The 230,686-nt window shown below is 68.6% G+C and carries 205 protein-coding genes, 9 tRNA genes, 1 other RNA gene, 3 pseudogenes and 1 other annotated feature (1 of these 219 running past the window's edge); of the genes and pseudogenes, 101 read left to right on the forward strand and 117 right to left on the reverse strand.

What is annotated here, in order from left to right:
- Positions 1–20: 20 nt before the first annotated feature.
- The 7 genes from ruvX to R8Z57_RS07015 all read right to left on the reverse strand — a co-directional run bounded on the left by ruvX (position 21) and on the right by R8Z57_RS07015 (position 6,806).
- Positions 21–488, reverse strand: coding sequence for a Holliday junction resolvase RuvX (gene ruvX, locus R8Z57_RS06985; protein WP_318353055.1), 468 nt, complete (start codon positions 486–488; stop codon positions 21–23).
- Positions 489–501: 13 nt separating this feature from the next.
- Positions 502–3,159 (reverse strand): alanine--tRNA ligase, encoded by a 2,658-nt coding sequence (alaS, locus tag R8Z57_RS06990; RefSeq protein ID WP_318353056.1) that lies wholly within the window; start codon positions 3,157–3,159, stop codon positions 502–504.
- A gap of 86 nt (positions 3,160–3,245) precedes the next feature.
- Positions 3,246–3,542: an ATPase gene (locus tag R8Z57_RS06995; protein ID WP_318353057.1), complete on the reverse strand. Its 297-nt coding sequence runs from the start codon at positions 3,540–3,542 to the stop codon at positions 3,246–3,248.
- 140 nt (positions 3,543–3,682) lie between these two features.
- A complete protein-coding gene (gene rpsD / locus R8Z57_RS07000) occupies positions 3,683–4,312 on the reverse strand; it encodes a 30S ribosomal protein S4 (RefSeq protein WP_318353058.1) in 630 nt (209 codons plus the stop codon).
- Positions 4,313–4,554: 242 nt separating this feature from the next.
- Entirely contained in the window at positions 4,555–4,848 is a 294-nt protein-coding gene (locus tag R8Z57_RS07005) for a hypothetical protein (RefSeq protein ID WP_318353059.1), read from the reverse strand.
- The gene (locus R8Z57_RS07010) at positions 4,845–5,384 is read right to left on the reverse strand and encodes a helix-turn-helix transcriptional regulator (RefSeq protein WP_318353060.1); all 540 of its coding nucleotides are present in this window, start codon (positions 5,382–5,384) and stop codon (positions 4,845–4,847) included. The genes R8Z57_RS07005 and R8Z57_RS07010 overlap by 4 nt, the downstream gene beginning before the upstream one ends.
- 78 nt (positions 5,385–5,462) lie before the next feature.
- Positions 5,463–6,806, reverse strand: a complete 1,344-nt coding sequence (locus R8Z57_RS07015) for a replication-associated recombination protein A (RefSeq protein WP_318353566.1) — start codon at positions 6,804–6,806, stop codon at positions 5,463–5,465.
- Positions 6,807–7,047: 241 nt separating this feature from the next.
- Between R8Z57_RS07015 and R8Z57_RS07020 the strand changes: the two genes are divergently transcribed.
- The 3 genes from R8Z57_RS07020 (at position 7,048) to R8Z57_RS07030 (ending at position 10,543) form a co-directional block, all read left to right on the forward strand.
- Complete coding sequence (locus R8Z57_RS07020) at positions 7,048–7,356, forward strand: dioxygenase (RefSeq protein WP_318353061.1); 309 nt, start codon at positions 7,048–7,050, stop codon at positions 7,354–7,356.
- A gap of 108 nt (positions 7,357–7,464) precedes the next feature.
- The gene (locus R8Z57_RS07025) at positions 7,465–9,891 is read left to right on the forward strand and encodes a DUF349 domain-containing protein (RefSeq protein WP_318353062.1); all 2,427 of its coding nucleotides are present in this window, start codon (positions 7,465–7,467) and stop codon (positions 9,889–9,891) included.
- Positions 9,892–9,985: 94 nt separating this feature from the next.
- Positions 9,986–10,543 carry a type IV toxin-antitoxin system AbiEi family antitoxin gene (locus tag R8Z57_RS07030; RefSeq protein WP_318353063.1) on the forward strand — a complete coding sequence of 186 codons (558 nt, stop codon included), beginning with the start codon at positions 9,986–9,988 and terminating at the stop codon, positions 10,541–10,543.
- Here the strand turns inward: R8Z57_RS07030 and R8Z57_RS07035 are convergent.
- The 11 genes from R8Z57_RS07035 to pdxS all read right to left on the reverse strand — a co-directional run bounded on the left by R8Z57_RS07035 (position 10,522) and on the right by pdxS (position 21,366).
- Positions 10,522–12,771: a bifunctional (p)ppGpp synthetase/guanosine-3',5'-bis(diphosphate) 3'-pyrophosphohydrolase gene (locus R8Z57_RS07035; RefSeq protein WP_318353064.1), complete on the reverse strand. Its 2,250-nt coding sequence runs from the start codon at positions 12,769–12,771 to the stop codon at positions 10,522–10,524. The genes R8Z57_RS07030 and R8Z57_RS07035 overlap by 22 nt on opposite strands.
- A gap of 54 nt (positions 12,772–12,825) precedes the next feature.
- A complete protein-coding gene (gene secF, locus R8Z57_RS07040) occupies positions 12,826–13,818 on the reverse strand; it encodes a protein translocase subunit SecF (RefSeq protein WP_318353065.1) in 993 nt (330 codons plus the stop codon).
- Complete coding sequence (secD, locus tag R8Z57_RS07045) at positions 13,818–15,542, reverse strand: protein translocase subunit SecD (RefSeq protein ID WP_318353066.1); 1,725 nt, start codon at positions 15,540–15,542, stop codon at positions 13,818–13,820. The genes secF and secD overlap by 1 nt, the downstream gene beginning before the upstream one ends.
- Positions 15,543–15,589: 47 nt before the next feature.
- Complete coding sequence (locus R8Z57_RS07050) at positions 15,590–16,051, reverse strand: preprotein translocase subunit YajC (RefSeq protein ID WP_318353067.1); 462 nt, start codon at positions 16,049–16,051, stop codon at positions 15,590–15,592.
- Between the two features lie 85 nt (positions 16,052–16,136).
- Positions 16,137–17,162, reverse strand: coding sequence for a Holliday junction branch migration DNA helicase RuvB (gene ruvB / locus R8Z57_RS07055; RefSeq protein ID WP_318353068.1), 1,026 nt, complete (start codon positions 17,160–17,162; stop codon positions 16,137–16,139).
- A complete protein-coding gene (gene ruvA, locus R8Z57_RS07060; RefSeq protein ID WP_318353069.1) occupies positions 17,155–17,781 on the reverse strand; it encodes a Holliday junction branch migration protein RuvA in 627 nt (208 codons plus the stop codon). Before ruvA ends, ruvB begins: the two co-directional genes overlap by 8 nt.
- A 58-nt stretch (positions 17,782–17,839) precedes the next feature.
- Positions 17,840–18,415, reverse strand: a complete 576-nt coding sequence (ruvC, locus tag R8Z57_RS07065; protein WP_318353070.1) for a crossover junction endodeoxyribonuclease RuvC — start codon at positions 18,413–18,415, stop codon at positions 17,840–17,842.
- Between the two features lie 73 nt (positions 18,416–18,488).
- Positions 18,489–19,250 (reverse strand): YebC/PmpR family DNA-binding transcriptional regulator, encoded by a 762-nt coding sequence (locus R8Z57_RS07070; protein ID WP_318353071.1) that lies wholly within the window; start codon positions 19,248–19,250, stop codon positions 18,489–18,491.
- Between the two features lie 73 nt (positions 19,251–19,323).
- Positions 19,324–19,845 carry a hypothetical protein gene (locus tag R8Z57_RS07075; protein WP_318353072.1) on the reverse strand — a complete coding sequence of 174 codons (522 nt, stop codon included), beginning with the start codon at positions 19,843–19,845 and terminating at the stop codon, positions 19,324–19,326.
- Positions 19,846–19,882: 37 nt separating this feature from the next.
- Complete coding sequence (pdxT, locus tag R8Z57_RS07080) at positions 19,883–20,485, reverse strand: pyridoxal 5'-phosphate synthase glutaminase subunit PdxT (protein ID WP_318353567.1); 603 nt, start codon at positions 20,483–20,485, stop codon at positions 19,883–19,885.
- Complete coding sequence (gene pdxS / locus R8Z57_RS07085) at positions 20,479–21,366, reverse strand: pyridoxal 5'-phosphate synthase lyase subunit PdxS (protein ID WP_318353073.1); 888 nt, start codon at positions 21,364–21,366, stop codon at positions 20,479–20,481. Before pdxS ends, pdxT begins: the two co-directional genes overlap by 7 nt.
- 127 nt (positions 21,367–21,493) lie before the next feature.
- Here pdxS and R8Z57_RS07090 point away from each other — a divergent pair, with 127 nt between their 5' ends.
- Positions 21,494–22,837 carry an aminotransferase class I/II-fold pyridoxal phosphate-dependent enzyme gene (locus R8Z57_RS07090; RefSeq protein ID WP_318353074.1) on the forward strand — a complete coding sequence of 448 codons (1,344 nt, stop codon included), beginning with the start codon at positions 21,494–21,496 and terminating at the stop codon, positions 22,835–22,837.
- Positions 22,838–22,844: 7 nt separating this feature from the next.
- Positions 22,845–23,696, forward strand: coding sequence for a pyridoxal kinase PdxY (gene pdxY, locus R8Z57_RS07095; protein ID WP_318353075.1), 852 nt, complete (start codon positions 22,845–22,847; stop codon positions 23,694–23,696).
- A 52-nt stretch (positions 23,697–23,748) separates the two neighbouring features.
- Here pdxY and R8Z57_RS07100 read toward each other — a convergent pair whose 3' ends face one another.
- Positions 23,749–24,255: an HIT domain-containing protein gene (locus tag R8Z57_RS07100; protein WP_318353568.1), complete on the reverse strand. Its 507-nt coding sequence runs from the start codon at positions 24,253–24,255 to the stop codon at positions 23,749–23,751.
- A gap of 137 nt (positions 24,256–24,392) precedes the next feature.
- On the reverse strand, positions 24,393–26,387 hold the full coding sequence (thrS, locus tag R8Z57_RS07105; RefSeq protein WP_318353076.1) for a threonine--tRNA ligase: 1,995 nt from the start codon (positions 26,385–26,387) through the stop codon (positions 24,393–24,395).
- Positions 26,388–26,662: 275 nt separating this feature from the next.
- Here thrS and R8Z57_RS07110 point away from each other — a divergent pair, with 275 nt between their 5' ends.
- Together R8Z57_RS07110 and R8Z57_RS07115 are read left to right on the forward strand one after the other, a co-directional pair.
- Entirely contained in the window at positions 26,663–26,875 is a 213-nt protein-coding gene (locus R8Z57_RS07110) for a KTSC domain-containing protein (RefSeq protein WP_318353077.1), read from the forward strand.
- Between the two features lie 75 nt (positions 26,876–26,950).
- Complete coding sequence (locus R8Z57_RS07115) at positions 26,951–27,418, forward strand: hypothetical protein (RefSeq protein WP_318353078.1); 468 nt, start codon at positions 26,951–26,953, stop codon at positions 27,416–27,418.
- Positions 27,419–27,481: 63 nt separating this feature from the next.
- Here the strand turns inward: R8Z57_RS07115 and R8Z57_RS07120 are convergent.
- From R8Z57_RS07120 to R8Z57_RS07130, 3 genes are all read right to left on the reverse strand, one after another.
- A tRNA-Val gene (locus tag R8Z57_RS07120) sits at positions 27,482–27,556 on the reverse strand.
- A 26-nt stretch (positions 27,557–27,582) separates the two neighbouring features.
- Positions 27,583–27,653 (reverse strand) — tRNA-Cys (locus R8Z57_RS07125).
- A 53-nt stretch (positions 27,654–27,706) separates the two neighbouring features.
- Positions 27,707–27,779, reverse strand: a tRNA-Gly gene (locus R8Z57_RS07130).
- 157 nt (positions 27,780–27,936) lie between these two features.
- Here R8Z57_RS07130 and R8Z57_RS07135 point away from each other — a divergent pair.
- A tRNA-Val gene (locus R8Z57_RS07135) sits at positions 27,937–28,012 on the forward strand.
- A gap of 53 nt (positions 28,013–28,065) precedes the next feature.
- Here R8Z57_RS07135 and R8Z57_RS07140 read toward each other — a convergent pair.
- The 3 genes from R8Z57_RS07140 to zapE form a co-directional block, all read right to left on the reverse strand.
- On the reverse strand, positions 28,066–28,590 hold the full coding sequence (locus R8Z57_RS07140) for a type II toxin-antitoxin system PemK/MazF family toxin (RefSeq protein WP_378722936.1): 525 nt from the start codon (positions 28,588–28,590) through the stop codon (positions 28,066–28,068).
- A 109-nt stretch (positions 28,591–28,699) separates the two neighbouring features.
- Positions 28,700–29,968, reverse strand: a complete 1,269-nt coding sequence (locus tag R8Z57_RS07145) for an ammonium transporter (RefSeq protein WP_318353080.1) — start codon at positions 29,966–29,968, stop codon at positions 28,700–28,702.
- Between the two features lie 179 nt (positions 29,969–30,147).
- Positions 30,148–31,176 carry a cell division protein ZapE gene (gene zapE, locus R8Z57_RS07150; RefSeq protein ID WP_318353081.1) on the reverse strand — a complete coding sequence of 343 codons (1,029 nt, stop codon included), beginning with the start codon at positions 31,174–31,176 and terminating at the stop codon, positions 30,148–30,150.
- A 205-nt stretch (positions 31,177–31,381) separates the two neighbouring features.
- On the opposite strand from zapE, the gene R8Z57_RS07155 reads away from it, so the two are divergent.
- Positions 31,382–32,287, forward strand: coding sequence for a sulfurtransferase (locus R8Z57_RS07155; RefSeq protein ID WP_318353082.1), 906 nt, complete (start codon positions 31,382–31,384; stop codon positions 32,285–32,287).
- Positions 32,288–32,321: 34 nt separating this feature from the next.
- Positions 32,322–32,762: a SufE family protein gene (locus tag R8Z57_RS07160; RefSeq protein ID WP_318353083.1), complete on the forward strand. Its 441-nt coding sequence runs from the start codon at positions 32,322–32,324 to the stop codon at positions 32,760–32,762.
- A gap of 9 nt (positions 32,763–32,771) precedes the next feature.
- On the opposite strand, the gene R8Z57_RS07165 is transcribed toward R8Z57_RS07160, so the two are convergent.
- Positions 32,772–33,974 carry an alpha/beta hydrolase family protein gene (locus R8Z57_RS07165; RefSeq protein ID WP_318353084.1) on the reverse strand — a complete coding sequence of 401 codons (1,203 nt, stop codon included), beginning with the start codon at positions 33,972–33,974 and terminating at the stop codon, positions 32,772–32,774.
- A gap of 25 nt (positions 33,975–33,999) precedes the next feature.
- Between R8Z57_RS07165 and R8Z57_RS07170 the strand changes: the two genes are divergently transcribed.
- The 4 genes from R8Z57_RS07170 to R8Z57_RS07185 all read left to right on the forward strand — a co-directional run bounded on the left by R8Z57_RS07170 (position 34,000) and on the right by R8Z57_RS07185 (position 39,213).
- Positions 34,000–34,590 carry a DUF3000 domain-containing protein gene (locus R8Z57_RS07170; RefSeq protein WP_318353085.1) on the forward strand — a complete coding sequence of 197 codons (591 nt, stop codon included), beginning with the start codon at positions 34,000–34,002 and terminating at the stop codon, positions 34,588–34,590.
- Entirely contained in the window at positions 34,583–35,782 is a 1,200-nt protein-coding gene (locus R8Z57_RS07175; protein WP_318353086.1) for a ribonuclease D, read from the forward strand. The genes R8Z57_RS07170 and R8Z57_RS07175 overlap by 8 nt, the downstream gene beginning before the upstream one ends.
- Before the next feature lie 73 nt (positions 35,783–35,855).
- A complete protein-coding gene (locus R8Z57_RS07180; RefSeq protein ID WP_318353087.1) occupies positions 35,856–37,061 on the forward strand; it encodes a thiolase family protein in 1,206 nt (401 codons plus the stop codon).
- A gap of 7 nt (positions 37,062–37,068) precedes the next feature.
- Complete coding sequence (locus R8Z57_RS07185) at positions 37,069–39,213, forward strand: 3-hydroxyacyl-CoA dehydrogenase NAD-binding domain-containing protein (protein ID WP_318353088.1); 2,145 nt, start codon at positions 37,069–37,071, stop codon at positions 39,211–39,213.
- A gap of 65 nt (positions 39,214–39,278) precedes the next feature.
- On the opposite strand, the gene pepN is transcribed toward R8Z57_RS07185, so the two are convergent.
- From pepN to dut, 6 genes are all read right to left on the reverse strand, one after another.
- A complete protein-coding gene (gene pepN, locus R8Z57_RS07190; RefSeq protein ID WP_318353089.1) occupies positions 39,279–41,786 on the reverse strand; it encodes an aminopeptidase N in 2,508 nt (835 codons plus the stop codon).
- Positions 41,787–41,827: 41 nt separating this feature from the next.
- Positions 41,828–43,786: a 1-deoxy-D-xylulose-5-phosphate synthase gene (gene dxs / locus R8Z57_RS07195; protein WP_318353090.1), complete on the reverse strand. Its 1,959-nt coding sequence runs from the start codon at positions 43,784–43,786 to the stop codon at positions 41,828–41,830.
- A 97-nt stretch (positions 43,787–43,883) separates the two neighbouring features.
- A complete protein-coding gene (gene acnA, locus R8Z57_RS07200) occupies positions 43,884–46,718 on the reverse strand; it encodes an aconitate hydratase AcnA (protein WP_318353091.1) in 2,835 nt (944 codons plus the stop codon).
- 133 nt (positions 46,719–46,851) lie between these two features.
- Entirely contained in the window at positions 46,852–47,538 is a 687-nt protein-coding gene (locus R8Z57_RS07205; protein ID WP_318353569.1) for a DUF3159 domain-containing protein, read from the reverse strand.
- Positions 47,539–47,645: 107 nt separating this feature from the next.
- Positions 47,646–48,245, reverse strand: coding sequence for a DUF3710 domain-containing protein (locus tag R8Z57_RS07210; RefSeq protein WP_318353092.1), 600 nt, complete (start codon positions 48,243–48,245; stop codon positions 47,646–47,648).
- The gene (gene dut / locus R8Z57_RS07215) at positions 48,242–48,763 is read right to left on the reverse strand and encodes a dUTP diphosphatase (protein ID WP_318353093.1); all 522 of its coding nucleotides are present in this window, start codon (positions 48,761–48,763) and stop codon (positions 48,242–48,244) included. The genes R8Z57_RS07210 and dut overlap by 4 nt, the downstream gene beginning before the upstream one ends.
- A gap of 12 nt (positions 48,764–48,775) precedes the next feature.
- On the opposite strand from dut, the gene R8Z57_RS07220 reads away from it, so the two are divergent.
- Positions 48,776–49,294: a DUF3093 domain-containing protein gene (locus R8Z57_RS07220; protein WP_318353094.1), complete on the forward strand. Its 519-nt coding sequence runs from the start codon at positions 48,776–48,778 to the stop codon at positions 49,292–49,294.
- On the opposite strand, the gene R8Z57_RS07225 is transcribed toward R8Z57_RS07220, so the two are convergent.
- Positions 49,269–49,562 carry a DUF4193 domain-containing protein gene (locus tag R8Z57_RS07225; RefSeq protein WP_318353095.1) on the reverse strand — a complete coding sequence of 98 codons (294 nt, stop codon included), beginning with the start codon at positions 49,560–49,562 and terminating at the stop codon, positions 49,269–49,271. The two genes, R8Z57_RS07220 and R8Z57_RS07225, sit on opposite strands and share 26 nt — an antisense overlap.
- A 210-nt stretch (positions 49,563–49,772) precedes the next feature.
- On the opposite strand from R8Z57_RS07225, the gene sepH reads away from it, so the two are divergent.
- On the forward strand, positions 49,773–50,816 hold the full coding sequence (sepH, locus tag R8Z57_RS07230; RefSeq protein ID WP_318353096.1) for a septation protein SepH: 1,044 nt from the start codon (positions 49,773–49,775) through the stop codon (positions 50,814–50,816).
- Between the two features lie 37 nt (positions 50,817–50,853).
- On the opposite strand, the gene R8Z57_RS07235 is transcribed toward sepH, so the two are convergent.
- Entirely contained in the window at positions 50,854–51,969 is a 1,116-nt protein-coding gene (locus R8Z57_RS07235; RefSeq protein WP_318353097.1) for an alkaline phosphatase family protein, read from the reverse strand.
- Positions 51,970–52,036: 67 nt separating this feature from the next.
- On the opposite strand from R8Z57_RS07235, the gene R8Z57_RS07240 reads away from it, so the two are divergent.
- Positions 52,037–54,496, forward strand: a complete 2,460-nt coding sequence (locus tag R8Z57_RS07240; RefSeq protein ID WP_318353098.1) for a DNA topoisomerase IV subunit A — start codon at positions 52,037–52,039, stop codon at positions 54,494–54,496.
- Positions 54,497–54,595: 99 nt separating this feature from the next.
- Here R8Z57_RS07240 and R8Z57_RS07245 read toward each other — a convergent pair whose 3' ends face one another.
- Positions 54,596–56,677: a DNA gyrase/topoisomerase IV subunit B gene (locus tag R8Z57_RS07245; protein WP_378723020.1), complete on the reverse strand. Its 2,082-nt coding sequence runs from the start codon at positions 56,675–56,677 to the stop codon at positions 54,596–54,598.
- 168 nt (positions 56,678–56,845) lie between these two features.
- On the opposite strand from R8Z57_RS07245, the gene R8Z57_RS07250 reads away from it, so the two are divergent.
- Complete coding sequence (locus tag R8Z57_RS07250) at positions 56,846–57,064, forward strand: hypothetical protein (protein ID WP_318353099.1); 219 nt, start codon at positions 56,846–56,848, stop codon at positions 57,062–57,064.
- A gap of 10 nt (positions 57,065–57,074) precedes the next feature.
- On the opposite strand, the gene R8Z57_RS07255 is transcribed toward R8Z57_RS07250, so the two are convergent.
- Positions 57,075–58,124: an alanine racemase gene (locus R8Z57_RS07255; protein WP_318353100.1), complete on the reverse strand. Its 1,050-nt coding sequence runs from the start codon at positions 58,122–58,124 to the stop codon at positions 57,075–57,077.
- Entirely contained in the window at positions 58,121–58,822 is a 702-nt protein-coding gene (locus R8Z57_RS07260) for an alanine racemase C-terminal domain-containing protein (RefSeq protein WP_318353101.1), read from the reverse strand. Before R8Z57_RS07260 ends, R8Z57_RS07255 begins: the two co-directional genes overlap by 4 nt.
- Positions 58,823–58,867: 45 nt before the next feature.
- Here R8Z57_RS07260 and R8Z57_RS07265 point away from each other — a divergent pair, with 45 nt between their 5' ends.
- Positions 58,868–59,890 (forward strand): sugar-transfer associated ATP-grasp domain-containing protein, encoded by a 1,023-nt coding sequence (locus tag R8Z57_RS07265; RefSeq protein ID WP_318353102.1) that lies wholly within the window; start codon positions 58,868–58,870, stop codon positions 59,888–59,890.
- A gap of 98 nt (positions 59,891–59,988) precedes the next feature.
- Here the strand turns inward: R8Z57_RS07265 and R8Z57_RS07270 are convergent, their stop codons facing one another.
- The 3 genes from R8Z57_RS07270 to R8Z57_RS07280 form a co-directional block, all read right to left on the reverse strand.
- On the reverse strand, positions 59,989–60,684 hold the full coding sequence (locus R8Z57_RS07270; RefSeq protein WP_318353103.1) for a coenzyme F420-0:L-glutamate ligase: 696 nt from the start codon (positions 60,682–60,684) through the stop codon (positions 59,989–59,991).
- Positions 60,681–62,015 (reverse strand): RNA polymerase sigma factor, encoded by a 1,335-nt coding sequence (locus R8Z57_RS07275; protein WP_318353104.1) that lies wholly within the window; start codon positions 62,013–62,015, stop codon positions 60,681–60,683. Before R8Z57_RS07275 ends, R8Z57_RS07270 begins: the two co-directional genes overlap by 4 nt.
- Positions 62,016–62,262: 247 nt before the next feature.
- A complete protein-coding gene (locus tag R8Z57_RS07280; protein ID WP_318353105.1) occupies positions 62,263–63,183 on the reverse strand; it encodes a PAC2 family protein in 921 nt (306 codons plus the stop codon).
- 87 nt (positions 63,184–63,270) lie between these two features.
- Between R8Z57_RS07280 and R8Z57_RS07285 the strand changes: the two genes are divergently transcribed.
- The 3 genes from R8Z57_RS07285 (at position 63,271) to sucB (ending at position 67,999) form a co-directional block, all read left to right on the forward strand.
- On the forward strand, positions 63,271–64,758 hold the full coding sequence (locus tag R8Z57_RS07285; RefSeq protein ID WP_318353106.1) for a leucyl aminopeptidase: 1,488 nt from the start codon (positions 63,271–63,273) through the stop codon (positions 64,756–64,758).
- On the forward strand, positions 64,755–66,128 hold the full coding sequence (gene lpdA / locus R8Z57_RS07290) for a dihydrolipoyl dehydrogenase (protein WP_318353107.1): 1,374 nt from the start codon (positions 64,755–64,757) through the stop codon (positions 66,126–66,128). The genes R8Z57_RS07285 and lpdA overlap by 4 nt, the downstream gene beginning before the upstream one ends.
- Positions 66,129–66,190: 62 nt before the next feature.
- Positions 66,191–67,999 carry a 2-oxoglutarate dehydrogenase, E2 component, dihydrolipoamide succinyltransferase gene (sucB, locus tag R8Z57_RS07295; protein ID WP_318353108.1) on the forward strand — a complete coding sequence of 603 codons (1,809 nt, stop codon included), beginning with the start codon at positions 66,191–66,193 and terminating at the stop codon, positions 67,997–67,999.
- 19 nt (positions 68,000–68,018) lie between these two features.
- Here the strand turns inward: sucB and R8Z57_RS07300 are convergent, their stop codons facing one another.
- Positions 68,019–69,323: a hypothetical protein gene (locus R8Z57_RS07300; RefSeq protein ID WP_318353109.1), complete on the reverse strand. Its 1,305-nt coding sequence runs from the start codon at positions 69,321–69,323 to the stop codon at positions 68,019–68,021.
- A 125-nt stretch (positions 69,324–69,448) separates the two neighbouring features.
- Between R8Z57_RS07300 and R8Z57_RS07305 the strand changes: the two genes are divergently transcribed.
- Complete coding sequence (locus tag R8Z57_RS07305; RefSeq protein WP_318353110.1) at positions 69,449–70,159, forward strand: DUF4191 family protein; 711 nt, start codon at positions 69,449–69,451, stop codon at positions 70,157–70,159.
- 36 nt (positions 70,160–70,195) lie between these two features.
- Here R8Z57_RS07305 and R8Z57_RS07310 read toward each other — a convergent pair whose 3' ends face one another.
- Complete coding sequence (locus tag R8Z57_RS07310; RefSeq protein WP_318353111.1) at positions 70,196–70,588, reverse strand: RDD family protein; 393 nt, start codon at positions 70,586–70,588, stop codon at positions 70,196–70,198.
- A gap of 131 nt (positions 70,589–70,719) precedes the next feature.
- Here R8Z57_RS07310 and glnA (R8Z57_RS07315) point away from each other — a divergent pair, with 131 nt between their 5' ends.
- From glnA (R8Z57_RS07315) to R8Z57_RS07325, 4 genes are all read left to right on the forward strand, one after another.
- The gene (glnA, locus tag R8Z57_RS07315) at positions 70,720–72,144 is read left to right on the forward strand and encodes a type I glutamate--ammonia ligase (RefSeq protein WP_318353112.1); all 1,425 of its coding nucleotides are present in this window, start codon (positions 70,720–70,722) and stop codon (positions 72,142–72,144) included.
- Positions 72,145–72,376: 232 nt separating this feature from the next.
- Positions 72,377–73,708 carry a hypothetical protein gene (locus tag R8Z57_RS07320; protein WP_318353113.1) on the forward strand — a complete coding sequence of 444 codons (1,332 nt, stop codon included), beginning with the start codon at positions 72,377–72,379 and terminating at the stop codon, positions 73,706–73,708.
- A 29-nt stretch (positions 73,709–73,737) separates the two neighbouring features.
- On the forward strand, positions 73,738–74,100 hold the full coding sequence (locus R8Z57_RS17410; RefSeq protein ID WP_378722243.1) for a CHAT domain-containing protein: 363 nt from the start codon (positions 73,738–73,740) through the stop codon (positions 74,098–74,100).
- Positions 74,101–74,178: 78 nt separating this feature from the next.
- Positions 74,179–75,291, forward strand: a complete 1,113-nt coding sequence (locus tag R8Z57_RS07325; RefSeq protein WP_318353114.1) for a hypothetical protein — start codon at positions 74,179–74,181, stop codon at positions 75,289–75,291.
- 344 nt (positions 75,292–75,635) lie between these two features.
- Here the strand turns inward: R8Z57_RS07325 and R8Z57_RS07330 are convergent, their stop codons facing one another.
- Positions 75,636–77,336, reverse strand: coding sequence for a hypothetical protein (locus tag R8Z57_RS07330; protein WP_318353115.1), 1,701 nt, complete (start codon positions 77,334–77,336; stop codon positions 75,636–75,638).
- A 634-nt stretch (positions 77,337–77,970) separates the two neighbouring features.
- Between R8Z57_RS07330 and R8Z57_RS17415 the strand changes: the two genes are divergently transcribed.
- Entirely contained in the window at positions 77,971–78,228 is a 258-nt protein-coding gene (locus R8Z57_RS17415) for a hypothetical protein (protein WP_378722242.1), read from the forward strand.
- A 72-nt stretch (positions 78,229–78,300) separates the two neighbouring features.
- Here the strand turns inward: R8Z57_RS17415 and R8Z57_RS07335 are convergent, their stop codons facing one another.
- From R8Z57_RS07335 to R8Z57_RS07345, 3 genes are all read right to left on the reverse strand, one after another.
- Complete coding sequence (locus R8Z57_RS07335) at positions 78,301–78,936, reverse strand: SHOCT domain-containing protein (protein ID WP_318353116.1); 636 nt, start codon at positions 78,934–78,936, stop codon at positions 78,301–78,303.
- 108 nt (positions 78,937–79,044) lie between these two features.
- Positions 79,045–79,929 carry a hypothetical protein gene (locus tag R8Z57_RS07340; protein ID WP_318353117.1) on the reverse strand — a complete coding sequence of 295 codons (885 nt, stop codon included), beginning with the start codon at positions 79,927–79,929 and terminating at the stop codon, positions 79,045–79,047.
- A 142-nt stretch (positions 79,930–80,071) separates the two neighbouring features.
- Entirely contained in the window at positions 80,072–81,730 is a 1,659-nt protein-coding gene (locus R8Z57_RS07345) for an Eco57I restriction-modification methylase domain-containing protein (RefSeq protein WP_318353118.1), read from the reverse strand.
- A 496-nt stretch (positions 81,731–82,226) separates the two neighbouring features.
- Here R8Z57_RS07345 and R8Z57_RS07350 point away from each other — a divergent pair, with 496 nt between their 5' ends.
- On the forward strand, positions 82,227–82,439 hold the full coding sequence (locus tag R8Z57_RS07350; RefSeq protein ID WP_318353119.1) for a hypothetical protein: 213 nt from the start codon (positions 82,227–82,229) through the stop codon (positions 82,437–82,439).
- Between the two features lie 44 nt (positions 82,440–82,483).
- Positions 82,484–83,371, forward strand: a complete 888-nt coding sequence (locus R8Z57_RS07355; RefSeq protein WP_318353120.1) for a restriction endonuclease — start codon at positions 82,484–82,486, stop codon at positions 83,369–83,371.
- Between the two features lie 302 nt (positions 83,372–83,673).
- On the opposite strand, the gene R8Z57_RS07360 is transcribed toward R8Z57_RS07355, so the two are convergent.
- Entirely contained in the window at positions 83,674–84,249 is a 576-nt protein-coding gene (locus R8Z57_RS07360; protein WP_318353121.1) for a hypothetical protein, read from the reverse strand.
- Positions 84,250–84,770: 521 nt separating this feature from the next.
- Between R8Z57_RS07360 and R8Z57_RS07365 the strand changes: the two genes are divergently transcribed.
- The 13 genes and pseudogenes from R8Z57_RS07365 to R8Z57_RS07425 all read left to right on the forward strand — a co-directional run bounded on the left by R8Z57_RS07365 (position 84,771) and on the right by R8Z57_RS07425 (position 95,955).
- Positions 84,771–85,751 (forward strand): DUF6177 family protein, encoded by a 981-nt coding sequence (locus tag R8Z57_RS07365; protein ID WP_318353122.1) that lies wholly within the window; start codon positions 84,771–84,773, stop codon positions 85,749–85,751.
- A complete protein-coding gene (locus R8Z57_RS07370; RefSeq protein ID WP_318353123.1) occupies positions 85,741–86,025 on the forward strand; it encodes a hypothetical protein in 285 nt (94 codons plus the stop codon). Before R8Z57_RS07365 ends, R8Z57_RS07370 begins: the two co-directional genes overlap by 11 nt.
- The gene (locus R8Z57_RS07375; RefSeq protein WP_318353124.1) at positions 86,025–86,378 is read left to right on the forward strand and encodes a DUF6507 family protein; all 354 of its coding nucleotides are present in this window, start codon (positions 86,025–86,027) and stop codon (positions 86,376–86,378) included. The genes R8Z57_RS07370 and R8Z57_RS07375 overlap by 1 nt, the downstream gene beginning before the upstream one ends.
- Positions 86,375–88,363 carry a DNA/RNA non-specific endonuclease gene (locus R8Z57_RS07380; RefSeq protein ID WP_318353125.1) on the forward strand — a complete coding sequence of 663 codons (1,989 nt, stop codon included), beginning with the start codon at positions 86,375–86,377 and terminating at the stop codon, positions 88,361–88,363. The genes R8Z57_RS07375 and R8Z57_RS07380 overlap by 4 nt, the downstream gene beginning before the upstream one ends.
- Before the next feature lie 16 nt (positions 88,364–88,379).
- Positions 88,380–88,814 (forward strand): hypothetical protein, encoded by a 435-nt coding sequence (locus R8Z57_RS07385; RefSeq protein ID WP_318353126.1) that lies wholly within the window; start codon positions 88,380–88,382, stop codon positions 88,812–88,814.
- A gap of 470 nt (positions 88,815–89,284) precedes the next feature.
- A complete protein-coding gene (locus tag R8Z57_RS07390) occupies positions 89,285–89,872 on the forward strand; it encodes a hypothetical protein (RefSeq protein WP_318353127.1) in 588 nt (195 codons plus the stop codon).
- A gap of 208 nt (positions 89,873–90,080) precedes the next feature.
- Positions 90,081–91,031: pseudogene (locus tag R8Z57_RS07395) on the forward strand (IS3 family transposase); the annotation flags it as partial.
- Positions 90,380–90,514: a sequence feature (AL1L pseudoknot), on the forward strand. (Overlaps the previous pseudogene by 135 nt.)
- Positions 91,032–91,094: 63 nt before the next feature.
- Positions 91,095–92,471 (forward strand): annotated as a pseudogene (locus R8Z57_RS07400) (IS30 family transposase).
- A 7-nt stretch (positions 92,472–92,478) separates the two neighbouring features.
- A pseudogene (locus R8Z57_RS07405) lies at positions 92,479–92,796 on the forward strand (integrase core domain-containing protein); the annotation flags it as partial.
- A 647-nt stretch (positions 92,797–93,443) separates the two neighbouring features.
- Positions 93,444–94,010, forward strand: a complete 567-nt coding sequence (locus R8Z57_RS07410) for a hypothetical protein (RefSeq protein WP_318353128.1) — start codon at positions 93,444–93,446, stop codon at positions 94,008–94,010.
- Positions 94,011–94,025: 15 nt separating this feature from the next.
- Positions 94,026–94,253 carry a hypothetical protein gene (locus tag R8Z57_RS07415; RefSeq protein WP_318353129.1) on the forward strand — a complete coding sequence of 76 codons (228 nt, stop codon included), beginning with the start codon at positions 94,026–94,028 and terminating at the stop codon, positions 94,251–94,253.
- Positions 94,254–94,517: 264 nt separating this feature from the next.
- On the forward strand, positions 94,518–95,192 hold the full coding sequence (locus R8Z57_RS07420) for a hypothetical protein (RefSeq protein ID WP_318353130.1): 675 nt from the start codon (positions 94,518–94,520) through the stop codon (positions 95,190–95,192).
- A 442-nt stretch (positions 95,193–95,634) separates the two neighbouring features.
- The gene (locus R8Z57_RS07425; RefSeq protein WP_318353131.1) at positions 95,635–95,955 is read left to right on the forward strand and encodes a hypothetical protein; all 321 of its coding nucleotides are present in this window, start codon (positions 95,635–95,637) and stop codon (positions 95,953–95,955) included.
- Positions 95,956–96,079: 124 nt separating this feature from the next.
- On the opposite strand, the gene R8Z57_RS07430 is transcribed toward R8Z57_RS07425, so the two are convergent.
- Complete coding sequence (locus tag R8Z57_RS07430) at positions 96,080–97,306, reverse strand: DUF2510 domain-containing protein (protein ID WP_318353132.1); 1,227 nt, start codon at positions 97,304–97,306, stop codon at positions 96,080–96,082.
- A 371-nt stretch (positions 97,307–97,677) separates the two neighbouring features.
- A tRNA-Gly gene (locus R8Z57_RS07435) sits at positions 97,678–97,746 on the reverse strand.
- Between the two features lie 48 nt (positions 97,747–97,794).
- Between R8Z57_RS07435 and R8Z57_RS07440 the strand changes: the two genes are divergently transcribed.
- Complete coding sequence (locus tag R8Z57_RS07440) at positions 97,795–98,115, forward strand: hypothetical protein (RefSeq protein WP_318353133.1); 321 nt, start codon at positions 97,795–97,797, stop codon at positions 98,113–98,115.
- Positions 98,116–98,306: 191 nt separating this feature from the next.
- On the opposite strand, the gene R8Z57_RS07445 is transcribed toward R8Z57_RS07440, so the two are convergent.
- Positions 98,307–99,041, reverse strand: a complete 735-nt coding sequence (locus R8Z57_RS07445) for a hypothetical protein (RefSeq protein ID WP_318353134.1) — start codon at positions 99,039–99,041, stop codon at positions 98,307–98,309.
- Between the two features lie 23 nt (positions 99,042–99,064).
- Between R8Z57_RS07445 and R8Z57_RS07450 the strand changes: the two genes are divergently transcribed.
- The 6 genes from R8Z57_RS07450 to R8Z57_RS07475 all read left to right on the forward strand — a co-directional run bounded on the left by R8Z57_RS07450 (position 99,065) and on the right by R8Z57_RS07475 (position 105,750).
- Positions 99,065–100,663, forward strand: coding sequence for a hypothetical protein (locus tag R8Z57_RS07450; RefSeq protein WP_318353135.1), 1,599 nt, complete (start codon positions 99,065–99,067; stop codon positions 100,661–100,663).
- Between the two features lie 3 nt (positions 100,664–100,666).
- The gene (locus R8Z57_RS07455; protein WP_318353136.1) at positions 100,667–100,927 is read left to right on the forward strand and encodes a hypothetical protein; all 261 of its coding nucleotides are present in this window, start codon (positions 100,667–100,669) and stop codon (positions 100,925–100,927) included.
- Positions 100,928–101,225: 298 nt separating this feature from the next.
- Positions 101,226–102,761, forward strand: a complete 1,536-nt coding sequence (locus R8Z57_RS07460; protein WP_318353137.1) for an AAA family ATPase — start codon at positions 101,226–101,228, stop codon at positions 102,759–102,761.
- A gap of 49 nt (positions 102,762–102,810) precedes the next feature.
- On the forward strand, positions 102,811–103,638 hold the full coding sequence (locus tag R8Z57_RS07465) for an HNH endonuclease signature motif containing protein (protein WP_318353138.1): 828 nt from the start codon (positions 102,811–102,813) through the stop codon (positions 103,636–103,638).
- 608 nt (positions 103,639–104,246) lie between these two features.
- Positions 104,247–104,441, forward strand: coding sequence for a hypothetical protein (locus R8Z57_RS07470; protein WP_318353139.1), 195 nt, complete (start codon positions 104,247–104,249; stop codon positions 104,439–104,441).
- A 397-nt stretch (positions 104,442–104,838) separates the two neighbouring features.
- Positions 104,839–105,750, forward strand: a complete 912-nt coding sequence (locus tag R8Z57_RS07475; RefSeq protein ID WP_318353140.1) for a hypothetical protein — start codon at positions 104,839–104,841, stop codon at positions 105,748–105,750.
- A gap of 58 nt (positions 105,751–105,808) precedes the next feature.
- On the opposite strand, the gene R8Z57_RS07480 is transcribed toward R8Z57_RS07475, so the two are convergent.
- From R8Z57_RS07480 to R8Z57_RS07495, 5 genes are all read right to left on the reverse strand, one after another.
- Complete coding sequence (locus R8Z57_RS07480) at positions 105,809–106,441, reverse strand: tyrosine-type recombinase/integrase (RefSeq protein WP_318353141.1); 633 nt, start codon at positions 106,439–106,441, stop codon at positions 105,809–105,811.
- 51 nt (positions 106,442–106,492) lie between these two features.
- Positions 106,493–107,032 carry a hypothetical protein gene (locus tag R8Z57_RS07485; protein WP_318353142.1) on the reverse strand — a complete coding sequence of 180 codons (540 nt, stop codon included), beginning with the start codon at positions 107,030–107,032 and terminating at the stop codon, positions 106,493–106,495.
- Positions 107,029–107,391: a helix-turn-helix domain-containing protein gene (locus R8Z57_RS17420; protein ID WP_404810349.1), complete on the reverse strand. Its 363-nt coding sequence runs from the start codon at positions 107,389–107,391 to the stop codon at positions 107,029–107,031. Before R8Z57_RS17420 ends, R8Z57_RS07485 begins: the two co-directional genes overlap by 4 nt.
- Positions 107,392–107,986: 595 nt before the next feature.
- On the reverse strand, positions 107,987–108,730 hold the full coding sequence (locus R8Z57_RS07490) for a hypothetical protein (protein ID WP_318353143.1): 744 nt from the start codon (positions 108,728–108,730) through the stop codon (positions 107,987–107,989).
- Between the two features lie 125 nt (positions 108,731–108,855).
- Positions 108,856–110,589 (reverse strand): hypothetical protein, encoded by a 1,734-nt coding sequence (locus tag R8Z57_RS07495; RefSeq protein ID WP_318353144.1) that lies wholly within the window; start codon positions 110,587–110,589, stop codon positions 108,856–108,858.
- 169 nt (positions 110,590–110,758) lie between these two features.
- On the opposite strand from R8Z57_RS07495, the gene R8Z57_RS07500 reads away from it, so the two are divergent.
- Positions 110,759–111,568, forward strand: coding sequence for a hypothetical protein (locus R8Z57_RS07500; RefSeq protein ID WP_318353145.1), 810 nt, complete (start codon positions 110,759–110,761; stop codon positions 111,566–111,568).
- Positions 111,569–111,942: 374 nt separating this feature from the next.
- On the opposite strand, the gene R8Z57_RS07505 is transcribed toward R8Z57_RS07500, so the two are convergent.
- On the reverse strand, positions 111,943–113,205 hold the full coding sequence (locus R8Z57_RS07505) for a hypothetical protein (protein WP_318353146.1): 1,263 nt from the start codon (positions 113,203–113,205) through the stop codon (positions 111,943–111,945).
- 94 nt (positions 113,206–113,299) lie between these two features.
- On the reverse strand, positions 113,300–114,520 hold the full coding sequence (locus R8Z57_RS07510) for a hypothetical protein (protein ID WP_318353147.1): 1,221 nt from the start codon (positions 114,518–114,520) through the stop codon (positions 113,300–113,302).
- 428 nt (positions 114,521–114,948) lie between these two features.
- On the opposite strand from R8Z57_RS07510, the gene R8Z57_RS07515 reads away from it, so the two are divergent.
- From R8Z57_RS07515 to R8Z57_RS07550, 8 genes are all read left to right on the forward strand, one after another.
- On the forward strand, positions 114,949–115,521 hold the full coding sequence (locus tag R8Z57_RS07515; protein ID WP_318353148.1) for a hypothetical protein: 573 nt from the start codon (positions 114,949–114,951) through the stop codon (positions 115,519–115,521).
- A gap of 400 nt (positions 115,522–115,921) precedes the next feature.
- The gene (locus tag R8Z57_RS07520) at positions 115,922–116,203 is read left to right on the forward strand and encodes a metal-sensitive transcriptional regulator (protein ID WP_318353149.1); all 282 of its coding nucleotides are present in this window, start codon (positions 115,922–115,924) and stop codon (positions 116,201–116,203) included.
- Between the two features lie 32 nt (positions 116,204–116,235).
- A complete protein-coding gene (locus R8Z57_RS07525) occupies positions 116,236–116,565 on the forward strand; it encodes a heavy-metal-associated domain-containing protein (protein ID WP_318353150.1) in 330 nt (109 codons plus the stop codon).
- 76 nt (positions 116,566–116,641) lie between these two features.
- Positions 116,642–118,828, forward strand: coding sequence for a heavy metal translocating P-type ATPase (locus R8Z57_RS07530; RefSeq protein WP_378722225.1), 2,187 nt, complete (start codon positions 116,642–116,644; stop codon positions 118,826–118,828).
- Between the two features lie 35 nt (positions 118,829–118,863).
- Complete coding sequence (locus tag R8Z57_RS07535; protein ID WP_274646454.1) at positions 118,864–119,301, forward strand: DUF6153 family protein; 438 nt, start codon at positions 118,864–118,866, stop codon at positions 119,299–119,301.
- Between the two features lie 97 nt (positions 119,302–119,398).
- Positions 119,399–120,010: a DUF305 domain-containing protein gene (locus R8Z57_RS07540; protein ID WP_274646455.1), complete on the forward strand. Its 612-nt coding sequence runs from the start codon at positions 119,399–119,401 to the stop codon at positions 120,008–120,010.
- Between the two features lie 71 nt (positions 120,011–120,081).
- A complete protein-coding gene (locus tag R8Z57_RS07545; protein ID WP_318353151.1) occupies positions 120,082–120,963 on the forward strand; it encodes a F510_1955 family glycosylhydrolase in 882 nt (293 codons plus the stop codon).
- Between the two features lie 54 nt (positions 120,964–121,017).
- Positions 121,018–121,611: a DUF305 domain-containing protein gene (locus tag R8Z57_RS07550; protein WP_274646457.1), complete on the forward strand. Its 594-nt coding sequence runs from the start codon at positions 121,018–121,020 to the stop codon at positions 121,609–121,611.
- Positions 121,612–121,708: 97 nt separating this feature from the next.
- Here R8Z57_RS07550 and R8Z57_RS07555 read toward each other — a convergent pair whose 3' ends face one another.
- The 4 genes from R8Z57_RS07555 to mobF form a co-directional block, all read right to left on the reverse strand.
- Positions 121,709–123,019 carry a hypothetical protein gene (locus tag R8Z57_RS07555; protein ID WP_318353152.1) on the reverse strand — a complete coding sequence of 437 codons (1,311 nt, stop codon included), beginning with the start codon at positions 123,017–123,019 and terminating at the stop codon, positions 121,709–121,711.
- Positions 123,020–123,028: 9 nt separating this feature from the next.
- A complete protein-coding gene (locus R8Z57_RS07560) occupies positions 123,029–123,298 on the reverse strand; it encodes a hypothetical protein (protein ID WP_318353153.1) in 270 nt (89 codons plus the stop codon).
- An 89-nt stretch (positions 123,299–123,387) separates the two neighbouring features.
- Positions 123,388–123,720 (reverse strand): sulfate permease, encoded by a 333-nt coding sequence (locus R8Z57_RS07565; RefSeq protein ID WP_318353154.1) that lies wholly within the window; start codon positions 123,718–123,720, stop codon positions 123,388–123,390.
- Positions 123,721–123,936: 216 nt separating this feature from the next.
- Complete coding sequence (gene mobF, locus R8Z57_RS07570; protein WP_318353571.1) at positions 123,937–127,383, reverse strand: MobF family relaxase; 3,447 nt, start codon at positions 127,381–127,383, stop codon at positions 123,937–123,939.
- A 279-nt stretch (positions 127,384–127,662) separates the two neighbouring features.
- Between mobF and R8Z57_RS07575 the strand changes: the two genes are divergently transcribed.
- The gene (locus R8Z57_RS07575; RefSeq protein ID WP_318353155.1) at positions 127,663–128,766 is read left to right on the forward strand and encodes a tyrosine-type recombinase/integrase; all 1,104 of its coding nucleotides are present in this window, start codon (positions 127,663–127,665) and stop codon (positions 128,764–128,766) included.
- A gap of 4 nt (positions 128,767–128,770) precedes the next feature.
- Here R8Z57_RS07575 and R8Z57_RS07580 read toward each other — a convergent pair.
- From R8Z57_RS07580 to R8Z57_RS07605, 6 genes are all read right to left on the reverse strand, one after another.
- Positions 128,771–128,842: transfer RNA gene (locus R8Z57_RS07580), tRNA-Arg, on the reverse strand.
- 19 nt (positions 128,843–128,861) lie between these two features.
- Complete coding sequence (locus R8Z57_RS07585) at positions 128,862–129,650, reverse strand: helix-turn-helix domain-containing protein (protein WP_318353156.1); 789 nt, start codon at positions 129,648–129,650, stop codon at positions 128,862–128,864.
- Positions 129,651–129,827: 177 nt separating this feature from the next.
- Positions 129,828–130,901, reverse strand: coding sequence for an alpha/beta hydrolase family protein (locus tag R8Z57_RS07590; protein ID WP_318353157.1), 1,074 nt, complete (start codon positions 130,899–130,901; stop codon positions 129,828–129,830).
- 56 nt (positions 130,902–130,957) lie between these two features.
- Complete coding sequence (locus R8Z57_RS07595; protein WP_318353158.1) at positions 130,958–131,914, reverse strand: hypothetical protein; 957 nt, start codon at positions 131,912–131,914, stop codon at positions 130,958–130,960.
- Positions 131,914–132,429, reverse strand: coding sequence for a hypothetical protein (locus tag R8Z57_RS07600; protein ID WP_318353159.1), 516 nt, complete (start codon positions 132,427–132,429; stop codon positions 131,914–131,916). Before R8Z57_RS07600 ends, R8Z57_RS07595 begins: the two co-directional genes overlap by 1 nt.
- Positions 132,430–132,519: 90 nt before the next feature.
- Complete coding sequence (locus R8Z57_RS07605; protein ID WP_318353160.1) at positions 132,520–133,194, reverse strand: helix-turn-helix transcriptional regulator; 675 nt, start codon at positions 133,192–133,194, stop codon at positions 132,520–132,522.
- Between the two features lie 200 nt (positions 133,195–133,394).
- On the opposite strand from R8Z57_RS07605, the gene R8Z57_RS07610 reads away from it, so the two are divergent.
- From R8Z57_RS07610 to R8Z57_RS07725, 24 genes are all read left to right on the forward strand, one after another.
- A complete protein-coding gene (locus tag R8Z57_RS07610; RefSeq protein ID WP_318353161.1) occupies positions 133,395–134,474 on the forward strand; it encodes an ArdC-like ssDNA-binding domain-containing protein in 1,080 nt (359 codons plus the stop codon).
- On the forward strand, positions 134,474–135,355 hold the full coding sequence (locus tag R8Z57_RS07615) for a bifunctional DNA primase/polymerase (protein WP_318353162.1): 882 nt from the start codon (positions 134,474–134,476) through the stop codon (positions 135,353–135,355). The genes R8Z57_RS07610 and R8Z57_RS07615 overlap by 1 nt, the downstream gene beginning before the upstream one ends.
- Complete coding sequence (locus R8Z57_RS07620) at positions 135,352–136,008, forward strand: DUF2637 domain-containing protein (protein WP_318353163.1); 657 nt, start codon at positions 135,352–135,354, stop codon at positions 136,006–136,008. The genes R8Z57_RS07615 and R8Z57_RS07620 overlap by 4 nt, the downstream gene beginning before the upstream one ends.
- A complete protein-coding gene (locus R8Z57_RS07625; protein WP_318353164.1) occupies positions 136,005–136,421 on the forward strand; it encodes a hypothetical protein in 417 nt (138 codons plus the stop codon). The genes R8Z57_RS07620 and R8Z57_RS07625 overlap by 4 nt, the downstream gene beginning before the upstream one ends.
- 10 nt (positions 136,422–136,431) lie before the next feature.
- Complete coding sequence (locus R8Z57_RS07630) at positions 136,432–137,325, forward strand: hypothetical protein (protein WP_318353165.1); 894 nt, start codon at positions 136,432–136,434, stop codon at positions 137,323–137,325.
- A gap of 2 nt (positions 137,326–137,327) precedes the next feature.
- Positions 137,328–138,332 (forward strand): ParB N-terminal domain-containing protein, encoded by a 1,005-nt coding sequence (locus R8Z57_RS07635; protein WP_318353166.1) that lies wholly within the window; start codon positions 137,328–137,330, stop codon positions 138,330–138,332.
- Positions 138,332–139,012, forward strand: a complete 681-nt coding sequence (locus tag R8Z57_RS07640; RefSeq protein ID WP_318353167.1) for a hypothetical protein — start codon at positions 138,332–138,334, stop codon at positions 139,010–139,012. Before R8Z57_RS07635 ends, R8Z57_RS07640 begins: the two co-directional genes overlap by 1 nt.
- Positions 139,013–139,267: 255 nt before the next feature.
- Positions 139,268–140,197, forward strand: coding sequence for a M23 family metallopeptidase (locus tag R8Z57_RS07645; RefSeq protein ID WP_318353168.1), 930 nt, complete (start codon positions 139,268–139,270; stop codon positions 140,195–140,197).
- Positions 140,198–140,201: 4 nt separating this feature from the next.
- Positions 140,202–140,468 (forward strand): DUF6112 family protein, encoded by a 267-nt coding sequence (locus R8Z57_RS07650; protein ID WP_318353169.1) that lies wholly within the window; start codon positions 140,202–140,204, stop codon positions 140,466–140,468.
- A gap of 109 nt (positions 140,469–140,577) precedes the next feature.
- Positions 140,578–140,847 carry a DUF6112 family protein gene (locus R8Z57_RS07655; RefSeq protein ID WP_318353170.1) on the forward strand — a complete coding sequence of 90 codons (270 nt, stop codon included), beginning with the start codon at positions 140,578–140,580 and terminating at the stop codon, positions 140,845–140,847.
- Positions 140,848–140,876: 29 nt separating this feature from the next.
- Entirely contained in the window at positions 140,877–142,277 is a 1,401-nt protein-coding gene (locus R8Z57_RS07660; protein ID WP_318353171.1) for a conjugal transfer protein TrbL, read from the forward strand.
- A complete protein-coding gene (locus R8Z57_RS07665) occupies positions 142,274–143,737 on the forward strand; it encodes an SCO6880 family protein (RefSeq protein ID WP_318353172.1) in 1,464 nt (487 codons plus the stop codon). Before R8Z57_RS07660 ends, R8Z57_RS07665 begins: the two co-directional genes overlap by 4 nt.
- A gap of 83 nt (positions 143,738–143,820) precedes the next feature.
- The gene (locus tag R8Z57_RS07670; RefSeq protein WP_318353173.1) at positions 143,821–144,306 is read left to right on the forward strand and encodes a hypothetical protein; all 486 of its coding nucleotides are present in this window, start codon (positions 143,821–143,823) and stop codon (positions 144,304–144,306) included.
- Positions 144,297–145,796 (forward strand): ATP-binding protein, encoded by a 1,500-nt coding sequence (locus R8Z57_RS07675; RefSeq protein ID WP_318353174.1) that lies wholly within the window; start codon positions 144,297–144,299, stop codon positions 145,794–145,796. Before R8Z57_RS07670 ends, R8Z57_RS07675 begins: the two co-directional genes overlap by 10 nt.
- Before the next feature lie 68 nt (positions 145,797–145,864).
- Positions 145,865–146,371, forward strand: a complete 507-nt coding sequence (locus tag R8Z57_RS07680; RefSeq protein WP_318353175.1) for a hypothetical protein — start codon at positions 145,865–145,867, stop codon at positions 146,369–146,371.
- Positions 146,368–148,140 (forward strand): type IV secretory system conjugative DNA transfer family protein, encoded by a 1,773-nt coding sequence (locus R8Z57_RS07685; RefSeq protein WP_378722830.1) that lies wholly within the window; start codon positions 146,368–146,370, stop codon positions 148,138–148,140. The genes R8Z57_RS07680 and R8Z57_RS07685 overlap by 4 nt, the downstream gene beginning before the upstream one ends.
- Before the next feature lie 54 nt (positions 148,141–148,194).
- Complete coding sequence (locus R8Z57_RS07690; protein WP_318353176.1) at positions 148,195–148,620, forward strand: single-stranded DNA-binding protein; 426 nt, start codon at positions 148,195–148,197, stop codon at positions 148,618–148,620.
- Between the two features lie 9 nt (positions 148,621–148,629).
- Positions 148,630–149,199 carry a hypothetical protein gene (locus R8Z57_RS07695; RefSeq protein WP_318353177.1) on the forward strand — a complete coding sequence of 190 codons (570 nt, stop codon included), beginning with the start codon at positions 148,630–148,632 and terminating at the stop codon, positions 149,197–149,199.
- A gap of 321 nt (positions 149,200–149,520) precedes the next feature.
- Positions 149,521–150,060: a sigma-70 family RNA polymerase sigma factor gene (locus R8Z57_RS07700; protein ID WP_318353178.1), complete on the forward strand. Its 540-nt coding sequence runs from the start codon at positions 149,521–149,523 to the stop codon at positions 150,058–150,060.
- 2 nt (positions 150,061–150,062) lie between these two features.
- Positions 150,063–150,725 (forward strand): hypothetical protein, encoded by a 663-nt coding sequence (locus tag R8Z57_RS07705; protein WP_318353179.1) that lies wholly within the window; start codon positions 150,063–150,065, stop codon positions 150,723–150,725.
- Positions 150,722–151,738, forward strand: coding sequence for an ImmA/IrrE family metallo-endopeptidase (locus tag R8Z57_RS07710; RefSeq protein WP_318353180.1), 1,017 nt, complete (start codon positions 150,722–150,724; stop codon positions 151,736–151,738). Before R8Z57_RS07705 ends, R8Z57_RS07710 begins: the two co-directional genes overlap by 4 nt.
- A gap of 67 nt (positions 151,739–151,805) precedes the next feature.
- Positions 151,806–151,961: a hypothetical protein gene (locus R8Z57_RS07715; protein ID WP_318353181.1), complete on the forward strand. Its 156-nt coding sequence runs from the start codon at positions 151,806–151,808 to the stop codon at positions 151,959–151,961.
- 77 nt (positions 151,962–152,038) lie between these two features.
- The gene (locus R8Z57_RS07720; protein WP_318353182.1) at positions 152,039–152,299 is read left to right on the forward strand and encodes a DUF3892 domain-containing protein; all 261 of its coding nucleotides are present in this window, start codon (positions 152,039–152,041) and stop codon (positions 152,297–152,299) included.
- A gap of 91 nt (positions 152,300–152,390) precedes the next feature.
- Positions 152,391–152,930 (forward strand): hypothetical protein, encoded by a 540-nt coding sequence (locus R8Z57_RS07725; RefSeq protein ID WP_318353183.1) that lies wholly within the window; start codon positions 152,391–152,393, stop codon positions 152,928–152,930.
- Positions 152,931–153,301: 371 nt separating this feature from the next.
- Here R8Z57_RS07725 and R8Z57_RS07730 read toward each other — a convergent pair whose 3' ends face one another.
- From R8Z57_RS07730 to R8Z57_RS07750, 5 genes are read right to left on the reverse strand one after another with little or no spacing between them, the layout of a single operon-like run.
- Positions 153,302–154,597 carry a hypothetical protein gene (locus R8Z57_RS07730; RefSeq protein WP_318353184.1) on the reverse strand — a complete coding sequence of 432 codons (1,296 nt, stop codon included), beginning with the start codon at positions 154,595–154,597 and terminating at the stop codon, positions 153,302–153,304.
- Complete coding sequence (locus tag R8Z57_RS07735; RefSeq protein ID WP_318353185.1) at positions 154,594–157,686, reverse strand: hypothetical protein; 3,093 nt, start codon at positions 157,684–157,686, stop codon at positions 154,594–154,596. Before R8Z57_RS07735 ends, R8Z57_RS07730 begins: the two co-directional genes overlap by 4 nt.
- Positions 157,683–158,372: a hypothetical protein gene (locus tag R8Z57_RS07740; RefSeq protein WP_318353186.1), complete on the reverse strand. Its 690-nt coding sequence runs from the start codon at positions 158,370–158,372 to the stop codon at positions 157,683–157,685. The genes R8Z57_RS07735 and R8Z57_RS07740 overlap by 4 nt, the downstream gene beginning before the upstream one ends.
- Positions 158,303–158,857, reverse strand: coding sequence for a hypothetical protein (locus R8Z57_RS07745; protein WP_318353187.1), 555 nt, complete (start codon positions 158,855–158,857; stop codon positions 158,303–158,305). Before R8Z57_RS07745 ends, R8Z57_RS07740 begins: the two co-directional genes overlap by 70 nt.
- Positions 158,854–160,155, reverse strand: coding sequence for a hypothetical protein (locus R8Z57_RS07750; protein WP_318353188.1), 1,302 nt, complete (start codon positions 160,153–160,155; stop codon positions 158,854–158,856). Before R8Z57_RS07750 ends, R8Z57_RS07745 begins: the two co-directional genes overlap by 4 nt.
- 159 nt (positions 160,156–160,314) lie before the next feature.
- Here R8Z57_RS07750 and R8Z57_RS07755 point away from each other — a divergent pair, with 159 nt between their 5' ends.
- A complete protein-coding gene (locus R8Z57_RS07755) occupies positions 160,315–161,097 on the forward strand; it encodes a hypothetical protein (RefSeq protein WP_318353189.1) in 783 nt (260 codons plus the stop codon).
- 35 nt (positions 161,098–161,132) lie between these two features.
- The gene (locus tag R8Z57_RS07760) at positions 161,133–161,534 is read left to right on the forward strand and encodes a hypothetical protein (protein WP_318353190.1); all 402 of its coding nucleotides are present in this window, start codon (positions 161,133–161,135) and stop codon (positions 161,532–161,534) included.
- A gap of 264 nt (positions 161,535–161,798) precedes the next feature.
- Here R8Z57_RS07760 and R8Z57_RS07765 read toward each other — a convergent pair whose 3' ends face one another.
- The 4 genes from R8Z57_RS07765 to xerC all read right to left on the reverse strand — a co-directional run bounded on the left by R8Z57_RS07765 (position 161,799) and on the right by xerC (position 165,875).
- A complete protein-coding gene (locus R8Z57_RS07765) occupies positions 161,799–162,767 on the reverse strand; it encodes a hypothetical protein (RefSeq protein ID WP_318353191.1) in 969 nt (322 codons plus the stop codon).
- Positions 162,760–163,035 (reverse strand): hypothetical protein, encoded by a 276-nt coding sequence (locus tag R8Z57_RS07770; RefSeq protein WP_318353192.1) that lies wholly within the window; start codon positions 163,033–163,035, stop codon positions 162,760–162,762. The genes R8Z57_RS07765 and R8Z57_RS07770 overlap by 8 nt, the downstream gene beginning before the upstream one ends.
- 489 nt (positions 163,036–163,524) lie before the next feature.
- Positions 163,525–164,130 carry a tyrosine-type recombinase/integrase gene (locus tag R8Z57_RS17425; protein ID WP_378722838.1) on the reverse strand — a complete coding sequence of 202 codons (606 nt, stop codon included), beginning with the start codon at positions 164,128–164,130 and terminating at the stop codon, positions 163,525–163,527.
- A gap of 422 nt (positions 164,131–164,552) precedes the next feature.
- Positions 164,553–165,875, reverse strand: coding sequence for a phage integrase central domain-containing protein (xerC, locus tag R8Z57_RS07775; protein WP_318353193.1), 1,323 nt, complete (start codon positions 165,873–165,875; stop codon positions 164,553–164,555).
- 723 nt (positions 165,876–166,598) lie between these two features.
- Here xerC and R8Z57_RS07780 point away from each other — a divergent pair.
- Positions 166,599–167,201, forward strand: a complete 603-nt coding sequence (locus R8Z57_RS07780) for a peptidase M23 (protein WP_318353194.1) — start codon at positions 166,599–166,601, stop codon at positions 167,199–167,201.
- An 82-nt stretch (positions 167,202–167,283) separates the two neighbouring features.
- Here the strand turns inward: R8Z57_RS07780 and R8Z57_RS07785 are convergent, their stop codons facing one another.
- The 3 genes from R8Z57_RS07785 to R8Z57_RS07795 are packed head-to-tail and all read right to left on the reverse strand — an operon-like array spanning position 167,284 to position 171,925.
- Positions 167,284–170,286 carry a bifunctional [glutamine synthetase] adenylyltransferase/[glutamine synthetase]-adenylyl-L-tyrosine phosphorylase gene (locus R8Z57_RS07785; RefSeq protein ID WP_318353195.1) on the reverse strand — a complete coding sequence of 1,001 codons (3,003 nt, stop codon included), beginning with the start codon at positions 170,284–170,286 and terminating at the stop codon, positions 167,284–167,286.
- 13 nt (positions 170,287–170,299) lie between these two features.
- A complete protein-coding gene (gene glnA / locus R8Z57_RS07790) occupies positions 170,300–171,637 on the reverse strand; it encodes a type I glutamate--ammonia ligase (protein WP_318353196.1) in 1,338 nt (445 codons plus the stop codon).
- A 60-nt stretch (positions 171,638–171,697) separates the two neighbouring features.
- The gene (locus tag R8Z57_RS07795; protein ID WP_318353197.1) at positions 171,698–171,925 is read right to left on the reverse strand and encodes an SPOR domain-containing protein; all 228 of its coding nucleotides are present in this window, start codon (positions 171,923–171,925) and stop codon (positions 171,698–171,700) included.
- A gap of 94 nt (positions 171,926–172,019) precedes the next feature.
- Between R8Z57_RS07795 and ppgK the strand changes: the two genes are divergently transcribed.
- On the forward strand, positions 172,020–172,820 hold the full coding sequence (gene ppgK, locus R8Z57_RS07800) for a polyphosphate--glucose phosphotransferase (protein ID WP_318353198.1): 801 nt from the start codon (positions 172,020–172,022) through the stop codon (positions 172,818–172,820).
- A gap of 8 nt (positions 172,821–172,828) precedes the next feature.
- On the opposite strand, the gene rnpB is transcribed toward ppgK, so the two are convergent.
- The 3 genes from rnpB to R8Z57_RS07815 all read right to left on the reverse strand — a co-directional run bounded on the left by rnpB (position 172,829) and on the right by R8Z57_RS07815 (position 175,739).
- An RNA gene (gene rnpB, locus R8Z57_RS07805) (RNase P RNA component class A) lies at positions 172,829–173,198 on the reverse strand.
- Positions 173,199–173,244: 46 nt separating this feature from the next.
- Entirely contained in the window at positions 173,245–174,978 is a 1,734-nt protein-coding gene (locus R8Z57_RS07810; protein ID WP_318353199.1) for a bifunctional 3'-5' exonuclease/DNA polymerase, read from the reverse strand.
- Between the two features lie 29 nt (positions 174,979–175,007).
- The gene (locus R8Z57_RS07815; RefSeq protein WP_318353200.1) at positions 175,008–175,739 is read right to left on the reverse strand and encodes a zinc ribbon domain-containing protein; all 732 of its coding nucleotides are present in this window, start codon (positions 175,737–175,739) and stop codon (positions 175,008–175,010) included.
- Between the two features lie 89 nt (positions 175,740–175,828).
- Here R8Z57_RS07815 and R8Z57_RS07820 point away from each other — a divergent pair, with 89 nt between their 5' ends.
- Positions 175,829–177,352, forward strand: coding sequence for an amino acid permease (locus R8Z57_RS07820; RefSeq protein WP_318353201.1), 1,524 nt, complete (start codon positions 175,829–175,831; stop codon positions 177,350–177,352).
- A gap of 16 nt (positions 177,353–177,368) precedes the next feature.
- On the opposite strand, the gene R8Z57_RS07825 is transcribed toward R8Z57_RS07820, so the two are convergent.
- A tRNA-Val gene (locus tag R8Z57_RS07825) sits at positions 177,369–177,444 on the reverse strand.
- Between the two features lie 141 nt (positions 177,445–177,585).
- Here R8Z57_RS07825 and aceE point away from each other — a divergent pair.
- The 6 genes from aceE to R8Z57_RS07855 all read left to right on the forward strand — a co-directional run bounded on the left by aceE (position 177,586) and on the right by R8Z57_RS07855 (position 185,190).
- Entirely contained in the window at positions 177,586–180,315 is a 2,730-nt protein-coding gene (gene aceE, locus R8Z57_RS07830) for a pyruvate dehydrogenase (acetyl-transferring), homodimeric type (protein WP_318353202.1), read from the forward strand.
- A gap of 7 nt (positions 180,316–180,322) precedes the next feature.
- Positions 180,323–181,543: a PucR family transcriptional regulator gene (locus tag R8Z57_RS07835; protein WP_378722364.1), complete on the forward strand. Its 1,221-nt coding sequence runs from the start codon at positions 180,323–180,325 to the stop codon at positions 181,541–181,543.
- A gap of 100 nt (positions 181,544–181,643) precedes the next feature.
- Positions 181,644–182,555: an ACP S-malonyltransferase gene (locus tag R8Z57_RS07840; RefSeq protein ID WP_318353203.1), complete on the forward strand. Its 912-nt coding sequence runs from the start codon at positions 181,644–181,646 to the stop codon at positions 182,553–182,555.
- Positions 182,556–182,568: 13 nt separating this feature from the next.
- Positions 182,569–183,570: a beta-ketoacyl-ACP synthase III gene (locus R8Z57_RS07845; RefSeq protein WP_318353204.1), complete on the forward strand. Its 1,002-nt coding sequence runs from the start codon at positions 182,569–182,571 to the stop codon at positions 183,568–183,570.
- A 75-nt stretch (positions 183,571–183,645) separates the two neighbouring features.
- Entirely contained in the window at positions 183,646–183,894 is a 249-nt protein-coding gene (locus R8Z57_RS07850) for an acyl carrier protein (protein ID WP_318353205.1), read from the forward strand.
- A gap of 57 nt (positions 183,895–183,951) precedes the next feature.
- Positions 183,952–185,190, forward strand: coding sequence for a beta-ketoacyl-[acyl-carrier-protein] synthase family protein (locus R8Z57_RS07855; RefSeq protein WP_318353206.1), 1,239 nt, complete (start codon positions 183,952–183,954; stop codon positions 185,188–185,190).
- Positions 185,191–185,381: 191 nt separating this feature from the next.
- Here the strand turns inward: R8Z57_RS07855 and R8Z57_RS07860 are convergent, their stop codons facing one another.
- A complete protein-coding gene (locus tag R8Z57_RS07860) occupies positions 185,382–185,885 on the reverse strand; it encodes a DUF3145 domain-containing protein (protein ID WP_318353207.1) in 504 nt (167 codons plus the stop codon).
- A gap of 149 nt (positions 185,886–186,034) precedes the next feature.
- A complete protein-coding gene (locus R8Z57_RS07865) occupies positions 186,035–186,808 on the reverse strand; it encodes a hypothetical protein (protein WP_318353208.1) in 774 nt (257 codons plus the stop codon).
- Between the two features lie 163 nt (positions 186,809–186,971).
- Between R8Z57_RS07865 and R8Z57_RS07870 the strand changes: the two genes are divergently transcribed.
- Positions 186,972–188,975, forward strand: coding sequence for a DUF262 domain-containing protein (locus R8Z57_RS07870; protein WP_318353209.1), 2,004 nt, complete (start codon positions 186,972–186,974; stop codon positions 188,973–188,975).
- Between the two features lie 56 nt (positions 188,976–189,031).
- On the opposite strand, the gene R8Z57_RS07875 is transcribed toward R8Z57_RS07870, so the two are convergent.
- The 4 genes from R8Z57_RS07875 to R8Z57_RS07890 all read right to left on the reverse strand — a co-directional run bounded on the left by R8Z57_RS07875 (position 189,032) and on the right by R8Z57_RS07890 (position 192,402).
- Positions 189,032–189,859 (reverse strand): glucose PTS transporter subunit IIA, encoded by an 828-nt coding sequence (locus R8Z57_RS07875; protein WP_318353574.1) that lies wholly within the window; start codon positions 189,857–189,859, stop codon positions 189,032–189,034.
- A gap of 6 nt (positions 189,860–189,865) precedes the next feature.
- Entirely contained in the window at positions 189,866–190,933 is a 1,068-nt protein-coding gene (locus tag R8Z57_RS07880; RefSeq protein WP_318353575.1) for a PTS transporter subunit EIIC, read from the reverse strand.
- Between the two features lie 254 nt (positions 190,934–191,187).
- A tRNA-Ile gene (locus R8Z57_RS07885) sits at positions 191,188–191,261 on the reverse strand.
- Between the two features lie 52 nt (positions 191,262–191,313).
- Positions 191,314–192,402: a DMT family transporter gene (locus R8Z57_RS07890; RefSeq protein ID WP_318353210.1), complete on the reverse strand. Its 1,089-nt coding sequence runs from the start codon at positions 192,400–192,402 to the stop codon at positions 191,314–191,316.
- 42 nt (positions 192,403–192,444) lie between these two features.
- Between R8Z57_RS07890 and def the strand changes: the two genes are divergently transcribed.
- Positions 192,445–193,011, forward strand: a complete 567-nt coding sequence (gene def, locus R8Z57_RS07895; RefSeq protein WP_318353211.1) for a peptide deformylase — start codon at positions 192,445–192,447, stop codon at positions 193,009–193,011.
- 72 nt (positions 193,012–193,083) lie between these two features.
- Here the strand turns inward: def and R8Z57_RS07900 are convergent, their stop codons facing one another.
- The 13 genes from R8Z57_RS07900 to recO all read right to left on the reverse strand — a co-directional run bounded on the left by R8Z57_RS07900 (position 193,084) and on the right by recO (position 213,087).
- Entirely contained in the window at positions 193,084–200,679 is a 7,596-nt protein-coding gene (locus R8Z57_RS07900) for an SdrD B-like domain-containing protein (RefSeq protein WP_318353212.1), read from the reverse strand.
- 153 nt (positions 200,680–200,832) lie between these two features.
- Positions 200,833–201,486 carry a hypothetical protein gene (locus R8Z57_RS07905; RefSeq protein WP_318353213.1) on the reverse strand — a complete coding sequence of 218 codons (654 nt, stop codon included), beginning with the start codon at positions 201,484–201,486 and terminating at the stop codon, positions 200,833–200,835.
- A gap of 84 nt (positions 201,487–201,570) precedes the next feature.
- A tRNA-Asn gene (locus R8Z57_RS07910) sits at positions 201,571–201,643 on the reverse strand.
- 77 nt (positions 201,644–201,720) lie between these two features.
- Positions 201,721–202,509 (reverse strand): ATP-binding cassette domain-containing protein, encoded by a 789-nt coding sequence (locus R8Z57_RS07915; protein ID WP_318353214.1) that lies wholly within the window; start codon positions 202,507–202,509, stop codon positions 201,721–201,723.
- Positions 202,510–202,559: 50 nt separating this feature from the next.
- Positions 202,560–204,419: a DNA primase gene (gene dnaG, locus R8Z57_RS07920; protein WP_318353215.1), complete on the reverse strand. Its 1,860-nt coding sequence runs from the start codon at positions 204,417–204,419 to the stop codon at positions 202,560–202,562.
- Positions 204,419–205,783 carry a deoxyguanosinetriphosphate triphosphohydrolase gene (locus R8Z57_RS07925; RefSeq protein ID WP_318353216.1) on the reverse strand — a complete coding sequence of 455 codons (1,365 nt, stop codon included), beginning with the start codon at positions 205,781–205,783 and terminating at the stop codon, positions 204,419–204,421. Before R8Z57_RS07925 ends, dnaG begins: the two co-directional genes overlap by 1 nt.
- Positions 205,773–206,939 carry a tRNA dihydrouridine synthase DusB gene (gene dusB / locus R8Z57_RS07930; RefSeq protein WP_318353217.1) on the reverse strand — a complete coding sequence of 389 codons (1,167 nt, stop codon included), beginning with the start codon at positions 206,937–206,939 and terminating at the stop codon, positions 205,773–205,775. The genes R8Z57_RS07925 and dusB overlap by 11 nt, the downstream gene beginning before the upstream one ends.
- Positions 206,940–207,056: 117 nt before the next feature.
- Positions 207,057–207,737, reverse strand: coding sequence for a DsbA family oxidoreductase (locus R8Z57_RS07935; RefSeq protein ID WP_318353218.1), 681 nt, complete (start codon positions 207,735–207,737; stop codon positions 207,057–207,059).
- On the reverse strand, positions 207,734–208,396 hold the full coding sequence (locus tag R8Z57_RS07940; protein ID WP_318353219.1) for a hypothetical protein: 663 nt from the start codon (positions 208,394–208,396) through the stop codon (positions 207,734–207,736). The genes R8Z57_RS07935 and R8Z57_RS07940 overlap by 4 nt, the downstream gene beginning before the upstream one ends.
- 78 nt (positions 208,397–208,474) lie before the next feature.
- Complete coding sequence (locus tag R8Z57_RS07945) at positions 208,475–209,869, reverse strand: glutamate decarboxylase (protein ID WP_318353220.1); 1,395 nt, start codon at positions 209,867–209,869, stop codon at positions 208,475–208,477.
- 53 nt (positions 209,870–209,922) lie between these two features.
- Positions 209,923–211,401 carry an amino acid permease gene (locus R8Z57_RS07950; RefSeq protein WP_318353221.1) on the reverse strand — a complete coding sequence of 493 codons (1,479 nt, stop codon included), beginning with the start codon at positions 211,399–211,401 and terminating at the stop codon, positions 209,923–209,925.
- A gap of 133 nt (positions 211,402–211,534) precedes the next feature.
- Entirely contained in the window at positions 211,535–212,347 is an 813-nt protein-coding gene (locus tag R8Z57_RS07955) for an isoprenyl transferase (RefSeq protein ID WP_318353222.1), read from the reverse strand.
- Complete coding sequence (recO, locus tag R8Z57_RS07960; RefSeq protein ID WP_318353223.1) at positions 212,344–213,087, reverse strand: DNA repair protein RecO; 744 nt, start codon at positions 213,085–213,087, stop codon at positions 212,344–212,346. The genes R8Z57_RS07955 and recO overlap by 4 nt, the downstream gene beginning before the upstream one ends.
- A 51-nt stretch (positions 213,088–213,138) precedes the next feature.
- On the opposite strand from recO, the gene R8Z57_RS07965 reads away from it, so the two are divergent.
- Together R8Z57_RS07965 and R8Z57_RS07970 are read left to right on the forward strand one after the other, a co-directional pair.
- Positions 213,139–213,345, forward strand: a complete 207-nt coding sequence (locus tag R8Z57_RS07965) for a hypothetical protein (protein WP_318353224.1) — start codon at positions 213,139–213,141, stop codon at positions 213,343–213,345.
- A gap of 37 nt (positions 213,346–213,382) precedes the next feature.
- Positions 213,383–214,069 (forward strand): trimeric intracellular cation channel family protein, encoded by a 687-nt coding sequence (locus tag R8Z57_RS07970; protein ID WP_318353225.1) that lies wholly within the window; start codon positions 213,383–213,385, stop codon positions 214,067–214,069.
- 108 nt (positions 214,070–214,177) lie between these two features.
- Here R8Z57_RS07970 and leuA read toward each other — a convergent pair whose 3' ends face one another.
- Positions 214,178–215,938, reverse strand: coding sequence for a 2-isopropylmalate synthase (leuA, locus tag R8Z57_RS07975; protein WP_318353226.1), 1,761 nt, complete (start codon positions 215,936–215,938; stop codon positions 214,178–214,180).
- 257 nt (positions 215,939–216,195) lie between these two features.
- Here leuA and R8Z57_RS07980 point away from each other — a divergent pair, with 257 nt between their 5' ends.
- Positions 216,196–216,825 carry a hypothetical protein gene (locus R8Z57_RS07980; protein WP_318353227.1) on the forward strand — a complete coding sequence of 210 codons (630 nt, stop codon included), beginning with the start codon at positions 216,196–216,198 and terminating at the stop codon, positions 216,823–216,825.
- Between the two features lie 57 nt (positions 216,826–216,882).
- Here R8Z57_RS07980 and era read toward each other — a convergent pair whose 3' ends face one another.
- From era to R8Z57_RS08040, 12 genes are all read right to left on the reverse strand, one after another.
- Entirely contained in the window at positions 216,883–217,785 is a 903-nt protein-coding gene (era, locus tag R8Z57_RS07985; protein ID WP_318353228.1) for a GTPase Era, read from the reverse strand.
- On the reverse strand, positions 217,782–219,134 hold the full coding sequence (locus R8Z57_RS07990) for a hemolysin family protein (RefSeq protein WP_318353229.1): 1,353 nt from the start codon (positions 219,132–219,134) through the stop codon (positions 217,782–217,784). Before R8Z57_RS07990 ends, era begins: the two co-directional genes overlap by 4 nt.
- Complete coding sequence (gene ybeY, locus R8Z57_RS07995) at positions 219,131–219,601, reverse strand: rRNA maturation RNase YbeY (RefSeq protein ID WP_318353230.1); 471 nt, start codon at positions 219,599–219,601, stop codon at positions 219,131–219,133. Before ybeY ends, R8Z57_RS07990 begins: the two co-directional genes overlap by 4 nt.
- Positions 219,598–220,629: a PhoH family protein gene (locus R8Z57_RS08000; protein WP_318353576.1), complete on the reverse strand. Its 1,032-nt coding sequence runs from the start codon at positions 220,627–220,629 to the stop codon at positions 219,598–219,600. The genes ybeY and R8Z57_RS08000 overlap by 4 nt, the downstream gene beginning before the upstream one ends.
- A gap of 70 nt (positions 220,630–220,699) precedes the next feature.
- Entirely contained in the window at positions 220,700–221,047 is a 348-nt protein-coding gene (locus R8Z57_RS08005) for an HIT domain-containing protein (RefSeq protein WP_318353231.1), read from the reverse strand.
- A gap of 84 nt (positions 221,048–221,131) precedes the next feature.
- Positions 221,132–221,869 carry a 16S rRNA (uracil(1498)-N(3))-methyltransferase gene (locus tag R8Z57_RS08010; protein WP_318353232.1) on the reverse strand — a complete coding sequence of 246 codons (738 nt, stop codon included), beginning with the start codon at positions 221,867–221,869 and terminating at the stop codon, positions 221,132–221,134.
- Positions 221,870–221,872: 3 nt separating this feature from the next.
- A complete protein-coding gene (gene dnaJ, locus R8Z57_RS08015) occupies positions 221,873–222,985 on the reverse strand; it encodes a molecular chaperone DnaJ (protein WP_318353233.1) in 1,113 nt (370 codons plus the stop codon).
- 49 nt (positions 222,986–223,034) lie between these two features.
- Positions 223,035–224,081, reverse strand: a complete 1,047-nt coding sequence (gene hrcA / locus R8Z57_RS08020) for a heat-inducible transcriptional repressor HrcA (RefSeq protein WP_318353234.1) — start codon at positions 224,079–224,081, stop codon at positions 223,035–223,037.
- Between the two features lie 146 nt (positions 224,082–224,227).
- Positions 224,228–225,445 (reverse strand): radical SAM family heme chaperone HemW, encoded by a 1,218-nt coding sequence (gene hemW, locus R8Z57_RS08025; protein ID WP_318353235.1) that lies wholly within the window; start codon positions 225,443–225,445, stop codon positions 224,228–224,230.
- Between the two features lie 7 nt (positions 225,446–225,452).
- A complete protein-coding gene (locus R8Z57_RS08030) occupies positions 225,453–226,103 on the reverse strand; it encodes a DUF1990 family protein (RefSeq protein ID WP_318353236.1) in 651 nt (216 codons plus the stop codon).
- Between the two features lie 27 nt (positions 226,104–226,130).
- Positions 226,131–227,981 carry a translation elongation factor 4 gene (gene lepA / locus R8Z57_RS08035; RefSeq protein ID WP_318353237.1) on the reverse strand — a complete coding sequence of 617 codons (1,851 nt, stop codon included), beginning with the start codon at positions 227,979–227,981 and terminating at the stop codon, positions 226,131–226,133.
- Positions 227,982–228,076: 95 nt separating this feature from the next.
- Positions 228,077–229,219 carry a pyridoxal phosphate-dependent aminotransferase gene (locus R8Z57_RS08040; protein ID WP_318353238.1) on the reverse strand — a complete coding sequence of 381 codons (1,143 nt, stop codon included), beginning with the start codon at positions 229,217–229,219 and terminating at the stop codon, positions 228,077–228,079.
- Positions 229,220–229,260: 41 nt separating this feature from the next.
- Between R8Z57_RS08040 and R8Z57_RS08045 the strand changes: the two genes are divergently transcribed.
- Entirely contained in the window at positions 229,261–229,986 is a 726-nt protein-coding gene (locus R8Z57_RS08045; RefSeq protein ID WP_318353239.1) for an alpha/beta hydrolase, read from the forward strand.
- Here the strand turns inward: R8Z57_RS08045 and R8Z57_RS08050 are convergent.
- On the reverse strand, positions 229,975–230,686 hold the 3' portion of the coding sequence (locus R8Z57_RS08050) for an MFS transporter (protein WP_318353240.1). Its footprint extends 539 nt past the window's final position; only the last 712 of its 1,251 coding nucleotides appear in the window; the start codon falls outside the window, past its right edge; the stop codon is at positions 229,975–229,977. The genes R8Z57_RS08045 and R8Z57_RS08050 overlap by 12 nt on opposite strands.

The following is a 230,686-nucleotide window of genomic DNA, read 5'->3' on the forward strand; positions in this document are numbered from 1 at the left end:
GTCGGGCGATGAGTCGGGCATCAGGCAGGCTCCTGGGGGACGGGGATACCGGGCGGGCGACCGGTGCTCTTCTCGACATCGAGGGCTTGCTGGAGCAGAACGACCGCGGCGACCTGGTCAACGATGCTACGCGACGATCGCTGGGATCTGCCCGAACTGCGCAGTGCCGCGTGTGCCGAGACGGTCGACAGGCGCTCGTCGACGAGGCGCACCGGAAGAGCGGATGCCGCCGCCAGCGCCGCGGCGAACTCCCGCGCGTCCTGCGTCGAGGGCGTGTCCTCGCCGCGCATGTTCAGAGGCAGACCCACCAGCAGCTCGAACGCCGAGTGCTCCTCGGCGAGGGCCAAGATGCGCGCGACGCTCTGGTCGCCACGCGCCACCGTCTCCACGGGGGTGGCGAGGAGCCCGTCGGGGTCGCACTTCGCGACCCCGACACGGGCCTTGCCGACGTCGATGCCGAGCCGCGTGCCGCGGCGGAACCCGCTCATGAGCGCGCCTCGCTCACGCGCCGACGGCGTCCTTCACCGAGGCGAGCGCCGCAGACAGGGCTGCGGCATCCGTCCCACCGCCCTGCGCCACGTCGTCGCGTCCGCCACCGCCGCCGCCGAGCACGCCGGCGGCGCCCTTGGCGAGCACCCCTGCCTTGGCGCCCGCGGCACGGGCGGCGTCGTTGGTGGCGACGATGACCACCGGACGGTCGTTGACGACGGCGCCGAGCGCGACGACCGCCGCGTCGGAACCGAGGCGCTCGCGCACCTGCAGGGCCAGGGAGCGGACGTCGTCGGCGGAGGCGGCTGTGCCGAGCGACTCGGCGACCACGAGGGTGTCGCCCACGCGGGTCGCGCCCGCCGCGAGGGCCGGAAGGCGGTCGCCGAGCGCCTTGGCCTCGAACGCCGCGATCTTCTTCTCGGCCGCCTTCAGGCTGGCCTGCAGCTCGGCGATGCGCGCCGGCAGCTGCTCGCGCGGCGCCTTCAGCGACGTCGTGAGCTCCGAGACGAGCGCGCGCTCGGCCGCGAGCGAACGGAAGGCGTCCAGGCCGACGAGCGCCTCGACGCGGCGGTTCGACGCACCCACCGACGACTCGCCGACGAGGTTGATGAGCCCGATCTCGGCGCTCGACGACACGTGCGTCCCGGCGCAGAGCTCGCGCGACCACGGACCGCCGATGTCGACCATGCGGACGGTGTCGCCGTACTTCTCGCCGAAGAGCGCCATCGCGCCGAGCGACTTCGCCTCGTCGAGGGGCAGCACGCGGGTCGTGACCTCGAGGTTGTCGCGGACCGCGTTGTTGGCGATCTCCTCGATCTCGGACTTGGTCTCGTCCGACAGCGCCTGGCTCCACGAGAAGTCGAAGCGCATGTAGCCCGCGCGGTTGAGGGATCCCGCCTGGGTAGCCGTCTTGCCGAGGGTGTCGCGGAGCGCGGCGTGCACGAGGTGGGTCGCCGAGTGCGCCTGACGCGCCGAGCGGCGGTTCGCGGCATCCACCACCGACGTCGCGGGCTGTCCGACGCCGACCTCGCCCGTCGACACCTCGACGGTGTGGCTGACGAGCCCCGGAACCGGCTTCTGCACGTCGAGCACCTCGAGCTCGTAGCCCGGCCCGACGATGACGCCCTTGTCGGCGACCTGGCCGCCCGACTCGGCGTACAGCGCCGTCTCGGCGAGGATGACCTCGGCGATCTGGCCCGCGCCCGCGCGGTCGACCGACACGCCGTCCACGAGGATGCCGAGCACGCGCGACTCGGTCTCGAGGTCGGTGTAGCCGGTGAAGACCGTCTCGCCCTGCGCGCGGAGGTCGCGGTAGACGCTGGTGTCGGCGAGCTGGCGCTTGCGCGCCCGCGCGTCTGCCTTGGCGCGTGCCCGCTGCTCCTGCATCAGGGTGTCGAACGCGCCGCGGTCGACGGTGAGCCCTGCCTCCTCGGCGATCTCGAGGGTGAGGTCGATCGGGAACCCGTACGTGTCGTGCAGCAGGAAGGCCTCGTCGCCGGGGATGGAGGTGCCCCCGGCCGCCTTGGTCTGCGTCAGCGAGTCCTCGAGGATCGCCTCGCCCGCCGCGAGGGTGCGCAGGAACGTCGCCTCCTCGGCGAGGGCGTACTGCGAGATCCGCGCCCAGTCCGTCTCGACGACGGGATAGGCGTCCTTCATCGCGTCGCGCGACGCCGTGAACAGCACCTCGAAGGTGGGGCCGTCGACGCCGAGGAGCCGCATCGAGCGGATCACGCGGCGCATCAGGCGGCGCAGGATGTAACCGCGGCCGTCGTTGGCCGGGGTGACGCCGTCCGACATGAGCATGAGCGACGAACGCACGTGATCGGCGACGACGCGGAACCGCACGTCGTCGTCGTGGTTCGCACCGTACGTGCGGCCCGAGAGCTCGACCGCCTTGTCGAGCACCGGACGCACCTGGTCGGTCTCGTACATGTTGTCGACGCCCTGCTTGATGAACGCGATGCGCTCCAGGCCCATGCCGGTGTCGATGTTCTTGTTGGGCAGCTCGCCGACGATGTCGAAGTCGTACTTCGAGCGCACGTTGGTGATCTCGTACTGCATGAACACGAGGTTCCAGATCTCGACGTAGCGGTCGTCGTCGGTGGCGGGACCGCCGTCGATGCCGTACTCCGGGCCGCGGTCGAAGAAGATCTCCGAGCACGGGCCCGCAGGGCCCGGCAGGCCGGTGCTCCAGTAGTTCGTGTCCTTCCCCAGTCGCTGGATGCGCTCCTCGGGCAGGTCGGTGAGCTGCAGCCAGAGGTCGTGCGCCTCGTCGTCCTCTTCGTAGACGGTGACCCAGAGGTCCTTCTGGTCGAATCCGAGGCCGCCGTCCGCCTCCGGGGTCGTGAGGAGCGCCCACGCGTAGCGGATCGCGCCCTCCTTGAAGTAGTCGCCGAACGACCAGTTGCCGAGCATCTGGAAGAACGTGCCGTGGCGCGGGGTCTTGCCGACCTCTTCGATGTCGTTCGTGCGGATGCACTTCTGGTTGTCGGCGGCACGCGGGTACGGCGCGGGGACGTCGCCCGACAGGTACGGGATGAACGGCACCATGCCGGCGACGGTGAACAGGAGCGCCGGGTCGTCGGTCACCAGCGATGCCGAGGGGACGATGGTGTGGCCGTTCTTCTCGAAGTAATCGAGGAAGCGCTGGGCGATCTCGGCGGTCTTCATTCGGGTCCTTGCGTGTACGTGCGGGTGCGTGGGCGGTGGAGCACGGCGGACTCCCCCGAGCCGTGCCGAGGGTCGTCGCGCGCTCGTCAGTCGGTGAGCTTGCGGGCGGCGTCGCCGGCGGCGTCCGCCACACCGTCGAGGGCGTCGGATGCCGCGGCCCGGGCGTTGCCGGCCGCGTCGGCGGCGGCATCCCGCACGTCGTCGACGAGACCGGCGAAGCGGGCCTCCTGCTCGCGGTACGCGTCGCCCATCCGGTCGGTGAACTCGGTGATGCGGGCGTCGACGTCGGCGAGGATCTCGTGGCCGCGCGGGTCCTTGTTGACCAGGTGCGCGAGGACGAATCCTCCGGCGATGCCGAGCACGAACCACAGGAGGTTCTTCATGTCACCACTTCCTCGCGGGCCGCCGGGGCGCGGCATCCCCCCATCGTATGGGAACGACGGCGGGAACGGCGAAGGGCGCCGGGATGACCCCGGCGCCCTTCGGCTTCGGTCGTTGAGCGAGCGAAGCGAGACGAAACGCCTTATCGCGCTGCGTAGTACTCGACGACGAGCTGGACGTCGCAGACCACGGGGACCTCGGCGCGCTTGGGGCGACGCACGAGACGGGCCTGGAGCTTGTCGAGCTCGACCTCGAGGTAGCCGGGAACGGGCGGCAGGACCTCGGCGTGACCGCCGAGCGCTGCGACCTGGAAGGGCTCCATGCCCTCGCTCTTGGCCTTGACGTGGATGAGCTGACCCGGCTTCACGCGGAACGACGGGCGGTCGACGAGCTGGCCGTCGACGAGGATGTGACGGTGCACGACCATCTGGCGCGCCTGCGCCGTGGTGCGGGCGAAGCCGGCGCGGAGCACGAGCGCGTCCAGGCGCATCTCGAGCTGCTCGACCAGGTTCTCACCGGTCAGGCCCTGGGTGCGGCGGGCCTCGTTGAACTGGATGCGCAGCTGCTTCTCGCGGATGCCGTACTGCTCGCGCAGACGCTGCTTCTCGCGGAGGCGGACGGCGTAGTCGCTGTCGGCCTTGCGCTTGGTGCGGCCGTGCTCGCCCGGAGCGTAGGGACGCTTCTCGAGGTAGCGGGCGGCCTTCGGGGTGAGCGCGACGCCGAGGGCGCGCGACAGACGGACCTTGCGGCGGTCCTGGGACTTCGTAGCCACGAAGTGTTCCTTTCGATGACGCTGCCGTGTCTTTCACGGCTCGCGGGCGTATCGCCCTGTCTCCGCCCTGTCCGGACTGCACGCCGGGGCATGCCGGAAGGTCTGTGAAGGAGAGAGGAGATGCCCGAAAACGACGTTTCGAGCCGATCAAGCTTATCAGACGGCGCGGCGGTGGCTCACGACAGTCCGACCGGCGTGCGCCGCGAGCACGGCGCACACCGGCGCCGGATGCATCGGCAGGCCTAGGGCCACAGGAACACCGCCATCAGGAAGAGGAGGTAGACCACGCCGGCGGTGATCGCGATGGCGTTGGACAGCCTGCTCCAGCGGGCGCGCGCGGCGGCGATGGCGAACGCCGCGGCGAGCAGCGCCCAGACGAGAGTGTGACCGGCCTCGACGACCACGGCCCGCAGCCCGGTGGCCTCCGCAACAGCCACCCCGTCGCCGACCGTGGCGAAGACGACGGTCACCACGAGCGAGATCAGGGCCGCACCGCCGAACAGCGCCCGCGTCCGCGTCGGGGAATCGCCGCTCACGCGTCCACCTCCGCGACCTCGTCGAGCCAGTCGCGCAGCAGGGCGTGGGTGCGCAGTCCGTAGTCGAGCGTCGCCCGCTGGTACGCGAAGAGGCGTCGCCCCTCGGGGTCGAGGCCCGCGGTGCGGGCGTCGATGTCGGCGGCCAGTGCTTCCAGGCCCTGCAGAGCGGTCTCCGTGTGCTGACGGATGCCGCGGACGACGGCCGCGCGGTCCTTCTCGGCCTCGAGGCGTCCGAGCAGGTACACCTTCGCCAGAACGGTGGTCTCGGCATCCGTCCCCTCGGGGAGCGGGGCCAGCATCCAGTGCCGCCACCGCGCGCGGCCCGCGTCGGTGATGCGGTGGATCTTCCGGCCGCGCCGGGACTCGTCGGCCTCCGCCGCCACCACCGCCCCGTCGGCGACGAGGTGCTGCAGCGCGCGCTGGATGCTGCCGGAGCTCGCGCTGTAGAAGAGCGAGATCCCCGCCGAGAACCGCTTCTGCAGGTCGTAGAGCGAGAGCGGGCCGCCCAGGAGCAGGCCGAGGATCACATACTGCACAGACACCTCCGAGGTCGGATCGACCATATCCCTCAAGGGGATATAAATCTACCCCTGAGGGATATCGAGGTGCGGACGTCAGCCGCCGTCGAGGATGCGGCGGATCCGCTCCAGACGCGCGACCACATCGCGTTCGGCCCCGAGGGCCTTCGGCTCGTAGTACCGGCGACCCCGCAGGTCGTCGGGCAGGTACTGCTGCGGCGCGATGCCGATCTCGGAGTCGTGCGGGTACACGTAGCCCTTGCCGTGGCCGAGGCGCTTGGCGCCGGGATAATGCGCGTCGCGCAGGTGGACGGGCACGCGGCCGAAGCCGCCGGCTCGCACGTCGGCGATCGCGGCGTCGATGGCGACGTAGGCCGCGTTCGACTTGGCGGTCGTCGCGAGATACGCGGTCGCCTCGGCCAGCGGGATGCGCCCTTCCGGCATGCCGATGAACTGCACCGCGTCGGCGGCTGCGACGGCGAGCGGGAGGGCGTGCGGGTCGGCGAGACCGATGTCTTCGGCGGCCGAGATGATCAGGCGCCGCGCGATGAAGCGGGGGTCCTCCCCCGCCTCGATCATCCGCGCGAGGTAGTGCATCGCCGCATCGACGTCCGAGCCGCGGATCGACTTGATGAACGCGCTGATGACGTCGTAGTGCTCGTCTCCCTGCCGGTCGTAGCGCAGCAGCGCGCGATCCACGGCCTGCGCGACATGCTCAGGCGAGATCTGCGGAGCATCGCCGGCCGCGTCGTCGTCATCGGACTCGGGAAGGACGAGGGATGCCGCCGCCTCGAGTGCGGTGAGGGCGCGGCGTGCATCGCCCGACGAGAGCCGCACGAGCGCGTCGCGTGCATCGTCGCCGAGCACGACGGCGCCCGACAGGCCCCGGGGGTCGGTGACCGCGCGATCGAGCAGCATCCGGAGGTCGTCATCGGTGAGCTGCTTGAGCGTGAGCAGCAGCGACCGGGACAGCAGCGGCGAGATCACCGAGAACGACGGGTTCTCGGTCGTCGCGGCGATGAGGACCACCCACCCGTTCTCGACACCGGGGAGCAGTGCGTCCTGCTGCGCCTTGGTGAAGCGGTGGATCTCGTCGAGGAACAGGATCGTCGACTGGCCGTACAGGTCGCGCTGTGTCAGGGCCTCCTGCATGACCTCGCGCACGTCGCGCACGCCCGCCGTGACGGCGGAGAGCTCCACGAACCGCCGTCCCGACGACCGCGCGATCGCCTGGGCGAGCGTCGTCTTGCCGGTGCCGGGTGGGCCCCACAGGATGACCGAGGTCGCTGCGCGGGCGGCCGCATCGGGATTCGCGAGGGTGACGAGCGGCGAGCCCGCCCGCAGCAGGTGCGACTGACCGGCGACCTCATCGAGGGAGGTGGGGCGCATGCGCACGGCGAGAGGCGTCAGGCCTTGGAAGAGGGCGGCCGGGCCGCCCATGCCCCCGGCGGCTCCGCGGGACGCACCGGCGGCGCCGGAAGCAGGAGCGGGGGTCACGCCACCAGGCTATCCCGGCCCCGCGACACCGGCTCGGCCCGGGTTTGGCCGGCCGTCGCGGCGGGCCATAGGATCAACCCGCCCGGGCCCGGCCCGCGCCGTCGTCGATCGGCGCCGCGTCGGAGGCCCGAGGTGAACGCGTCCGGCAGCGATCCGCCGGCAACGAGGCGAACAGGGAGAACACGTGGCGACCGGTGGGAAGAACCGCGACGCGCGGGCCGCGCGCGAGCGCACGCGCCTGTACGAAGCGCGACGTCGGTTCCACGACGACCAGGCCCGTCGCCGTACGCGCGACAACCTGATCGCGGGCATCGTCGGCGGCATCCTGGTGCTCGGCATCGCGGGCGCGCAGACCCTCTACTTCGTCGCCGGTCCGGGCGCACCCGAGCCCGCGCCGACCTCGACGCCGACGCCGACCGAGACGACGCCGGCACCCACTCCGGACTCGACGCCCGAGCCGGCGCCGGAGTCCACGCCCACGCCGACGCCCTGACACGCGGCGTCGCACCGCGCAACGGCATCGGCCTCGGGCATCCGCCGTACTAGGCTGTGAGCCGTCCTACTCCCTACGAACGGCGCGAGCCGCGATGAGGTGCATTCCGTGACTGCCGCAGCAGACTTCCAGCCCGAGACCGACGCCCCCGACGACGCCGAGGCCCCCGCGAACGAGACCGCCGACGTCGAAGACGGCGCCGGCACGTCCGCGCCGGTCGCCGCCGAGGAGACTCCGGCAGCCGACGACGCGACGGATGCCACGGCCGACGAGGCGACGGATGCCCCGGCCGACGACGCGCCTGCCTCCGAAGAGCCCGCCGCCGAGGAGCCGGCTGCCGAGGAGCCGGCTGCCGAGGAGCCCGCTGCCGAGGAGCCGGCTGCCGAGGAGCCGGCTGCCGAGGAGCCCGCTGCCGAGGAGCCGGCTGCCGAGGAGCCGGCTGCCGAGGAGCCCGCTGCCGAGGAGCCGGCTGCCGAGGAGCCGGCTGCCGAGGAGCCCGCTGCCGAGGAGCCGGCTGCCGAGGAGCCGGCTGCCGAGGAGCCCGCTGCCGAGGAGCCGGCTGCCGAGGAGCCGGCTGCCGAGGAGCCCGCTGCCGAGGAGCCGGCTGCCGAGGAGCCGGCTGCCGAGGAGCCCGCTGCCGAGGAGCCGGCTGCCGAGGAGCCGGCTGCCGAGGAGCCCGCTGCCGAGGAGCCGGCTGCCGAGGAGCCGGCTGCCGAGGAGCCCGCTGCCGAGGAGCCGGCTGCCGAGGAGCCGGCTGCCGAGGAGCCCGCTGCCGAGGAGCCGGCTGCCGAGGAGCCGGCTGCCGAGGAGCCCGCTGCCGAGGAGCCGGCTGCCGAGGAGCCGGCTGCCGAGGAGCCCGCTGCCGAGGAGCCGGCTGCCGAGGAGCCGGCTGCCGAGGAGCCCGCTGCCGAGGAGCCGGCTGCCGAGGAGCCGGCTGCCGAGGAGCCCGCTGCCGAGGAGCCGGCTGCCGAGGAGCCGGCTGCCGAGGAGCCCGCTGCCGAGGAGCCGGCTGCCGAGGAGCCGGCTGCCGAGGAGCCCGCTGCCGAGGAGCCGGCTGCCGAGGAGCCGGCTGCCGAGGAGCCCGCTGCCGAGGAGCCGGCTGCCGAGGAGCCGGCTGCCGAGGAGCCCGCCGCCGAGGAAGCCGCCGAGGAGCCCGCTGCCGAGGAGCCCGCTGCCGGCGAACCGAGCGACGCCGAGCCCGCGGCCGCCACGCCGACGCCGACGCCCTCTCCCGCGCCCGTCCCGACGCCGGGGCGCATGCGCCCGCCGGTGCCGAAGCCCAGCCCGGCGCCCGCCGCGCCCACGCGCTCCGAGGAGCCTTGGGGCCGGGTGGACCAGGACGGCACCGTCTCGGTCCGCGAGGCCGACGGGTGGCGCATCGTGGGACAGTACCCCGACGGGTCGCCCGATGAGGCGCTGGCCTACTTCGAGCGCAAGTACGCCGACCTCGCCTCCGAGGTCACGCTGCTCGAGGTCCGCCACCGCCGCGGCGGCGCCTCGGCGGCGGACCTGCGCGCGACCGCGCGCACGATCAACGGCAAGCTCGACGGCGCGGCCGCCGTCGGCGACCTCGCCGCGCTCACCGCACGCGTGGCCGCGCTCACCGAGACGCTCGCCGCCGCCTCGGAGACCGAGGCCGTCGCCGCTCGCGAGGCCGTCGACGACGCGGTCAAGCAGCGCACCGAGCTCGTCGAGAAGGCCGAGGCCCTCGCCGCGCGCGACCCGCGCACGGTGCAGTGGAAGCAGGCGACCGCCGAGCTGAACACGCTCTTCGACCAGTGGCAGTCACAGCAGCAGAGCGGCCCGCGGCTGCCGAAGTCGACCGCCCAGCAGCTGTGGAAGCGATTCCGCGATGCCCGCGCCACCGTCGACAAGCACCGCCGTGCCTTCTACGCGGAGCTGGACGAGGCGCACAAGTCCGTGCGCGACCGCAAGACGCGTCTGGTCGAGAAGGCGGAGGCCCTCTCGACGAAGGGTGAGGACGGCATCCCCGCCTACCGCGAGCTGCTCGACCAGTGGAAGACCGCGGGTCGCGCCGGCAAGAAGGTGGACGACGCGCTGTGGGCCCGGTTCAAGGCCGCCGGCGACGCCCTCTACGGCGCCCGCATCGAGCGGGAGGCCGCGGACGCCGAGGCTTCGCGCGAGAAGATCGATCTCAAGCGGGCGCTGCTCGACGAGGCGAAGGCTGTCGGCGACGAGCGCGACATCACGAAGGCGCGATCGGTCCTCACCGGCATCCAGCGCCGCTGGGATGAGATCGGGCGCATCTTCCCGCGCGACACCGAGCGGTCGCTGGACGACGAGCTGCGTCGCGTGGAGAACGCGCTGCGGTCGCGGGAGGACGCGGACTGGAAGCGGAACGACCCGGAGCAGAAGGCGCGCGCGAACGACATGACGCGCCAGCTGACCGACGCGATCCAGAAGCTCGAGGACGATCTCGCTGCCGCCGAGAAGTCGGGCGACAAGAAGGCGATCGCCCAGGCGACCGAGGCCCTCGAGGCCCGCCGGTCGTGGCTCAAGGCGCTCGGAGGCTGAGCCGACGGCCCGCCGTGCTGCGGCGGGCGGAGCAGTTTCCACAGGCGGCGGCTGCGGCATCCGTCCTCCCCCGCCGGTGCGGCACACTGCCGGTATGGCATCGCCGTTCCTCTACTTCGCCGGCGACCGGCTGTCACGGGCCGAGCTGACGGCGGCGTGCCTGGACGGAGACCTCGTCGAGCTGGGCGACGCGTACATGCCCGCCGACGCAGTCGAGACCGCGGCCCTGCGGGCGGGGTCGCTCGCGCGCATCCTCGGCGACACGCTGGCGGCGACGCATCTGACCGCCGCCTGGATCCATGGCGCGCTGCCCGCGCCGCCTGTGCGGCACACCGTGCAGCGCGCCGTCGCGCGGCGACTGCACATGGTGGTCGACCGGCACCTGGTGTACCGGGACGTGGCCGTCGACGCCGATGACCTGCAGCTGCGCGGCGGTGTGCGGGTCACCACCCCGGCACGCACGCTCGCCGACCTCGCGCGCGTCGACGACAGCGCGCACGCGCGCGCGTCGTTCCTGTTGGCGGATGCCGAACCCGACGCCCTCGCGACCGCGATCGCACGCCTCGAATCAGGGGTGCTCCCCCACAAGCGGGCCGCGCTCGCCCGGCTGCACGCGATCGCCGACCGGCGTCAGGACGACGTGACGCGGTAGACGTCGTAGACCGCGTCGATGCGCCGCACCGCGTTCAGGACGCGGTCGAGGTGGACGATGTCGCCCATCTCGAAGACGAAGCGGCTCAGCGCGAGGCGGTCGTTCGTCGTCGAGACCGACGCCGACAGGATGTTGACGTGGTGCTCGCTGAGCACGCGGGTGACATCGCTCAAGAGCCCCGACCGGTCCAGCGCCTCGACCTGGATCTGCACCAGGAACACGCTCTTCGTCGTCGGCGCCCACTCGACGTCGATCAGGCGCTCGGGGTCGGACATCAGGGATTTGACGTTCGTGCAGTCCGCGCGGTGCACCGAGACGCCGCTGCCGCGCGTCACGAAGCCGACGACCTGGTCGCCCGGCACCGGCGTGCAGCACTTGGCGAGCTTGACGAGGATGTCGGGCGCGCCGCGCACCAGAACCCCGGAGTCGCCGCCGCGCGGGGCACGGGAACGCCCCACCTGCGGCAGGTCGATCGGTCCGGTCGCGGTGTCGTTCGCCGCCACGAGCGCCGTGACCTTCTCGATCACCGACTGCGTGGAGACGTGCCCTTCGCCGACGGCGGCGTACAGCGCCGATACGTCCTCGTACCGCAGCTGATGAGCGACCTCGGTGAACGAGTCCTGGCTCATCAGGCGCTGGAGGGGCAGGTTCTGCCGGCGCATCGCGCGGGCGATCGACTCCTTGCCCTGCTCGATGGCCTCCTCGCGCCGCTCCTTGGTGAACCAGCCGCGGATCTTGTTGCGGGCCCGCGTGCTCTTGACGAAGCTGAGCCAGTCCTGGCTGGGACCCGCGTCCGGGTTCTTCGACGTGAACACCTCGACGACGTCGCCGCTCTTGACCTCCGACTCCAGCGGGACGAGCCGCCCGTTGACCTTGGCGCCCATGGTCCGGTGCCCGACCTCGGTGTGCACGGCGTAGGCGAAGTCGACGGGCGTCGCACCGGCCGGCAGTCCGATGACGCGCCCCTTCGGGGTGAAGACGTACACCTCCTTGGCGCCGATCTCGAAGCGCAGCGAGTCGAGGAACTCGCCCGGGTCGGCGGTCTCGGCCTGCCAGTCCGAGATGTGGGCGAGCCACGCCATGTCGGTGTCGACGGACTTGGCGTCCGCCTTGCCGCCGTTCATCTGCTCTTTGTACTTCCAGTGCGCCGCGACGCCGTACTCGGCCTGCTGGTGCATCTCGTGCGTGCGGATCTGGATCTCGACCGTGCGCCCGCCCGGCCCGATGACCGTCGTGTGCAGCGACTGGTACAGGTTGAACTTCGGGGTGGCGATGTAGTCCTTGAAGCGACCGGGGAGCGGCGTCCAGCGGGCGTGGATGGCGCCGAGGACCGCGTAGCAGTCGCGGACGCTCCCGACCAGCACGCGGATGCCGATGAGGTCGTAGATGTCGTCGAACTCGCGACCGCGCACCACCATCTTCTGGTACACGGAGTAGAGCTGCTTCGGGCGGCCCATCACGCGACCGCGGATGCGGAGCTCTCGCAGGTCGCTGTCGACCGCGTCGATGACGTTCTGGACGTACTGCTCCCGCTGCGGCGTGCGCTGCTTCACGAGGCTGTCGATCTCGGCGTAGAGCTTGGGGTGCAGCACGGCGAACGAGAGGTCCTCGAGTTCGGACTTGATCGCCTGGATGCCGAGCCGGTGCGCCAGCGGCGCGTAGATCTCGAGCGTCTCGGTGGCCTTCTTGCGCGCCTTCTCGGGTGGGACGAAACCCCAGGTGCGGGCGTTGTGGAGCCGGTCGGCCAGCTTGATGAGCAGGACGCGGATGTCGCGCGACATCGCGACGATCATCTTGCGGACCGTCTCGGCCTGCGCGCTCTCGCCGTACTTGACCTTGTCGAGCTTCGTGACGCCGTCGACGAGCATGGCGACCTCGTCGCCGAACTCGCTCGTGAGCATGTCGAGCGAGTACTCGGTGTCTTCGACGGTGTCGTGGAGGAGAGCGGCGGCGATCGCGCGCGGCCCCAGGCCCAGGTCGGCGAGGATCTGTGCGACGGCTAGCGGGTGCGTGATGTACGGCTCACCGCTCTGCCGGGCCTGACCGGAGTGCGCCTTCTCGGCGACCGAGTAGGCCCGCTCGATGACGGTGAGATCGCCCTTGGGATGGTGGGTGCGGACCGTCCGCAGCAGCTGCTCGACGTCGTCGCGGCGTGCCGAGCGCGAGAAGATCCGCGGCACCAGCCGCCGCAGCGACGAGGACTGGGCGGGGGGGACGGTCTCGGTCATTCGAACCCCTCCCCTCCGCCGGACCTCACAATCCTACGCCCGAGCCGTCGGCGCTCAGGCCGGAGCCAGGGCCAGCTCGCGCGCGGCCAGGACGCGCGCATCGCGGGCCTTGATCGGCGCCTCGTTCTCGCGCAGGAGCGAGTACAGCGGTGCCGCGACGAAGATCGTCGAGTAGGCGGCCACGATCGTTCCGACGAAGATCGACAGCGACAGGTCGGTGAGTGTCTGCGCTCCGAGCCACAGCGCACCGATGAAGAGGATCGCGCCGGTCGGCAGGATCGCCACGACGGTCGTGTTGATGGAGCGCACGAGGGTCTGGTTCACCGCGAGGTTGACGGACTCGCCGAACGTGCGCCCGGAGACCTCGCCGTCCTCGCTCGTGTTCTCCCTGATCTTGTCGAACACGACCGTGGTGTCGTACAGCGCGTACGAGAGGATCGTGAGGAAGCCGATCACCGCGGCGGGCGAGATCTCGAAGCCGAAGAGCGCGTAGATGCCGATGGTGATGATGAGCACGTCGACGAGACCGATGATCGCCGAGAGCGACATCTTCCACGTGCGGAAGTACAGCGCCAGGATGATCGCCGTCAGCGCGAGGAAGATTGCGAGACCCCACAGCGACTGGCGGGTCACGTCGGCCCCCCAGCTCGGCCCGATGAAGGCGTAGCTGACCTCGCTCTCGGGCACGTCGTACGCCTCGGCGAGGGCCGCCGAGACCTCGCGGCTCTCGGCATCCGTCATCTGATCGGTCTGCACACGCACGGCGGTCTCACCGATGGTGACGACCTTCGTGGTGGCGTTGGCGACGACGGACTGCACCGCGTCGGTCGCGAGCGACTGGTCGATGGGCGCCTCGACGCTGTTGACCGTGAACTGCGAGCCGCCCGTGAACTCGATCGAGAACTGGATGGGACGGAAAAGCGGCACGAGGGCGGAGCCCAGCACGAGGATCGCCGCGATGAGGAACCACAGCTTGCGACGCCCGACGAAGGGGAAGGACGTCTTGCCCGTGTAGAGGTCGTTGCCGAACTGGCTCATGGAGCGCATCAGTCGTCTCCCTCCTTGGCGTTCGTGCCGGGTCTGGAGTTGTCGGCCCCGGCGAGCTCGGCCTGCTTGCGCTCGGCGATGGTCTGCCGTCGCGCCGCCTCGCCGCGCGCCTTCGCGTTGCGGCGACCCGCCGCACCGGTGGCGAGCACCGGTTCACGGAACTGCGCGCGACCGCGGTACACGGCGCCGAGCGCCGTCGGGTCGAGCCCGGAGAGCGGATGCCCCGACCCGAAGAACCGCGTGCGTGCGAGCAGCTGCATCACCGGGTGGGTGAAGAGGATGAAGATGAGGACGTCGATCGCGGTCGTGAGACCCAGCGTGAAGGCGAAGCCCTTCACCGTGGAGTCCGCCAGGATGTACAGCACCGCGGCGGCCAGGATGTTGATCGACTTCGAGATGTAGATCGTGCGCTTGGCGCGACCCCAGCCGTCCTCGACGGCGGCTGTGATCGACTTGCCGTCGCGGAGCTCGTCGCGGATGCGTTCGAAGTACACGATGAACGAGTCGGCCGTGAAGCCGATCGTCACGATCAGGCCCGCGACGCCGGCCAGCGAGAGGCGGAAGCCCATGCGCCACGCGAGGATGCACAGCGTGATGTAGGTCAGGACCGCCATCACGGCCAGCGAGGCGATGATGACGAAGCCGAGCGCGCGGTAGACGATGAGCGAGTAGATCGCGACGAGCGCGAGGCCGATGAGACCCGCGATGAGGCCGATCTGCAGCTGCTGGGAGCCGAGGGTGGCCGAGATCGAGTTGGAGCTCTCGACCGTGAAGCTCAGCGGCAGCGCGCCGTACTTGAGCTGGTCGGCGAGCACCTTCGCCGTCTCCTGCGTGAAGCTGCCGGTGATGCTCGGCTTGCCGTCGGTGATGATGCCGTTCATCGACGGCGCCGACAGCACGTAGCCGTCGAGCACGAACGCGAACTGGTTCAGCGGCGGGTTGGCGCCGTAGAGGCGCTGGCTGATCTCGCCGAAGGTCTGGGTGCCCTCACCGTCGAAGGAGAGGTTGACGGCCCACAGTCCGTTGTTCTGCTGCAGGCCGAAGGTCGCGTCGTCGATCGACGAGCCGTCGAGCTCGACCGGTCCGAGGATGTACTTGATGCTGCCGTCGATCTCGCACGTGATGAGGGGCTGATCGGTCGGCGCGCTGGCCGGGTCGTTGGCGGGGTCGGCGCAGTCGTACGCCTGGTACTCCGCCTCCAGGGCGGGCGTGATCCACGCCAGGTCGCTGCCGTTCGTCGGCTCGACGGTCGGCGTGGCCTGCAGGGAGGGGTCGGGCGTCGGGAACGGGGTGGACTTGCCGTCCTCGCCGGTGAACTCCGTCGCCGGTGCGCCCGCGTAGAGGACCGCTCGCAGCTGCAGCTGGGCGGAGGCCTCGATGCGGTTGCGCGTCTCCTCGTCGGCCTGACCGGGGATCTGCACGACGATCTGGTTGCCGGACTGCGTCGTCACCTCGGCCTCGCCGACGCCGGAGGCGTCGACGCGCTGGCGGATGATCGTGACGGCCTGCTGCATCTGCTCGGCGGAGGGGTCGGCGCCGTCCTCGGTCTGCGCCTCCAGCACGATCTGCGTGCCGCCCTGAAGGTCGAGCGCGAGTGCGGGCACCCACGAGCTCTGTCCGAAGACGTACACACCGAGCGCGTTGATCCCGAACAGGATCGCGGTGATCGCGAGGAGACCGGTCAGCGCGCGCCACGCATGCCGGACGGGAGTGGATGTCGCCACGTCTCTGCTTTCTTGAGATGCCCGAACGGGCGAGGGTCGGGCGGGCGTCAGCCCTGCGACTTGGTGCCGGCCTCGGTGTCGGGGTCGGTCTTGTCCTTGGCCGCGCCGGCGGCGCGGTCGTCGCTGATCGAGCTGATGTCGCCGTTCGCGACACCCTCGGCGTACTCGGCGTGGCTCTCTTCCGCGGCGAGGAACTCGTCCTCGGTGACGGCGCCCACGGTCGGGTTCACGACACGCAGGATGGCCTGGCTGTGGACCTTGATCTCGACGCCGGGCGCGAGCTCGACGATGGCCGGCTGGTCGAGGTTCTCGGGGTCGTACGCGACGATGGTGCCGTAGAGGCCGCCCTGGAGCAGCACCTCCGCGCCGGGGATCGTCTGGCGGGACTTCTCCTCCTGCTCCGCCTTCTGCTTCTGCATGCGGCGGCGGGAGCTCCAGAACATGAAGACGAGGAGCACGACCAGCAGGATGATGAGGCCGTACTGACTCAGGAACGTGGCGAAGTCCATGGAGCTCGAAGCACCTTTCGGGTCAGGCTACGCGCCGAGGGGCGGCGTTGCCTTGCAGGAGGGAGTGGGCGAAAGCCTCCAAGGATTATAGGACATCGAATCCCAGCACCGATTCGGCGGCCGGCACGCCCAGGTGGGCGTAGGCCTCGGGCATCGCGATGCGGCCGCGCGGCGTGCGCCCCATGAACCCGATGCGCACGAGGTAGGGCTCGACGACGGACTCGATCGTGTCAGCCTCCTCACCGACCGCGACGGCCAGTGTGCCGAGCCCGACCGGCCCGCCGCGGAAGCGGCGCACGAGTGCGTCGAGCACCGCGCGGTCGAGGCGGTCGAGGCCGATCCGATCGACGTCGTACAGGTCGAGGGCGGCATCCACGGCCTCGATGTCGGCGCCCGCGCGCCCGTGCACGACGAGGTAGTCGCGCACGCGGCGCAGCAGGCGGTTGGCGATGCGCGGCGTGCCCCGGGAGCGTCGCGCGATCTCGGCACGCGCGGCCGGCGGCAGCGACACGCCGAGCATGGCGGCCGAGCGCTCGATCACGCGCTCGAGCTCCTCCGGCTCGTAGAACTCGAGGTGGGCCGTGAAGCCGAAGCGGTCACGCAGCGGGTTGGGCAGCAGCCCCGACCGCGTGGTCGCGCCCACGAGGGTGAACGGCGCAAGGTCGAGCGGGATGCTCGTCGCACCCGCACCCTTCCCGACCATGATGTCGATGCGGAAGTCCTCCATCGCGAGATACAGCATCTCTTCGGCGGAGCGCGCCATGCGGTGGATCTCGTCGATGAAGAGCACCTCGCCGGGGGTGAGGCTCGACAGGAGCGCCGCGAGGTCGCCCGCGTGCTGGATGGCCGGGCCGCTCGAGAGCCGCAGCGGGCGGCCGCTCTCGTGCGCGACGATCATCGCGAGGGTCGTCTTGCCGAGTCCGGGCGGACCCGACAGCAGGATGTGGTCGGCCGGACGCTGCTGGATGCGCGCCGCGTCGAGCAGCAGCTGCATCTGGCCGCGCACCTTCTGCTGGCCGACGAACTCGGCGAGCGAGGTCGGGCGGAGTGCGCCCTCGATCGCGAGCTCGGTCTCGTCGACGGGCTCGCCCGCCTCCCGCACGTCACCCACCGACGGGCTCCTTGCGCGCGGGGCCGAGGGCGGCGAGCGTCAGCCGCAGCAGGGCGGGCACCGACGCGCGATCGGACTCGCCGGCGTCGGCGGCGACGGTGTCGACCGCCTCGGCGGCCACCCGCTCCGACCAGCCGAGTCCCACCAGCGCCTGCACGACCTGTGCCGGGATCGCCGCGGCGGGGGCGGCATCCGTCCCTCCGGCGCCCGAGGGGCGGGTGACCGCGATCTTGCCGGCCAGCTGCACCACGATGAGCTTCGCCGTCTTGGGGCCGATCCCCGACACCCGACGGAACGGTGCGTCGTCGTCGGCGGCCACCGCGTCGGCGATCTGCGGCACGGTGAGCGTTGCGAGCACGCCCAGCGCAGACTTGGGGCCGACTCCAGTGACGCCGAGCAGCTGACCGAACACGGTGAGCTCTTCGCGTGACTCGAAGCCGAACAGCGACAGGGCGTCCTCGCGGACGATGAGGGTGGTGTGCAGCAGCACCGGCTCGCCGACGTGCGTGCCGTGTGCGACCTGCGGAGTCACGGCGACGTGGAGTCCCACGCCTCCCACCTCGACCACGACCGCGTCGGCCTCGACGTGCACGGCGGTGCCGCGGACTGAGGAGATCATGGATCGAGCCTACGGCCCGGTTCGGACGTTTGTTCGAGCGACACGCGAGCCGTGGCGGTCACCGCCGCGCGAGGCGCTCCGCGTCGGCCCACGCCCGCTGCGCCGGCGTGAGCGGACCGGACGCCGCGGCCGTCGCCGGCGCGCCGCGCCACGCGTGGCAGAGGGCGAGAGCGAGCGCATCGGCGGCGTCGGCGGGCTTCGGCAGCTCGTCGAGCCGCAGCACCCGGGCCACCATCGTCTGCACCTGACGCTTGTCGGCGTTGCCGTACCCCGTGATCGCGGCCTTCACCTCGGACGGCGTGTGCGTGGCGGCGGCGAGGCCCCGCTCGCCGGCGACCAGCAGCGCGATGCCGCTGGCCTGCGCGGTGCCCATGACCGTCTGGCGGTTGTGCTGGGCGAAGACGCGCTCGACGGCGACCACGTCGGGCCGGTGCGCATCGAGCACGTCGCGCAGTCCCGCGGCGATCACGGCCAGTCGCTCCTCGATCGGAGCACCGGGGTCCGAGCGCACGACGCCCACGTGCACGAGCCCCGCCGAGCGGTCGGGCGCCACGTCGACGACGCCGACGCCGCAGCGCGTCAGGCCCGGGTCGATGCCGAGCACGCGCAGACGGCGGGGGTTCGCGGATGCCACTCCCCCACGTTAGGCGAGGACGACGGATGCCCCGGCCAGGCGCGCTGCGCCGTGGCCGGGGCATCCGTCGGAATCAGTCCTCGTCGCTCTCGAGCTCGGCCTGCACCTCGGCGGTGAGGTCGAAGTTGCTGTAGACGTTCTGGACGTCGTCGCTGTCTTCGAGCGCGTCGATGAGGCGGAACACCTTGCGCGCGGTGTCGGCGTCGACCTCGACCTTGAGGTTCGGGACGAACTCGACATCGGCCGACTCGTACTCGATGCCGGCGTCCTGCAGTGCGGAGCGGACGGTCACGAGATCGGTCGCCTCGGTGATCACCTCGAAGCCCTGGGCGTGCGGCTCGACCTCTTCGGCGCCCGCCTCGAGCACCGCGAGCATGACGTCGTCCTCGCTGGTGCCCTCGCCGCCCACGACGATGACGCCCTTGCGCGTGAAGTTGTAGGCGACGCTCCCCGGGTCGGCGAGGGTGCCGCCGTTGCGGGTGAGCGCCGTGCGCACCTCGGCGGCCGCGCGGTTCTTGTTGTCGGTGAGGCACTCGATCATCAGCGCCACGCCGTTCGGGCCGTAGCCCTCGTACATGATCGACGCGTACTCGACGGACTCGCCGCCGATGCCGGCGCCGCGCTTGATCGCGCGGTCGATGTTGTCCTTCGGGACCGACGTCTTCTTCGCCTTGAGCACGGCGTCGAAAAGTGTCGGGTTGCCCTGCAGGTCGGGGCCGCCGAGCTTCGCGGCCACTTCGATGTTCTTGATGAGCTTGGCCCACGACTTCGCACGGCGCGCGTCGATGACGGCCTTCTTGTGCTTGGTCGTTGCCCACTTGGAATGCCCGGACATGGTCCTCCTGAATTCACGCTCTTCGGGTGCGGGCGCGTGAACGCCTCGCCCGACGGACTAGTTTATCCCCGCACTACAGTGCGAACTCGAAGCCGAAGCGCGACGACAGCAGCGCCACCAGGTCGCGCGGCACCTTCGTGAGATAGGCGGGAGCGGGGCCGAGCGTCTCGGCGGAGCCGATGAACGGGAAGTACACCGGCCCGTCGGTGGACTGCTCCACGCGATCGCGCACCGCCACGATCTCGCCGCCGACGCGGCGCAGGTTCGGAAGCGTGATCGGCGAGGCGAGGCGCAGCGTGTCGCTGATCGGCATCCGCCAGTGCGGAAGATCGTCGCCGCGGCGGTCGCGCGTCTCCTCGCTCAGCGGGCCGAGCACCCGTCCCCAGGCGGCGATGCCCGGCGAGGGGAGCGTGCGATCCCAGACGAACAGGGTGTCTCCGGGCTCCGTGAACCCCACGAGCTCGTGCGACCACTCGAACCGGCGCTCGTCGGCGGCCTTCGGCGCCGACAGCGCGTCGCCGACGATGCCGCGCGACGGGGCGATCATCCAGTAGCGCTCCTCGGGGTGCTCGCGCCACCAGTCGTTGATCGTCATGGAACCGAATGTACCCCGGCGCGTCCGCGGCACGCCGTCAGCGAGCCCGTTGGCGCACCATGTCGAGGAACAGGGCGTGGAAGCGGTGCTCGCCGGTGACCTCCGGGTGGAACGAGGTGCCGAGGAGGGCTCCCTGGCGCACCGCCACGACGCGGCCGTCGTCGAGCGTCGCGAGCTGCTCGACGCCGTCACCGGCCTGCTCGACCAGCGGTGCGCGGATGAAGACCGCGTGGACGGGGGCGCCGGCCAGGGCCGGCACGTCGAGGTCGACCTCGAACGAGTCCACCTGACTGCCGAACGCGTTGCGGCGCACCGTGACGTCGAGCCCGCCGAACGTCTGCTGATCGCGGATGCCGTCGACGATCCGGTCGGCGAGCAGGATCAGCCCCGCGCAGGTGCCGTAGACCGGCAGCCCGCCGGCGATCGCGTCACGGATCGGATCCCGCATGCCGAAGGCCCGCGCGAGCTTGTCGATCACGCTGGACTCGCCGCCGGGCAGCACCAGCCCGTCGACGGCGGAGAGCTCCTCCGGGCGCCGCACGGTGACCGCCTCGGCGCCGAGGTCCGTGAGCACGCGCACGTGCTCACGGACGTCGCCCTGCAGGGCCAGGACGCCGACGCGGGGTGTCGTCGTCACCAGCCGCGCTCGGCGAGCCGGTGCGGAGCGGGGAGGTCCGAGACGTTGATGCCGACCATGGCCTCACCGAGCCCGCGCGACACGTCGGCGATCACCTTGGCGTCGTCGTAGAACGTCGTCGCCTTCACGATGGCGGCTGCGCGCTGCGCGGGGTTGCCCGACTTGAAGATGCCCGAGCCCACGAAGACGCCGTCGGCGCCCATCTGCATCATCATCGCGGCGTCCGCCGGAGTGGCGACGCCACCCGCGACGAACAGCACCACGGGGAGCTTGCCCGTCTCGGCGATCTCGGCCACGAGATCGTAGGGCGCCTGCAGCTCCTTCGCGGCGACGTAGAGCTCGTCCTTGGTCATGGACCGCAGCACGTTGATCTCGCTCGTGATCTTGCGGATGTGCTTGGTGGCCTCCGAGACGTCGCCGGTGCCCGCCTCGCCCTTGGAGCGGATCATCGCCGCGCCCTCGTTGATGCGACGCAGCGCCTCGCCGAGGTTCGTCGCACCGCAGACGAACGGCACGGTGAAGTTCCACTTGTCGATGTGGTTCACGTAGTCGGCGGGCGAGAGCACCTCGGACTCGTCGATGTAGTCCACGCCGAGCTCCTGCAGCACCTGCGCCTCGACGAAGTGGCCGATGCGCGCCTTCGCCATCACCGGGATCGAGACGGCGTCGATGATGCCGTCGATCATGTCGGGGTCGCTCATGCGAGAGACACCGCCCTGCGCGCGGATGTCGGCGGGCACGCGCTCCAGCGCCATGACGGCGACGGCGCCGGCGTCCTCGGCGGTCTTGGCCTGCTCGACGGTGACGACATCCATGATGACGCCGCCCTTGAGCATCTCGGCGAGGCCCCGCTTGACGCGGTCGGTTCCCGTGGCAGTGGTCACGAGCTTTCCCTTCGGTGAAGCGCGGTGCGCGACGAATGAGGACAATGCAGCTATTGGCCTAGGCCAAAAGATAGCATGGTGTGGGCCCTAGACTCGGCGGGGCGACGTCACACGGGAAGGCGGGTCCATGACCCTCGACATCGGCGGCCGGTCCGCGTCGGAGATCGCCGACAGCCTGCGCGCCCTCATTGAGCGCGGTGACCTGAGCCCCGGCGAGCTGCTGCCTCCGGTGCGCTCGCTCGCCGAAGAGCTCGGGGTGAACCGCAACACCGTGGTCGCTGCCTACCGTCAGCTGACGCAGGCGGGCATCATCGTCACGCGCGGCCGCAGCGGCACGCGCGTCGCCGACCTCTCCCCCGTCGCCCAGGAGGGCTTCGCCGCCGGCAGCGTGCTGCGCGACGTCGGCACCGGCAATCCCGACCCCGACCGGATCCCCGATCTCACGGGGGTCCTCACCGGCATGGCGGGCCGCCCGGTGCTGTACGGCGAGCCCGTCATCGACCCGGGCCTCGAGCGATGGGCGACGGAGTGGATGCGCGCCGGCCTCCCCCGCGAGAACGAGATGCGGCTCACGATCACGAGCGGCGCCGCCGACGCCGTCGAGCGGCTGCTGGCGCAGGCGCTCACCCGCGACGACGCGGTGGCCCTCGAGGACCCGTGCTTCCTCACCAGCATCCACACGGTGCGCATCGGCGGATACCGGCCGGTCCCTGTCCCGGTCGACGACGAGGGCATGACGGTGGCGGGACTCGAGGCCGCGCTCGCGCAGGGCGTCCGTGCGGTGGTGCACACCCCGCGTGCGCAGAACCCGACCGGAGCCAGCCTGTCGGAGCACCGGGCGCGTGAGCTGCGCGCCGTCCTGCGGGATCACCCGTTCGTGCTCGTCGTCGAGGACGATCACTTCTCGCTGCTGTCACGGCGTCCGTTCCACTCGCTGATCACCCCCGATCAGCGCCGCTGGGCGCTGGTGAGGTCGGTCTCGAAGTTCCTCGGACCCGACATGTGCCTGGCGGTGACGGCATCCGATCCCGAGACGGCCGAGCGGCTCGCGATGCGCCTGACCCCCGGCACGACGTGGGTCAGTCACCTGCTGCAGCGCCTCACGCTGGCTCTGGTGACGGATGCCGCGACCATGGCGGCGATCGAGCGTGCGGGTGCCCACTACGCCGCACGCAACGCCGCCTTCGTCGGGATGCTCGCAGACCACGGGATGCCGGCGGCGGCGGGCGACGGCCTCAACCTGTGGATCGAGCTGCCGGTTCCCGCGCGTGGCGTGTGCGAGCAGCTCATGCGCCGCGGCTGGCTCGCGCGCCCCGGCGACGAGTTCGCGCTCGGCGTGCAGGACGCCTCGCACCGCCTGCGGCTGACTGTGCACGACCTGGACGCCCACGACGCGGCTCGCCTGGCCAGCGACGTCGCGGCGTCGGTGCGTGCCGCGGGTGGGCGGCTCGCCGAGCCGGAAGTGGCATGATCGAGCGGTGAAGATCCTCTCGATCCAGTCCGCGGTCGCCTACGGTCACGTCGGCAACTCCGCCGCCGTCTTCCCGCTCCAGCGCATCGGCGTCGAGGTGATGCCGGTCTACACGGTGAACTTCTCGAACCACACCGGCTACGGCGCGTGGCGCGGTCCGCTCATCAGTCCCGACGACGTGCGCGACGTCATCACCGGGATCGAAGAGCGCGGGGTGTTCCCGCAAATCGACGTCGTGCTGTCGGGCTACCAGGGCGGCGAGGGCATCGCTGATGTGATCCTCGACGCGGTCGCGCGTGTCAAGGCCGCCAATCCCTCCGCCGTCTACGCCTGCGATCCGGTGATGGGCAACGCCAAGTCGGGGTGCTTCGTCGCTCCGGCGATCCCGGTGCTGCTGCGCGAGCGCGTCGTGCCGGCTGCCGACATCATCACGCCCAATCAGTTCGAGCTCGGGTTCCTCACCGGCACCGAGCCCGCCGACCTCGAGTCGACGCTCGCCTCGGCCGACCTCGCCCGCGACATGGGTCCGCGCACCGTGCTCGTCACGAGCGTCGAGCGACCGGATCGCCCCGAGGGGACGATCGAGATGCTCGCGGTCACCGACGACGGTGCCTGGATCGTGCAGACTCCGCACATCCCCATGAAGGCCAACGGCTCGGGTGACGTCACGGCGGCGCTCTTCACGGCGCACTACCGCCGCACGGGTGACGCCGCCGACGCCCTGGCCCGCACCACCTCGAGCGTGTACGACCTGCTCGAGCGCACGCACGCCTCGGACGAGCGCGAACTCCAGCTCGTCGAGTCGCAGGACGCTTACGCCCACCCGCGCCTGCAGTTCGAGGTCCAGCAGGTGCGCTGACCAGCGCGGTGGATGACGGATGCCGCGGCCCGCGGCATCCGTCATCCCTCCGTCAGGCGCTCCAGGCGTCGGCGACGGCGCGGCGCACGTCGCCCAGCAGCTGCGGGAGCGCCTTCGTCTTCGCGATGATCGGGAAGAAGTTCGCGTCGGAGGCCCAGCGCGGCACGATGTGCTGGTGCAGGTGCTCGTCGACGCCCGCACCTGCCACGTGGCCCTGGTTCATGCCGATGTTGAAGCCGTCGCACCGGGAGACCTGGCGCAGCACGCGCATGCCCTGCTGCGTCAGCGCGCCGATCTCGGCGACCTCCTCCTCGGTGGCCTGGTCGTAGGTCGCGATGTGCCGGTACGGGCACACCAGCAGGTGGCCGGAGTTGTACGGGAACAGATTGAGCAGCGCGTAGGCCGTGACGCCGCGGACGACGATGAGGCCGTCCTCGTCAGATTTGCGCGGCGCCTCGCAGAACGGGCAGTCGTGCCGCAGCACTTCGGGGCCGGCCTGGATGTACGCCATGCGGTGGGGCGTCCACAGGCGCTGGAACTCGTCCGGAACTCCGGGCAGGGTCGCCGCATCGACGAGCGCCGGGTCGGCGCCCCCGTGGGGAACGCCGGGCCCGGCCGCGTCGTCGCTGGCGCGCCCTTCGACAGGCTCAGGAACCGGGACTTCCCGTTCGCGAGTCCCCGCCAGCGGGTCGTCGCTCACGCGAAGTCCTCGGCCGAGTCGACCAGCGCGTGGGAGGCGATCGACGCGCGGACGCGTCGGATCGCATCCGCGACCGGGACCCCGTTCTCCTGCGTGCCGTCGCGGAAACGGAACGACACCGTGCCGGCGGACTGGTCCTGCGCGCCCGCGATGAGCTGCAGCGGCACCTTCTGGGTCGTGTGTGTGCGGATCTTCTTCTGCATCCGGTCGTCGGAGTGGTCGAGCTCGGCGCGGACGCCCTCGGCTCGCAGCTGATCGATGACCTCGCCCAGGTAGTCCGCGAAGTCCTCGGCGACGGGGATGCCGACGACCTGCACCGGAGACAGCCACACCGGGAAGGCGCCCGCGTAGTGCTCGAGCAGGATCGCGAAGAAGCGCTCGATCGAGCCGAACAGCGCGCGGTGGATCATGATCGGCCGCTTCTTCTGGCCGTCGCGGTCCGTGTACTCGAGCTCGAAGCGCTCGGGCAGGTTGGGGTCGACCTGCACGGTCGACAGCTGCCACGTGCGACCGATCGCATCGCGGGTCTTGAGGTCGATCTTCGGGCCGTAGAACGCCGCCTCGCCGGGCACCTCGGTGAGCTTCAGGCCGCTCGCGACCGCGACGTTGCGCAGGGCGTTGGTGGAGTAGTCCCAGAACTCGTCCGAGCCGATCCACTTGTCCTTCTCGTCGTCACGCATCGACAGCTCGAGCTCGAAGTCGTCCAGGCCGAAGTCGCGCAGCATCGAGATGACGAACTGGAGGACCCGGGTCGCCTCCTCCTCCAGCTGCTCGGGCGTGACGAACAGGTGCGAGTCGTCCTGCGTGAAGCCGCGCACGCGGGTGAGACCGTGCAGGGCGCCCGACAGCTCATTGCGGTACACCGTGCCGTTCTCGGCGAGGCGCATCGGCAGGTCGCGGTAGCTGCGCGCGCGCTCCTTGTAGATGAGGATGTGCATCGGGCAGTTCATCGGCTTCAGGTAGTAGTCCTGGCCGTGCTTGACGATCCCGCCGTGCTCGTCGCGCTCCTCGTCCATCACGATGGGCGGGAACATGCCCTCCTTGTAGGTGACGAGGTGGTTCGAGGTGAGGAAGAGGTCTTCCTTCGAGATGTGCGGCGTGTACACGTAGGTGTAGCCGCCCTCGATATGGCGGCGACGCGCGTGCTGCTCCATCTCACCGCGCACGACACCCCCGCGGGGATGCCACACCGACAGGCCGGAGCCGATCTCGTCGGGGAACGAGAAGAGGTCGAGATCCTTGCCCAGCTTGCGGTGGTCCCGCTTGGCCGCCTCTTCGAGGCGGGTCTGGTACGCCCGCAGCTCGTCCTTGCTCGGCCACGCGGTGCCGTAGATGCGCTGGAGCTGCGGGTTCTTCTCGCTGCCGCGCCAGTACGCGCCGGCGATGCGCTGCAGGGCCCAGCCATTGCCGATCATGCGGGTGTTCGGCAGGTGCGGGCCGCGGCAGAGATCCTTCCAGACCGTCTGGCCGTCGCGGTCGACGTTGTCGTAGATCGTGAGCTCGCCGGCACCGACCTCCACCGACGCGCCTTCGGTCTTCTCGGCTCCCCCGCCCTTGAGACCGATGAGCTCGAGCTTGAACGGCTCGTCGACGAGCTCGGCGCGCGCCTCCTCGTCGGTGACGACTCGGCGGACGAACCGCTGACCCTCGCGGACGATGCGCTGCATCTCCTTGTCGATGGCCTTGATGTCTTCAGGCGTGAAGGGCTGCTCCACGCCGAAGTCGTAGTAGAAGCCGTCGGTGATCGGCGGGCCGATGCCGAGGTTCGCCTGCGGATTGATGCGCTGCACGGCCTGCGCGAGCACGTGCGCCGCGGAGTGGCGCAGGATGTTCAGCCCGTCGGGGCTGCCGATGGTGACCGGCTCGACGGCATCCGTCTCGTTCACCACCGTCGCGAGGTCTTTCAGCTCGCCGTTCACGCGGAGCGCGACCACGGAGCGATCGGGGTAGAGGGCGAAGCCGTCGGCGGGGTAGGACACAGCGTCAGTCACGGAAACTCTCCTGGGAATGGCTCGGATCAAGGCTACTCAGCTTCGGGCGCGCCTCGCGCCCCGCCCGCTCAGGCGCCGAGCGTTCGCGTGCCGGTCTGCACTGCCGCAGCGGCGGTCGACCGGACGAGTTCCATCCCCCGAGTGTATCCGGGGCGCCCGCCCCGCCGGCTACCTCGCGGGGACGCCATCGTGGCGCGGGTCTCCGCGGTGCTGAACCTCCGCGATCACGGCGCGCATCGCCCCGGGCGGACCGCGGGAGGCGTAGCGTCGGGCCGATGAAGCGGAAGCAGCTGGAGTCGGCCGCGATCGCGAGCGCCGGCTACGACGCGAGCACCGCGGTGCTCGAGCTGGAGTTCACGTCGGGCGAGATCTACGAGTACTTCGCGGTACCGCGCTCCGTCCACGAGGGACTCCTGCAGGCGGAGAGCGCCGGCCGGTTCTTCCGCGAGCGCATCCGGGAGGTCTATCCCGCGCGCCATGTGAAGTGACCCGCGTGCCCCGGCGGTTACCCTCGAGCGGTGACGTCGCCGTGTCGCGCGCGTCCTGACCGCAGAAGGAGATCCATGTCGCGTCGCCGCCGAGGCTCTCGGAACCGCTCGTCGCGGATCGGTCGGGAGGCCGAGCGCGTCGAGCCGGGCCCGCGCCCGGATGCGCGTCGTACGACGGTCTACATCATCGGTCTGCTTCTCGTGGTGGTGGGGCCCGTCCTCACCTTCCGCAGCCGTCGCGGCTTCGGCCACCACATGGACATCGACGACGCGCTCCCGTGGACCGGTGCACTCGTGCTCGTCGGCGCGGGGATGCTGCTGTGGGCGACCTGGCCGATGCCCCGCTCATGGACCGGCGGCCCGGCGCTGGGGATCATCCTGCTCGTCCCGGTCATGTTCGGCGTGGTGAGCGTCCTCAACCGGCTGGATTGGCCGCTGCACGCCGCGTCTCAGCTGTTCGGCCTGGTCGCGCTGGCCCTCGGCATCGTGCTGATCGCGCTCGTGACCGTGCGAGGCCTGACCAAGCCGCGCGACGCGATGTGACGGCCCGGCCGGCCGGACGGGGTCTGGAACGACGAAACCCCCGGTGTGCCCGGGGGTTTCAGGTGGTGCGCGATACTGGGATCGAACCAGTGACCTCTTCCGTGTCAGGGAAGCGCGCTACCGCTGCGCCAATCGCGCCTAAAGAGGCTGTTCAGTTGTCGGTGAGGTGGCGACGGGATTCGAACCCGTGTAAACGGCTTTGCAGGCCGGTGCCTAGCCGCTCGGCCACGCCACCGCGTGTGGTTTGACCCCACGTGCCGTGACTCCCCAGAGGAATCCCTGCACTCGAGCGGATGACGAGACTCGAACTCGCGACCCTCACCTTGGCAAGGTGATGCGCTACCAACTGCGCTACATCCGCATTTCGTTTCCGGGATTCGCATCCCGGGCACTTGAAAGACTCTAGCCGATCCTCGCGATCATGCAAAACCGGACGCGCCCCGCGCGTGTCTCGCCCAAGTGGTTCGAGGCACGCCCGCGCATCCGGTAGGATCGTTTCTCGTCCCCCTGCGGGGCACGGGCGATTGGCGCAGTTGGTAGCGCGCTTCCTTCACACGGAAGAGGTCATCAGTTCGAGTCTGGTATCGCCCACCACGAGAAGGCCCGGTCACGCGAGTGACCGGGCCTTCTGCGCAGAGTGCGTCGCGTCAGGCGCCCGCCTTCCAGCCGTAGCGACGATGCAGGGCGTCCGCGACGCGAGCGAATCGATCCAGATCGAGGGCGGATGCCTCGCGCCGCATGCCGTCTGTGTGGACGCTGTAGAGCTGCTCGATGTCGATCCAGGAGGGCCGGCCCTGGGGGTCCCACTCCCCCGGCCCGATCGCGAGGTAGTCGCGGTCCCGGTCGTGCGCCTTGCTCGTGAGGCGGACGGCGTACACCCGGTCGGTGCTCTGCCGCGCGATGACGAGCACCGGCCGGTCCTTGCCACGGCCGTCGTTCTCGTCGTACGGCACCCAGGTCCATACGATCTCACCGGCGTCGGGGTCGCCGTCTCGATCCGGCGCGTAGGTGATGCGCAGCGCATCAGCACCGGGCGGCGGCACCTCGACGGTGGCCGTGCCGCCGCGAGCGGCAGCCCGTGGGACGGCCGCCGTGGCCGTCGCGCGGGAGCGGGGCCGGAGGATGGCGTCCAGGACGCCGCGCAGACCGCTGTGCCGTGTCACGCTCGACATCTTACGAGCGGCGGGGCGGCGGACCCCGCGAGCGCGGCAGCCGCCCGCGCACGGCGAAGGGGCGCCGCGGTGGGGGGAACCGCGACGCCCCTTCGGACGGAGAGCCGGCTCAGGCGCGGGCGCCCTCGAGCACGTAGCCCTCCTCGCCGTGGACGACGGTGTCGATGCCCGCCACCTCGTCCTCGTTCTTCACACGGAAGCCGAGCGTCTTCTCGATGACGAACCCGATGCCGTAGGCCAGCACGAACGAGTAGACCAGCACCGCGATGGCGGCGATCGCCTGCACCATCAGCTGCGTGAGGTTGCCGCTGTAGATGAGGCCCGTGTTCGTGGCGAAGAAGCCCAGGTAGAGCGTGCCGATGAGGCCGCCGACGAGGTGGATGCCCACGACGTCGAGCGAGTCGTCGAAGCCCCACTTGAACTTCAGTTCGATCGCCAGGGCGCAGACCGCACCGGCGACGAGGCCGAGGACGATGGCCCAGATCGGCGTCAGCGACGCGCAGGCCGGCGTGATCGCGACGAGACCGGCGACGGCACCCGAGGCGGCGCCGACCGACGTGGGCTTGCCGTCCTTGATCTTCTCGACGACGAGCCACGCCAGCAGCGCGGCGGCCGGAGCGGCGATCGTGTTGACGAACGCGAGTGCGGCGGTGCCGTCGGCGGCGAGCTCGGAGCCTGCGTTGAAGCCGAACCAGCCGAACCACAGGAGACCGGCGCCCAGGAGCACGAACGGCGGGTTGTGCGGGACGTGGACGCCCTTCTGGAAGCCCAGGCGCTTGCCGAGCACGAGGGCGAGCGCCAGAGCGGCCGCACCGGCGTTGATGTGGACGGCGGTGCCGCCGGCGAAGTCGATCGCGCCGACGCCGAACCACTCCTGCATGCCGTACGTGATCCAGCCGCCGTAGGCGAAGCTGCCGTCCTCGGCGAGCCCGAAGTTGAACACCCAGCTCGCCACCGGGAAGTAGACGATCGTGGCCCAGATGGCCGCGAAGATCATCCACGAGCCGAACTTCGCACGGTCGGCGATGGCGCCCGAGACGAGAGCGACGGTGAGGATGGCGAACGTCGCCTGGAAGGCCACGAAGGCGAGCGGCGGGTAGGCCGAGCCCTCCGGCACCTCGATGAGCGCCGACAGGCCGATGTTGTTCCAGTCGATCGACCACGGGGCGACGAGGCCCTCAGAACCGGGGAACGCGATCGCGTAGCCGTAGACGACCCACAGCACGCCGATCAGGCCGAGCGCGCCGAAGCTGAGCATCATCATGCTGATGACGCTCTTCGCCTTGACGAGTCCGCCGTAGAAGAACGCGAGTCCAGGCGTCATCAGAAGGACGAGCGCCGCGCATATCAGGATGAATGCGGTGTTGCCTTGATCCATCTCAGGGAGAACCTCTCTGCAGGGACGCAGGTGTAGCGTCGGGTTCCCCCAGTGTGGCTACGGTCCGTTACCGCTGGCGGACGGCCCGTGTTTCTGCTTCGTTACGTGGCGGGCGCGCACGTAAACATCGTGTTTCGGCGTGCCGAACGGCGGCCGCGAGTCACGCGTGAGATGCCCGATCAGGCGAGCGTCGACGCCACCAGACGCGAGATCGCGCGGAGGTACTTCTTGCGATACCCGCCGGCGAGCATCTCCTCCGGGAAGACGAGATCGAGCGAGATCCCCGTGGCCCGGATGGGCAGCTGGGCGTCGTAGACGCGGTCGATGAACGCGACGAACCGCAGCGCGGCCGACTGGTCGGTGAACGGCGAAACATCGCGCAGACCCACCAGGGAGAGGTCCTCGATGAGGCGGATGTAGCGCGACGGGTGCACCTGCGCGAGATGGCCGACGAGGGCTTCGAAGGCATCGTCCGACGCGAGTCCGGTGGTCGCGGCATCCGCGATCGCCGTCTGATATCGCGGCCCGTCGAGTACCTGCGCGTGGCCGTCGACGGCACGATGGCGGTAGTCGGTCCCGTCGATGCGCACCGTCTGGAAGCTCGACGCCATGGCGTGGATCTCGCGGAGGAAGTCCTGCGCGGCGAATCGGCCCTCGCCCAGCGCGTTCGGCGGGGTGTTGGATGTCGCGGCCAGGCGCGTCCCCGACGCCACGAGCTCGCCGAGCAGGCGTGTCATGACCATGGTGTCGCCCGGGTCGTCCAGCTCGAACTCGTCGATGCAGAGCAGATCGGCGCCGCGGAACAGCTCGACGGTGTTCTGATAGCCGAGCGCGCCGACGAGGGCCGTGTACTCGATGAACGAGCCGAAGTACTTCCGGCGTGCCGGCATCGCGTGGTAGACCGCGGCCAGAAGGTGGGTCTTGCCGACGCCGAACCCGCCGTCCAGATACACCCCGGGCTTGATCTCGGGCCGCTTGGCGCGGCGGAAGAGGCCGCCCTTGACCGGGGCCGCGGCGCCGGAGAACGCCATGAGCAGGTCTTTGGCCTGCTGCTGCGAGGGGTACGCGGGGTCGGCGCGATATGTGTCGAAGGTCGCGTCGGCGAACTGCGGCGGCGGCACGAGCGCCGCGACCATCTCGGCGCCGGCGAGCTGGGGAGCCCGCTCCACGAGGTGGACGACGCCGGTGCGAGTGGCGGAGACGGTCATGCGGATCCTCTGTCGGAGGGCGCGGGAGGACGGCGCGGAGTCTTCATCGGGTTCCGGTGACGGAGCATTACTCGCGTGCTGTGCTCACCCGGCCGGGAATCTAAGGTCGGAGGCGACGGTTCAACTCTACCGGCGCCCGCGTGCGCCCGCCTCGCGCGGCATGATCCCGCGCACCCCATTTCGACCGCAGACCAGGAGCGACACCATGGCCATCGAGACCGACACCTCCTCCGAGAAGTTCGCCGGCTACGCAGAGCCCGGGCGCCTGGTCACCGGTGAGTGGCTCGAGGCGCGCCTGGGCGAACCGGGACTGGTCGTCGTGGAGTCCGACGAGGACGTGCTGCTGTACGAGACCGGCCACATCCCCGGCGCCGTGAAGGTCGACTGGCACACCGAGCTCAACGACCCCGTGGTCCGCGACTACGTCGACGGCGCGGGTTTCGCCGACCTGCTCGGTCGCAAGGGCATTTCGCGCGATGACACCGTCGTCATCTACGGCGACAAGAACAACTGGTGGGCGGCCTACGCGCTGTGGGTGTTCTCGCTGTTCGGCCACGAGGACGTCCGCCTGCTCGACGGCGGCCGTGACAAGTGGATCGCCGAGGGGCGCCCTGTGACGACGGATGCCGCAGCCCCCGTGCCGACCCGCTATCCGGTCGTGGAGCGCGACGACACCGTGCTGCGTGCGTACAAGGACGACGTGGTCGCGCACCTCGGGGCGGGACCCCTCATCGACGTGCGCTCCCCCGAGGAGTACGACGGCTCGCGCACCTCTGCGCCCGCGTACCCCGAGGAGGGTGCGCTGCGTGCCGGTCACATCCCCACCGCGCAGAGCGTGCCCTGGGCCCGCGCCGTCGCGACGGACGGGGGCTTCAAGACCCGCGCCGAGCTGGACGCCATCTACCGCGACGAGCTCGGGATCCAGGACGGCGACGCCATCATCGCGTACTGCCGCATCGGCGAGCGGTCGAGCCACACCTGGTTCGTGCTGAAGCACCTTCTCGGCTTCGACGACGTCCGCAACTACGACGGATCGTGGACGGAATGGGGCAGCGCGGTCCGCGTGCCGATCGTCACCGGCGCGGAGCCGGGCGCGGCACCCGCGCGCTGAGCCGCAGCATCGGTCACGTGGGAGGATGGCGGTGATGACCGAAGCCGTCCTGCCCGAGCGCCTCGCCGAGATCCGCGACGAGTTCCTGGAGCTGCCCGAAGCCGATCGGCTGCAGCTCCTGCTGGAGTACTCGTACGAGCTGCCGCCGGTCCCGGCGGAGTATGAGGATCACCCCGAGCTGTACGAGCGCGTCGCCGAGTGCCAGTCGCCGGTGTTCATCGTCATCGATGTCGGCGGTGACGGGATCGTCGCGATGCACGCCACCGCGCCGCCCGAGGCGCCGACGACCCGCGGGTTCGCGAGCATCCTCGCACAGGGGCTCACCGGTCTCAGCGCGGCGGACGTACTGGCCGTGCCCGGGGATTTCCCGCAGACGCTGGGACTCACGCGGGTCGTGTCGCCGCTGCGCATCTCGGGCATGACCGGCATGCTGCTGCGCGCGCAGCGTCAGGTGCGCGAGAAGTCGGCCGCCTGAAGGCTCGGATCAGGCGTCGGCGAGACCGCGCGCGGTGAGCCAGTCGCCGATGCTCCGCGTCCAGCGCTCCTGGTCGTAGTTCCACAGCTTGGTGTGCCGGGCCACCTCGAACACCTGCATCTCGACCAGGTCGGGCCGCGCCGCCCACAGGTCGTGCGAGGCGTCCGACGGCACGAATCCGTCGTCGTCGCTGTGCAGGATGAGGATCGGATGCCGCAGCTCGGCCGCGCGGGCGACCACATCCAGCTGGTCGAGCCTGATCGCGGCGCCCGTGCGCGTCAGCGGCGTCGCCCACTCGGCCTGCAGCGCTTCGATGGCGAGCCCCGTGATCGGCGCCGGGACGCGCTGCACGCGCGCCTGATAGGCCAGGACCACGCGCCAGTCCACGACGGGCGATTCCAGGATGAGTCCCGCGATCGCGTCGCGGTGGGCCGAGTTCAGCGACAGCTGCAGCGCGATCGCGCCGCCCATCGACCAGCCCATGACGATGATCCGGCGCGCGCCGCGGCGACGGGCGAACCCCACCGCCGCGTCGACGTCGCGCCATTCCGTGGAGCCGAGGGCGTAGGTGCCGGTGCGGCTGCGGGGCGCCTCGCCGTCGTTGCGGTACGAGACGACGAGCGAAGTGATGCCGAGCGAGTGGAAGACCGGCACGGCCCGCAGGCACTCGGCGCGGGTGGTGCCGCGGCCGTGCACCTGGATCACCCACGTGTCGCCGTCGCCCGCCGGGAAGAGCCAGGCCGGGCAGGGGCCGACCGTCGATCCGATCAGCTCTGGCGTGAACGGCAGGTGGAGCTGGTCGGGATGGTCGTAGTACCAGCCGCTGAAGGCGGCATCGGGCGCGAGCCGGGCATCCGACGACACGTGCGTGAGGAGCTTGCGCTTGACGCTCGTCGCGTCCTCGGAGAGCACCGAGCCGAGCTTGACGTAGTCCGAGGTGCCCGCCGTGAACAGGCCGTAGCGGCCGGGCAGCGCGGTGTCGTCGGTGCGCGACAGGGTGATGGTCTGCGCGGCGGTGTCCAGTGCGAGGATCCGTGTGTCGGGCACGCGCCGAGCGGGGGTCACGACCCGGCGGGCCATGCGCACCGACCCGGCGGCGAGGATCGCGAGGACACCGGTCAGGGCCACGCTCAGCACCGTGAGCGCGGCCTTCACGCCGGCGACGAGGAGAGGAGATGCGCCGCCCACCGCGGCGCGCCTGGAGGCGACCATCGAGGCATCACTCTAGTCTGTCCGCGTGGCAGAGCAGCGTCCCCCCGCGGCATCGAGCGTGTTCGATCAGGCGGTCGAGGGAGTGCGGGCCATCCTGTTCCGCGACGACCTCACCGTGCACGAGATCCCGGCGCCGCAGGGACTCGCGCCCCACGCCCTGGCGATCGCGGGCGACGTCCGCTCGTCGCCGGACGACGCCTCCTCTCCGTACGGAACCGGCCGCCTCGTGCTGCTGTTCGACCCCGACGAGCCGACGGCGTGGAACGGGCCGTGGCGGATCGTGTGCTTCGCGCAGGCCCCGCTCGAACCGGAGATCGGTGTCGACCCGCTGCTGGCCGATGTCGCGTGGACGTGGCTCACGGATGCCTTGGACTCGCGGCACGCCGGATTCCACTCGGCGTCGGGCACCGCCACCAAGACCCTCTCCAAGGGCTTCGGAACGCTCGCCGCCGAAGGAGACGGAGCCCAGATCGAACTGCGGGCGTCGTGGTCGCCGGAAGGCGCGATCGCCCCGCACGTGGAAGCATGGGCGGAGTTGGTTTGCATGCTGGCGGGTCTGCCGCCCGGTTCGGAAGGGATCGCGATGCTCGGTTCGCGCAGGTCGCCACGTGGGTGAGTACACGGTGATCGACGAGGTCGCCGACCTCGCCGGCGCCGCGCGCCGGCTGGCCGACGGGCACGGACCGGTCGCGGTCGACGTCGAGCGGGCCTCGGGCTTCCGGTATTCGCAGCGCGCGTACCTGGTGCAGGTCTACCGCCGCGGCGCCGGGGTGTTCCTGTTCGACCCGCCGCCCATCGGCGACTTCCGCTCCCTTCAGGAGGCCATCGGGGCCGAGGAGTGGGTGCTGCACGCCGCCAGCCAGGACCTGCCGTCGCTGCGGGAGCTCGGGCTCGAGCCCGCGACGATCTTCGACACCGAGCTCGCGGCGCGCCTCCTGGGACACGAGCGCGTGGGCCTGGGTGCGGTGGTCGAGGACACCCTCGGCATCACCCTCGCCAAGGCGCACTCGGCGTCGGATTGGTCCACCCGTCCGCTGCCGCAGTCCTGGCTCGAGTACGCCGCGCTGGACGTCGAGCACCTCGTCGACGTCCGCGACAAGCTTGCCGAGGAACTCGTGGCGCACGGCAAAACCGAGTTCGCCGGAGAGGAGTTCCGCGCCGTGCTCGAGCGCGAGCCCAAGGCACCGCGCGAGGAGCCCTGGCGGCGGCTGTCGGGCCTCCACACCGTGCGGGGCCGGAAGGCCCTGGCCGTCGCGCGCGAGCTGTGGACGGCCCGCGAGGAGTACGCGCGCCAGGAGGACGTCGCGCCGGGGCGCCTGGTCCCCGACCGGGCGCTGGTCGCCGCGGTGATCGCCGATCCGAAGTCCAAGAGCGCGCTGGCGGCCGTCAAGGAGTTCACCGGGCGGGCCAGCCGCACCCAGCTGGACCGCTGGTGGGCGGCGATCGAGGCCGGCCGCGCGGCGACCCAGCTGCCGCTGGAGCGCGCCACCGGCGGCGACACCCTGCCGCCGCCGCGCGCGTGGGGCGACCGCAATCCCGAGGCCGACGCGCGCTTGAAGGCGGCGCGGCCGGTCGTCGAGCAGCGCGCCGACGAGCTGCGCATGCCGACCGAGAACCTGCTCACCCCCGAGCTGCTGCGCCGCGTCGCCTGGACGCCCCCGCAGCCGCTGACCGCGGCATCCGTCGGCGAAGCCCTCGCCTCACTCGGCGCACGACCATGGCAGATTGCGCAGACTGCACAGGTGATCGTCGATGCCTTTGTGGGATCCGTGCAAGCCCCCGCAGAGGCGTCCGAAACCGCTTCGTAGGTTTCCCCCACCCGATTCCAGGCGGTCCGACCGCTCTCCCTAGGCTGGCGTCATCCCAACTTTTGGAGGCAGAGTGGCCGAGATCTCGGACGTCTTCTTCGTCGATGGAATGCGCACCCCCTTCGGGCGCGCCGGCGAGAAGGGCATGTACTGGAACACCCGCGCGGACGACCTCGCCGTCAAGGCGACGATCGGTCTCATGGAGCGCAACGCGAGCATTCCCAAGGACCGCATCGACGACGTCGCGATCGCCGCGACGAGTCAGACCGGTGACCAGGGACTGACCCTCGGGCGCAGCGTCGCGATCCTCGCCGGGCTCCCCCAGACCGTCCCGGGCTTCGCGATCGACCGCATGTGCGCGGGCGCCATGACGAGCGTCACCACCATGGCGGGCTCGATCGGCATGGGCATGTACGACGTCGCGCTCGCGGGCGGGGTGGAGCACATGGGGCACCACCCGATCGGCGGCAACGCCGACCCGAACCCGCGGTTCGTCGCCGAGAAGATGGTGGACCCGGGCGCGCTCAACATGGGCGTCACGGCCGAGCGCATCTTCGACCGGTTCCCGCACCTCACCAAGGAGCGCTCCGACCGCTACGGCATGCTGAGCCAGCACAAGGTGCAGGCCGCGTACGACGCCGGAAAGATCCAGCCCGACCTCGTGCCGGTGGCGATCAAGGACGGCGAGGGCTCGTGGGCGCTGGCGACCGAGGACGAGGGCCGCCGGCCGCAGACGACGATGGACGACCTGGCGGCGCTCAAGACGCCGTTCCGTCCCCACGGCCGCGTGACCGCCGGCACGTCGTCGCCGCTCACCGACGGTGCGACCATGTCGCTGCTGGCCGGCGGGGGCGCCGTCAAGGAGCTCGGCCTGAAGCCCAAGATGAGGCTCGTGTCGTTCGCCTTCGCGGGGGTGCAGCCCGAGATCATGGGCATCGGCCCGATCCCGTCGACCGAGAAGGCCCTCAAGAAGGCCGGACTCACGATCGACGACATCGGCCTGTTCGAGCTGAACGAGGCGTTCGCGATCCAGGTGATCTCGCTGCTCGACCACTTCGGCATCGCCGACGACGACCCGCGCGTCAACCCCTGGGGCGGCGCGATCGCGTTCGGTCACCCGCTCGCCGCATCGGGCGTGCGCCTGATGATCCAGCTCGCCGCGCACTTCGCGGAGCGCCCCGATGTCCGCTACGGCCTCACGGCGATGTGCGTGGGCCTGGGGCAGGGTGGCTCGGTCATCTGGGAGAACCCCCACTTCGACGGAAAGAAGCGGAAGTAAGCGCGGCATGACGAACTACGACGACATCGACTTCTCCCCCATCCTCGCGACGACCGACGGCGAGGTGATCACGCACTCGCGGGTACGCGACATCCGCCTCCCCTCCGGGAAGGTGCTCGCCCTCGTCACGCTCGACAACGGCCGGGACCACACGCGTCCGAACACGCTCGGCCCCGCCACGATGTTCCAGCTCGGCCAGACCCTCGCGGCACTCAAGACCCGGGCGGCCGCCGGCGAGATCCAGGCGGTCGGCATCACCGGCAAGCAGTACATCCTCGCCGCCGGCGCCGACCTGTCCGACATCGGCAAGGTCGGCTCGAAGGACGACGCCCGCATGGTGGCGCAGCTCGGCCACAAGGTCTTCGGGCAGCTGTCCGAGCTCGGCGTGCCGACCTTCGCCTTCGTGAACGGGCTCGCGCTCGGCGGCGGCCTCGAGATCGCGCTCAACAGCACGTACCGGACGGTGGATGCCTCGGCCGCCGCCATCGCGCTGCCCGAGGTGTTCCTGGGCATCATCCCGGGATGGGGCGGCGCGTACCTCCTCCCCAACCTCATCGGCATCGAGAACGCACTCGAGGTCGTGATCTCGAACCCCCTCAAGCAGAACCGCATGCTGAAGCCTCAGCAGGCGTTCGACTACGGCATCGTCGACGCGATCTTCCCCGCCGCGAACTACCTCGAGGACTCGCTCGCGTGGGCCGACGGCGTGCTGGGCGGGAAGATCAAGGTCGACCGCAAGAACGAGCCGGGCAAGATCGAGCGGGCGGTCAAGTGGCCGGTCGCCATCAAGATGGCGCGCGGCATGCTCGAGTCGAAGATCGGCACCGTGCCGAAGTCCCCGTACGTCGCGCTCGAACTGCTCGAGAAGGCGAAGTCGGGCACCAAGGCGGAGGGCTTCGCGCGTGAGGACGAGGCGCTGGCCGAGCTCGTCGCCGGCGACCAGTTCGCCGCGTCGATGTACGCCTTCGACCTCGTCCAGAAGCGGGCGAAGCGCCCGGTCGGCGCGCCGGACAAGGCCCTGGCGAAGAAGGTCACGAAGGTCGGCATCATCGGCGCCGGACTCATGGCCAGCCAGTTCGCGCTGCTGTTCGTGCGCAAGCTGCAGGTGCCGGTGCTCATCACCGACCTCGACCAGGCGCGCGTCGACAAGGGCGTGGCGTACATCCACGACGAGATCGGCAAGCTCGAGGCCAAGGGCCGGCTCGACGGCGACACCGCGAACAAGCTGCGCGCGCTCGTCACGGGCACCACTGACAAGAGCCGGTACGCCGACTGCGACTTCGTGATCGAGGCCGTGTTCGAAGAGGTCGGCGTCAAGCAGCAGGTTTTCGGTGAGATCGAGCAGATCATCGCCGAGGACGCCATCCTCGCCACCAACACCTCGTCGCTGTCGGTCGAGGAGATCGGCGCGAAGCTCGCCCACCCCGAGCGACTCGTGGGCTTCCACTTCTTCAACCCGGTCGCGGTCATGCCGCTCATCGAGATCGTGAAGACGCCGCACACGGCCGACGCCGCACTGTCGACGGCGTTCGTCGTTGCGAAGGGCCTGGGCAAGAACGCGGTGCTGACCGCCGACGCGCCGGGGTTCGTGGTGAACCGGCTCCTGGCGAAGGTCATGGGCGAAGCCGCGCGCGCCGTCTACGAGGGAACCCCCGTCGCCGACGTCGAGAAGGCGTTCGCTCCGCTGGGTCTGCCCATGGGGCCGTTCCAGCTGATCGACCTGGTCGGCTGGAAGGTCGCCGCGCACGTGCAGGACACGATGGTGCGGGCCTTCCCGGACCGTTTCTACGCGAACGAGAACTTCCACGCGCTGGCCGAGCTGCCGGAGGTCGTGGAGAAGGACAAGGGCGGTCGGGTCACCGGCTGGACGAAGGCCGCCGAGAAGGTGCTGAAGCCCGCCGTCGGCTCGTCCCCTGCGTCCCTGGCGACCATCCTGCAGCGCGTGCAGGACGGCCTCGCGCAGGAGATCAGGATCATGCTGGACGAGGGCGTCGTGCCCGAGGTCGAAGACATCGACCTCTGCCTCATCCTCGGCGCGGGCTGGCCGTTCATCGACGGTGGCGCTTCGCCCTACCTCGACCGCGAGGGTGCCTCCGAGCGGGTGTTCGGAGACACGTTCCACCACCCGCCCATCCGCGGGATCGCGAGCTGACGCTCGTCGACACGTGGTGACCCCGGGCGGTGCCCGGGGTCACCTGCGTCTGCGGCGGCCCGTCGTCAGAGGGCGGTCGGCTGCGCGGCGCGGACCCGCAGCTCCCGCGCGAGACCGTCGCGCTGCTCGATCACGAGACGACGGAGCGCGGCCGGTGCGTCCGGATTGCCGTCCAGCCAGGAGTCGACGTCGTCGAGCGAGTCCGAGGCGGGAAAGAGCCCGATCACCAGCCGTCGTGCGATCTCGATGCTGCGCGCGGCCCACGCCGGACGGATCCGGGCGAAGTAGTCCTCGTCGTGCACGGCGATGAGGTCTCGTCGATCGCCGGCCCGCACGCCCGCGATGGTCGCCGCGAGGTGATCGTTCGTCAGGCCCTCGTCCTCCCAGGCGGCGTGCCAGGCCGCTGCCCGCACGGCGGCGTCGGGGCGGGCCGCGAGCGCCGTCCGGTGCGCGACGTGGCCCTGCGCCGTCGGATCGGCGGCGAGTTCGGCATCGGCATCCTCCGCTGTCGCGTAGCCCGTCGCGGCCAACGCGATCAGCCACGCCCAGCGCAGCTCGGGGTCGAGCGGAAGGCCGTCCGGCGCCGGGGCGGTGCGGGCCAGGATCGCGCGGATCTGCTCGGCCCTGCCGGCGGACCGGGCCGCCGCGGCGGCGAGGGCGCGCGCCCACGCCAGCTGGGCGTCGGAGCCCGGTTCGGCATCCCAGAGCGCGTTCCAGCAGGTGTCGAGCCATGCGGTCGCGAGCGAGGCGCGGGCGTCCGCGGCGGCGTACCGGCCGATGGCGACGTGCGCATGAGAGAGCGCATCGGTGAGGAGCGCGATGTTCGACTCGTGTACCCCATGCCGCGAGACGATGCCGACGAGCCGCGTGACGGCCAGCTCGCCGTCGCGCGTGGCGTTCCACAGCGACGCCCAGATCACCGCCCGCGCGACGGGGTCCGCGACGGTGGACAGGTGAGTCGCAGCGGCGTCCGTCGATCCGGCGTCCAGACGGACCTTCGCGTAGGTGCGGTCGTCGACGTTCGGGAGCACGAGCTCGATGCCGTCGCCGATCGTCCCCGGCAGCGGTGTGCGCTCGTCGACGGCGTCGACATCCAGCCCTCCCTGTCGCTCGAGGCGCCCGTCGTCGATGGCGAAGAGTCCGCAGGTGAGCCGATGAGGACGCGGGTCGGTCTGCGTGAGCACCGGGGGATGCACGCCATCCCGTTCCACAGCGATCTCCGACAGTCCACTGGTCTGCAACCAGGCTCGGCTCCACGCCGTCAGATCTCGACCCGATTCCGCCTCGAGGGCGGACAGCAGGTCGGGCAGGGTCGTGTTGCCGAAGGCGTGATCGGCGAAGTAGCGCTGTGCCCCGCGGAAGAAGGCCTCCTCCCCCACGAACGCCACGAGCTGCTTGAGAACCGACGCGCCCTTCGCGTACGTGATGCCGTCGAAGTTCAGCTTGGCCGCCTCGAGGTCGGGGATGTCGGCGACGATCGGGTGCGTCGTCGGCAGCTGGTCCTGCACGTACGCCCAGCCCTTGCGGCGGCTGGCGAACGTCACCCACGCGTCCGGGAATCCGCCGGCGGCGACGGCCGCGTGCGCTCCCATGAAGTCGGCGAAGGACTCCTTGAGCCACAGGTCGTCCCACCAGCGCATCGTCACGAGGTCGCCGAACCACATGTGCGCCATCTCGTGCAGGATCGTGTTCGCCCGGCCCTCGTGCTGGGCGGCCGTGGACGCGCCCCGGAAGACGTAGCTCTCCGTGAAGGTCACGAGTCCGGGGTTCTCCATCGCCCCGAGGTTGTACTCGGGGACGAAGATCTGGTCGTACTTCCCCCACGGGTACGGGTACGCGAAGGCGCGCTCGAAGAACTCCAGCCCGCGCCGGGTGATGTCGAGGATCTCGTCCGCGTCGAGGTGGCGTGCGAGGGAGGCGCGGCACAGCACCCCCAGCGGCACGGTGCGATCGGCGTCACGCCACTCGCCGTCCACACGATGGTAGGGACCCGCCGCGACCGCCGTGATGTAGCTCGACAGCGGCAGCGTCTCGGCGAAGCGCACGCGCACCCCTCCGGCGACGTCCTCGCGCGCGACTTCGGGGCCGTTCGACAGGATGTGCCACCCCGCCGGGGCGCTCACGGTGAACCGCCAGCGCGCCTTCATGTCGGGCTGCTCGAAGACGGGGTACACGCGCCGGGAATCGGCGGGCTCGTACTGGGTATAGAGGTAGACCGCATCGTCGACCGGGTCTCGGAAGCGGTGCAGACCCTCGCCGGAGCTGCTGTACCGCCCTCGCGCCCTGATGGTCACGACGTTGTGCCACGTGAGGCCGCCGATGCGGATGCGGGCGCCGTCCCACTCCACGTCGCGTGACGCGCCGTTGACGGTCACGCTGTCGACGGCCTCCCCCAGGAAGTCGAGCCAGGTCTCCTCCCCGGTCGCGGTGAACGTGAGCGTCGCCGTCGTCGGGAAGGTCGGCGCCGCCGGATCGGGTGCGTCGCGCAGGTCGAGGTCGATCTCGACGGCGTCCAGCCGGATGCGCTGGGAGCGCACCGCCGTCTCGTCACGGGTGAGGTTGGAGGATGTCACCCCGCCATGCTTTCACGCCCCGCGCAGGCGAGCGGACTCGGCTAGCCGCGCTCCTCGCGGGTGCGTGCGAGATCGGGGATCGTCGGGATCTCTGTGGTCTGCGCGCCCCGGGCCACGGGGATGCGGGTGCCGAGCACCTGGGCCACCACGTCCTGCGCGATCTTGGCGGGCGTGAGCCCGGCGTCCTCGAGGATCTGCTCACGGCTCGCATGGTCGATGAACTCGTCCGGCACGCCCAGCTCGTCCACCGCGGTGTCGACTCCGGCCTCGCGCAGGACCTGGCGCACGCGCGTGCCGATGCCGCCCACGCGGATGCCGTCCTCGATGGTGATGACGAGACGGTGGGATGCCGCCAGCTCGATGATCGACGGCTGCACCGGCACGACCCACCGGGGGTCGACCACCGTGGCGCCGATGCCCTGCGCCCGCAGGCGCTCCGCCACGTCGACGGCCGTGTGCGCCATGGGTCCGATGCCGACGAGCAGCACATCCTGCGCCTCGGAGCGGACCAGCACGTCCACGCCGTCCGCCAGCCGGTCGACCGCGGGCAACTCGGGGCTCACTGCGCCCTTCGGGAACCGGATCACCGTCGGCGCGTCGTCGACGGTCACCGCCTCCTGCAGCGCCTCGCGCAGGCGCGCCTCGTCGCGCGGCACCGCGATCCGGATGTGCGGCACGATCTGCAGCATCGCGAGGTCCCAGATGCCGTGGTGGCTCGGTCCGTCCGGCCCGGTGACGCCGGCGCGGTCGAGCACGAAGGTGACTCCGGCCTTGTGGAGCGCGACATCCATCAGCACCTGGTCGAACGCCCGGTTCATGAACGTCGCGTAGATCGCGACCACGGGGTGCAGACCTCCGAAGGCGAGGCCGGCCGCCGAGGCGACGGCGTGCTGCTCGGCGATGCCCACGTCGTAGACCCGGTCGGGGAACCGCTGCGCGAACGGGAGCAGGCCGGTCGGCCGGAGCATCGCCGCGGTCATGGCGATGACGTCCTCGCGTGCGTCGCCCACGTGCACGAGCTCATCGGCGAAGACATCGGTCCACGCGAGGCCCCCCGAAGAGCCCAGCGCCTCTCCGGTGATCGGATCGATCTTGCCCACCGCGTGGAACTGGTCGGCCTCGTCCGACAGCGCGGGCGCGTAGCCGCGGCCCTTCTCGGTGATGGCGTGGACGATGACGGGCGCGCCGTACTCCTTCGCCAGCTCGAGTGTCTCGATGAGCGTCGGCAGATCGTGGCCGTCCACCGGGCCGAGGTACTTGATGTCGAGGTTCGAGTACAGGGCGGCGTTGTTCGTGAAGCGCGACAGGAACCCGTGCGTGCCGCCGCGGACCCCGCGATACACGGCCCGGGCTGCCGGTCCGAGCTTGCGGAACAGCGTGTCGGAGCCGCGGTGCAGGTTGCGGTACGAGTCCGCGGTCCGCACGCGGTTCAGGTAGCGCGCCATGCCGCCGATCGTGGGAGCGTACGACCGGCCGTTGTCGTTGACGACGATGACCAGGTTGCGGTCATTGTCATCGGAGATGTTGTTGAGCGCCTCCCACGTCATGCCGCCGGTCAGCGAGCCGTCGCCGACGACGGCGACGACGTGACGGTCCTTGCGGCCGGTGCGGGTGAGCGCGCGTGAGACGCCGTCCGCCCAGCTGAGCGAGCTGGAGGCGTGAGAGGACTCGACGACGTCGTGCGCGCTCTCGGACCGCTGCGGGTAGCCGGCGAGCCCGCCGCGCGAGCGCAGGCGGGAGAAGTCCTGGCGGCCCGTGAGCAGCTTGTGCACGTACGACTGATGCCCGGTGTCGAAGATCATGGGGTCGTTCGGCGAGTCGAACACGCGGTGCAGCGCGATCGTGAGCTCCACGACACCGAGGTTCGGTCCGAGGTGACCACCGGTGCGTGCGACGTTCTCGACGAGGAAGCCACGGACCTCGTCCGCGAGCTGCTCGAGCTGATCGATACTCAGCGCGTCGAGGTCACGGGGTCCGGCGATGGACGACAACAGCGACATCCCCGCTCCTTTCCGGCCCCGGAAGGGCTCTGCAAGTCTACCCGGGCATGAACGAGGGACCGGATGCCGCGGCATCCGGTCCCCCGTGAATCAGCTGTCAGACCAGCGAACGCAGCACGTACTGCAGGATGCCGCCGTTGCGGTAGTAGTCGGCCTCACCGGGCGTGTCGATGCGGACGACCGCGTCGAACTCGACCGTCTGCTTGCCCGCGGGCGAGAACTCGCTCGGCTCGGCGGTGACGCGGACCGTCTTCGGGGTCACGCCCTCGTTGAGCTGCTCGAGCCCGGCGATCGAGACGACCTCGGTACCGTCCAGGCCCAGCGACTTCCAGCTCTCGCCGGCCGGGAACTGCAGCGGGACCACGCCCATGCCGATGAGGTTCGAGCGGTGGATGCGCTCGAAGCTCTCGGTGATCACGGCCTTCACGCCCAGCAGGCTCGTGCCCTTGGCCGCCCAGTCGCGCGACGAGCCGGAGCCGTACTCCTTGCCGCCGAAGACGACGAGCGGGGTGCCCTGCGCCTGGTAGTTCTGGCTCGCGTCGTAGATGTACGACTGCGGGCCGCCCTCCTGGGTGAAGTCGCGCGTGAACCCGCCCTCGACGATCTGGCCGTCGTTGACCGCGGCGACCAGCTCGTTCTTGAGCCGGATGTTCGCGAACGTGCCGCGGATCATGACCTCGTGGTTGCCACGGCGCGAGCCGTAGGAGTTGAAGTCCTTCTGCGCGACACCGTGCTCGGTGAGGTACTGCGCGGCCGGGGTGCCGGCCTTGATGTTGCCCGCGGGCGAGATGTGGTCGGTGGTGACCGAGTCGCCGAGGGTGGCCATGACGCGGGCGCCGGTGATGTCGGCGACCGGGGTCAGCTCCATCTGCATGCCGTCGAAGTACGGCGCCTTGCGGACGTACGTCGAGTCGTCGTCCCATTCGAAGACCGGACCGGTCGGCGTCGGGAGGTTCTTCCAGCGCTCGTCGCCCTCGAAGACCGTCGCGTACTGCGTGATGAACTGCTCGCGCGAGATGGACGTGTCGATGATCTGCTGGACCTCTTCCGGCGAGGGCCAGATGTCCTTCAGGAACACGTCGTTGCCGTCGAGATCCTTGCCGAGGGCGTCGGTCTCGAAGTCGAAGTTCATCGACCCGGCCAGTGCGTACGCGACGACCAGCGGCGGCGACGCGAGGTAGTTCATCTTCACGTCGGGGCTGATGCGGCCCTCGAAGTTGCGGTTGCCCGAGAGCACCGCCGTGACCGCGAGGTCGTTGTCGTTGATCGCGGCCGAGACCTCTTCGATCAGCGGACCCGAGTTGCCGATGCAGATCGTGCAGCCGTAGCCGACCGTGAAGAAGTCCAGGCCCTCGAGCGCCTTGTCGAGGCCCGACTTCTCGTAGTAGTCGGTGACGACCTTCGAGCCCGGGCCGAGCGTCGTCTTGACCCACGGCTTGCGCTTGAGGCCCTTGTCGACGGCCTTCTTGGCGAGGAGTCCCGCCGCGATCATGACCGACGGGTTCGACGTGTTGGTGCACGACGTGATCGCGGCGAGCGTCACCGCGCCGTTGTCGAGGATGTACGCCTCGCCGTCGGGCGTCGTGACCTTGACAGGCTTCGAGGCCGATGCCGGTGCGCCGCTGTTGATGTGCACGGGGCGCGTCGTCGGCTCTTCTTCACCGGGGACCTGACCCGGGTCGGATGCCGGGAACGAGTGCTTCGACTCGAGGTCGACGATGTCGTCCGAGGTGGAGGGCGTCGCGTAGTTCACGATGTCCTTCTCGAACTGCGACTTGGCCTCCGAGAGCAGGATGCGGTCCTGCGGGCGCTTGGGACCGGCGATCGAGGGGACCACGGTGGAGAGGTCGAGCTCCATGTACTCGCTGAAGACGAGCTCGCGCGCGGGGTCGTGCCACAGCGCCTGCTCCTTGGCGTACGCCTCGACGAGGGCGACGGCCTCCTCGTCGCGGCCGGTGAGGCGCAGGTAGTCGAGGGTCACGTCGTCGATCGGGAACATCGCGGCGGTCGAGCCGAACTCGGGGCTCATGTTGCCGATGGTGGCGCGGTTCGCGAGCGGCACGGAGGCGACGCCCTCGCCGTAGAACTCGACGAACTTGCCGACGACGCCGTGCTTGCGCAGCATGTCGGTGATCGTGAGCACGACGTCGGTCGCCGTCACGCCGGCGGGGATCGAGCCGGTGAGCTTGAAGCCGACCACGCGCGGGATCAGCATCGACACCGGCTGGCCGAGCATCGCGGCCTCGGCCTCGATGCCGCCGACGCCCCAGCCGAGCACGCCGAGGCCGTTGACCATCGTGGTGTGCGAGTCGGTGCCGACGCAGGTGTCGGGGTAGGCCCGGAGCACGCCTTCCACGTCACGGTCGTAGATGACCTTGGCGAGGTGCTCGATGTTCACCTGGTGCACGATGCCGGTCCCCGGCGGGACGACCTTGAAGTCGTCGAACGCCGTCTGGCCCCAGCGGAGGAACTGGTAGCGCTCGCCGTTGCGCTCGTACTCGATCTCGACGTTGCGCTCGAGGGCGTCCTCGCGGCCGAAGAGGTCGGCGATGACGGAGTGGTCGATGACCATCTCGGCCGGCGAGAGCGGGTTGATCCGGCTCGGGTCGCCGCCGAGCGCGGTGACCGCCTCGCGCATCGTCGCGAGGTCGACGATGCAGGGGACGCCGGTGAAGTCCTGCATGACCACGCGCGCCGGCGTGAACTGGATCTCGGTGTCGGGCTCGGCGTCGGGGTTCCACGAGCCGAGCGCCTGGATCTGCTCCTTGGTGACGTTCGCGCCGTCCTCGGTGCGGAGCAGGTTCTCCAGCAGCACCTTGAGGCTGAACGGGAGCTTCTCGTAGCCCGCGACCGTGTCGATGCGGAAGATCTCGTAGTCGGTGCTGCCGACCGTCAGGGTGCTCTTGGCACCGAAGCTGTCAACCGTGGACACGTCTGTCTCCTTCGTCGGCGGCGGGATCGTGCCGGAGTCCGGCATCCCCATCTTCCCCCGCGGGTGATCGCTCGGCTAGTGAGGACGACCTAACGGTGCGGCGGAAAACTATCTTGATGTCGAGATAAATGTATCACTTCGGCGAGCGAGGGTAGAGCGCGCGCACGGCGAGCCACGTGACCGCGACGAGCGGCGCGAACAGCGGCAGGCCCATGATCAGCTTGAGCGTCCCCAGCGCCGTGACGTCGCCGGCGAAGTACAGCGGCACCTGCACGATCAGGCGCAGGGCGAACAGCGACGCCCACGCGATGGAGAGCCAGAAGAAGACGCGCCGCTTGCGCTTGTCGGCGCGCCAGGCCGTGCCCTCGCCCATGAGGAAGCCGACGGCGAGCCCGATCAGGGGCCATCCGACGAGCGCCGAGACCAGGAAGGCGGTGCCGTAGAGCGTATTGGTGAGGAAGCCCGGGATGAAGCTGTCCTCTCCCCTGCCGGTCCACAGCGACAGTCCGGCGGCCGCGGCCGCGGCGATGAGGCCGCCGATCGCCGCGCTGGCCGACTGCCGCTGGATGAGACGGACCACGGTGAAGACGGCCGCGAGGCCGACCGACAGTCCGAGGCTCAGCGGGAGGTTGCCCGCCCGCACATCGGGATCGGGGTCGTACGTGAGCGTCCAGGTGAGCAGGAACACCAGTCCGGGAAGGACGGATTCCAGGATGCCGCGCCAGCCGCCCATCGCCGACCACACCACGTGGCCGGTGCTCCTGCCCTCGGCGGGGTCGAGCCCCGCGCGTCGTGCCGCATCGCCGAGGGCGGCGCCCAGGACGTCGGAGGCGGATGCCGGCTGGCTGGCGGGCTCCGTGGTCCCGCCGTCTGACCCATCACCCGCCGCACGCGGCGGGGTGAGGTCGTCGGGGCCCCCGGCGCCGCTCACGCCGTGCCCGGCGTCGCGGGCATGCGGAGGGGAATCAGATCCCGCGGCGGCATCGGCGATCCGCCGCGCACCACCACGATGGAGCGGAAGAGGTCTTCCACGGCGGCGGCGGCCTCGACGTCGGCGGTGGCGGCACCGCCGATCACGCCGCGCAGGAACCAGCGGGGTCCGTCCACCCCGACGAAGCGTGCCAGGCGCTTGCCGGCCGCGCCGTCCGGTCCGGCGATGACCGGCACCTCGGCGAGGAGCTCCGGGCCGAGCGGGCCCTCGCGCTCCTCGACGCGACCGCCCTGCTGGCGGATCTGCTGGCGGATCTGCTCGCGGGTCTCGTCCCACAGCCCGGCGGTCCGGGGAGCGGCGAACGGCTGCACCTGCAGCGTCGAATCGGCGTAGTCGAGACCCACCGCGACGATGCGCTTGGTCTGCTCCTCCACCTCCAGGCGCAGGTTCAGGCCTTCGCGCGGCAGGATCTTGATGCCGCCGAGATCGATGTACGGCCGGACCGGATTGGCCTCGGACTCGTCGAAGGGACCGGTCGCGGCCCGGTCCTCCGGGGCGGCCTTGCGGGGTGCATCCGCAGCTGCGGCATCGGTCATGCGAGGACTCCGTCCTTCTCGTCTTGATCGCGGGACGTCTCCCGCGAGAACTCGCCGGCGTTCGCCGGCGGCTGCGCAGCGCCCCCCTGGTAGCCCGTGGAGCCGAAGCCGCCTTCGCCGCGGACGCTGTCGGGCAGAGACTCCACCGGGAGGAAGGTGACCCGCGGGACGGGCATGACGATCAGCTGGGCGATCCGGTCGCCGACGGAGATGTCGTGCGCCTGCTCGCGGTCGGTGTTGAGCAGGATCACCTTGATCTCGCCGCGGTAGCCGGCGTCGATCGTGCCCGGGGAGTTGACGACGGTGATGCCGTGCTTGGCCGCGAGACCGCTCCGGGGAACCACGAAGGCGACATGGCCTTCGGGCAGCGCGATGCGCACGCCGGTGCCGACGAGAGCCCTGGCGCCCGGCTCCAGCCGCACCGCCTCGGCGGCGACCAGGTCGGCTCCCGCATCGCCCGGGTGGGCGTACACCGGGACGTCGGGCGCGATAATGGGGACGTCCACCGTTTCAGTCACCCAACGAGGGTAATGCAGAACTCACCGCGTCACGCCGGGGCTTCCCGCGACCCGAACGCCACCCGTCCGGAGAGGCTGTATCGCGAGCGATTGGGACCGTCCCTCTGGATCCTCGTCGCGGCAGCACTGGCTGCCCCGATGGCGGCTCTCGTGCTCACGCCCGTCGACACCACCGTCGCCCTCGTCGTCGGCGCGGTGGTCGGCGTCCTGCTGATCGTCCTCATGATCGCGGCGGCACCCGTCGTCGAGGTGCGCGACGGCGAGCTGCATGCGGGGCGCGCGCACATCGGCGTGGAGTTCCTCGGCGTTCCCGAGCCGCACGTGGGCGACGACGCCCGGCACGCGCGCGGCGCGGGCCTCGACCCGCGCTCGTGGCACCTGATCCGGGGCGGCATCGACGGTGTCGTCGTCATCCCGGTCACAGACGCCGACGATCCGACGACCGCGTGGGTGATCTCCTCGCGGACGCCGGATCGGCTGTGCGCCGCCGTGCGGCGCGCTCAGGTCAGGCGGAGCACTCCGAGCAGATAGGTCCGTCCGCCGACTCGTGGTCGAGCTGGGAGCGGTGCTTCACGAGGAAGCAGTTCGCACAGGTGAACTCATCCTCCTGCGCGGGGAGAACGACGACGTCGAGCTCGAGGTCCGAGAGGTCGGCCCCGGGCAGCTCGAAGCCCGACGGGTTGTCGGCGTCCTCCACGTCGACCGCGCCCGAGAGCTTGTCGGGAACGCGCTCCTTGAGCGCTTCGATCGACTCGCTGTCGTCCTCGGTCTTGCGGGGGGCGTCGTAATCGGTGGCCATGCGTGAAGATCTCAACTTCCGGGTATCGCGGTTGCGCTCGCCCTTGCGGGCGGCGATAGTTTGCACGACGGCTCCCCTTTTCGCAAATGCGAACCATGGCGGTCCGTGCGGTGCGTTCGCGTGAAACTCGCGCCACGCGCCGGATATTCCTGGCGCTCCCGATCCGCTGTGACACCATGGGCGGACAGGCAGGATCGGAGGGGCTTCCGCATGGAACAGCTCAAGGTCATCGGAACCGAGGACGACAAGCTCATCCTGGCGACCGAGTCGGGCGAGAGGTTCTCGCTGGACGTGGACGACGTGCTGCGCGGCGAGTTGCGCAAGGCACGTCGTGAACGCGACGCCGAGGCGCAGACCCCGCGCCCGAGTCCGCGCGAGATCCAGTCGCACATCCGCTCCGGCCTCTCCGCGCGCGAGGTCGCCGAACTGCTCGGCGCCCGGGTCGAAGACATCGTCCGCTTCGAGGGTCCCGTCCTCGCCGAGCGCGAGCACATCGTCGGCCAGGCGCTTGCGGTGCCGGTGCTGCTCGGCGGCGACTTCGACGGCGACGGGCACAGCACGTTCGGCGCCGCGGTGCGCGCGAAGCTCGCCGAGGCGGGCGCGGTGGGCGAGCGATGGACGAGCTGGAAAGAGCCCACCGGCTGGACCGTGAAGCTCGAGTTCACCTCCAACGACATCGGCCACGACGCGCGCTGGGGGTTCGACCCGCGGCGCAGCACCCTGTCTCCGCTCAACTCCGACGCGATCCAGCTCTCCCGCCAGGGCTCCCTCCCGGAGGGACTGATCCCGCGCCTGCGCGCACTCGAGACGGCGCCGGCGAAAGACGACTCGCGCTTCGACAGCGGTGCGTTCGGCCCGCGGCGCCTGCCCGACGCCGACCTGGAGACGCCGGATCTGCCCGCGCCCGCGGCGCCCGCCGTGCAGGAGGCCGCGATCAAGCGCGCCAATGAGCCGGCGGTCGTGACGTCGGCCGAGACCGCCGACCTGCTCGAGGCGCTGCGGCGCCGGCGCGGTCAGCGAGAGCCGCTCCCCGGAGCCGAGGAGGTCGCCGCCGCCCCCCGCTCGTCCGCCCCAGTGGCGCTGTTCGACGCCCTCGAGCCCGGCTATGAGGAGTCGAGCGGCGACGAAGAGCCCCCGGCATCCGACTATCAGGCGCCCACGCCCGCCGCCGTCGCGGAGGCCGGCCGTCGCAAGGGACGCACGTCCATGCCTTCGTGGGACGAGATCGTCTTCGGCGCCCGCAGCGACGACTGACCGCCGGCCGGCCCGGGTCGAGGGTGACGCGGCCGCGTCAGGCGAACGCGCCCAGGCGGATCAGCGGCACCACCCGCTCCTCGTCGGTGAGTGATCCGTGCTGACCGATCATCTTCTGCGGCGCCTTGTCGTCCACGCGGTCGTCGTAGTAGGCGATGCCCGCCCGGGCGGCGACCATCACATCGCCGAGACGCTCCCGCACGTCTGCACCGATCGGCCCGATGAGACCCGAGGCCTCCAGTTCGCCGCGTGAGAGCACCCAGGATCGGGATGCCTCGCTCTCGCGCCAGCGCTCCAGCACCGCATCGGCGCGGCCGGGCTCGGCATAGAGGTGCAGCATCCGCGGTTCTCCGCCCACCAGACGCACGCCCTCCAGCAGCGCGTCGCCCTCCTCGAGCAGGAGATGCCGATGGCGCGGAACGTCGACCATGCCGTGATCTGACGTGACCACGACACCGGTGCCGCGGTCGGCGGCGGCGGCGAGGGCGCGGGCCGCGGCGTCGACGCGCTCGAGAGCTGCGACCCACTCGTCCGACTCCCAGCCGCGCTTGTGGCCGATGCTGTCCAGCTCGGGGGCGTAGAGATAGACGAGCGAGCCCGGATGCCGCGCCGCCAGGTCTGCGGCGAGGCGCACGCGATCGTCGAGGCCGTCCGCGCCGTGGAACTGCGCGTCGCCGAGCGTCGCCGACGAGAACCCCGTGCGCGCGTACTCGTTGCGCGAGACGGCGAAGAACGGGCGCCCGAGGGCTCCCGACAGCGGTTCGGCCCGCTGGAACGATAGTGGCAGCCCGTCGGTCTCCCAGCCGCGGAGCTGGTTCACGACGTCATCCGTTCCGGGCACGCGCACCCGGTACCCGACGATGCCGTGCGCTCCCGGAGGCGTGCCGGTCAGGAGGCTCGTCAGGGCGGCCGCCGTCGTCGACGGGAAGACCGTCCGCGCGACATCCTTCTTCGCCCGTGCCTCCGAGAGGAAGCGTGCGTGCCCGGCACGCGCCGAGAGGTTGTGCGCGCCGAGGCCGTCGATCACCCACACGATCGCGCTGCGGGCAGGGGCGAACCACTCCGACCGGGCGTCCAGTGCCAGCGACATCTCCGTCACGACACGGGTCAGGCTCCGGGCGCGGGGCGGGTCCGACGGTAGGCTGAGGGTCATCGGGGCCAGTCTCGCACACCGCGACCGCGCCCCCTGCTCCCGCCGTCACCCGAGGCTTCATCGTCACATGCCCGCATCCCGCACCGACTCCTCACCCGCCGATCACGGACGCATCGAGGACGTCGACGTCTCCTCCGAGATGCAGACGTCGTTCCTCGAGTACGCCTACTCGGTGATCTACTCGCGCGCGCTCCCCGACGCCCGCGACGGGCTCAAGCCGGTGCAGCGGCGCATCCTCTTCCAGATGGCCGACATGGGGCTGCGCCCCGACCGGGGCCACGTCAAGAGCGCCCGCGTCGTCGGCGAGGTGATGGGTAAGCTCCACCCCCACGGCGACGCCCCGATCTACGACGCGCTGGTGCGACTTGCGCAGCCGTTCTCACTGCGGGTGCCGCTCGTCGACGGCCACGGCAACTTCGGCTCGCTCGACGACGGACCCGCCGCGCCGCGGTACACCGAGGCGCGCCTCGCGCCGCCGGCGCTCGCGCTCACCGAGAACCTCGACGAGGACGTCGTCGACTTCATCCCCAACTACGACGGCCAGTTCCAGCAGCCCGAGGTGCTGCCGGCCGCGTTCCCGAACCTGCTGGTAAACGGCACGACGGGCATCGCCGTCGGCATGGCCACCAACATGGCGCCTCACAACCTCATCGAGGTGGTCGGCGCGGCGACGCATCTCCTCCAGAACCCCGAGGCGACCGTCGAGGAGCTGATGGAGTTCGTGCCGGGGCCTGACCTCCCCGGAGGCGGCATCATCGTCGGGCTCGACGGCATCAAAGACGCGTACACCAACGGCCGCGGCAGCTTCCGCACCCGCGCCAAGGTCGCGATCGAGTCGCTGGGCCCGCGGCGGACCGGTCTCATCGTGACGGAGCTCCCCTACCTGGTGGGCCCCGAGCGCGTGATCGAGAAGATCAAGGACGCCGTCAACGCGAAGAAGCTGCAGGGCATCGCGGATGTGACGGACCTCACCGACCGCCACCACGGCCTGCGCCTGGTCATCGGCATCAAGACCGGCTTCGACCCGCAGGCGGTCCTCGAGCACCTGTACCGGCTGACCCCGCTCGAGGACTCGTTCAGCATCAACAACGTGGCGCTGGTCGAAGGGCAGCCGCAGACCCTCGGCCTGCGGGAGCTGCTGCGCGTCTACCTCGATCACCGCATCAGCGTCGTGACGCGCCGCAGCCGCTATCGGCTCGCCCGGCGCCAGGAGCGACTGCACCTGGTCGAGGGCCTGCTCATCGCCATCCTCGACATCGACGAGGTCATCCAGGTCATCCGCACCTCGGACGACGGCGAGCAGGCCCGCACGCGCCTGCAGAGCGTCTTCGACCTGTCCGAGCCCCAGGCCGAGTACATCCTCGAGCTGCGCCTGCGCCGTCTGACGAAGTTCTCGCGGATCGAGCTCGAGACCGAGCGCGACAACCTCCAGAAGGAGATCGCCCAGCTCGAAGAGCTGCTCGGGAGCGACACGCTGCTGCGCGGCCAGGTGGCGAAGGAGCTGGATGCCGCGGCCGAGGCGTTCGGCACGCCGCGGCGCACGCTGCTCCTCAACGGCGGTCCGGTGCAGCCTCGCTCGCGCGCGGCCGCGGTGGCTGCCGACCTGCAGATCGCCGATGCGCCGTGCCGCATCTTCCTCTCCGCCACCGGCCGCATGGTGCGCGCAGAGCTCGTGGCCGACGCTCCCGGCGGCGGCATCGTGGCGCCGACGCGCCGGGCCAAGCATGATGCGATCCGCTCATCCGTCGACGCGACCACGCGCGGCGACCTCGGCGCGGTCACCAACCGCGGCCGGCTCGTCCGCTTCTCCCCCGTCGACCTTCCGTCGGTGCCGGCCAACTCCGTGCAGCTGGCCGCGGGCACGCGGGCCGACCAGTACCTGGGCCTCGGCGCCGGCGAGCACGTCGTCGCGATCGTTCCGCTGACAGACGCCCCGCCCATCGCGCTGGGCACGGCCCAGGGCATCGTCAAGCGCGTCGCGGCGAGCGAGCTCGGCACCAAGCACGACATCGAGATCATCGCGCTGCGCGACGGCGATGAGGTCGTCGGAGCGGCGCCCGCATCCGACGGCGCCGAACTGGTCTTCGTCGCCAGTGACGCCCAGCTGCTGCGATTCGACGCGTCGTCGGTGCGGCCGCAGGGGCGGTCGGCCGGAGGCATGGCGGGGATCCGGCTCGCCGACGGCGCTCAGGTGATCGCGTTCGACGTGGTCGGCCCGTCCGAGTTCGATGCGGTGGTGGTGACCATTGCGGGGTCGACGACGGCCATCGCGGGCACGGATGCCGGCAGCGCCAAGGTGTCGCTGTTCAGCGAGTTCCCCGCGAAGGGCCGCGCCACCGGCGGCGTGCGGGCGCAGCGGTTGCTGAAGGGCGAAGACGCGCTGACCGCCGCCTGGGTGGGCACCGATCCTCGCGCCGTCGGCACCGACGGCGGAACGCGCACCCTGCCCGCGTCCGGTGCCAAGCGCGATGCCTCGGGTACGCCGCTCGACGGTGTGATCGGCGGCATCGGAACCGGCGTGCGCTGAGCTGTCGGGCTCTACGGCGAGGTTTCGACTCGCTTCGCTCGCTCAACCTTGACCCGCGCCGCATCAACGCGGGCTTCGCTCGCATTGATGCGGCGCGCGTCAAGCATCGATGCGCTCGCGGGCCAGGCGGTCGCTGGAGTCGATGATGAATTCCTTGCGGGGGGCGACGTCGTTGCCCATCAGCAGTTCGAACACGGATGCGGCGGCCTCGGCATCCTGCATCCGCACGCGGCGCAGCGTCCGACCGGCGCGATCCATCGTGGTCGTCGCCAGCTGATCCGCGTCCATCTCGCCCAGGCCCTTGTAGCGCTGGACGGGCTCCTGCCACCGCTTGCCGGCCTTCGTGAGCTTCGTCAGCAGGCCGTGCAGCTCCGCCTCGGAGTAGGTGTAGATGGTGTCGTTGGGCTTCGAGCCGGGATTCATCACGACCACGCGGTGCAGGGGCGGCACCGCGGCGAAAACGCGGCCCTCGTCGATGAGCGGGCGCATGTAGCGGAAGAAGAGGGTCAGCAGCAGCGTGCGGATGTGGGCGCCGTCGACGTCGGCATCGCTCATCAGGATGATCTTGCCGTAGCGCGCGGCGTCCAGGTCGAACGAGCGACCCGACCCGGCGCCGATGACCTGGATGATCGCCGCGCACTCGGCGTTCGACAGCATGTCGCTGATCGACGCCTTCTGGACGTTGAGGATCTTTCCGCGGATCGGCAGCAGGGCCTGGAACTCGCTGTTGCGGGCCAGCTTCGCCGTGCCGAGCGCGGAGTCCCCCTCGACGATGAACAGCTCCGACTCGCCCACGTCGTTGGAGCGGCAGTCGGCGAGCTTCGCGGGCAGGGACGAGGACTCGAGCGCGTTCTTGCGGCGCTGGGTCTCTTTGTGGGTGCGCGCGGAGATGCGCGCCTTCATCTCCGAGACGACCTTGTCGAGCAGGAGCGAGGTCTGGGCCTTGTCGTCCCGCTTGGTCGACGTGAAGCGGGCGGTCAGCTCGCGCGCGACGACGTTCGAGACGATCTGCCGCACCGCAGGGGTGCCCAGCACCTCCTTGGTCTGCCCCTCGAACTGAGGTTCGGGGAGACGCACCGTGAGCACCGCGGTGAGGCCGGCGAGGATGTCATCCTTCTCGAGCTTGTCGTTGCCCACCTTCAGACGGCGCGCATTCTGCGTGACCTGGTCGCGCAGCACCTTCATCAGGCCCTGCTCGAAGCCCTGCTGGTGCGTGCCGCCCTTCGGCGTCGCGATGATGTTGACGAACGAGCGCGAGACGGTCTCGTACCCGGTGCCCCAGCGGACGGCGATGTCGACGTGGCATTCGCGCTCGACCTCGGTCGGCACCATCGCGCCCGAGGCCTGCAGCACCGGCACGGTCTCGGTGAACGAGCCGGAGCCCACGAGTCGCCACGTGTCGGTGACGCCGGAGTCGGGCGCGAGGAAGTCGGCGAACTCGGAGATGCCGCCGTCGAAGCGGTAGCTGGTCTCGACGGGCTCGCCGCTCTCGGAGCCGGGTCGCTCGTCCCGGATGACGATCTCGAGCCCGGGGACCAGGAACGCGGTCTGGCGCGCGCGCTGCTCCAGCTCCTGGAGGTTGAAGGCGGCATCCTTCGTGAAGATCTGGCGGTCGGCCCAGTAGCGGATGCGCGTGCCCGTCACGCCCTTCGCGGCGCGACCGGCCACGCGCAGCTCGCTGCGCTCCTCGAACGGGGTGAAGGCCGAGTCGGGGCTGCCGTTGGAGAAGACACCGGGCTCGCCGCGGTGGAACGACATGGCCCAGGTCTTGCCGCCGCGGTCGACCTCGACGTCGAGCCGCTCCGAGAGTGCGTTGACCACGGACGCGCCGACGCCGTGCAGACCGCCCGAGGCGGCGTACGAGCCGCCGCCGAACTTGCCGCCGGCGTGCAGTTTGGTGAAGACGACTTCTACGCCCGACAGCCCGGTGCGCGGCTCGATGTCGACCGGGATGCCGCGGGCGCGGTCGCGCACCTCGACGCTGCCGTCGGCGTGAAGCACGATGTCGATCCGCGACCCGTGGCCCGCGAGGGCCTCGTCGACGGAGTTGTCGATGATCTCCCAGAGGCAGTGCATCAGACCGCGCGAGTCGGTCGAACCGATGTACATGCCGGGACGCTTGCGGACGGCCTCGAGTCCCTCGAGCACCTGGAGATGATGGGCGGAGTACTCGGCGGTCACAATCTCTCATCGTAATCGCGGCGCCCGACACCCCCTGATCAGACACGCGTCGCCCGCACGCCCGTACGCGCTCAGCGAAATGTGAGGCGTTCCGGGCATTCTGCAAAGCCAGGCGTGGTTGTATTTCATGACCGCAGCAGAGTTCTACGTATACGAGGAGGCACCGAGATGAACACGCTATCGACACCGACCGAGAATGCCGCTGTCCTCGAGTACCGCCTCACGGCGATGGACCGCTGCGATTCCTGCGGCGCCCAGGCCTACATCGCGGCCGAGGTGAACGGCAGCGAGCTCCTGTTCTGCGCCCACCACGGTCGCAAGTACGAAGAGAAGCTCCGCGCCATCGCCACGTCGTGGCACGACGAGACGGCACGCCTGGCCGAGTAGGCCGCTTCGCTCACGCGCCCGCGTAGATGCGGGGCACGAGCGGCGACACGCGCACGGCGATCTCCTCGCCGATCGTGCCGATGAGCTCCGCGAGATCGGTCGACGACGCCGCGCCGGTCGCGTCGTCGCCGTAGATCACGACGACGTCTCCCGCGGAGGCGTCCGGCCATCCCGCCACGACGGCTTCGGTCGCGCCGACCCTCACGAGCCGTCGCGCTCCGCCGGGAGTGCTCACGTCCGCTCGTCCCGCGAGTGACGATGGAAGCCCGTGCAGCGCGCCGATCCCGAGTCGCACCTCGTCGCCCTCGACCGCCACGACGTCGGCCTCGAGCGTCGCCGCAGGCACGAGGCCCAGAGACCGGGCGTCGGGGCCTCCTGCCGAGCGGATGCCGTAGCAGAAGGCGCCGACCCGCACCATGTCGTAGCGGAACTCACGCCGGGCGAACGACGCCGCACTTGCCGCGAGATGTCGGAGCGACGGCTTGAGGCCCGCGAGATGCGCGGCGCGCAGCGCCCACTCGAACACCGCGCGGGCGTCGTCGTCCTCCTCGTCGGAGGCTTCGGCGATGTGGCTCCACACGCCGACCACCTCGAGCAGGCCGTCGGCCTCCAGCGCCGCCGCCCGTGCGACGAAAGCCGCCCACGCCTCCGGACGCACGCCGTTGCGGTGCAGCCCGGTATCGATCTTCAGGTGCACGCGCGCGCGGGTCCGTGCATGGCGTGCCGCACCGGCGAGATCCTCGAGCAGGCCGGCGTCGCCGATGCCGAGGTCGATATCGGCGGCGATGGCCTCGTCGAGGTCGGCGCGCGAGGCGGCGATCCACGAGAAGATGCGCGGAGCCCCGCCCAGAGCGGCGCGCACCGCGCGCCCGGTCCGGACGTCGAACGCGCCGAACCACGTCACCCCGTCCGCGGCCGCCGCGCGCACGACCGGCACGAGGCCATGCCCATAGGCGTCGTCCTTCACGACGAGCATCAGCTCGGCGGGTGCGACAGTCTCGCGCACCCGCGCGATGTTGGCCCTCAGCGCACCGAGATCGATGTGCAGGCGCGGGCTCACGGCGCGTCCTCGCGGTGAGCCCGAAGGCCGACGGTCGTGACCAGCTCATCGGCGGCCAGGCCGGTCGCGCGCACCCACTCGGCCAGACCCGGCTCGCCGCGCCCGGGGTCGCCGAGGAAGACGACCTCGTCGCCGCGCGTCACCGTCGCGTCGCCGATCTCGACGACGCACACGTCCATCGCGACGCGCCCGACGATCGGATGCCGCTCCCCCGCGATGACGACGTCCGCCGCTCCGCCGAGTGCGCGGACCACGCCCTGCGCGTAACCGCCGGTCACGAGAGCCACGCGGGTGTCGTCCGGTGCCCGGTAGGCGTATCCGTACGAGACGCCCTCGCCGCGACGCAGATCCTTCACCGAGAGCACCGTCCCCGTGAGGCGCAGCGCAGGGCTTCCTGAGGCCGGCGGCAGCCCGAACAGCTCGGCCGGCTCGAGCGCGGCCTCTTCCGGAGCGGGCAGACCGGCTGCGGCATTCCCGACGACGGCGAACCCCTCGGCGGCCAGAACTTCTCGCGCGAGCGCAGCACCGTGGCCCCAGGCATCCGCTTCCAGCACCTCTGGGGAGAACGAGCGGATGCCGCGCGCACGGGCGGCGCGCGCGTTCGAGGTCAGCGCGCCCCGCGAGACGCGCGCGACGGGCGTGCTGCGAGGGCCGGTCCCCGGGGTGGATGCCGCGTGCCCAGGGATCGACGAACTCACGGCTCTAGACTATCGAGGTCCCCCGAACCTGATCCCGGAGCACGCATGCCTTCTCAGGGCCTCGCCCTCTCGAACCGTCTTCGCTATCTCGCCTGGCGGGTCCGTCGCATCGACGTGGGCTCCGTGATCGAGCGCGCGAAGGAGACCGCTCACGCGCACGGCAAGTGGACCCCCGCGGTGGTCGTCGACATGCTGTGGTCGGCGGGATTCCGGCAGGTCGGCTTCCAGGACTACGTCGACTACGACTTCGCCATCCTGAATCGCGCCGAGCGGGCGACCTACATGACCCACCCGGTGTCGAACGAGCTCTCCCAGAAGTACGACCATCCCGACTATCGCGGACTGTTCCAGGACAAGGTCGAGTTCGACCGCACGTTCAGCGACTTCCTGCGCCGCGAATGGATGGTGGTCGAGGAGGGCAACGCCGACGCCGTGCGTGCCTTCGCCGAGAAGCACGGCACGATCGTCACGAAGGAGCCCGTCGGCCAGGCGGGGACGGGCGTGCACCGCTACCACGCGAGCGACATCGGCGACTGGGTCGACTTCCACCGCGGTCTGCTCGCCCGCGGCGAACTGCTCATCGAAGAGGTGATCCGCCAGCACGCCGACCTTGCCGCGGTCTGCCCGGGCACGGTGAACACCACGCGGGTCACCGCGTTCTTCGACGGTCAGAAGACGCACATCCTGGCCATGGCGCAGAAATTCGGACGCGGTGCGGTGAGCGATCAGATGACGTTCGGCGGCTTCTACACGATGCTCGACGAGGACGGTCACGCCGTGGGCCCGGGCTACGACTCGCACGGGCACGTGCACGAGAAGCACCCCGACAGTGGGTTCGTCATCGCCGACTTCCAGCTGCCCATGGTCGACCAGGTCAAGGCCTTCGTGGACCAGGTGGCCCGGGTCGTGCCGCAGGTGCAGTACGTCGGGTGGGACATCGTGGTGAGCCCGGACGGCCCGGTGCTCGTCGAGGGCAACTGGGGTGCGGGCGTGTACGAGAACAAGCCGAGCGTCACCGGCATCCGCACCGGGCACAAGCCCCGCTACCGCGCCGCCATCGGCTTCTGACGTCGCTGCAGGGCGCTCGAGCGGATCGCCGACGAGGCGACGTGAACAGGAAGGGCGCGGCATCCTGACGGATGCCGCGCCCTTGTTCGTGTCGCGGTTCAGACCGCCCGGACGACACCGAGCGGGGTGGACTGGTGTCCCTGACCGAGCGGGTTGTCGCGGAGGATGGCGACCAGTCGCTTCTCCCCCTCTTTATCGAGGGTCGAGCCGAGGATGTTGCCGCCGAGGTCGTTGATGTCGACGACGGCCACGTCGGGAACGCCGCCGAGGAGCGACTTGACGTGCTGGGCGACCTCGCGCGGACGCTCCGGACCGAGCACGACCGCCTTGTTGTAGGGAGGGATGGTCCCCGAGGTCGGGCCGTCGATCGCCCGCGCCTTGTCGCCGGCGATGCGGTAGAAGTCGCCCTTGCGCCCGAACAGCTTCGTGACGGCCGACACAGCGGCCGCGAACAGGATGCGGATGGTCCCGCACTCGCGCAGCGCCATCTCCATCGTCTCGGGCATGCCGAGGCCGATGCCGTAGGGCGTGCGCGTGACGTACTTCGAGAGGAAGAGCGCGAGCTTGCGCGGCTTGATGTCCTCTACAAGATATGAGCGTCCCTGCGTGATCGCGACGATCTTCTCCGTCACGAACAGCAGATCACCCTCGCGCACCGCATCCGCTGCGTACTCGCGGATGAACTCGTCGAGATCGTCGCCCGGCATCACGACCCGCGTGCGGATCGGGATGCGGGCGAACGATGAGCCCTCGACCTGGACGGTGAGCGCCTTGCCGGCGTTCGCCTCGCTCACTCGAGGTAGTCCCGGAGGGACTGCGACCGGGAGGGATGCCGCAGCTTCGCCATCGTCTTCGACTCGATCTGGCGGATCCGCTCGCGCGTGACCCCGAACGTGTCGCCGATCTGGTCGAGCGTCTTGGGCTGACCGTCGCCGAGGCCGAAGCGCATGCGGATCACGCCGGCCTCGCGCTCCGAGAGGGAGTCGAGGAGCGACTCGAGCTGACGCTGCAGCATCGTGAAGCCCACCGCGTCGGCCGGGACCACGGCCTCGGTGTCCTCGATGAGGTCGCCGAACTCGCTGTCGCCGTCCTCGCCGAGAGGAGTGTGCAGCGAGATCGGCTCGCGGCCGTACTTCTGCACCTCGATGACCTTCTCGGGGGTCATGTCGAGCTCGCGGCTGAGCTCTTCGGGCGTGGGCTCACGGCCCAGGTCCTGGAGCATCTGACGCTGCACGCGGGCGAGCTTGTTGATGACCTCGACCATGTGGACCGGGATGCGGATCGTGCGCGCCTGGTCGGCCATCGCGCGCGTGATCGCCTGACGGATCCACCACGTCGCGTACGTCGAGAACTTGAAGCCCTTGGTGTAGTCGAACTTCTCCACCGCGCGGATCAGACCGAGGTTGCCCTCCTGGATGAGATCCAGGAACTGCATGCCGCGGCCGGTGTAGCGCTTGGCGAGCGAGACCACGAGCCGGAGGTTGGCACCCAGCAGGTGGCTCTTCGCTCGCTGGCCGTCACGGGCGACCCACTGCAGGTCCAGTCCGAGCTGCGAGGTCTTCTCGGCGGCCGACATGTGCGACAGCTTCTCTTCGGCGAACAGGCCCGCCTCGATGCGCATCGCGAGCTCGACCTCTTCGGCCGCGTTCAGGAGCGGCACCTTGCCGATCTGCTTGAGGTAGTCCTTGACCGGGTCGGCCGTGGCGCCGGTGATCTGTGTCGAGTAGACCGGGACGTCGTCCTCGTCGCTGGACGAGATGACGATCGCGCCCGTCGGGAGCGGCTCGGTGAACGCCGGCTTGGTGCTCTCCTCGTCCTCCTCCTCGTCGCCCTCTGCGGCCGTCTCCTCGGTGACCGTCTTGGCGCCCTTGGCGCCGGCGGCCGCGTCACCCTCGGCGGCGTCCTCGTCGAGGTCGTCACCGTCGAGTTCGACGTCGCTGTCGAGCTCCTCGACATCGTCCTCGAACTCGTCGTCGGACTTCTTCGCGCGCTTGGACGCGGTCTTGGGTGCGGCCTTCGCCTTGGCCGTCTTCGCAGCCGGAGCCTTGGTGGTCGCGGGGGTCTTCTCGTCCGTCTCGGTGTCCTTCGCGGCCGAGCGAGCCTTGGTGTTCGTGCCTGGAGTCACGTTTCGCCTTTCACCGGTCGACGCGCCGTGCGCATCGCCGGTCGGTTTCGGACACTAGTAAGACCCTTGTCAAGTCCGCATCTCAGACAGCCGGGCTGACGAAGATGGTTGACAACGGGTCAGAGCGTCTAGTATCTCATACTTGCCGTGCGCCGCCAGCATCGCCCCGCCCGGGCCGGCGCACCTCCACACCAGGAGTCAACACACCGGTCCCCCGCCGAATTCCGGCGACGCGCCGGGGCACCGCTCAGGAGCCGCGCTTGTCTTCGTCGCCCGGCCGCGTCGCGAGGAATCGCTCCAGTTCGGCCGCGAGCTCGTCGGCGCTCGGCAGATCGCCGGTGTGCACCATCGGCGTCGCGAGGGTCGAGCCGGCCATGTAGGCGTCATACCGTTCCTCGAGCCCCTGCACCATCCGCGCGAGCTCGTCGCTGCCCTCGATCTGCTCGGTCACCTTCTCGAGGTACTCGCGATTCTCGTCGCGGAGCTCCTCCCCGGCGAAGACGAGGCCGGTCGCGACGGTGAGACTGTCCAGTGCCGCCAGCGCCGCAGCCGGATACTCGGTATCGCCCAGGTAGTGCGGGATGAGCAGCACGAAGCCCGCGATGCGCACGCCGGCTGCGGCGAGCCGGTACTCGAGGAGGTGCCCCGCCGTCGCCGGCACCTGAGTGTGCGGCTGCCACACCGAGTGCGCCTCGGTGAGTTCGGTGCGTGTGCCGCTGACGGTGGTGCCGATCGGCCTCGTGTGCGGCACCGGCATCGGGATGGCGTGCACCCAGGTGACGGTCGACACGGCGTACGCGTCCGCGAAGTCGAGGACGGCCTCGGCGAACGCGTCCCAGCCGAAGTCCGGCTCGTAGCCCGCGAGCAGCAGGAACGGCTGGCCGAGGGCATCGTGGGCGAACGACAGCTCCAGCCGCGGTGGACGGTAGTCGGTCAGGTGGTCCTTCTCGAACGAGACGATGGGGCGTCGGGCGCGGTAGTCCAGCAGCACGTCGTTGGAGAAGACCGCGAGCGGCGACGGGCCGAGGTCGTCGCGGAAGTAGTCGATGACGCGGCTCACCGCGCTGCCGGCATCGGTGAAGCCGGTGAGGGCGATCACGAGCGGCAGCCCGCGCGGCACCGGCGGCGCGGAAGCCGCCCGCTCGAACAGCGGGCCGGGAAAGGGCATGCCTCCATGCTACGAGCCGCGCGCCGGGGGCCGGGTCGCGTCCGTCGCGCTCAGAGCGAACACCTCGTCGTCCCTAGGATGGAGACCATGTCGTTCCCCGACCTCGAGTACCGCACGTCCCCTGTCCGAGAGACCGACGCCGACGCGATCGTGCTGGCTCTCCCGCCGCTCGAGGGCGAAGGGGCCCCCGATGCGGCCGAGTGGCCGGGCCTGCGCGAAGCGCTCTCCGGTGTCGGGTTCACCTTCGCTCCGGGGTCGTTCGCCCGTGTGTACGCCCCCGAGAGCACGGCTCTGCCGCTGGCGGTCGTGGGGACGGGGGCGGCGCCGGATGCCGCGACCCTGCGCGATGCGGCCGGCACCGCCGCCCGGCTCCTGACCGGGTTCGGCACGGTCGCCCTGGCGGCTCCCTTCGCCGATCCGTCGCTGTGGACCGCGCTGGCGGAGGGGGCGGCGCTCGGCGGCTACCGCTTCGACGGATACAAGAGCGAGGCGCCGAAGTCGCGGGCGACGCGCGTCGTCGTCCACGGCAGCGCCGACCCCGACGACGCGGCGCTGCAGCTGGTCGTCGAGACCGCGGCATCCGTCGCCCTCGTCAAGGATCTCGTCAACATCCCCGCCGAGTGGCTCGGTCCCGCCGATGTCGCCGAGCGCGCCGCGGAGTCGGTGTCAGGACTGCCTGTCACCGTCGAGATCCTCGATGAGGAGGCGCTGCGCGCGCAGGGCTTCGGCGGGATTCTCGGCGTCGGCCAGGGCTCCGACCGGCCGCCCCGTCTGGTGCACCTCGAGTACGCCCCGGAGGGCGCCGCACGGCACGTCGCGCTCGTCGGCAAGGGCATCACCTTCGACACCGGCGGGCTCTCGCTGAAGCCCGCGGCGTCGATGGTCGGGATGAAGTACGACATGGCGGGCGCGGCAACGGTGCTGGCCGTCCTCCGTGCCGCGGCATCCGTTCAGGCTCCGGTCAAGGTGAGCGCCTGGCTGTGCCTCGCCGACAACATGCCGTCCGGTCGCGCCACGCGCCCGGGCGACGTGCTGCGCATGCTCGACGGCACGACGGTGGAGGTGCTGAACACCGATGCCGAGGGGCGCCTGGTGCTGGCCGACGGACTCGTCGCCGCGAGCCGTGAGCACCCCGACGTCATCGTCGACGTCGCGACGCTGACCGGCGCGGTCCTCATCGCACTCGGCACCCGCCACACTGGCGTGATGGGTGACGACGAGACGGTCGCCGGATATCTCGCCGCCGCCGCGGAGGCCGGCGAGCCCGCGTGGCATCTGCCCCTCCCGGCCCACATGGTGGAGGAGCTCGACTCCCCCATCGCCGATCTGCAGAACGCCAAGATCGGCGACCCCGCGGGCGGCTCGCTCTTCGCAGGACTGTTCCTGCGTCACTTCGTCGGCCGGACGGGCGACGAGGACGGTGCCCCCCGCATCCCGTGGGTGCACCTCGACATCGCCGGCAGCGGGACCCACAAGGGCGCGCCGTACGGCTACACCGACAAGGGACCGACTGCCGCGACCGTGCGCAGCCTGCTCCGCTTCGTCCTGACGGACCTCGATGAGGAGGCACGATGACCGACCACACCTTCGATCTCGTCATTCTGGGCGGTGGCAGCGGCGGGTACGCCGCGGCGCTGCGTGCCGCGGAGCTCGGCCAGAGCGTCGCGCTGATCGAGAAGGACAAGGTGGGCGGGACGTGCCTGCACCGCGGCTGCATCCCGACGAAGGCGCTCCTTCACGCGGCTGAAGTCGCCGACACCGCTCGGGATGCTTCGGCCATCGGCATCCGTGCGACGTTCGAGGGCGTCGACCCGGCCGGGGTCCGCTCCTACCGCGAGGGCATCGTCGCCAAGAAGTTCAAGGGGCTCGAGGGGCTCGTGAAGGCCCGCGGCATCACCGTCGTCAGCGGGGAGGGGCGCCTCGAGGCAGGGCCCGCGGTCCGCGTGGGTGACGACCTCTACCGCGGGACCGATGTGATCCTCGCCACCGGCTCGTACAGCCGGACCCTGCCGGGCCTCGAGATCGGCGGACGCATCCTCACCAGCGAGCATGCGCTCGAGCTGGACCAGATCCCCCGGAGCGTCGTGATCCTGGGCGGCGGTGTCATCGGCGTCGAGTTCGCCAGCGTGTGGCGCTCGTTCGGCGCCGACGTGACGATCGTCGAGGCGCTCGAGCACCTCGTGCCCAACGAGGACGTAGCCCTCAGCAAGGGGCTGGAGCGCGCGTTCCGGCGCCGCGGTATCCAGTACTCGCTCGGCGTGCGCTTCCAGAGCGCGACGCAGACCGCCGAGTCCGTCACCGTCACGCTCGAGGACGGCAAGTTGTTCACGGCCGACTACCTGCTCGTCGCGGTCGGCCGTGGGCCCGCCACGGCCGGGCTCGGGTACGAGGAAGCCGGTGTGACCGTCGAGCGCGGCTTCGTGATCGCCGACGAGCGGCTGCGCACGGGCGTGCCGCACGTCTGGGCGGTCGGCGACATCGTGCCCGGGCTGCAGCTGGCCCACCGCGGATTCCAGCAGGGCATCTTCGTGGCCGAGGAGATCGCCGGGCTGAGCCCCGTCGTCATCCCCGACTCGCACATCCCGAAGGTCACGTACAGCCACCCCGAGGTCGCCTCGGTGGGGCTCACCGAGGCGCAGGCGGCCGAGGCCCACGGCACCGAGGGGATCGTCTCGTACGAGTACAACCTCGCCGGCAACGGCAAGAGCGAGATCCTGGGCACCGGCGGCGTCGTGAAGGTGGTGCGCGCGAAGGAGGGCCCGGTCCTCGGCGTGCACCTCATCGGCGACCGCGTAGGCGAGCTGATCACCGAAGGGCAGCTCGCCGTGGGGTGGGAGGCGCACCCCGAAGACATCGCCCCCTTCGTCCACGCGCACCCGACGCAGTCGGAAGCCCTCGGCGAGGCGTTCCTCGCGCTCGCGGGCAAGCCGTTGCACGCGCTGTGACCCTTCGTGCCACGCCCCATCACTAAGCTAGATCCGATATTTCTTCAGAAGGAGACATCCTCATGAGCACATCCGTGGTCCTCCCCGCTCTCGGTGAGAGCGTGACCGAGGGAACGGTCACCCGCTGGCTCAAGAACGTCGGCGACACGGTCCAGGCGGACGAGGGCCTGCTCGAGATCTCCACGGACAAGGTGGACACCGAGATCCCGTCGCCGGTCAGCGGCGTCATCGAGGAGATCCTCGTCCAGGAGGACGAGACCGTCGAGGTCGGCGCCGTGCTGGCGAAGATCGGCGACGGCTCCGGTTCCGCCGAGGCAGCCCCCGCCCCCGAGGCCGCGCAGGCCGAGGCCGCACCGGCGCCCGCCGAGACGGCGGCACCCGCCGCGCAGCCGGCCGTGCCGGCCCCCGCCGCTGAAACGCCGGCGCCCGCGGCCGCTCCCGCCGCCGGCGGCAAGGATGTCGTCCTCCCCGAGCTGGGCGAGAGTGTCACCGAGGGGACCGTCACCCGCTGGCTCAAGCAGGTCGGCGACGAGGTCGCCGTGGACGAGCCGCTGCTCGAGATCTCCACCGACAAGGTCGACACCGAGATCCCCTCGCCCTTCGCCGGCGTGCTGCAGGAGATCCTCGTGCAGGAGGACGAGACCATCGCCGTGGGCTCCGCTCTCGCCCGCATCGGCGAGGCAGGCGCCGCTCCGGCTCCGGCCGAGACCGCTGCGCCCGCCGAGGCGGCACCGGCCGAGGCTGCGCCGGCGCCCGCCGCTCCGGCTCCGGCTCCGGCTCCGGCGCAGGCGCAGGCGGCTCCCGCCCAGGCGCAGGCGGCTCCCGCCCAGGCTGCTCCCGCGCAGGCCCCGGCCGCTCCGGCTCAGGCCCCGGCCGCTCCGGCTCAGGCCCCGGCTGCTCCGGCTCAGGCCCCGGCTGCTCCGGCCGCATCCGCTCCCGCCCTGGTCGCCGAGGAGGACGGTGTCACGTACGTCACGCCGCTCGTGCGGCGCCTCGCGCAGCAGCAGGGTGTCGACCTCTCCTCGGTGAAGGGCACCGGCGTCGGCGGCCGCATCCGCAAGGAGGATGTGCTGAAGGCCGCGGAGGCCGCTTCCGCTCCCGCCGCAGCCGCCGCCGCGGAGTCCGCTCCGGCACCTGCTCCGCTCGAGGTCTCGCCGCTGCGCGGCACGACGCAGCCGATGTCGCGCCTGCGCAAGGTGCTGGCCCAGCGCGCCGTCGAGTCGATGCAGTCCACGGCCCAGCTGACGACGGTGGTCGAGGTCGACGTCACCAAGCTCGCGAACTTCCGCGACAAGGTGAAGAACGACTTCCTCTCCAAGACCGGCGACAAGCTGTCGTTCCTGCCCTTCTTCGCTCTGGCCGCGGCCGAGGCGCTGCAGGCCTACCCCGTGGTCAACTCCACGGTGGACGGCGACCAGATCGTCTACCCGGCCACCGAGAACCTCTCGATCGCCGTCGACACCGAGCGCGGACTGCTCACGCCGGTGCTCCGTGACGCCGCGACGAAGAACCTCGCGCAGATCGCGCACGAGATCGCCGACCTGGCCGCGCGGACGCGTGATAACAAGCTGAAGCCGGACGAGCTCGCGGGCGGCACGTTCACGCTGACCAACACCGGATCGCGCGGTGCGCTGTTCGACACGCCGGTCGTGTTCCTTCCGCAGACCGCGATCCTCGGCACCGGTGTCGTCGTCAAGCGGCCCGGCGTCGTGAGCGTCGACGGCAAGGACGCGATCTCGGTCCGTTCGTACGTGTACCTGGCGCTGTCGTACGACCACCGCGTCATCGACGGTGCGGACGCCGCCCGCTTCCTGGGTGCGGTCAAGTCGCGCCTCGAGGCCGCTGCGTTCGAGGGCAACCTCGGGATCTGATCCGCGGGACACCTCCCCGCTAAGGCTGCTGCGCGACGTCATGGACGTCGCGCAGCAGCCATTTTCCGTCCTGGCGGATGACCACGACGAGCTGCGCGGACTCGGACGCCGGCACGGCGTCGATCCGGACGACGGCGAGATCGCCGAAGTCGTCGAGCAGCGTGATCGCGCGCGCATCGGCCGGGAGATCGATCAGTCCGCCGGTGAGGGCACCGGGATCGACGGCCACGCCCGCGAGGCAGGCCGCATCGTCTTGGCAGACCGCGCGAGCGTCGAGAAGCGCTCCCACGACGGCAGCAAGGTCGGGCGGGGCCTCAGCCGGCGCCCCTTCTGCGGACCCGGAAGTGGATGCCTCCTCCCCGGGGGCGGTCGCACTCGGAGAAGGCGACGGGACCGCGGTCGGCGACGGACCGGTCGCCACCCCGCCCGCTGACGGCCACAGCACACCGCCGGCGAGCACCGCGGCGGCGACCGTGCCGCCGACGACCCACGGTGCCTTCCGGCGCGTGGACTGCGTGCGCACACCGGGACGCAGCCGCCGCCACACGGCGGTCGTCGCGCGCGACACGGAGTCGGCGAGATCATCGTCCATCCCCGCGATGAGGCTCTGCCACATCGCGCGAGGCGGCGGCTGCGGCGCGTCTGCGAGCCTCGTGTCGGATCCGGCGATCGACCGGGCGAGCTCGTCGAACGCCCCCCGCGGTGCGAGGGTGACGGTGCTCAGCGGCTCCGCATCGGCCACCGCGAACAGCGCTTCCTCGCAGGCCACGAGCTCTGACGCGCTCACGCGCTCAGCGGTGAGGGCGCGCAGGCCTGTCTGCCACGTGCGACGCAGCGCCGGCTCGACCTCCACCAGCTCGAAGGCCGCGGCCGCGGAATCCAGGGCGCGCTCCTGGGTCACGTCGGTCGCGAGCACCGGACGCCCCGCCTCGTCCAGCCACCACTCCCCGGTCACCTCGGCCGCGCCGGCGATCTCCTCGCAGCCGCGCAGGAGCCCCACGCCGAGGGTCACCGCTTCGCCGGCGCCGAGCGGCATCCGCGCGGTGCGCCGGCGGAGGAAGTCGTGAAGCCGCTCGACGCACACCGGGAGCACGACGTCGTGGCCGTCCGGTCGTCGCGCGATGTCGAGCGGTGCCAGCAGATGGCCGTCGGCCGCGGCATCCCATCCCTTCCATTCGGCTCCGAGCAGCTCCGCGTCGACGAGAAGCCGCGACTCCCCCGCCGGCGTCCGTGCGAGCACGCCCGGCCAGGGGCCGTCCTCGGGCGCGCGGACCGCCCGCACCGCGCGGTAGGGGCGGGCCAGAGGTCCGTCTTCGCTCGTCACCGCGCCAGTCTGTGCCGGGCGAGGTCGTCGCAAGGACGAGCGATGCGAGCCTGTGGAGGGATGGGTCGTGCCTGCCGCCTGGGGAGGAGCCGAGGTCAGCCCGCCGGAAAGGTAGGCTGGAAGCTATGGCCGCGCGCAGTTCCGCCCCCGAGAAGGGCCCGGGATTCTTCTCCCAGATCCGCACCCTCTACACCTTCACCCAGAAGGAGTTCCGCTGGCTGCCGTTCCTGCTGGCCGGCATCCTCCTCCTCGGCATCGCTGCCGGCGTGGGCGTCGGATTCGCCATCCCGCCGGTCGCGGTCTGGAGCATCATCCTCTGGGGCATCACCGGCCTCATGCTCGGCGTGCTGGCGTCGATGATGACGATGACGCGCCTCTCGACGCGCGCGATGTACAAGAAGATCGACGGGATGCCGGGGGCCACGGGCCACGTCATGTCCACCTCCCTCGGCCGCAAGTGGCAGGCCAGCGAGATGCCGGTCGGCATCAACCCCAAGACCCAGGAAGCCGTCTACCGCGCCGTGGGCCGGGGCGGTGTCGTGATCGTCGGCGAGGGGGCTCGCGGTCGGCTGACACGTCTCGTGAACGACGAGCGGTCGAAGGTGCAGCGCGTCGCGTCGGGCGTGCCCGTGACGGTGCTCTACGTCGGCCACGGCGAGGGCGAGGTGCCGATCGCGAAGCTCGCGCCGACGATCAAGGCGCTGCCCAAGAAGATCGACCGCGCCACGATGGCCGCCGTCGTCAAGCGCATCGACTCGGTCTCGCAGTCGCTGACGTCGCTGCCGATTCCGAAGGGCATCGATCCGACGAAGGTGCGCGCGCCTCGGCCGCGCTGAGCGCTTCCGACCGGGCGGCCGGGCCGGCTCGCGGGTTCAGCCCCGCAGGAGCACGGTGCCGGCCGCTTTGTCGTGCAGCCCGCGCTGGTCGGCGTCCCAGATGACGGCCGGGATGGCGAGGATCAGCAGCGCGGTGCGGACGACGGGCCGCCACAGACCCACCCAGGCGCCGTCCAGCCGGACCAGGCGGAGGCCGAACAGGCGGTGGCCGGGGCTTCCCTGGAGGGTCGGCAGGAAGACGATCTGGATGGCGGCGAAGATCGCGAGGATCGCCAGCGGGTCCCACCCGAAGAAGCCGGAGATGAGATACGCGGCGCCGTAGTCGATGAACAGGGCACCGACGCGGCGCCCCAGCCGACCGATGGATCCCGCGCCCTCCCGGGGCAGTCCGAGGCGTTCTCCGGGGTAGTCCTGCGTGCTCTGCGTCACCTCACCAGGGTATCCAGGTCGTCGTAACATGCCGGAAACACAAGTGATACTGGAGGGCAATGCCCTGCGGGTACTTTGCCATGGAGCCCGACCCGCACGGGCGGATCCGATGCCCTACCTCTGGAGTCTTCATGTTCAAAGATTCATCCGAGGTGCTGAAGTTCATCAAGGACGAGGACGTCAAGTTCCTCGACATCCGTTTCACGGACCTCCCTGGCGTGCAGCAGCACTTCAACATCCCGGCCTCCACCGTCGACGAAGAGTTCTTCACGGTCGGCCAGCTGTTCGACGGCTCCTCCATCCGGGGATTCGCGAACATCCACGAATCGGACATGCAGCTGATCCCCGACGTGTCGACGGCGTACCTCGACCCGTTCCGGGAGGCGAAGACCCTCATCATGGTCTTCGACATCTACAACCCGCGCAACGGTGAGATCTACGGCAAGGACCCGCGCCAGGTGGCCAAGAAGGCGGAGAAGTACCTCGCCTCGACGGGCATCGCCGACACCGCGTTCTTCGCTCCCGAGGCCGAGTTCTACATCTTCGACGACGTGCGCTACGAGGTGAAGCAGAACTCCAGCTTCTACTCCGTCGACTCCGAGGAGGGCGCCTGGAACACCGGCCGCGCCGAGGACGGCGGCAACCTCGCCAACAAGACGCCCTTCAAGGGCGGCTACTTCCCGGTGTCGCCGGTCGACAAGACCGCCGACCTCCGCGACGACATCAGCCTGCGCCTCATCGAGGCGGGCCTTCACCTCGAACGCGCGCACCACGAGGTGGGCACGGGCGGCCAGCAGGAGATCAACTACCGCTTCGACACCATGGTGCACGCGGCCGACGACATCCTGAAGTTCAAGTACATCGTCAAGAACGTGGCGAACGAGTGGGGCAAGGTCGCGACCTTCATGCCCAAGCCCCTCTTCGGCGACAACGGCTCGGGCATGCACACGCACCAGTCGCTGTGGCTCGACGGCAAGCCCCTCTTCTACGACGAGAAGGGCTACGCGCAGCTCTCCGACACGGCCCGCTGGTACATCGGCGGCATCCTGGCGCACGCGCCGGCGCTGCTCGCCTTCACCAACCCGACGCTGAACTCCTACAAGCGCCTGGTCAAGGGCTACGAGGCCCCGGTCAACCTGGTGTACTCGGCCGGCAACCGCTCGGCCGCCATCCGCATCCCCATCACGGGCTCCAACCCCAAGGCCAAGCGCATCGAGTTCCGCGCGCCGGATGCCTCGGGCAACCCGTACCTCGCCTTCGCCGCGCAGCTCATGGCCGGCCTCGACGGCATCCAGAACCGCATCGAGCCGCACGAGCCGGTCGACAAGGACCTGTACGAGCTTCCCCCCGAGGAGGCGAAGAACATCCCGCAGGTGCCGAACTCGCTGCTCGACTCGCTCGAGGCGCTCCGCGCCGACCACGAGTTCCTGCTGAAGGGCGGCGTGTTCACGCCCGAGCTCATCGAGACGTGGATCGAGTACAAGATCGAGAACGAGATCCAGCCGCTGAACGCGCGTCCGCACCCGTTCGAATACGAGCTGTACTTCGGAGTCTGATTCCGAGGGGTCTTAGGGACCGCACTCTCGGTTCCGAGGCCAGCAATTTACTGAGCCCCAGACAGCAGATGCCGTCTGGGGCTCAGTCTATCTCTGGACGTTTACGGACGGCTACGGACAGTAAACGGACAGGTTCTCGGACAGTGCGGATGACCGCTTTCGCGCACGCGCAGCGACGGCAAGAGGCATGGGCGAGGCGCGGCGGGCCCGCAGTGTGTGGTTCGCTGGTCGGATGGCCGCCGTGATCGCCCCATCCGACGACGACGAACCTTTCGACGAGGGCGAAGAAGAGGCGTCGGCCGACGAGGGCGACGTGCCGGCCGACGACACTTCGGGAGAGACCCCGCAGCACACGCGCATCCGTTCCACGATTCGTGGCGACGACGGCGAGCCGCTGGACCCGAAGGATCTGACCGCGTTCAAGGGTGTACTCCCCTCGGGGTCGCTGGGACGAATCTTCGACGACGACTTCATGCGGTCTCTAACCAGCCCGTTCATACAGCAGATCTCGACGCTGAAGCTCAGCGACTCCGTGACACGGCTCCTCGGCCAGACGTCCGACTCCGGTGTATTCGGGTCCGCCTGGCTGAAGGTCACGGGCCTCACTAGCAACGCCTCCTTCCTGCCAGAAATGAATGCTGCGACATCGCAGTTGATCTCCTCCGCGACCGACGCCTCCGGGTGGGTGAAGGACTACCAGGGGCTCGCCGGCGCCGCATGGATGGAGAACATTCCGGCACTCACTGACACCGGCTGGATGAAAGACTTGCCCGGACTCACCGGGGTCGGGTCGATCACCGGCAATCTGTTCACGGACGCGCAGTTGCAGGCGATACTCCCGGCGATCGCGATGCCGAATTTCGGCTTGCAGATCGGCTTGCCGTCGTTCATCACCGACTTCGATGTCGAGCCGCTTCTCAGGTCGCTGAAGCTGCAGCGGGTTCCGTCGAACTGGGTGGACATCGACCTCGATCCCGACGACGCGGAAGAGTCCATCCGCGCGGTGCTCGCCGACGGCATCCCGCTCGGCTGGGTGCCAAGCGAACGGGCCGTGCAGCTCCTGCTGGATGCGCCCGATGCGCGTGCGCGTCGACGTATCATCTCCAACAACTGGCGTGGCATCCTGAACGACTGCGACGACGTGCTCGGCGGGCTGCCGGCACCCCGCGCACTGAGGTACGCCGACAAGCTTCGTCGAGCCACCGCTGCGCTGCGCGACGCTCACACCGACGCCGCGCAGGCGCTTGCGACCAACATCCTCGACACGCTCGTCGGCCACTTCATCGCCCCCGCGCTCGGGGTGCCGCGAAGCACGTTGGTGAACCCGACGTGGAATTACAAGCTGCTCGCGGACGGGTGGCGCCTCGCGCTGTCGTTGCTGCCGCTTGAGACGGTCATGCGGGGCCAGTTCGACGTCGACCACACCGGCACGGGCTTCCGCCACAACGCCACCGTTCACGCCGTGACCGAGCGGCAGTACAACCGCATCAACGCCACCATCGCGATCATGCTCGCGACCTCGGTGCTGGCCTGCGCGGTGAGGGACACCAGCGCCTTCGACTGACCCGCTGAACTCTCCGCCGACAGGCCACCGTGCCACGGGGGTGGTGGGTCGCGTCGGCGCGACCGCGAACGGCCAGATGCACCCGCTCGCGGCTAGGCGCCGGGCCAGCGCAAACCTGTTGTTCGCGAACGCCGACGAGCGCCCCGCGCCGGGTTTCGCTGCGGGAGCTCGCCGATCTCGGCTCGACAGCCGATCTCAGCTCGACAGCCGATCTCGTCGTCCTGTCCGGCTGCAGTACCCAGGTGTGCGGCCCTCAGGACGGCGAGGGCCTCTACGGCATCGCCCCGACGGCGGCACTCGCCGGAGTCAGCGCGGTGAGCGCCAGCCTTTGGCCGGTCAGACGATCGGGCGACGCAGATGTTTCTGACGACTCTGTACGACGTCATTGCTGAGGCCGCTGATGCCGGCTGCATGCTTAGGACCGAAATGTTCACTGGCGCTCGTCACGGCAGCGGCGGATCGTTGCTTGTATGACTCTGCAGGACATCGGCGACATCGTCCACGAGGACGGCGGGACGCTGTGGCGACGGAAGCCGGGCGCGACCTCGAGCTTCGAAGAGTTCCTCCACTCCCGGGAGCACTGGCTCGAGCTCTTCCAAGAGATGGACTGGAACCCGTGGCGGAAGGAAGAGCTGGCGCCCCAGATGGGCCGCGCCGACCAGGTCGGCGAGGAGTGGGAGCGGGCGGAGCCGGACTTCCGACCGCTGACCGAGCGGCAGGTCAGCGCGCGCATCGCCGCGATCAGGCGTCGAGTCCGGGTCGAGGGAGATAAGGACGAGGCCCGCTGGGAGCAGGACAAGGCCCGCTACGACGCCGAACGCGAGAGGGCGCGGTACGCGCTGCTCGAGCGGGAGGCCATCCAGGCCAACCTCGAACGCGAACTCGCCGGCCACCGGTCGGGCGCACTGCTCCCAGCGATGTCGGGCGACCGACGAACCAAGGAGATCCTCGAGCTCGAGGCGAAGCGCGAGCAGAGTGCCGCCGAACTCCAACGCCTCTCGATCATCGTCGGGGACCGCGAGGAGGTTGTCGACTCAGACGGCAAGCTCCCGGCCGACCGCCGCCGGTGGAACGTCATCTGGTACCGGCACCTGCGGATCGAGTGGGTCGGTGAGCTCAACGAGTCAATCGCGGCGCAGCAACTGAAGATCGCCGGCATGAAGGACCGAGAAGAGAAGTCCACGCTGCGCGTCCATCTTGGGTCCGATCAGCGCCGGATGGAGACGCTGCTGGCCATTCCCCGGCTCGAGGCCGAGCAGATGTGCGCGGACTGCTATACGCCGGCATTCCAGCACACCTCGGGAGGCGACATCTACGAGACGCGGCCCTGCCCGAATTGGCCCATACACGCGGCCCGGATGGAACGGGTGCGGGAGACCCTGCGATCGGTGGCAGAACGGAAGTCACCGACGGTACCGGAACCGCCCAAGCCGCAGCCGCTCGCGACGCTGCCAGGCGAGCTCCCGATCGCCGAGGTCATTGAGAGACTCTCGGAGCTTCGAGCCGAGCATCCAGACGCCGTGGTCAGGAAGGGCCGATCCAGCCGCTGGGAGATTTGGCCCGGGGACGAACCCGAACGGTGAACCCACGGCGCCGGATTGGACGAGAGAAGGGGGTCGGTGGTCCGAAATCGTCACCTAGACTGCGGGGCTCCACACGATTGGAGTTCAGATGATGACCACCACAAGGCAATTCCTCGACGTCCGCATGCCGGGTCGGGAGTTCACCCTGGAGGGCGATGCCGCGTTTGCTGTTTCAGGCGAAGGCGAGGCTCGGTCAGCCTTTCGACTTCGATGTCCCGGGTTGGGACGAGCCGATCCGCGTCGACTTCCACGGCCTGCGCACGACGGCCCGACGGGTACAGGTCCCCGATTCGCCGACAGCGGTGGCGGACGCGTAGACGCCGGACTGCTCGGACGCCGACGACTCAATCGTCCTCGTCCGCGTCCGGCGGTTCCCACCCAAGCTCGCGTGCGAGCGTCGCCAGCACCAGGTCGCCTGATCTGCCCTCGTAAGGCGACTCGTTGCCGATCGACAGCGCCTCCGCCGTCACGATCGCCGCGTCGCGCTCGCCGACGCGGCTGACGATGCGGTCATAGACGCGGCCCGCCTCGTGGGCGACCATCGGGGCGTTGTGGTGGGCGCAGCGCGGGCCGCACAGCTCGTCCTCCTCGTCAACCGCCCGCGAGAGCGCCTTCCGGAATTCCGCCGGCTCCCACGCTTCGGAGGTGCGCAGCCATTCCATCACCGTCGAGTGGTCGGGGATGCGGGCGTCGCAGGCCTTTCGGAGCTCCCGGTCGGCTGAGCCGGCCGCCTTTTCGGCGACGTCCGCCGGCGTCGCAGTCATCGGGTTCAGGCCGAACACGATCCGGAACACGACGTCGGTGGCCGCGCTCAGGGGCAGGTCGGAGCGTTCGTCGAACGTCTCGCCGAGCGTCTCCGGCTCGTCGAGGCCGCGCTGGATGTAGGAGACGAACTTGTTCAGCCCGTGCGTTGCCGCCTTCTCGCGGTTGATCCCTTGGATGCGCTTGTACGCGGAGATCGCGTCCCGCGCTGCCATCCAGGCCATCCGGTAGATGTGCCCGAGCGCAAGGGAGTCGGCCGCGTTCGCCGCGTGGGTGCGCAGGCGCTCCTGGTGCTGCGCGGCGGGGTCGGGCAGGTCGTGGACCGCGAGCTCGTGGGAAAGGTAGCGGATGGCTTCCTCCGCCACCAGCCGGCGCGAGAGGTCCCTGGCCTCGACGCGTTCCGTCGACCAGAGCCGCTCAAGCGACAGCCCGCGACGGAGATCCGCCGCGAAGGTCTCGAGCCGGCGGCCGAGCGGGCCCTCGCCGGGCGCGGCGAAATGGGCGCGTTCCGCATAGAGACCGTTTCCGAGCGTTGCCGGCTCGCCCTCGTCCCACACGAAGGCATTCGTGGGAGACGACGGATGAACCACCAAAAGATCGGAGTGCCAGGCGTCGACGAAGAACTCCCGAGCGGTTTCAGAGTTCGGTGCGATCGATCCGTCGCCGTAGCGGACGGGATGGATGAGCCCTGACGGTTGGCCGGCGGCGTGGACCATTGCCAGAGCTGCGACGCGCGTTGCCACGGGTGCCTGGTCCAGCGCGTACCCGCCGTCGTCCTCGGTCGCGCCGGGATACCTCGTCTCGATTGCCAGGCGGCGCGCGGCATCGAGATCCGCCGCGCTGGCACGCCGAAGTTCTTCCGCCGCACGGGCGCTGGCTTCGCGTTCGGCCGTGCGCTCGCGGTTTGCGCGGGCGACTGGATCAAGGACTCCCGCGGCGCGCTCTTCGAGCGTTCCGTTGCAGGCGCGGCACCGGACGTCGTTGCCCCGGCGCGCCTCAGTGAGGGTCTGACGAGAGCTCAGGGTGAGCGGCTCACCGCAATCTGCACAGTCGAACTCCGGCGCGGTGGCGATAACGCCGGCCGCCGCCGCGTAGTACGGCGTGCCCGACCACGAGGCGTAGTCGAGATCGGAGACAGCTCGGGCCCAGATGATGTCGCCAGTGTCGGCGGAGATTCCCTCGTGCTCCCAGTACCGCTCCCCCAAGGCCCTCAGCGCATCCGGCGCGTCGGGATTCGCGGCCAAGACGAGAGCGAAGTCGGCGGGCAGAACGGTCTCCGGCATGACTGGATCGTATCCGCGCGAGCAGACACCCACGGCCGGTGCCGCGCCGGTCGGTCCCATTCCCTCGGAGGTCAGCCTCGTCCGTGGCTATCGGCGCTGATCGCCTCAAGTGTCTTCATCAGTCGCTCGAAGTCCCTCGGGACGGGCAGGCCGGCGGCATAGTCGCGCAGGGCATCACGGCGAAAGGAGACCCGGAACTTCGCGGGCAGCCAGTCATTGATGGCGCTTGGCGTCCCCGTCCGCGATTCCCGCTCCCCACGGTCTTAATCGTGCAGCTCCCCGGACGGGCACTCGGCACGACACGTTCTACGGGTAGGTACTCGATGATGTCGGCCCCTCGAGTGCCGTCGGCGTCAGCCCACTCACGCGGCGCAGTCCAACGTTCGCGTCAGCGAAGACGTCAGGTACTGCGACTCGCGTCGCGGTAGCCGATGTCATGCGACGACTCGCGAGTCGTCGTAGGAACCTGAGGGACTCGAATCCCTGACCCCCTGGCACGCATCCAAGTATCCCGACGGGTCCCGCTGTGATCTGGCTATGCCTAAATTTCCCCTGAGTTTCGAGGCTCGATGCGCCATCATCGCGACTTCGCGCCGTTTGTGCTGCGGTCACCAACGCGGTCACTTCTTCTGGAATGCGGTCACTATCCGGTCACTTCGCTGGCCCTCCGCCATCGTCGAAGGGAGTCTGGCTTGAGCGGTACCATCGCACCGTGGATGAGGAAGAGGTCAGACGCAGGCGGCGAGGGGTTGAGAAGGCCTTCGCTTGCGCGCGACTTGACGGGGTACAGCCCTCTGCAGCGGCCCTGGCGGACGCGGAGAGCTACATTCGCGGAGCCCGCACCTTGGATGAGCTCATCGACGATGTGGTCGCCCGCCATACGCGCAGCTGATGAGCCCGGAGCTGTTGGATCCCCGCGCCGCTCGAGTAGATCCACGGGGAACCGACACCGCGCGACTCAAGCCTAGAGCCGGGCCAGAAGCTCAGCCTTCTTGGTCGTGAACTCTTCGTCCGTCAGGACGCCCGCATCCCGAAGGGAGGCCAGCTTCGTTAGCTGTTCGGTGATATCCACCTGTGGGGCGGCCGCGGTCTCCGTACCCGCCAGGGGCGCGCTCTTCGACGGCCACCGATCCTTGACGATGCCAGACACTAGGTCGAAAGCCTTGTCCGTAACCGTCGGGGCCGCCGGCTGAGGCGCCGGCTCCTGCGTGACGGCTGGCTCTGGGTCAGGCACGTGCCGCGCGCTCAACATCACTGCGAAGTGCTTGTAGAGCGAATCGGGTAGCTTGATGAGAGATTGCTTGCCATCGACCCAATCCACCCGGACGATGTGTGACGGCCCCAGCGCATCAAAAGTCGCGCCTACAGCGGCACTGGCTGCCTTCCCAAAACGCCCTGGAATGGCAGCGGCCGCCACTGCCTGCCCAACGGCGCTGAGCGGATTCCCCTTCGAGTCGGTGGGCACTTCCGCCCAGGTAGCCACGTTGTCCGAGGTGAGCTTCCGAGGTTTGAAGGGCGCCTGGACCACGAGCGTGCTGCCGATGATGGGCGAAACGAATGCGTTCAGGTAATGTCCGCCGATGACCTTGCCGGTTGCCATGCGCACACTCTAGCGCCACTCACACGCGCCCCCTCGCGCGTAGGTCAAGCTTCCGACAGACGTGCAACGGCGCACCTTCTCGGAGGTATCCCGCTCGTCACCGAGCGCCTAGCCTCGCGCTCTTGGCTCGATGAATGGGCGGCCGGCGCGGCGTCGCGCCTCCGGATGCATGGTGATGGGCGAGGCGTCCAGGACGTAGTTGACGATGGAGGCGAGGAATGTGGCCGGAGACAGATCATCCGGCGTCAAGTCGTCGCGCACTGTGACCTTCGGCAGCGATCCGAGGCGTAAGTCGAGAAGCGGGATCTCAGCAGGTTCCGGCTCCACGTCATCTGCGCCAGGCTCGTCGAGTGGATCGAGCTCGCCTGGCTCTGGTCGAAGGGAGTCATGTTCTGTGACCCAGCCGGGCACCTGGTAGTCCGGCACGATGAGACCGACTGCATCGTAGGCGTCCGTCTCGCGATTCAGCTTCTGCAACTGGTCGACCAGCCATTGCGCCGAACTCGCATCCTCGGTGAACGCCGTCGACCGCAGCCCGAACGCGAAGCCGAGCGCAGCCATGGGGTGACGTCCGCGGAGGTTCTTCGCGTCGCCGTTCGCCTCTTCGATGCGATTCGCGGCATTCTTGCCGAACGCCGCATCCATCCGCTTGGTCGAGATGAGAATCTCAGGACCGGTGGCCCAAGAGCTCATGACTACGTCGACTTGCTTGATGTAGTTGAGCCCCAGGATGTTGGCGTTCGCGCTGACAATCCCAGCCGGCGGATTCGGTCCCTCGAGTCGCGCACGAAGCGAGTCCGCATCCTTTCTTGGGCGTAGCGAGTCGAGGAGAGCCGAGATGTCGGTCGGTATGACACGTGGGTGCTTTGCGCGAGGCCACACCGCGTCTGGCTCGAACCCCGCCCTCCGCAGTTCATACGCGAGCCAGACATCCAGAGCCTTGGCGGCAACACCACTTTGGGTGTCGGCGGGGTCCGGGATGATTGCGAGCACGCAACCCAAGAGTGTCTCGAGCGTCGAAACGTCAGGCCTGTAAGCGCCGTCGTGCCAGGGGTTGGAGTACACGCCGTCTGGCGCCGCCCGCTCAACAACGGCATCGAACAGCGCCCATGCCTGTGACGCCTTCGACCGGCCCTTACTTGCCACTCTTCCCCCGCACGGTTCGTCGTGTCATCCAGTCGTGTCGGTCAGCGCGTACCTCAGAGAGATGCTTTTCGTCGACCACGCCTCGCAGTACCACCTCATCGACCGCCGCCACCGCACCGAGCAGATTCTTGGTTCGAAGCATCCTCAGGATGGTGGGCTTCAACGTAAGGAGCTCGGAACGACGTTGCCGCAGAAGCGCCGCAGAAGGCATCCACCATTCGTCCGCCTCGCGTGGTTCCAGCTTGAGGATGCCGCCGCCGTAGGAGCGGCCAGCGTACTCCGCACCCAGCAACGTCATCGAGTTGAGCGAGGCGATGGGAAGCACCTCGCGCGCGAGTTCTCGCAGATCCTCTCGGAGATAGACCCCGTGGACCGAGTTCAAGTGGTGTGCGCCAGCATCGTTGGTTACAAGCCGGACAGTGTCGGCGTTCATATAGGTAAGGAACAGGTCCGGCGGGCTAAGAACGGGGACCCTAAACCAGGGCTTCCGCACGCGGCACTTGTAGGCGTCCGACACTCCGGTGTCCGCGCCCTCCGAGATGTAGCGCAACGTAGCTTCGGAAGGTCGGTCCGACGGGTAGAGCAGCCACGTCGACTCACCCTCTCGTCCGAGCCGCCTCAACGCCGAGTCACTGAGCGCAAGGCCGCGCAGGTGCGCGCTTCCGGGAGGTGAGATCTTCACCAGGTCGCGCATCGGAATGCCGAGTCGCTTAACGCGTTCAGGCGACAGCGTGAAGTACCGGTTAGCGCCGGTGACAGCACCGAGAGATGTTTCCCCTAGGTCCTGCAACTTGCCGAAGCGGCCGGACCGGATCGCCGCGTCAACCGCATTCAACGTTCCGGTCCGTAAGGGCTGGGCAAGCCAACGGTCCGTGGTGCTCCGGGGCGTCCAAGTGACGCCCGGCTCCAGCTGCGAGAGCGTTGAAGCGTTCCTTGTCTGGCGGAGGGTCGCGACGCCCGCTGGAGAGCCCTTCCAACCATCCGCCTTCACCAGGACGGTGTCGGCCTCGGCATCTGGGAAGACCTGCTCGTCGAAGACCACCAGTTCCACGCGCGAGAAGTTCTCCAGCAGGAACCTGCGCACGGGTGCGGCGTAGTTGACGGTGAGGAGTTCAGCCGGGAGCACCATACCCAGTCGACCGCCGGGCTTCAGGTGAGCAGCGGCGTGCACGACGAATGGCGCCCAACTCGACGCGAGTCCGGTCAGCGCGACACCCTGTTGCAGCGCTGCGAACCGGGCCCGGTCACGCTGCGCACCGGTCCAGTCCTGGTACCTGATGAACGGGGGGTTCCCGATGACGGCGTCGTGGATCGGCCGAGCAGGTACCAGGAAGAAGTCGTTCACCGTGATCCGAGCGACCCCGCCCGCCGCCCCAACGATCTGCCCTGCCGCGACAGCTGCGGGCCGGTGGATCTCGACACCGTGGACCGTTGGCCGGTCGGCGCCGAGAGCGGCCATGCGCTGGACTGCTGCCTTCAGAAAGGCCGCCTCGCCCGCGGATGGCTCAAGTACGGAATCGGATGCCTCACGCACTGCCCATGTCGCGAGGTGCGTGGTTATCGCGTCGTCCGTGTAGAAAGCGCCACGCGCTTTGCGCGCCTTCGCCGGATCTGACCCGATAGCGGCGTAGGGCAGGTCGGCGGGCACAGCATCAGAGTATCTGCGAGGGGTACGACATCGTGGCGGACGCGCGGTTCGGCCGACCCTTCGGAACGACTTACCGCTCCGCCCGACGCGTTCTCGTCTGCTCCCGTCGGCCACTTTGGGATCACGACCTGTGCCGCTAACCGCCAAGACATGAGGCAGTTCCAGCGGCTGATCTGGCCGGCGAGCTATGCCGAAGAGAAGTCGCGATACCTCCCATCGACGAGGCAGCCCCGACTTCCTGCTTCGGACGAGAATCTGCACGGCCGCCGTCAGGACTGCTTGAAGCGGCCTCATGGTGGCGGCCTGCTCGTTGTACTGACCGGTGCCGACCATGAGCTTGCCGCCCACCACGTACAGCTGAGTGAGGTTGGTTGGGATCGGCACGTCAGGGCGGAGCCGTCCGCCGCGGTCGACGAACTTCGAGAGGTCCGTACCGCCGAGCGTCGCCGGGAAGAGGAACACGACTCGCAACGAGCGCGGCAAGCTCAGCCAGTACGTGCTTGAGCACGACGGCGACCTCGTCCTGGAGTGGATGGACGTCTTCACGCGGCGGACCTACAGCATCGAGACCGGCGACCGAGAGACATTCGTGATGCAGTCCCTCGCAGCGGCGGTCACCGCCACGCGCAAGGCGGACGCCGCCGTCCAGGCGTACCCCGTACACGAGTACTGGCGCGAGAAGCTGCACGACGCCAGGAGCCAGGGCTAACTCCCGCCGGGAGGTTTATCGCCCCGACCTGCCAGGATGGGCGCGTGAGTTTCAAAGTGACCGAGCGGGACGGAATGTGGGCGTGGCGGCTCGGCTTGCAGTTCGGCGCCTGGCACCCGACGCCCGACCGGGATCTCGGGGCGCTCGGCAGGGAATGGATCCGGTACGCCAATCCGCATCTCAACCAGGTGACGGACATCGCCGGCCGCCGATACTTCGGCGTCGGACGCGAAAGCCCGGGCGAGAGTCAACTCACCGACGAGCAGCTTCGCAAGTTGTTTCGCCCGTTCCTTCAGGAACTCGCCGAGACGTCAACTTACGCCTTCGAGGCGGCTATCTACTACCGCCGCTCGATGAGGCAACTAACCGGCTACGACCCGCGCATCGCCGACGCCAACGAGAGGAAGGTCTCCGACTTCGCCCGGGACGTGGACGGCTTCTTGGGACGCAACCCGGACCTGCAGTTCTTCCTCCGCTCGGTGCTCGCAACAGATGGCTCCCAGGCGCGAGTGATGCCTGCCCCCGCTCCGCCGAGGCCCGAACCGCCAGCACCACAGCCGTACGGGGTCTCGCACGTCGGCGCAGAATATCTCGTCGCTGCCTGGATGCGACACCTCGGCGCCCTGGATGCGAAGCCCACGAAAGTTTCCGGCGATGGCGGCATCGACGTGGTCAGCGCACGCTACATCGCCCAGGTGAAGAACCTCGGGCCCGCGGCCGCCGTTCCCATCGCCCACATCCGCGACCTGGCGGGCGTTGCGTCGGTGGATACCCGCAAGGCAGCGATGTTCACCAGCGGCGTCTACTCCTCTGGCGGGAGTGAGTTCGCTGACCGTGCTGGCATCGCCCTTTTCCGCTACGACGCCGTGCGAGGTTGGCTCGGAGCCGTGAACGAACACGCCCGCCGCGCCCGCGCGGAGGGGATGCGCTAGCGCGGCGCGGCGACCGCGCGCGTGCGCCACCCAGGATGGTGCCGATGCCGCGTTGGCACCCGCCTCGTTGCCCGAGGGAATCCGGTCCCTTCGTGGGCACCCCGTGCGTACGGGCTGTCACGCAGGATGCAGCGATGTATCCCTCGCGTTGGGACGACCAGATACGGACCCTCTGGGCGTGTAGTGCGCCTCGCGGTCGACGGCTACAGCCCGCCGGGAGCACCGCGTCACTGCTCACCCTTGAGCGTCAGCTCGCGGCGTTCTGCTGTTCGCCGAACTGGCCGTCGCCCTCCCGGGCGGCTTCACGGCGCGCGGTCGCCCGGTCGATGATGAGCGCTATGCCCACCATGTGCGGGGCACCGCCCGTGGGATGCTACGGCTGCGCAGAGGCTGTTGATGTGGAAGTTGCGCAGCGCGGTGGCGATGGAGGCTGCGGCGATGGCGTACTCACCCTTTTTGCAGGTGAGTATGAGGGGTTTGCGCATACCGCGGGCGCTGACCCGGAGCATGCTCTTGCCCGGTGTCATCTCGAGCAGCTTCTCGTACGGGATCTCCACGGTCTGTTTCGTGCCGACGAACACGACCCGCTCAGAAGTGATGACCAAATCACCCCGGTCGTCGAGCTGGAATCCGTTGCTGTACCGCTCGCTCGTCGAGTGATGCGACCCGCCGCCCACGCGCACCCCGAACGCGCCGATGCTGCCGCCGGAGCCGCCACCGTAGCGTTCTGTGTGGAATGTCTCCTTGGAGGTGTGGCATTCGAGGGAGGCGAAGACCTCCTCGTCTTTCATCGGCATGAGCGGTGCACGGGCGGCCCGGCTCTGCAGCTGCGTGCATGCGCGCTTGAACGAGCGGGTGCCTTCGAGTTCCAGCGGCATGAGGGTGAGCGTAGCGGACGCCTCTGACGCGGCCGCGCGGATGTCGGCGGCGATTTCCTAAGGGGTCAGCTCAATCAGGTCTCCGACTTCGAGGTTGTCGCTGAACACGGCGAACTCGCCCTCCAGGCGGACTCGGTTTGGGGTAGCGACGGATACCGCTGAGTGGTGCGGTACTGCGGCCCAGCCTGAGCACCCGCGGCCGGCAAGCCCTCGCGCAACCTCGCGTGCCCGTAGCGCTCTCATACGCCGATGAGTTCGTCGGGCACCCGGCCGCGGTACTTCTCGATGGTCTGCGGGGCACCGCGCGCGTGCCGGATGAAGTCGGGTTTCTCGAGCACTGCTGTTTTCCTTGGAGTAGTCGCGGTTTCGGATGTGCTGCGTGTTCAGCGGCGGCGCAATGTGCTCCTCGTGGCCTGCCGCGACCTCTGCGCGGGACTCTCGTTACCGCGATTTCGCTTTGAAGTGCCTTTGCTTGGATGATGTGAAGGTCGTGGGTCGCCCCATTCTCTACGCTGGTGCGTGTGCCCTTCGAACTGCACCCTGATCAGGTGACTGCCTCAGTTCCTCCGCCTCATCCGCTGTCGTCGTCGAAGTGGAACGCGACCGTCACGAGCTGGTCCGGTGCGGCAGCGGTTCAGTTGACGCGGGGACGGCGCGACTGGCTGCGGTCGGTCCTTCGGAGCGGCGGGCGGCCTCTACTGATCACGCCGCCGGCGTCTCGTATGTCCGTCGGCATGCTGGCCGCGCTTCGAGCCAGCGGAGGCGACTGGTTGCTCGCGGATGAGCGCGGGGTCTCTCGTCTCAACAGTGACCCTGTCGAGGTGCCGGCGGCGCCAGCGCACTCAACCGGTGAGGCCTGGCTCGGCGAGGTGGTGGAGGCTGTGCAGGTTTCTGTGTCCGTTCACCATCGTGCCGATGCCGGCGCGGAGATCGGTCGCGCCGTGGAGGTCGTGCTTGGTGACGGGCCCGGGTGGGGAACGTCCGAACCCGTGACGCGAGTGTGGGACCCGAGAGCGATCACCGAGCTTGCCCGCGGCCGCATGCCGAGGCCGACTCGGGTCTTTGTCGCGTCCGAGGCTGGTGCGGGGGCGGGCCTGGTGAGGCGTGTCGACACCGGTGTGATTGAGGAGTGGAAGTTTCTCCTGCCCGGAGCGTCCGGCGCTGACGCGGTGGGGTGTCTGCGCACCATCTCGAAACGGCAGGACATTCTGCTGGGTACGGCATGGGCGTGCGCTGCCGGCGGAGACGCAACCTTTGGGCGGGAGCTAGCCCGAGGGCTGCGGCCGCTGGCAGTGGCGGTAGGCCCCCGGGCGCTGCGACGTTCGCGATGGAACCCGGACCCGCAGTTGGCGCACGTCAAATGGGTGGGCAGCCGCCCGAGGATGCGCACCCTGCTGGTGGACGTGACCGCCTCTGACCAGGAGTCGCTGGCCGCGCTGCTGCGGGGAGTTGACCCGGAGATGCTGGCACGTGGGCTGGGGGCGACGTCTGATGCCCAGTGAACATCTCATCCGTACCGTGTCGCCGTTGGGGTTGGGACAGCTGGTGCTGGCGGCTGCGACGGTGGACGGTGAGTTGGTCGTTAGCGCCGACGGGCTCAGCTTCGTGATCTCGACCGGCGCCGGTGAGAAACTGCTGCTGTTCTGGCCATCCTTGCCAGACGAGCTCAGCGGTGACCAGTGGATTGCGGAGGCGTATGAGTTGTCCACCGATGTGCGAGCTTCCTTGATCGTGGAGGCGCTTCGCGTCGTAGGCTCGGTGGCGCAGGAGGTGTGATGTCTTCGTGGTCGGTTGATCCAGGGGGCGTGTTTCGCGTGCTCACCCACGTTGAGGCAGAGCAAGCGTCGCTGCTGAAAGCCGCTTCGGGAGTGGGTGACGCGTTCGAGACGTTCGCCGGCGCCACGGGCTCTCTGTTGTCCGGCGCTGCTGGTGACCTCAGCGCCGCGCTGGTCGAGAACGCCGGGCTCATGGAGCAAGCGAACAGTCGGATCACCGCGTGCGCTGCGGGTGCCTCCTCCGCAACAGCCGCGTACGTCGCTGGTGACGAGGAGATGGCCGCCGCCACGATCTCCACGGCCCTAGGTTGCGCTGTCACCGGGGACCTTGAGCCACTGGGTCTTGAGCCGTGAGTCTGACGCTGATCGACCCGGAGGCTATCCCGGGTACCGATATCGACTGCGACAGCATCGAGGTGGCCGGCACGCAGTTGCGCGCCTCCGCGAGCGGCATCGAGTCCGCGTCAGCGCGCGTTCAAGAGTCCTGGCGGCCGCTTTCCGCGGTCTTCAGCGCACCGGAGGGGCCGGCGCTGCTGGCGGCCATCATCCCCGCCGACACCGACGCGACAACGTACGCGGCGCTGCTGACAGGGTTCGGTGACGCAGCTCACACCCTCGCGTCGACCGTGCGGCCCCACGTCGAAGCGCTGAAGGTTGTTCGCGCCGACGCGTGGGACTTCGTCGACCGTGTCGCGGGAGGTGTGGTGGTCTGGCCATGGGAGTCAGGCCATCCGGTTCTGGCGGATGGTCCGGTGGCCGCGGCATGGCAAGGAAAGCTCGGACCGACCACGATTCCGTGGCAGAACCACGGCCCGTCCGTGGATGCCAACACGGACATGTTGGAACGGGTGAATGCCGCTGTCGCCGCGATCCTGACCGCCGGCGCCGAGTTTCAGAACAGCGTCCGCAAGCACATCGACCTCTGCTTCGCACCGGTGGGGCCTGTCACCGCAGCGCAGCTCAACGCGATGCCGGGGCTGCCGTGGGGTGAGGCCGGACCCAAAGCCACCACCTGCAACGAGGGCTTCTGGAGCGGCATGGGCAACGCCGCCGGAGAGACTCTCAGCGGCGTCTGGATAATGACAGGCGGCTGGCTCCACGACCCGGACGCCGCCGGGGCGGCGTGGACGGCGACCGGAGAGGCGCTGGGAGCGCTGGGCATCGGGTTGGTGCGCATGCCGGGTCTCATGGTCGTCAGCGCCCAGGGCTGGGATGGAGCGGAGAAGACGCTCGACCCTGCGTACTACTCGTGGCTGCAAGAGACGGACGAGTGGACGGTGTCACGTCTGAACGCAGTCGCCGACGGCTTCGTCGGATCCGAGGAAGACTGGAACACCAACCCGGCGCAGGCAACGGGCAATGTGGTGTTCAACATCGCCACACTTCTCCTTCCGGTCAAGGGCGGGTCTGCGCTGCTCAAATCCGGGGCCGTCGGATCTGCCGCGGAACGCCTGGGCTTGAGCAGTCGTGTGCTGGAGTCGCTGACCACGCCCATCAAATCAGCCGCCGGCGCGCTGGGATCCGGGAGCGCCAAAGTGGGCGACGCGCTACGGGACCTCGCGACGACCGTTCGTCAGTCAACAGGCGGCAGCCTTAACAACCTCCTCACCCGCACACAAGCCGCCGTCGACGACCTCGCGGCACGGTTGGGCGGCGGACAGCCCGCCTTCGCCGGTATCGGTGGGCTGGACGGATTCACTCACCGCATGGACACCCCCAGCCCGGTCGATGTGGCTCATGCACGCATGGATTCGGTCGCCCCGGTGATCGACAGTCCACGCATGGAGCTCGACCTCGACGGGCAGGGCGGTCGTCTCGGCTCCGAAGCACCGTCGCCCTGGCAGCCGGCGTCGGTGGCGGACATCATCGGCGACCAGCCGGTGCTCCGTGACGGCTCGCACCTGCGCGCGGACGGGACCCTGCAGCCCAACGCCTGGTACCAGACCGGTGAACACGAGTACTTCTACCACACCGACGCCAATGGCCACATCGACCGCTGGATCACCGACGACCTGCAACTCAAAGGGCACGAGGGTCGCCTCCCGCACGACCCAAATACGCCAGGAAAACTGCCCGGGGATCATGCGGGTCACCTTGCCGGGGATCGCTTCGGCGGATCACCGAAGCTCGACAATCTGGTCTCGCAGCTGTCAAGACTCAACCTCAGCGAATACCGGAGGCTAGAGAACGAATGGGCGGGAGCGCTCATGTCTAACCCGCCTGTTAAGGTTACGGTCGACGTCAACGTCGTCACCGATGCTGCGACGGGACGTCCCACGAAGTTTGTGATCAGGTCACTCATCGGCTCCAAACCGGTTGACCTGACACTGCGAAACTGACGAAAATGGTGAGCCCTTGAGCGAGCAAGCGATTCTGCAGGAGTTGGTCTCGGCCTGGGTGTCGCTGGGTCTCGAGTATGCCAACGACGCGCCGGACGTGTCCGCCCTCTTCGTCTACGCCTCGTCCGAGCCCAGCCACATGTACGCGGAGTTCTACTTCGAGCAGCGAGGTATGGTTGTGTACCCATCTGATCTGGCGGGCATATCCATCAGCGTCGACCGTATTCGTCGGGTGCACGACCTGCAGATTCAGGACCTTGAAGCGGCGGAACAGAAGTTCGCGTCCGCTGGGATTCCCGCTCCTACGGAGTACAAGATCTACTACGAGCCATCGACTCGGAAGCTCGACGTCCAGCTCTCGCGTGACCTCATCTACACGAAGGATGAGGCGAAAACGCCAGTTCGCGGGATCGAGTACTGGCTAGGTGACCGGGCGCCCAAGCTCTACTGACCTGCGCGAAGTGACGAGCATGACCGATTCGGTGAACGAGCTGGGCGATGGGGCCCAGCCCCACTGCTCCACGTGTGGGGTTGTCATGCGCGATGTCGCTGGCGGCTGGTCCTGCCCGTCCTGCGGCGCGCTGTTCGCGCCGCCCATGACAGGCCGGCCGCCCAAGTTTGAAGGACCGAGCATCCGCGGGGGTTGAACGGGATTATTTCGTCGTTTTGCGTGCCGACCCGATACGTTCGTTGCGTGAGGATGGTGGTTCACCCGTGTCAACTCGCCTAGTAGCAGGAGCCTCCGCAAGGCCCGTTCGCCACCGCGCGCTCCGCGCAGCTGTCGTCGTCGTCGCAGGGGTGCTCGCGTTGACTGCGACCGCGTGCGCACCCGCTACCGAACCTGAGGCAGATCCGAAGCCGCGCACGCAGACGGAGACCACGCCGTCCGTCGAGCCAACCCCGGAACGCACTCCAGACCGAGTGCCCACGCTGGGCACCATTCCTGCCGAGCTCGTTCCCATCCAACAACGGGGCCTGGACGACTACATCCTTCTGACCAAAGACGAGCAGCTCACATATTGGGCCGCCCTCTATGGCAGCGAAGCGAATATCCGTTCGTTCGCCGAGGACGCATACCTGTACACAGAGGACGAGCGAGATCTTCTACCGGACACGATTTCCGAGGGGAACAGCCCGGAGGAGATCGTGCAGGTCCTCACCTATGGGGAGCGGCTTGCGTTCGCGCTTTCCGGCGATGACAGGTACAAGGCTGCGATGACTGTCCTCGAGGACAGTCGCGGATCCGCCAGGTGGGGTGGCTTCGAGAGGGCGCTGACCGAGGCGCCTGATGGCCTCACAGGCGGCATGGTCGTGTACAACGACATTGTGCCGATGCCGAGCGTCGTGAGCGCCGGAGATGTCGCGCGGTACGAAGGTACGGACATGCAGTATCGCGACATCGTGCTGCGGTACGCCAATGGCGTTGAGGAAGAGGTGCGGGCGGTCCTGCACCCGGTCACCTATAACGACGAGAAGTTCTACTGGTGGACAAAGGACACCGACTTCTAATCCCAGCCGCAGCAGGAACGGGGTAGTCAGTCCATCCAATGCTCGCCTGACTCATCAGCCCACACTCGGAGCTGGCGCGTTGCTCACAAACTGCAACGGGCTGATGTTCCGCGCCCGTCCGGCTTCACTGCGAAACTCGATTCGTTGCACTCTATGAAGCGCCCTGAGTTTGTTGGAGACTCCTGACCTTGGAAACGAGGATGGGGTTATGCCGAAGGAACTGGCGTCGGGGAAGCCGACGACGCGTCGCTACTCGATCGAGGAGAAGGCCGCCGCGGTGCGGATGGTGAGGACGCTGCGGGCTGAGCTCGGGGTCACGCAGGGGACGGTGCAGCGGGTCGCGACGCAGCTCGGATACGGCGTTGAGTCGGTGCGGATGTGGGTGAAGCAGGCCGACATCGACGACGGTGTTGCAGTCGGCGTGAGCAGTGCCGAGACGCAGCGGGTGCGGGAGTTGGAGCAGGAGAACCGCGAGCTTCGTCGGGCTAACGAGGTGCTCAAGCGGGCTGCGTCTTTCTTCGGGGCGGAGCTCGACCGCCATTACCGGAAGTAGTCGCGTTCGTCGACGCGAACAAGAACGACGTCGTGGACGGTCGCCGGCTCGGAGTCGAGCTCATCTGCAGGCTGCTGCAGGTGGCTCCGAGCAGCTACTACGCCGCGAAGACCCGTGCCCCGTCTGCCCGCGCCCTTCGCGACGAGGAGCTGATCCCGCAGCTGGTCGAGCTATGGGAGACCAACTATCGCGTCTACGGGGTCCGCAAACTCTGGAAGGCCGCCCGACGGGCCGGGATCATGATCGGACGGGACCAGACCGCCCGGCTGATGCGAGCCGCGGACATCGAGGGCGCCAGACGGTCGAAGCGGGTGAAGACCACACGTCCGGACCCGGCGGCAGCGCGGCACCCGGATCTGGTGCAACGGGAGTTCACCGCGGTCGCGCCGAACCGGCTGTGGGTGACGGATCTGACGTTCGTGCCGACGTGGGCCGGCGTCGCGTACGTGTGCTTCATCGTCGACGCGTTCAGCAGGATGATCGTAGGCTGGCGGGTCGCGCCGCACATGCGCACCGAGATGGTGCTCGACGCGATCGAGATGGCCCGCTGGTCTCGTGGTCACCACCACGGCGACCTCCGATGTCACAGCGACGCCGGATCTCAGACTGGGCTCAACCGGTGGAAGCAACACCTGATCGGAGGGTGTTGTGGGAAGACCATCGGATTGGATGAGAGAAGTGACCGGGCGAGCGCCGATGCGCTCTCCTGGGCACCCAGGGCATCCGCGTGCGCGGGAGCGTGAGTTCTGGGCGCAGGTCAGCACCGGCCTGCTCCCAACGGAGGCGGGTGTCGCGATCGGCGTGGCGCCGGTGGTGGGGTCGCGGTGGTTCCGACAATCAGGCGGTATGTCACCGTATTCGTGGCCGGCGCCGTCGGGTCGGTATCTGTCGCTGGCTGAACGCGAAGAGATCGCGATCCTGAAGACAACAGGCGCCGGGGTCCGCGCGATCGCCAGAGCGCTGGGGCGCAACCCGTCGACCATCTCGAGGGAGCTGCGCCGCAACGCCGCGACGCGGGGTGGGAAGTTGGACTACCGCGCCTCGGTCGCGCAGTGGAAGGCGGAGCTGTTCGCGCGAAGACCGAAAGTCGCGAAGCTCGCCGCGAACCCTCGGTTGCGTGAGTACGTTCAGGAGCGTCTCTCCGGCCAGATCTGACGCCCCGACGGCAGTGTTGTCGTGGGGCCGGTGTCGCCGCAGTGGATCGGGAGGAACAAGCCTCACCGAAAGGATCGCCGGTGGGTGACGGGGTGGAGTCCGGAGCAGATCGCGAACCGGATCAAGCTCGACTTCCCCGATGATGACAGCATGCGCATCAGCCACGAGGCCATCTACCAGGCGCTGTTCATCGAGAGCCGCGGTGCTCTGAAACGCGAGCTCATCCTGTGTCTGCGCACCGGGCGAGCACTGCGCATGCCGCGGGCGCGATCCAAGCGGGTGCCGTGGGCTCACGTGACCGCCGATGTCCTGATCAGTGAGCGGCCGGCGGAGGCGGAGGACCGCGCGATCCCTGGCCACCACGAGGGCGACCTCATCATCGGCATCAATCGATCGGCGATCGGCACCGTCGTGGAACGCACCACGGGGTTCACCACACTCGTTCATCTGCCCCGCGAGGACGGATGGCGGGAACAGCCGGTCGTCAAGAACGGGCCGGCCCTGTCTGGCTACGGTGCACTGTCGATGAACAGGGCGCTGGCAGCAGCGATGAGCACTATGCCGGCGGAGCTCAAGCGCTCCCTGACCTGGGACCGCGGGAGGGAGATGTCTGCGCATGCTCAGTTCGCGATCGACACCGGCCTGACGGTCTACTTCGCCGACCCCCACAGTCCCTGGCAGCGCGGCACGAACGAAAACACGAATGGGCTGCTCCGGCAGTACTTTCCGAAGGGCACCGACCTCTCACGCTGGACCCCGGACGACCTCGCCGCCGTCGCCCACGCGCTCAACACGCGACCCCGAAAGCGGCTCGGCTGGCGAACCCCGGCTGAGGCACTCGATGAGCACCTACACTTGCTGCAAACAGGCGGTGTTGCGACGACCAGTTGAATCCGCCCAGTTCACGTCGATTCGCTACGGCGAACGCCTCGCCGAGATCGACGCGACCCCGTCGATCGGGACGGTCGGCGACAGCTATGACAACGCCCTCGCTGAGACAGTGAACGGCTACTACAAGGCCGAACTCGTCCGCGGACCCGCCCGATCCGGGCCGTGGAAGACCGTCGAGGACCTCGAGCTCGCGACGCTCGGCTGGGTGCACTGGCACAACACGCAGCGCCTCCACGGGTACCTCGGCGACATCCCACCCGCCGAGTTCGAGAACGCGTTCTATGCTGTCCAAACCGACCGCGAACAGCTGGTCGGAATCAAATAGCGCGAGTCTCCATCAGACCCAGGGCGCTTCACTATGTCGTTCCGCCTCCGCGTTCCCTACACGAACTCGGGCCGAACGCAGGGGTCGCGCCCGAATGTGATCCGGCCGCGCACGCGAACGAGCAGGAACCCAAGGCAACGGCATCTGAACGTGGCAACTGCCGGGGTCCACCGGCGCACCGAGCGCTTCGCGCAACACGACCACATGTGTCGCCGTCCAGCCCGTCCGCAGATTTCGCACCCGTCGGACTCACCCGATCTTGTGCCACCTGATTGGTCGCACCGAGCACATAGTTTGACGATGTGGCTCAGTCCACGACCTTGACGGGGTCGCTGAATCGCTGGATCAATCGCGACAGCCCACGAGCTGGTTAACAGACGGGCCATAGTGGTCGTCCGGTGAGCACCTGGCACCCGCAGCACCGCCGCCACTCGTGGGCGGCGCGGGACACCTCGCACATTTGCAACGTGGCGTGCCTACTGACCCACCTCCTCGTGAAATGTGACTGCGGGTTCTACGGCTGGGTCACACCGGCTGACACCAAGCACTGATAGCGTGAGCGCGCACCCGCCCTGGGAGGGAACTCAGGCGGGGCAGCGAATGGGGGAACAGTGGGACGTACCTTCGGTGTGCTCGGCGCTCTGGCCGTGACGATGCTCGTGATGACGGGATGCGCTGGCGCGTCGACCGCAACCTCGGACGAGGAAGCGCCAGCGACCGTCGAGACTCCGACAGTGGAGGAGTCTGCACCGGCTGAGCCCGCAGAGCCTGCGCCGGTCGCAAGCGCCTGCGAGGAGGACTGGCTCCGACAGCTCTCGATGGACGGGACGTTCGAGGTGACCGCCCGCGGCGACCTTGAGGGGGCCACCTCGCTTCCCGCGGTGGCCGAGGGTGGGGAGGTGCAGTTCCCGACACCGGCCATCTGCGTTGTGGACGTCGACCTGCTCGACGTGGGCATTTCCCGCAGCTACATCTTCGCCGGCGGTCTGCCGTTCGACCTGGCGGACAGCTTCACCGCAGCCGGATGGGACGGATCCTTCGGCTACGCCGGGGGCTATGCCGACGGAGCGTTCTCACCGACCGTCGAGATCGACCTGTCCTACGCGCAGCTCTCCGACAGCTTCCATGCCGCGGGCGAAGGGACGGGGCTGATGCCCCGCGACCACTATCGGATGAACCTCACCCCCACTCTGGTCGAGCAGCTCGGAGGCTGAGCCGCATAGGGCGGCATGACCTCGACGCCCATCGCAACAGAGACCCCCATCGCCCTCACCGAGGAGGAGCGGGTCTACGACTACGGCGACGGCAAGACCGTCGTCCTCACGGACGTCGTCGAGCTCATCGTCCGCTCCTCCGGCAGCCACCGCGTCCGCACCGCCGACGGGAAGCTCCACGTCGTCGCCGCGGGGTGGCTCGCCATCCACATCGACGACGACGGCAAGCCCTGGACGGTCTGACGTCGCCTGACCGCGCGTGTAGACGGTGACCGGCGAACGAAAGGCCCCCTCGGCGAGGACTGGGCTCGCGGGACGAAGCCGGAATGCGCTCCACCCTCGAAGGCCTCGACCGCTTCTCTCAGGCGGTAGACGTGCTCACTGTCAGCCACGTGGACAGTGTCCGTGAGACGTCGCCTTCGCGCGTCGAGGTCTCGACGAACGGAGGACGGCGATGAGCATCACTAGGCTCAAGCGCAGCAGGCGATTCAGAATGAGGGAGACACGATGGATGATGTCGCCAAGGCTTCCAGCCCAGATACCCCGCCGGAGGAGCTGCGCGCCATCGCTGACCGCTCCACTCATCACCTCATGAGGGCGAGGATCGCCAGGAACCCCTCGACGCCGCTAGACGTGCTGACTGATTATGCCGCCGCGAGCGACGTGTACCTGCGCGTCGATGTCGCCCACAACTCCTCATTGTCGCCGCGACTGCTCCGTCGGCTCACCCGGGACCCGCACAGAGCCGTTCGCGCCGTCATCGCCGGACGACCCGACACAACCGCCCGGCAGCTGTACAAATACGCGCACGACCGCGAGGCAGTTGTGCGAAGCGCGGTTGCCGAGGCAACTGACGACGCCGCTCTCCTGGGGCGCCTCGCGCACGACAATGACATCGGAGTGAGGCACACCGTAGGTGCAAACCCGGCGACGAGCGTGGAGGTACTCCGCCGCCTGGCTCGAGACCCGTCCTCGGTTCCACGCAACGGTGTAGCTAAGAATCCCCACACGCCCACCGAGGATCTCCGGAGGCTCGCCAAGGACGAGGACCGTATCGTTAGGCTCCACGTCGCATGGAACACGGCCGCTCCTGTAGACGTGCTCGAAGCGCTGGCGCTCGATGTCGACCGAAGTGTCGCGGAGACGGCATCCGAATCCCTCATGGAGCGCCGACGGGCGTGACGGCCTTACGTTGCTGTCTCCACCGCGCACAGATCCCTTGTCGCACCCCTCGCCGTAGGGTGCACGGGAGGCGCTGACGGGACGCCGGGTTCACCCAAGTCGAGTTCGACCGAAGCCGCCCGGCTGAGGTCGCCGGGAACGCCACGCACCATCGCGACGCGCTTTCCGAGATCGCCGCGTACAAGGAGGTGCGGTCTCGTACTGGTCACCACAAAGCGCCTGCGCGCAGGGTTGTGTACCAAGAACTTTTTGCGCCCCCATCTCCGAATGGAAGAGTCACTTCACGCGACGGCTGACGAGCCTCGACGGACACATCATGGTCTCGAGGGATTCCGGTCAGCATGCTGGCGCAGCGCAGTCGCTTGTCGGCTATCTGGCTGAGGTCTGTCCGCGCGGCTCACGCGAGCAGATCGAATCACTGTTGAGAGGTACTGTCCGGACGGTGGAGGATCGCAGGCGACCCGGTGTGACCCTTGAGGTACCGACGGATGCGGTCGCCGTCCGCGACACGGTGGAGCGCGCAAACCAATGGCTGCGCGACGTCGGCATGGGCAATACCGCCAGCAACATCAATCAGACCTGCACTGTCGAGGAGCGTGCTGCTCTAATCCAGTCCGGCACTCTCGTGGCCGGCGGCCTCATGCTGGTCGCAACCCGCTCTGCTGTGGAAGGCCTGCGGCTCGCGGTGCGCCCTCGACCGCTGCAGGCGCAGAAGATCAGGCATCTGAACTTCGCAGTACGGATGGCCGAACGCGGCGCGTAGGAGATAGCTCCCCTATTCCAGGCCGACTAGGCGATGGTCGCTCCGTGTATACACGGCTCAACGTAGGCGTCGGGCTTGGGCCCAATACGCCCAGCCCACGGTTGAAGCTCAGCCCAGCGTCGCCTCAACCCGTCGTGCCGGCAATGAGCCGGGCTTTGGCGGCGGTGAACTCTTCCGCTGTGAGTATGCCTGACTCCCTCAAAGCACCCAGTTTTCCGAGTTCTTCCGCGAGGTTCGAGCCCGATTGCAAGATGACGGGCGCGGCAGGTGGCCGCTTCGCGGCGGCGACCTTGGCGCGCAGATCTTGAATATGCGGGGTCCACTCGATGTATTCCGGCTTCGTCATGGGCAGCGTGTTGCTTAGTGTCCATGGGTCGTTACTGTTCGCGTTTCGTGAAGCGCTCTTACCCCGCCAGTAGTCTTTGTTCGCCGACCCTTGGTAGCTGGCGGTCAAGACCTCGAGCACGCCGCTCAGGAAGCCAGAGTTGTACTCAATGGCGGTGATGTCGGCGAAGTAGAACGTGGTCGCTCGTTCACCGCCGAGCGCTCCGGCCATGAAGCTGGTCAGGGCACCCGTTTTCACGATGACCAAACGATCCTCGAATGCCGCGAGCACACCCGCGGCCCAAGACCCCATCACCAGCCACGGAACTTCGCCGTCGTAGCTCAACCGGGCGATGGAACGGTAAGACTTGCCGCGCACCGGCCCGAGGATCGTCGTGTCCGCCCAACGGGCGGCCTGCTCCGCAGACTCAGCCTCGGCGTCGGCCTCCGCGTCAGCTGCCTCCGCTGCGCGCCGTTGGAGTTCCTCCAAGGCCTCCGCTGGAGGGGTTTGAGTCATCGCGCTTCGAACGGCGGCGAGCGCCGGTTCCCTGACTCTCTCCTCGACGGACGAAAGGGTGAGCGTTTCCTCACCCGCCAAGGCGATGACGATGCTCTTTCTCACCAGTCCCGCCGCCTCAATCTCGCTGTTCAGGACGCTTCGCCCGAACTTGTTCACGCCGTACGTGAAGACCCGCAGGTCAGTGACCACCACCTCGGTCGTCAGCGGCCGCGTGCAGTTCGCCGAGAACTGGTAGAGCGGACTCTCCCCTGGTAGAAGCCATCGCATCGCCTCTCGAGAGCGTTTCTCCCGCTTGCCCGCCGACCAGTGCGTAGGGTACTTCTCGGGCCGCGCAGGCTCGCTCGCCGCTGGTTCGGCTGGCGCGACCGCGGCCGGTTCCTCGACGACGAGTCGGGCCGCCGCCGGGTGGACGTGCTCGGTCCACATTTGACCGTCCCACCAGCGTTGCTCCGCGATGCGGTGCGGGTCGGGGTACCACCCGGCGGGTGGCAACGGTCGCATGCTCATGTTGACGAAACTAGTCACGGAGACCCGAGCCGTCCAATGGCTGCGCGCCCGATCTGCAGGTGCCGCTCGACGGCTCACGCGAGTTGCTCCATCGCAATGGCGCCGCGTTCTCTCTCTCGCCGTCGCACCATCCAGGAGCTTCTTCCGCTCGGCCTGTGACAGCAGCGGCTCCCGGTGCTTGGCGATGACGGCCTCGCGAGTTCCGTCGTAGCCGATGACGAACGAGTTCCCTTGGGTGCTGCCGCGGCCCCGCGGCCCACGTACACGGCGCCGGGCGGGATCTGCTTGCCGACGGCGCAGGAGTTCAGGACGGGTGGGCACGGTTCCACTATCCGCCGGCGAACCGGCGAGCGGTAAGCATTCGGGCTTGCCGCGAGCTGCCGGCGCGCCGGCGACTCCACCTTGGCAAGGTGGAGCGCTACCAACTGCGCTATGCCCGCGTACGCCGTTGCGGTCGGCGTGACCGTGGTCCCCGATATCGTCGGGGCATGGTTGACATCACCAGCTCTCTGAACGCGCTCGTGCAGAGGCGCCTCGCCGAGGAGAAGGAGCGCGTGTACTACAAGCTCGGGTTGACCAAGGCGACCGAGGACATCCTGACTGGACTGTTCAGCGACGAGTCCGTCGCCCGAGCGACAGAGGCCTTCGAATCCCACCCAGAGCTGCCGGCCGACGAGCGGATGACGCACGCGCTGGCTGCCGCTATCGGCGCCCGTATCGTGAACGACCAGGACGGAGCGCTCTCCGTGGAGCCACTCGACGAGGAAGTGGTCGGCCCACTGGGTGTCGATCCCAACCCTCCTGTGTAAAGAGACAGCCCTGCGACCGGCGCCTCATGTAGTCGGAGTGGCCCACAGCTCATGGGTGAACCAGCCGGGCTCGCCTGTGGCAGCGTCGAAGGTGTCGCGCGCGCCGCGGGCCTCGAGCTCATCGCGGATGGTGTCGAGGTCGCGCTGCCAGGCACGGTGGTCGATGTCGGTACAGTGGCATCCTTGCGCGGTCAGGACAGCGGATCGTAGCTCTCCTGGTCGGCGAGGACGATCACGGTCTGACATTGCCCGTCGAGATCGAGGTCTCTCCCGGAGAGCTCGCGGACCAGCTCTTCGAGCGGCCAGGTGAGGAACGTCCCGTACCGCGCGAAGTAGAAGCCGACGTGGGTGACCGGCCCGTACCGCTCCTTTGGCTCCCGCCGGTTCAGCAGCGCGTAGATGAGGACCTGGTACAGGTCCTGCGGGCGGGGCAGGAAACCGAAGACGCCGGCGGAGTTGGCGGTGCCGCGGCCGGACTTGATGTCCAGCAGCGGCCCGTTCGAGATGATGTCCGCTTCGGCCTGCACGAAGTCGTTGCCCATCCACGGGTGCAGGTGCACGGGCGGGCTCAGGTGCGGGTACAGCTCGGTGCGAGCGATGTCGTCGAGCTGGCGCACCTCGTCGAGCCCCGCCTGTGGGATGACCTCGATGAGTCGGTCGAGGGTCTCGCCGACACCGGAGGACTCGTAGACGGCGGCGGTCACGGGGCTGTGCACGTACGACTGCGGTGACCGGATGGAGCTGCCGAGGAGCCCGAGGATCCACACGGCGCGGAAGAAGTCGTCGGTGCGGTCCCCCGACGCCATCCCCGCCATCGCGGTCTCGATGACGACCTCGGCCAGCTCCGCTTGCGGTTTCCGCCACAGCAGCGACGGGGCGGGGTTCAGGGGCGCGTGGTCGGGCTCAAGGGTGAGGGCGACGAGCATGTCATACGTCGCCGCCGGAGGCTGTGGCCGCCGCGCAGCGCAGTCTCGACAGGGTTCAGCAGGTGATGCCGGGCTGGACGGTCGACCGTGAGCGCTCCGGCCAGACCGCAGTCCTGCGTGTGGAGACCCCCGACGAGACGCGCCGACGCAGGATCGCCGTTTCCTCGGATGGCTTGGTCCTGAATGTTTCAGACCGTGGCGACGGGTACTGGAATCTCGAGCTCGCAGCTGGGATCTCTCCGACCCGCGCCGAGACCGTCGAAGCGTGGCTACAGACTGCGGCCAACGGACTCTCCCTCGTCTCGTGGCAGCCGCTCTACCGCCGCGCTCTCGCCGGATACCTGACCGCGGCGGACCGCGCGTTGCGTGGCCGCGTCGCCTCGCTCTTGGGTTCGCACCCGCACGAGGTCTCCATCATGGTGACCTCCGACGCCGAGGGCATCGCGCAGGTCATCCTGAAGGCACCGGCTGGCCGGGCCGTTGAAGGCGAGTCGCGAGTCGTCCAGATGCGTCGCGTGATGCTCCAGGCCGTACCGGGCGCGCACGCCGACTGGGCGGTCACCGTGGACTCAGTCACGGACGTGACGCGGATGGAGCGGCGGCCACGGTTGACCCTCCCCAAGCGAGTCGCGCTGGAGCAGATCCTGCCAGCCACCTTGACGTCTACCGACTGGGCTAGCATCCCTGTCGGAATGGACCCATTTGGCCGTCCGGCTGGACAGCTGCTCACCAGCGCGCCGATGAGCATGGTCGTGGGCCCAACAGGCTCCGGAAAGACGATCATGCTCCTCGCCGATGCGGTCGGCCGCCTGACGCGTGGCCACGACCTGCTCATCATCGACCCGAGCAAGGCCGGCGTGGACTTCGCAAGCCTCGAGCCGTACACGCTCGGATTCGCCCGCACGTACGCACAGTCCGTGGCCGCTCTCAAAGGCATTTACGCCGAAGGCCAGCGCCGCAAGGCAGTCGTCCTGCGGGAAGGCGTAGTGAAGTGGTCGGAGTTGTCTCAGGCTGTACGGGACGCCGAGAACATCCGCCCGGTCACTGTGCTCATCGACGAGGTGTCGTCCATGCTGATCCAGGTGCAGGTGCCGAAAGGGCTTGGAAAGGATGACCCGGACTTCATCGAGGCGCAGGAGCTAGCCAACCAGAAGGCGCTGCTGTCGATGTATTTGGGCAAGGCGGCTCGTGAACTCCGCTTCGCTGAGATCTTCCTGCTTATCGCGTTGCAGCGGCCCGACGCGAACATCATCGGTGGCGAGATCAGGTCCAACTTCAGTCACCGCGTCCAGTTGGTTCCGCCCCGCAAGCCGGTCGGGCGTACTGAGCTTGAGATGTTATTCCCGGCCCCCATCGTCGGTGACGTGTGGGACGCCGTGAGCCGCTTCGACGACGGCAACCACGGTCTGGCGGTCTTGGCGAGCGACGAGAGCACCGTCATGCCGGTCCGGATCGGCTACGCGGAGATGAGCCGGATCCCCGCGCTGCTCGCTGCCCGCGGCATCCATCCCATCGACCCCCACCGTCGCCTTCATCTCGCCCCGGCGCCCATCGCGGCCCCGGCATCTACCCTCAATGTCGCACACGCTGCAAACAACGACGACCGGGACTTGTTTGCTTGATCTGTGGCGCTGCTCATGCTGGACGTCAAGGACTACGCTCTCGTGTTCTCCACCCATGCCGATGTCGGACACATCCCACCCACGGTTGCTGGGGTCATATTTTCCTTCCGACGTGCATCAAAGCCCTTCGAGCCCTTGTTGAGCGGCGCGGTCGCCAGATTCGACGGCTCCTCGCGACGGATCGCCCCCCGGCCCGCGGCTACCCAGACGTATGTCTTCGATGTGCCACGTGCTGGTTGCGACGTGCATCGCAGCGACCTGTGACCACCAACGCCGAGGAGCACTTACGTCCGGGCAGGGCGGGAGAAGGCACTTCACGTCAAGCGAGCTGGGCTCCAAGCTGCGATTTTGAGAGTGGCCGCTGGAATTCCCCGGCGGCGTCAAGGTCAGCCTGCCGGCACGGGATCCGGTCGCGGGGCCGCACGGCGTCCAACGCCTCGGGGTGACAAGTCTCGCCCAGGAGAAGGCTCGCAACTATCACGCCGCCGCCTGCCGCAACTGCGCTCCGCGAGGGCAAAGCCGCGCTATTGTTCTCGCATCGCGTTGGTGATGAAGGGGCGGAATGAGGTTCGTTGCAACGGGATGGCACGGCGGCGCCGAACTGACGCCGAGGACCGTCTATCTCCAGCACGTCGACTGGGATGACTGGTTCAAGTTCGCGACCACCTACTCCGTCCTGTACGTGGACCGGCATGGTGAGCGTCACTCCATTGGCACCACCAAAATCGGGAAGTTTGGACTGAAGCCCGCCGGGCGCGGTGGCGGGATCGCCGGCGAGATGCGATTTCCTGGTCCGCCCGATAGCTTCACAGAGTTGCCGGCGACCCACTTTTCCCTCGCTCAGGATCCCTCCTTCTACGAAACCCTCAGTCAACTTGGTTCGGATGTCCGCGATTCAGTTCTGTCGGGACTTCGAGACCTTGCGTACTCCCCGAGCGTGCTTGAACGTGCACAGCATGAGGAGGTGACGCGCGTCTCTCTCCTTCGCAACGTCCCCCTTCTCACTGTTCAGGAGCAATATGCGCGGCTCGCTCAAGGGGGCGCGCGACTGACCCCCTACAACCTGCGCTACACGCTGTCGTATCTCAAGAGCAAGCCAACCATCGGCTTTTCGGTGACGCCGAACTCGTTCCCACCCAGCAATATTCATGTGGTCATCGGGCGGAATGGCGTGGGAAAAAGCACGTTCTTGAACAACCTCGCGTCCTTCCACGTCAAGCGGGGTGCGGGTGATCCGGAGCGATCCCTCGCCGAGGACGCCGTGGTCGCGAATCTCGTGTCAGTCTCGTTTAGCGCATTCGATGCATTCGAACCACTCACGTCTTCTCAGGACCGAACGAAGGGACTCACTTACCACTACGTCGGCCTGAAGATCAAAGACGACGCTGAACGAATCAAGGGTCCCAAGGCAATCGCGTCTGAGATGACCAAATCCGCGCGCGCCTGCTTGCAAGATACGCTCCGTGGGCGTTGGGTTCGCGCTTTGAGGCTCCTCGAAAGCGACCCGATTTTTGCCTCTGTCGGCATCGCGGACGCGGTCGAGGATCGCCCGACTGACGCCGAGTTTCTTGAAGAGCTTCCATCGCTGTTCAAAAGGCTGAGTTCCGGGCACAAGATCGTTCTGCTCACGGTGACGCGACTCGTCGAGACGGTTGCCGAGAAAAGCTTGGTCCTCCTGGACGAACCCGAGGCGCACCTGCATCCTCCCTTGCTGTCGGCATTTGTCCGGGCTCTCAGCGACCTTCTCATCGATAGGAATGGGCTAGCAATCATCGCGACGCACTCGCCGGTCGTCCTTCAGGAGGTCCCGCGAGACTGTGTCTGGAAGTTCAATCGAGTCGGCGACCTGACCTCCGTCGAACGTCCCTTGATTGAGACCTTCGGCGAGAACGTTGGCACGCTCACCAATGAAGTCTTCGCGCTGGAGGTGACGTCCACCGGGTACCACCAGATACTGCTGGAAGTCGCGACGGAGTATGCCGGGCAGGGCTACGAGTCGGCACTCGCAAAGCTCGACGGGAAGCTTGGGAGTGAAGGAAAGGCCATCCTCCGCGCGATGATTGACGCGCTTCGCGCGAGGGACCATGTGGGGAGTTGAGCCGCCGACCGTTCGTGTGGAGGATGTCGCGAGCCGAAGCGCTAGTCGTGTGCGGGACAAGACCTTCGCCGCAAACATCCGTCTAGCCATCCCCCGGCTAACTGAGAACCACGCCACCCTCCGTGCAGCGCTCTCGACCGGCCAGGTTCATGCCTCGCAGCCCTCGCACTACGCTGTTGAGCCGCTCACCGACACGCAGCTTCGTAGCTTGTACGATCAGCAACTCGCCCATCCGAGCGGGGCAGCCCGACCGATCTACGACGAACTACTCGCTGGCGCCAGGTACAACCTGTGCACCTATTGCCAGCACGCTCAAGCTACGACGCTGGACCACTTTCTCCCCAAGAGCTGGGTGGCAGGCCTGGCGATTGAGCCCTGGAATCTCGTGCCAGCCTGTCAGCAATGTAACAAGAAGCTTTCGTCGTTCCACGCCGCAGGCGAATCTGACACGTTGTTTCACCCCTACGAAGAACAAGTGACTGAACGCTGGCTCTTCGCTGAGCTCGTCGAAGGTGAGCCTCCCGTCCTCCGGTTCGTCGCGAACCCGCCGGAGTCGCTGGACGCGCTTTCTCGCGACCGTGTTTGTTCGCAGTTTGCCACGCTGGGGCTCGCCTTCATGTTCAGCGCGATCTCCGGCCGAGATATCGCCGAGGCACGGCTCAGCGTTGCTCAGTCGGTGCGGGTGGCGCGTGAGATGGGCAGCGCGGCGGAAGTAGTCGTGAGTCCGACGAGTGTTAGCGAAAGCCTTCTCGAGACGTCGCGTATGGCGTTCGCCGTAGACGTGAACAGTCGTCGCGGCGCTGCATACGAAGCCCTCGGGATGAGCGTGTCGTTCTGCAACGAACTGGCACACGCCGCCGAAGGCCGAGGCGGATAGACGCTGGCCGCCGTACAAGCGGCAAGCGCGAAACCCCGGGATCACCGAGATCGCTGAGATTCCGCACCGGGGACACACCCTGACCATCGACCACGGTTGGCGGGAAGTGGCGACAATCGCTCTCAACTTCATCGAGCGCTTCTCCACCAAGCCGGTACCGCGTTCGACCGACCGCACTGCGACAGATTGAGCCCCAGATCGTGCGGCCACTGCTCCGGCGACAGACGCCGCATCAATGCACGGCGCATGAGGGCCGACGAATCAAGATCCTCTCCAGGTGCTACCCCAATCAGCCATCGGGGCCCCGCCAGGGCCGTGGGCACGCAGGTACGCCTGATGTACTCGCTCACAGGCTTCCCGGAGTGTCGTCGCCCAGCCAATCACCTCGCCCCGCCACGTCGTCTTGTAGCGAGTCTCGGCGCCGTTCATTACTCGCCTGATCTCAACCAGCCCATAGTCTCGCCCGTAGGCGTCGACCATCTTCCAGACACCAGTCGGCCCCTCCACCGCGGCCATGATGGGATGCCACTCGCGTTCCACTGTCATCCAGCCCACTCCCTCAGAGGAAGGCTACCGCGACCCGTACCTGTGTTCTATTCGCGATTCTCATGAGGAATGCGCAGGTCGAACATGAAGCCACGGTCTGGATGATCAACGATCTGCCTTCGCGGATGCTCTATGCCGGACGCCGATGGCGCGTGACAGATCACCCGACTCGATTGCGCGAGCCGATCTGGGCCGCGCTTGAGACGTTGCAGGGCCTGTACGGCTGGCGATTTCAGCGACCGACGAGCGCGGCGTGAGCTTGGTATTCGACCTCTTCAAGGCCCGCAATGGTTGGCACGTGCACCGCGCCTACGAGTAACCACAGAGGCCCGGACCGGTCGAACGATGAGTTGCCACGAGGGTAGGCGAGGCGCTTTACGGGGTCACCTTGCAGGTCGGGGCCACGCCTGGGATGGACGGGCCGCGACGCTTTCCCGAGGGCCGCGCCCCGTCCCCTAGGCTCCATACGTGGCGCTGACTCTCCATCCCCTCGTTGAGTTACTGCCTCCGCTGAGCGACGCTGAGATGTAGGAACTCACCGAGAGCGTTCGCGCACATGGTCAGCTCGAGGCGGCTCGCACATGGCGGGACGACGCGGGCAACACGTGGCTCCTTGATGGCCGTCACCGAGCTGAGGCTTGTCGCTTGTTGGGAGTGGAGCTGCGCACCGAGCCGTTCCTGGGCGACGAAGGGGCCGCCCGCGACCTGGTGCTGGCGCTGAACGTTGACCGCCGTCACCTCTCCCCCGCACAACGAGCCGTGTCGGTGGCCGCGCTTGCTACGTATGAGCGAGGTCAGCGGCGTCAGACCGGCACGCGTGCCGGTCTCACGCAACCCGAGGCTGCGAGCCTAGGTGGCGTCTCCGAGCGCGCCGTTCGTGCCGCACGCGTTGTGCTTCGCGATGCTGAACCCGAGATGGTTGAAGCACTCGTCCGTGGCGAGGTCTCGCTCCGCGCAGCCGAGTCAATGACCAGAGCTCAGCGGTCTGCGCCTTTCCACGCTGCTCGTCGCGAGACGCAGAGCGATGCGTGGCTGACCCCGCCGTGGGTTCTCGACCGCGCGTCGGAGCTGCTGGGAGGAATCGACGTTGACGTGGCAAGCGGGCCTGAGCGCAATGTGCCAGCGCGACGCCACCTCGTGCTCGCAGACGGCGTGGATGCGCTGGCACAGGCATCATGGCGTAACCCCGACGACTCGCCAGCCACCGCATGGATGAACTGCCCGTTCTCGGGCACCGGTCCCGGCGTGTGGACGCGCCGAATGGTCGCCGAATACGAGGCGGGACACGTCAGCCGCGCCGTACTGCTCCTCCCTGCGCGGATTGGCGCTGACTGGTTGAGGGCGCTTGGCCGCTTCCCCCGTGTTGAGTTGCCTCGTTCGGCTGTGAGGTTCGCTCCGGGCATCGGCAACCCGATGCACGGCCAGCCGGTCGGCCCCTCACCGTTTGCAGTGATACTCGTTGGCGTCGGCGTTGAGGCAGCGGCCATGCACCAGGCGTTCGGCGACGTCGGCGATGTCCTCGTGCGCTATGACTCGGATGATGATGGACCGGCGGCCCCGGGCTGACGCCCTGAGAGGAGGTCGTCCTCTCGGCTGAGAGGCCTCGTGCCTGCGCGGCGGAGAGCTACTCTGGCCGCGGCTCCTGTGGCCGACCGAACGCCTGGAGGGTGTCTCGAACGTCGGGGACCACGAGCTGCTGGTGGGCGTAGTGCTTCTCGGTGATGGCCGCCTGACCGTTACCGAGAACCTTCGCGGCCACCACGATGTCGTGCTCGTCGCTGACCACGGTCGCGACACCGCGGCGCAACGCGTGCATCGCGACGTCCGCATCGATGTTGGGTTGGTCCGCCTGTGTTGATGCCCAGTCGCGCACCTTCCACAGTTGAACGCGAACCTGATGCGGACCGACCGGTGCCCCACTCGACGTTTCGAACACGAGTGCATGCTGGCCGAGTGACTCCGCCTTGCGCCGCCGCAGGGTTTCGACGAGGAAGGGAGGGATTTCAATCCCACGCTCGCTCGTCGCAGTCTTCGGCTTGGGCTGCCCGTGCTTTCGGACACCGTGGCCTTCCACGACGGTGCCACGAACATAGAGAACCGGCGGCACCGCTTCGAGACGGACGTCTTCGCGCCAGCGAAGGGCAAGAACTTCACCGATGCGCAGGCCGGTACCAGCCACGACGTCGGCGACGTCCAGGAGCAGCGTCGTGGGCTTCGGACCCATTCGGTCCGGACGGTCGATGTAGGCGCGAGCCACCTCGCGAAGCTCCCCCACCTCGTGCGCCGTGGCTGCCTTCTTCTTTACCTGCTAACTTCGCGTCAGCTTGATTCCCAGCGCAGGGTTCGAGGTCACGAGGTCGAGTTCATAGGCGTACGCGCACAGCTTCCGGATGACAGTTGCGAACTGCCGCGCCCGTCCGGGCCTCTTGCGCTTGATGCGCCGGTGTTCAGCGACGATGAGCGACGGGCGGAGCTTCCGAAGGGTCGTGGCGCCGAAGTCCTTCTGCGCGATGTACTTGCGCGCTACCGCCGCTTCGTCGTTGAGGTACTGCCTCGTGCCAGTCTCATTTCGCTCGTCTTGGACAGCCAGGTAGGCCTCCACCAGTTCCGCGAGAGTGCTATCACGGTTCAGGGTGAGTTCGGCATCGAGCTCGAAGTCCTTCATCTGCTCTCGCGCGGCCTCCATCACAGCTCGTCGAGCGGCGGCCCTGCTGGGCCCGGTGCGTGAGACTCGACCCCCCGAACCGTCCTCACGGCGGAAGCGGACTCGAGCGAGGATGACGCCACTGTCCTTCGTCACGTACGCGACGTTGCCGATGTCGCCGGGGGCCAGCCCGGCGCGCGTCATGCTGCTGCCTCCAGACCCGCGCAGGCGAGTACATCGTCGCGGCGGTAGAGCCGGCGACCTCCGACCTTGACAGGTTCCGGACCGCGATGCTGCTCTGGCCATTCGACGACCCAGTTTCGGAGCGTCTTGGGCGCGAGGCGGAGCACAGCTGCCGCTTCGGCGGTGTTGAGAAGCAGCGGGAGAGCGGCTGCATCAGTCGGAAGATGGGCGGGACTGTGGAGATGAATCGTTGTGTCGGTCACAGGATCCCTATGCGCGGTCCAAGTATCCGCGTGCACCGTACGGTACTTGCAGCAACCGCAATCGGCTCGCGTTGGCCCTTTGGCTCCTTCGTCGCCGTCACCCGGCCGTCGGACCACGGAGAGGCTGAAGATGGCTCCCCAAGCACAATCCGGTCACCAAGGGAGGGATAGTGCCCGGATTGCAGAGACGGGAGAACGGCCGAGAATAGCAAAATCCCCCGGATTTCCGGGGGATTTCGCGGTGGACCTGAGGGGACTCGAACCCCTGACCCCCTGAGAGGAGTGCATGAGATCCGGATCCTTTCTGTTGTTTCGACTTCTCAGTCGTTAGAAGGAATTCTACGTTGTCGTCCCGCACCGCCGGAGGCTCGACGACGCGGTTGATTCGGGTTGGTTCGAGTTGAAAAGGGCGAGTAAAAGGCGACCACCAACATGCCGTGTGAGGCGCACCCCGGATCCCTGCGGCTCCCGCGCGTAGAGCGCCGGCCCATCGTGCATCCGAGTGCGCCTGCTAATCGAGCGCGGTCACGTCCGGTCGGATGACCCGCTCGTCGTGGTCGTCGCGACGTGCCCAGCGCTCGCTGAGGGACCCTCCTGCGGGCGGGGGTTGATGGCTTGCCCCCGTTACTGACGTGCCATCCTCGGCGTAAGTAACCGGCGAGCGGCGGGGGTCGACTGGCGACAACCCAACATGTCGCCTATCAGCGGAGCCTCAGCTGGCCCCTTCCTCACGGTGAATCTTTGGTGCGAAGAGGTCACCCGACGACGGCATCAAGAACGTTCGCGCAGGCTCGACCAGCACTTTGATTATGTTGGTCTCCGGATAGTCCGGCCGCCTCGAGTGGATGTCCCAGCTGTCAAGCGAGACCGACAGCAGTTGCGGTTGCTGACCTTCGTCCCACAGCGCCGTGAGGTCCTCCGCGGCGAGTCGCGCGAGCAGCGCGGCCTTCGCCCGCTCGATTTCACCAAGCAGAACCTGCTTCACCGCCCTCACGAGCGCATGAAACTCATCGATCGCTTCGGCGGAGTAGGAGGGGTGGACCGTCATGGCCGACGCACGCACCGCGCGAACGGCGCCTTCGGGTTGCTCTCGTTGCAACTCGACGATGGCAAAGCTGGGCGTCAGTACGCTCTCCGAGTGTGCGACCGTGCTGTTACGAAGCCGCATCAGAGAAGCGTGTGCCGCAGCGTGCTCCCTCGGAATGGTGATGATCTTGTCAAGCTGCGTTCGGCCGGCGACGTAGGACTTCGTGAAGCATCGACCGTACGCGACCGTCGCTTCTGCGACTAGCGGACGCACGAGGTTCCGCTCCGATTTGTCGTTCGATCTGACCATGTGACTCGCCACATGGAAGGAGTCCTGCGCCGTACCGAGATCCGCGTTGTGACCAGCCAGCAGGGCTAGTCGGACTGATTCAGCTGACCGAGGAGCGATCACCTGCTTTCGTTCCGCCATGGCGCCACGCTACGCCCATCGCGTCAACCACCACCGCATCGGTGGAGCTCTCGTTCCCCGCACGCTAAGCGACGCTGTGCGGACAATGACAGCGTCGTATCCGATCATGCACGTCCCAGTTGGCCTCAGGCCGCGACGAACCGAACGACTCGCGGCGCAGCGCCAGCCCAAACAACAAAATATTCGCCAGCTTCAACTCGCACTTGAGGTTCGAGGTCGTCATCGACGTCCTCGAACACGCCGAGGGCTATTGACGTACCCTCCACCCTTGACAGTCCGTCCTTGTCCTCGGGTCGTCGGATCGAGGACAGCGAACTGCGCCGATCGAACAGTATCGCCTCGTTGTCGAGCATCCCAGTTTCCACGTGCGTCACGACCTCAAGGTCGCGTCGGAAGTCACTTGAGTACCAGTCAGCCAGATCATCGAGCCCACCGAAGGGGGTTAGCAGCACATAATGTTCGGCGTCGTCGCCCAGCGCATGGATCGATTGCCGGATAACCGCGGCCTCGGGATTCAGAATCTCCGTTTGAAGACTGCGAAGGACATCGATCGCTCGCTGGTCTTCGCCATCGGTAAACCCTCGCGCAATGATCTCACCGAACCCTGTTGGATCGGCGCAGGTGCCATTGAAAACCTTGTCGACGAGGAACTCTCGCGGGACCTGAAGATTCATCCCGAGGATCGGGCGGGACGTGTCCGCCGAGTCGGAGGCTGCGTCCGCGACTGGAATAAGCGTGGCGAGATTGATCTGCTGATTGAGGCCATCGCGAAGGGAGGCCCGGATCACCTCAATCCGGGCCTCGGAGAGGGGCTCCGCGGCAAGCCCGGCCGCCTCCGACTCATTCCACTTCGCAATCTGCTCCTGGAGGGCTCCCTGTAGGTCGTTCTCTTGGGGAGTCAAGTCGCGGTCCTTCTCGGCCAGGACACGAAGGAACCGGTTGTATTCGGACGCTCTGTCCTGGCTATCTGCGGGTGGCAAGGCTCCGAAGGTAGGCTCAAACTCGATGCTGGATTGAAGAAGTTGACTGACCCGGGCGCCCGTCATCTCATCGATCTCCCGAGATGTCGTTACGCGGAATGCGATGTCTCCTGGGCGGACGCGGTCTCCTGGATCGATATCGAGCGTTATCTGCGGCGGAACGTACTCGGTCGCGCCTTCGCCCTCGGTCGAGGCGAGCGCCGTTGCGCGAGGCGCCATCGCCGCTAGAGCCTGTCGGACCGCTTTGGGCCTAACCGCACGGACGATTCGCCCCGCCTCGGAAACTTGTACGCGGAGCGTCCACCCTCGCGGAGCCCCCATCTCGCCCGTCGGCGCGAGCAAGCTTTCAAGGCCCTTCGTCGCTCCCGCGTATCTAGATGAGACTTCGAGGAGGCGGCTAGAGATGGTTTCCACGAGCGACTGTCTGACAACGGCATCAAGCAGCGACGGATGCCCGAACAGCCTCGTGAGCCTGACGGTCGAAAGCACGAGGAGGACGATCGTCAGCGCAAACCACGTAAACATTAACCCGAGGAGTCCAACCTCACTCGGCAGCCAGATTGTCTCGATTGCGATGGCGGAGTTCGCCGCAAGACCAACGCCAACGAACCAGCCGGCCCAGATGTAGTCGAGCACTCGGCCTCGAGATGCCCCGATAGCGAGCGGAGCCTCGACGAAAAGCTGTGCGGCGATCGCGAGTCCCGCAAACCCAACGGACAGGAAGGTCGTCTGAACTTGCCAGAGGAGACCGCCGCTGCCGACAGAAGCTGGCAGGTAGTCGACCAGGAACGGGAGCGCGTCCGAATAGTGGGCGACTGAGAGAAATAGAACGGTCAAGATGAAGCAGCAAGAGAGGAACACGACTCCGCGCCAGTTCACCTTGATGTCCGCTTCTTCTGATTGCTGAGACCTGACGTGACACTATCCGACACCACGCCCTTCGCGATGAAGACAGCGACCCTCGGCGGCTGATTCGCTTCCGGGCATGGCTCGCATAGGGATGCGTGTCCGGCAGCTTCGATCGCCCCCACGCACCTAGTGTCGAAAGATGGAGCCTCTGACGTCGCCTGCTGCTCTCCGCGCGCTCGGCTATCTGATCGTGGTCAACGACAACGGCGTCAAGCCGTCAGCGACTCAACTCGATGTGTACGCGCTCGCGCGCTTTCCTCTCTCGGCGCGCGAGAAGTTCTTCCGGGACGAGCCACGCAGGAGCGCGCTCATCGATGGCGCCATTGCGTGGGACTATGAAGACGATTCGACGACCGGATACCTGCTGGCCACCGGCATGGCGGACGACGAGGGTGATGGGATCCAGGTCACCGAGCTCGGGCGTGCCTTCTACTCGGGCGCGCTCGCCACTACCAACACCGAAGCGCGCGGAGACGACGTGATTGAGGTAGTCGGCAGACTGGAGGATCCAGTCGTCTATGCACGACTTCTCACGGAAATTGATCGGCTGGGCGAGTCGCTCCTGGTTGATCCCTACCTTCCCTCTCAGGATTTGTTCGCGTTACTGTCCCTCCCGGGCATCACCCGAGTTCTAACGAAAGACACGCGAATCGCCGGCGAGCAGAGGGACGACCGGCGCAGGCGACTCGCCGTCGCGCTCGGTTCGCAAAGTCGAGCAGAATTCCGTTTGCTCGACCCGAGCATCAGAGAGTTGCACGATCGATATGTCATCCCGACGGCTGGCTCAGCATTGATGATCGGCACGTCGCTCGGCGGAACGCAAGTGACCGTGACAACGCAGCTCAGTACGGACACGACAGAGCTTCTGCGAAGCCACTACGGGGCGATCTGGAGTGTGGCAGAACCGCTCGCGCCGATCCAGCGACCTGATCGATCGGCCGAAAGCTAGAGCACCGCTCAGGCAGGGAACCGCACGCTCTCATTCACGCACGTCAGCCGGTCGACCAGTCGTGGTCGGGCAACCGCGCTGGCGGAATGGGGCGGGTGGGCGTCAACGCCCCTTCAGCGCTCCGCGCTCACCGATGGATTGACTGCGCGCCTCGATCCGCTAGCCATGCGACGCTCAGGTGGGAACGAATTCTCACCCGTGCTTTACGATTCGCTCCGTCGGACGTATCAGTAAGTGACGGGTGTTCCAAATGGTGCACCCCGATCGCTTGGAGGCGAAATGGTACTTGTTGAGAATGTGACGGACAACGGCAACGTGGAGTTCTTCGTCCCGCCGAACTCGCCGCACGCGGGAAGGTGCATCGCCACGGTGCTTCAGACTGGCGATGGCTGGCGCGTCGTGCCGGCGCCATCCGTCTTGTGGCACGGGCTGGCGTCAGACTTCAGGACTAAGGAAGCCGCGGTCGCCCACGTCCGGAATGTCGCTAGTAGCGGAGAGGCGCCCGAGCTCGAGTAGGCGGACGTGCCGCCAGCCAAGGGCACGCGACGGGGCCGCCTTCCCGCATTGCCCGCAAAGGGATCCGTTCGCTTCCCTTGAGCACGACCACGGAGGATTTCGCACTTCTGTGTTCCGCGCTGACGAGGTCGTGACGACCTAACGGCGAGGGCGTCCTCCCAAAGTCCGAGTTCCCACCTGCTTCGAGCCATGTCGATCGATATGTCATCCGAAAGCAGCCCGTGTAGTCGCTCCTCCAACCGGTTCGACAGCGGCGAAGTGTGTCCGAAGGTATCTACCGCGAAACCCCACCACACGAGCTGGCGCATCTTGAGGAGCCGGAGCGCGAGGCTCTCGGGAGTGTCGTCCCGGATCTCTTCTACGACCTCTCGAAGATCTTCGACCAGACGCCGCACGTTGTCGGTTTCGTGCTCAGCGTTCATGGCAGACGCCTCTGCCGAGTTGGCTGACGACGCAGCAGAGGATGCGGCATCCGCGGCCGCCTGGGCTGTACTTGCCAAACTGCGGATGGGCTCCGCGATGCTGTTGTCGATGGCCAAAGCGATGTCGTCCACCTGACCGCCGATCGCACCCACGGCGGATCGGAGCTCTTCGCCGCTCTGCCGGAACCGGGCGGCGAAGCTACCGGCCTCCCGGTCGAGGTAGATACGCAGGAGCTCGTCGTCGGTGAGCGCGCGTGTGGATCGTCCTTGACGCGTCTGGCGCCGGCCCTCGTCGTCGAAGTGTGGCGGCATCGTCGGGCGTATCTCGACGCGGACGAATGGTGTGTCAGTCGCGACGTTCTCCTCAACGATGAACGCATCGATGGGGACTGGGCGTGTCTTGCTGGCCAGATCCTGGATGCGGGCCACCGTGCGATCAAGACCTTTGGGAAGTCCATACGGCACCCCATAGACGAGCCCAGTCGCTTCGTCCTCCACCTCGTCCACGCCAACGAGAAAATGTGCCACCTCACGATCCGGGTCCAGAGCGACCCAGTTTGCGAGGGTCGCCAGGAGCTTGACCGACACGACATCAGGCTCGCGCTTGAACTCGAAACGCCCCGACTCGCCCAGCGACAACATCAGTCGAGCTTCCGCGCTGATTCCTTGGTACCGCGTCGGCTTTGGCTCGTTGTCCATGACGTAGTTCTAGCAGCCGACGGCGAGCGTCCGTGAACCCTGTCACCGTGTTCATGCCGGCCGAAGTCGCGTGCTTCCGAAGGCACCTTGGTGACTAGATCGGGTAATCCTTTAGCCCGGACAAGGGATCAGTCCAGTCACGATTCCGCGGATGGCTGGCCAACCACTGGCGAATATTGATGAGGACTTCGTCGACATCGTGCATCAAGCGCATCTGCTTGCGAACGAACGTCCCGTCCGTCACGTTTGTGCGCAGTGAGTGAGCAGGCTTCTGCCGTGCAGTTCGCACTTCACTTAGTGGAGCCAGCGCCCACTTCGCCTTCTCGGTGTCTACGTGATTCGTGGTCATGAATAGCTCGAGCCGGACGAGTGTGCCCAGTTGCTGTCCAGCCGCGTTCTTCTTCGCGACGCCAACTTTATCGCGCGCTGAGCAATTGATGTTGTCTGACAGTAGCTTGTCGAGCGAGTGGATGAAGTGATCCCACTCTCGTTGGTCCGCCCGCAGTAGCCAGCCGAAGTCGTCGAGCGCCTCATCAGTCATGAATAGTGGTACGCCCCACACGTTCTCGAACAACCTATTGATGTTCTTGAGCTCCTGGGTGAGTCGCTCGAACGGGCCTACGCCGTCCGGCCACTTGCCCATCTGGGACGCGAACCAGACGGGATGGGGAGCGACTCCATCATCGCTGACCTGATAGCTCGCCCAGCGCTGCTGATGCTCGGGCGTGAGGTCCTTCAGATCGCCGTAGAACGCGGCGACGCGTCGTACTATCGGCGACTCCGGGTCGTCCGGATCATGCTTTCGCATGTCATACGCGAAGCCGAGATGCACGAGCGAAACGCTGTCCTTGTCCGAGTGATCTTCAGCGTCGTGCGCCTCGTCCGTTAGCCAGAAGTTGATGCCGAAGTCGCTCATGCCGAAGCGGAACCGCGCGTCATTTCGATAGCCCTCCAGCACGTCCATGCTGAAGAACGCGACCTCCAATGTCGATCGGCCGCGAGCCATCGCACGCGCGAACGGCGCATTCTCGTACCGCTTGGGCAGCTTGACGCCTTTCATTGCTTTTGGCATCGGATAGAGCGCGACGCCGTAGTCTTCCCGCGAGAGTTCGCGCAACTCCTCCATCTGCTTGACCGGAGTTCGCCGCGACGGCCACGGGCGAATGTGGATGTTCATGTAGTCGTCTTGCCCCACGACCTGGACGAGGCCAGCCTCAACGAGCTCGACGGCGGCCTCGATCTGCTCATCGCTGGCTCGGTCGCGACGGATGTGCAACCCATTGAAATCGCGCGACTTCAAGTAGCGTCGCTTCACGTCTTTAAGTAGGTCGCGGGCGTTACGGGATAGAGGAGTCTTCGCAGTCATATCGTCTCCCTCTCAGCCGAATCGTCACATTCTCAACAAGCTCGTTTCCAAACGTATTTGGCGGACCACGTCGCTCCACCATTGAACACGGCCAGGTTGTCGCACGTCAGCGGAAGGAAGACCCGTGCACCTGACCTCGTGTTAAGGGCCCGACAGAATGCGGAGCGCATCTCGCCCGGGCCACTGCAGCGAACACCCGGGCGATTCGGGGTCGGCAGGGCTGCGACGGGATGCCGTCGTGATCGCGCCCGACGAGGCGCCGCTGCGCGCGACGATCTGCGTGATCGCGCCGACGCCCGCAAGGGGATCGCCGGAGCGGGGACACAACGTGGGATTGCGCGCGGCGCGATGTCGCTGCCTTGAAGTACGTTTCGAGCATGGACTGGGGAAGCGTGGCTGAGTGGGTCGCTGCGATTGGAACCGTCGGTGCGTTGCTATTGGGCATCGGCTTGTTTGCTCGCGAGCGAGCGATCGGCCGCCGAAAGAGCGTCGATGATCTAGTCACCTGGCTTTCGTGGCGGGAGGTCCCGGACCGCGAGCAGGGTGTGCGCCTCGAGACCACTGTTCACATCTGCAACCGTGGTTCCAGGGCGGTCTATGCGCCACTACTCTTCTACCCCGACGCGCGGGGCGGGTACGGGTCAGAGATCGTCAGCGCCGACGGCCGGCCGACCATGCTGGCGCCGGGCGTTGAGACACAGCACGTGGTGCAAGGCGTACCCCGCAACACCATTGCCCGGTACGTGATGATGACGAGCGACGAGGGTCGAGTCTGGATCCGAAAGGTCGACGAGCACCGATACGCCAACGCCGTGGCACACATGCTGCTGGTGACCCTCCTCGTTCTGTTCGAGCGCAGCGACGGCGCCAGCCCTCGTCGGCGGCGTCAACAGGCAAAGAGAGGCCAATCCACTTTGAAACCCGTCGGCCGGTCAGCTCACGCGAGCTAATGGGGACTCGAGGCGTTGCGGAAGAGGAGCGTCCAACGCACGCCGTATTGCCTGCACCCAACCTGCCCTCTTCGCGCAGTGCCCGATTAGGGATCGCCCTTCACACCGCAGGCGACACGAAGAACCCGTTCGGACTCACGGGATTTGGTTGCCGCCCACTCAACTGTCGTGCTTTGCGAGACATCCCCTGCGCCTCACGGCTGGGAGGCCAACGTCGCTCCTGAGGCGCTCCGGACGGCACTGGGTTCGTGTCTGTCCCGAGGGTTGAGTGCTTGATCGAACCCGCGGTAGGCCCCGTCATTGTTCTGCGGCAAACTCCAGGTTTGTTGAGCATCTCGGCGAGGGCGCGACGATGCGATAAGGGTTGTCCTGGATACCATAGGGGGGTATGGTACTTGCCATGAACGGCTACACGGCGAGCAAGGATGACCTGCTGAAGCGGCTGCGACGCGCGGAGGGTCAGGTTCGTGGGATCGCGCGGATGGTGGAGGAGGACAAGTACTGCATCGACGTCCTCACGCAGGTCTCCGCGGCGACGAAGGCACTCGAGTCTGTCGCGCTGTCACTGCTGGGCGACCATCTCTCACACTGCGTTGCCGAAGCAAGCGCCGAGGGTGGTGCCGTCGCGGAACAGAAGATCCGCGAAGCCAACGATGCAATCGCCCGTCTGGTCCGTTCCTAGCCCGCCTGCCCACGCACTATGAGGAGACGATGATGAACACTGAGAACCGCAACGACCTGGGCTTGAGGGACGCTGGCGCCGGCTGTGCGTGCTGCGCGATCGCATCGACGCCCGAGACCGTGGGTGAGGTCACGGCGGCGGTGACGTCCGAGGTGCTGGTGACGGGGATGACCTGCTCGCACTGCGTGTCGAGCGTCACCGAGGAGTTATCCGCGATCGACGGGGTAGAGGGTGTGTCGGTTGACTTGAACGCGGGCGGTGCGTCGCGGGTGACTATCCGCAGCTCGACGCCGATCCCTGCTACCGCTGTGGAGGCGGCGGTGGCGGAGGCTGGTTACGCCTTGGCCAGCAGCCCGTCATGAGCACCTTCGATGACGAGCTCGACCTCACCGGGATGACCCGCATCCGTCGAATGCGAAAAGTGGAAGGACGCTCGTCATGAGCCAGCACGACCACGACGCACATCACCGCTCCACGCCGACCAGCGCAGGCGATGACGACGCCGCTCAGGGCGCCCGAGCGACGGTCGCAGAGTCCGAGACCGCTGGCGACCACCACGCACACCGCACATCCGCGCAGCACAGCACCGATGAGAGACACGGCGGCGTCCACGAGGGGATGCAGCACGGTGGACATGGTGGGCACGCCGGGCATGGTGCGGACCATGTCGCACGCTTCCGTCGATTGTTTTGGATCAATCTGATTCTCGCCGTCCCGGTGGTGGCGTTCTCGGGCATGTTCTCGATGCTGCTCGGGTACCCGCTGCCCGACGGGGCATGGGTGGGCTGGATTTCACCGGTTCTCGGCACTGTCATGTACGTGTGGGGTGGCGCCCCGTTCCTGACCGGCGCGGTCAGCGAACTGCGTGCCCGTAAGCCCGGCATGATGCTGCTGATCGGGTTGGCGATCACCGTCGCGTTCGTGGCGTCTTGGGGCGCGAGCCTCGGGTTGCTGGATCACGAGCTGGACTTCTGGTGGGAGCTGGCGCTGCTGATCGTCATCATGCTCCTGGGGCACTGGATCGAGATGCGCTCGCTCGCGCAGACCACCTCCGCCCTGGATTCTCTTGCCGCTCTCCTCCCGGACGAGGCGGAGAAGGTGGACGGGGACACCACCGTCACGGTTGCGCCCGCGGATCTGCAGGTCGGCGACGTCGTTGTGGTGCGCCCGGGTGGACGAGTTCCGGCTGACGGTCGGGTGGTGCAGGGTTCGGCGAGCATGGACGAGTCGATGATCACCGGCGAGTCCAAGCCTGTCCGCCGAAGCGGCGGGAATGCGGTCGTGGCCGGCACCGTTGCCACCGACTCCGGCATCCGTGTCGAGATCAGCGCGGTCGGGGAGGACACCGCCCTCGCCGGCATCCAACGCCTGGTCACCGAGGCGCAGAACTCTTCGTCGAAGGCGCAGCGCCTCGCCGATCGTGCGGCCGGGTGGCTGTTCTGGTTCGCGCTGACCGCCGCAGCGATCACCGCCGTGGTGTGGACCCTGGTTGGGCTTCCTGATGACGCGGTGATCCGCACCATCACCGTGCTGGTGATCGCCTGCCCCCACGCTCTCGGCCTGGCAATCCCGCTGGTGGTGTCCATCGCCACCGAGCGGGCCGCCCGCGGCGGGGTGCTGATCAAGGACCGTCTGGCCTTGGAGAGCATGCGCACCGTGAACACGGTGCTGTTCGACAAGACCGGCACCCTCACCAAGGGCGCGCCCGCCGTCACCGCTATCGAATCGGTAGACGGGATCGACGCCGACCGGCTGATGGCCCTCGCGGCCGCCGCGGAGGCCGATTCCGAGCACCCGTTGGCCCGAGCCATCGTCGCCGCTGCGGGGGAGAAGAGTCTGTCCGTGCCGGGTTCGACGGATTTCGAGTCGTCACCCGCGGTTGGGGTGCGCGCGACGGTCGACGGCCAGGTGGTGCAGGTCGGTGGCCCGTACTTGCTCGAGCAGACCGACACGCAGGAGCTGCCCATCGCTGACACCTGGCGTGAGGAGGGGGCGATCATCCTGCATGTCCTCATCGACGGGAAGGTCGCCGGTGCGCTGCGGCTGGCCGATGAGATCCGCCCCGAGTCCCGGCAGGCTATCGACGCCCTGCACGCCGGTGACGTGCAGGTCGTGATGATCACCGGTGACGCCGATGCTGTCGCCGCATCGGTGGCTGCTGAACTGGGCATCGACCGGTTCTTCGCCGGTGTGAGGCCGGAGGATAAGGCGTCCAAGGTGAAGCAGCTGCAGGACGAGGGACGCAAGGTCGCGATGGTCGGCGATGGTGTGAACGACGCGCCCGCTCTCGCGCAGGCCGATGTCGGTATCGCCATCGGCGCCGGCACGGATGTCGCGATCGCCTCGGCGGGGGTGATCCTGGCCAGCGACGACCCCCGCTCGGTGCTGTCTGTGATCGAGTTGTCCCGCGCGAGCTACCGGAAGATGAAGCAGAACCTGTGGTGGGCTGCCGGGTACAACCTCATCTCGGTGCCCCTGGCCGCCGGCGTCCTCGCCCCGATCGGTTTCGTGCTGCCGATGTCGGTGGGCGCGATCCTCATGTCCCTGTCCACGATCGTCGTTGCCCTCAACGCCCAGCTGCTGCGCCGGCTGGATCTCAGCCCCGACGCGGTCATCCGACGCTGACGGGTGTGACGTACCGTGGAAGGGAGGGAGGTGACATGTCGCTGATCGCACTGACGGACCGGCTTCGCACCGGCCGGTCTGTGGCCCGCACGCTGCTGCTGCTCATCGCGGTCACCGGCGCGGTCATCGTGGGCCTGCTGGCCATGCACTCCCTCAACGCCCACACCGCGACAGAAGCGGGACACTCGACCACAGTCACCTCCGCCGCCCCAACCGATGCCACCGACCACCACACGGGGCATACGGCAACCGACGAGCCGTGCGCGGAGTGCGGCAGCGGACACTCCGACATGCTCGCGATGGCGTGCGTGCTGGCACTTCTGGCGACCGTGCTGTTGCTGATGCGGCCCGGCGCGGTCACGCGATGGTTGTCGATCCTCCCGCGACCGAAACCCTCGGTCCTGACGGCACTGTTCACCAGGCCGGCGCTGCGTCCACCTTCACTCACCGTTCTCTGCCTCAGCCGTACGTGATGCGCCCGAGCCGACCCCTCGTGTCCGGCTCCCGCACCCGCACGCCCGTCACCCTGACCGGCGCTGCTTTCACGTACCCCTGTATTGGAGAACCCTGATGAAGATCCGTACCACCGCAACCGCCGCACTCACCCTCGCCGCCGCACTCACCCTCGCCGGCTGCGCCGGCGGCACAGGCTCAGAGTCCATGCCCGGCATGGACCACGGCAACAGCTCCGCCCCGTCCCCCTCGTCCGCAGCCACAGCGGACTTCAACGACGCGGATGTGATGTTCGCGCAGATGATGATCCCGCACCACGAACAGGCCGTCGAGATGTCCGACATGATCCTGGACAAGGAAGGCATCGACCCGGCCGTTCTTGCCCTGGCGTCCGAGATCAAGGCCGCGCAGCAGCCCGAGATCGACCAGCTGAAAGAGTGGCTGGACGAATGGGGCGCCGACAGCGACACCGGCACCATGGAAGGCATGGACCACGGCGGCGGCATGATGAGTAACGACGACATGGCGGCCCTCGATGCGGCTACCGGCGCGGAGGCGTCCCGGCTGTTCCTCGAGCAGATGACGATGCACCACGAAGGCGCCATCGAGATGGCGCAGGACGAAGTCGACAACGGGAAGAACCCGGACGCGATCGCGATGGCGCAGACCATCATCGACACGCAGACCGCGGAAATCGCCACCATGCAGGAGCTGCTCGGGAGCCTCTGACCCGTTGCGCGCGGGTCGGTGCAGTTACAGTGCGCCGACCCGCAAGCGACCGACTCCGAAAGCAACGCCATATGCTTCTTCATCGCACTCTGACATCGACCCTGCGGCATCACCACGCGCGTCGCAGCATCCTCGCTGCGGGCGCGGTCGCCGCGCTCATCTTCATCGCCGGGTGCGCTGCCCAAACGCCCTCCACCGGCGACGACCACGCCACGTCCACGATCGAACACGCGCATAACGTCGTCGCCGACCCGTCCGGGTCGGGGTTCCTGATCGGTACGCACGACGGCATCTACACCGCAACCGAAGACGGCAAACTCGGCCCCCGAGTCGACGGCCCCCGCTTCGACGCCATGGGCCTCACCGCCGTCGGCGACATCCTGCTCGCCTCGGGACACCCCGGCCGCACCACCCCTCCCGAACTCGGCACCCCACACCTGGGCATCATCCGCAGCACCGACACCGGTCGTAGTTGGACTCCGGTCGCGTTCACGGGAGAAAAGGACTTCCACGTCCTCGCGACCGCCCCGGACGGCACGGTGTACGGGCTTGCCACCGACTCCTCGGATGTGTTGGTGAGCACCGACGAAGGAGACACCTGGACACCTACGGGCGGTTCCATATCGGCGTTCAACCTGGTCGCGGACGCCACCGGCAGAGTCATCGCGTCGACACCCGACGGGCTACAGGTCAGTACTGACGGCGCAGCATCGTTCGGCCCGTGGGCGGATACGCCGCTCATCGCGCTGCTGGGCGTGTCACCGGATCATCAACGCGTCGTGGGGGTAGGCAGCGGCGGAAAGATCTGGACGACTACCGCCGGAGCCCCCTCCTGGAGCGAAGCAGGAACCGTGCATGGTCAAGCCCAAGCGATCGCCATCCCCAACACTGGCGCCCTGCTCGTCGTCGACGACAGCGGCCTCACGCTGCTCCCGTCACCCCCTTCGCCCTAGCAGCCCCCGCCACCTACGATCCTTCGCCACCTCACGAAACAAGGAGAGATACAGATGTCCCACCACGATGAGCACTCCGGCACTCACCAGGAGAAGCAGCAGAAGAACGGGTCCGTCAGCATGTACATCCGCTTCGGCGCGATGATCCTCACCGCTGTCGTCATCATGTACTTCGTGATGTTCGCCGGCTCCTGGGAATGGAGCCACATCCGCCTCAGCGAAAGCCGCATCTTCATGGCGCTCACCATGGGAGGCACGATGGTCCTCATCATGCTCGGCTGGATGCTCAACATGTACAAGAACACCAAAGCGAACATCGCGATCATCATTGCCGGCGTGGTCCTCATCGGCGGAGGGATCGCCCTCGACCGCAGCCAGATCACGGTCGACGACACCGCCTTCATGCAGGGAATGATCCCGCACCACTCGCTCGCCATCACCCGCTCAGAGCGTGCACAGATCCAGGACTATCGCGTCTGCCAACTCGCGGTCAACATCAGCGAAGCGCAGAAGCGCGAGATCCACGAGATGGACTGGCTCATCAACGACATCGCAGAGAATGGCATTGCTGCGACGGCCGAGCAGGCCGCGGACCGCCCCGTACCCACCTACGACGACACGGCGGATCGCACCTGCCCGCCGGAATGACGCCGCTGCCCCAAACGCCTCGTTGAGACTCGACGAGGGGCGACGAGGCGAACGCACGCTGCCCTCCGCTCAGCGTGCATTGCCCGCAAGGGGATCCTCAGCGGGTGACAGACCCTTCCATCGCTTCCTGTCGGGACGCTCGCACGCGCCCGGTGGGACTCAACGGCCAGATGCCAGCCGCCACGACCGCGGCTTCTATCTGCTCGGCGCGACCTAGCAACGTGGCCACCGGAAGTCGGCCCTTCGTGGATGTCTCGAGGACCTCCTGCAGCGCGGAGCGCACCACCAAGAGCTCGGCGAGAACCTGCGGCTTGCCCTTTCGGACGCGCAACCGATTCTCCAAGTCGGCGTCGGCGCGGAGACGCTGGTGATGACGTCGGACATGCTCTTGGACGGCCCCAATCACCTCGTTCAGCTGGCGCACCCGCACCGCTGAAGCAGCAGCCGCCTTGGCACTTCGTACAGCTGCCGCGACTTCGCGTCCTGTCAGCAGATCCACTCGCTTCATCCGCCTCGTCACAAGCTCAGCGGCACGCGCATACATGAGTTGCTCGGCGTCGACCGCCGGAAGTCCCATCCGGGCGCGCGTCGCTACGTACGCCTCGGCAAATTCCCGCATTCGATCGCCCTGGTCCGTGAGGAGCTCCGTCAGCATTACGGTGAAGCTCGTGAACTGGCGCAAGCGCTCGGGCAGCGCGGGATCATCGAAGTAGCATTCTTTGGCACGTTCATTCGAACGCCGTTCGGCGGCCGTCGTCCGATGAAGCCGCTTCGGCGGCAGGCCGGCGCGCTCGAGCCGCACGCGTAGGCGCCGCTCCGCAGCATTCGCCGCCAGGTCCGCTTGGTACTTCTCAGGATCGCTTCGACGCTTGCGCTGGATCTCGGCAGTGCGCTCCTTGTTGCGATCCGCCCACGCCTTCCGAGCGTGCTTCATCTTCTCGGGCTGCGAATCGCGCCATGCGGTTGCACGCGCATTGAGCTCCTCACGGTGCCTCCCGTGATAGCGCCGGTAGTACTCGTTCACTTTGTCGCGGTTGGCAGCCACCCATTCGCGGCGATAAGCGCGGACGCGCTCAGGGTTCGCTTCCTTCCAGCGCCGCGAGGCCTCGTTGGCACGACGTCGCTTGTCCGTAAGTCGACGTTTGCGCGCGGCCACTCGGCGCATCGACTCACGGTTGAGCTCCCTCGACCGCTCGAGGTTCTCGGCCCTCCACCGGCGGTTCAGCTCGCGCACGCGCTCGGGATGCGCCTCCTTCCAGCGTCGCGCCGATGCAGCGTGTCGATCTGGATGAGCTTGCCGGTATCGGCGGTTGCTCTCGCGAGCGCGCTCGTTCGCGCTCGCATCCCGATCGTCGGACTGCCCTTCCCGTCCGGCTTGAGGTGAGGCGTCGTCGGACGCGACGGCCATCTGTCTCGCCTACTCCCCCGTCGGCTCTGGCGCGAGTTCGATAACGAGTTCGATGAGCTCCGCGCGATGGGCCGAAGGATTCGTGATCACGCGACCGACGGCGGCTCGAAGCTCGTCGAGATCCTCCGAGTCCAGTGCTGTCACCGGCTCCAGGCAGTACTCGATGTCGTTCTGCAGGGTGTAGTCGCCATCGTCCACGGCAATCTCCGGGTAGTAGAACAACGACGCGAGCGCAGTCCTCTGCAGAAGCTCGTCGAACTGCTCCTGGGGCAAGGTCATGCGACACCTCCGAGATCGGGCACCAGCCTGTGCACAAGACTGGCCCGAACAGGAGGTGCGCACATCTCCCCGCGCGGCGTGCGGGAGAATCAGTGCAGAACTCGAGCGGGTGCCCGCGTCGTGCGCTCGAGCGGGACTCCGTCGCTCATGACAGCCACGCGCGTGAGGCGACGGACCTGAGCTTCGCGCATCCTCACGCGCAGCAGGCAGACGAGGCTCGCCGGCCCGACGGCTACGAACTTGAGCGCATTCCACAGGAAGAGCAGCACCACCAGGTTGAGCCATCCAGCCGCGCCTCGCTCGACGAGTCCCGCGCAGAGCGCGGCGGCGAGGAAGTAGAGCACCGCGATGAGCATCGCGGGCACTCCCCACTTCAGGCCGCGGCGAGTGAAGATCGCAGCGAGAAGGATGTTGGTCGGCATGAACCGACGAAGAAAGGTGCGGAGACGGATGCTCAGCATCCAGATCGCTCCGAACATGCGGCTGCCCTCCATGCGTTCGGCAACAAGAACCTGGAAGGACTGGCCGACGGCCCGTCATACCGCCGCAACGAGCGGCGGCGCATTAGAGGTTGCCTGGTGAAAGCGTAGAACGGGCGACCGACAAAGGAAAGACCACGGACCACGGACCACGGACCACTACCGGCTGGGCACCGCCATCCTGTGAGCGCTCTCCATCGTGCCGCAGACCTGGTCCGATGCTGCACGCGCCAAACGTCGTGCAGCATCCATCGCGGCACGGGCGCGGACAGCATCCCGCTCCTGCGCGCTGCTCCTAGGATCGCCGCCGAGCGGACGGTGACCGGTGATCGCGTACCTGTCGCGATATGCGGCAACGACGCGGGCTTGACGAATCCACGCTGCACGGGCTGATCCGTGCGGTTCGACGCCGAGTGCGACGACCCACGCGTCGCGTCCCGCAAGTGCGCTCTCAGTGAGACGCTGGGCGCGGTGCTCCATGAGCATTTTCCGCTCGTCCAGTGCGCCACGCATCTCTGTGGTCATCGGCCCGAGAGCCTCGGGGATGAGACCCGCGATCAGTCGCGGCGCCCTACGCCCGATGTCACGCTGGGCGGCCCCGCGCGCGATGGTCTTCTCGAGGCGAGACAGAATGACTGCCGCGACGTCGCCGGCTCCGTCGAAACCGCGTGACCGCACAACCGCAGGGAAGAGCAGGTCCACATCGTGGTGATCGGCCTCGGCGCGCCGGAGCGCAGCTGCGAGCGGACCGAAGGCTTCCGAGTCGAGTACAGCCGAGGCTTCGGCGCTCGTCAGCCCCGCTCTCTCGATCAGTGCGACCCAGCGGTCACGCTGCCCCGCAGATGCGATGGTCTCGTACTCCGCACCAAGCTGGGCGATGGACTCCCAGCGGTCCTGCTCGGCCGCTATCGTCTCGTGGGCAGAGAGCTCCGCGCCGACATGCTGAACCACACCGTGGAGCACCGTCCGAGCGGTCACATTGATCGAATCGCCGGGGTGCGGTCCCCCGTGTGCCGTTTCCGGCCGGTCGACCGCAACGTAGGCGGTGTTGGCCTCGCGTCCACGCGTCATGGCGACATAGAGGCTCTCGCGTGTCATTCCGGATCGCACGAGGACATGGGCCGAGTCGGTTGTGATCCCCTGCGCTCGGTGTGCCGTGATTGCGTAGCCCAAGTCGACGTGCTCGGCGACATAGGCGGCAGGCAGTGCCACCGTCGCTCCCCACGCGCGGCCGGAGCGGCGCACCAGCATCCCCCCGTCACGGCGCAGCGCGACGACACTCCACCTGTCCCCATTGCGCACCCACGTCCGTCCCGCGCGCAGAGTGCGATCGTTGCGCCGCGTGAGCACGATATCACCGACCGCCGCCGCGGTGCCCGCGTGCATTGTGACTTCGTCTGGTCCGGAGACCTCACCATCGAGGATCCGCTCGGCGCGAGCGCGTACGTTGAGCGCGGCAACGGCGTCGTTGGAATCCGCAACGAGGACGCTCGACCTGCCACGACGCACGTCGTCGCGCCATTGCGCGTAAGCCGCGTCGATCATCGCGTCCGAATCGCCCTCGACAAGTCGTCCGTACTCCGCGTAGGCATCGATCACGTCGACATCGCCATCGCGCAACTGGACGGATGCCTCCTTCTCCCAGCTGTGGACGAACCGGTGGACGTCGACGAGCTCAGGTACGTCATCCCGATCGTGGACCAGTAGAGCGAATGCGCCGCCTGCGTCGACTGCCTGGAGTTGGGCGTGGTCACCAACAAGCAGGACTTTTGCGCCAGCATCGGCCGCCAAGCGCGTAATGCGGTCCAGCGAGAGCGTGCCGGCAAGCGATGCCTCATCGACGATCACCAACTGCCCGGCAGAGAAGGAGTCACCGTGGATCAGGTGGTTGGTCCACCACTTGGCGGTGTTCTCGGTCGGGATGCCGAGCTCCTCAGCGAGCACGTGCGCGGCGCCTGCCGAAGGTGCGAGTCCGACGACGGAGCCCCGACCGTAGACCGCTTCCCAGGCGTCGCGCAGTGCGCGCATCGCCGTGGTCTTGCCGGTGCCTGCGGCGCCGACGAGCAGATCGACGGTGCGGCCCGAGCTGACGATGCGGTCGAGCGCCTCCCTCTGGTCGGAGCCGAGCGCAATGCGGTCGCGCGCTGCCCATCGGGTCTGCACGGTCGGCATACGCGGTGCGAGAGTGTTGCGGGAGCGGTCGAGCAGCCGCCCCTCGGCCTCGAGAAGAAGCCCGGCCGTGAACACGGCGCTACGGCGCGCGCGGAAAACCGAAGACCCGTCGGCGCGCTGGAACTCGAGCGGAGTTGCCGCGATCTCAGGCGGCGACAGTCGCAGAGACGCACTCTCCGCCGCATCGGCGACGAGCTCGACCACCGCTTCGCGATCGGACGCGGTCGCGAAGCGCATCGGCATGGTTTGACGGGCAGCCTCAGCGACGAGGTTCCAGCGGCGCCACGTCGTCCGCTTGTCGGCAACTGTCACCATGACGCTGTTACCGAGGGTCGCTAGCTGCTGGGGCGAGAGATCCATTGCACGCATCAGCGTCGGTCCCGCGCTGTCCGCGACCAGCCCGTGCGCCCACGATGTCGCCTCACGCCCAAGTGCGCTCGTTGCACGGTTGCGCCATCCGGCCGTCAACTCGGCCAGCGAATGCAGTTGCTTCTCAGGACGTGTTGAAAGCGTCGCCTGCGCGCGCAGCTTCATGATCGTTGCAGCTGCGGGTCGGTGTCCGTGCGATGCGACATACGCCGCGATGAGGCGATCTGTCTCATCATCGATCGCGTGCGCTCGCGTGGAGAACTCGTCGACGAGCTGTTCCGGCACGCCGACGATCGCCCACGTCGTGTTGCGGTCACGGCCGAGGTCGCGCGCCTCCCAGTCGATCCCGAGCGAGCGCGTGAGCTCATCGCTGAAGATCGCCTCGTGCAACTCCGACAGTGCAACGACGGCCGCGTGCATCGGTCTGCCATCGAGTGAGCGCCATTTGCCGTCGAGTGTGGTCTGCACTTTGTTGCTCACGACGACGTGGGTGTGCAGGTGAGGATCGCCTGCGCGGCTGTCGAAGTGATCGAAAGCCGTCGCGATCAGTCCGTGCACTCCGACCTGTGCAACCGCTCCGTCGCCGGCCGTTGCACCTGTGCGGGTCATCGCAACCTCGCGTTCCATGTACGCAACCACGTGTGCAACGGCGCGATGGTGCGCACGAGCGATGAGCGTCTGCGTGTCTGCGTCGGCAACAGCCCACAGCACGCTCGCCGACTTCGGGATCGAGAATGTGAAGTCGTAGCCGGCGACAGCGCGCTGATGCGCGCCGCTGGCCTGCCCATCCTTGCTGTACTGCGGGTACGCGCGACCCAAGGGCTCGCCGCTGATGGGGTGGCGTCCCATCCCGATCAGCAGCTGAAGGTGTGCTTCGGTGACGGTGTCTCCCTCGCGGATGCTGGATTCCAGCGATTCCAGACCGCCGCCCATCCATCGGCCGGGCGGGGTGCCCTCCGCGCTGTAGTAGCGCGTCAGCGGTGTTGACAGCGAGCGGGCTCCATCGCCTGCGGCGACCGTGCGGAGCAGGTACTTGTAGCCGTCGCCGGCACTCATGACCCGCATCGAGACTGTCACCGCCGCACCTCCGCTCTTCGCAGAGGAGGTGCGCGCCCTCGATCTGCAAGAGGCGTGGACGCGCGAGGCCGGGAACGCTCAAGACCGGGACCCGTGCCCGAGCGGGCGGCGCGGCTGGGCCAAGCGTCAGAGTGCGCGGTCGCAAGAGTAAGCGACGTGACGCGGCGCTCGGCCATCAAAGCCGCAGCCGGTGGAAAGATCGATACTTGAGGAGACGAAGTGGGCTCAATCAGACCGTATGAGACTGCGCACGGGCGGCGGTATCGAGTGAGATACCGTCAACCCGATCACAGTGAGAAGGAGAAGCGCGGATTCAGAACGAAGAGTGAAGCGGAGCTCTTCCTCTCGTCGGTGACCCTGTCCAAGTCAAAGGGAACCTACATCGATCCAGCGGCTTCGAAGATCAGGGTGGGAGACCTGGCCGAAGCTTGGCTGGATTCAAAGCGACCACCAATGATGAAGCCGTCATCGTTTCAGCCGCTGGTGCTCGCATGGAACGCCCACGTGGCTCCAGTCTGGGCTGACCGCGATCTATCTTCGATCCGACGTTCAGAGGTTCAGGCTTGGGTCGCGGATCTCGCATCCCGTCGCTCGCGGACGGTTGTCCTCCGGGCCCTCGGCGTGCTGGCCGGCATCATCGATACTGCGGTCGACGACCACCGCCTCGAGAGCAACCCAGCGCGAAACCTTCGAAGCCTGCCGCAGCGCTCCACCCCAAAGCGCCGCCCGTATCTGTCTCATGAGCAGGTGCAGCTGCTGGCCGCAAATGCCAAGCACTCCACACTAGTTTTGGTGCTGGCGTACACCGGACTCCGATGGGGCGAGGTCACCGCGCTCCGCGTACGGAACGTGGACCGCTCACGGCGGCGCCTCACGGTCGAGGAGAACGCCGTTCTCGTTGGCTGGGAGATTCATGTTGGTACGCCCAAGACGAATGAGCGGCGGTCCGTCCCGTATCCCGAACAGCTCGCACCGATGATCGACGAGGCCTGCGCAGGCAAACCCCCGGAAGGACTTCTTTTCGGAAACGGGGTTACGCACATGAAGAACGAGACGGACAGTAGCGGATGGTTCGCTACAGCGGTGCGCCGCGCGCGCGCCATAGATCTACTGATGCCGCGAGTGACGCCGCATGATCTCCGCCACACCGCGGCATCGCTGGCGGTGAGCTCTGGCGCCAATGTAAAGGCCGTCCAGCGGATGCTCGGACACGCGTCTGCCGCGATGACTCTCGACACCTACGCCGACCTCTTCGACGACGATCTCGACTCCGTCGCAAAGCGAATGAACGACGCAATGGGCGATCTGCCCGCGTCACTCGATCACAAACGCCGCGGCGGAACAAGCACGATCGATCAGGTACGTGGCTGAAGTGTGCCCCTGGAGAGACTCGAACTCCCAACCGTTTCCTTAGGACGGAACTGCTCTTCCATTGAGCTACAGAGGCTGACCCCTCGATCCTATCGTCAGTCCCGCGCCCACCCACTGCGGGTGTTTGCCTGAACGAAGTCGGCGAGCGCCACTCGCGGGATGTATCGTCTCGATCCGATGGCTGTGTACTGTATCGCCCCCTGGTTCGTCAGTTTGTAGAGGGCGGAATACGGAACGCCGAGCGCGCTCGCCGCATCCCTCAGCGAGAGCAGCACAGCACCCGACTCGTCAAGCACGCTCGGCGAAGGGAGCACCGTAGGGGCGGCGTCGACAATCTCAACCTCCGACGCCTTCGTCTCCCAGTGCCCAACATAGGCATACGGCTTCTCGAACTCCTCGCGAATCTTCCGCGCTGCGTCCTCCTCGTCGGTGGCCTTTATCCATCGCTCAACAACTTGCACACGTGTGACGACGACCTTGTACCGCATCAAACTCTCCTGCCCCATGGCATAGCCAGCCCGTCGTCGGCCGCTCGCAGCGAGCGTGATCGCCTTGGCGCGTTCAGGCGCTGGACTCGGCACTCCGAGCGCCAACCCTGTTTCGGTCCTGGTGCGGTGCGCTGCCCGCTCCACTCGGTCAGCATCGCTGAGACTTGGCCAGCTACGCCCGCGGTCCGTGGCAGTCGCGCGCCACGACGAGCCATGTCCTTCGATCTTGATGAGGCTGCGACTCTCGAGCGCGCGCGCCGTGATCCGGTGACCGAATGAGTCGTCGGGATAGACACCGGCGGGACACCCTTCGACGATCCATGCGAGCACCGCCGCCTGGGTCTCAGTCAGGCGGATCCCGCTTTGGTCCTTGTGGCCGCTCGCCCACCGCGCCATGAATCAATACTCGCCATACGCGCACCGCCACGCCAGGGAGGCAACGCCAGGCAGCGTCGCGCGATGCAATCCCGCCGGCGGAACCGTCTCAATTGAAGCTCGAGCCGAGCGCCAGCGCTCCGGAATGCTGAGATCGCGTCCAGTTGACTCAATTGGTGGTTTGGCCGACTACATCCTTCACGATTGCCGGGGAACCGTTGAGACTGAATCTTCGAGCCACGACGCAAGTGCAGACCTGAACAGGTTGGGATCGACGTTCGCCTCCCAGCCGTGGGGAGCAACTGCCGTCTCCATGAGCGCGACGTGCGGGTGCGCGAGCACGAAGATGCGCGTGAGTTCGAACGGGATCTCTTCGTCCCCGCTGGAGTGGACCACGATCGTCGGCACACCAATCACAAGATCGCGAGCCCAGTCGAGCCGATCGAAGTCGACCACCGCCGGCATCCCGATCAGTCGACTCACGACGCGCGAGCCGAGCGCCCACATCACGACGGGAGCGAAGAACCCCGGCAGCCGTGCGCGCTTGACGCCTTGCTTGACTATCTCTCGCCAGTTCGTGGCCGGCGCTATCAGTGCAAGTCGATCGAACGCCGTGGGATCGTGACGAAGGAGTTCGAGCGCGAGACCCGCCCCCATTGACCACGCAACGACATAAACGGCGGTGGCTCCGTGGGAGCGCGCATACCTGACCGCGTCCCCGAGGTCGCTCGACTCGTCCAGCCCCAGTGTGGATGCGGATGCGGGTGGCCCGTCCCCCGCACCTCGATACGTGATTGCCAACGAGGTGAAGCCGGCGCTCTGCGCCACCTCTACGGAGCGCAAAGTGACGAGTCGTGAGGTGCGAATGCCCTGAACGTGGATCACCCAAGGTACAGCTGTCGAAGTGCCTCGGAAGAGCCAGGCCGGAGCCGATCGACCGTCGTTAAGCGGCACCGCAACGTCCTCCCAGTTCGGATCGATTTCCCCAGGCCCGCTCATGAGGTGACCGGTCCATTGCGCCTCGAAGGGTTCGGTGCCCATGGGCGCGGTCGTGTTGAGCACGCGACGGATGACACGGTCATTGTCCGACCACACCACGGGCCCGATGAGCGCGTGCTGTTGAAAGCGATCCCCAAACCAGAGGCCATAGCTCCCTTCGACAACCGTAAGATCGCTCCGCGGCAGCTCGAGATCGTCGCCGACCAGACGGACTGTGACTGTCTTGCGTCGCGGAACCACCCCGACAATGCGACGCGCCAGCATCCAGACCATGCCTGCAGTCGCTGCTAGAAGGACGCTAACCACCGCGGCAAGCACGCCGACTACCTTCAAGGTGCGCTCACCGCCCCCGCCCCACTCGACATCCGCACCACGGCCGGCGCCCGCATCTGTCGATCGAGCATCTCGGTCGTGGCACGGAGAAGAATTCGCTCACGCTTGGTCAACTCCTGGCTGTTGGCGATGTCGGTCAGTCGAACGGCAAGTCGGTACGTCTCGTGCACAGGATCCTCGTCAGGAATCGGCTTCACGATCATCCCTCGATCGAGGCTCGCCTTCGCCAGCAGCCGTCCCAAAGTCGCGTTCATCGATCGCCGGCCGGCTCGGGCGACGGCGAACACGACGATCCCCGCGCACACCAGCACGACTCCGCCGTAGAACGGAATCGTGAACAGTGCCCCGACTGCTTCGACGGGCGGTGTCCGCCCCACACCCGCGACGCGAAGCGTGAGATATGCGATCTCGATGAGGCTCGCCACGAGGATCGACCATGCCCCGATGCGGATGAGAATGTACGGCCGCGGCTTGCGCCCGTGAATTCCGCGAAGCATCCGGGCCATGATCAGAACCACGCATCCCATATAGAGCGATGCGTACGCCCACAAGCCGATCTGATCCGCTGACTCCTTGATGAAGTCGTCCGTCGTCGATCCACGATCGGCGATCAACAGAAATGGAATCGTGAAGGAGAGGAACATCGCGGGCAGCTCCCAGAGACTGCGCGGATCGAACCTGCTGCCGTCGAGCGTGAGGGCGGCCTGCATGACGAACCAGAATGCAGTGGTCGCGAGGATGTTCTGGACGAGGTTTGCGACGTTTGCTCCGCCGAGCCAGCCGTCGACGATCGGCAGCGGAATGACGACTCCCACCATGAACACCGCTGCGAGCCCCGTGATGGTGGCGATCCACGTCGGTCGGCTCGACGGCTGGCGGATCGCTGACGGCAACCGGATCAGCGTGAGAACCAGCAGTGCGAGGAACGCAACGGCTTCGATACTGAGCACCATCAGCCGAACACCGCCTCGTCAGCACCGTGGCGAGGCCGAAGGAGCAGTCGAGAAAGGAGTTGCGACAACTTCTCGGCTTCGGCTTCGCTAACAAGCTCGGTGTCCGCGAAGTCCAGCTCGAGTTCGAAGTCCGGGGTGACGATACCCCTCGCGAGCACGGTCTGACCCGCGCGCACATGACGCGATCCGGGATGCTTGAGGGGCAAGGTCGCGCACCCGGCGTGTTCGAACAGGACGTGCGACAACTCATGCAGCACGGTATGGAACTGGTACCAGCGGGGGTCTGACTTTCGCACGAGGATCTTGGCCGAGTCAGCCGTTAGCAGGACTAGGCCGGTGATGTTCTCCCAGTCCCGATCCCCGACTGGCTCGATGTCGATCCGTTTGCCTGTGGCCGCTGCAACGTGCCTGACGATGTCTTGCAGCTCCACGTCGGCTGGGAGATCGAGGCGCTCGAGTTGCGCCTCTGCGCGGGCGCGCAGCTCTAGATGATCTCGAGATGCGCGGTAGCTCATGACGCCCTACCTCCGATCACGACCTCGCACAGCGATCGCCCGAATGCTCCTCACTGTACGCCGATGCGCAGTGAACGTCAGGTCAATGCGCTAATGCGCAGAGATGGACCTCAAGGTCTGCGCAATCGCGCGCAGGGCGGCGGGCGAGATCTCGCCGACGGCTCGTGCTGACACCGAATCCGCGCCTGACGCCTTCAGTGCCTCGCGGAATTCGAAGTTCGCCTCTGCTGCCTCAACCGCGGCTGCGTCGGCCAGGTCGAGCAGGTATGCCGTGGGGACCCCGGCATAGGCGCCGACGCCCTCCAGCACCCTCACACGAATAGGTGTGCTCGCATCTCCCGCGAGCAGGCTCGCCCATTCGTCCCGATCCAACGCCACACCGCGCTCGGCAAGTTCACTGACGAGACCGTCGATGTCGAATGCGGATCCGTCCAGCCGGGGCGCGCGCGACACCGCGGTCAGTCGGCGTCCCAGCTCCCTGGCGTCTGTGTCGAGGATGGGCTCGATCTCGCGAGCGTCGCCGAGGGATGCTGCGACGCGAGAGATCTCGTGTGGATGCGTCCCGAGTGCCTGCGCGAGCTTCTCGATGTCGTTCGCGTCGAAGGGCGCGGCACCGCGCAGTCGACCATAGAAGTAGCTCGCCGACATCTCGGAGCGATCGATCAGTTCCTGGTTCGTCATGCCCGCCGCGTCACGAAGAGTCGAAATCGCGCGCACCAGGTCCATCGACCACGCGCCGGCCTCGCCCTGGGAACGTCTACCCACGACGACAGGTTATCGCTCCGCGAAGAGTCGATCATTTGATATCTATTTCAACACATCAGGCGTAGGGTGCACCTATGTACGCATACCTCTCACGCGCACTCCCCCGCCTGCCGCCGACATAGCGACCACCGCGAACGGTGAGTCAGCTCGCACCTCTTCTATGAAGCCGCCACGGACGGCTGCAAGGGAGGTCCGCCGCCATGGCTTACCAACGGGTCAATGCCGCTGCAACAGAGGTGAAGCTCGAACAGCTGCACGCCCAACTCGCCGACGCGGTCTCCGCGCTCGTGACGGGCGACGACTGGAAGCGCGCGCTCACGTTCGCGGCTCGGTTTCGCTCTCGGTCGTTCAACAACACCCTGCTCATCTGGGTGCAGCACGCGAACGCATTCGAGCAGGGCAGGGTTCCCGCGCCGGCTCCGACCTACGTCGCAGGGTTCCGGCAGTGGCTGACACTGGGGCGATCCGTCGACCGCGGCCAAGCCGGTTACATGATCCTCGCCCCCGTCATCGGCCGATACGCCTCCCCCACTCCGCAGATCTCGCAGTCGTGGCGCCGACTCGCGCCCCGCGAGGCTCCGCAGCGCGGCGAATCGGTGCGGTCGCGTTTGATCGGCGTGCGGCCGGCATACGTCTGGGATGCGTCCCAGACCAGCGGTGCCCCGATCCCCGAGGTACCACGGCCGCAGCTTCTCGAGGGTGAGGCGCCGGCGGGGATGTGGGACGGCCTCGCTGCGCTCCTGCTCGCAAAGGGGTACTCGTTGCGCCTTGTTGACAGGGACCGGGATCTCGGAGGAGCGAACGGCATGACCGACTACCTCACGCGAAGCGTGGCTGTACGTAGCGACATCGATCCGGCCGCGCGCGCGAAGACCCTCGCTCACGAGCTCGCCCACGTCGAACTGCACGGCCCCGACCACCCCGATGCGTCCCTTCATCGCGGAATCGGCGAGGTTGAGGCCGAGTTTGTCGCGTTGATGATCGGCGCTGCGCACGGACTCGACACAAGCGACTACACCGTCCCCTACGTGTCAACGTGGGCGACGTCCGTCGACAGCAAGACGCCGGTAGAGGTCGTTCAGTCCACAGCCGAGCGAGTTCGTGGTGCTGCAGTCGCGATCCTTGCGCGTTTGGATACGCCCCAGATGGGATCCGGTGATCCCCCGGGGTTGTCGAGAATGGCGACGAACACCCATACAGCTGGGCCGGACGACAGCCGTCTCGCCGCGTCCGACAGGCGGCACGGCGCCCGCCCCACGACGGCAGGGCGGGTGCTCTGATGGACAGGACCGACCTGTTTGCGTCCCTGGTAGGGCTTCCGCCGCGGGAGGGCGCGGATCGGTTCGCTGAGGCTGGTGTCCCGATCTTTCCCTGCAAGCCCGCAGAGAAGCGCCCGCTCACGCAGCACGGATTCCTCGACGCAACCACCGATGTCGATCAGGTCCGTCGGTGGTGGGCGCGATGGCCCGAGGCGAACATCGGGATGCCGACCGGCGCGACTTCGGGACTCGAGGTCGTCGACATTGACATGCACGGTCGGGTGCGCGGCTTCGCTGCCTTCGAGCTCGCCCGCCGCGAAGGGCTCGTCGACCGCTGGGAGGCTCTAGTGAAGACAGCATCCGGCGGCATGCATGCCTACTACCCCGCGGATCTCCACCGCCCTCAGCCTTCGTGGCAAGCAGCCCGGTCCGGCATCGACTTCCGCGGCGAGGGCGGCTACGTCATCGTTCCGCCGTCGCGGGTGATGTTCGAAGGCAACAGGTCAGGCTACGAGCTGTTCGGTGCGGGACGAGGCAACGCAGTGCCCGTCGATGCCGCCGCGCTTCGACGATTCCTCACCCCCAGGCCCGCATCGTCGCCAGCCGTGCTCACCAACGCGCACCGTGACGTCGATGCGGACCGAATCGCTGCCTGGCTCGCCACGCGAATCGAAGGCGAACGCAACCGCGCCCTCTACTGGGCGGCGTGCCGCCTTGCTGAGAACGGCGTGTCAGACGACAACGCCCGGAATGTGCTAGGTCCCGCCGCAGAACGTGCCGGCCTTCACCGGCCCGAGATCCTGACCACGATTCGATCGGCTTACAGGACGGTGGTGGGGTCGACGTCTCCCTTTTGGGACCACACGCTGGGCGGGCCGCTGAAGGGCCAGGTGATCTCGTGATCCCCAAATCGACAACCGTGCGGTCGGGGCGAACCGCTGTATGGACGGCTGTCGCGGGTACGGTCGTCATCGCTATCGGTGCGTTCTGGCTGTCCTTCACCGCCCTCGCCGATCTTGCACATCGCTCCGGCATCGCAGCAAATCAAGCGTGGGCGTGGCCTCTGATCGTCGACGGGATCATCGTCGTCGGCACGGTCTCGGTCGTCGCGCTCGCGGGCCACCGGGACGCGTGGTACCCATGGATGCTTCTCGTCGCCGGCGCTGCCGCATCGGTCGCCGCAAATGCCATCCACGCTGTCGTCGCCGCCGATGCCGACGTTGGGCCGGTGCTCGCGGCGTCCGTCGCCGCCGTTCCCCCGCTGGTCCTGCTCGCGATCACCCACCTGACCGTGGTCCTCACACAGAGGTTCCAGCCTGATCGTTCCTCCACAGCCTCTGCCGTTCGCGCTCCATCCACAGAAGTCGTGCAGCTCCGCCAAGCAGGGGACGTTCCGGAGAAGGGTGCCCGTAGGGACGTTGCGGCGCTGATGAGACAGCGGGGCATGTCCAACAAAGAGATCGCGAGTGCCACGGGAGTCCATCCGTCGACAGTCGGCCGATGGTTCGCGGGGACACTCAGCACACCTGACCTTCAGAAGGGGGTTACGCCATGAACGACTTCGACCACGACCAGCCCGCGCAGATGCGCCACCCGTCGCGCGCGTCGGCGGGCGCCTGGGACCACGTCGACCGGTCGCCCGGCGACGACGTGTCCGAGTTCGCGCGGCACGGCGACCCCTCGCTCGAGAGGCCACCACTCAGCCTGTCGGGGTCCGAGCAGGTACGGAGCGAGATCGTGTGGATGCGACCGACCGAACTCTTGCCGGCGGTGACGGGTCGTGTCGCGGGGCAAGGCATCGATCTCGAGGCGTCGATCGCACGCCGCGCCCGCACACTCCCCACCCAGAGTGTTGCTGCCACGCGCCGCGCGATCCGGGATCGGGCCGTTCATCTCCCACCTGTCACCGCGTTCGGAAGCGGTCGCCACGCCCACGGCGCGGTCCGCCGATCCGGGATCGGCCGGTAGCGAGGTTGCCATGGCCAACCAGAATTCATGGTCAGCTGTCGACGCATTCTCGCCCCGAGCGCAGGACTGCGACGACCCTCAGTCCGCACGCGAGGAGTTCGAGAGTTCGGAGGGCCTTCGCACCTTGCTGGAACGCCTTGCCGCGCAGGAACACGGGGCGTGGCGCCACGACAGGGAAGCCGCGGCGCTCATGGCGCACGTCGTGAAGCGCTACGCGAAGCTGGCCCGCAAGCATGGTCTGGACCCGTGGGATGCCGCAGCCGCAGCGTTCGATGCCATGCGCTCGTCCTCGGTGCGGAACGCCGATGACCCCTGGGCGGTCGTGACTCGAGCCGTCCAAGTCACGATGATCGCGGAAGAGAGGGCGAACGGGCTTCTGTGCTCGGTCTACCAGGCGCGCCGGCCCGAGTTCTCCTCGCTCCACGACCCCGAGCGGTTCAGCGACCGTGAGAACCCGCTGAGCGACTATCACCCGTCGCTCAGGGTGGAGTCGGTCGGAGACGGCGACGAAGCGGATGATGCATGCAACGGCACTGGGATCCTCGAGGCCGTAGACAACGCGATCGCGTTCCTGACGCTCCTCGGTTGGCCCAGAACGCCCGCGCGCACCGCAATGGAGTACATCTGCGCTCGCTTGAGCGAGGTGCCCTCTCGGGCGACCGCGTGGGAGTCTTTGCGACGTGACGTCCACGGGAGGACTCTCCTCGACCTGTCCTCCGCGTCGTGGAACGGGCTCCTTCGCGCCGTGCTGGGCAACCCGGAGCCCGAGGTCGCTCGCACGACAGCGGGCCGCGGCATCCTGCTTCGACTGCTGATCGGCGAACCACTTCTGTCCCTCCTGGCGGATGACGATCTCGTCCTCGCGGTTAGTCTCGCCGTGCCGGCCGAGAGAGCGAGGCGGTGAGCGTGAGCACGAGAATCGGCCACATCGAACTCGAACGCTCCGTCGCGTCGATCATCGTCGGCAAGCGACACCGACACGAATACGGCGACCTCGACGAGCTGGCGGCGTCAATTGCCCGCGATGGGCTGCTCCAGCCGGTCACCGTGACGCCCGAGGGCGTCCTGGTGGTTGGGGCGCGACGCCTCCAAGCCCTGAAGATGCTCGGCGAGAAGACGATCAAAGTCTGGGTGACGTCGGGTATCTCGGATCCCCTGGCCGAGCTGCTCGCCGAGCAGGCCGAGAACGCGCTCCACAAGCCGCTCACGCCCACCGAAGCGGCAACCCTTTACACGGAGCTGAAGACGCACATCGCGGAAGACGCCCAGCGACGCCAGTCCGCAACACAGTTCAGTCGCCCGGACGCTCCGGCCAGAAACCACGGTGGTGCCACGGTGGCACCACCGCAATTCAAGCCGGGGAAGAGCCGTGCACAGGCCGCACAGATTGTTACCGGAAAGGCGTCGTACACGACCCTTGAGCGCATTGCCGAGTTGCAGCGGCTGGTCGACGCTCCCGGCACGGACCCGGACGTCCGAGAACGGGCGGGCGACGAGCTGCGACTCATCGATGAGGGTGGGAGCGTCACGGCATCACACGCGCGAATCCGTGGACTCCTCGATCCGGCGGTCCCTCGTGAGTTCGAGGACTTCGAGACACCTGACGACTTCGAACCACCGGATGAACTCGAGCAGCTCGCGAACGCTGCCCTGGCGAGGGTGAAGGAGGCCAAGCGCAACAAGAGTGCATCCAAATCCCGGAAAGCGTCCAGGCACGTGTTCCCCGCCCGCGCCTTCGTCCGGGTCTGGGAAGACCTCGACCAGTGGTGGACCCACTTCGACGTCGCCGCTGTCGCCACCGAACTCTCTGATGAGCAGCTCGCGCAGTTCGAGGAGACGCTCGCATCCACGGTGGAGTTCTTCGCGCAGTTGCGAAGCGCACGTACTCAGTTGGGATCGGAGATCGCGTAATGGCACGCATGGTTCCTCCAGGTCGCCGACGCCTCGTCCTCCTCATCGCGGTCAGCGCCGGCGTGCTGGCCGCGCTCGCTGGCGTCGGGCTCTATGGCCTCGTCCTCGCGCCGTCCCCCGGCACAGCGGCGCCGTCGCTAGATCCGACACCACAGACAGTCGCGCCTGTCGCCCCGGACCCGACGGCCCCAGTCGCCGCACTCCCCGCAATCCGTTCCACAGTCCATGCCGAGGCCTTCGCGCGTGATGCGGCTTATGCGCTGATCACCTGGGACACCACCGAGTTCGAACTGACCGAATACGCACAGGTCATCGTCGACGCCGGCGATCCGTCCGGTGTCGAGTCCGCCGCCCTCGCATCCGATGTCCGCACCTACTTTCCGACAGCGGATGCATGGTCGAAACTGCGCACCTATGGCACGCGACAGTGGCTGACGATCGACGAAGCGTTCGTCCCGGCATCCTGGAACGACGCGCTCATTCAAGCAGCCGAAGACGACCTTCTCCCCGGCACCGTCGCCTACACGGTCTCGGGTACTCGTCATCGCGCCGGCATCATCGGGACACAGGCGCAGGAGACATCCCGGCCGATCGCGTTCACCCTGTTCATCGCCTGCGAGCCCAGCTTCGACGAATGCCACCTGCTTCGACTCTCCGAGGTCGACAACCCCCTTCGATGACGCCGCGACATGAAGAAACTTGTGATCGGCCTCCTGCTGGCCTTCCTCGTCGTCCCCTTTGCGGGGATCCTCGCCGTACCCATCGTCCTCTCTCCTGCGGCCCTCGCTGCATGTCAGACGTCGGGCCAGCTCGTTGTGTCCGGTGTGCCGGACACGCTCACCGCGTCACGGCGGGACGGCGTGTCCGTGACCCTCAGGCGTGCGCAACTCACCCATGCGGCGGCCGTTATCACAGTCGGAAGCGGAGTTGACGGCGTGGGGCGGCAGGGTGTGCTCATCGGGCTGATGGCGGCGCTGACGGAGTCGACGTTGAGGATGCTGGCGAACGCGGCGCATCCGGCATCCCTCGACATGCCGAACGACGGCGTTGGGAGCGACCACGACTCCCTCGGCCTCTTCCAGATGCGGCCGAGCTCGGGATGGGGCACTGTTGCCGACCTCATGGATCCGACGTACCAGGTACGCGCGTTCTTCGGTGGTCCCGGGGGCCCGAACTATCCGTCGCCGGCAGGACTCCTAGACATCCCGGGGTGGCAGACCGCGGATCCCGGTTCCGCCGCGCAGTCCGTCGAGCGATCCGCGTTCCCCGACCGCTACCAGGACTATCAGCCCGTCGCGGAAGCCATCATCGCGGCACTCACCAAGACGCCATCCCTCGGAAATCAGAACGCGGCACCGCTGGACACGGTCGCCGAGACAGCGCGCGTCGTGTTCCCCCTGCCGAGCGGCACATGGGTCCGATCCAGCGGATATGGCTGGCGCGATGACACGATGACCGGACGACGGGCGTTCCACGCAGGCACCGACTACGCCGCCGCCGACGGCACGCCCATCCTGGCGATCGCGGACGGTGTCGTCAGCTGGGCAGGACCATACGGGCAGTACGGTCAGCTGATCGTCATCGAGCACACGGTCGACGGCAGCAGAGTCGCGTCCGCATACGCCCACATGTGGGACTCCGGAGTCCACGTGTCCGCCGGCGAGCGGGTCACCGCCGGCCAGCACATCGGCGACGTCGGCGCATCCGGAAAGTCCCAGGGAGCGCACCTGCATTTCGAGATCCGACCCGGTGGTGCGTTCGAGCCGTCGGTCAATGCTGAGGTGTGGCTCGCCGAGCACGGCGCCGAGGGAGTGACCGCCGCGACCTCCGGCCAGTCGGCCTGCCTCGCGGGCCCTTCGCGGTGAACGGATGGACATCTTCCCGGACTTCGGAGCGGTCGGAGGCGCCAGCGACCTTCGCGCGCTCGTCGGCGCGCTTCTCATGTACGTGCTGATCTTCGCGGTGCTCGCGATCCTGGTGTGCGCGGTGACCTGGGCGATCGCGTCATCGAGCGGCAACTACCAGTCGGCTATCAGGTCGCGCGCCGGCCTGTTCGTCGCGGTCGGTGTCGCAATGCTCGCGGGCGCGGGAGTCGCGTGGATGAACTTCCTCATCGGGGTCGGTCAGCAGCTGTAGCCGCGCACGTCGGGTACTCGACCCGTGAATGCGGATGCTTCGCAGGTCGCGGGGATCCCGCACGCACCTTGTACGCAGGTTCGTTTCTGCCCAGACAAGGAGCAAGACCGTGATTGACATCGTCCCCAATGGGTCGGGACTTCCCGGCATCGAGCAGCTCCGCGTCATCGTGGGCGCCGTGATGACTGTCGGACTCATCCTCGCCGTGCTCGCACTCATCGTTGCCGCCGTCGCGTGGGGATACGGCGCGAACTCCTCGAACCCCCACCTCGCATCACGCGGGAAGCTGGGCGTCCTCGTTGCGTGCGGGGCGGCCGTCATCTGCGGCGCCTCGGTCACGCTCGTGAACTTCTTCTGGGGCGTCGGCCAGTCCGTGTGAGCGGACGAGGCGATCGAGAGGCAACGCGAGTGGGGGGCGTATGTGACATCCCGGCCATCGCCGACGTGTGTCAGACGGTCGGCACAGGTGTCGCATCCCTCGTCGCCGCGCCGTTCGACTGGCTCGCGCACACACTGGCCGCCGCCGCGGCCTGGTTCTTTCGAGCGGTCTGGGCGGTCTTCGACACGACCACGCTCGTGGACGTCACCGGCGGACAGTACGTCCAGGTGTACAACCTGCTCTTCGGCGTCGCCCTCTTCGTCATGCTCGTATTCTTCTGTCTGCAACTGATCACCGGACTGGCGCACCGCGATCCAACCGCGCTCTCGCGCGCCGCAATCGGGCTGGGCAAGTCCGTCCTCGGATCGTTCGTCGCGATCACGCTCACAGCGACCCTTCTGGAGATCACGGACCGACTGGCGATCGGCATTGTGCAGGCCACGGGCAACACCATGGAGGGGATGGGCGACAGGATCGCCCTCATGGCCACAGGCCTCGTGGCGATCAACATCACCAGCCCCGGCGTCGGGGCGATCATGACAATCTTCCTCGCCGGCCTCGCGATCGCCGCGACCGCGATCGTCTGGTTCTCGCTCCTCATCCGAAAGGCCCTGCTGCTCGTCGCGATCGTGTTCGCCCCGATCGCCCTGGCGGGATTCTCCTGGGATGCAGCGCGAGGTTGGTTCGGGAAGTGGGTGGCGTTCGTCGTAGCGCTCGTGTTCTCGAAGCTCGTGCTCGTCGTCCTCTTCCTCGTCGCCGTCAATCAGACCGCCGCTCCGATCGACCTGGATTTGGCATCGATCAGCGACCCGATCGCCGGTGTCGTGCTCATGCTCGTGGCAGCGTTCGCGCCGTACATGACGTACAAGTTCATCTCGTTCGTCGGCGTCGACATGTACCACGCGATGTCGACCGAGCAGGAAGCGAAGGGCGCGATGAACCGGCCCGTGCCGGTGCCGGTAACCCCCGCCACCGGGCGGGCTGCGAAGTCGATCCTCGACGGCGCCGGCGCCGCGAAAGGCTCAGGCGCCCCCGCAACGAGCACCGCGGCGGGCGCAGGCGGAGCGACTGCAAGCCCGGGCACAGCCGGTGCGGCCGGCGCGGCTGGTGCCGGAGCGTCCGGCGCCGGAGCGGCAGGGGCAGGCGGCACCGGAGCGGCAAGTGCAGGGGGCGCCGGCGCCGCCGCGGCCGCGGGCCCCGCTGCCGCCGTCGTCATCGGCGGCCGGGTGGTCAGCAAGGCGGCGACCGCGGGTCCCCAGGTCGGCAATGCCGCGGGGCAAGCGGCCGCTGGGCACGCCGAAGGTGCTGTTCCCACCGAGCTTCCGACGCCCGCGGGCGCGACGGTTGGCGTGCAACCCGCGCTGCAGCCGAAGGCGGCGGCCACTCCCCCGCATCCGATTCCCAACCCGCGTGAAAGGACACCCGCATGACGACCACGAACACGCATCGCGCGAATCAGCTGCGCCCGGTCCAGTTCTCCCGGCTCCCCAAGCGCGGAGTACTGCTCGGGCTCTCGCTCGCTCAGCTCGTGACGCTCGCCATCGGGCTCCTGGCGTTCACGACCGCGGTCTATATGGGCGGCGGCATCCTGTTCGGCCTGACGTCACCAATCTGGGCGACAAGCCTGGTGCTCTCGTTCGTTCCTATCGGCGGGCGAAAGATCATCGAATGGGTTCCGATCGCTGTCCGTTGGATGTGGAGAAGCATTGGAGGCCAGCTCTGGTTCCGTGCGGACGTCGTCAGACCACGCCCCGCCGGGACCCTCGCACTCCCCGGCGACGCCGCCGCGCTGCGGGAATGGGTGGATCCCGAGACGGGCGCCGCGATGATCCAGGATCCTCACGCCCAGACTCTCACCGCTGTCGTCAACATCACGCACCCCGCGTTCGTCCTGCTCGACAGCGGTGAGCAGGAGCGCCGAGTCGCGGGCTGGGGCCGCGTGCTCGCCACCGCGTGTCGGTCGGGCCGGATCGCCCGCGTGCAGATCTCCGAACGCACCGTCCCCAGTTCCGGCAGCGGGCTTGCCGAATGGTGGGCGCGGCACGGGATCGACGACGACACCTGGCCGGCGGTGACCTACACGGAGCTCATCGAGCGAGCTGGCCCCGCCGGAGAGCGACACGCGACCACGATTTCCTTGGCCCTGGACTTACGCGCAGCGGCCCGCCAGGTCCGCGTCGCCGGTGGCGGAATGAAAGGGGCGGCCAGCGTCCTCCGTCAGGAGATGACCACCTTCACCACGGCGCTGCGTGCCGCAGACCTCACGCCGACCGAGTGGCTCACTCCCGGTGAGGTGGCCGTCGCACTCCGGTCCGCCTACGACCCCGCTGCTGCACCGGCCCTCGAACGACATGGCGACATTGGCAGGTCGCTTGCCACTGCCGGGCCGGTCGCTGTCACCGAGTCCTGGGACCGGCTGCGGACCGACTCCGCCCACCACGCGGTCCTGTGGATCTCGGAGTGGCCGCGATCGCAGGTATTCCCCGGCTTCCTCTCGCCCCTCCTGCTGACGTCGGGTATCCAGCGCACCTTCACGCTCATCTGCACCCCCGTTCGCGCCGACGTCGCCGCGCGCGACATCCGCCGGAAGAAGGTGGGGCTCCTCTCCGACGCCGCCCAGCGGGCGAAGATCGGTCAGATCGAAGATGCGGCGCGCACCGCCGAGTACAACGACGTAATCCAGCAGGAATCCGATCTCACGGCCGGGCACGGCGTGCTGCGGTACACCGGGCTCGTCGCGGTGTCGGCCCCGTCGACGCACGAGCTCGACGCCGCAGTGGCCGCAATCGAGCAGGCCGCAGTGCAGGCCGCGTGCGAGACGCGCCGACTCGTCGGGCAACAGGCACAGTCATTCACCGCCGCCGCCCTGCCGCTCTGCCGAACTATCTGACCTTGCGCGACTCACCACGAACGTCACCCACCCGGGGACCCCACTCGCACCTCCTCAGAGACTCCGTTGCAAAGGGAAGCGACATGCCCACATTCCACGATCCCGTCGTCGATGGCGAGGAAGCGCGCCAGGCGCTCCGCGCCCTCGCGCACGCAACACGCTCGTTCGACCAGCCGGCAGCGACCTACACCGTCGTCGGAGACGTGCTGGGCGGCCTGAGATCGCTCGAGCAGATTCTCGACCAGCTCGCGTCAGCCCACACCAGCGCGAACGCTGTGGCCCGTACCAACGACGGCGACCCGTGGGCAGCCATCGAGGAAGCACATGCGGCTGCGAGCGCGCTGCGCCGCGCGTCTACCCTGGTTGCACGAGCCGGGCTGGCTGTAGACAGGGCCTCAGCGCACTCCGGACGAATTGCCTGGCATCCCGCGACGCCTGCCGACTTGTCACCCCTCCCGGAAGCGCTCGCCCCCCGGATCGATGCGGAGGACTCCTTCCAACGCACCAACCCGTTCTTGTCTCCACGTTCGGCATCGACGAACCACCGGCGTGACGGGGTATGCCTGTGAGCGCGCGCGAGGATCAAAGGGTTCACAGTGCTGTGCTCGTGGACCCCGCTGGAGAACGCAGGAAGGACCGTCGCGCCCGGCGAACAGCATCCCAGCAGCTCACGGCTGACTCGCGAGCGGCCGTCGCGGCAGCGCGACGTGCAGAGGTGGACGCACTGCGTGCCGATCAGCGAGCGACCACGTTCCTTCCCGCATCCGGAGAGTCTCGCGCTGCGGCGCTACGCACCCCCGGCCGGCTCCGCATCCCGCGGCACCAGGACACCAGCGCGACTCTCGCCGGCGCATACCCCTTCCTCGCCGAGGGCGGCCTCGGCTCTCAAGGAGTCTTCGTCGGACAAGACCTGTACTCGGGCGCGTCGTTCGTCTACGACCCCTGGGTGCTGTACTCGCGCGGGATGATCACCGCCCCGAACATCGTTCTCGCGGGGATCGTGGGCTCGGGCAAGTCCTCGCTCGTCAAGAGCCTCTACACGAGGTCGATTCCCTTCGGCCGCCGGGTCTACGTTCCCGGCGATCCCAAGGGAGAGCACACTGCGGTCGCCGAAGCTGTCGGCGGGCAGGCGATCGTGCTCGGCCACGGCATGTCGAACCGTCTCAACCCGCTCGATGAGGGTCACCGCCCGTCCGGCCTCACCGATGAGAGCTGGGCCGGCCAGGTCGCCTCGCGCCGCCGCGACCTCATCGGGGCCCTCACCGAAACAGTGCTCGAACGACCATTGAGCCCGCTCGAGCACACCGCGATCGACCTCGCCCTTGCGGACACTGTCCGCTCCTGCGAAACACCGATCCTGCCGATGGTCGTCGAAAGAATCCTCTCCCCCGACGACGCACACAGAGCGGACCATCGACTCGTCGAAGACGGCAGGGTCGTCGGGCACGCGCTCCGCCGGCTCGTCGCCGGAGACCTCGCCGGATTGTTCGACGGGCCCAGCACCGTCACCTTCGATCCGACCCTTCCCATGATCTCGCTCGACCTCTCCCGGGTCGCCGAGAACGCGACGCTCGTCTCCGTCCTCATGACCTGCTCGTCTGCATGGATGGAGTCGGCCCTTCTCGACCCGCACGGCGGGCAACGATGGGTCATCTACGACGAAGCCTGGCGCCTCATGTCCCACCCGGCCCTGCTGCGACGGATGGACGCCCAATGGCGGCTCGCGCGCCACTACGGAATCGCCAACCTGCTGGTGTTCCACAAGCTCTCCGACCTCGACAACGTCGGAGACCAGGGGTCCGCCATGCGAGCCATCGCCTCATCGCTCCTCGCGAACGCCGAAACCCGGATCATCTACCGACAGGAAGCCGACCAACTCGGAGCCACCGCGACCGCGCTCGGTCTCACCGGCACGGAGCAGAGCCTGCTCCCGGGGCTCGGCACCGGGCAGGGCCTCTGGCGGATCAAGGACCGCAGCTTCGTCGTGCAGCACCAGCTGCATCCTGCAGAGCTCGCAGCGTTCGACACAACCAGCCGGATGACGGAGGGCGTGAAATGAGCACAACCCAAGCGGTGCGACCAACCGCCGACGCGACCCACATGCCCCCGGTACTTCCCGTAATCGCGATGACGATCGCGGCGGACGGGACCATGACTGTCGCCGTCGACGGAAGGGAGTTCGAACCGCCCCGATTCGGCCCGCCCTGGGTGCGGTCCTCGTTCGCTACAGTCATCGATGCCGTGCTGGAAGAGCGAGGCTCCCCCGTACGAGTCCTCGTCTACGAAGCGGACGGCGCCGTCTTCACCGACATCGTCACGCGGCCGCTGCAACCGACACTCGACCCCACCGCGGGGCCGCCGTTTCGTGGCGGCTGTTCGGACAAGCCGGCGCCGCGCGACGATGCCCTCATCGACGCACGCCCGCATATCGAACCACCGCGCGTGGTTCTGGGCGAGGATGGCTTCATCCCCGGCGAAGACGTTGCCGTCGCGGTCATCGTGCGACACACCAAAGCCTCGGCGGACGGCTCGGCGCGCGCTCTGCTGGAGCCAGGGCTCTGCCAGGTCAGCGCCGGTGAGGTCGTCCTCCTCGGTCGCATCTCGGGAACGTGCGTCATCGGAGACCTCACGTGACCGGCAACCTGAGCCTCGATGCCTCGGGTCGCGACGGGCTCGCCAACCTCGCCCTCCTCGCCCTCGGCGCGTTCGTCGCCATCGCCGCCGTCCTTCGCGTAGCCGGCACCATAGCCGCCTTCGTCACCGGAGCGAAGCAACCGACTGGCGGCCTTGCCGCCGGACTCGGAGTGTTCGGCTCGCCCGCCGACCCCGGCGCATCCCTGGGAGCCGGCGGACTCAACCCGATCGTGTATTGGACGGTCGTGGCGCTGCTCGTGTTGCTGGTCTCGATCGCGGCGTGGTGGGTGTGGCGCGCCATCCGGAATCTCACGCGTCACTCTCGAGCCGATCCCAACCGCATCGCCGGCATCGCATCGTCCGCTGACGTGCGCCGCGCAGCCTCGGACCGCGCGCTGCTGTCCCGGGCAGCTCATCTCCGGGCATCCGTCGCGAAGCCTCGACCCACCGATGTGGGGTACCTCGTCGGAGCAGCGCGAGGATCAGAAGTCTGGACCTCCGTCGAGGACTCCATCCTCGTCATCGGCCCGCCCCGATCCGGCAAAGGCGCGCACATCGTGATCAACGCGATCCTCGACGCACCCGGAGCAGTCGTCACGACCTCTACCCGACCGGACAACCTCACCACCACCATTCGATCAAGGATGCGACGCGGACCCGTCGCCGTCTTCGACCCACAGCATCTCGCCCCAGGCGTCCCAGCCGGCCTACGGTGGTCACCTGTCCGCGGCTGCGAGGTCCCCCTCACCGCGATGATCCGAGCGGCGGGACTCGCGGCCGGCACCGGTTTATCCGGTGTCGGGGTGGAGAACGGCGGCTTCTGGGAAGGAAAGACGCGTACCGCGCTCCAGGCGCTCCTGCATGCGGCGGCGCTCGACGGCCGATCGCCGGCCGAGCTCTACCGATGGACGCTCGACCCAGCCGCAGCCCAAGACGCCGTCGCGATTCTCACGACGAACCCCGCTGCGGCCACCGGCTGGGCGGAGTCGCTCGAGGCGATGATCGACGCCGACCCTCGGACAAGGGACTCGATCTGGCAAGGAGTGTCTCTCGCCCTCGCCGCGCTGGCCGACCCGCGCGTCCTGGATGCCGTGAGCCCCGGCGAGGACGAACAGTTCGATCCGGAAGCCTTCCTCCGACACAACGGCACCCTCTACCTCCTCGCCACCGGCGCCGGCGCGGGTGCCTCCTCGTCCCTGGTCGCCGCAATCGTCGAGGACCTCGTCGAAACAGCCCGCCGAGTGGCGGCGCGCTCCCCCGGCGCACGGCTCGACCCGCCCGTTCTGCTCGCACTCGACGAAATCGGCAACCTCGCTCCCCTGCCGTCATTGCCTGTGCTGATGGCGGAGGGCGGAGGGACCGGGATCACCACGATGCCGGTGCTTCAGTCGCTCGCTCAAGCTCGAGAGCGATGGGGCGACAACGCCGCCACGGCTATCTGGGACGCGAGCATCGCCGAGATCGTGCTCGGCGGAGCCTCCGGCTCTCGCGACCTCCAAGACATTTCCACGCTGATCGGCGACCGCGACGAAGTCACCGACTCGATCACCGTTGGCGAACGCGGGCTCCGTTCCAATCAACGCTCCACGCGACGCGTCCCGATCATGCCCCCCGACGTGATCCGCACGCTGCCGTACGGCACGGCCCTCCTCATGCTTCGTGCCGCGCCCCCGATCGTCACGCAGCTGCGGGAATGGACCGCGCGCCCCGACAGCGCGCGGCTCCGCGACGACCGCGCGCGGGTTGAGGAACAGCTGCGGCGGGGATAGCCGGCGCACCTACTTGCTATGGCCGACCCGCGGCCGCCTCGGTAGGAGCATCCGATGACGATTCAGACCCAGCAATCTCTCTCCGGCTTCCTCGCTTCGGAGCCACAATTATCGTTCAACGCCAAGGGCGAGGCCCGATTGTGGGTGCGCATCGGGCAGGAACACTTCGAACGCAACGATGACGGCACCTTCACCCAGCTGGAGACCACCTACCACGACCTCGTCATGTTCCGCCGCAACGCCGAGCGCGCCTACGCCATGTTCAACAAGGGCGACGCGTTCATTGCCGAGGGCTACACACACAACTCGTCACGCCAACGCGACGGGGAGACTGTCGAGACGGAGGAGTTCGTGGCGAAACGCCTCGGCCACGACTCCGCCCGGACTAACTACACACTGCAGCGCCGCCGCATGGTTCCCCCGCTCGTGCCCTCAACTCCGTCGGTGGCGAAGCCCGCCGTCCGGCCTGTCTCCCTCTGAGGCCGGCCGATGACTGCCGACGAGCCTCTCCAGTTCCCCGGCTACCGGTTCGATACGCCTCCGCCGGACGGGCCGGATGCCGAGCCAGAAGGTCTTTCCTCAGCGCCGCGCCCCGTGAACTGGAACCTGCTCACGTCGGACCAGGCGGCATTCGAGTGGGTCGAACTGGACCGGTGGGTGAACTGGCTGCGCCGCACATACGGGCTCGGCCCCTCGGTCATCCCGCCACTCTGGCATCGCCACCCCGAGCTCGTCTGGGAGCTGTCGGCCTTGCACCTGCACTGGCTCTGCGCCTACGACGAGCAGCAGCACGGCTCCGCTCCCCTCGGCTGGCACCGCGACTTCGCCGAAGTGCGAGAGCGCCTGCACGACTGGGTAGCGGCATGCGGCTCGCGCCTCGACCGCGACCGCGCCACCCGACAGACGTCGTGGCCAGGCGAGGACCCTGCACCCGCGATCGTTGAGGGCGCGATTAACGACCGAGCCGCCGACTTCCGCGCCTTCGTCGTCGAGGACGTTGCGCGCCGGAGGGCCGTGGAGGATGCCTTCATCGGTGACGGGGGTGGCCTCCGCGAATAGACGCTCTGCCGCTTCGACGGCCGGCGTCCTGGTGACGCGTGTGGCCAGCGACAGACTGCTCGCAAGCTCGACCCCATCTCCCTCACGCCGGTCGAGAGCATGCGCTGGAGGACCGGCTTGCGCGCCGCGCATGCTGATCGGGCCGTCGACGTCTACACGCTCTTTGAGCAACGCCACGGCCGCGGCCATATCGTCATCCACACCGGCGACCGACTCTGACCAGTCAGACGCAAGAAGTGGGACTGCGCCGGGCTAACTCCGACGGCGGCTCGTCCGACTACTTTGTAAGAGACGGGTTCAGGCTCGCCAGGAGATGGCGACATGAGTGAAGATGCGGAGGCCCCCGTGAAGTCGGATCCATCTGTAGATTGGGCGGCTCTGTATCAGAAGCATCGCGCTGCGATGTACGGAGTCGCCTACGAAGTACTGCGCGGAAGCGGCCATGTCGATCTGGCCGCCGATGCCGTGCAGGAAGCGATGGTCTCGCTGATGAAGAAGCCGCCAACCGAGATACCTCGCAGTTGGGAAGCGCTGCTGGTCGCGACGGCAAAACGGCGGGCCTTGGATATGATCCGATCGGCCGCGATGGTACGCGGCGTGGAACTCTCCGCGGAGTTCCTTCCCGGCGCGGCGCCGTCGGACGAGGATGAAGCCCTCGAACGGCTTGAGAAGATGGCACGTGCGCGCCCTGTCATCGCTCGGCTGGATCAGCAGGCGCACACCGTATTCGCGCAGTACATAGTGTTGGACCGCCCGCGCAGTGACGTCGCGGCCGAACTGGGCGTGACTCCCGCTCGGATCAGTCAGATCGCGACGAGGGTGTTGTCGGAGATCAACGCAGCGGTGCAGGGAGGAGGATGACGATGAGTACAGAAAACAGAGACGACAATATCGCGCGCATCCTCGACGCACGCGAGGGCCGGTCGGCGCTCGAAGCCGCGGACGCCACGACCAGCGAAAGATCCAATCTTCGCGACCTCGCCGCTGCAGCTGATCTGGCCTGGGCGAGCGCACAGACCCCGCCGCCGCTGGCGGATGACCCGGTCGCCGCGATGCTCGGCCTCGTTCCCGACCCCGACCTTGAGTTGGACAGCAAAGCCTTCGCAAGCGCACGGAAACGCGCAGGTTTCACGGTCAGCTCATTTGCCGCGAGGCTCACCACCAGAGGGTGGGATGTCTCGAGCAAAGATGTCTTCGCGTGGGAGAGCGGAAAGAGTCTGCCGCATATCCCCGCGCTCATCACCGCGCTCGCTGAAGAAACCGGCGTCGACCCGGATCGACTGCGGCGACAGTCGGGAGTCGACCCAGAGCGGGCGAGGCTCGCGGCGGTTGTGGCGTCGACGACGTTCCAGCACCTCGCTGAGCGGTGGGCGCGTCTGCAGGGTACGACCGTGGCGCTTGCATCCTCCGCGTTGGAGTCGCGAATGCTGGTCGCCGTGCACCGCGGAGGCGCTCCCGACGCGGAGGTGCTGCTCGACTCGCTCGAGGCGATGGTTAGCGCGGTGGAGGACGTTCAAGAGTCATGAAGCTGGGGCCGTGGGTAGATCAAGCGATCACAATCCTTGACGCGCCCACGCGCGAGCAGTTCGCGCTCGACCCGCATGATGCACTCACGAATCAGCTCGGGCTGACTGTGCGTCCGGTCGACTCACTGTCCAGCACTCGGGACGATGGCGGCTTCTGCGATGGGATGTCTTTCCTCGACGACGGCGTGATCCTTTACGCGCCGACGCCGAACAGTCGCCGACAGAACTTCACCCTTGCCCACGAACTCGGCCACTGGATTGTCGAGCGTGACCAGGGTCTCTTCGATTGGATTGCCGACCAATCCGATCCGCCGGCCCTACTGGAAACAGTATGTGACCAGATCGCGCAGCGGCTTCTGCTACCCGAAGTACTCACAAACGAGGTCGTCGGAACCGACCTGGTCCGCGCGCACCATGTGCAGGATCTCTACGAGAACAGCCAGGCCAGCTACCAGGCCTGCGCGATCGCGATCGCGCGGCGTATCCAAGGACTCGGCGCAGTCGTCCTCATCGACCGCTACGACGGGCAGGTCCATCACGCGAGCATCCAACCGGACCCGGACGACGGGTGGCCCGCTGTCTATCCGTGGCGCGGGCAAATGCTGCACGACGCGCACGCCCTGCGAGAGATTCTCCCCGGATCGACGCTGACTCGACGGATCACCTGGCGGGACTCATGGGGGAGAACGGAGGACTTCTACGCGGACGCCATCTCCGATGACCGCCGCGTGATCGCCATCCTCGCCGGACACGACATCTGGAAAGTCGACCCCGGCTACATGATCCAACCCCGCGACTTCGACACCCGCCCGCTCCTGACTATCTACTGCTGTGGGCAAGACCGCACCTTCCGCGGCTACCCGTGCCCGACCTGCGGGAAGGGGTTCTGCCCCGTCTGCAAGAACTGCCATTGCGATCGAGCCTCGAAGACCGAGGAAGCCTGCCGGGGCACCTGCTTCCAGCTTTTCCAGCGCCATCTTCTGGTCGACGGCCTCTGCGAGGACTGCCGCTAACTCAATCGCCTTCTGCTCCGACTACTTAGTGAGGGGCTGACCGTCAGCCCCAGAAATGGAGCCGGAAATGGCGAAGAACACGGGACGCGGTCACCGCGTCGGAGCGGTCACGGGTCGCAGCGAGTTCCAGGTCGGCAAGACCTGGTTCAAGCGCGACACCGCAACCGGCCGCATCCTCAACGGCAGCCCGAACCAGCACAAGGGCGTCCGCAACGAGAAGTGATCGAAGCGGAGCCAGCCCGGCGTTGGCTCCGCTCGTCACCGACTTCATCTCACCCTCATCAAGCGAAGGCATGAATCATGGCAAATCGACGAGTAACCCACACCCGCAAGAATCGTGATGGTGACATCACCGCCATCGGCAACCCCGGCCAGTTCTGGTCGCCGCGCGCCAAGGCGGACGCCATCCGCGACATCGAGACCCGTATGCACACCTACTACGTGCAGTGGCCCGAGCAGCGCACCGAGATCCGCGTCGTCAACGGTGCCACGGGGAAATACCTCCGCACGGACCGCGACAACACCACCCGCAACAACCTGGACGACCTTCCCGACCTCTGAGGAGCGCTGATACGGGAGCGGACGCCGACCCCAGCTCCCGTATCCACGTTCCCGATTCCCGCTCGATACAGTGCTGACACGGAGGCACCCTATGACAACCGAGAGTTTCCACCGGCTTACCCGAGCCGTCATCGCCGCGTCCGTTGCGAACGAGTGGAGCGCCGCCGTTATGGAATGGGACGTCACCGAGCTCGAGGAGGACCCCATTGGAAGTGGGGAATGCGTCTGCGGGCAGCAGGAACTCGTGCTGCTGTTCACCATCACGAACAAGCGCAATGGCGCCCAGCTCTACCCCATCGGCAGCACCTGCGTTCAGAAGTTCGGCCGCACCGACCTCAACCGGCAGGTGACCCTCTACAGCGACCTCTTCCGTCTCCGTGCCGCCATCCTCGACAACAAGCACATTGCCCTCACCAGCGAATACTTCTCCCGGGCAATGATCGAGTACCTCAACGACGAGGGAGCCTTCACGCCCGATCAGTGGGATGCCGATGGTGGATACGCGTTCATCCTCGACATGTTCAACAAGCGCAAGAAGGACGAGATCACCAGGCCCCAACGAGCCAAGATCACCGTCCTCCTCAACCGGAAGGTCCTCCCGTTCGTGCTCGCAGATGCGAGCCTTGGCTAAGCGGCAACTCTCGGACGACGCCGCGGCCAGTGAGGGATTAGTGAGAGCTACCCACCCAGCAGCGGAATCAGAGGAACAGCTTGCGCACCGAGCAGCGCACCAAGGGCACCCGAAGCCGCATCGCCTAGGAAAGAGCCGAGGGCGGTGAGCTCTCGCTTGGCCCGCGAAGGAGAATCAGTCTCGACCGCATCACGTGCATCCGCAATGAGGGCCGCGACCGCCGTGCTCATGTCAGCGGGCAGTGTTGAGAGGGCCTATTCAATCGCATCAAGCACCGCCGTCGACTTAGCAGCCCACTCGCTGTCGACGACGAGTACCTGGTTGGATCCAGGACTGGCATTCGCGACATTCGCGTTGTCGCAAGCGGGAGCTCACGCAGCGCGCAGTGCCTCCCGAATGGCTTGGCGGATTGCGGCCTCCTGCTCGACCGGCCGACCCCGCTCCCGCACTGCTTGCGCGAACGCAGCGACCAGCGGCAAGGACTCGACCGACAGCTCCGCGAGTGCGTTGAGCGTGCGCTTCGAGAACGGGCGCATCGTGGCTGGCGCGACCGCCCCCGCGTCGACGACGACCACGTTCGCTTCCGCCGGCATGACGGCTGTGATTAGTCTCGCGATATAGACCCCGCCGAGGTCCGCGTCCGGTGCGATCAGAATCGGCAGGTCGGCGCGGGCCGCTCTTCGCGCGACCTCGGTACAGACTCGCAGCACCGCGTCGGCGGGCTGCCCGGCAAACCAGACGACGGCGATGTCGGGGTAGATATCGCAGACAGCCTCGGCCGCCTGCAGGTTCTCCACGAGGACGACGGCGCGAGCGTCGCCGGGAAGCGTGACGCCCCAGCCGTCGACACCGGAGGCTCGGAGCCTGACCGGCCCCGCGAACTTCGACAGGTCGATGCCTGAAACGACCAGGGCTCCGCCGAGCCCGATGTACGGGGACCGCGCCAGTCCGAGTGTTCCGATCGTGGCTTCGCACACGCCTGCCGCCCGGAGGATGCTCGGTGCATCTTCCCGCGCCTTCGTGTGCCCGAAGTGCACCTGCGAGAACGCGCGCGGACCGTCGTGCGTGACCCCGTCGAGCAGGTCATCGGCGGCAGCCACGAGGACCGCCAGCGATGCCTCATGGGTCGCCGGGTCGCCCAGTGCGGCCGCCATCCCCGGATCGAGTGCACCGACCCGCTCGGCCAGCGTGCGCGCGTGGGTGCGCAGCGACTCGCGGTCTACGGCACGGTCATTATTGCGGTCGCGTCGCGCCTGCTCCCACGTGGGCGTGAGCAGCCAAGCCACCGGTTCGTATTCGACTCGACCCGGCCGATTCATGCGCACGTCCAGCTCGACGACGCCGGCCTCGACGAGTGAGTGCGACACGAGCCGCGCTGTCTCGGCATCCGCCCATCGGCCCAGCACTGTTGCCCATGCGCGTCTACTCGCCCCGAGCACCCACGCCCAGTCGGCTTCCGTGATGGGCACGTTCTCGATCGCCCGTGCCATCGGCTCGGCCGCAACAAACCTCAGCCGATCGCTCTTCAGGCGACCTCGGCGATCTGATGGGGCCCTCAGCTCACCATCCCGCCGGACCAGCGGCACGACGGCGCGGATGTGATCGGACGGGTCCGCCCAGGGAACGCGAACGCGTCCGTCCTCGAGGCGCTCGAACTCGGGGGTCACAGCCACGGCCGACCGGACCGAACGGCGTCGCCGATCAGGTCGACGCGTTCGCCGAACTCGTCGAAGCCCCATGCGCGCACAGGCTGGTTGTAGACCTGGTGCTCCGACGCGTGACGGAACCACAGCAGCTCTCGGGAGTAGCTCGCGGCGTCGTCGAGGACCGAATCCTGGCAGACGCCGAGGATGGTGATCCCCTCGCTCTCCGCGACGGACTGCATGACCTTCAGGACGTCTTTGCGATTGACGTCGCCCAGCGAGTTGCCGAGCTCGTCGATTACAAGGACTTTGCCGATCTTGGAGGATTCGTCGCCGGCGACCAGTGCGGCCAGCGTGAGGTGGAAGGACGCCACCTTGTGTGCCGCGCCGTTGAGCGTGACCTTGTAGCTCGTGAGCCGGCCGCCGCTGGACCGCCGCCACTGCGGGGTCACGTCCCAACGCCAAATCGCGTCGGAGGTCTCCGGGCGACGCGACGCCACGACCAGATCGGCGCCGAAGCCGCCGTGCTCGCGGCTCAGCCGGTCGAACGAGGCGCGCATCCGATCGAAGCGCGCCTCGACCGACTGCTCGATCATGTCCTGCAGCGTGCCCAGTCCCGATGCCATCCCGGACACCTCCTTCTCGAGCACACCGAGGTTCAGGTCCCGCGCGGCGCGCTCACGCTCGATGCTCTCACCGACGATGCTGTCGAGCTCGGCGGTGCCATCCAGTCGGAGCTGCAGCGGCATGGCGAAGTCCACGAATGAAGGAGCATTCCCGCCGACGCCTTCGTTGTCCGGCTCCAGGACGCGCTGACGCTGATCGTCATTGCCGATCCCCAGCAGGTCGTCCGAGAGAGCGCCATCAGCGCCGAAGGCCACGATCGCCTCGCGCAGCGCTTCGGACGCGCGCCGCCGGATCGTGTCGGGCTTCAGGGCGCGGACCGCCTCGTCCTGGGCTGCGAGAGCTTCCTGTGCCTCTTCGACCGATCCACCCCATCCGAACTGCCAGTACGGCAGGTTCAGCTTTGAGATTTGCGCCGCGGCACGTTCGGCATCCTCCCTGCAGTTGCGCACCTCCTGTTCGCATTCCTTCACCCGGCTTCTCGCCGTCAGCAGTTGGGCCTGGTGCCCTGCCTGTCGTCCGATTGCGGACAGGAGCGCCGACTGCGCGTCATTGGCAGCGGTGTCGGCGGCTGTCCGAGCATCCGCCTTCTCGACGATCTGAGCGTCGATCCCCTTGATGGTGTCGGTCACTTTCGCGAGCTCGGCCGCCGCCTTCGCGGTCGCCTCGTCCTGCTCGCATTGACCCACGGCTTGCTCTGCCCGGACAAGTGCCGTGTCCGCGTCGGAGACTCGCTGCTCGGCGTCGCGAACGGCGTCCTCCGCCAGACTGATCCGCGTGGCACGACCGGTCACCGGTGTCGCGAACTGCCCGATCGTGATCACGCCGACGTCCGGGTCGTGCGCGTAGACAGGGTCGAGGTGCACCGACGCGCGCTGATCCACTCGGTTCAGGAAGCCGCCGATGGCCCAGGTGGTCTCGACGCCCTCGGGTACTGGCTGTGCGTCGACGTCATCCTTGTCAGTGGTGATGAGGGTCGTGCCGGGGATGCCCGCCACCGCGGCCACTGCCGACTGGAGATCGGATGCGCGGACCACGATCGCGTCCCGCCAGGGCCACAGCAGCGCTTCCCACTCCATGCGCGCGGCTTCGTTCACATCAACCGCGTCAGCAAATCCCGCGCACACCACCTCCGCCGCGACCAGCGCGTCGATCGCGGACGCGGTCTCCGGTGTTCGTCCCTCCACAGCCTCCGCCAGTTGGCGCCTCGCCTTCGCGACCGCCCCTACCGCGCCCTCGCGGGAGACCTCTGCCGAGGCCCGCCGCCGATGCGCGGCTTCGAGTGCCGCCGCGGCCATCTCGACGCTGCTGCCGTCCCATCCGAAGGCTTCGTCGACGAGTGTCGATTCCCGCTTCTTCACCTCGTCCAGCCGGCCCCGAAGCTGCTCGATCGACCCGGTGATCCGAGCGAGCTCTCCAGCTGCACGCTCCTGTTCAGCACGTGCGGACTGCACGGCGGCGTCCAGTTCCGTTCCGTCGCCGATGGCGCGCAGGTCGTCCCTGGCGGCATTCGCGTCCCGCTCGGCGGTCTCCGTCGCGACCAACGCGTCGGCCCGGACTACCTCCGCCTCCGCGATGAGCGGGACGACCTCGACGAGACGCTTCGCGAAGTGCAGGCGCCACATCTGTTCCCCGCGGGCGAGGTGCCCGCGGGCGCGTTCCCTGCCTCGGATGCCCTCGAGCTGCGCCTCCTCGGTGTGCAGGCGGTCCCGGTGCGTCGTCTGGGCTTCGCGCAGGCTGCGCTCGTGCTCGCCCAGCTTGTTGCGCTGTTCCTGTTCCGCATCGAAGTGATGCCGGAGTCCGGCGAGTCCGATCAGCGCATCGCCGATCGCGGCCGGCGACATGTCGGTCATCTTCTCGGAGAGCAGCGACGGCGCGTTCTTGCGCAGATCCGTGTCCAGGAACGACAGACAGCGTGGGGCGTCGCCGTACAGGGTCTCCCCCATGCGTCGGGCCGAGCACTCGCCGTCGCGCCCGAGGCTTGTCCACAGTTCGTCGGCCTGCCGATACCGGGCGTCGTCGGTATCGGCGTCGACGACGACGATCCCCGGCGTGACCCTGGCGACCAGATGGGGCTTCGCCTTGGTCAGCCGTACCCATACGGTGACTGCGGAGTGCGCGTCGTGATGGCCACGCCGCGCGAATACGCCGATGATGTACCCGCGCTCCGCCGAGAAGAACTCCCCCTCGATGCCTGTCGCCTCTGCCTGCAGCAGCAGGCCGACAGCGGGCGCGCCGCCGTTGATGTCGAATCGCCACTGCGGGTCGCCGAGGAGCACCGTCACCACCGACTGGAAGCTGGTCTTTCCCGAACCGTTGGAGTCATTCTTCGGCCCCTTCCCCGAAACCGCCACGAACGAGCCTGGGACGATCGGGGCGATGTGCGTCGTGAACCGGGCGACGTCGATCGTCTGCACCGCAACCAGCTCGCGATCGCCGACGAGGCCGAGGTTCGTCGTTGTCGCGTTGACCACGGAGGTGATGCTCATCTGGTGCTCCCATCGAGGCGGGCGGCCCGTGACCGCCGGATAGAGTCCGCCAGCGCACCAGTCGGTTCGGCGAGGAGGACGAGGTCTTGGAAGATCTGTTGCTGCACGCGTTCGGTGAGTCGCAAGAACTGCGGGCCGGGCACGACCCATCGATGCTCGCCCCACCCGAGGATGCCTGCGTCGCGAAGCCGTCTCAGTACGCTCGCCACGACGGTGTCCGGGAATCGCGATCGCGATGAGAGCTCGCGCGGGTTCACCGCCCGTCCCTCGGTCCACGGCGCAGCGGCAGGGATCTCCCCCTGGGCACGCGGGATCGCGACCGACCACAGCAGGATCAGCGTCAGCACGGCGCGATCAACAGGCGGCAGCACCCCGATCCCGACGGTAGCGAGCTGCATGCGGACAGTGTCGTCGTATCCCGTCGTGAAGCCATACGGCGTCTCGATCAGGACCTTCCCGCCATGCGCGAGCAGCTCCTCGAGGACGGCGCGGAGAGACTCGTCGCCGAGCGCATGCAGGAACGATCTCGGGACGGGGTTCTCCGCCTCTTCGAGCACTCGCACGGCCGTCAGCACGTCCTGCCGGCGAGGTTCGCTGAGATCGTCCAGGCGGTTCATCATGCCCCCTCGGCCGACGGGAGACGGTCCCAGTTCACCCGAAGGGTCTCCTCGGCTCTGCTCGACCAAGTCGCGACGACCGGCCCGAGCCGGATGGAGTCGTCGTCGCGATCCCACGTGACCAGGCCGGTCGCCTCGAGCGTCGTCAACGCGCCGATGGCGTGGCGGGAGACGCCGTCACCGATCTCGTCACTGCCGATCGCGCCCAGCTTCGCGTACGCGTTCAGGATCTGGCCCTTGCTCGACGGCTGCCCTGGATAGAGCGACGCATCCCTGACCGGCCAGCAGCACCGCAGGACTGCGGCCATCGTGCGCGCCAGCCGGGGCGCCGGCTGCCGTGACCACCTGACCTGCTCGATGCCGTCGCCCGACCATGCGTCGTCGGTCAGGTCGCTCCAGCCGCAGGTGACCTGTCCATCGCGCAGGTCGACGACTGTTCGCCCAGACTGGCGGATCGCCTTGGAGATCTCGCGAGATGGTTCGACGACGCGCAGCAAGGTCGCTGCAGCAGCCAAGGCGGGGCCGCTCAGCTGTTCGAGGCGCTCATCACTCACGTTGCCACCTCGCTGAAGCCGTCGAGGACCGCCTCGAGGTCCTCCTCCCCTGCCGCGGAGTCGGCGTCGGCTCGGGCGTCCAGGACTACCCGGTGCAGTTGCACGGGCGTGACGTACGAGACCGGGCCGGCCGGGTCAACCAAGATTGATTCGGACATCGTCAGGGCGTAGGGCTGCTCGGGATCGGCGTCCATCGCGATGAGGTCAGCGATGAGCTGCGCGGCACCCGGCCAACCGGCGGCGCGAAAAACGCTCGTCAGGTCGTCGGAGGACGCAGCGTCGATCGCATTCTCGGTCCGGCGGATGCGGGACTGCTTCGCCCGTTCGCGACGGATGCGGGCGGCCTCCAGCGGGTCGGTCTCCGCCTCGAGGGTCGCTTCCCGAACCGGTCGCACCCGGACCGTGCGCGGGCGGATCGCATCCATCGTCTCGAGGATGATGGCGGCGTCCAATTGCGAGGTCGCCGGTGCGAACAGCACCCGCTCGAACGGCACCGCGAGTGCGTCGCGATCGCTTGTCTGCGCCGCGGTCCGGTACTGCTCGGGATCGAGCATCGAGAAGTCCCGGTTGCGGGTGTTCTCCTGCAGAAGCCGATCGATCATCCGCTGGACGGCGTCGGTGTACCTCGTCGCGCCCAGGATCAGCCGATCGCCCGCCCCGGCGAGATTCGGATACCGCACGCTGACCTGCTCGATCAGGCGCTTCGCATCGCTCAGGAGCTGGTTCGCGGCACGGTGATGTCGACGCTGCGCGATGAGCTCTCCGAGCGGGCGATCCTCGACGAGGCGGTTGAGGAACCCGGTGTGGATCGCGAAGGCTCGACGAGCACGGTCCAGAGCCGTCGCGACGGTGAACTGGGTCGCGGTGCCGTCCTCGATCGTTGCGCTCGTGCGGTCCAGCAGGGACAGCAGCTCCTGAACGCCGCCTTCCTCGGCCAGACGTGCGTACACCATCAGTCCCGCGACGCTGTCGGGATTGAACTGGTAGCGCTGCTGTGACCGCTTGCTGAGCTGGAGCATCCCCATGCGGATGAACACGCCGAGCCGCTCCTCGACGAACACCGCGTCCGGATGCACTCGCAGGCAATGCTCGAGGATCTGGGCTCTCGTGAGACCACGACCTTGGTCGAGGTCTCCGAAGGCGTCGTAGACAGCCTCTGCGACAACGAGCGACCAGTCCGAATCCTCGATGATCGCGCCGACGTCGATCGCGACCGGAGAGGTGAACGCCTTCAGTCGCGAATGAAAGGCATCAAAGGAGTCACCATCGCCTCCGGCGCCGAACAGCGTGGCATCCATCCCCAGCCTCCCCGCGAGCCCCCATGACTCGCAACGTCCCGTCGCGACGCTACATCAGGACACGGACATCGCCTGATCAGCCGCGGGAGCGGCGGTGAGATTGTGTCTGCGTCCATAGGTAAGCTCCGCTGCAGGGACTCACACGCGCTGGGGAGCGATATGCCGACGACGGTCAATGATCTGTTCAGAAACGCCAACGTGCTGCGTTCCGGGGCCGTGCGGTGGGGAACACCGGTACCGCTTGAGAAGCCTGGCGTCTATGTCATCGCGACGACCGAAGATCCACAGCAGCACACCGGCCTCGTCGAGTGCCCGATCGACGAGCACTCCGTCGACCAACTGATCCGGGTGCGACCGGAAATCCTGATCGACAACGCCGCTGCCGACGCTGCGCGCCTGACACTCCGGCTGCGGGCACTGTGGCCGGCCAGCGAGAGCGTCGTCTACATCGGCAAGGCCGGCACCGACACGAGTCGCCGGGTGAAGCAGTTCTACGACACCCGTATCGGCGCACGGGCCCCGCACGCCGGCGGCTGGCCCGTGAAGATGCTCGACACACGGCGCCTGTGGGTCCACTACGGCGCCACGGCTCGGCCAGGCGACGCGGAGGCTGCGATGATCGCGCTTTTCGCCGAGGCCGTGCCGCTCGAGGTGCGCCGCGCTCTGGTCGACCCGTCAGCCCCGCTGCCGTACGCGAACCTCGAGTACCCCGCCGGAAGGCGCAAGGCTCACGGGATTCGCGGTGCGAAGGAGTTGCGCCGGAAGCCGGCTCCTCCCCCGCGGCCCGCGCCTGTTCCTGCCGCTGGCTACTTCGACCGCTCCGAGGCCGCGGAGTCGATCGCGTTCGCAGCAGCCTTCGGAGGGCACGTACCGAAGAAGGACCATGGCACGTGCCCAGATTGCTTCACGCAGTTCACCCCTACTGGCACGTGCGCGTGCTGACGTGAGTACAAGGGTCGCTCGGCTACTGTTCGACCATGGATGACCGCTACTCGCCGAGCGATCGACAGATCTACGGAGCCGAGGACGACTTCGAGATGGACATGATCCTCGATGCCATGGACCGTGCACTGGCGGGTCCAGAGCGCACGAGCGCAGCGGCAGAACGGATCGCCGCGGCGCCGACGGCCGTCGCGCACCTGTGCACGAAGACGCCGTACCGCACCCAGGCCGCGGCGCGCCAGGCGCTCGCGCAGTGGAAGAGCGCCCGACCCGACGATCCGAAGGTGCCCCGTCGCGTCTACCCGTGCGACGTGTGCGACGGGTGGCATCTGACCCGAAAGCAGAGCGGCCGCCGGGTTCCTCCGTGGGACAAGAACCCACAGTGGCAGCGGCCGGCCGGTCAGCTCGCCAAACTTCAGCCCCGGTTCGCACTCTGAGGATCGGCTCAACCCCATAGAGGGCGCTCGCCTGCCTTCGCCCTGCGCCCCGTCTCCTTACAGCCCCGGCCCAAGGAGGCGCCCGCCAGAGGGACGACATAGCCGCGCTGACCAACCACGGAGCGGATGTCGTCGTGCGGATCGGAAGCGATTAGACCCGAGAGAGCCGGAGGGCTCGCCTGATCGCGAGCGATGCGCTACCGTCCCGGAAGCCCCAGAACGCGAGGAGGCTGCTAAGTCCGCGTGCACGACACGCGGATCGTGTCAGAGCGGGACCCCAGGTCCCCGCTTGGCTCGATCGGTCGTGAGCCAGCGAAAGACCGTCAACGACGATGTCGGGGATGCAACGTGTGCACGGAGGTAGCCGCGGCTCGCGAACTCAAGTGCGTAGCGGCGCGGCTCCGTGTAGACGTCGAGGGGCAGCATCCCGCCCCTGAAACGTGCGCGGGATACCTCGGCGACGCGCGCCCTCAGCTCGATTTCATGGTCAGCGAAGTACTCTTCGGCGATCGCGAGGATCTCGCGGACGACTCGACGGTTCTCTGAACGCTCCTGCAGGGCGTGGACCAGCTCTGGCGGTGTCGGCTCGTCTTGATCTCTGATCCGGGCGACGTCCTGAGCGGTGGGCTTCTGCGCGAAGAACGCGTCTGCCGCGGCATCGTTGTGGCGTCGTTCCGCCGCGTGGACCCGGTGCAGGTGACGCTCGGGCAGCCCCGCACGGGCGCGACGACGCGCCATGCGCCTCGCTTCGTTCTCGCGGTCTCGGTAGGTCGCCCGTTGATCAGATGTGGGCGACCAGCTCGAATTGCGGCCGGCCTCCCGGGCACGGTCGACCGCGCGCCGACGAGCCTCGTTCGCCTTGTCCGGGTTGGCAGCCTCCCGAGAGCGCCGGCGCTCGGCGATCGCCTCACGATTCCGGTAGTAGTAGTCACGCTGAGCCTGCTTGTATGCCTCGGGGTGCTTCTGCTTGTACCGCTCGCGTGCCTCCTGGCGCTCCTCGGGGTGCTCCTTTGCCCACGCCTTCGCCCGGTCGATCCCCTTCTGGCGCCGCTCCCTCTGGTCGCGCTCGCGCTGAGCCTGATCTCGCATGTACTCGCGGTTCTTGCGGCGGATCTCCTCACGGTTCCGATCGCGGTACTCGGCGTAGTAGCTCGGGTTCGCGTCGTTCCAGGCCTTCCGCTGAGCGGCCAGCCGCGCCGCTCGCGCATCGGCGATCGAGTGCTCGTCACTCACGGTGATCCGCCGTGGGCACGGGGTCGAGGTCAGCGAGCGCCGTGAACAGCTCCTCGCGCGCCGCTGTGGGGTCCGTGATCGCTCGCGCGAAGAGCGTGCCCATCCGCTCGCGCTCGGCGTCGGACACGTCACCGAGCCGCACGAGACACCACTCGATATCCTCGGCGAGGCGATAGCTCGGATCGTCGACCTCGATGCCGGGATAGTACAGGAATGCGAGCACGGCCACGTGCTCCAGGACGGCGTCAGCGCGCTCACGATCGCTCATGACAGGAAGGTGCGCGTCGCGCGTCCATTGCCCGCGTGGCGATGTCGCCGTCCCGTTCTAAGCTCATCCGTGTTCGGCCGGAGGGAGGAAGCCCGATGGTCGAACCGAGGCGATGGCACCCCCTGCTCGCAGCGCGGGAAGGTCCAACCGGAACGTGGAGCCCGCTCGACGGGCACAACCGTGTGTACGGCAGCATCGAGATCCGCCGCGTGAATGCCACCGACGTCCGGTACCGTGCGAGCTTTCAGGGCGAGGTCATCGGTTGGTCCACAACGCTGCGCCTCGCGTGCGAGCGGGTGCACGCCGAGTTCCTCCGCAGCCACGGCCCGAAAGGCGGACCGATCGCGAGTTGGGGCTCGACCAAACGAGATCCATAGGTCGAAGCTCTACGCCGCCTCGATGTCTTCCTCGTCGAGGAAGTCAAGTGCCGGATCGTCGGCCGCTCCGTCCGCTCCGCCCTCAAACGACAGCAGAGACGCATGCGGGCTCTCACGCCGCAGTGTCCGCTCGAGAATGTCTGCCGGCCCCCGATCCACGGTGCGGTCGGGCTCGATGTAGTGCCCCTCGGTGATCGCGGTCGATCCGTGTCCGAGAACGTGGCGGCAGCATCGGCGCTCGCCCCGCGCGTGAATACCGTCGCCCCCGTCCGCCGATACCAGCGAAGCGTAACCCCCTCCCCCCAAGATCCGCCAACTCGAGGAACGCGCGGAAGGTCCGTCGCACGTTGAACGGGCTAAGAGGCTTGCCCGCGCGATCTGCGAAAATCGTCCGTTGCGTCTCGCTGATTGGGATGCTCGCGAGCCGCTCGCGAAGGACAGCCGCCGCGAAGTCGGGGACGGCGATGCGGCGGATGGAGAGCTCAGTCTTCGAGTGGTCCTGACGCACGGCACCGCTGCCGGTGCGCAGCACCACCGTACCCGTTACGGAGATCGTCATGCAGCTGGGGCCATCCTCGACGTCGCACACGCGGAGAGCGAGGCACTCGCCGATGCGCAGCGCGGCTCCGAGGAGCACTTCGATGATGTCGAGCACCTGACCATCGGGCTTGGCGGCCCTCGATGTCGGGGCCGGTCCGGCAGCGACTCGCGGCGGCACGGATCTGCTCGATATTCAGCGCTTGCCGCTCGCCCTTCGGTCGCCGCAACGGACTCGTCCCCTGCACCGGGTTCCGCGGGATCGCATCGTGGCGGAGAGGGAAGCCGAACAGCTGATTGAGCACCGTTCGCGAGTGGTGCGCACGCGAGAACGACACCGCTTTCTCGGAGCGCAGAAACCATTCCACGCGGCCCGTGGTGATCTTACCGCGCGAGAAGTGTTCGAGCTGCGGCCTCACTCGAAGCCGGAGATCGTCGCGATAGTTCTGCTTCGTCCCCGTCCGACAGTTCGCGCAGATCCAGATCCTCGAGCCACAGATCAACGAGGTCACGGAAGGAACTGCTGAGGTCGAGAAGTCCGCCGGCTCCGAAGCCGGGCCTGTCCAGAAGACTGCCTTGTCAGTTCTCCCTCTTCGCGACATCTCATGCGTCAATGCCCGCGAACACCTCGTCGAGCGCGTCGGCCGCGATTTCGACGATGAGGTCGGGGCGCTTCGCGTAGTGGCCTTCGGTGATCGCCGCGTCACTGTGCCCGAGCAGATCGCGTGCGACCTCTACGCCGGCGGTGTCAGATACCGCCGCGGCGACGGCCTTGCGGAGGCTGCGGAAGGTGAGGTGCTGGGCGTCGACCCCAATAGTCAAGAGCTCCGGTTGGAACTCGCGGCGGAACATCCGTAGCAGCTCCCCGATTGCGCTGGGGTCGCGCGGACGGCCGCGCTCGGTGGTGAACAGCACGTCGTCGGGATTCCGTTCTGGATCGGGAACGTGGCTGGCCACGAGTTCGCTCAGCACCTTGGCCGCGAACTTCGGAACGCGAACCCAACGCTTCTGTCGCTCCGCTTTGGGCGAGTTCTGCCGGAACAGGCCGCGAGACTTCGTGCGAACCATCGTCCCCCCGACCCAGACGAGCGCCTCCATCGTGAGGCTTCCATCCGGCTGCTCCACCGCCTCGAACCGCACGTCCTGGAACCGGATCGCAATCGGCTCCGCGGTCCTCTCGGAGGTGCCGAGCGTGATGAGGATGTAGTCGGCGAGCAGCTTGTAGTTGGGCCGTCGGCCCACCGGATACCGCGCCCGGTGGCGCTCCGGCCACACGTCACGAATCAGGTGGAGCATGTACCTGACCTGTACCGCGTCGAGTTCGAAGTACACCGTGTCCGGCTTGTCCGCTCGCCGGGTCGCACGGATGGGGTTCGCCACGACGACCGCTCCGTACCGTGTCTGCTGGATGGACCCGGCGGCCGAGAAGTGTCCCTGCTGGATGGCCCAATCGAACATCAGCGACATCACGTTACGAACCTTGTTCGCGGTCGTCACCGACTTCTCCCGTGCGATGTCCATGAGTAGCCCGTCGGCGCGCTCAGCGGTGATGTCGGCGATAGGGATGGCTCCGGCGCGCGGGGTGACATGCGCTCGGATCACCGATGCGTAGCCATCGATGGTCTGTTCGCGGCGTTGTCTCAGCACTCGCGGGTCGTCGTCGTGGTACGCCGTCTTCAGCCAAGCTGTCGCCAACTCCGCGACGGTCATGAGCTGCGTGCGTCGTGCCAGGACTCGACCGACGGCAACATCGGCCGCTTGCTGCAGTGCGGCCAGCGCCTCGGCTTCGGTCGCTCCGCTGCCGCTCGGACGACGCTCGCGCCCGTTGCCGTCGTGGACGCGTCCTCGCGCGACGACGAGACCGCTCGGCTCCACGGTGTAGGTCACCTTGCCGAGTTCGCCGAGCGCGCGCTTCGGTCGCGCCATCAGTCGGCCCCTCTATCCATCGGGGCCACGATCCGCCCTGCGATGAACGCCTCGATATCCTCATCGCGGTAGCGGACATTGTGTGCCGAGAGCGCGACGAACGGCAATCCGAGACCTCGGCTGCGTGCGCGCTCCGTCCGCCAGTCAGCGAGCGTCCTGATGGGGATGCCCGTATAGTCGGCAAGCTCTTGGGGAGTCCAGAGGCGAGGGTGGTCGGCGCTCATACCAAGCAGGTAGGCGGCAGCTCCCGTAGATGCCCAGGGAGCCCCGTAGGGCGACCAAGAATCGGCAAAACGGACAGGTTCTCGGACAGCCGCGGCAGCGACCCACCCTATGCTCAGCATCGCACTTCCCTGAGTTTGCAAGGGAGTACGATCCAGTGGAGCACCCTCCGGATCCCAGATCCTCAAGCCGAGCTGTACTTCGGCGTCTGACGTCCCTGCAGCAGAAGCGGGCCCCGGGAGACCGGGGCCCGCTTCCGCGTTCGCCGGCAGGAGGACGCACAGGCACCCGTGATCCGCTCGGACATCCCCCAGGTGCGGTCCCTACGCTGAACCCGCTCCTCCGATCGAAAGCGAGCCGCTGATGCCTTCGCGCCCTCCCGCCACGTCGCGGCGCCGTCGTGCGCAGCCCGCGCGGGCAGCGGCACGACGTGGCACGCGACGGCAGGGGGGAGCGCGTCGCCGCCGACGCCGGACCCCTCTCATCGTCGCTGCGATCGTCGTGCCGATCGCGATCGTGTGCGCCGTCGTGCTGGCGGGCAGCATCGCCGTCGGGACGTTCCTGGACGCCTTCGGCGAGGACCGCGACACGGGGCCGCTGTTCACCTTCCCCGAGCCGACTCCCGAGCCCGGCGTGGCCGGCTACGGCGTCGATCAGCTGACGAACGCCTGCACAATCATGGTCGCCGGCCGCGACCTGGGCTTCGACCAGCGGGATCAGACCATCGCCGTCATGACGGCCATGGGCGAGTCGTCGCTGCGCAACATCGACTACGGCGATTGGGAGACGAGCGGCGTCACGAACCCCGACGGCTCGCGAACGACGTCGATCGGCCTGTTCCAGCAGCAGGACAGCTGGGGGTCTCGTGAGGCCCGGCTCGATCCGTACACCGCCGCGACGATCTTCTACGGCGCGATGGCCGCGCGCGTGCCCGACAGAGCGGCCGTGGAGCCGACTCTCGTCGCGCACCACACGCAGATCAATGCGAACCCGTTCCACTACGCCCGCTACTGGCACGCGGCCGAGCGTGTCGTCGCGGCGTTGAACGCCGTCCCGCTCGACGGCGACAGCATCGACGGCATCCCCACCTGCCCGCCCGGCTGATCGCACCGTCGCAGCCGCGCCGGCCGCGCTCGCACGCCATGCCGGCGCAGCGCCGCGGTTGCGGCATCCGTCACCGTGCCGGTCAGCCGTAGAACAGCTTCGAGAAGACCCGCCGCGCGCGGCGAGTCGTGCCGAGATAGTCCTCCTCGACCTGCGTGGCCGAGCGGGGCGGGTACTCGAGCAGACGCCCGATGCCATCGAGCTTCTTGCGGTCCACCGGCAGGACGTCGCTCGTCTGGCCCGAGAGCAGCGTGTTGGCCGAGCGCAGGCGGCTGGCCAGGCGCCAGGCGTCCGCGAGACGGTCGGCAGCGCTCGACGGGAGGAGGCCGGCCTCCTCGGCCGCCCGCAGGGCGCCGAGCGTCGAGGTCGTGCGCATGGCGGGAACCGCGTGCGCATGCTGCAGCTGGAGCATCTGCACCAGCCACTCGACGTCGCTCAGCGATCCGGGGCCGAGCTTGAGATGCCGCGACGGATCGACGCCCTGCGGCAGGCGCTCGCTCTCCACGCGCGCCTTGATGCGCTTGATCTCGCGCACGGCGGCCGCGTCGATGCTGTCGGGATAGCGCACCTGGTCCGCCAGCTGCATGAAGTCCCCGATGAGCTTGGTGCTGCCCGCGACGCCGCGCGCGCGCAGCAGCGCCTGCGCCTCCCACGAGAGCGCCCATCGGCGGTAGTACTCGGCGTAGGCGTCGAGCGAACGGGCAAGCGGACCGTTGCGTCCCTCCGGCCGCAGATCCGCGTCGAGCTCCAGCGGCACCCGGTGATCCTCGGAATGCGTCCGCAGCGCCGCCACCAGCTTGAGGGCGAGCTCGTGCGCCCGCTGGGGGTCGACACCGTTCGCGCGATAGACGTACATGACGTCGGCGTCCGACCCGAACCCGAGCTCCGCACCGCCGAACCGCCCCATCGCGATCACCGAGAAGTCGAGGGCGTCGTCCTCGAACGGGACGATGTCGCGGCGCACGGCTCGCAGCGTCGCCTGGATCGTCACCTCGGTGATGGTCGTGAGGGCCTCGGCGACCTCTTCGATCGTGACCGATCCGAGGATCGCCGCCATGGCCAGCCGCAGCTGCTCGCGCCGGCGCAGGGCCCGCACGGCCCGCATCGCCTCGATGACCGTGCCGTGCCGCGTCTGAATCGCGCGGGCCTCCTGCTGGAGCGCGACGCCCGAGCGCGGCCGGAGCAGCTCGGGGTCGTCGAGCCAGGCGGCGGACTCGGGAATCCACTCGATCAGCTCGCCCACATAGCGGGAGCCCGACAGCACGCGCGAGAGGCTCTCCGCCGCGCCGGAGGAATCCCGCAGCATGCGCAGGAACCAGTGGGTGTCGCCGAGTCGCTCGCTCAGCCGGCGGAACGCGAGCAGCCCGTAGTCGGGGTCGACGCCGTCGGCGAACCACCGGATCATGACGGGCATGAGGTGACGCTGGATGGTCGCCTTGCGGCTGAGCCCGGAGGTGAGGGCGGCGATGTGACGCAGCGCGCCGGCCGGATCCGCGAAGCCGATCGCGGCCAGGCGATCATGCGCCTGCGCGGTTGAGAGAACGCGCTCGTCGGCCGGGAGCGCCGCGACGGCTGACAGCAGCGGCCGGTAGAACAGGCGCACGTGGATGTCGCGCACTTCGCGCTTGACCGACTCCCACAGCTCCCAGATCCCCGAGGCGGAGTCGGCCAGTCCGGTCGCGCGGGCGAGGACGCGCTGCTCCTCCGGGCGCGAGGGCATCAGGTGGGTGCGCCGCAGCTGCCGCAGCTGGACGCGGTGCTCGAGCAGCCGCAGCACGCGGTAGTCGCGGGAGAAGGCGGATGCCTCGACCCGGCCGATGTACCCCTCCGCGACGAGCGCGTCCAGCGCCGCGAGGGTGCCGCGCTGCCGGATCCGGTCGTCGGACAGCCCGTGGACGAGCTGCAGCAGCTGGACCGTGAACTCGATGTCGCGGATGCCGCCGGGGCCGAGCTTCAGCTGATACGGCACGTCGGCGGCCGGGATGTGCTCGGTGACCCGTTCGCGCATGCGCTGGACGCTGTCGACGAAGTTCTCGCGCGCGGCGCTCGTCCACACCTTGGGCTGGACCGCGGCGATGTAGGCGTCTCCGAGAGCCGCGTCGCCGGCGATCGGACGCGCCTTCAGCAGCGCCTGGAACTCCCAGCTCTTGGCCCACCGGTCGTAGTACGCGAGGTGCGAGTCGAGCGTGCGCACCAGGGCGCCTTGCTTGCCCTCCGGTCGAAGGTTGGCATCGACCTCCCACAGCGGCGGCTCGATCTCGACGCCCGAGATCCCGCGCATCGTCTGCACGGCCAGTCGCGTGGCGATGTCGACGAGGCGGCTCTCGCCGAACTCCTCCACGGCGGCGCCGTCGCCGCCGGCCACGAAGATGACGTCCACGTCGCTGACGTAGTTGAGCTCCCGTGCGCCGGTCTTGCCCATCCCGATGATCGCGAGCTCGGTGCGGGCGACCTGTTCCCGCGGGAACAGCCCGGCGCCGACGACACCGCCCGACACGCGGGTGCGCGCCACCGCCAGCGAGGCTTCGAGCGCCGCGCCCGCGGCATCCGCGAGCCGGGCCGAGACCGCGGCGATCTCGTCGACGGGTGTCGGGCTCAGCAGGTCGTACGCGGCGATGCGCGCGAGCATGCGCCGGTAGCGGACGCGCAGGGCGACCCACGCGCTCTCGCCACCGTCCGCGGCGAATCCGTCGACTGCCCCTACGGCGTCCAGCAGCGCGGCACGGAGCTCCTGCTCGGACGGCAGCCGCTCCCCCGCTCCGGTGAGCTCATCGACCTCGCCCGGGTGGCGGAAGAAGAACTCGCCGAAACCCGTCGAGGCGCCCAGGAGCGCCCACAGCGCCCGCCAGGCACCGGCGCGGCCCGTGGCGCGCCGGACGGGCGCAGCCTCGCGGCGCGCGATCCTGGTCAGCGCCCGCAGCGCCTCATCGGGGTCGGCAGCGTGGACGGCCCCTTCCAGGAGCAGTTCGCGCGGCTCGTCCACCAGCCCGGCCAGCTCCTGCAGGAGCTCCTCCGCCTCGGTGAGGCCGCTGAAGCCCAGCCGCGCGAGGGGGGTCAGGGAACCCGGTCGTTCGCCCGCGGACATGCGCTTGCCGGTCTCAGAGCATCTCGAGGTTGCTCTTGAGCTCGAACGGCGTGACCTGCGAGCGGTACTCCTGCCACTCGCGGCGCTTGTTGAGGAGCACGTAGTTGAACACCTGCTCGCCGAGCGTCTCGGCGACGAGCTCGGACTCCTCCATGTATTCCAGAGCGTGGTCGAGGCTCGCCGGGAGCGGTGCGTAGCCGAGCGCCCGGCGCTCGGCGTCCGACAGCGACCAGACGTTGTCCTCCGCCTCGGCAGGCAGCTCGTACTCGTTCTCGATGCCCTTCAGGCCTGCGGCGAGCATGAGCGCGTAGGACAGGTACGGGTTGGCGGCCGAGTCGAGGGCACGATACTCCACGCGCGAGGACTGGCCCTTGTTCGGCTTGTACAGCGGCACACGCACCAGGGCCGAACGGTTGTTGTGACCCCAGCAGATGAAGCTCGGCGCCTCGTCACCGCCCCACAGTCGCTTGTAGGAGTTGACGAACTGGTTCGTCACGGCCGAGATCTCGTTCGCGTGGCGCAGCAGGCCCGCGATGAACTGGCGCCCCACCTTGGAGAGCTGGTACTGCGCGCCCTCTTCGTAGAAGGCGTTGACGTCGCCCTCGAACAGCGACATGTGGGTGTGCATGCCGCTGCCCGGCTTGCCGGTCATCGGCTTGGGCATGAAGGTGGCGTACACCCCCTGCTCGATCGCGACCTCCTTGATCACCGTGCGGAAGGTCATGATGTTGTCGGCGGTCGTGAGCGCGTCGGCGTACCGCAGGTCGATCTCGTTCTGACCGGGGCCGCCCTCGTGGTGGCTGAACTCCACCGAGATTCCGAGGTCTTCGAGCATCCGCACCGAGCGGCGGCGGAAGTCGTGCGCCGTGCCGCCCGGAACGTTGTCGAAGTAGCCGGCCGAGTCGACGGGCTCGGGCCCCTCGGCGCCGAACGCCGAGGACTTCAGCAGATAGAACTCGATCTCGGGATGCGTGTAGAACGTGAACCCGGCGTCGGCGGCCTTGGCGAGCGTGCGCTTGAGCACGTGACGCGGGTCGGCCACGGCCGGCTGGCCGTCGGGCGTCGTGATGTCGCAGAACATGCGCGCCGTGGGGTCGATCTCGCCGCGCCACGGCAGGGTCTGGAACGTCGTGGGGTCGGGGTGCGCGAGCAGATCGGACTCGTAGGAGCGCGTGAGCCCCTCGATCGCGGACCCGTCGAAGCCGAGGCCTTCGCTGAACGCGCCCTCGACCTCCGCCGGGGCGATCGCGACGGACTTCAGCGTGCCGATCACGTCCGTGAACCACAGCCGTACGAACTTCACACCACGCTCTTCGATGGTCCTCAGAACGAAGTCACGCTGCTTGTCCATCGCGTCCTCTCGGGTGCCCCGTCCGCCCGGCTCGTCTCGCCGGGCGCGGTCGAAGCCAGACTACTGGTCGTCGCCGGGCTCTCCCGACACCCGGCCGCCGCCCCACGAGTCCTCGCGAGCCTCCTCCTCGGCCCACGCGCGCGAGCGCTGCCGGATGACCTCGGGGGCCTGGGCTGCTTCCTCGGGAGTATCGAACGGGCCGGCGCGATCGGGCGCCGGCGATTCGAAGCCCTTCTCGACCTCGCCCGTCTTGAGGTTGTACCAGTACTTCTCGCTGTCGCTCGTCATCGTGCACTCCTCTGATCGGGTACTCGTCGCCGTCAGCACGATCCTAGTGAGGCGCGGCTCGGCTCGGACGGCGGCGCGTGGATAGGCTGTCGGCATGGCATCTGACGCGGCACGCGCCGTCGGCGTGGACATCGGCGGCACCGGGATCAAGGCGGGGATCGTCGACCTCGACCGGGGCGAGCTGATCAGCGACCGAGTGAAGGTCTCGACTCCGGAGGGCGCTCACCCGCCGGACGTGCTGGCCGCGGTCAGCGAGGTCCTCGGCACGCTCGGCGTGGCCGACGACCACGCCGTGCCGCTCGGCGTCGCCTTCCCGGCGATCGTGAAGAACGGCCGCACGCTGTCGGCGGCGAACGTGTCGCAGGAGTGGATCGGCTTCGAGGCCGAGAAGTTCTTCGAGGACGGCCTGGGTCGCGACATCCATTTCGCCAACGACGCGGACGTCGCCGGCGTCGCCGAGATGCGGTACGGCGCCGCGAAGGACCAGTCCGGCCTGACGATCCTCACGACCCTCGGGACCGGCATCGGCTCCGCGCTGCTGTACAACGGCGTGCTCGTGCCGAACTCCGAGCTCGGGCACGTGCAGCGTGCGAAGCACGGGAAGGACGCCGAGGCGTACGCCGCGTACTCCGCGATGGAGCGCAACGACCTCAGCTGGGAGCAGTGGGCCGAGCGGCTGCAGTGGTACTACAGCCACATCGAGTTCCTCTTCACCCCTGACCTGTTCGTGGTGGGCGGCGGCGTGTCGAAGCACTCCGACAAGTTCCTGCACCTGCTCGACCTGAAGACCCCCATCGTGCCCGCCGTCCACCGGAACAACGCGGGGATCATCGGCGCGGCGGCGCTGTCACGGGGAGCCGTGCCCGTCCTGGACGCGACGGTCACGCGCGACTGACGAGAGGGCGAATGGGCCGGCCTGTACGCCGGGTTCTGTCCGGGGGCGGAAGCCCCGTGGACGGTCATCTCTCTCGGCGACACGTTGCCGTGCCGCTCCAGCGGCCTACCCGGGGACTCGGCGGGCCGCGTCGTCATCCCCTGTCTGGCCTTGCTCCGGGCGAGGTTTGCCGTGCGGGTCGTGTCACCACGACCCCGGTGGTCTCTTACACCGCCCTTTCACCCTTACCGGGGCCGGAGCCCCGGCGGTCTGCTCTCTGTGGCACTGTCTCGCGGATCGCTCCGGGTGGGTGTTACCCACCGCCCTGCCCTGTGGAGCCCGGACGTTCCTCGGCGCGCGGCGGCGAACCGCCCGCGACGCGACCGTCCAGCCGACCCATTCGCGTGGGCGAGTCTATCGCCGTCCGCTGTGCCGGTCGTCCGCCTCAGTCCTTGAGCGCCGTCTCGGCGATGCGCACGTCGAGGCGGAAGTCGAGCGGGAAGTCTCCGAAGAGCAGCCTGCCGGCGGTGGTGGCGGCATCCGCCACCGCCTGGGCCGCCGCATCCGCATGCTCGGCCGGCGTGTGCACGATCACCTCGTCGTGGAGGAACAGCGCGAGGTGCGGCTGCTGCGCGAACACCGTGCCGGCGCGCGGCGCGGCACGGTCGGAGGTCACAGGCGGCATCGCCGCCAGCCGCGTCCGCAGGTCGGCGAGCCACGCGAGCGCCCACTCGGCGGCAGTGCCCTGCACGACGAAGTTGCGGGTGAACCGGCCGCGATCGCGAGCCCACCTCTTCGCGCGAGTCTCTTCGGCTCCGGATGCCTCGGCCTCGGTCGCGCGCGACTGCGCGGCCGTCCACGCCTCGGACGGTGGCGGCGATGACCGGCCGAGCCAGGTCGACACGGTCCCGCCGTCCTCCCCCGTGCGCGCGGCGTCGTCGACCAGTCCCATGGCGCGCGGGTAGGCACGGCGCAGGCGCGGGACGAGGCGCCCCGACTCCCCCGTCGTCGCACCGTACATGGCGCCCAGGAGGGCGATCTTCGCCTCCTGCCGGGTCGCCACCGCGCCGCTGTCGACGATGCCGGCGTAGAGGTCGCGGCCGCGCGCCGCCGCGGCGAGGGCCGTGTCGCCCGACATGGCGGCGAGCACCCGCGGCTCGAGCTGCGCGACGTCGGCCACTACCAGGCGCCAGCCTGGATCGGCGCGTACCGCCTCGCGCAGCTGCCGGGGCAGCTGCAGCGCGCCGCCACCCGAGGAGGCCCAGCGGCCGGTCACGACGCCGCCCGGCACGTAGACGGGACGAAACCTGCCGTCGGCCACCCACTCCGACAGCCACGACCAGCCGTTGGCCGACAGCAGACGCGAGAGCTTCTTGTACTCGATGAGCGGTTCGACGACGGGATGCCGCTGCTCGGCGAGCTCCCATCTGCTGGTGGACTCGACGAGGACCCCGGCCCGGTGCAGCGCCCGCAGCAGCTTCGGCTGCGAGTCCAGGCTCGCCGTCGGATCGCCGAGTGCGGCGCGCACGCGCGCGGCGGCCGCCGCCAGGCGGGCCGGCTGTCCGCCGCCGGCTGGACGCGCGCCCAGGGTCTCGGTGAGGATGCGGTCGTGCTCGGCGGCGTCCCACGGCAGGCCCGCGGCCCGCATCTCCGCGGCGACCAGGGCGCCTGCCGACTCGGCCGCGGTGAGCAGCCGCAGGCGACCGGGCGCGGAGCTCGCGGCGATCGCCTCGCGCTGGCGCCGGAACTCCGCAAGGGCGGCGTCGACATCCGCCGGAGGCCCGGACGCACCCCCGGTCTCGTCGAGCTCGAACAGCGCGGGTGCGGTGGCCTGCGCGTCGGCGTGGGCCGCGGCATCCCATTCCTCCGCGCTGCGCACCGCCGCCGCCGCACCGACGAGCACCGAGTCGCGCAGGATCGCGTGACAGAGGCGCAGGTCGTGACATCGGGCGATGCGCACGCCGGCGGAGAGGAGTCCGCCGTACCACTGGGGGGTGTCGTGCCACACCCACCGGGGCGACCAGCGGCGCTCGGCGTCACCGATCCACGACGTCAGCGCCGCATCGGCGACCTCGTGCCGGGCGATCTCGTGCGCCGTCGAGTCGAGCGCCACGGCGATCGCCCCTGCCGCGGCGGCCCGCCCGAGGACGACCCAAGCGGGGGCCTCATCCGCGTCCACGGCGGCCCCGCCTCGCAGCGCTGCCGGGATCAGAGACCGGACTCGTCGTCGCGCACCAGGATGCAGCCGCACTCCGGGCACGTCACGACGTCGTCCGCCGCGGCCTGGCGCAGCACCCCCAGGTCGGTTCCGGCGAGCACCATGTGGCAGCCCTCGCAGGTGCGACGGCGCAGGAGTGCGGCGCCGGCGCTGCGGACGGCCAAGCGGTCGTACATCGCGAGAAGATCCGCCGGGAGTTCGCCGGCAATGGCCGCGCGATCGCGTGAGGCGGCATCGAACACCGCGGTCGCCTCGGCGACGGCGCGCTTGCCCTCGGCGCTGAGCTCGGCGCCCTCGGCGTTGGTCGCCGCGATGAGCGCCTCCTGCTCGGCCACGGCCGCGTCGGCGTTCTCGAGCCGTTCCATGACGGCGAGCTCGGCGTCTTCGAGATCGTTCTTGCGGCGTGCCAGCGCGGCCAGCTCGCTCTCGAGTCCCTGGGCTTCCTTGGAATTGCTGGATGCCGCGAGCCGGTCCGCATCGCGGGACGCGCGTGCGTCGACGACGGCGACATCGGACTCGATCCGCGACAGCTCGGTGCGCAGGTCGTCGCGGACGCCCAGCCGGGTGGACAGCTCCTGCGAGAGCTCCTGACGGCGCGCGAGCAGTTCCTGCACTCGGCCCGCCTGCGGCGGGTTCTTGCGGGCGCCGTCGGCCTGGCGGATGCGGGCGTCGAGCTGGGCGACCTCGACGAGGCGGCGCTGGTCTGCGGGGCTGGCGTTCACGTGACCAACCTACCGTGGGCGTCGACGCCGGGAGGGGGACGGTGCTACCATCCGACGACCGGCCCTTCCGATGACGAAAGGCGCGAGCCATGCGTGTCCTCCGCACGAAGTCCGTCGAGCAGTCCATCGCCGACACCGACGAACCCGAATACCGGCTGAAGAAGTCCCTCTCCGCGCTCGACCTCACCGTCTTCGGCATCGGCGTCGTGATCGGGGCCGGGATCTTCACCCTCACCGGGCGCGCGGCGCACGAGGTCGCCGGCCCTGCCATCGTGATCAGTTTCGTCGTCGCGGCGATCGCGTGCACGCTCGCGGCCCTGTGCTACGCCGAGTTCGCCTCCACGGTCCCGGTCTCGGGATCGGCCTATACGTTCTCCTACTCGTCGCTGGGTGAGCTGTTCGCGTGGATCATCGGGTGGGACCTGATCCTCGAGATGTTCCTCGGGGCCAGCGTGGTCGCGCAGGGCTGGAGCGCGTATCTCGGCACCCTCATGGATCAGCTGGGGATGCCGATCCCGGCCGCCATCGGCTACGGCGGCACCGTCGACCTCATGGCGATCCTCCTCGTGGTGGTCCTCGGCGGCCTCATGACCTTCGGCATCAAGGAATCGCTGCGGGTGAACCTCGTGCTCGTCGCGGTGAAGCTCTTCATCGTGCTCTTCGTGATCGTGGCGGGTCTCCTCTTCGTGAACCCCGCCAACTGGTCGCCGTTCGTGCCCGAGCCGGCGCCGCGCGAGGCGGCGACCGGTCTCACGCAGCCGCTCCTGCAGTTCCTGTCGGGCATCGAGCCCACCGCCTTCGGTGTGGGCGGCATCTTCGCCGGGGCGGCGCTGGTCTTCTTCGCCTACATCGGCTTCGACGTAGTGGCGACCACGGCCGAGGAGACGAAGAACCCGCAGCGCGACATGCCGATCGGCATCATCGCGTCGCTGCTGATCTGCACCCTGCTGTACTGCGCCGTCGCCTTCGTCGTGACGGGCATGGTGCCCTACCAGGACCTCGACCCGGCGGCCGCGCTCGCGAACGCCTTCGTCTTCCACGGCGCGGACTGGATGGCGACGCTCATCTCCGCCGGTGCGGTGGCCGGCCTCACGACGGTGGTGCTGACGCTGCTGATCGGCGCCACCCGGATCATCTTCGCGATGTCGCGCGACGCGCTCCTGCCGGTCGGGCTCGCCAAGGTGCACCCCCGCTTCCGCACGCCCTGGGTCATCTCGATCGTCGTGACGGTGATCGTGGCGCTCGTGGCCGGGCTGACGCCCATCGGGCTGCTCGAGGAGATGGTGAACATCGGGACGCTGTCGGCGTTCGTGCTCGTCTCGGTCGGCGTGATCGTGCTGCGCCGCAAGCGACCGGACCTGAAGCGCACCTTCCGCGTGCCGTTCAGCCCCTGGCTCCCCGCCCTCTCGGCCGCGGTGTGCGTGTACCTCATGCTCAACCTCACCGTGGAGACCTGGCTGCGGTTCCTGGTGTGGCTCGCGATCGGCTTCGTCATCTACTTCGCGTACTCGCACCGGCACTCGAAGATCGGCCAGCCCGGATACGAGGACTTCGCGCTGCCGCACGTGGTGTCGCACGAACGGGACGACAGCGACGACGATCCGCGGCACTGAGCGGGAGCGGGATCGGTGGTGGGCCCTGCCGGGATCGAACCGACGACATCCACGGTGTAAACGTGGCGCTCTACCAGCTGAGCTAAAGGCCCTCGGGGTCAGTCTACGAGGTGCGTCCGGAGCGTCCCGAACTCGCTAGGCTGGCAGATGGTGCGTTGTGCAGGGCTGACAAAGTCCGCGCCGCTCCGGTAGCGATTCCCTGGCATGATCTGCCAGACGACGAAAGGTCTTCTGTGACTGTCAACGATCAGGATCCGTACTCGCAGGAACCCCTCGACAGCGATCCCGATGAGACCTCCGAGTGGCAGGAGTCCCTCCAGCAGCTCGTGCAGGCCAAGGGCCACGGGCGTGGCCGCGAGATCATGCTCAGCCTGCTCCAGACCTCGCACGAGCTGCAGCTGAACGTGCCGCAGGTTCCGACGACGGACTACATCAACACGATCGCCCCCGACAACGAGCCCGAGTTCCCGGGCGACGAGGAGCTCGAGCGCCGGTATCGCCGCTGGATCCGCTGGAACGCGGCGATCACGGTCCACCGCGCGCAGCGGCCGGGCATCGGCGTCGGCGGCCACATCTCGACGTACGCGTCGTCGGCCTCGCTCTACGAGGTCGGGTTCAACCACTTCTTCCGCGGGCTCGACGACCCCCACGGCGGCGACCAGATCTTCATCCAGGGGCACGCCTCCCCCGGCATCTACGCGCGCTCGTTCCTCGAGGGCCGCCTCAGCGAGACGCAGCTCGACGGCTTCCGCCAGGAGAAGTCGAAGTTCCCCGACGGGATCCCGTCGTACCCGCACCCGCGCCTCATGCCGGAGTACTGGCAGTTCCCGACCGTGTCCATGGGGCTCGGGCCGATCAACGCCATCTACCAGGCGATGACCAACAAGTACCTCACCAACCGGGGCATCAAGGATCTCTCCGACTCGCGCGTCTGGGCGTTCCTCGGCGACGGCGAGATGGACGAGGTGGAGAGCCGCGGTCAGCTGCAGGTCGCGGCGAACGAGGGGCTCGACAACCTGACCTTCGTCGTCAACTGCAACCTGCAGCGGCTCGACGGTCCCGTCCGCGGCAACGGCAAGATCATCCAGGAGCTCGAGAGCTTCTTCCGCGGCGCCGGGTGGAACGTCATCAAGGTCGTCTGGGGCTCGGGCTGGGACGAGCTGCTCTCGCGCGACGTGGACGGCGCCCTCGTGCACCTCATGAACACGACGCCCGACGGCGACTTCCAGACGTACCGCGCCGAGGACGGCGCGTTCATCCGCGAGCACTTCTTCGGACGCGACGAGCGCACCGCGGCCCTCGTGAAGGACTGGTCCGACGAGGACATCTGGGGGAAGCTCCGCCGTGGCGGGCTGGACTACCGCAAGGTCTACGCCGCGTACAAGGCAGCGTCCGAGCACAAGGGACAGCCGACGGTCATCCTGGCCAAGACCATCAAGGGCTACGGCCTGGGCCACCACTTCGAGGGGCGCAACGCGACGCACCAGATGAAGAAGATGACCCTGCAGGACCTCAAGTACTTCCGCGACTCGATGCGCATCCCGATCACCGACGCGCAGCTCGACGAGAACCCGTACCTGCCGCCCTACTTCAACCCGGGCGCGCAGGACGAGACGATCCAGTACATGCTCGAGCGCCGACGCGCGCTCGGCGGCTTCCTTCCGGAGCGCCGCTCGCACCACGTCGGCCTGCAGCTGCCCGGCGACGCGGCGTACGCGCTGCCCAAGAAGGGCTCGGGCACGCAGGAGATCGCCACCACCATGGCGTTCGTCCGCCTGCTCAAGGACCTGCTGCGCTCGAAGGACTTCGGCAACCGCATCGTGCCGATCATCCCCGACGAGGCGCGCACGTTCGGCATGGACGCGTATTTCCCGACCGCGAAGATCTACAACCCGCACGGCCAGAACTACACCTCGGTCGACCGCGAGCTGCTCCTTGCCTACAAGGAGAGCCCGCAGGGTCAGATCATGCACGTCGGCATCAACGAGGCCGGCGCCGTCGCGGCGTTCACCGCGACCGGCACGTCCTACTCGACGCACGGCGAGCCCCTGATCCCCGTCTACGTGTTCTACTCGATGTTCGGCTTCCAGCGCACCGGTGACGCCCAGTGGGCAGCCGGAGACCAGATGGCGCGCGGCTTCATCATCGGCGCAACCGCCGGCCGCACCACGCTCACGGGCGAGGGCCTGCAGCACGCCGACGGCCACTCGCAGCTGCTCGCGTCGACGAACCCGGCGACGGTGTCGTACGACCCCGCCTACGGCTACGAGATCGCCCACATCGTGCGGTCCGGACTCGAGCGCATGTACGGCGGCAACCACCCCGACCCGAACGTCATGTACTACATCACGGTCTACAACGAGCCGCTCGTGCAGCCGGCCGAGCCGGAGGGCGTGGACGTCGAGGGCATCGTGCGCGGCATCCACCGCATCTCCTCGCCCGAGGGCGACGGACCGCGCGCGCAGCTTCTCGCGTCGGGCGTCGGCGTGCCGTGGGCGCTCGAGGCGCAGCAGCTGCTGCGCGACGACTGGGGCGTGCAGGCGGACGTGTGGTCGGTCACCTCGTGGAGCGAGCTGCGTCGCGACGGGCTCGCCGCCGACGAGCACAACTTCCTCCACCCGGAGGAGGAGCCGCGGACGGCGTACATCACCGAGAAGCTCGCCGGAGCCCCCGGTCCGGTCGTCGCGGTGAGCGACTTCATGCACGCCGTGCAGGACCAGATCCGCCCGTGGGTGCAGCACAACTTCGCCACGCTCGGCGCCGACGGCTTCGGGTTCTCTGACACGCGTGCCGCCGCGCGCCGGTTCTTCAAGATCGACGGCCCGTCGGTCGTGGTGCGGACGCTGCAGGCGCTCGCGCAGGAGGGTGCCGTCGACCGGAGCCTCGCCGCGCAGGCCATCCAGAAGTACCGTCTGCACGACGTGACCGCGGGCACGAGCGGGAACGCGGGCGGCGAGAGCTGATCCGCGGATGGGCAAGTCCGCCGAGGTGATGGACAAGCCCGAGACGCTCGCCTGGCTGCGACGCATCTCGGGCGATCTCGCCACCGTCACGATCAAGCGCCTCGAAGAGACGCTGCCCTGGTACGCCGAGATGCCGCCGGCCCGACGCTCCGCCGTCGGGCTGGTGGCGCAGGCCGGCATCACGTCGTTCATCCAGTGGTACGACGACCCCGGGTCGACGCCGTGGATCGCCTCCGACATCTTCGCCGTGGCTCCTCGTGAGCTCCTGCGCAGCGTGAGCCTGCAGCAGACGCTGCAGCTCATCCGCGTCACCGTCGAGGTGACCGAGGAGCGCGTCGCCGGCAAGGGCGAGCACCTCCGCGAGGCGATCCTGCTGTACTCGCGCGAGGTCGCGTTCGCGGCGGCCGACGTCTACGCCCGCGCCGCGGAGGCCCGGGGGCTGTGGGACGCGCGCCTCGAGGCCCTCGTCGTCGACTCGATCCTGACCGGTGAGGCCGACGAAGAGCTGCCGAGCCGGATCGCGGCCCTGGGCTGGCACGGACACGGCGAAGTCGCCGTGCTCGTGGGGACGACTCCCCCGCAGTTCGACGTCGACCAGCTGCGGCGCACGGCGCGCAAGCTGGGCGTCGACGTGCTGATCGGTGTGCAGGGCTCGCGCCTCGTGCTCGTCCTCGGGCGCGCCGAGCCGTCCGCGGGAGCAGAGGACCCGGTGGCCGATCTGCCCTTCGGCGAGATCGCGCGTCGCCTCGAGCCCGGCTTCGGCGGCGGCTACCTCGTGCTCGGGCCGACCGTGCCGGCGCTCGTCGATGCCAGCCAGAGCGCTCGCGCGGCACTGGCGGGCTTCGCGGTGGCGCGCGCCTGGCGCCACGCTCCGCGTCCCGTCGAGGCGGACGACCTGCTCCCCGAGCGGGCGCTGGCCGGCGATCCGCTGGCGAAGGTGACCCTCGTCGAGCGCATCTACCGTCCGCTGCAGGCGCACAGCGCCGACCTCGTCGCCACACTGTGGGCCTACCTCGACAACGGCCGCTCGCTCGAGGCGACGGCGCGCGAGCTGTTCGTCCACCCGAACACGGTCCGTTACCGCCTCAAGCGCGTGTCGGAGGTCATCGGCTGGGATGCCACGGGCCCGCGCGAAGCGCTCATCCTGCAGACCGCGCTCATGCTCGGATCGATCGGAACGGATGCCTCGCGCCGGCGCCCTGCGGCTGCGCGGCGCGGCACGGCCTGACCATCCGGCCCCGGCCGATGTGGGGCGTGCACAAAGGGCGGTCGGATTCTTGTGACGGTGTCGCCAGAACCGCCCGGGTGATTGTTGGCAGGATGGAACGGTGCGAATCGCTGTGTTCCCCGGGCAGGGCTCCCAGTCCCCCGGCTTCCTCACTCCCTGGCTCGAGACGGACGGCGCAGCCGACCGCCTGGCGCAGTACTCCGAATGGGCGGGCGTCGACCTCGTCGCCGCCGGCACCGAGTGGGACGCCGACCGCATCCGCGACACGCAGGTGGCGCAGCCGCTGATCGTCGCGGCCAGCCTGCTCTCGTGGAACGCCCTCCCGGGGCGTGAGGAGATCGGCGGCGTCGCCGGCCACTCGGTCGGCGAGTTCGCCGCCGCCGCGGCGGCCGGCGTGCTCAGCGAAGAAGATGCGCTCACGCTGGTCGGCATCCGCGGTCGCGCGATGGCGGAGGCTGCGGCCGCCGCGGCGACGGGCATGAGCGCCGTGATCGGCGGGGACGAGGCATCCGTCCTGGCCCGATTGGACGAGCTCGGCCTGGCTCCGGCCAACTACAACGGCGGCGGCCAGCTCGTCGTCGCCGGAGCCCTCGAGGGGCTCGCGGCACTGGCGGCAGAGCCGGTGGCGGGAACGCGTGTGATCCCGCTGCAGGTCGCTGGGGCATTCCACACCGACTACATGGCCCCGGCTGTCGACACCCTGCGCTCCGCCGCGGCCGAGGTCGCGGCATCCGATCCGGGTGTCACGCTGTGGACGAACCGCGACGGGTCGGCCGTCGGCACCGGTTCCGCGTTCGTCGACCTGCTCGTGGCCCAGGTGGCGTCCCCGGTGCGCTGGGATCTCTGCATGGCGGCTTTCGCCGACGCCGGGGTATCGGGCATCGTGGAGCTGTCCCCAGCGGGAACGCTCGTCGGGCTCGCGAAGCGCGCCCTGCGCGGAGTCCCGGCCGTCGCCGTCAAGACACCCGCCGACCTCGAGGCCGCCGCCGCGCTGGTGGCCCCCGCAGCCTGACCCGGAGCATCGCATGACCCCCACGCTTATCCAGCCCACCGGCGCCGCTCACACGCGCATCTACGCCTATGGCGCCGCCCGCGGTGAGATCGCCGTGCCGAACGAGGAACTCGTCGGCCCGATCGACTCCAGCGACGAGTGGATCCGCCAGCGCACCGGCATCGTGACACGTATGCGTGCGGTGGCCGAGACGGACGCGATCGACCTCGCCACGGATGCCGCGCGCGAGGCGATCGAGCGCGCGGGCGTCGATCCGTCGCAGGTCGACGCCGTCATCGTCGCGACCATCAGCAACCCCAAGCAGACCCCGGCGGTGTCGGCCATCGTCGCAGACCGCGTCGGCGCCAACCCCGCGGCGGCGTATGACGTGAACGCCGCCTGTGCGGGCTTCGCGTACGGAGTCGCGCAGGCGGACGCGCTCATCCGGGCCGGCGCCGCGAACTATGCGCTGGTCATCGGCACCGAGAAGCTCAGTGACATCGTCGATCCGGCCGACCGCAGCATCTCGTTCCTCCTCGGCGACGGCGCCGGCGCCGTCGTGGTCGGACCGAGCGACACCCCCGGCATCGGACCCACCGTGTGGGGCTCGGACGGGTCGAAGGCCGACGCGGTGGGGATGAACCACACCCTCACCGAGTTCCGCGACGGCGCCGCTCCGTGGCCGACGCTCCGCCAGGAAGGGCCCACCGTCTTCCGCTGGGCCGTCTGGGAGATGGTGAAGGTGGCCCGCCAGGCGCTCGAGGCGGCCGGGGTCGAGGCCTCTGACCTTGCGGCCTTCATCCCCCACCAGGCGAACATGCGCATCATCGACGAGTTCGCCAAGCAGCTGAAGCTCCCCGAGACCGTGGTCATCGGCCGCGACATCGAGACGACCGGCAACACGTCGGCGGCTTCCATCCCGCTGGCGACGCACCGCCTCCTCGAGGAGCACCCCGAGCTGAGCGGCGGACTCGCCCTCCAGATCGGATTCGGCGCAGGCCTCGTGTTCGGCGCGCAGGTGGTCGTCCTTCCCTGACGCGGCGACCCGCGACTCTAGACTGAGACCCGGCCCGCTCGGGTCCGAAGATCCCCTAAGAAACAGGAGAAGCCCATGGCATTCACCAACGACGAGGTCCTCGCTGGACTCGCCGAGCTCATCACCGACGAGACCGGCATCTCGGCCGACGAGGTCGCGCTCGAGAAGTCGTTCACCGACGACCTCGACATCGACTCGATCTCGATGATGACGATCGTCGTCAACGCCGAGGAGAAGTTCGGGGTCACGATTCCCGACGACGAGGTCAAGAACCTCAAGACCGTCGGCGACGCCGTCAACTACATCGCGTCGAACCAGGCGTAATTCTTTCCGGTGGGGGCTGCGGCCCCCACCGGCGCACCCCGAGGACTGATCAACGTCATGAGCAACCCCCGCATCGTCGTCACCGGCATCGGCGCTTCCTCGCCCCTGGGCGGCACCGCCCCCGAGAGCTGGACGGCTCTCCTGAACGGCGAGTCCGGTGCCCGCACCCTCGAGTACGACTGGGTGGAGGAGTTTCAGCTGCCCGTCACCTTCGCCGCCGAGGCGAAGGTGCGTCCGGAGTCCGTGCTCGCGCGCCCGGTCGCGAAGCGCCTCGACCCGTCGGCCCAGCTCGCGATGGTGGCGGCGATGGAGGCGTGGGAGGACGCCGGCAGCCCGGAGATCGACCCCGATCGCCTGGGCGTCGACTTCGCCACGGGCATCGGCGGTCTGCGCACGCTGCTCGACGGCTGGGACGTGCTCCGGGAGAAGGGCGCCCGTCGGGTTCTGCCCATGACGGTTCCCATGCTGATGCCGAACGCGGCTGCCGGGAACCTGTCGCTGCACTTCAACGCGCGCGCCTATGCGCGCACCGTCGCGAGCGCTTGTGCGTCCAGCACCGAGTCGATCGTCAACGCGATCGAGCACATCCGCGCGGGATACGCCGACGTGGTGATCGCGGGTGGCACCGAGTCGGTGATCCACCCGGTGACCATCGCCGCCTTCTCGTCGATGCAGGCGCTCTCCAAGCGCAACGACGACCCCGCCACCGCGTCGCGGCCCGCCAGCATCGACCGTGACGGCTTCGTCATGGGTGAGGGCGCGGCAGTGCTGATCCTCGAGACCGAGGAGCACGCCAAGGCGCGCGGCGCCAAGATCTACGCCGCCGTGGTCGGCGGCGGCGTCACGGCGGACTCGTACCACATCACCGCGAACGACCCCGAAGGCCTCGGGGCGGCGCGCGCCGTGCGACTGGCGCTGGAGATGGCGGATGCCTCGGTCGACGATGTGACGCACATCAATGCGCACGCGACGTCGACACCGGTCGGCGACCCCAACGAGTACACGGCGCTGCGGTCGGTCTTCGGCGCGCGCATCGACGACATCCCCGTGTCGGCGACCAAGGCCTCGACCGGCCACCTGCTCGGCGGCACGGGCGCGCTGGAGGCGATCTTCACGGTGCTGGCCATCCAGAACCGGGTCGCACCGCCCACCATCAACCTCTCGACGCAGGACCCGGAGGTGCCGTTCCGCATCTCGGGCAGCCCCATCCCGCTCGGCGACGGACCCCAGCTCGCGATCAGCAACTCGTTCGGGTTCGGCGGTCACAACGCCGTCGCCGCGTTCGCCTCGGTCTGAGACCGCACGGCGAGACTCGCCCCGCACACGAAGACGCCCCCGGTGAAGCCGACCGGGGGCGTCTGTCGTGTCAGGCGGTGGTTCGCGGTCCCGCGACCCGGGAATGACGGCCTCCGAGCCTCGGTAGTGGCGCCTCGCACCGCCTGCGTCCTGTGTTCTCGATGCGCTCCTTCGCCGCCGATCGAGAGGGGTCAGCCGACCTTGTGCAGCCAGACGACGGGGGCGTCGTCGCTCGCGTGGCGGAACGGCTCGAGCTCTTCGTCCCACGCCGCACCCAGCGCCACCTGCAGTTCACGGTGCAGCTCGAAGGCATCGCCGCCGGCGATCTCCATGGCGTAGCGGATGCGGTCTTCGCCGATGACGACGTTGCCGGCCGAGTCCGTCTGCGCATAGTGGATGCCGAGCCCCGGCGTGTGCAGCCAGCGGCCGCCGTCGCTGCGCGGCGTGGGGTCCTCGGTGACTTCGAAGCGCAGGTGCTCCCAGCCGCGGATCGCCGTGGCCAGGGCCGATCCGCTGCCGGCCGCCCCCTCCCAGTAGAACTCGGCACGACGGCTGCCGGCCAGCACCGGCTGATCTGCCCACTCGAAGCTCACCGCGCGCCCGAGGGCGCGCCCCACCGCCCACTCGAGGTGGGGGCACAACGCTCGTGGCGCGGAGTGGATGAAGATCACCCCACGCGCTTTTGGTGTCGCCATGATCTCTCCGTTCGTCAGGTGCGTCTTCCCCTACGACCTGCGACGTGTCACGACGTGCTGTTCGGTTGTGCTGCCGCCATTATCGCCGAGAGGGCGGGGAAATCACAAGAGTGTGATTCCCCCGCCCTCTCGGACGAGCCGTGCGAGACTCAGGCCTCGCTCATCGCCTGGACCGCGGCCTTGCCCTTGGCGGCGTAGTAGGCGGCGCGGGCGGCGTCACGGCGTGCCTGCTCGGCCTGCCCGGCGTCGAGGACCTCCTGCGACACCTCGAACTGCGGTGCGGTCGGCACGGCGTGGTACTTCTCCATGTAGGCGTCGAGCTCGGGGCCGGACTCCCACGACGTGATGAGGCAGTAGCGCGGCTCGTCACCGTCGTGGTGCACCGCGTGCCACAGGCGCTGGGTGTCGACGATGAGCTGCGCGCCGGCGGGCAGGGCGACGCGGTACTCGATGCTCGGGTCGGTGCGGTTCTCGCGCAGCACGAAGTAGCTGTTCTTGTCGTCGGTGAGGTTGAAGAAGCCGCGCACAACCCAGCCGGTGCCGTCGGGGTTGAGACGGTTGTTGTCGTCCTGGTGCAGGTTGTACAGCGCGTCGGCGTAGCTGTTCGGCTGCAGCTCGATGATGCGGCAGCGGCCCACGTTCGAGCCCGGCTCCTGTGCGCGGCGCGTGAGGGTGGGCGCCTTCTCGGTCTGCTCGGGGATCCAGACGCCGTCCTTGTCGGTGCGCGGCGGCGTGTGGTTCCAGAAGCCGTTGCACTCGATCTCTCCCTTGGCCGAGGCCAGCGGGGCGAACCGGGTGTCACCCGACGACTTCCAGTCGACGTACTCGATCGAGAGCCATTCCTGCGGGTCGATCTCCTCGTTGTAGGAGTCGAGCACCACGAAGCCGGTCTCATCGAGAGCGGCGGACTTGATGTAACCCATGACGAATCATGCCTTTCGGTCAGCGAGCCAGCACGTTTTAACAGGCTCAACTTAGGCAAGCCTACCTCGGGCCTTCCGGGCCGCCAGGTGGCGAGGCCGTGAATAACCGCGGTGCCCTCCTCGCCCGCTCGCGGCCGCACCGCGCGAATAGACTGGGACCGCCATGGTGAGTGCCACGAACGTCGATGCGACCGCTGTCAACACGATCGGATGGCTGTCGGCCGCGGACTGGACGATCGTCGTCCCGGTGTACCAGCGGCAGTACCGATGGGACATCGGGGCCTGTGAACAGCTCCTCGCCGACATCCGCGCGGTGGCCGATCTCGACGACCGGCACATGCACTTCATCGGCTCGATCCTCTCGTCGGCCAGCGGCGCCGGCGAGTCGGCCGAGCTGGTGCTCATCGACGGCCAGCAGCGCACGACGACGCTCATGCTGCTCGTCGCCGCGCTGCATCACACCGTCCGCGAGTCGCACTCCGCACTCGCCGACGAGTTGCAGCGGGTGCTGGTGCACTCCCACGACTCGTCGCGCACGAAGCTCCGCCCTCACCGTGCCTGGGCCGGCGTGTTCGAGCGGGTGGTGCTCGATCTGCCGCCGGGGCCGGGCGAGCAGCGCGACTCGCGATTCGACGACAACTACGCGTTCTTCCGCAGCCAGATCAGCATCGACGAGGCGCCGCACATCTGGCGCGGGCTGCAGAAGCTGGAGCACGTCGCGATCACGCTGGGCGCCGGCGCGAACGCGCAGCAGATCTTCGAGAGCCTGAACTCGACCGGCGAGCCCCTGCGGGATCACGAGCTCATCCACAACTACGTGCTGATGGGCCTGACCCACGCCGAGCAGCGCGCGATCGAGACCGACTTCTGGCAGCCGATCGAGCAGAACACCGGTGACGCCATCGCCGACTTCTGGCGGCAGTACCTGGTGATGACGACCGGCCGGGAGGTGACGGTGGTCGGCGGACGCGGCGTGTACGACGCCTTCCGGCAGGAGTTCCCTCGCCTGAACGTCGACGATCTCACGCGCCACGCCGACGAGTGGCGGGCGCTGTCGCGGGTGTACCGCGTGCTGCTCCAGCCTGGGTCGGCCCCCGATGCGGAACTCGCACGGCACCTGGGCTACCTGAACACCTTCGGCACGGCGATGTATCCCCTCGTCATGCGCGCGTACCGTGACCACGAGCGCGGCCGCATCCCGCGCGACGAACTCCTCGACACGCTCGAGATGGTGCAGTCGCTCCTGGTGCGCCGCGCGGTCGTCGGCACGGGCTCGGACCGCCTCGTCGCGCGTCTGTGCCGTGCCCGCGAAGAGGGGCACGACGCCCTGATCTCGGCGATCTCGCGGATCACACCCTCCGACGAACGCGTTGCCGTGGCGCTGAAGTATTCCGCGCTGCCCCATGCCTCCTACGTCCTCCGCCGGATCGCCGGGGTCGACGGGCAGTCCCTCGACGTCGAGCACATCTTCCCGCTCGCCCCCGGCGACGGGTGGACGGGCGACGGCACGCGCGAATGGGCGTCGTACAGCGAGGACGAGCAGAACAGCCACCGGGCCCTCGCCGGCACCATCGGCAACCTCACCGTGCTCGAGGAGGAGCTGGCCCTGCGCGCCTTCGACAGGTCGTTCCCCGAGAAGCGCGCCCTGTACGCGCGCAGCGCCGTCCCCACGACGGTGGCGCTGGCGGAGGTGCCCGCCTGGGGCACGGCGGCCATCGCCGAGCGCTCGCTGCACCTGGCGGAGCGCTTCGTCGACGTATGGAAGCGGCCCGGCGGACCGGCCATCGACGATGACGGGCTGACGCCGATCCTCGACGCGGTCCGCCGCCGCGGCTGGCCGCCGGGATGGCAGCGGGAGTGGTCGTACGTGGAGTACTGCGGCGAGCACTGGGAGGTGCCCGACGTGAAGTACCTCTTTAACAGGGTCTTCAAGCGGCTGTGGGCGGACTCGAGGGAGTCGGTCGTGCGCTACAGCGCCCGTCGCGGCGGGCCGGTGTATACCGCGCAGTCGTGGAACGGGCACTGGGACCGCCTCGATGACGAGCACTCGCTCTACATGGGGTGGGACTCCAGCTACATGCTGAGCGCCGTCCAGGGCGTGCTCGAAGAAGCGGGCCTCGCCCCGGAGGTCTTCGTGAAGTACTCGTATATCGGCGACGCGATGTGAGAACGGGACGGATGCCGCGTCGAGGCATCCGTCCCGTTCATCGGGGCCCTCGGGCGTCACTCGAAGGTGACGGCCGCGTTCTCGTTGTTGAGCACGATCACCGGGGTGATCGCGGGGTGACCGGCGGCTCGGATCTTCGCCAGGTCGAAGCGCAGCAGCGGTGTGCCGGCCGTGACCTTCTGACCCTTCTGCACGAGGGTCTCGAAGCCGTCGCCCTTCATGCCGACGGTGTCGATGCCGACGTGGATCAGCAGCTCGGTGCCGTCGTCGAGGACGAGCGCCACCGCGTGACTGCTGTCGAACGTCGCGCCGATGGTGCCGTCCGCCGGCGCCACCACGGTGTCACCGGTCGGCTCGATCGCGACGCCCGGGCCCATGACGCCCTGTGCGAAGGTCGGATCGGGCACCGCCGTCAGCGGCACCACGGTGCCCTCGAGCGGCTGGCGGAGCGTGACCGTCGTCGTCGCCGGCGCGTCGGTCAGGACGGCGGTGCCGCCCGCGGCGGGCGCAATGCCGGGCTCCGGTGCCGCGGGCGTCGGTGCCTCGACCTGACCCGACATGATCTGCTCCATCGCGTCCTTCACGAACTGGACGTTGGTGCCGTAGATGACCTGCACCGACTTGCCGCCGGGCTTCATGGTGCCGGCAGCCCCGGCGCGCTTGAGCGCCGTGTCGTCGACCTTGCTGACGTCGTCGATCTCCATGCGCAACCGCGTCGCGCAGTTCTCGAGCTCGAGGATGTTGTCTCTGCCGCCCAGCGCGTCGATGAAGCGGCTGCCGGTGACCAGGTACTTGTCGTCCGCGACGTGCGTGTCGTACTCCGTGCCCTCGCCGAGGATGTCGTCGTCCTCGCGTCCGGGCGTCTTGAGGTTGAAGCGCTTGATGAAGAACTAGAACACCACGAAGTAGAGGAAGAACCAGAACACCACGAAGTAGAGGAAGAACCAGAACACGCCCATCACGGGGATGAGCCACGGATTCTGCGCCATCGGATTCGCCCACCCGAGCACGAGGTCGATGAAGCCGCCGGAGAATCCGAAGCCCATCCGCACGGGAAGGATCTGGCTGATCGCCATCGAGATGCCGGTGAACACCGCGTGCACGAGGTAGAGCACCGGCGCCAGGAACATGAAGGCGAATTCGAGCGGTTCGGTGACGCCGACGAAGAACGAGGCGATCGCGCCGGAGAACAGGATGCCGTAGGCCAGTCTCTTGCGCGTGGTCTTGGCGGTCAGGTACATGGCCAGCGCCGCTCCCGGCAGGCCGAACATCATGATCGGGAAGAAGCCGGTCATGTACTGGCCGGTGACGCCGTACGTGCCCTCACCCGCGAGGAAGTTGTTCAGGTCGTTGATGCCGGCGACGTCGAACCAGAACACCGAGTTGAGTGCGTGGTGCAGCCCGACCGGGATGAGGAGGCGGTTGAGGAAGCCGTAGATGCCCGTGCCGAATGCGCCGAGCGTGACGATCCACTCGCCGAAGCCGACGAGACCGCCGTACACCCAGGGCCATACGAAGAACAGCACGATGGCGAGCACGAGCGAGACGCCCGCGGTGACGATCGCGACCGAGCGCTTGCCGGAGAAGAACGACAGGGCGTCCGGCAGCTTGGTGTCTTTGAACTTGTTGTAGCAGTACGCGCCGATGAGACCGCACATGATGCCGACGAAGACGTTTTGCACCTTCAGGAACGCCGGGTCGACCTCGTTGACGTCGTCGACGCCGGTGAAGAGGAGCACGGTCTCGGGCTTGAGGAGCGTCGTGACCACGAGCCACGACACCAGGCCGGCGAGGGCCGACGTCCCGTCCGACTTCTGCGCCATGCCCAGCGCGATGCCGACGGCGAACAGGAGGGCCATGTTGTCGAGCAGTGATCCGCCGGCGGCGGCCAGGAAGGTGGAGACGATGTTGTCGCCGCCGGTGGCCATCTTGATCCAATAGCCGATGCCCGACAGGATCGCGGCCCCGGGCTAGACAGCCACGGGCAGCATGATCGATCTGCCGAGCCTTTGAAAGAACTTCATCGTTCGCCTCCAGAGGCACGAAGGAACAGTTGCATCGATGACGCTACCGCTCCCGCACCCGCCCGCGACAGGCCATCCCCTCCGAAAGTAAGGGGGCTGAACGAATTCGCGTCCCTCGTTCGCTCCTACACCCGCTCAACGGATGACGGACCGCCGCAACCCTTCGGGCAGCGACGGTCCGTCATCCGTAGGGCGGGTGGGACTTGAACCCACGATCGTCGGGTTATGAGCCCGCTGCCTTGACCAGCTTGGCCACCGCCCCTCGGCACCGCAGTGCGCAGACGAGCCTACCGCCCCGCGCGCGCCGGACGGTGTCAGAGCTTGCCGGTCTCGTCGGCCGGGTCCTTCACGGGCGGCTCGGGCCACACCTTGGCCACGGCCTCGGTGACCTTGATGGAGGCGGTGTGCGGGTGCGCGGCATCCGTCACCCCGCCGCTGCTCCCCCGCTGGATCGGGAGCTCCTGGCTGTCGCTGACGATCTGCGGGTGATAGCGGGCGAGCTGGAAGACGCCCCAGACGGCCACCGCACCGACGACCGTGAACGAGATGTACACCCACAGCGGGGCGCCGGCCGCCTCCTGGAGGATCGTGAGGCCGATGATGATCGCGACGATCGGATCGACGACGGTGAGGCCCGCCACCACGAGGTCGGGCGGGCCCGACGCGTAGGCGCTCTGCACGAAGTAGGCGCCGACGATCGCACCGATGATGAGGGCCGCGAGGCACGCGAAGGTCAGCCAGTTGAAGTCGCTCTTCTGGATGCGCGAGATCACGACCTTCGCCAGGGTCGCGACGAACCCGTAGAGCACGCCCGCGGCCACGATGTAGAACAGGGCGCTGATGCGCTTGCGCAGCCAGATCCACAGACCGGCGAAGACGATGATGACCCCGCCGAACAGCGCGAGGATCGTGATGAGCTGCTCGTTGGAGACCGGCTTCTCGGTGGCGAACAGCGCCGCGATCGTGACGAAGACGAAGATGCCGCCGACGCACGCGCCGATGGCGGTGAGCGAGCGGCGGGTGGGTTTGTGGCCGCTGATCTGCGCATTCAGCAGCGTCGTGATGACCAGCGCGATCGCGCCCAGCGGCTGCACCACGATGAGCGGAGCGTACGCGAGCGCCCACAGCTGGCAGACGATGGCGAGCCCCAGCATCACCGTGCCGATCACCCACGATGGTCGTGACAGGAGCTTCATCAGGTGGCTGACTCCCAGCCCCGACCCCGCATGGGATCCCGACAGGCGCTCCACCTTCGTCACGCCCCGGTGCTGGTACTGGGCGCCGAACGACATGAAGACCGCGCCGAGCAGCGCGAGCGGGATGCCGATGAGCAGGCCGGGGTTCTGGAACGCGCCGACGAGCTGATCGCCGACGTCTTCGAGCTCTACCGCCGTCCACACCACGGTTCGACACTAGCCGCAGGTGCCGCTCGATAGGCTCAAGGCGTGGCTGTTCTCCCGATTCGCATCATGGGCGATCCCGTCCTGCACTCCCCCGCATCTCCCGTCGGAGAGATCACGGACGAGATCCGTGCGCTCGTCGCCGACATGTTCGAGACGATGGATGCCGCGCCCGGCGTGGGCCTGGCCGCACCGCAGGTCGGTGTGCCGCTGCGGATCTACACCTACACGTACGCCGATGACGACGGCGCTCCATGGCGCGGGGTCATCATCAACCCCGAGCTGTGGATGCGTCCGCTCGAGCCGGGGGCGCCGGATCCCGACGAGGAGTCGGAGGGGTGCCTGTCCTTCCCGGGTGAGCGGTTCCCCCTCCGACGCTCCGACGAGGTGCTGGTGACCGGCACGGATCTCGACGGGGAGCCGGTGCGGATCCAGGTCGACGGCTGGCGCGCGCGCATCATGCAGCACGAGTTCGACCACCTCGACGGCATCCTCTATGTCGACCGCCTCGACGACGGCGACTGGAAGACCGTGCAGAAGATCGCGCGCAAGCGCGGCTGGGGGCGGCCGGGAAGCTCCTGGATGCCAGGCGTCGACGACGTCGACGCCTGACCGACGCGATCCCTCGCGGCCGCCGGCTGCGGTGGCCTCGGCGAACACGCCACCGGGGCCACCGCGCGCCGGTCAATCGGCGGGCGTGTCCGCGCGGCGTCGGCTGCGCGCCACCCACAGGGCCAGCAGTCCGCCAGCGAGCAGGGTCGCACCGGCCGCGATCGGCAGCATGCCGACGCCGCCGGTGTTCGCCAGGTAGCCGACCACGTCGCGCACCACGGGCGGAAGCGCCGTGCCGAAGTAGTGCGACCGGTCGCTGTCGGTGGGCGCCACGCCGGCGACCGGGGTGCCATCGATGTCGACGGTGGCCGGGCCCGTGGCGACGACGGCGCCGAGGTTTGCGTACTGTCCCGCCACGGCTGTGCCCCGAGCGACGCAGGTGAGAGACTCGCCTGGCCCCAACGGCCCCGCGATCGCGTTCGATCCGGTGCCGGCGCAGTCGATCGACGAGGCTCGCTCGACGTCGTCGGTGACGGTGATCTCGGAGAGCGGAACGTTGCCGGTGTTCGTGACGACGTAGGTCCACTCGACTGCGCCACCCACCGGCACGTGCGGGCCCGGGGTGTCGTCGGCATCCTCCCCGTTCGTGGCCTTCTCGATGTCGATCGAAGGCGCACTGCCGAAGTAGTGCGACGGATCCTCATCCGTGACGCGCGCAGCGGGGAGCACGGCGCCGTCCGCTCCGACGAGTTCGGGCCCGCTCGCCACGACGCTCCCGAGGTTCGCGTACTGCCCGGCCGTCGCCGTGCCGTTTGCGACGCAGGTGAACGACTCACCGGGCGCGAGCGGACCCGGCACGACGTTGCTGCCCGATTCTGCGCAGTCGATGTCGGCGGCGCCCACCTTGTCGTCGGAGACGGTGAGGTCGCGCAGATCGGTGGTGCCGGTGTTTGTGACGACATAGGTCCAGCGGACGGCACCGCCGGACGCCACCAACGGCCCCGGTGCGTCGTCGGCGTCGTGGCCGTTCGTCGCCTTCTCGATGTCCACGCTGAGGATCAGCCCGAAGTAGTGCGACCAGTCCTCGTCGGTGACGGTCACCCCAGCGACCGGCTCCCCGTCGACGTCGGTGGTCTCCGGACCGATGCCCGACGCCGAGCCGAGGTTGGCGTACTGACCGGCCACAGCAACGCCGGTCGCGGTGCAGGTGACGGAAGCGCCGACCTCGAGTCGAGCGACGACATTGCCGTCCGCGCCGTCGCAGACGATGGCGTCGGCATCCTCGATGCTGTCCGTCACGGTCACATCCGTGAGCGGCACGTTGCCGGTGTTCGTCACGACGTAGGTCCACCGGACCTCGCCGCCCCGACCGACGACCGGCCCCATGGGCTCGTCAGCGTCGAAGGTGTTCGTCGCCTTCTCGATGTCGATCGACGGCTGCACACCGAAGTAGTGCGACAGGTCTTCATCGGTGACTTCGACGCCGGGAACCGGATCCCCTTCGACGTCGGTGGTCTCCGGACCGGTCGCCACGACCGCGCCGAGGTTCTCGTACTGACCCACGGTCGCCGTGCCTTCCGCGGTGCAGGTGAAGCTCTCACCGGGTGCGAGCGGACCCGCGACGATGTTCGATCCGTCGCCGCAGTCGATGCTGTCGGCCGGCTCGACGTCGTCGGTGACCGCGAGGCTCGTCAGCGTGGCGTTGCCCGTGTTCGTGACGATGTAGGTCCAGCGCACGACACCGTCCACGGTCACGTTGGGGCCGGGAGCCTCATCAGCGTCCTGCCCGTTCGTGAGCTTTTCGATGCGCACCTCGGGCACGACGCCGAAGTAGTGCGAGGGGTCCTCGTCGGTGACCTGGGTGCCGACGTGGATCACACCGTCGGCGTCCACGGTGCGCGGGCCGACGCCCGTCACCGAGCCGACGTTGCGGTACTGACCCTCGATGGCCGTGCCCTCCAGCACGCACTCGAAGCTCTCACCGGGTGCCAGCTCGTCCGGGAACACGTTCCCGCCCGTGCCGTCACAGTCGATGTCGCTGTCGGTCTCGAGGTCGTCTCCCACCGTCACGTCGCGCAGGGGCACGTTTCCGGTGTTGGTGACCACGAATGTCCAGTGGACCTCGTCGCCGACAGCGACCAGCGGGCCGGTCGGGTCATCGGCGTCCTGGCCGTTGGTCGCCTTCTCGATGTCGATGCGCTGATCGACGCCGAAGTAGTGCGACGGGTCTTCGTCGGTGGCCTCGACTCCGGGGACGGGGTTGCCGTCCACGTCCGTGGTCTCGGGTGCGGTGCCCACCACAGTGCCGAGGTTCTCGTACTGTCCGACGATCGCAGTTCCCGTCGCCGAACAGGTGAACGTCGCTCCCGGCGCGAGGGGTCCCGCGACGATGTTGGAGCCGTTGCCACAGTCGATCTCGGAGGCGTCCACAAGGTCGTCGGTGACGGTCACGTCGGTCAAGGTGGTGTTGCCGGTGTTGGTGACCTCGTAGGTCCACCGGACGGTGCCACCAGCGGTGACCAGCGGGCCGGGAGCCTCGTCGGCGTCCTGTCCGTTGGTGTGCTTCTCGATGTCGACTGCGGGCTCGATGCCGAAGTAGTGGGACAGGTCCTCGTCCTCGACGAAGATCGGATCCAACGCGGTGCCGTCGAGGGCGTACGTCTGCGGTTCGGTGCCCTGGACGGAGCCGAGGTTCTCGTACTGACCCGCGGTCGCGGTGCCCGATGCGACACAGGTGAAGCTCGCCCCCGGTGTCAGCGGCCCGGCGACGATGTTCCCGCCGGTGTCAGCGCAGTCGATGTCGGCGGCGTCGACCTTGTCGTCGGTCACGGTCACGTCCGTCAGCGCGGTGCCACCGGTGTTCGTCACGATGTACGTCCAGCGAACATCGCCGCCGACGGTCACGTTCGGGCCATTGGGCGCGTCAGCGTCCTGGCCGTTCGTGTGCTTCTCGATGTCGATGGCGCCGGGTGCGGCCATGGCGAGGTCGATCGTGTAGTCGGTGAACGACTCAGGCAGGTTCTGAGGGGTGAGGCTCGCCACATCGTGACCTGTGCCCGTACCCCCCTCGATGCGATCGGAATCGTCACGCACATACGAGAGCGTGATGGGCGAGCTCACGAGGCCGGTGAGTCTCGGGGTCGGCGTCGTGGTGTTGTTGTTCGACGCGGATTCGTTCGCTCCCGCAACGTCGCCGTTTCGCGACGGCGAGGGGTAGTACGTCTCCAACGGCCCGCCCACCTGAAAGTCGGCTGCCGGGATGCGTGCCCGGTACGTGCCCGCCGGGAGCAGATCGAGGTGCCACCGACCCGCGGAATCGGTCGTCGTGGTCGCGACCACCTCGCCCGATTCGTCCAGCAGCTCGATCTTGACATTCGCGATGCCCGCCTCCGAGGGCTGGTGCCGGCCGTCGAGGTTCGCGTCGAGCCACACCAGGTCGCCCACCGAGAATCCGGGCACGAGCACCGTCGGCTCGGTGGACAGCAGCTGCTGGTTCGCCACGGTGGCCGAGTAGATCATCGCCCGGTTGACGTAGAGGTCGCCGAGTTCGGCGCCGTTGCCCACCATGGGGATGGAAGTGGCGACACGGGTCGTGACAGCGAGCGTCTCGGACGAGACGAAGCGGATCGCGGTGACCGTCGAGAAGTCCGGAATCTCGCCTGCGGTCTTCCACAGGCCGCCGGCAGCCGCAGGATCGGCATTGCTCGCCGACTTGGCGTTCGGATCGATGGTGGCGTACGGCGCGGTGGCGTAGTACCACGTACCCGGCACGTCCCCGGATTTCCCCTGCGTGTACTTCGGCGCCGCGAGCGGTCCTGTCAGTTCCGCGGTGCCCGCGTAGTCGGACGCGTATTGGTCGCGCTTGGACAGCGCACCCGCCTCGGCATCGCCGTTCCACGGCAGCACGTCGATCACGTCAGGAGCCGCGAACTCGATCTGGCGGGACGTGTTCACCCACTCCAGAGTCCAGGTGTACTCCTCGCCCTCTGCGACCAGCGGCTTGTCCACGGATTTGGCGATGCCCAGCTGACCGGAGCCCGACGCGCTCGTCGTCGCCTGCGCGGTGGCCGTGTTCTCAGCGCTCAGCGAGCGGGCGGACACACGGTTCACATACGAGGTGCCGGGCTGTGCCGTCGTTGGGATGATGGTGCACAGCGTGAAGGAGTAGGCCCAGTAGTCCGTCGTCTGCGCGACCGAGATGTCCGGCAGAGTGATGACCAGCTCACGGGTCACCGGGTTGTACGACGTGGTCGACCCGGGCGGAAGCGTCTCCTTCGTGCAGGTGTCGTTGTAGTTCAGGCCGACCGGAATCGTGTCAACGATCTGCGGACGCTCCATCAGCGCGCCGACCTGCCCCTTGCTGACACCGAACCGCAGCGTCCACTTGGCGTCCTGCCCGGGGAGCCAAGTCGCCTGCTGCGCCGACTTCGAGACCGTCACGAGCATGCCGGTGTAGTACACCTGCTTGGTGACGCTCGACAGCGTGCGCGATGTGTCGTTCTGCGGCCACGAACCCGAGTTCGTGATGCGGACACCGGTGAGGATCTTCTCCCCCGCGTTCGGGCCGCCGACGTAGACGCTGCGCACGGTGAGCGGCACACCGATGCTTGTCTCGAAGCCCGCGTGCTCGACATAGCCGGGGGTGATCGGGCGCCACCGCACCATGTTGACCTTGTCCTGCCAGTCGGCGCCCAGCGTCGTCGGATCGGTGACCCACTGGTAGGCGTTGCTGCGACATCCCGTCGCGTCGGTGGTCTGAGAGGTGGATGTCACCGGGAAGTAGCCACCGGTCTTGGGGCCGGCTTGGGTGTTGACCGCATTGGAGCCGATCGCGTACTCGATGACGTAGTCCGCCGGCACATCGACATTCGTCTGGATCGCGATGTTCGCACGAGACAGCTTCAGCGTCGATACGTCCCACGTGTCGCAGACCATGGGGTCGCTCACCGGGAAGCCGATCGGCACCGCACCGTGCGCTCCCGCAGTCTGCGGACCGTAGTTCCAGCCGACGCGGGCGTTGTTGCCGAGGTTCGGATTGTCGGCGTTGAACGACACTCGGGAGTAGATCTGTGTGCCCGGTGCGAATGTCGAACCGTCGGCCCACAGGCCAGCACCCCACGGGTCAGTGCCGTAGGTGTAGTCCTTCGCTCCGGCGGTGGGGTGGGCCGGCGCGACCTGGCGCGCCTGCGTGACCCACTGGATGTTCCGGCTCGCGTCGTACTCCGGGAAGGCGCCGACGTTGTTCATCTGGATGCCCGCGGGAATCGTCTGCCCGGCGTGCGGGCCGCCGTTGTACTGCCAGCGCGCCTGCAGCGGCACATACAGACCGAGAGTGAAGGGGCCTGCCTCGACCCGATCCGGGTCCGTCGGCCGCACGCGGACCATGTTGACCTCGTCACGCCAGTCCGCACCGAAGGCCGCGGCGGGATCGGAGGACCACGGGCCCGGATGCGTACGGCATCCCGCCGCCTCGGTGGTGTTGATGGCCGCGTTGAGCCCGTTGCCGGTGCCGGTCTGGGTGTTCACCGAGTTCGTGCCCACGGCGTACTCGATCACGTAGTTGTTCAGACTGAAGTTCGGGTTCGTCACGATCGCGCCACCAGGCTGGTTCACCGGGTTCTGCTGCAGGTGCGGGTTCGGGTCCGCGCCGGTCACCGGCGCCAGCGGGTCGCCGACGATCCGCCACACCGACACGTCAAACACATCGCACAGCCCTAGCATCGGCGCGCCGACCCGCACCGGCTCTGCCGTCGCGGTCGTCCAGACGTGGGAGTTGACAACGTCGCCGGGCGTGAACTGGTTCCAGGCGTTCAAGCCGCCGGTGATGCCCTCGTAGCGCTTGTCGCCGTCCAAGGTGCCGCAGTTCTGCGTGGCCGTGTTGAACCGGATCGACGCCGACGTGATGTTGTTGCCGGTCGCCGGGGCACCGGTGGCAGGATCCCAGCCGGGCTCGAGGCCCGTGCGGTTGATCGGCCAGTCACCGGCGGTCCAGCCCTCGGTTTCGCGCGCCTCATTGGTGAAGCTGTAGGTCTTGTCCCACGGCGTCGTGCACAGCGGCGGCAGCTCGGGAACCGGGATGAAGAACTGGACGTCGAAGCTGCTGTTCTTCAGCGGCTGACCTGTGTCATTTCCATTGCCGTCCCAGTTGTTGCGGTCCGGCGACGGCGTGTAGGTCATCGTGGTGCGGCCGTCGACAGCCTCCGAGCACGCGATCGTGCCGGCATTACGTGCGTTCGGAGTCGCGCCGCAGGAGACACGGATCGCGTTCTGCGTGAACCCGTCGACGTCGCTGAGTACGTCGGTGAAGTCCATCGCGTCGAGGGTGTCCGACACGATCGTGCCGTTCGATTCCCCGATCGCCAGGCGGTAGGTCACGATGAAGCCGCGCACCGCCGGAGTGTTCGGATTCAGGTCGGTGTCGCGCTCCTGATACTGCGAGCTGACAACGCTCTTCGCGAGATCCCACCGAGGCTCGGTCAGATTCAGCTGGCTGTCCACGATGTTGTCGCCCGAGGCCGTCGTACCGTCCCAGCCCGACTCGAAGCCCGGTGCGGGGTCGGGCGTGCCGGTCGGGTTGTTCACCTGCCCGCCGATAAGGTGCCATCCGTCGGTCTCGGTCAGGGCATTCTGCCAGTTCACCGTGCCCGAAGGCGGCAGATCGCCCTGCTCCCAATCCGGGTCGAGCGTGCGGTAGAAGTCCCTCGCCGGGATGAGAACGCGTACCTGCAGCCGCACTCCGGCGACGGCGCCGCTGGCCTGCCGGGTAAGCGAGATCGGCCAGCCGTTCGGTCCCTGCACCTGGTTGATCGGACATGACGTGCTCCACCCTGAGGCGGCGCTGAGCGGCAGGCTCAGGTTCAGCAGTGAGCAATTGTCGATGATCGCGTTCGGGAACGCAGACAGCCGGTCGTAGAACGTAGCTGGCCACTGCAGGTCGGAGCCGCCACCCAGCGCCTTCTGATTGGTGAGGTCAAGCCAGTAGTGCATCCTGATCCACGGGCCGTCAGCGGTGTTGACGCGGAATGGGCCGTTGGCCGGCGCATCGGTGCGAATCGACTTCTTGATCTCCCACGCCGCCGTGCCCGTCACCTCGACCACCGGACCCGTGACCTCGGGGGCCGGCGAGATCAACGGATCAGCGGTGTAGGCCTTGGCGGTGACGTAGGCAGTCGAAGGGATCGGGGTGTTACCGGCGAACTCGTACACCAACTGCACGACCGCCACGTTCGACGACATCGTGCCCTGGTTGCAGATCACAGTGATCGAGCCGTCGGCGTTGGTGCGCTGAGACGAGGCAGGGTTGATCCCGGTGCCGCTCAGGCACCCGTCGGGCATCCCGCCACCGAGGGGACCGGTCAGCTGCAGCTTCGCATCGCTGCCGGGGTGGATCGTGAACTCGAGCACCACGTTGTTCGTCGATTGCCCGGCGTCGAGCCCGGTGAGCGACACCGAGTAGTTCTGAAAGATCGAGTCGTTGACGCGAACGAGACAGTTGCCGGGACCGGAGTCGAGGCCTTCGCCGTCTGCGGCGTCGAACGGCGGCGTTCCCGTCTTGGCCAGCCCTTCACACGTGTCATCCATCGGCAGCTGCTCGAGCACGAGCTGTCCGTTCGCCGCGTATGCGGCTTGCCCGCCGACGGGCATGAAAAGCGATGCGAGAACCGCGCAGACGGTCAGCATGACGGTGAAACGCTTGGTGGCACGCGCCTCGTGAGCGTGCGAAGACATCGACGACATGATCCCCCCGGGGCGGCTTGCAGGCCGCCATTGCCGCGAGTCTGCCGCGCGCTGCTTCGGTTCGCCTCACGCATATCTGGTGAAAGGGCTGCGTGGCCTCCGATCCAGCCGACCGTCCGCGAGTCACTCCCCGTGTTTCGACCGTCAGCGTCGCCGGTTCTCGCGCTCGACCCAGCGCCGCAGCTCGTCCTCCGCGCCAGGAGGCGCCTGCGCGATGATGTTCATCCCCTGACGCACGAGCAGGGTGCCGACACGGACGCGGCCCCACACCCGCGCGGTGGCGAGCTCTCCGGTGTCGACGTCGCGCACCTGCAGCTGGGTGGTCTGCGCCGTCTTGCGCTTCTTCGCCTCGCCGGCCACGTGCTGCACCGCAAGGACGGGCAGATCACGGGCGGCGGCGGTCGTGAGCACGGTGTCGAGATCGTGGGCGGCCCATTGGCGACGGATCCCGCGCACCGTGAGCAGCGCGACCACCACGACCACCGCGGTGGCGACACCGGTCACCACGAGACCGAGACTCAGCACCGTCGCAGCGAGCGCCCACACGGTGAGTCCGCGCAGCGCGAGCAGAATCGCCGCGACCGACGGCGCGAGGTAGAGGAAGAGCCACGGCGCCGGAAGATCGATGGGGAGCATCGCCGGCTCGACACCGAGGAGGACGAGGACGACGGTCCAGGCGACCGAAGCAGCGAAGAGCGCCAGCGCGACGAGCAGAGGAACGGACCGGTAGATCGGAGCGGGTGCCGGAACATCGCCGTGAACCGGCACGACGGGGGCTGACTTCGATCGATCGCGCATCTCGGCTCAGCTCTTCCCGCGGGCCACGCGAGACATGTTCGACAAACGAATGAAGGCCTCGAGGGTGGAGCCTCGAGGCCTTCGCTCCCCCACTTGGACTCGAACCAAGAACCTATCGGTTAACAGCCGATTGCTCTGCCAATTGAGCTATGGAGGAATGGTCCGCGCTCTCGCGCGGGCAACCAGTCCATCCTAGCAAAGCTCAGCGCATGCTCTTGACCAACCCGGCGGTGATCACGAGCTCACGAGCCGTCGATCAGCGCCGCCGCTCGGCGTCCACAGCAGATCGTTCGTTCCGTGCCCGTAGGCGACGGCGTGGCCCGCGCGAAGGACGAGCACATCGGCGTCGAGCTCCTTGACGACCTCGGCCTCGTTCGTCACCACGAGAGCCGCCATCCCGAGTTCATCACGCCGACGCAGGACCGCTTCCCGGGCGGCGCGCCGCACCTCCACGTCCATGTTGGCGAACGGGTCGTCGGCGACCAGCACGCGGGGCTGCAGCACGAGGGCGCGCGCGAGCGCGACGCGCTGACGCATGCCGGCACTGAGCTCGTAGGGGTACTTCGCCGCCGCGCCGAGCGGGAGCATCAGCTCATCGAGCAGCGACGCCACACGCACGGCGAGACCACGGGCACTCACTCTGCGATCACGGCTCGTGATCGGCTCGCCGATGACCTCCGAGACGGTGAGGCGCGCCGGAAGCCGCGCGCCGGCGGACTGCGGCAGATAGCCGGCGTAGTAGGTGAGGTAGCGGTGAGCCCGCCCGGGGCGCCGGACCGGGATGCCTTCGACGAGCGCGTTCCCGCCGACGACGGCCAGTCCGGGCTCGTCGGCGCCGGCGAGCACGGCGGCCAGCGACGACTTGCCCGATCCGGTCGGACCCATGACGGCCAGGACACCCCCGTGCGGAAGCCGGAAGGAGACGCCGTCGACGACGCGCTGCGAGGGGCCGCCGCGGCCGCCGCGGGCGATGGACAGATCGGAGCAGTCGATCGCGGCATCCGCATCTCTTCGTCGAGCCATCCCCTCATCCTGCCTGGCTCCCGGCGACGATGCCAGCCGGACGCGGCGGGTCAGGACGCCTCGTCGACGACAGCCTGCCGTCCCGCGTCGATCTCACGCAGGCGCAGACGGATGCTGCGCCCTTCGTCGGAGTCGGCGGGCACCCGCTGGATGGCACCCAGCAGCTCCGCCTTCTCGCGGTCGAGGCCTCTGATCACGAGCCGGCGGGCGAGATCGCTGGCCGAGGCCACCGCTCCGTCGTCGCTGAGGGCAGGGAAGTCGCCGGCGAGCAGCTCGGCCGCGAGGGCCCGGTAGGGCTCGCGGACGGTGGCGACGGCATCCACCGACCATCCCGGCCGCTGCATGCCGGGCGCCTCCTGGACGGCGGAGCGCACGGCGTCCAGCGCGGGGTGCCGGAACGGCAGATCGAGCGCTCGCGCCACGAGCGTCGGGTCCATGCGGTGCCCGAACTGCAGCACGCCCATGAGCGCGTCGCGCTCGAGTCCGACCTCGGGCGTCCGAGGCAGCGTGGCGACCGTGACCCGCATGGGGGCATCCTCGCCCGGGGCGGCGAGCGCCTCGGAGGCGGGGCCGGCGTCGCGCCGTGCACCGCCGCCGCGGGCCGACCGCTCCACTTCACGGCGCACGTCCTCGGTGTCCATGCCGAGGCGCCGGGCGAGGACGCGGATGTACTCGGGCTGCAGCAGCGGGTCGCGCAGCTCCGCGACGACGGGCGCCGCGGTGCGCAGCGCGCCCACGCGCCCCTCGACGCTCGCCAGGTCGTAGCCCGAGATGCGCTGATCGAGCACGAACTCCACCATGGGGACCTTCGTCTCGAGGAGGGCCCGCACGGCGCCGTCACCGCGAGCGAGGCGCAGGTCGCACGGGTCGAGTCCGTCGGGGCCGGTGGCCACGTAGGTCTGCGCGTTGAAGCGCTTGGCGTCGGCGAACGCGCGCAGCGCCGCCTTCTGACCGGCGGCGTCGGGATCGAACGTGAACACGACCTCCCCCGCGGTGGAGTCGTCGCCCATGACGCGCCGGAGGACGGTGATGTGGTCGGCGCCGAACGCCGTGCCGCACGTGGCGATCGCCGTGGTGATCCCGGCGAGGTGGCACGCCATGACGTCGGTGTAGCCCTCGACGACCACGACGCGGTGCTCCCGTGAGACGTCGCGCTTGGCGAGGTCGAGCCCGTACAGCACCTGCGCCTTCTTGTAGATCGTCGTCTCGGGGGTGTTGAGGTACTTGGGGCCGTTGTCGTCGTCGAAGAGCCGCCGCGCGCCGAAGCCGATCACCTGGCCGGTGACGTCGCGGATCGGCCACACCACGCGTCCGCGGAACCTGTCGTAGACGCCTCGCTGGCCCTGCGACACGAGACCCGCCGACGAGAGCTCCTCGTCGGAGAAGCCCTGCCCGCGCAGTGCGGAGTGCATGCCCGACCAGCCCTTGGGTGCGAACCCGACGCCGAAGTGGGCGGCCGCGCCGGCGTCGAAGCCCCGCTGCCCGAGGAAGCGGCGAGCGATGTCGGCCTCGGGCGTCATGAGCTGCGCGCGGAAGAACTCTGCCGCGGCGGCGTTGGCCGCGTACAGCCGGGCGCGGCCGGTGTGCTCGGGAGCGGCGCCGCCGTCCTCGTAGTGCAGCGTGTAGCCGATCCGTCCGGCGAGTCGCTCCACGGCCTCGGTGAACGTCACATGGTCCATCGCGCGCAGGAACGAGTACACGTCGCCCGACTCGCCGCAGCCGAAGCAGTGGTAGAAGCCGGCCTGCGGTCGCACGTTGAAGCTGGGGCTGCGCTCGTCGTGGAAGGGGCACAGGCCCTTCAGCGAGCCGACGCCGGCGGACTTCAGCGCGACCCGCTCGCCGATGATGTCGGCGATGTTGGTGCGGGACTTGACCTCGTCGACGTCGGCCTGCCGGATGCGCCCCGGCATCAGCGCGCTCCGGCCGCGTCGTGGCCGGCCTGCGATCGCGCGTCCATGGGCCGCGCGCCCGGCGCCCAGACGCCGATGGATGCCGCGTCCACCGCCCCGACGAGGGCCCCGTGCCATGCGATGGCCAGCTGGTCGGTCAGGCTCGCGACCTGATCGACGACGACACGCCGGCGTGCGGCATCCGTCTGCGCCGCCGCGAAATCCTGCGCGTGCAGCGGATCCAGCGCCTGGGGTCGTTCCCACAGCGCCGTCGCCAGGCGCTTGAGGACGCGTCGCTGCTCCTTGTAGAGGTCTTTGCGCCCCTCGATCGAGACGACCGCCGCGCCGATGATGCCCTTGAGCACCGCCATCTCGGCTTCGACGACGCGCGGCACGACGAGGTGCCCGCGATAGCGGGTGAGCACCGAGCCGGCGTACGACTCCCGCGTCGCGGTGGTGGCGGCGCGCGCGAAGCGGCCGATGAGGTCGGATGTGAGGTTCTTCAGGCTCGCGAGCGCCGCCCGCGTGCCGTCGAACCCGTCGATCCACTCCGGCATCCGTGTCAGCCGGAACAGTGCGTCCTCGAGCTCGTCGCGCGCGAAGTCGAAGCCGACCCACGACTGGATGGCGGTGAGCAGCCAGTCGTGCTCGCGCGGATCCACCAGGCGGGCGGGATCGAGATAGCCGTTGACGACCGCGTCCTCGAAGTCGTGCACGGAGTATGCGATGTCGTCGGAGAGGTCCATGACCTCTGCCTCGATGCAGCGCACGCGGCCGGGCGCGTCGGCGCGGAGCCAGCGGAAGACGTCCTCGTCCTCGGGATACACGCCGAACTTCAGCCGGCCGCCGGGGTCGGGCAGCGGGTGGTCGGCGGTCCACGGGTACTTGCACGACGCGTCGAGACTCGCACGGGTCAGGTTGAGTCCGAAGCTGCGGCCGTCGGCGTCGATCACCTTGGGCTCGAGGCGGGTCAGGATGCGCAGGGTCTGCGCGTTGCCCTCGAAGCCGCCGAAGCCCTCGGCCCACTCGTTGAGGGCGCGTTCCCCGTTGTGGCCGAACGGCGGGTGGCCGAGGTCGTGGCTGAGACACGCCGTGTCGACGACGTCGGCCGCGAGGTTCAGCGCGGTCGCGAGCTCGCGACCCACCTGCGCGACCTCGAGCGAATGGGTCAGCCGGTTGCGGGCGAAGTCGGCGGGGCTGGCCGGGCTCAGCACCTGCGTCTTCGCGGCCAGGCGGCGCAGGGCCGCCGAGTGCAGCACGCGCGCGCGATCGCGGGCGAAGTCGTCGCGCTGGGATCGGTGGCGCTCGGCGTGGAAGCGGGCGGCGTCGGCGTCGTCGTACCCGCCGGGGCGATCGGACGCCGGCCGGTCGAGGTCAGCCCCCACTGTGGTCGAGTTCCGCTTCGGCGATGGCGGTGGATGCCGCGGCGCTGAGCTCGCGGGAGTTCAGCCAGCCGTCGGGCAGCGCCGGGCGCTTGGGCGTGCCCGCGCGACCGCGCTGGCCCTCCGCCGCAGCCCCGGGATACGGTGCGTCGAGGTCGAGCGTCGCCAGGAGCTCGTCGATCTCGGAGAGGGTCGACGCCGTGGCCAGGCTCGCGCGCAGTTCTCCGCCTACCGGATAGCCCTTGAAGTACCAGGCCACGTGCTTGCGGATGTCGCGGCAGCCGCGGCCCTCGTCCTCGAAGAACTCCACGAGGAGCTCCGCGTGGCGGCGGAAGGCGCGTGCCACGAAGCCGAGGGTCGCGTCGACAGGTCGGGCAGGCGCGGCACCGGGCGACCCGAGCGCGCGGGCGAGATCGCCGAACAGCCACGGCCGGCCGAGGCAGCCGCGCCCGACCACGACGCCGTCGCAGCCGGTCTCGCCCATCATCCGCACCGCATCGTCGGCCGACCAGATGTCGCCGTTGCCGAGCACGGGGACGCTGGTGACCGCTTCCTTCAGCTGCGCGATCGCCGACCAGTCGGCCTCGCCCGAGTAAAACTCCGACGCCGTGCGGGCGTGGAGGGCGACGGCCGCGACACCCGCGTCCTCCGCGATGCGGCCGGCGTCGAGATAGGTGAGGTGGTCGGCGTCGATGCCCTTGCGCATCTTGACGGTGAGCGGGATGTCGCCGGCGGCGCGCGCGGCGCGCGTCACGATGTCGCGGAAGAGGCCCAGCTTCCACGGCAGCGCCGCTCCCCCGCCCTTGCGGGTCACCTTCGGGACGGGGCAGCCGAAGTTGAGGTCGATGTGGTCGGCGCGGTCCTCCTCGACGAGCAGGCGCACGGCGGCCTCGGTGGTCGCGGGGTCGACGCCGTACAGCTGGATCGAGCGCGGCTTCTCCGACTCGTGATGCGTGATGAGCCGCATGGTGGTCGCGTTCCGCTCGACGAGCGCACGCGTCGTGATCATCTCGCTCACGTAGAGGCCGGCGCCGTACTCGCGGCAGAGCCGCCGGAACGCGGTGTTGGTGATGCCGGCCATCGGCGCGAGCACCACGGGGGCGTCGAGTTCGATGGACCCGATGCGCAGGGGACGCGCGGGGGCGAGGGCAGTCGTCACGCGTTCCATTCTCTTACAGGAATCCGGCTGCCGGCTGAACGCGCTCTGCAGCTGGGGAGAGGCCGCGTGCGGGCGGACGCGCCCGCACGCGACAAAGGGGGAAGGGAAGGGAAGGGGTCAGGCGGTGACGTCCGCGGGCTCGCGGTGCTCGGCCCAGACCTGCCGCACGATCTGCGCGAACGCCTCGGCGGGCTGTGCGCCCGAGACGCCGTACTTCCCGTCGATGACGAAGAACGGCACCCCGTTGATCCCGTAGGCGGTGGCCTGCGCCTGGTCGGCCCGGACGGCGTCGAGGTAGCGTCCGCTCTGCAGCGCCAGGCGCGCGGCGTCGGCGTCCAGGCCTGCGTCCACGGCGAGGGCGACGAGCTCGTCCTCACGACCGAGATGACGCCCCTCGGTGAAGTACGCCGACATCAGTCGCTCGGCGAGCTCGTGCTGGCGTCCCTGCTCCTTGGCGAAGTGGAGCAGCTCATGGGCCTTGACCGTGTTCGTGTGCTTGAGCAGGTCGAAGCGGTACTCCAGCCCCGCGTCGGCGGCGACACCGGTCACGCGCTCGAGCATCTGCTGGACCTGTGCGCGCGGCATTCCCTTGTGCTTCGCGAGGAAGTCCAGCTCGTCGCCCTCGAAGTCAATGGGCGTGTCGGGTGAGAGCTCGAAGGAGTGGTAGACCACCTCCACCGCGGGGGCGTCGTCGTCGCCGGATGCCTCGGCCAGCCCCTTCTCCAGATTCCGCTTGCCGATGTAGCACCAGGGGCAGGCGATGTCACTCCACACGTCGATCTTGATGGCATCCGTCATGCTGGAGACAACTCCCCGTGCTGCTCCTGGTATTCCAGCGACCTGCGCGCGAGCACCGCCGCGAGGAAGAAGCAGACGGCCCCGACGAAGGTGCCGAGGTTCACCCACCGCAGGTTGAAGAGCTCCTCGGTCGCGGGGAGCACGTACGCGCCGACCGCCGAGAAGCCGAAGGCGACCGACCCGGCCATGTTGAGCCAGGTGCCGTGCACAGTGCGGGCATCGTGGTCCCACAGCTCGTGCCGGCGGTAGGCGGCCACGAGCGCGACGATGCTCGAGAGCAGGAACGCGGCCGAGCCCCAGGCATCCGGAGTCCATCCCGTCGACGGCGTCGACGTCGCCTGGATCGCGCCCACCAGCACGGCGCCCGTGCTCACGTTGAAGAGGAGCGTGCCGACGAACTGGATGGCCGCCGACCACCAGTCGGCGAAGTCGGCGGGCGACGACGTCCGGCGCGGCGGACGCCGGCCGCTCAGGGCGAGCTGGATGAACCCGGCGAGCGTGAAGAAGATCGAGCCTGCGAAGAACGTCGCGGCGTCCCAGACCGGGCCGACGGCATCGGCGTACCACGGGACGACCCCAACGGCGAAGAAGACCGATCCGATCGCGAAGCCCCAGGACTCGCGTCGCAGTCGGGTGGCTCGAGGTCTGGGCGCGCGCACCGGATGATCGTAGCGTGTCGCACGCGTCGGCCCGCCGCCCCGAAAGGGGGGCGACGGGCCGATGCGCTGCGGCGACCGTCAGTGGTGGAAGGCGCCGGCTTCCTCCTCGGTCATCGGCACCGTGATCGGATGCCGGTCGAAGTGCGCGATCGCGGCGCGGTAGTCGTCCATGAGGAGCGCGGCCTCGTCGCGGCTGAATCCGGCGCGTACCAGGATGCGCTGGATCGGCAGATCCTCCCGGTTCGGTGGCATCGTGTACGCGGGCACCTGCCAGCCGCGGGTGCGGAGGCGGTCGGCGAGATCGAACAGCGTGAACCCGTGGTCGACACCGTCCTTCAGCTTCCACGACACTGCCGGGATGCCCTCGTCCGGGCGGCCGGCGTTGATGATGTCGAAGTGACCGAGTTTCTCGATCTCGTCCGAGAGCCACATCGCGGTGTCGTAGCAGGACTGCTGCACCTTGCGGTAGCCTTCGCGGCCCAGGCGCAGGAAGTTGTAGTACTGCGCCACGATCTGCCCACCGGGCCGCGAGAAGTTCAGCGCGAACGTGGGCATGTTGCCGCCCAGGTAGTTCACGTTGAAGACGAGCTCCTCGGGCAGGTCCGCGGCATCCCGCCACACGACCCAGCCCACGCCCAGCGGGGCGAGGCCGAACTTGTGACCGGAGGTGTTGATCGACTTCACCCGCGGCAGTCGGAAGTCCCACACGATGTCGGGAGCGGTGAACGGCGCGAGGAACCCGCCGCTGGCCCCGTCGACGTGGATCGGGATGTCCAGGCCCGTGTCGGCCTGCAGCTTGTCCAGCGCCTCGCTGACGGCCTGCACGGGCTCGAAGCCTCCGGTGAACGTCACTCCGAGGGTCGGGACGACGCCGATCGTGTTCTCGTCGACCCGCTTGAGCACCTCCTCCGGGGTCATCAGGAACCGGTCGCCGTCCATCGGGATCTCGCGCAGCTCGACGTCCCAGTAGCGGGCGAACTTGTGCCAGCAGACCTGCACCGGCCCCGAGATGAGGTTCGGCTTGTCGGTCGGCTTGCCCGCCGCGCGCTGACGCTTGCGCCAGTTCCACAGCAGCGCCATGCCGCCGAGCATCGCCGCTTCGCTCGAGCCCGTCGTCGACGTGCCCAGGGTGTTGACGGCGTCAGGCGAGTTCCACAGGTCGGCGAGGATGTGCACGCAGCGGGCCTCGATCTCGGCCGTCTGGGGGTACTCGTCCTTGTCGATCATGTTCTTGTCGAGCGTCTCGGCCATCAGCAGCCGGACCTCCGGCTCGAGCCAGGTCTGGCAGAACGTGGCCAGGTTCTGGCGCGAGTTGCCGTCGAGCATCAGCTCGTCCGAGACCACCTGATAGGCGTGCTTGGCGAGGTGCTCCTTCTCGGGCATCCGGTACTTCGGCATCGAGATCGACAGGTCCGTCGACGAGAACACCTCGTCGAGCAGATCGTCACGGATGTTGTCGCGCTTGTGCAGCATCTTCTTTTCCTTTTCGAGAGGGTCGGTTTCCGGGGCGGGTCAACAGGCGGGAGTCAGCTCGTCGCGGGCTCCGTCTTGGTCGCGTCCACATCGCCGTCCTCGTGCGCGTGGGAGACCTCGGGATGGATCTTCCAGCTGTCCTTGCGGAACATCATGATGATGAAGGGCCAGATCCCGAGTCCGACGATGCCGCCGACGAGCAGCAGGGTGTAGGTGAGCTGCCCCATGCCGCTGCCCTCCGGCTCCACGAAGCCGATGAGGAAGGCGAGGAGGCTGGCGAGGAAGCCGAGCCAGCCGAAGAGGCCCATCGCCGGCGTGCGGAATCCGCGCTTCACATCGGGGTGCGTGCGCCGCAGCTTCATCGCCGCGAGGAACATCATCATGTACATGATCAGGTAGAGCTGGACGGCCATCGCCGAGAAGATCCAGAACACGCTCTGCACCGACGGCACGATGGCGAACAGCACGGCCAGGACCGTCACGATGAGACCCTGCACCACCATGATGGGCACCTGCATGTCGTTCTTGTTGGTCTTCTGCAGGCTCGGCGGGAGGTAACCCTGGCGGCCGACGAGCAGCAGGCCCTTGCTCGGGCCCGGGATCCACGTCACCACCGAGGCGAGGATGCCGAAGACGATCAGGAGCGCCATCACCGTGGTCGCCCACGGCATGCCCAGCTGCTGGAAGAACACGTCGAAGGCCTGCAGCACGCCCTGCGTCAGGTTGACGTCGTTCGGGGCCACGCCGACGGAGAGGGCGAGTGTCGGGAAGATGAAGACGATCAGGATGACGACCGAGGCCAGGACGATCGCGCGCGGGAAGTTCTTCGACGGCTTGTCCATCTCGTTGACGTGGACGGCGTTCATCTCCATGCCGGCGTACGACAGGAAGTTGCTCACGATGAGCACGATGCTCGCCAGGCCGGTCCACGTCGGGAACCACTGCGCCTCGGTCACGGGCGGGAGCTCCGACTTGCCGCCGGACGTCAGGAACAGGATCGCGAAGAGCACGAGGCCGAGCGACGGGATGATCGTGCCGGCGATGAAGCCCCATTTGCTGACCCCGGCGAAGGCCTTGACGCCGCGGAAGGCGATGAACGTCGAGAACCAGTACACGATGAGGATCACGGCACCGGTGAACAGCCCGTTGTTGGCCAGCGCGGGATTGAACACGTAGGCCAGGGCCGATGCGAAAAACGCCAGCTGCGCGGGATACCAGACGACGTTCTGGATCCACTGCTGCCAGATGGCGCTGAACCCCATCCGCTCGCCGAACGCCTCCTTCACCCAGACGAAGACGCCGCCCTTCCACCCGCTCGCGAGCTCCGCAGCGACGAGCGCGACGGGCACCATGAAGACGAGCGCGGGAAGGATGTACAGGAAGATCGACGCCCACCCGTACTCCGCCATCGCGGGGAGGCCGCGGACGCTCGCGACGGCGGTCGCGATGAGGATCGCCATCGTCGTCCACGACATGCCCGCCGCAGCCCGCTGGGCGACCGAGGCCGCTCGCGTCGTGCTCTTATCACTCATGTCCACACCACAACTCGAAGGCCTTCCGGCCGCCAAGTCGTCGGCGCACCCCCCGGTGCATCGGCGACAGTACGGGTGTACTCAACTCGCTCGGGCGATCCCGGGCATCGTGCAGAGTGTGTGAAATGAAGTGTCAGGCGGTGGGCGCCCGCGGCACGTCCACGGCACCGCCGAAGCGGCGGTCCCGCCCGAGGTACACGTCGATGCCATGCCACAGGTCGGCGCGGGTGAAGTCCGGCCAAAGGGTGTCGAGGAAGACGAACTCGGCGTAGGCCGACTCCCACAGGAGGAAGTTCGACGTGCGCTGCTCGCCGCTGGAGCGGAGGAACAGGTCGACGTCGGGCATGTCGGGCCGATACAGCCGCCGCTGGATCAGCTTCTCCGAGACGGCCGACGGCCTCAGGCGACCCGCCGCGACATCATCCGCGATCGAGCGCATCGCGTCGACGAGCTCGACGCGACCGCCGTAGTTCACGCACATCGTCAGCGTCAGCACGTCGTTGCCCGCGGTGAGGCGCTCGGCGAACTGCAACTCCTTGATGACGCTCGACCACAGCCGGGGCTTGCGCCCCGCCCACTGGATGCGCACGCCCCACTCGTTGAGCTGGTCGCGACGCCGATGCAGCACGTCGCGGTTGTATCCCATGAGGAAGCGCACCTCGTCGGGCGAGCGCGACCAGTTCTCGGTCGAGAACGCGTACACCGACAGGTGCTTGACGCCGGCCTGGATCGCGCCGGCCACCACGTCCAGCAGCGCCGCCTCCCCCGCCTTGTGACCTTCGATGCGCGTGAGCCCGCGGCGGTTCGCCCAGCGTCCGTTGCCGTCCATCACGATGGCCACGTGGTTCGGCACGGAACCCCGCGGATACTCGGGCGGGTACACGCCGGTCCAGTCGAGCGGGCGGTAGGGCACCGCGTCGCGGTGCGTGTAGGGCTTCGGGGTCACCTGATGCCTTCCTCCGGGGCGGCCGAGACGTGCGAGAGCGAGCGGATGCCGCGCTCGAGGTGCCACTGCGCGTAGGCCGCGATGAGGCCCGAGGCGGCAGCCGTCGAGCCCGGGGAGGCGGCATCCACCACGTCCCACTCCCCCGCCATGAGCGACCGCAGCAGCGATACCGTGGCCGCGTGGACGCGGGCGGCGCCGGTCGGCGCGCAGTCGCGGCAGATCATGCCGCCCTGCTGCGCCACGAAGGTGTCGTGGGGCCCGGGCCGTCCGCAGCGCGCGCACTCGCCGAGGCCGGGCGCCCATCCCGAGAGCGCCATCGCGCGCAGCAGGTACGAATCCAGCACGCTGCGCGACGCGTGCTCGCCGCGCGACAGCGCGCGGAGGCCGCCGACGAGCAGCAGGTACTGCTGCGGGGTGGCCTCCGCCTCGTTGAGGCGATCGGCTGCCTCGACCATCGCGTGCGCCGAGGTGTAGCGGTCGTAGTGCGCGGCGATGTCGGCGCCGTAAGAACCGAGCGACTCGGCCTGCTGCACGATGTCGAGCGATCGGCCCTGGTACAGCTGCACGTCGGCGACCATGAACGGCTCCAGGCGCGCCCCGAAACGGGACGACGTGCGCCGCACGCCCTTGGCGACCGCGCGCAGCTTGCCGTGGCGACGGCTCAGCATCGTCACGATCCTGTCGGCTTCTCCCAGCTTGTGGGTGCGCAGGACCACGACCTCGTCGCGGTAGGTAGGCACCCCTCGATTATCGCCGTGCCGGCCGCCCGCACGGTTCAGCGCGCGCGAGACGTGACGGAGAAGGCCCCCAAGATCCGCGAAGAGCCGCACGGCTGCACGCTGGCGTTGCGCATCGCCAACGAGACCAATGTCCTGATCGTGCTCGAGCGCCCCGTCACGGTGAGGCTGGCGCACGGTCGCGCACAGATCGACGCCGTGCGGCTGTGGACCGACGATGTCGACGGGTTCCTCGACGCGGTGCGGACCCACATCCCGTGAATCGCGCGCCGACGCGGGGTGCGGTCACAATGGAGTCGTGAACGAGCAGGTCTTCGTGATCCCGCTGTGGGCGGATCTCATCGCCGTGGGCCTCGGCGGCATCCAGGGCGCGCTGTTCGCGTCGGGCTTCCGCGGGCAGCGACGACTCGACCTCCTCGGCGTCGCCATCATCGGCATCGTCGTCGGCATGGGCGGCGGACTCATCCGCGACCTGCTGCTGAACGTCGCGCCGACGACGCTGCAGAGCAACTGGTATCTGCTGACGGCGACGGGCGCGGCGCTGTTCGGGATGCTGCTGGCCGGCGTGTTCCAGCGGCTCAACGCCGTCATCGTCGGATTGGACGCTCTCGTCATCGGGCTGTTCGGGGCGTTCGGCACCTCGAAAGCCCTCGTGCTCGGCCTGCCGCTCGTGCCCGCCGTGTTCGTCGGCGTGTGCGCGGCCGTCGGCGGCGGCATCCTGCGCGACATGATCATGGGGCTGCCGGTGGCGATCATGCACGTCGGCTCGCTCTACGCGGTCGCGGCGGGAGTCGGATGCCTCGTCCTGGCGTCGGCGCACGAGCTCGGCGTCGACATCGTGGTGGCGGCGGTGGTCGGCATCGTGGTGACGGCGGTCATCCGTCTCCTCGCGGTGATCTTCGACATCTCCCTGCCCGAGCAGCGTGCGCTGTACCGGCGGAAGGTCGCCGTCGAGACCTCGACCATCCCGATCGTCAAGCCCTGAGGCGTCCGCGCGTCATCGCGCGAGGCTGAGGACGCAGCCGCACGATCCCTGCGAACACCGGCGGGTGCGCGCGGGGATCACCCGCGCGCACCCGCCGACGGTTCGCGTTCAGACGCCTGCGAGGGCGCCGGAACGCTGCCGCGTGCGGATGGCGCGGTTCACTCCCGACACGATCGCTTTGAGCGATGCCGTGGAGATGTCCGAGTCGATGCCGACGCCCCACAGGCGTTCGCCGTCGACCTGGAGTTCGATGTACGCGGCGGCCTGGGCATCGCCGCCCGCGCTGAGCGCGTGCTCGACGTAGTCGTACAGGGTCACGTCGAAGCCCTGCGCGCGGACGATCTCGAGGAACGCCGCGACGGGGCCGTTGCCTCGACCGGATGCCTCGAACCGGTCGTCGCCGTCGCGCAGCGTGATGTCGAGCCCCACGTCGCCCGACATGTCGCTGCGGGTGCTCGTCGCGAGCAGCTCGAAGCGGCCCCAGCGCTCGTCGGCGACCTCGGAGGGCAGGTACTCGTCGGTGAAGATCTTCCAGATCTGCTCGCTCGTGACCTCGCCGCCCTCGGCGTCGGTCTTGGCCTGCACGACTCCCGAGAAGTCGATCTGCAGCTTGCGGGGCAGATCGAGGGCGTGGTCGGTCTTCAGCAGGTAGGCGACGCCGCCCTTGCCGGACTGCGAATTGACGCGGATGACGGCCTCGTACGAGCGTCCCAGGTCCTTCGGGTCGATCGGCAGGTACGGCACCGCCCACTCGATGTCGTCGACGCTCACGCCCTGCGCGGCGGCGCGAGCGTCCATGGCCTCGAAGCCCTTCTTGATGGCGTCCTGGTGCGAGCCGCTGAATGCGGTGAAGACCAGGTCGCCCGCCCACGGGCTGCGCTCGTGCACGGGCAGCAGATTGCAGTACTCCACCGTGCGCTTGACCTGGTCGACGTCGCTGAAGTCGATCTGCGGGTCGATGCCTTGCGTGAGCAGGTTGATCCCCAGCGCGACCAGGTCGACGTTGCCGGTCCGCTCGCCGTTGCCGAACAGGCACCCCTCGATGCGGTCGGCGCCGGCCATGTAGCCGAGTTCCGCGGCGGCGATGGCGGTGCCGCGGTCGTTGTGCGGGTGCAGCGACAGGATGACGTTCTCGCGATGGGCGAGGCGCCGGCTCATCCATTCGATCGAGTCGGCGTACACGTTGGGCGTCGCCATCTCGACGGTCGCCGGCAGATTGATGATGACCTTGCGCTCGGGGGTGGGCTCGAAGATCTCGATGACCTGGTTGCAGACGTCCAGCGCAAACTCGAGCTCGGTGCCGGTGTAGCTCTCGGGCGAGTACTCGTAGAACACCTGGGTCTCGGGGATGCGCTTCTCGAACTCGCGGCACAGTCGGGCGCCCTCGAGCGCGATGTCGATGATCCCCTGGCGATCGGTGCGGAACACGACCTCCCGCTGCAGGACGCTCGTCGAGTTGTAGAGGTGCACGATCGCCTGCTTGGCGCCGGCGATCGACTCGTAGGTGCGCTCGATGAGGTGCGCGCGCGCCTGGGTCAGCACCTGGATCGTGACGTCGTCGGGGATGAGACCCTCTTCGATGAGCTGGCGCACGAAGTCGAAGTCGGTCTGGCTCGCGCTCGGGAAGCCGACCTCGATCTCCTTGTAGCCCATCTTCACGAGCAGCTCGAACATGATGCGCTTGCGCTCGGGGCTCATCGGGTCGATGAGCGCCTGGTTGCCGTCGCGGAGGTCGACGGCGCACCACCGAGGTGCCGTCGTGATCCGCTGGTCGGGCCACGTGCGGTCGGGCAGGTCCACGGTGATCTGCTCGTGGAACGGCCGATACTTGTGGATCGGCATGCCCGAGGGCTTCTGGTTGTTCTCCATGATTGTCGCTTCTCTCGTCTGTCGAGCGGTTCACCCGATCGGGTCGGCTCGATGCCTGATGATGCGGGCCGACGAAAGCTCCGCGACGAGAAAGGCCCTAGATCGAGGTCTCGTCGCGGCGGCTAAGAAGGAGAAGCCCGCGGAAGCGCATGCGACCAGGCTACACCCGGTTTCGAGCGGAGCGCCAAACGATGACGGGCGGATGCCGCGGCATCCGCCCGTCGAGACGATCCGGCCGCACACGACACCATGGAGGCATGAGAGCTCTTCGTCGCAGCATCGGCGCCGTCGGAAGTGCCGCCGTCGCCGTGTTCGTGCTGACCGCCTGCGCGACCGCATCCCCCTCCGCCACGCCCGCCCCGGCCGCTCTGGGCGAGGTGTCGCCGGTGCCGCCGTCGGAGGAGGTCGCCGCGACCGGGACCGTGCTGGACGTGGCGGGCGACGCGCAGCTGTGCCTCGGCGCGGTGGCCGAGTCCTACCCGCCGCAGTGCATCGGGATCCCCCTCGACGGGTGGACGTGGGACGGGGTCGAGAGCTACGAGTCGTCGGGCGACGTGACGTGGGGCGCCTATGCCGTCCGCGGCACGTATGACGGCGAGCGGTTCGCGCTGACGCAGCCGCCCATCATGCTCGCGCTCTACGACCCGATCCGGCCGGAGGACCCGACCGGCGGACGGCCGGGCAAGGGCGATGACGAGACTCTGGCGCGCCTCCAGGAGGAGCTGCCGGACCGTCTCGGCTCGTCGTACCTGAGCTCGTGGCCGCAGGACGGGTGGCTGTGGGTCGATGTCGTGTGGGACGACGGAAGCTGGCAGCGTGCGGCCGACGCCGAGTTCGGCGAAGACATCGTCGTGATCCGCTCGGCGATGACGCCCACCGGCGGCTGAGCCGCGTGGGCGGGCGACGGCGGCCGGGTCGCGGCATCCGTCACCGCCCGGTGCGCGTCAGAAGCCGAGGCGCCCCAGCTGCTTCGGGTCGCGCTGCCACTCCTTGGCGATCCGCACGTGCAGCTTGAGGAAAACCTTGGTCCCCAGAAGGGGCTCGATCTGCGCTCGGGCGCGCGCGCCGACGTCGCGCAGCCGGGACCCCTTGTGACCGATGATGATGCCCTTCTGGCTGTCGCGCTCCACGACGATGTCGGCGTAGACATCGGTGAGGTCGGAGTCCTCGCGAGGCTCCACCTCCTGCACGACGACCGCGATCGAGTGCGGCAGCTCGTCGCGCACACCGTCGAGCGCCGCCTCGCGGATGATCTCGGCGATGCGATCCTCGGTCGATTCGTCGGTGACGACGCCTTCCGGGTAGAGCGCGGGCCCCTCCGGCATGAGCGCGAGCAGCTCGTCGCTCAGCACGTCGAGCTGGTCGCGGGTGAGCGCCGACAGCGGGATCACCGCCGCCCAGTCCTCGCGGAGCTGATCGACCTCCATGAGCCGCTCGGTGATCTGCTCGCGGGACGCGGCATCCGTCTTGGTCACGATCGCGACCTTCTTCGCCCGCCCGTACCCGTCAAGCGACTCCGCGATGCGGCGGTCACCGGGGCCCACCTTCTCGGTCGCCGGCACGCAGAAGCCGATGACGTCCACGTCGCCCAGCACCTGTTCGACGAGGTCGTTCAGCCGCTGGCCGAGCAGCGTGCGCGGCTTGTGGAGACCCGGAGTGTCGACGATGACGAGCTGGCCGCCCGGGCGGTTCAGGATGCCGCGGATCGCGCGGCGGGTCGTCTGCGGCTTGTCGCTGGTGATGGCGACCTTCTCGCCGACCAGCGCGTTCGTGAGCGTGGACTTGCCGACGTTGGGGCGGCCGACGAACGTGACGAACCCGGACCGGGCTTCCTTGGAATCGGTCATGCGGAGTCTTCCTTCCTCGGCAGCCGGATCTCACCGGTGCGTGGGCTCACAATGCGGATCTCGCCGGTGCGCGGCGCGCGCTCCCGGCCGGCGCCGGGGTCGCCGCGCTCGACGAACACCGTCGAGATGCCGCGCCCACGGCCGCGCGACGCGCCGCCGGTGAGGACCAGGCCGGCGTACTCGGCGGTCGCGCCCGGCTGCGGCACCCGGCCGAGCGCCTTGCCGAGCAGGCCGCCGATCGAGTCGACGTCGTCGTCCTCCAGCTCGAGGCCGAACAGGTCGCCGACCTCGTCGAGCCCCAGTCGGGCGCTCACCCGGTAGTGACCCGGTTCGAGCTCAGTGACCTCCGCGGCGCGGGGGTCGTACTCGTCGGAGATCTCGCCGACGAGCTCCTCGATGAGGTCCTCGAGGGTGACCAGACCCGACACGCCGCCGTACTCGTCGACGACGAGGCAGACGTGCACCGCGTCGCGCTTCATCTGCTGCAGCAGCGTCTCGGCCTTCATCGACTCGGGCACGAAGACGGCGGGGCGCGCGATGCGGCCGATCGGCGCGTCGCGCCATCCGCTCTCGTCGCGGAATCCGAACTGCACGAGGTCTTTCAGATACAGCACACCCACCACGTCGTCGGCGTCGTCGTCGACGATCGGCACGCGCGAGACGCCCTTCTCGAGGAAGATCGACATCGCCTCACGGGTGGAGGTCGAGGCATCCACCGTCACCATGTCGGTGCGCGGCACCATGACGGCGCGCACGAACGTGTCGGTGAAGTCGAAGACCGAGTGGATGAGCTCGCGGTCGTCCTCTTCGATGAGCTCGTTCTCGGCGGCCTCGTCGATGATGCTGAGAAGCTGCTCCTCCGAGGCGAACGACGAGCCGCGCGAGGCGCCGGGCGTGATGCGCGTGCCGAGGGCGACGAGACCGTGCGCGAGCGGTCCGAGGATGATGCGGACGCCGCGGATCACCGGGGCCGCGCCGCGCAGCAGTCCCCGCGCATGCAGCCGGCCCACCGAGCGCGGGCTCGCGCCCACGACCACGTACGAGACCCCGGTCATGAGCACGGCGGCCGCGAGCATCGCCCACCAGATGTTGTTGAAGAGATCGACGAACGCGACCGTCACCAGCACCGCGGCCGTCGTCTCGGCGAGCACGCGGATGAAGATCACGGCGTTGGCGTGCGCGTCGGGATCGGCGGCGATGCGGCGCAGCGATGCCGCGTTGCGACCTTCGGCGCCGAGCTCGGCGAGGTCGGCGCGCGAGGTGACCCCGAGAGCCGCGTCGATGGCGACCATGAGCGCCCCGAACGCGAGCAGCAGGGCGGCGGCGACGAGGAGGAGGGCCGCGGTCATGCGCGGGGTCGTCGGCGTTCGGATGCCTGGAACGAGGCGATCAGCTCTCGCTGCAGTCCGAACATCTCGCGCTCCTCCTCCGGCTCGGCGTGGTCGAAGCCGAGCAGGTGCAGGAGGCCGTGCGTGGTCAGGAGGATGAGCTCGTCGAGCGTCGAGTGCTTCGCGGCGACCGCCTGCGTCTCGGCCACCTGCGGGCACAGCACGATGTCGCCGAGCAGCCCCGGCGGGGTCGGCGAGTCCTCGGTGCCCGGGCGCAGCTCGTCCATCGGGAAGCTCAGGACGTCGGTCGGACCCGGCTCGTCCATCCACTGCACGTGCAGCGACTCCATCGCGCCCTCGTCGACCAGCAGGATCGCGACGTCGGCGTCGGCGCTGACGTGCAGCTCGGCGAGGTTGTGCTCCATCAGCCGCAGCAGCACCGTCTCGTCGACGGCGATGCCCGACTCGTTGCCGATCTCGATGGTCATGGGCGTCCTCGCTTCGGAAGGTGATCACGGGGCCCGCCGGTGCGGGCGGTCGCGGCGCGCCGCTCCGCGCGGTTGGCGAACTCGGATGCCTCGTCCCGCTCGCGGCGGGCGGCGAGGCGTCGCTCGTCGTACTCGCTGTAGGCGTCGACGATGCGCCCCACCAGGGTGTGACGGACGACGTCGTCGCTGGTGAGGTACGCGAAGTGGATGTCGTCGATGTCACCGAGGACGCGAGTGACCAGGCGGAGGCCCGACGCGCCCTGCGGCAGGTCGACCTGCGTGATGTCGCCGGTGACGACCATGCGCGTGCCGAACCCGAGGCGGGTGAGGAACATCTTCATCTGCTCGGGCGTGGTGTTCTGCGCCTCGTCGAGCACGACGAACGAGTCGTTGAGCGTGCGCCCGCGCATGTAGGCCAGCGGGGCGACCTCGATCGTGCCGGTCGCCATGAGCTTGGGCACGAGCTCGGGGTCCATCATCTCGTTGAGCGCGTCGTAGAGCGGCCGCAGGTACGGGTCGATCTTGTCGGTGAGCGTGCCCGGGAGGAATCCCAGCCGCTCCCCCGCCTCGACCGCCGGCCGCGTCAGGATGATGCGGCTGACCTCCTTGCGCTGCAGCGCCTGCACGGCCTTGGCCATCGCGAGATAGGTCTTGCCGGTTCCGGCGGGGCCGATGCCGAAGACGATCGTGTTCTCCTCGATCGCGTCGACGTACGCCTTCTGCCCGAGCGTCTTCGGGCGGATGACCTTGCCGCGCGACGACAGGATCGCCTCGCCGAGCACCTCGGACGGCCGCGGGCCGCCCTCGCTGCGCAGGATGCGGTTCGACGACGCGACATCCTCCTCGCCCAGCGCCTGGCCGGCCTTGGTCATCGCCAAGAGCTCGTCGACCAGGGACTTGGCCGCCGCGACGGCCGCGGCATCCCCCGTCAGCGTGATCTCGTTGCCGCGGACGTGGACGTCGACGGTCGGATGCTCCTTCTCGACCACCCGCAGCAGGCGGTCCTGAGGTCCCAGCAGCTGCACCATCGCCACGCCGTCGGCCCAGATGCGCTCCACGCTCCGGCCCTGCTCGCCGACGGTCTCGTCGGCAGGTTGATCAGGCACCCACACTCTTCTCTTCGAGGCCTCCCGCGAGCACATGGGCGTGCACGTGGAAGACGGTCTGACCCGCGTTCGGGCCGGTGTTGAACACGAGACGGAAATCGCCGTCGCCGTGCTCGGCGGCCAGCGTGTTGGCGAGGCCCACGAGCTCTGCCATGAGCTCCGGGTCGCCGGCCGCCAGCTCCACGACGTTGCGGTACTCCTCGGTCTTCGGGATCACGAGGAGGTGCACCGGCGCCTGCGGCGCGATGTCGCGGATCGCGAACGCGTTCTCGGTCTCCGCGAGGATCTCGGACGGGATCTCCCCGTTGCGGATACGCGTGAAGATCGAGGGTTCGCTCATGCGGGCAAGTCTACCGACGGGTCCGTGCGCCGGGCCCGGCACTCGCGACGCGCGCGGGGTCGGTCGCCGCGGACGGGATTCCCGTCACCACCGCCCGAGTGCCGTGCTGACCACGGCCAGAGCGGCGGGGCCGGCGGTCGACGTGCGCAGCACGGTGTCGCCGAGCCGTACCTGCCGTGCGCCCGCCTCGCCGAGCAGAGCCAGCTCCTCGGGCGCGATGCCGCCCTCGGGACCGACGACGAGCACGATGTCCCGCGGATCGGCCGGGTCCAGCGTCAGGGCGCTCAGCGGCTCGCTCGCCGCCGGCTCCAGGACGAGGACGACGGATGCCGCAGCCCGGCGCACCAGGCCGGCCGTCGTGGTGAGCTCGGCCACCTCGGGGAGGAAGGCGCGGTGCGCCTGCTTCGCAGCCTCCCGTGCGATCGACGCCCATCGCGCCCGCCCCTTGGCGGCTTTGGCCGCGTCCCACCGCGACACGCTGCGTGCCGACTGCCAGGGGACGATCTCGTCGACACCCAGCTCGGTCGCGGTCTGGACGGCCAGCTCGTCGCGATCACCCTTGGCGAGCGCCTGCACCAGAACGATCCGGGGCGCGGGAGGCGGGGCATCCGTCCGCTCCCGGATGCGCACGACGACCTCGCGCGGCGCCACCGACTCCACCTCGCCGGTGAGCCAGGCGCCCGCACCGTCGCCGACGGTGACTTCCTCCCCCACGCGCACCCGGCGCACGGTCGCGGCGTGGTGGGCCTCGGCGCCCGTCAGGGTGACGGCGTCGCCCTCGATCGCGTGGACGGGTTCTTCGAGGAGGAAGTGCAGCGGCACGGGTCAGCCGTTCCGGAACCGGTCGCGGAGCTTCGCGAACAGGCCCTGGTGGAATTCCGCCAGCCGGGGCGCCGGCGCCTTCGTGCGCTTCGCGAACTCCTCGATGAGGGCGCGCTGCTTGTGATCCAGGCGCGTCGGCGTGACGACGTGCACGCCGACGCGCAGGTCGCCGCGCTGCGAGCCGCGGAGGGGCGTGATGCCGCGGCCCTTGATCGTGAGCACGTCACCGGCCTGCACGCCCGGGCGCACCTCGAGCTCGACGGGACCGTCGAGCGACTCGATCGTGGTCGTCGCACCGAGGATCGCGTCGGGCATCGAGACCTCGAGGGTCGCCAGAAGGTCGTCGCCTTCGCGGCTGAACACCTCGTGGGGCGACACCGTGACCTCGATGTACAGGTCGCCGTTGGGGCCGCCGGCCGGGCCCACCTCGCCGGAGCCGGGCAGCTGCAGGCGCAGGCCGGTCTCGACGCCGGCGGGGATGTCGAGCGACACCGTCCGCCGGGCGCGGACGCGGCCCTGACCCTGGCACGTCGCGCACGGGTACGGGATCGTGGTGCCGTAGCCCTGGCAGACGTTGCAGGGCTGCGACGTGACGACGTTGCCGAGCAGGCTGCGGACCTGGCGCTGGACGTTGCCGGTGCCGTGACAGATCTCGCACGTCACCGGGCCGGTGCCGGGCTGACAGCAAGACCCCTGACAGGTCTCGCACAGCACCGCCGTGTCGACGTCGATGTCGCGGTGCGTGCCGAACACGACGTCGCCGAGCTCGAGCGTCACGCGGACGAGGGCGTCCTGACCCCGCTCGCGCCGCGAGCGGGGCCGTCCACCGCGCGAACCGCCGGCTGCGCCGAAGAACGTCTCGAAGATGTCGTTGAAGCCGCCGAAGCCGCCGGCCCCGCCGAACGGCGACTCGCCGCCGCCCATGTCGTAGCGGGCGCGCTGCTCGGGATCGCTCAGCACGTCGTACGCGTGCGTCACGAGCTTGAACCGCTCGGAGGCGTCCTCACCCGGGTTGACGTCCGGGTGCAGCTGCCGGGCCAGGCGCCGGTACGCCTTCTTGATCTCGTCGGGGGTGGCGTCGCGTGCGACGCCGAGGACCTCGTAATGGTCAGCCACTTTCGCCTTCCTGCCGCGGCGGGCCGCGGGATCGTAGATGCGCGTCCGCTCAGCGGGAGCTGTCGTCCTGCTCGAGCATGCGCGTGAGATAACGCGCGACGGCTCGCACCGCCGCGAGGTTCGTGGGGTAGTCCATGCGGGTCGGACCGAGCACGCCGACGCGGGCCAGTGATCCGGTGCCGTCGTAGTCGCTCGCCACGACCGAGGCTTCACCGAGTCCGAACGCGTCGTTCTCCCGGCCGATGCTGGCCGAGAGCCCCTGCTCGTCAGCGACCATCTCGCCCATCAGCCGCAGCAGCGTGACCTGCTCCTCGATCGCCTCGAGGAGCGGGTAGATGCTTCCGCGGAAGTCCGCCTCGCGACGCGCGAGGTTCGCGCTGCCGGCCATGACCAGCTTGTCCTGGCGGAACTCCTCCAGCTCCTCGGCAACGGCACGGACGATCTCATCGGTGGCGCGCTCGTGGGCGGGCGCGGGGGTCTGGGCGGCGGGTGCGTCGAGCCGGTCGGCGATGCGCTGCAGCCCCTCTCGCACCGGTCGGCCGACGAGGACGGTGCCGAGCTCGGCGCGGATGCGTGCGAGGTCGGCGTCGTCGAATTCCTCGCCCACGAACGTCAAGCGCTGCGACACGCGCCCGGTGTCGGTGACGACGATCACGAGCATCCGCCCGCCGCCGAGCTGCACGAGCTCGACGTGCGTGACCGTCGCGCGCGCGAACGAGGGGTACTGGACGATGGCGACCTGGCCGGTGAGCTGGGTCAGTGCCCGGACGGTGCGCACCAGCACGTCGTCGAGATCTCCCGGGCCCTCCAGGAACGACGCGATCGCCGCGCGCTGAGCCGGCGACAGCGGGCGCAGCTCGGCGAGGTGATCGACGAAGACCCGGTAGCCCTTGTCGGTGGGGATGCGCCCCGAGGAGGTGTGCGGCGCGGCGATGAGCTCCTCGTCCTCCAGGAGCGCCATGTCGTTGCGGATCGTCGCCGCAGAAACGCCGAACGCGTGCCGCTCGACGATCGCCTTGCTGCCGACCGGCTCACGCGTGTCGACGTAATCCTGGACGATCGCCCGCAGCACCTGCAGTCCCCGCTCGCTGACCATCCCGCCTCCTCACGCTGCGTGGCATCTGGCGCCGTCTGGCACTCGCATGACTGGAGTGCCAATTCTATCCGATGGCTCCGTCAGGATCGCCGAACGGCCACGCGGCTCGCCGTGTCGCGGCAGGCCGCGGCCGCAGCCGCCGGCGCTCAGTCGGTGAGGGCGCGGACCACGGCGTCGGCCAGCAGCCGGCCCCGCAGCGTGAGGACGACCCGGCCGCGCACGGCCGCGGGACCGTCGATCAGCCCGTCGGCGATGAGCGCCGCCACCGCGCGGCGGCCGTCGGGGTGCAGTTCGGCGATCGGCAGGCCCTCGCGGATGCGCGAACGCAGCAGCACGCTCTCGAGCGCCCGGGCCGCGGCATCCGGGATCTCCCGTCCGGCAGCCGGCGACTCGCCGCTCGCGAGCCGCTGTGCGTACGCGGCGGGGTGCTTGACGTTCCAGAAGCGCACACCGCCGACGTGACTGTGGGCACCCGGCCCGAAGCCCCACCAGTCGGTCCCCGTCCAGTACGCGAGGTTGTGGCGGGAGCGGTGCATCTCTCCTCGAGACCAGTTCGAGACCTCGTACCACTCGAAGCCCGCGGCGGCGAGGAGCTCGTCGGCGAGCTCGTACATGTCGGCCTGCAGGTCGTCGTCGGGCGCGGCGACCTCGCCCCGGCGGATCTGGCGCGCGAGCTTCGTGCCGTCCTCGATGATGAGCGCGTAGGCCGAGACGTGGTCGGAGTCCAGTTCCAAGGCCGCATCGAGCGACGCGCGCCAGTCCGAGAGCGATTCGCCGGGCGCGCCGTAGATGAGGTCGACGCTGACGTCGAGTCCGGCGGCGCGTGCCGCCGCGACGGCGGTGCGGACATTGTCGGGATCGTGGGTGCGGTCGAGGGCGGCGAGCACGTGCGGGACGGCCGACTGCATGCCGATGGACAGCCGGGTGACACCGGATGCCGCGAGCTCGGCCGCGACGGCGGGCGTCACAGTGTCGGGGTTGGCCTCGACCGTGATCTCGGCGCCCTCGCTGACTCCGAACGTCTCGCGGACCCCGTCGAGCATGCGGCCGAGATCGCCGGGCGGCAGGAGCGTCGGAGTGCCGCCGCCGAAGAACACGGTCTTCGCCGGCCGGTTGCCCCCCGCGCGCGCGAGCACGCCCGCCGCGAGCCGGACCTCCTGCACGAGCGTGTCGGCGTACTGGTCCTGCCGCGCGCCCCGCAGCTCGGACGAGGTGTAGGTGTTGAAGTCGCAGTAGCCGCACCGCACCCGGCAGAACGGCACGTGGAGGTACACCCCGAAGTCGGTCGCCGGATCGATCACCGTTCCGGTGGGCAGCGAGCCGTCCGCGGGAACGGGCTCGCCGAGGGGAAGAGCCGATCCCATCAGCACCTCACGCGGGCGTCGTGTACAGCGGCGAGATGGCCCGCAGGTAGCGGGTGAACAGCTCGCGCCGCCGGCGCTTGGTGAGTCCCGGCAGCACGCGGTACAGCACCGCGCGAGGGGCGTCGAATGCGCGCACCGTGAACCAGACCTCGTCGTTGTCGTACCAGTCGAGCATGAACGACTCCTCGCCGCTCACGACCGAGTCGCCCACGGTACCGAGCGCGAAGCCCACTCGGCGGGGCTCTTCGATCGCGAAGATCACCCGCAGCTCGGCGTCGGCGCGGAGGCCCTTGACCCGCCCGTCCACGCGGATCGTCGTTCCGGGGCCGACGTACGGCGTGCCGTCGGCGTCGAAGCGCTGCTCGGCCTCGGTGCGGCTGGGTGCGACCGGGTTGCCCTCGGCGTCGAAGCTCACCCCCGAGTACATCGGACCCGACGCCGGCCGCACGTCGGTGACCTCCAGCCCGGCGCCGCGCTGCGCGGTCCATGACAGCAGGGCCTCGCCGGCCGCCTGGAAGCGCGCTTCACCGCTGCCGATGCGCCACGACTGCTCCGCCGGGATGCTGCGCTCCGGCGGATACTGCATCAGATCCGGCGCCTGGGTCGCCCCGACGGCGGCATAGTCGACGGTGTCGTCACGGAAGGTTCCTCGACGCATGGATTCCAGCCTACTTCGCGAGCCGCATCACTTCTTGGCAGGACCCTCGACGTCTCCCGAGAGCGCGGCGATGAACGCCTCCTGGGGGACCTCGACGCGACCGACCATCTTCATGCGCTTCTTGCCCTCTTTCTGCTTCTCGAGGAGCTTGCGCTTGCGGGAGATGTCGCCGCCGTAGCACTTCGCCAGCACGTCCTTGCGCATGGCGCGGATGTTCTCACGCGCGATGATCCGGGCGCCGATGGCGGCCTGGATTGGCACCTCGAACTGCTGACGCGGGATGAGCTTGCGAAGGCGCTCGGTCATCATCGTGCCGTAGGCGTAGGCCTTCTCGCGGTGCACGATCGAGCTGAATGCGTCGACCTTGTCGCCCTGCAGAAGGATGTCGACCTTCACGAGGTCGGCGGTCTGCGAGCCGGCGGGCTCGTAGTCGAGGCTCGCGTAGCCCTGCGTCTTCGACTTCAGCTGGTCGAAGAAGTCGAACACGATCTCGCCGAGGGGCATGTGGTAGCGCAGCTCCACGCGATCCTCGCTGAGGTAGTCCATCCCGAGGAGCGAGCCGCGACGGGACTGGCACAGTTCCATGACGGTTCCGACGTAGTCCTTCGGCAGGAGGATGCCGACCTTCACCACCGGCTCGGAGACCTCCGCGACGCGGCCGTCCGGGTACTCGCTCGGGTTGGTCACCACGACCGTCTCCCCGGTGTCGGTGGTGACTTCGTACGTCACCGAGGGCGCGGTGGTGATGAGGTCGAGATCGAACTCGCGCGAGAGCCGCTCTGTGACGATCTCGAGGTGCAGGAGGCCCAGGAAGCCGCAGCGGAAGCCGAAGCCGAGTGCCACCGAGGTCTCGGGCTCGTACTGCAGCGATGCGTCCGACAGCTTCAGCTTGTCCAGCGCCTCGCGCAGGTCGGCGTAGTCGCTCTGGTCGATCGGGTAGATGCCCGAGAACACCATCGGCTTCGGGTCGGTGTACCCCGCGAGTGCCTCGGTCGCCGGCTTGCGCTGGTTGGTGACGGTGTCGCCCACCTTGGACTGGCGGACGTCCTTCACGCCGGTGATGAGGTAGCCGACCTCGCCGACCCCGAGTCCCTTCGTCGGGACGGGCTCGGGGCTCGACACGCCGATCTCGAGGAGATCGTGCGTCGCCTTCGTGGACATCATCTGGATGCGCTCGCGCGGCTCGAGCTTGCCGTCGACCATCCGGACGTAGGTCACCACACCCCGGTACGAGTCGTACACCGAGTCGAAGATCATCGCGCGGGCCGGGGCATCCGCGTTCCCCTTCGGAGCCGGGATCTGCTCGACGATGCGGTCCAGCAGCGTCTCGACGCCCATGCCCGTCTTGCCGCTGACGCGCAGGACGTCGTCGGGCGAGCCGCCGATGAGGCCGGCGAGCTCGGCCGCGTACTTCTCCGGGTCGGCAGCGGGGAGGTCGATCTTGTTGAGGACCGGGATGATGTGCAGGTCGTTCTCGAGTGCGAGATAGAGGTTCGCGAGCGTCTGCGCCTCGATCCCCTGCGCGGCGTCGACCAGCAGGATCGCGCCCTCGCACGCCGCCAGCGAGCGCGAGACCTCGTAGGTGAAGTCGACATGACCGGGTGTGTCGATCATGTTCAGCGCGAACGTCTGGTCGGCGCCGGCCCACGGCATGCGGACGGCCTGCGACTTGATCGTGATGCCGCGCTCGCGCTCGATGTCCATGCGGTCGAGGTACTGCGCGCGCATGTCGCGGTCGGCGACCACGCCGGTGATCTGCAGCATGCGGTCGGCCAGCGTCGACTTGCCGTGGTCGATGTGGGCGATGATGCAGAAGTTGCGGATCAGCTCAGGAGGGGTCGCAGACGGCTCGAGAGGCTTCAGGGCGCGCGGTGACATGTCCAGACGATTGTACGGGTGACGGATGCCTCGTCCCTGCGGGTCCTCGTCCCGTGCGCTCTGCGCACGCGGTGCCGCGGCGGCGGGAGCGGCGCTCACACAGGTGCCGGGATGCGCCGCAGTCCCTCCAGGAGCTCGGTCCTGTCGCTGGCGACGCACACGCGGATCCACCCCTCGCCGGACGCGCCGAAGGCGCTTCCGGGCGCCACCGCGACGCCCTGCTCGTCGAGGAACTGCTCGCACCAGGCGACGACGTCGCCCCCGGAGAGGTGCGAGACGTCGATCCACAGGTAGAACGCGCCCGTCGGGGCGAGATAGTGCAGCCCGCGTTCGTCGAGGAGGGTCGTCGCGGCCGCCAGGTTCCCGCGGTAGTGCGCCGCGCTCCGGGCCACGGCGATCTGGTCACCGGTGAGCGCCGCGACCGCAGCGCGCTGGGACGGCTCGTTCAGGCAGCTCACGACGGACTCCTGGACCTTCAGCATGGTCTGGCGCCACCCCGGCGGCGTGACCAGCCAGCCCACGCGGGCGCCCGTCATCGCGTACGTCTTCGACATCGAGAAGACCGAGAGCACGCGTCCGTCGGGGTCGAGCGTCGCCGGGCTGACGTGCGGGTGCCCCCAGGTGAACCGCTCGTAGACCTCGTCGCTGATGACCCAGAGATCGTGCCGGCGGGCGAGCGCCAGCAGCGCCTGGAGGGTGGCGCGATCGAACGTCGAGCCGAGCGGATTGGACGGCGTGTTCACGATCAGAACGCGGGTGCGCGGCGTCACGAGGGCTTCGAGCTCGTCGAGGTCGGGCTGGAACCCCCGCTCGGGGCGCAGCGGGTACGGCACCGGCACCGCCTGCAGCAGGTGCGCGTTCATCGTGAACGTCGTATAGCCCGGGTCGGGTACGAGGACCTCGTCGCCGTGCGAGAGCGTCAGCGCCATCGCCAGGTGGAGGGCCTGCGTGGCGCCGACCGTGACCCAGACCTGTTCCTGATCGACGTCGAGGTCGTTCTCCCGCGCGAGCTTCGCACGGATCGCGTCGCGCAGCTCGCGGATGCCGCCGTTCGGCGTGTAGCGGATCTCACCCGCCCGCCACGACAGCGCTGCGGCTTCACGCACAGGCTCCCCCGTCAGCTCGCCCGGCTCGCCCACAGCCAGGATGATCGTGCCGGGCCGCCGCAGCGCGCGCTCCAGGATGTGGCGGACGCCGGAGCCGGGCATCCGGGTGACGTGCGGGGCGATCTCGGGCATGCCGCCCATGCTAGGACGACCCCACGGCTAGCCTGTCGAGCATGGGGATCCAGGTCGTGCTCGTCCACGGCATCCGCACGTCCGCGACGATGTGGCGGTCGCAGGTGGCCTATCTCGAGGCCCGCGGCACGGCGGTGACCGCGGTCGACCTGCCCGGCCACGGCTCACGCATGCGGGAGGAGTTCACGCTCGACGGCGCCTTCGCGACGATCGACGACGCGGTGCGGTCCGCGGCCGAGCGCGGACCGGTGCTGTTGTCGGGGCACTCGATGGGCGGACTGCTGTGCATCGAGTACGCGGGCGCCGTGACGCCGCCGCCCGTCGCGGGCTTCATCGCGGCGTCGTGCACGGCGATCCCGCGCGGTGTCGGCCTGCGCACGTACCGCCTGCTCGCCCGCGGCTTCGACTCGCTGCCGGACCGCGGCATGTGGCTCACCGACCGGATGCTCGACCGCATCCTCCCCGACGAGACGCGCGCCGACTTCGGCGCCGGCGGCTACGCACTGGACGCACAGGACGTGGCCCTGCGCAGCCTCTCGGTGCTCGACCTGCTGGCGGCCCTGCACCGCATCGAGGTGCCGCTGTGGTTCGTGAACGGCCAGTACGACCAGCTGCGCGTGAACGAGCGGCTGTTCACGCGCGTCGCGCGGCACGCCGAGCTCATCGTCGTGCCGCGTACGACGCACCATGTCACCGTGATGCGGCCCCGGGTCTTCAACGCGGTGCTCGAGGTGGCGCTGACGACCCTCGAAGCCTCAGACGGCTGACCTCGCCCGCTCCCCTGCGCGGATCGCGTACGTCATGAGTCCTCCGGCGACCGAGAGGACGCCGCCGACGAGGAAGAGCAGCCAGAACCCGCCGACCAGGGCGACCAGGCCGGCTCCGAGGAGCGGGCCGATGAGCTGACCCAGGTTCGCCGACACGTTGACGAAGCCGAGATCGCGGGCATGGTCCTCGGGGCGCGGCAGCAGGTCGGTGCCGAGGGCGAGACCCACCGACATGTACGCGCCGTAGCCCACGCCTAGCAGCGCCGCTGCGATCACCGTCGACGCGAATGAGGGTGCGACCACGAGGATGATCGAGGCGATGCCCTGCAGCACGGCCGCCCAGACCACGAAGGGGATGCGCCGGCCGGTGCGGTCCGACAGGCGGCCCGAGACGATCGAGGCCACGACCACGAACAGCGTGTAGACCAGGATGAGCAGCAGCAGCTCGTCCTCGGCGGACGCCGGATCCCGCTGGAGCCCGTAGAGCAGGAAGAACAGCAGCAGCCCCGTGCCCAGCGCGTTGCCGACGTTGACGGTGAGCCGCCCGGCGAGGAGCCACGCGAAGTCGCGGTCGCGCAGCGCCGCGAAGCGGTCGCTCAGGCTGCGGGCCTCGCGCGCGACCGCCGCGTCGACCGGAGCGGGCGGATCGGGCAGCAGCAGCGCCGCCGCGGTGCCGACGACGGCGAGGAACCCGGCGAGC

This window comes from Microbacterium sp. M3, assembly GCF_033548675.1.
Lineage (GTDB): Bacteria > Actinomycetota > Actinomycetes > Actinomycetales > Microbacteriaceae > Microbacterium > Microbacterium arthrosphaerae.

Coding starts and splice junctions, on each gene's coding strand:
- ruvX (WP_318353055.1), bottom strand. CDS start 488: ATGAGCGGGTTCCGCCGCGGCACGCGGCTCGGCATCGACGTCGGCAAG.
- alaS (WP_318353056.1), bottom strand. CDS start 3,159: ATGAAGACCGCCGAGATCGCCCAGCGCTTCCTCGATTACTTCGAGAAG.
- R8Z57_RS06995 (WP_318353057.1), bottom strand. CDS start 3,542: ATGAAGAACCTCCTGTGGTTCGTGCTCGGCATCGCCGGAGGATTCGTC.
- R8Z57_RS07015 (WP_318353566.1), bottom strand. CDS start 6,806: ATGGGCGGCCCGGCCGCCCTCTTCCAAGGCCTGACGCCTCTCGCCGTG.
- R8Z57_RS07030 (WP_318353063.1), top strand. CDS start 9,986: ATGGCATCGCCGTTCCTCTACTTCGCCGGCGACCGGCTGTCACGGGCC.
- R8Z57_RS07035 (WP_318353064.1), bottom strand. CDS start 12,771: ATGACCGAGACCGTCCCCCCCGCCCAGTCCTCGTCGCTGCGGCGGCTG.
- secF (WP_318353065.1), bottom strand. CDS start 13,818: ATGCGCTCCATGAGCCAGTTCGGCAACGACCTCTACACGGGCAAGACG.
- R8Z57_RS07050 (WP_318353067.1), bottom strand. CDS start 16,051: ATGGACTTCGCCACGTTCCTGAGTCAGTACGGCCTCATCATCCTGCTG.
- ruvA (WP_318353069.1), bottom strand. CDS start 17,781: ATGATCTCCTCAGTCCGCGGCACCGCCGTGCACGTCGAGGCCGACGCG.
- R8Z57_RS07070 (WP_318353071.1), bottom strand. CDS start 19,250: ATGTCCGGGCATTCCAAGTGGGCAACGACCAAGCACAAGAAGGCCGTC.
- R8Z57_RS07075 (WP_318353072.1), bottom strand. CDS start 19,845: ATGACGATCAACGACTGGTGGCGCGAGCACCCCGAGGAGCGCTACTGG.
- R8Z57_RS07090 (WP_318353074.1), top strand. CDS start 21,494: ATGACCCTCGACATCGGCGGCCGGTCCGCGTCGGAGATCGCCGACAGC.
- R8Z57_RS07110 (WP_318353077.1), top strand. CDS start 26,663: ATGAAGCGGAAGCAGCTGGAGTCGGCCGCGATCGCGAGCGCCGGCTAC.
- R8Z57_RS07115 (WP_318353078.1), top strand. CDS start 26,951: ATGTCGCGTCGCCGCCGAGGCTCTCGGAACCGCTCGTCGCGGATCGGT.
- R8Z57_RS07140 (WP_378722936.1), bottom strand. CDS start 28,590: ATGTCGAGCGTGACACGGCACAGCGGTCTGCGCGGCGTCCTGGACGCC.
- R8Z57_RS07145 (WP_318353080.1), bottom strand. CDS start 29,968: ATGGATCAAGGCAACACCGCATTCATCCTGATATGCGCGGCGCTCGTC.
- zapE (WP_318353081.1), bottom strand. CDS start 31,176: ATGACCGTCTCCGCCACTCGCACCGGCGTCGTCCACCTCGTGGAGCGG.
- R8Z57_RS07155 (WP_318353082.1), top strand. CDS start 31,382: ATGGCCATCGAGACCGACACCTCCTCCGAGAAGTTCGCCGGCTACGCA.
- R8Z57_RS07160 (WP_318353083.1), top strand. CDS start 32,322: ATGACCGAAGCCGTCCTGCCCGAGCGCCTCGCCGAGATCCGCGACGAG.
- R8Z57_RS07165 (WP_318353084.1), bottom strand. CDS start 33,974: ATGGTCGCCTCCAGGCGCGCCGCGGTGGGCGGCGCATCTCCTCTCCTC.
- R8Z57_RS07185 (WP_318353088.1), top strand. CDS start 37,069: ATGACGAACTACGACGACATCGACTTCTCCCCCATCCTCGCGACGACC.
- dxs (WP_318353090.1), bottom strand. CDS start 43,786: ATGTCGCTGTTGTCGTCCATCGCCGGACCCCGTGACCTCGACGCGCTG.
- R8Z57_RS07210 (WP_318353092.1), bottom strand. CDS start 48,245: ATGACCGATGCCGCAGCTGCGGATGCACCCCGCAAGGCCGCCCCGGAG.
- R8Z57_RS07220 (WP_318353094.1), top strand. CDS start 48,776: ATGCAGAACTCACCGCGTCACGCCGGGGCTTCCCGCGACCCGAACGCC.
- R8Z57_RS07225 (WP_318353095.1), bottom strand. CDS start 49,562: ATGGCCACCGATTACGACGCCCCCCGCAAGACCGAGGACGACAGCGAG.
- sepH (WP_318353096.1), top strand. CDS start 49,773: ATGGAACAGCTCAAGGTCATCGGAACCGAGGACGACAAGCTCATCCTG.
- R8Z57_RS07235 (WP_318353097.1), bottom strand. CDS start 51,969: ATGACCCTCAGCCTACCGTCGGACCCGCCCCGCGCCCGGAGCCTGACC.
- R8Z57_RS07240 (WP_318353098.1), top strand. CDS start 52,037: ATGCCCGCATCCCGCACCGACTCCTCACCCGCCGATCACGGACGCATC.
- R8Z57_RS07250 (WP_318353099.1), top strand. CDS start 56,846: ATGAACACGCTATCGACACCGACCGAGAATGCCGCTGTCCTCGAGTAC.
- R8Z57_RS07265 (WP_318353102.1), top strand. CDS start 58,868: ATGCCTTCTCAGGGCCTCGCCCTCTCGAACCGTCTTCGCTATCTCGCC.
- R8Z57_RS07280 (WP_318353105.1), bottom strand. CDS start 63,183: ATGCCCTTTCCCGGCCCGCTGTTCGAGCGGGCGGCTTCCGCGCCGCCG.
- R8Z57_RS07285 (WP_318353106.1), top strand. CDS start 63,271: ATGTCGTTCCCCGACCTCGAGTACCGCACGTCCCCTGTCCGAGAGACC.
- lpdA (WP_318353107.1), top strand. CDS start 64,755: ATGACCGACCACACCTTCGATCTCGTCATTCTGGGCGGTGGCAGCGGC.
- sucB (WP_318353108.1), top strand. CDS start 66,191: ATGAGCACATCCGTGGTCCTCCCCGCTCTCGGTGAGAGCGTGACCGAG.
- R8Z57_RS07305 (WP_318353110.1), top strand. CDS start 69,449: ATGGCCGCGCGCAGTTCCGCCCCCGAGAAGGGCCCGGGATTCTTCTCC.
- glnA (WP_318353112.1), top strand. CDS start 70,720: ATGTTCAAAGATTCATCCGAGGTGCTGAAGTTCATCAAGGACGAGGAC.
- R8Z57_RS07320 (WP_318353113.1), top strand. CDS start 72,377: ATGGCCGCCGTGATCGCCCCATCCGACGACGACGAACCTTTCGACGAG.
- R8Z57_RS07325 (WP_318353114.1), top strand. CDS start 74,179: ATGACTCTGCAGGACATCGGCGACATCGTCCACGAGGACGGCGGGACG.
- R8Z57_RS07330 (WP_318353115.1), bottom strand. CDS start 77,336: ATGCCGGAGACCGTTCTGCCCGCCGACTTCGCTCTCGTCTTGGCCGCG.
- R8Z57_RS17415 (WP_378722242.1), top strand. CDS start 77,971: ATGCGGTCACTATCCGGTCACTTCGCTGGCCCTCCGCCATCGTCGAAG.
- R8Z57_RS07335 (WP_318353116.1), bottom strand. CDS start 78,936: ATGGCAACCGGCAAGGTCATCGGCGGACATTACCTGAACGCATTCGTT.
- R8Z57_RS07360 (WP_318353121.1), bottom strand. CDS start 84,249: ATGCCGCTGGAACTCGAAGGCACCCGCTCGTTCAAGCGCGCATGCACG.
- R8Z57_RS07370 (WP_318353123.1), top strand. CDS start 85,741: ATGCCCAGTGAACATCTCATCCGTACCGTGTCGCCGTTGGGGTTGGGA.
- R8Z57_RS07375 (WP_318353124.1), top strand. CDS start 86,025: ATGTCTTCGTGGTCGGTTGATCCAGGGGGCGTGTTTCGCGTGCTCACC.
- R8Z57_RS07415 (WP_318353129.1), top strand. CDS start 94,026: ATGACCTCGACGCCCATCGCAACAGAGACCCCCATCGCCCTCACCGAG.
- R8Z57_RS07420 (WP_318353130.1), top strand. CDS start 94,518: ATGGATGATGTCGCCAAGGCTTCCAGCCCAGATACCCCGCCGGAGGAG.
- R8Z57_RS07430 (WP_318353132.1), bottom strand. CDS start 97,306: ATGAGCATGCGACCGTTGCCACCCGCCGGGTGGTACCCCGACCCGCAC.
- R8Z57_RS07440 (WP_318353133.1), top strand. CDS start 97,795: ATGGTTGACATCACCAGCTCTCTGAACGCGCTCGTGCAGAGGCGCCTC.
- R8Z57_RS07445 (WP_318353134.1), bottom strand. CDS start 99,041: ATGCTCGTCGCCCTCACCCTTGAGCCCGACCACGCGCCCCTGAACCCC.
- R8Z57_RS07460 (WP_318353137.1), top strand. CDS start 101,226: ATGAGGTTCGTTGCAACGGGATGGCACGGCGGCGCCGAACTGACGCCG.
- R8Z57_RS07470 (WP_318353139.1), top strand. CDS start 104,247: ATGAGGAATGCGCAGGTCGAACATGAAGCCACGGTCTGGATGATCAAC.
- R8Z57_RS07485 (WP_318353142.1), bottom strand. CDS start 107,032: ATGACGCGCGCCGGGCTGGCCCCCGGCGACATCGGCAACGTCGCGTAC.
- R8Z57_RS07490 (WP_318353143.1), bottom strand. CDS start 108,730: ATGGCGGAACGAAAGCAGGTGATCGCTCCTCGGTCAGCTGAATCAGTC.
- R8Z57_RS07500 (WP_318353145.1), top strand. CDS start 110,759: ATGGAGCCTCTGACGTCGCCTGCTGCTCTCCGCGCGCTCGGCTATCTG.
- R8Z57_RS07505 (WP_318353146.1), bottom strand. CDS start 113,205: ATGGACAACGAGCCAAAGCCGACGCGGTACCAAGGAATCAGCGCGGAA.
- R8Z57_RS07515 (WP_318353148.1), top strand. CDS start 114,949: ATGGACTGGGGAAGCGTGGCTGAGTGGGTCGCTGCGATTGGAACCGTC.
- R8Z57_RS07520 (WP_318353149.1), top strand. CDS start 115,922: ATGAACGGCTACACGGCGAGCAAGGATGACCTGCTGAAGCGGCTGCGA.
- R8Z57_RS07525 (WP_318353150.1), top strand. CDS start 116,236: ATGAACACTGAGAACCGCAACGACCTGGGCTTGAGGGACGCTGGCGCC.
- R8Z57_RS07530 (WP_378722225.1), top strand. CDS start 116,642: ATGAGCCAGCACGACCACGACGCACATCACCGCTCCACGCCGACCAGC.
- R8Z57_RS07535 (WP_274646454.1), top strand. CDS start 118,864: ATGTCGCTGATCGCACTGACGGACCGGCTTCGCACCGGCCGGTCTGTG.
- R8Z57_RS07540 (WP_274646455.1), top strand. CDS start 119,399: ATGAAGATCCGTACCACCGCAACCGCCGCACTCACCCTCGCCGCCGCA.
- R8Z57_RS07545 (WP_318353151.1), top strand. CDS start 120,082: ATGCTTCTTCATCGCACTCTGACATCGACCCTGCGGCATCACCACGCG.
- R8Z57_RS07550 (WP_274646457.1), top strand. CDS start 121,018: ATGTCCCACCACGATGAGCACTCCGGCACTCACCAGGAGAAGCAGCAG.
- R8Z57_RS07555 (WP_318353152.1), bottom strand. CDS start 123,019: ATGGCCGTCGCGTCCGACGACGCCTCACCTCAAGCCGGACGGGAAGGG.
- R8Z57_RS07560 (WP_318353153.1), bottom strand. CDS start 123,298: ATGACCTTGCCCCAGGAGCAGTTCGACGAGCTTCTGCAGAGGACTGCG.
- R8Z57_RS07565 (WP_318353154.1), bottom strand. CDS start 123,720: ATGCCGACCAACATCCTTCTCGCTGCGATCTTCACTCGCCGCGGCCTG.
- mobF (WP_318353571.1), bottom strand. CDS start 127,383: ATGCGGGTCATGAGTGCCGGCGACGGCTACAAGTACCTGCTCCGCACG.
- R8Z57_RS07585 (WP_318353156.1), bottom strand. CDS start 129,650: ATGGCGCGGTGGGCGAGCGGCCACAAGGACCAAAGCGGGATCCGCCTG.
- R8Z57_RS07590 (WP_318353157.1), bottom strand. CDS start 130,901: ATGGTCTGGATGCTGGCGCGTCGCATTGTCGGGGTGGTTCCGCGACGC.
- R8Z57_RS07595 (WP_318353158.1), bottom strand. CDS start 131,914: ATGGTGCTCAGTATCGAAGCCGTTGCGTTCCTCGCACTGCTGGTTCTC.
- R8Z57_RS07600 (WP_318353159.1), bottom strand. CDS start 132,429: ATGAGCTACCGCGCATCTCGAGATCATCTAGAGCTGCGCGCCCGCGCA.
- R8Z57_RS07610 (WP_318353161.1), top strand. CDS start 133,395: ATGGCTTACCAACGGGTCAATGCCGCTGCAACAGAGGTGAAGCTCGAA.
- R8Z57_RS07615 (WP_318353162.1), top strand. CDS start 134,474: ATGGACAGGACCGACCTGTTTGCGTCCCTGGTAGGGCTTCCGCCGCGG.
- R8Z57_RS07625 (WP_318353164.1), top strand. CDS start 136,005: ATGAACGACTTCGACCACGACCAGCCCGCGCAGATGCGCCACCCGTCG.
- R8Z57_RS07630 (WP_318353165.1), top strand. CDS start 136,432: ATGGCCAACCAGAATTCATGGTCAGCTGTCGACGCATTCTCGCCCCGA.
- R8Z57_RS07640 (WP_318353167.1), top strand. CDS start 138,332: ATGGCACGCATGGTTCCTCCAGGTCGCCGACGCCTCGTCCTCCTCATC.
- R8Z57_RS07650 (WP_318353169.1), top strand. CDS start 140,202: ATGGACATCTTCCCGGACTTCGGAGCGGTCGGAGGCGCCAGCGACCTT.
- R8Z57_RS07665 (WP_318353172.1), top strand. CDS start 142,274: ATGACGACCACGAACACGCATCGCGCGAATCAGCTGCGCCCGGTCCAG.
- R8Z57_RS07670 (WP_318353173.1), top strand. CDS start 143,821: ATGCCCACATTCCACGATCCCGTCGTCGATGGCGAGGAAGCGCGCCAG.
- R8Z57_RS07675 (WP_318353174.1), top strand. CDS start 144,297: ATGCCTGTGAGCGCGCGCGAGGATCAAAGGGTTCACAGTGCTGTGCTC.
- R8Z57_RS07680 (WP_318353175.1), top strand. CDS start 145,865: ATGACGATCGCGGCGGACGGGACCATGACTGTCGCCGTCGACGGAAGG.
- R8Z57_RS07690 (WP_318353176.1), top strand. CDS start 148,195: ATGACGATTCAGACCCAGCAATCTCTCTCCGGCTTCCTCGCTTCGGAG.
- R8Z57_RS07695 (WP_318353177.1), top strand. CDS start 148,630: ATGACTGCCGACGAGCCTCTCCAGTTCCCCGGCTACCGGTTCGATACG.
- R8Z57_RS07700 (WP_318353178.1), top strand. CDS start 149,521: ATGAGTGAAGATGCGGAGGCCCCCGTGAAGTCGGATCCATCTGTAGAT.
- R8Z57_RS07705 (WP_318353179.1), top strand. CDS start 150,063: ATGAGTACAGAAAACAGAGACGACAATATCGCGCGCATCCTCGACGCA.
- R8Z57_RS07710 (WP_318353180.1), top strand. CDS start 150,722: ATGAAGCTGGGGCCGTGGGTAGATCAAGCGATCACAATCCTTGACGCG.
- R8Z57_RS07715 (WP_318353181.1), top strand. CDS start 151,806: ATGGCGAAGAACACGGGACGCGGTCACCGCGTCGGAGCGGTCACGGGT.
- R8Z57_RS07720 (WP_318353182.1), top strand. CDS start 152,039: ATGGCAAATCGACGAGTAACCCACACCCGCAAGAATCGTGATGGTGAC.
- R8Z57_RS07725 (WP_318353183.1), top strand. CDS start 152,391: ATGACAACCGAGAGTTTCCACCGGCTTACCCGAGCCGTCATCGCCGCG.
- R8Z57_RS07735 (WP_318353185.1), bottom strand. CDS start 157,686: ATGAGCATCACCTCCGTGGTCAACGCGACAACGACGAACCTCGGCCTC.
- R8Z57_RS07750 (WP_318353188.1), bottom strand. CDS start 160,155: ATGGATGCCACGCTGTTCGGCGCCGGAGGCGATGGTGACTCCTTTGAT.
- R8Z57_RS07755 (WP_318353189.1), top strand. CDS start 160,315: ATGCCGACGACGGTCAATGATCTGTTCAGAAACGCCAACGTGCTGCGT.
- R8Z57_RS07760 (WP_318353190.1), top strand. CDS start 161,133: ATGGATGACCGCTACTCGCCGAGCGATCGACAGATCTACGGAGCCGAG.
- R8Z57_RS07770 (WP_318353192.1), bottom strand. CDS start 163,035: ATGAGCGATCGTGAGCGCGCTGACGCCGTCCTGGAGCACGTGGCCGTG.
- xerC (WP_318353193.1), bottom strand. CDS start 165,875: ATGGCGCGACCGAAGCGCGCGCTCGGCGAACTCGGCAAGGTGACCTAC.
- R8Z57_RS07785 (WP_318353195.1), bottom strand. CDS start 170,286: ATGTCCGCGGGCGAACGACCGGGTTCCCTGACCCCCCTCGCGCGGCTG.
- glnA (WP_318353196.1), bottom strand. CDS start 171,637: ATGGACAAGCAGCGTGACTTCGTTCTGAGGACCATCGAAGAGCGTGGT.
- R8Z57_RS07795 (WP_318353197.1), bottom strand. CDS start 171,925: ATGACGAGCGACAGCGAGAAGTACTGGTACAACCTCAAGACGGGCGAG.
- ppgK (WP_318353198.1), top strand. CDS start 172,020: ATGGCATCTGACGCGGCACGCGCCGTCGGCGTGGACATCGGCGGCACC.
- R8Z57_RS07820 (WP_318353201.1), top strand. CDS start 175,829: ATGCGTGTCCTCCGCACGAAGTCCGTCGAGCAGTCCATCGCCGACACC.
- R8Z57_RS07835 (WP_378722364.1), top strand. CDS start 180,323: ATGGGCAAGTCCGCCGAGGTGATGGACAAGCCCGAGACGCTCGCCTGG.
- R8Z57_RS07845 (WP_318353204.1), top strand. CDS start 182,569: ATGACCCCCACGCTTATCCAGCCCACCGGCGCCGCTCACACGCGCATC.
- R8Z57_RS07850 (WP_318353205.1), top strand. CDS start 183,646: ATGGCATTCACCAACGACGAGGTCCTCGCTGGACTCGCCGAGCTCATC.
- R8Z57_RS07855 (WP_318353206.1), top strand. CDS start 183,952: ATGAGCAACCCCCGCATCGTCGTCACCGGCATCGGCGCTTCCTCGCCC.
- R8Z57_RS07860 (WP_318353207.1), bottom strand. CDS start 185,885: ATGGCGACACCAAAAGCGCGTGGGGTGATCTTCATCCACTCCGCGCCA.
- R8Z57_RS07865 (WP_318353208.1), bottom strand. CDS start 186,808: ATGGGTTACATCAAGTCCGCCGCTCTCGATGAGACCGGCTTCGTGGTG.
- R8Z57_RS07870 (WP_318353209.1), top strand. CDS start 186,972: ATGGTGAGTGCCACGAACGTCGATGCGACCGCTGTCAACACGATCGGA.
- R8Z57_RS07900 (WP_318353212.1), bottom strand. CDS start 200,679: ATGTCTTCGCACGCTCACGAGGCGCGTGCCACCAAGCGTTTCACCGTC.
- R8Z57_RS07905 (WP_318353213.1), bottom strand. CDS start 201,486: ATGCGCGATCGATCGAAGTCAGCCCCCGTCGTGCCGGTTCACGGCGAT.
- R8Z57_RS07915 (WP_318353214.1), bottom strand. CDS start 202,509: ATGGCTCGACGAAGAGATGCGGATGCCGCGATCGACTGCTCCGATCTG.
- dnaG (WP_318353215.1), bottom strand. CDS start 204,419: ATGCCGGGGCGCATCCGGCAGGCCGACGTCGACGAGGTCAAGTCCCGC.
- R8Z57_RS07935 (WP_318353218.1), bottom strand. CDS start 207,737: ATGACGGATGCCATCAAGATCGACGTGTGGAGTGACATCGCCTGCCCC.
- R8Z57_RS07945 (WP_318353220.1), bottom strand. CDS start 209,869: ATGCTGCACAAGCGCGACAACATCCGTGACGATCTGCTCGACGAGGTG.
- R8Z57_RS07950 (WP_318353221.1), bottom strand. CDS start 211,401: ATGAGTGATAAGAGCACGACGCGAGCGGCCTCGGTCGCCCAGCGGGCT.
- leuA (WP_318353226.1), bottom strand. CDS start 215,938: ATGGAGAACAACCAGAAGCCCTCGGGCATGCCGATCCACAAGTATCGG.
- R8Z57_RS07980 (WP_318353227.1), top strand. CDS start 216,196: ATGAGAGCTCTTCGTCGCAGCATCGGCGCCGTCGGAAGTGCCGCCGTC.
- era (WP_318353228.1), bottom strand. CDS start 217,785: ATGACCGATTCCAAGGAAGCCCGGTCCGGGTTCGTCACGTTCGTCGGC.
- R8Z57_RS07990 (WP_318353229.1), bottom strand. CDS start 219,134: ATGACCGCGGCCCTCCTCCTCGTCGCCGCCGCCCTGCTGCTCGCGTTC.
- ybeY (WP_318353230.1), bottom strand. CDS start 219,601: ATGACCATCGAGATCGGCAACGAGTCGGGCATCGCCGTCGACGAGACG.
- R8Z57_RS08000 (WP_318353576.1), bottom strand. CDS start 220,629: ATGGTGCAGCTGCTGGGACCTCAGGACCGCCTGCTGCGGGTGGTCGAG.
- R8Z57_RS08005 (WP_318353231.1), bottom strand. CDS start 221,047: ATGAGCGAACCCTCGATCTTCACGCGTATCCGCAACGGGGAGATCCCG.
- hrcA (WP_318353234.1), bottom strand. CDS start 224,081: ATGGTCAGCGAGCGGGGACTGCAGGTGCTGCGGGCGATCGTCCAGGAT.
- hemW (WP_318353235.1), bottom strand. CDS start 225,445: ATGGGATCGGCTCTTCCCCTCGGCGAGCCCGTTCCCGCGGACGGCTCG.
- R8Z57_RS08030 (WP_318353236.1), bottom strand. CDS start 226,103: ATGCGTCGAGGAACCTTCCGTGACGACACCGTCGACTATGCCGCCGTC.
- lepA (WP_318353237.1), bottom strand. CDS start 227,981: ATGTCACCGCGCGCCCTGAAGCCTCTCGAGCCGTCTGCGACCCCTCCT.
- R8Z57_RS08040 (WP_318353238.1), bottom strand. CDS start 229,219: ATGCCCGAGATCGCCCCGCACGTCACCCGGATGCCCGGCTCCGGCGTC.
- R8Z57_RS08045 (WP_318353239.1), top strand. CDS start 229,261: ATGGGGATCCAGGTCGTGCTCGTCCACGGCATCCGCACGTCCGCGACG.